Origin of the sequence: Sunxiuqinia elliptica, from assembly GCF_900113005.1 — a bacterium.
Lineage (GTDB): Bacteria > Bacteroidota > Bacteroidia > Bacteroidales > Prolixibacteraceae > Sunxiuqinia > Sunxiuqinia elliptica.
The window spans coordinates 1-206,533 of the sequence record NZ_FONW01000009.1; the positions used below are offsets into that span (position 1 = coordinate 1).

Consider the following 206,533-nt stretch of genomic DNA (forward strand, 5'->3'; position numbering starts at 1 on the left):
AAATGGTGCAAAGCCAACCAGGTTGATATACTGTACATACAACCTGGTCGTCCAATGCAAAATGCCTATGTAGAGCGGTTTAATAGGTTGTTCAGGGAAGATGTACTGGATGCTTATTTGTTTGAAGATATGAATCAAGTAAGAAATTTATCCTATCAATGGATGGAGGATTATAACACCAACCATCCTCATGATGCCTTGGGAAAAGTAAGCCCGTGGAAGTATGCAAGCGATTTTTGTATTGGGGGATACCCTAATACAAAACCAGATAAACATTTAAAAGAAATGTCTAATTTAGAGCTGTCTGAAAAGAGGTAAGGCTACAAAAGAGGTAAGGCTACAGCAGTACTTATAATTATTTCTTTTTTGTCAAGTTCTTTCATAATTGCGTACAACGGTTGCTACATGTTGTCGGGGCAGATTTCGGAGAGCGTTCCTGTCCGGAAAGACTGAACGATGATGCGAGAGCCACGGCTTGCACACCACCAAACCCCACTATGCGATATGGCACTGTGTTAGCAAACGTTTTTTGTCATTATAAGTATTCTTTCTTTTAATCTATTTTCATAAAAATTCTCAGGCAAATCAATCATTGCAAAAACTAAAGGTTCGATTACTTCTACGAGGTATAGCAACAAAATTGGAATATATGTATAGAGATAACTCCATAAATTCTCGATATCATCTTGATTAGAGAAAATGAAATTTAGATTTTGTATTTCAGTCTTATTGTTTTTGTTTCGAGTTGTCGATAAATGCAATGCTTTATTTGTAAGATTAATTAAACTATCTGGGTTGTTTTGATTAAAAATCCATTCATAAATTTCTTCTTCAGTCAATGATTTTGCACCTAAAAGAAGTGATAATGATTCTTTTATTAGTTCTTTCTTTTTTTCTTCCTTAAGATAGTTTACGTCAAATGTTTCTTTGTTATTAAAGTTATTTAAGAATTCATCGTCAAATAATAATCTTAAAAATACTGGTAAATGATATACAAAAGGTTTGCGAAGCAATGAAAAAGTAACAGTTAATCTTTTTCTTTTGGAAGCTGCTAGCGCTTCTTGCAGAAAGTAACAAACATCTATTATTAATGCATCAACAAGACTTTTTCTTACGAAATTGTCATGTTCCTCAAATTTTTCCTTCCTCAATAGATAATCAAAGATGTGTTCATCTTCTTTCAAATCATTTTCTGATTCTAAGTCAAACTTTTGATAGCGTAACTCATTGTAAGTTTCATCGACAATAAACTCTTCGATTTGGCGTACAAATAATTCACACTGCTTGTGTTTATTCCAGTATTTTTCAGGTAAGTATAAGTATTCGTTATCTAAGTTCATCAAACAATCTATTTTCAAATTTTATTCTGGGATTATTCGTATTAAAAGTTTAAGAGGAGTTTATAATTATCCAGAACTACATCTATTGCGGAATCTTTTTCGTACTCCTCCGCTGGCGCAAATTTCCAATTTGAGCCTTGCCCTTCAAGGCAACTAACTTCTTGCTTTTACAAGCAAGGCAGGTTTATAAAACCGCGCCAGCAAGAGGTAATTTTTTTCTATTAATTTGATTTGTATTTGGTTCATTAGTAATTTCATAGATCTCAATATTTTCTGGCAAATGATTTGATATCAGCTTTAAATATTTCTGTCTTACATCTTGTTTACAGTTTAGCCCAAAAACAATTTCTTTCAGTTTACCAGGGTAATTATAAAGACCAGATTTCTCTTCAACGTATCTCCATTCTCGCTCGTATGACCAACAGGTTGGTTTTGTTGCAATTGCCAATTGCAAAGTTGGATCATTAAAACAGATTCTTTGAATATTCTCACCTGTCGCCATAAAATCAACTTGTACTAAAAAACCATCAGGATTATGCTTTGGTAATATATCACTATAATTAACTTTTAAACAATGATCTTTATTAGCAAGTTTATTTCCTTTCTTGACTTCGAATCCTAATGCAATTCCTTTAGAATTTCCACCGTAATGGGACCACATTAATTGATCTAATGAGGTTTCTGATAAACTAAATATGCCAACTTCATTTAATTGTTTATCAAAATTCATATAAGTATTGTTTGGGTTTGAAGTTATTCTGCCTGTTTTTCTAGTTATAAAATCCCTTGATGATTCGTATTGATGTCCAAAATCCCTTTTTAAGAATTTCTTTAAATATTCTTTAGTTTGTTTCGGAGTTAATCCGTAAAAATCTGATCTTTTATTAATAGACATTTGAGCACTATGAACAAATCCTGAAATATGACCCTGTTTAGATTCTAGAATCTTGTTATTTATCCAGTCTTTTGCAATTTCTTGTATTGAACACTCAAAAGGATCATTTAATCCAAGTGCATTTGAAAGCCAAACTTTCTTATCTGTAAATATTTTCTCTGTATTTTCGTTATCTTCTCTGTATTTATATAATATCATAATATTCACCAAATATGCCTTCAAATTCTCCTTAACGGTCACTTGCAAGTTGTCGTTGCTGATTTCAAAAAATGTTAGTGTCCGCTAGGACATGACGGTCAAGAAAGAAGCACAGACAACGTCCCCCACCGTCCCCGCTATAAAATTTACACATTGTAACCAGCCGTATTTTTTGTTAGAAAGGTAAGTCATCTGTCTCTGTTTTTGGAGTTATTCCTCCGAGTTTTTTACCTAGATAAGTCGAAATTGCTGACGTTACTTCAACAACTAATTCAACTTCTAAATATTCAGGTGCTTTCCCTTCTCTTAAATGTCTTCCTTGTTCTGACGTAAACCCCCAAATCTTTGTCACTGCTTGGTCAAGTGGAGGAGGAATCGCTCCGGGAAATTTTTTCATTAGGTCTCCAAGTGTTGATTTTTTGTCTCCAGTAAATTCTCTTGTGACACATTCTAAACAAGCTAATGAATGTTGAATCGCTCCTGTTAGGTCAGGTGTTGGTCGTCTAGACAAGTCGTTAAGTGCTTCTCTAATCTCTATCTTAGCTGTTTGAAGTTCTGCTATTTCAAGAACTGCTTCGACTGTTTTTACAGCTATTTCAAATACGTCATCACCCCGGGTTTCAATCTGGTCATTTACAATTTTCCAGCCTATTCCATTTGTAATAAAGTATTCATTTATCTCATTTGTAAATGTTGCTTTGTCTTGTGGGTTTAGTTTCTGAATGATTGTTTCGATTATGTCATAAACTAAATACCATTCACAATAATCTAAATGTTGTCCTACTTCATCGTCAATGTTTGGATATTCAGACCAGTTATTGTTGTCTGGGGGTATTTTTAGAACTCTTGTTGTTATTGCTCTTAAGTCAGATGGTTTCTTATTTAAGCCATAAAAAGCCATTCTTAAAAATCCGCGAAGTCCTATTGGAGCGTCTTCTCGAACAGTAATTTCTTTTTCTTCTATAGAAAAGAGTCCTTGTCTTTTTGAAAATGTTTCTTTATTCATCATTATCGTTCTTATTCTTTTAATGAGGCTGGCAATGTTCTAGTGTTTTATCCATCGTCCATGCGAGGCATTAAATTAGTAATAATAATTGATATTGTTAGTTTGTTTTTATTTGAGTTGTAAATGATGGATAAAGTATAGTTGGAGAATTCTCCGGCGACCCGCCGCTGGCGCAAATTTGCATTTTGTGCCTTGCCCTTCAAGGCAACTAACTTCTTGCTTTTACAAGCAAGGCACGGTTTGCAAAACCGCGCCAGCAAAGAGGAAAACCAGTCTCAAAGCCCAATGAAATAGTAAATACTAACACCCACGTATGTGTTGGTGCGAACCTCCTTCATCCAATGATCTTTAAGCTTATACCTGATAAAGGGGGCAATTGAGACGGAATGTGCTGAACCTATTTGTTGCCTCGCCCCTGCAGACAAGCAAAGATCAGCCATGAATCTTGAGCTCTCGGAGTAGTTGCTATACTTCGTGACATCAATCCAGTTGGGGTTATTTTTATTCTGGCTTTCTGCTTTGCCGCTTATTAACCAGCCACAATATGTTCCAAACATCAGAAAAAATCTTTGTCCGATTGACTTTTCAATGAGCAAGGGAATAGCCAACTCATGGGCTGACCGCCTGAAATAAGTCGCCGTAGCGAATGTTTTCTTCCAACGACTATACGAGTAGTTAACACCTGAAATAAGCGAGAGCTCATTCTTCAACGGATGTTTATAGAGCAATTCAAAGCCGGGATTAATCGGCATAAAATGCTCATCATGCTCTCGGTCGTTCGAAATGTAATGAGCTAACTGCAGGTTAAATCCAAAAGCATGATTTGACTCTTGTCCAAAAGAATTGGAGCAACTAAGAAAAGCTAAAAACAGTATTCCGGTAAGATGTATCCAATGCCTGGCTGACTTCATATTTTCAGTTTTAGAGCTGACTGATCGTTGATTGAAGATAACTAATTCATGGGATAAATACCTGATGTTAGCCAACATAGTTCAATGACGTCCTTACAAAAGAGCTCCGACCTTTTCAATAAAGATCAGAGCTCTTGTTACCTATATCTTCAGTAAAGCTTACGGCCGTTCAAACTCGTTCACGCTTTTCACTTTAAATACGCGGGAAGATTCCCCGTTGACCATTTCGTAGTTCACCTGGCGCATCTTGTTGGTTCCTGCAATGGGAAAGCGCTGGCTCAGGATCGTTTCAACAATGGCAAACTCATCGCCGCCCTCGTAGCCTTGGTTGATGGAAGAATCGAATTTGATATCCTGAAAGTAAACATCGCTCATAGACTTGCGATTGTTTACCGAATAGGCAATCACCGTTCCTTTGGTGGTTTCTTCGTTGCGAATGAAAACCACCACTTCGGGCGAGCCATCACTGTTCAGGTCTTCCACTTCGGCCCAAACCACCTGCCCATCCATTTCGTGCTCAACCGAACGGTTTGAGATCTCCAATCCAAAGGGTGCAATGGTTAGCCAGTTTTTACCTTCCTTCATTTTGCTCGATACGTGAAAGCCAATTCCCTGCAGTTGCAGCACCTGGCTAAAAAGGGTTTGATCAACCTGCTCCGGATCCAACTCCTCCGCTATTTTCTGATAACTACCAGCAACGGTTGCTCCTCCTGAGCAATAGAAATACAACACGCCTTCATCTTCCGCCTTTTCAGTCTTAATGGTTAGTTGATCGCCTTCAAAAGCAAACAAAACCGGTTTTTCATCCACCACTGCACGAAAAACGCCTTCCGAGATCTCCCGGGCCGTAACATCCCAGGTACAGGTTGGCCGCTTTTTATCCGCCCGTGAGCGAACAGCAATGGCAAGCTGCTTTTCATTCTTCTGTACAACCTTCACGCCCACCCAATCATAGCCTTCACTTCGCTTGAAATAATCGGGCGTCACATAATTCCCAGCAATCGTCTTTTTGACCGTTTTTTCAACAGCGTTCTCCACAACCACCGACTCTTTTTCGGCTTCTGATTTATTCGCTTGAGGTCCGCAGGCAATCAGCATGGTCCCCACCAGTCCACTCAGTAATATTCTTTTTGATCGTTTCATCTTCATCCGTTTTTACAATTTTCAAACCTGTAATACAATTTATATCGCAAATAAAAATCCGGCTTCTAAAAACCGGATTTTATAAAATATCTTTTGTTGCAGTTGGTTTTACCAGCTTCCGCCAGCGCCGCCGCCACCGAAACCTCCGCCGCCGAAGCCACCAAAGCCTCCGCCGCCGAAGCTTCCACCACCACTGGAGAAGTTACCAAACGAACCACCATGACTCCGTCCGGATCCCATCATGCCGCCCATTAGCAACCAAAATGGCAGGCTACTTCCTCGTGCTCCGGTGCTATAATAACGTCGTCGTCCCCGAAAAATTGGAATGATAAAGAAGAAAATGATAAACAGCAAAAAGATAAACGGAAATCCGCCACTCCCTCCTGAGGCTTTCTCGTGATATTCCTGTGCCGAGAATTCACCTTTGGCCAGTCCCATAATGACCTGCGTTCCGGCATATAAGCCGCCAAAGGTGTCGCCTTGTTTAAACCGAGGAATCATCTCGTAGTCGATGATATCACGATTAGCGACAGCATCGGGAATCACCCCTTCCAAACCATAACCTACTGCGACAAATATCTGTCCACGTTCAGCATTGGTTTTGGGTTTAAACAACACAACAACTCCATTATCCTTGTCTTTCTGACCAATTCCCCACGCTTCGCCTAGTCGAAAAGCAAAATCAGACGCTGGATAACCATTCAGGCTAGGAACAGTTACAACTGCAATCTGATTTGATGTTTCGCGGGCAAACTGTGCGAGTTCCATTTCAAAACGTTGTTCCTCCGCATCGGACAACACATTGGCTAAATCATTAACCAACCGTGGCGGATTCGGACGTTCAGGAATCTCCTGTGCCCAACTGGTGAGACTTACAAAAAGTGTTAGTACAAGTATGATTTTTTTTAACATATCCTCTATTTTTCACCAAACGAAATTTCGTCTGATAATTCATTTACATCATCCGTTTGATAGGGGAAATGAGCCTTAAGCTGTTCTCCGGCCATCGTAATTCCCGCTGACAATCCATTGGCAAAATGGCTTTCCTTAAACTGTGTTAGCATGTTTGCCTTAATGGATTCCCAAAAGTTTTCCGGGACTTTCGCATTGATTCCGGCATCTCCCAAAATGGCAAACTTACGATCTGCTACCGCCAAGTAAAACAGGACGCCATTGCGTAGTTCTGTTTTGTGCATACTTAGCTTCTCGAACCAATAAGCAGCACGATCCAATACATCTTCCGGGCATTTCCCTTCCACATGCACCCGAATCTCTCCCGAGGTGTTTAACTCGGCCTGCTTAATGGCATCAGTTATTTGTTTTTTCTCTTTTTCTGAAAAGAATGTTTGTGCTGACATACACTTGCTTTTTTAGTCAAAACTTACTTCAGGTGCTTTCTCTGCTCCCTGATCTGCTTCAAAGTAGGCTTTCTTATCAAAGCCGAACAGATTCGCATAAATATTTTTTGGGAAAGTACGGATATACGTATTGAATGCGCGGGCACTTTCGTTAAACTTCCGACGCTCAACGGTAATCCGGTTTTCAGTTCCTTCCAACTGAGCCTGCAAATCCAAAAAGTTCTGGTTGGCTTTCAGGTCAGGGTAACGTTCCACAACCACCATCAATCGGCTCAAAGCCGAGCTCAAGCCCGATTGCGCTTGCTGAAACTGTTGCAAAGACTGCGCATTCAAATTCTCAGGCTTAACGTTTACAGCCGTTGCCTTTGAACGAGCTTCGATCACTCCTTCCAGGGTTTCCTGCTCATGAGCCGCATATCCTTTCACGGTATTCACCAAGTTGGGGATAAGATCTGCCCGACGTTGGTACACGTTCTCAACTTGTGCCCAGTTCGCATTGACCGCCTCATCCTGAGTCACCATATTATTATAAGTTCCTTTTACCGAGGAATAAATCAACAACACCACAACGGCGATAACCGCTAAAATGATCCAAGTCTTCTTCATATTTTCTAAATTAAAGCCAAGACGCAAGACTTTCTGATTCTCAAATTTCCGGATGGTAGCCCCAAACCCTTATTTTAAAACCGCTATCCTTTGTGTCAAAAAATCTTTTGTCCTGAGTGTTTTATTATTTTAAAACTATCTATCCAAAATTCAATAAAAAACGATTGAACTCTCCCATATATTCCCTAACAATCCAATGAACGATTGGTGCATTCATCCTACCTTAAACTTCTCAATCTCTTCGATCTTCCCTTTATCCTTCCTCCAATAGTAAGCTTAAAATCTACCATTCAAAGTCGTCCGAATATTTGAGAAGCCATACATCTAAATCCAAATGTCCGAAGTATAAATATCACAAAACCGAACGAAAATCAATGTTTGTTTTCGGGGAAAGTCCCAATTTTGTCGTTAGAGCTAATTATTCAAAAGGTGAACCAAAAAATTCCGGTTATGACAAAAATAGAATTTCAAGCAGCAATCCGAGAAGGTATTCCAAATCCACTTCCCCCCAAAAAAGCCTATGAACCGGCTATCAATCACGCCCCCAAGCGAAAAGACATTCTCTCGAAAGCTGAAAAAATTCAAGCATTAAAAAATGCACTGCGTTATTTCCCGGAAGAGCAACATGCCATTTTGGCACCTGAGTTCGCTGAAGAGCTCAACACTTATGGGCGGATCTACATGCTCCGACTGCGTCCGGATTACGAGATGAAAGCTCGGCCAATTAGCGACTACCCAGCTCATTCAACTCAAGCAGCCAGTATCATGCTGATGATCCAAAACAACCTGGATTATGCCGTGGCCCAACATCCACACGAGCTCATTACCTACGGAGGCAATGGGGCTGTTTTCCAAAACTGGGCACAGTATCGCCTTTGCATGAAATACTTGTCTGAAATGACAGATGATCAAACCCTTGTTTTATACTCAGGCCATCCGATGGGACTTTTCCCATCCCATCCCAATGCGCCACGGGTAGTAGTCACCAATGGGATGGTGATCCCGAATTATTCGGGACGTGATGACTACGAACGTATGAATGCGCTTGGAGTCACTCAATACGGACAAATGACTGCAGGTTCATTCATGTATATCGGACCACAGGGAATTGTGCATGGAACCACCATTACCGTGATGAACGCCGCTCGCCTGCAAGGAGCCACCGACATGGCTGGAAAAATCTTCGTTTCTTCCGGCTTAGGCGGTATGTCAGGCGCTCAGCCCAAAGCAGCTAAGATTGCCGGTATGGTTGGAGTCGTTGCCGAGATTAACCCCAAAGCCACACAGGTTCGTCATGAGCAAGGCTGGGTTGACGAGGTTTATGAAAATCTGAATGAGCTAATCGTTCGGATGCAGGAAGCCAAACAAAACAAGGAAGCGGTTTCAATTGCTTACCAAGGTAACATTGTTGATTTGTGGGAAAAATTTGCAGACGAAAATATTGCGGTTGATCTCGGTTCAGATCAAACATCACTGCACAACCCATTTGGAGGTGGCTACTATCCTGCCGGAATCGATTTTGAAACAGCCAAACAAATGCTTGCCGAACAACCTGAACAATTTAAAGAAGAAGTTTATAAAACCCTGCGCCGGCATGTTGCAGCAATCAATAAACTGACTTCAAAAGGCATGTATTTCTGGGACTATGGTAATGCCTTCCTATTGGAAGCTGGCCGTGCCGGAGCGGATGTGTTTAAAGCGGATCAGCAATTCCGCTATCCATCCTATGTACAAGATATTATGGGCCCGCTGTTCTTCGATTACGGCTTTGGCCCTTTCCGCTGGGTATGTACCTCGGGAGATCCCATTGACCTGGCGCAAACAGATGAGATTGCAGCCGAAGTACTGCGCGAAATCTACCAACATTCTCCCGCTGAAATTCAATCGCAAATGCAGGACAACATTCATTGGATTGAAGAAGCAGGTAAAAATCAATTGGTTGTTGGTTCTCAAGCCCGCATCCTTTATGCCGATGCAGAAGGACGCATCAAACTGGCACAAGCTTTTAACCAAGCAATTCGGGATGGAAAGATCTCTGCTCCGATTGTTCTGGGGCGCGACCACCACGATGTTTCAGGAACGGATTCACCTTACCGCGAAACATCAAACATCTATGATGGCTCGGCCTTTACGGCTGATATGGCCATCCAAAACGTCATTGGGGATTCATTCCGGGGAGCCAGCTGGGTTTCCATTCACAATGGTGGTGGCGTTGGCTGGGGCGAGTCAATCAACGGCGGCTTTGGGCTCACCATTGATGGCAGTGCCGAATCAGACAAGCGCTTAGCAATGATGCTTCATTGGGATGTGAATAATGGGATTGCCCGTCGTAACTGGGCTGGGAACTCATCAGCTGTTTTTGCCATTAAGCGAGCTATGGAAGCCAATCCCAACCTTAAAGTAACCTTACCTCATGAGAGCTCTGATGAGATGTTAGACGGTTTATTTTAGGCTTGTTCAGCCCTGTATTTTTTTAGCGTAAAACTGAAGGTACTTCCGCGTCCTACTCGGGATTGAATTTCTAGTTTACCACCGTTCATTTCGATGAACTCGCGGCATAAAATCAGACCAAGTCCCGAGCCTTTTTCGTTGCCTGTACCATAAGTTGACAAGTGGTCGTTAGGATCTAAAAGACGAGGCAAATCTTTCTCCGGAATTCCGACGCCATTGTCTTTAATACTTACCTCAATGAAGTCAGTATCCTCATCTTTTATCAGAATGTTGACCTTGCCTTCTTCCGGGGTAAATTTGATGGCATTTGAAAGTAAATTTCGGATAACCAAGTCAATCATGTTGTGGTCTGCGTTAACTAAAACATCATCAGAGATAGCCGATTTCAAAGTGATCTTTTTACGAGCAGCAATCCGGGTATTTAAAATGATGTTGTTTTTAATCACCAAATTCAGCTTCAGCTTTTCCGGTTTAAATTGAATGCTATTTTTCTGGGTTTTAGCCCATAAAAGCAAGTTGTCGAGCAAAAAATAAGTACTCTCAGCTTCATCACGAAGCTCCTCAAGGATTTGGTTCCGAAGTTCTTCATTGAACATCTCTGGGAATTCAGCCAGCTGACTAACCATGTCTTTAAAAGCCCCAATCGGATTACGCAAATCATGTCCAATAATCGACAAAAACTTATCCTTGGTTTGATTTACCCGCAACAACTCTTCGTGCTGATCCGTAATCTGCTTATTCTTTTCCTGTAAAAGAATATTTGACTTTGTTCGGGCTTTGTTGTAACTCAATGACAAAGCAATAACGACAATCAACAAACCAACAGCAATAATCAAGGTACGCGACTGTGTTTTTTGACGAGTTAATTGCAAATCTTTAATTTCATTATCCTTTTGCAACAGTTCAATCTCACTTTCCTTCTCTGAAATATTAACTTCAGCGCGGTGCAATGCCAGTTGATGGTGCTGCCTTTCACGAATCAACGAATCCGAAATGGCCACAAAGTGCCGATAGCTGCTCAGTGATTCCTGATAACGATTTTGAGCTTCGAGTATTTGAGATTTTAAGAGATAACACTCCTGAACTAATTCTTGGATTCCCATTGTTTCGGCTAACTGCAAACTATTTTCTGTCTGACTCAAGGCGCTATTCAAATTTCCTTTCTCAAAATCCAACTCTGCTAAAACCAATTGAGCATGCACAACACCTTCCTGCATGTTTGCCTGCTTAAATACCGTTAAGCACTCTTCTGCATATTGCTTGGCTTTCGCTCTTTCGCCTAACTTAAAATAGGTATCAGCCATACCAACCTTTGCTACCGCCATATAAAAAGCAGAAACTTCATGCTGGTCTGCCAAGTCAAAAATCTGGTCATAATACTTTAAGGCCATCTCGTAATGCCCTTGATCTTTGTAGATCTCTCCAATATTATTCAAGACCATGACTTTACCTAAATAATTGCTTTCCGCCTCGTAGGTTCTGAGTGTTCGTCGGTAATATTTTAATGCCAAATCATAATCTTTCCAACTATGATAGTTTACAGCAATGTTGTTTAAAATACGGGAAGAAATTGTTCGATTGCCAACAGATTCGAAATAGCGCAAGGCCTCAGTCATGTAACGTAGCCCTTCTGCCCGTTCGCCCGTGGTGGTATAAATGGCTCCTATGTTTAGGCGAGCTCGGGCTTCCCGGTCCTCCATCTTGTTAGCGATGGCTGTTTGCAAGGTTTCCTGAAAAAGATGCAGCGCCTGATCATAGTTGCCGATATTCATGTAATAAGCTGCCAGTGCACTTTTACCTACACTTATGTACTTGGCATCTCCAAGCCCTTCAGCTCGCTCCAAGCCTCGATCAATATAAGGCTTCGCTTTTTGAAACTCACCAACATTGATGTAGCCATTCCCAATAAGCAAATAGCTATAACACGTTTGCTCCAGATTAGCAACCGTATCAACAACGGCTAAAGCACGCTCAGCAAATTCAATACTTTTTAATGGATTGGTATAGCTATATACTTCCGATACTTCCAGGTAGAGGTCAGCCAATGCAGTTCCTTCTTTTCCGGGAACCAACGTCATTAAGCTGTCAATTTTGGAGTTTCCTGCCAACGAGACAAACTGAACCAATAGCCACAGGGCAGGCATGATGATACGAACCAATAACTTATTCAAGACAAACCCTTTATATTGTTAGGTAAAAATAAACTTATTTACCAGCTTGTCAAAAATAAATTAAGAAAACATCAGTTGATATGGACGTGAAATTTCATTTCGCAACTCTTCGACTCCAAAACTGCGGCTTTTACGAAAATACTCATGCCCATCGAACAAAACGACGACGGTGGGTACTGTAAAAATCCGGTTCTGAGCCGCCACTTCCGGAGCTTGATTTAGGTTGACGTAGAGCGCTTTCATTTTGGGAAAATTTTCGGCAAGCATTTCACCTACTTTCGGCTTTAAGACATGACATACCTGGCACTCTTCAGTAGAATAATAAACAAGAAGAGCTGACTCCTCAGCAAGCAGCTTAGCATATTCTTCACACGAAGTAACTGTTTCAAACATCTTTAATAAGCTCCTATACTTAATAAGACCAACGTACAAGCCTCTTCAGCCTTAATTCCTCTATCTTCCAGTTTCTGAGCAAACTCTTTATTCTCAGTCCCCGGGTTAAAGATTACCCGCTGAGGCTTTAAGCTTAAAACATACTCATAATAACTTGGCTGATGCTGTGGTCCAACATAAAGCGTAACCGTATTGACATCATCATAGGTCTTTTGATCGGTGTCAAAAACAACATCTTCCACTTCTCCTTTTCGGGGCGCAATCGCAACCACCTGGTGCCCATGCTTCCGCAAAGCCCGTATTGCTTTGTTCGAATACCGTTCGGGCTTCGTGCTTGCTCCTATTACCAATGTTTTTTTACTCATCATTTTTTCATTAATAGAACAACTGCATGTGCTGAAATTCCCTCTTCACGGCCCTCAAAACCGAGTTGTTCCGTTGTTGTTGCTTTGATTGAAATGGCATCCTCATCAGCAATACTCATGACCTCGCGTAATTTGGCAGCCATTGTTGGAATATGATCCTTTAGCTTCGGTTTTTGTGCTGCAACAGTAATGTCGGCATTTCCCAGCACATAGCCTTTTTCTGCAACAAGCTTCTGCACTCGCTCCAAAAGTATTTTACTGTCAATGGCTTTGTAGTCGTTGGAAGTATCCGGAAAATGGTAACCAATATCCCGCATATTTACTGCTCCCAACATGGCATCACAAAGCGCATGAATTAATACGTCGCCATCCGAGTGGGCAACCGTTCCTTTATCGTGTTGAATGAGAACACCGCCTAGCCAGAGGGTTTCTCCTTGGGCCAGACGGTGTACATCATATCCGTATCCTATTCGAATTGGGTTCATCGTCGTTGATTTCTAAATGACTCGAAGTCAAATGAGAGCGAAAACCGCAGGGTGTTTTCCAAGGGGTGATTTCGCTCTGTGGGTATTAAGTAGGCAAAATCCAGCGAAAAAACATTGAGTTTTAGGCCAGCTCCAGCCGTAATAAATTTTCGGTTTCCTTTATTTTCATGCTCGTAAAAGTATCCTGCACGCAAAGCAAATTGCTCATTGTACCAGTACTCTGTACCAAACGAAAAATTAATCTCTTGCAATTCTTCTTTAAAGCCTCCTGGCGCATCACCAAAGGAGCTAAAAATACCTGAAATAACTGATTTATCTTCGCCGTAACGATTTCCGAAGATATCAGTAGTATCAACACTTGGGGTTGGAACCAACAGCTTGTTCACATCGAAATAAAACCCAATTGTATTGTAGCGATCCAGCTCAGTTTTATATCCAGCACCAAGTTTCAGGTTGGTTGGAATAAAGTCTTTCGTTTCCCCATCGGTATAAGAAATTTTACTACCAATATTCGAAATATTAATACCTGCTGAAATCGTTGACTCCTTCCGGTTCACCCGAATTTCATTTTGGTAATAAAAAGCGATATCTGCAGCGTAAGAATTTCCTGCCGTAGAAGGAACGCCATTCACCATTTGTCCACCGGTCAAATCGGACCGAATATAGCGTAATGCTACGGAACCTGAAAAATTATCTGATAGCAAACGGGTATAAGCAACATCAATAGCAAACTCATTCGGACTTTGCTGCCCTTCAAAATTACCTACATCACTCATAAACGAGATATCTCCTAAAGCGAAGTAGCGCAATGAAGCACTGATTGTTTGTAAATCATCCAACCTTTTGTATCCTACTAAATAAGCCAGGTTAATGTCATCAACCAAATTACGCAACCAAGGTGTATAAGACAGGCCAATCCCCATCTCACTTTCAATAAATGCATACTTGGCCGCATTCCAATGCTGCGAATTCATATCTGGCGAAGATGCAACACCGGCGTCTCCCATTGCTCCAGCTCTGGAGTCAGGTGCAATAGACAAAAACGGTACCCCGGTTGAAATTGTGTTAGCCCCTGTTGTTGAGTTGTGATTTTGCCCAAAGGTCTTAATAGTCAAAAAACTAAGTCCAATAAAGACTGTAAGAACTGCGAATCGTCTTTTCATGTATAAGTGTTTCAAAAAATTGAATTGCAAATATATATCATTGTAGCAGAGTTCCCAAGCAGGAAAACTCAAAAGTGAAAACGTTAGCTTAGCTAAAAAAGTATACTCTCACCCTATTAATATTTTGAAATAATGATTTTTCCCGTTTTACTCGCTTCATATCCATCTTCCGATGTAATCATCACCCGATACAGGTAAGCTCCACTTCGAATGAGTGCCTGACTCTCGTTAATCTGCCAAACCAGCGGTAAACTTTGCCCTCCAGTCGAACCAATACGCTTATTGATAACTTCAATCAAGCTTCCCGCTAAATTGAAAACCTCAATTTTTGTATCAAATGATTCATCAGGCCGGTTATGGTAAAAAATAATCTCCGTTCTTTCTGTTGCCGGGTTTGGATAAGCTTCCACTTCGCTTATCTCTAATGACTCATTCACCACAAAACGAATTTCAACCTCCGTTGAATTGTTAACAACATCCCAAACTTTTAACTTCAAGCGATGTTCTCCCGCCGTCAGTCCACTCATTGGATACAGGATTTGTCCCTTGGTATAGCTATCCTTATCACTTAAGTAATAATCATTCAGTATTAGCATGTTGGTATAGTCATCATCAAGGACAGCTGTAATATCATGCCCAATGCCAACACCGATGGTATTGATTCCACTTGCATCTTCCACATCAGCAATCAGCAAGGCGTTTTTTCCAACTTCATCGCCCGACTGAAAATCCGGACGATCCATGTATAAGTTTACAGAAGGTCCTTGCCGGTCGTCAACAACACTCCCGGAACTACCACCAATTTTGAAATCCTGAAATACCCCATGAGCATCAACTGTTCCATCATTGGCGTAATAGCTAATTTTCCCCTGCCCGATTGCATAAGAAATATCTTTAGGTACAATGAAGGTAAATTCAAACTCCCCATTGGTTACTGTGGTAACTCCTTTGTAAATCACATTATTTTGAACGTCGAATTGAAAAGGATCTTCTCCCCCATTTCCGAGTGTTTCCACTTCGTATTTTTTGTCGTAAACAACAGCAATCAGCTCGCCATCAAAATCAGACAATACCTGCCCCGCGTTCGTAGAGACATTTCCGGCAACCTTTACTACCGATAAAGCGCCAATCGTATCGGTTAAACTTTCTACAGACTGCCCATTGATGGTTTCTGTTTCCACATGATACTGCGGAAAAGCTAGCCGCAGCGCTGGATCTGCCAGTAGTGTGAAATTTCGCTTGTTAATACCGGTGTTTACCCCATTTTTTGCTCGCTTCAGAATATCTCCCATTCGCAGGTTATTTCCCTGTTCATCCTGCTCGAAAACATGCTCATAGAATGATTTACTCAAAATAAAATTGGGAGTAGAATAAACCACCCGAGTGGTACTGAAAAGGCCAATTCCTCCGCCATTGGGATTAAACAGAATATGCTCCCCGCCCGAACTTTCATCGGCATCAAAACGACTGATTTCACAGGTTGCTGTTACAAATATCGGTAACTTATTCGTATTCGACCAATTATCGATTTCACTGGGACCAAGTACCTTTTCATGGGCCAAAGCAGTCTCATTTGCATGCCCAATGTAGTTCAAGATAAGCACTCCTTCTTTTACCCGATTATTGATTGCCTCAGTAACTCCCGGATAACGTTCACCTCCCGTTGTCGACTTTTCTTCATAAGCATCAAAATAAATTTTGTCGGTGTAAAAGGAAGGATTCTTCTCATTAACCATATCTGCCAGGGCATCGGCCTGCCGCATGTGTGTGTTCACATCTTCATCATCACCAATGAAACAAATGGTGTTTCGCCAATCCCCCAGAGCTTCAGGCAAAGCATAGCTTTTAATCTTATCAACAGCGATCTGGGCCTCCTCAACGGTATTTGCAGGAATTCGCCCAATTCCCAAGTCAATCAGCCCAGTGTACTCCCCTTCTCCTGCATCCAGCAAAACAAAAAAGTCATCGGTTACAAACGATGATGTTGGCACCAACGAGTTTGGAGACTGATAAGTCAGGATGAAGTTGGTTGCATTGCCAGTAATGTTCTTATTATCGTAACTTCCATCTCCAAACAAAAGTACATACTTCAAGGAGCTTCCTGGTTGATCGTACAAACATTTCAAGAAATTACGAATTCCTGCAACATCTGGAGCACCTCCAGAAAACTCATTGTATATTACAGCCGGAGTAAGCACCTTAGTTGTTAGCTGATCATTCTCGAGGTGAAACTGAGCCAACTCGTTGGCTTGAGTCAAAAAATCAGGGTGAGAGATAATGACCATATCCACTCCTGACAATTGATGCAGGTTCTGATTATTCACATCACCAACCAATTCAACTTCTGGCAAACTTCCGGTTGTTTTAAAAGCAACATATTCCTTTAGCTCATCTGAATGATCGTTAAAAACAACTACTGAACCGCTTCCCGAAAACGAAATGTCTTTAGGGGAAACATGATTTGTAACATCCCAAATTGTCAAGTTTGTCCCTGAAGTTGACAAAGTGTAACGGCTGATATTCCCAGTACCAACACCCTTCACATCCCGGAAAAGTAATTGATTCCCCACTTCTATTTTGCTTCGGTAATTGATTGTAATGTAATCGAGCCAAGCGCGGGCATTACTATTCGAAGCCTGGTAGCTTAAGTTAACATCCAGTGTGCCTGTTACCCCATTTACTTCAAAGTCTCCCTCATTTAAAGAAGCATAAAGCCCAATTGCATCGCTTGTGTTCACTGCGGCAAAATCGATATTGCCAGCCAATGAGTTATTAAAACGAACGGCCATTTTTGAAGTGCTGCTAGACCTTGCAGCTCCAACAACAGAAACTCGAAGAGGACTCCCTGCTGCAACCGAATTTAATGGGATTGAAACCGACCGAGACTGATTGTTCAGAAACTTTTCACCAAACCAACGACGTCCCGAATGAATCAAGTTTTCCAACTCCTGCTCATAAAAAGCCCTTTCTGAATAGCTTGTTGTTTCATAAGTAGGCGTTCCCGTGACTGCTTCAGCGGAAGGAACTGTTTTTACACTTCCCTGATCGGTTAAAAAATAATAAGCAGCATCCGCATAATCATTCCGTAGAGGAGTGAAGTTCCCAGTCTCTTCATTGAGTTTCCAATCAACAGTTCCCGTTGCATAAAAGAAAATACAGCTGTTTCCGGCACCATCTTGCCCATGCATTATGGCATTTTGCTCCAAGTCATCAAAATAGAAGGTATCATTCATCTTGGGAAGCATGTATCCTCCATTTCCATAAATGGATACTTTTGCAGGATCGCTAAATCCCCAGCTTTGTAACTGGCTATAGGGGATTTTATGCACCCCATTCTCTTTCGTTTTTATCTTAACCCATTTTCCTGATGCCAGTACCGATGAATTTTTCCAGCTTTCGCCAACTGCTGCTTGCACGTTCTTTTGATAAGAACTTGTCACCTCCCAATCGAAACTCTTTAACCGTTGCTGCACGCCTTCCTTTTCAACCAGAGGAACAAACTCAACAATTGCCTGAAAACCATCTTTGCCTTGGACATAACGAGGACTCACCTCAATAACAGAACTCAAGCTACCCGCTACTTCCAACTCTTTCTCAACAGGCTCAAAAACCGGATTAACCAATTTCAGTCGCTCAGTTCCTTTCTGCAAAACAACCGCCTCTTGATAAAGTGGCACCCCCTGATCATTCACATATAAACCACCAGTCGCACTTTTTATCCAATCAATTTCTCGATGAAGCTCTTGTCCTAAAACAACTCCGGTTAAAATAGCTAGTACTAAAATTAGTAGAGGTTTCTTCATTCGTTTAAGTTATTTATTACAAAGGAGTTTACAAGTACACGTCAAGGCAAACTCTCCTTATTCATGCCACTTCTGCTAATCATTTGTTTTCTGTCCAAACAACTGATATTGAAAAATAGGCTAACAGATTAGTTTAAAAACGTTGTCAAAAGTACATTATTGTAAATAAAGATATTTAATAAATCTGGATAAAAAATTCATTAACAATCTTTCAGAAAAGGCAAAAATACGAAGAGTAATCAACAATTTCTTCTGAAAAAGTTGTCAGATGCAAACAATAAGAATTGAACAATTTAGTTATATTTGTGCATAATAAAATCAAACTGTAAATACTGATGATGAAATTTAAAGCCTTATTATTTCTAGGTTTGGCTGTCATGGTGACAGGCTGTGGATTGTTAGGTAAAGGTGGAAAAGGAGGCAAAAAAACATCCAGCACAACTGGTTGGGAATACAACAACCCCGACAATGGTGGTTTTCAGGCCGATGGAGATTACAACCAACTTACCGGACCAGGCTTAACTTTTATTGAAGGTGGAACGTTCACCATGGGACGTGTTGAGCAAGATGTCATGTATGACTGGAACAACATGCCTCGACGGGTAACTGTCGCTTCCTTCTACATGGATGAAACAGAAGTTTCAAATCTTGATTACCGCGAATATATTTTCTGGCTGCAGCGAGTTTATCCCCAAAATCCGGAAAAATTAGAAGCTGCTTTACCCGACACTTTAGTTTGGCGGAAAGAGCTAGCCTACAACGAACCCTATATTGAAAATTATTTTCGTCACCCTGCATACAGCAACTACCCTGTCGTAGGTGTTTCTTGGCTCCAAGCTGATGCTTACTGCAAATGGAGAACGGACCGGGTAAACGAGAAAATATTGGTTGACCGCGGTGTCATTCAACACGACGCCTCCCAAGGAGGACAAAATGTATTTACAACAGACACCTACCTTGCTGGTCTTTTCCAAGGAACAGATGGTGACAAACCCTACGAAGATGCATCAGGGAATCCTCGTCGCTTACAATGGGAAGATGGTGTGCTTTTACCAAGCTATCGTTTACCAACAGAGGCTGAGTGGGAATATGCCGCTTACGGCTTGATTGGAAACACCGATGGAGAGCTTTTAACCGAACGTAAACTTTACCCATGGAGCGGAAGCTACCTAAGAGATGATTCGAAAAAGAACCGAGGACAAATGATGGCTAACTTCGTTCGTGGACGAGGTGATATGATGGGTATGGCTGGATCTCTTAATGACAATGCAGACATTACAGCTCCGGTTAATTCATACAATCCAAATGACTATGGCCTGTACTGTATGGCTGGGAATGTCAACGAATGGGTTGCAGATGTTTACAGACCATTGAACCAAGAAGATGTTGAAGAATTTCAACCGTTCCGTGGAAACATATTTACCCAATACCGCCGCGATGATGATGGCAACTTACTCCGCAATGAGTTTGGTGAGCTGATTCAGGACACCATTGCAGATTATCGTAATTTCCGCGATGGAGACTACCGCTCTCAAATCATTGAAGGACAAAGCTGGGAGGATCAAAAAGATCAGCTGTCAACGCAGGACATGTATATCAAAGAAGATGAGGCCGGACAATTCTCCTCATTGATTTCAGACAATGTACGTGTATATAAAGGAGGTTCTTGGAAAGACCGTCCTTACTGGTTAATTCCTGGCACCAGAAGATACCTGGAAGAAGATCAGGCCACAAACGATCTTGGATTCAGATGTGCCATGACGCGCGTTGGAAGTCCCCAAGGCTTATAGATAAAACAACAACGAATACAATAACCCATTAAACCTCATTTGAAAAAATGGGGTTTATTTTTTCCCAAATATGAAAATAGAACAGCTTCATCAACTTTTCCTAAGTTATCCAACCGTTACGACAGATAGTCGACAAATTACACCAGGGAGCCTCTTTTTTGCATTGAAAGGCCCCAACTTTGATGGAAACCAGTATGCCGCAGATGCCCTCACCAAGGGAGCTGCCTACTGTATTGTTGATGACCGTTCACTCCCTAACAACGAACAGTTCATTATCGTTGAAGATGTTTTAACAGCCTTACAGCAACTCGCTGCCTTTCACCGCCAACAGTTCCAAATTCCAGTTCTGGGCATTACGGGCACTAATGGTAAAACCACAACCAAAGAACTAATCGTCGCAGTACTTCAACAAAAATACAAGGTCACTTATACGCAAGGCAACCTGAACAACCACATTGGCGTTCCTTTAACCCTGCTCTCGATAACCGAAAAAACAGAGGTGGCTGTCATTGAAATGGGAGCCAATCATCCCGGGGAAATAAAACTACTGAGCCAGCTCGCTGACCCAACATTAGGAATAATTACCAATATTGGAAAAGCACACCTTGAAGGCTTTGGTTCCTTTGAAGGAGTCATAAAGACCAAGTCAGAACTCTACGACCATCTACGCAAGCACGACCGAGCTTGCTTTATCAACACAGACAACCAACTCTTGACACAACAAGCTGCAGGACTTGAACAGCTCAGCTATGGCCAACAAGAAAGTGCAGACTTACGTGGCGAAATTCAGGACTCGCCCTACTACTTGACAGTCAAAGCGCTGTTTCCAAAAGGCTGGCTTTATCTGAAATCAAAATTAATTGGAGCTTACAATACCGAAAATATTCTGGCTGCTGCCCGCATTGGTATGTATTTTAAGATTGACCCGCTGCTAATCCAAAAGGCAATTGAAAATTATGCTCCAACCAATAATCGGTCACAGCTAATGACGGTTGGAACAACCAAAATTATCATGGATGCATACAATGCCAATCCAACAAGTATGCATGCTTCCTTAGTCAATTTTGAAGCCATTAGTCACCCCAACAAAATTGTGATCCTGGGTGATATGCTGGAACTGGGGTCTCAATGCGAAGTCGAACATCAAAAGATTGCAGATGAAGTTGAAACCATGACTTTGGCTCATAAATTCCTAGTCGGGAAAGCGTTTGCTCAAACACGAACTTCCTCAAAAACAAAGAAGTTCGACAATGTCGAACTTCTTTCTGACTACCTATATCAACAAAAACTAACAGAAAATAGTCTTGTTCTAATTAAGGGTTCCCGAGGAATTAAACTCGAAAAAGCCCTTGAAGTTTTAAAATAAGACTATTGTTATAAACTATAGAAAATTAATTTGCTGGTTTTTCAACGTTCAATACTTCAGCAATAGCTTGCTCCAAGGTCTCCTTTGGCAAAGCTCCCTGAGCCATTTGTGGCTGACTGTCTTTAGGAACAAACAACAAGCTTGGAATACTTTGAATTCCAAACATAGCTGATAATTCACGCTGATCTTCAGTATCTACTTTGTAAATTTTAATGGTATCTCCATACTCTTTTTGAAGCTCTTCCAATACCGGAGCGATCATTTTACAAGGACCACACCAATCAGCGTAAAAATCAATCAAGCAGGGCTCGCTACCTTCGTACTTCCAATCTTTATTTTGTTCAAAATTGAAAACTTTCTCTTTAAATGTCTCTTTGGTTAAATGTTCTAACATGACTTTCTATTTTTATTATGCAAATATATAAATTTTTAGATACATCAATATCAACTACCGTACCAAATAATTTATAAGAATGATTTCCTGATAAGGTAGAGAAATAATTGTAATTTTGGCACGATTTTAAACAATTTGTCATACTTTTTTCTTGTAATTAGGTTTGAAACCAGTTATTAATTCATGAAACAACACTTACAACACCCTATATTTTCAATCATTTCAGAAGAAGCTGATGCCTTGTCACAACCCTGCTTTGTCATCGGAGGTTTTGTCAGAGACTTATTATTAAAACGCAATTCACCGGATATCGACGTTGTCACCTTGGGTAGTGGCATCAACCTGGCCCAGCAAGTTGCCAAGCGAATTGGCCCCAAAACGCCGGTTAGTGTATTTAAGAATTTTGGAACAGCTATGCTCAAATACCAAGAGCTCGAAGTTGAATTCGTCGGTGCCCGCAAAGAATCCTACCAAAGCGACTCACGCAAACCAATTGTAGAAGACGGCACACTGGAAGACGACCAAAAACGACGTGACTTTACGATCAACGCTTTAGCCATTGGCCTAAATCAAAATAACTTTGGAGAACTGATCGATCCATTTGGAGGTATTGAGGATCTGCAAAACCAGATTATCCGAACGCCACTCGAACCCGGCATTACCTTCTCCGATGATCCGCTTCGGATGATGCGTGCCATTCGCTTCTCCACACAACTTAATTTTAAAATTGAAGCCAATACTTTAAAGGCCATTTCGGCTAATAAGAATCGCATCAAAATCGTCTCAAAGGAACGTATTATTGAGGAGGTCAATAAAATAATCATGTCTGACAAACCTTCAAAAGGATTCAAGCTATTGGAAAAAACAGGCCTGCTTGAACTCATTTTCCCGGAGCTTTTCCAGATGAAGGGACGCGAAGAAGTAAACGGCATCGGACACAAAGATAATTTTTATCATACCCTTGAAGTTCTGGATCGAATTGTTCCCAATACGGATAATCTTTGGCTTAGGTGGTCGGCAATTTTACACGATATTGCCAAACCACGCACCAAAAAATTCATCAAAGGACAAGGTTGGACCTTTCACGCCCACAACTTTATCGGAGCCAAAATGATTCCAGGAATCTTCCGCAGGATGAAACTTCCTCTGAACGAAAAGATGAAGTACATACAAAAGATGGTCTCCCTACACATGCGCCCCATTGTCCTTTCAGAAGAAGAAGTAACTGATTCTGCCATCCGCCGTTTATTATTTGAAGCTGGCGACGATATTGATGACCTCATGACCTTATGTGAAGCTGATATTACGTCGAAAAATGAAGCGAAGGTCAAACGCTATTTAAAGAATTTCCAACTTGTAAGGGAGAAACTAAAAGACCTGGAAGAACGCGATCATATTCGCAATTTTCAGCCTCCCGTTTCCGGCGAAGAAATTATGGAAGTATTTAATCTCCGCCCTTCGCGCGAAGTTGGTGACATAAAAAATGCCATCAAGGAAGCTATCCTGGAGGGGGAAATACACAATGACCATGACGAAGCGTACAATTACATGCTTAAAATTGCCGCAGAAATGGGCTTGAAGCCCGTCAAATAAGCGTTATTGATAGCTCAGCTTTAAAAGAACAGGAAGATGATCGCTAAAACCGCCTTGATAGCGAAAGCCATTATAGGTTCGGTTTAGCTTCATTCCTTGGTATTTTGAATCAGGAATTAACAGGAATGGTAAATTCACAATAGTCGCACTTTGAGCGTGAACAAACCAACCATTTGGCTCCATCAGCTCCTGTGACACCAGTATCTGATCAAAGACAAACCAACTTTGGCGGTACTTAAGTGTTCCTTGCTGCCAATTTCTGGAAAGGTTTGCCAAAGAAATTGAAACTGCAGAATCCGAATTAGCTGCCTTTTGCTTAGTTAACTCCAATAAGCTCGCACTTTCAGGACCATCATTAAAATCACCCATAACAATAAGCTTTGCCTTAGGCGACTTCTCTCGTAGTTCCATAATAGCACTCAACAATGCCTGAGCAGCCCTCATTCGTTTGGGCGCAGTTTTGGCCTGTCCACTATACCTCGACGGCCAATGATTGACAAAGACGTGCACCGTATCATCTTTAGGAAATGCAAACCCAGCCTGTAAGATTTCCCGTGTTGACTCTATCCCTCCATTTCCGTCAGTAACAGGATGATAACTGAAATATAACGGCTTAACAATTTCGGGCCGAAACAACAGTGCTACATCAATTCCCCTTTCGTCCGGAGAATCTTTATGAATAATGCGATAACCAAGCTTCTTCAATGGTGTTTCCTGAGTCAACTGCTCTAAAACGTAGCGATTTTCAACCTCACACAAACCAATTATAGCGGGAGGATTAAAACCGGAACAACTCAAAATAACTTTGCTAAGATGATTCACTTTTTGCTGAAACCGATTCCTCGTCCAATGCCGCTCACCATCAGGAAGAAACTCATCATCCAAAGTCAAGGAATCATTTTGAGTATCAAACAAGTTTTCAACATTATAAAACAGGATCGTTGGATTATCAGCAGGATGCTGTGCACAAAGCTCTATGCAAATAGAAAAAAGAAATAATAGCAGAAACTGCTTCCTCATAGAAGGCCGTTATTCCGATTGCTTCTCAATACGCTCAAATGCACCTAAGTCAGGCGCGTCATCAGCAGTGCGGCTCTGATTTAGTAAGTCAAACGGATAAAGCTGCCCCGTACTTCTCAAACCAGCATCTTTCGCTGGGCTCAAGGTATCTAATTCGAAGTTCAGCTTCTCATAGGGATCTTTAAAACGAGGATCAACACCTTTGAGGATGTTCGTAAAAAAAGCCGTATTTGAAGTATTAAATGTATCAGCAAGTTGCAATAAGCAGTGATCAAACTTATAATTGAACACAGCTTCTTTTGACACTCCCAACTCAACTTCATTGCTCGATGAGATATTTCCGGTTACAATGCTATTCGAAAAACTAGCATTGGTCAGATCCCCTTCATAGGTAACACTTCCGCTAGGCTTGTCAATAATCAACAAATTACTCAACACCAGTGATGATGAAGTTCGCGTACTGTTTGAATAACCGCCCCAGTAGTTTGCAATCGTGGTATGGTAAAAATCATAATCACCACCAACGAGTAAGGCAGCTCCATAAAAACCACAATTCGCAATCAAACAGTTATAGGCCTTTATCTTCGACTTTAATGCAAAAATCCCGGCATAAGCATGGTTACATATTTTGGTGTTGGCAATTTCAACTTCTGCCTGCCCTTCATCCTCAATATTGCCCACTTGTAAACCTATATTCGCATTCTTTATTTCAGCATAATTAAACTGGTTTCCCTGGCTTCCAGCAAACAGCATAATGCCGTCCCACTGATCTGGGACATCCTGATAGACATCTTCCAGTCGATCGCCCTGAAAAATAACTGGCTGGCCAAACTCCCCCATCACCCGAATTTTCCCTTTTACAAAAAGTCGGGCCTTATGGTGAAAATAGATTTTGGCTCCCGGCTCAATTGTCAAGACCTCTCCGGTATCAACATAGGCATAGTTATAAACCAAGTATGGCTTATCAGCCGTCCAGGTTGTCGTCTTCAAATGAGCAGAGCGTATCAAGTTAATATCCTGCCCCCAAGCCACCAGGTCAACATCCTGCAAAGCCGCATTCGATGAAAACTCAATCGAATCTTTAACAACCATTGGCAAATTGTTTCCCGTAGGATCAACAGTTACTTCAACAAAGATGTAAATACTATCTTTCGGCAATATTTCAACATCAAACACTTCGTTGGCCGCAACACCATTGATATTTAACCTGAAGTTGGAATCGTCTCCTTTCGCCAAGCGAACCGACGAAATAAGTAGTTTTTGATCGTATGGATTATACACCTTAAGGTGTTGCGTGGTAGAACCCACAGTTGTGAAAATGGTATCGAACATGACTGTATCCGAGGAAAATTCCAACTGCACATCGTTGGAAGAGATGTATTTTTCATCTTCACATGCAACGACTACACAGAGCAGGACAACAACTATGTACAGTATTTTTTTCACAAATGGTTTTAGGTTTAACGCTAACAATCCTCATCTTATTATATCAAAAATACAAAATGATTTTACAAATTTTAACATTTTTAACAAACAAAAGTTATTCTGCTCTTTTTGAGATCATAAATAAGCCAATAAGCATCAATAAACCATTCAAAATCAACAACTCAAATCCGAACTCGTAACCGTTAAATAATTGTTTCGAAAATGATGATATTAAGAAAGTTAAGACAGGAGCAGCAACTGCCAGCCAAGGAACAAGGCGATCCTTTACAGTACGGCGGAAAAGAATGGCAAAAACAAACAGCCCTAAAATAGGTCCGTAAGTATAACTTGCTGCCTTAAAAAGTGCAATAACTACATTTTCATCGTTGATGATGTGAAACACAACAATAACCAGAACCAGCAAAGCCGAAAAGCCTAGATGAATCCACTTCCGATACTTCATTTTTGAGCTGTTCTGCTCCTGATCCATATGCAGAAAGTCAACTGAAAACGAAGTTGTCATTGAAGTTAGTGCAGAATCGGCGCTCGAAAAGGACGCAGCTGTAATCCCCAATAAAAAGGCGATAGCAACTCCTCCCCCAAGATAGTTTAAGGCAATAATTGGATACAGGTCATCCCCTGCTCCGGCAACATCGATTCCTGCTTGCTCAGCATATTGATAAAGCATTCCGCCCAAGCTCATGAATAGGATAACCACAAACACAAAAAGCACACTGAAAACCAGCATATTTTTTTGTGCTTCCCGTTTTGATTTACACGTCAGGTTCTTCTGCATAATATCCTGATCCATCCCGTTAATGGCCAAGGTCATAAAGATACCGGCTAAGAATTGCTTCCAAAAGAAATTTGGCGAACGCCACTCCCAGAAAAAGACTTGCGATAAATCGCTATTAAATACCTGTTCAAATACACCACCTGCCGCAGAGCCACTATTTAACCGACTCAACGCCACAATCGTTAAAATGACAGCCAATACCAAGAACGTTGTCTGCAGCGTATCAGTCCACACAATGGTCTTAATTCCAGCGCGGTAAGTATACACCCAAATTAGCACAACCGTAATGCAGACATTCAACCAAAAAGGTACCCCAAAAGAATTGAAAAACGCGTACTGTAGCACAACCGCCACCAAATACAGACGAAAAGCAGCACCTATGAGCTTGGAAATAAGAAAGAAAAATGATGCTGTCTTCTGACTGAACATCCCCATTCGGTCTTCCAAAAACGAATAGATTGAAATCAGCTTTAAGCGGTAATAAAATGGTAACAGCAAAAAGGCAACCAACCAATAGCCGACCAAATTACCTAACACGAACTGCAGGTAGGAGAATGATGAATTTCCAACCTCTGCAGGCACGGAGATAAAAGTCACTCCCGACAAGGTGGCGCCCAACATTCCATAGGCAACCAAATACCAAGGAGATGATTGATTGGCATTGAAAAAAGAAAAGTTATCTGAATTTCGCGAGGTAAACCACGAAATAAGCATCAATAAGCCAAAATAGGCAACAACAATGGTTAGCGATAGGTACGAGTCCATAACAGTTTAGTCAAAATCAGGGTATAATAAATAGTTTTTTCGCATGGTTTGATAGGCTTCCAGCTCGGGCTTCCAACTAGCTTCAATCATCTCTAAAGTTTGCCCAGCCCGAATAGCTTCGAGGACCTTATCGGTTCCCGACAATAAGTTAAACCAGCGCTCACGAGTTAAAAATTCGGATTTATCTTCAAATTTATTGTAGAAATCAAGGAAGTAAGACAAGCTAAAACGCTCGTGACAGCTTGAAGTCCTTAAATCAATACCATAACAAACTTTTCCCAGCTGCTTTGGATTTTTCGACATTCCTTCGATGCTCTCCGGCGTAAACTCGAAATCACCAAACCGTTTATCTGGATAGCCGATGACTTGAAACGGAAAATAAGTTCCGCGCCCAATACTTGCGCTGGTGGCTTCAAAAAAGCACAACGAAGGATACAAACGAATTGATCGGTCATTGGGTAAATTGGGAGACGGTTTAACAGGTAGTGAATACCCCATTTTATGCGAATAATTAGCAACAGGAATTACCGTTAAATCACATTGCTTTCCTTCTGCCAGCCATCCTTCACCATTAATCATTCGAGCCAACTCGCCAACAGTTAGGCCATGTACAATCGGAATAGCATGCATGCCCACAAACGAATGAAAGTCCTCTTTCAAAACCGGACCAGCAATATAATCGCCATTTGGATTTGGTCGATCAAACACCACTACCGGCTTATTGTTTTCAGCACAGGCTTCCATAACATAGTGCATCGTACTGATGTAGGTATAAAACCGAACACCAACATCCTGAATATCGAAAATCAACACATCTAAGTCTTCAATTTGCTCAGGCTTCGGTTTCTTATTGTCACCATACAAGGAAACAATGGGTAAGCCAGTTTTTGAATCCCGTTGGTCAGAAACCTGCTCCCCTGCATCTGCATTACCCCGAAATCCGTGCTCCGGACTAAAGATTTTTTTAACCTGAACATCATTTTCCAGTAAAAAGTCCAATAAATGTTGTTCTTTCACTACAGATGTATGATTTATTACCAATCCCACATTCTTTCCTTCCAATAAAGGTAAATATTCCTTTGTCCGTTCGGCTCCTGGCCTGATTTCCTGCGCCGTTACCTGCAACGACATCAAGAATACAAGAAGTAATACAATACGCATAATAATTAATCGTTGTGTTTAGGGCGAAGGTAGCAAAACATCGTTTAAAAGCATGGAAAAATTTACGCTTTCGTCAATCTTTATTAATTTTAGCCCCGAAAGAATACAATTATGAAAACCCTGAACCAACTTCTTTATTTGGTGTTTCTATGCCTATTTGTTAGCGTTTCACAGGCACAGAACAGACCAGAATTTCTAAAATACATGAACGACCAGTGGGTGGACTCTACCTTAAGCAAAATGACGCTGGAGGAAAAGGTCGGACAATTATTTGTCATACAAATGTACTCCAAGGAACCACTACCGATTGATCATCCCGTTTTAGACAAGATCTCAAGACACCACATTGGTGGAATTATTTTCATGCAAGGACTCCCGGAACAACAATTGGAAATCACCAACCAACTCCAGGCAGCCAGCAAAACACCGCTGCTCATTACAATGGATGGCGAATGGGGGCCAGGCTTCCGCTTAAAGAATACGCCCAAATACCCGGTACAAATAGCCCTGGGAGCGATCCAACAAGACAGCCTCATTTATCAAATGGGCTATGAAATTGGATCACAAATGAAGCGACTGGGAGTTCACGTCAACTTCGCGCCCGTAGCCGATGTCAACAGCAATCCTTCGAATCCAGTAATTAATTACCGTTCTTTCGGAGAAGAGCCGCAGAAAGTTGCCCACAAAACCTGGCTATACGCCAAAGGCATGCAAGATGCTGGAATTTTGGCGGTAGCCAAGCACTTTCCCGGACATGGAGACACCAAGACCGATTCTCACCTGGGACTTCCGGTTATTCGGCATGATTTTGCCCGTTTAGAGCAAGTTGAACTTTATCCTTTCAAACATTTAATCAATGAAGGTATTGGAGGTGTCATGACTGCCCACCTCCACGTTGAATCCTATGATCCCGACAACAGCTTACCCGCATCACTATCAACAAACCTCATCCAAAACAAACTAATTGATGACTTGGGCTTTGAAGGCATTGTGGTTACCGATGCGATGAACATGCACGGGGTCAGCAAACAATTTTCGGCAGGCGAAGCCACCGTAAAAGCTCTTCAAGCGGGCAATGATCTCTTGGAAATTGTTCCCAACCTAACCGAACGCATTGAAGCCGTAAAAACAGCTATTCAAAAAGGAGAACTAAGCGAAGCGGCTATTACCCACAAGTGTCGAAAAGTTCTGGCATTAAAAAAATGGCTCAAACTGGACCACTATCAACCAGCATCTCCGGATCACCTTCATGAGGATTTGCACCAGCCGGAATATCGACTAACAAAACGTCTACTTCATGAACAGTCTTTAACTTTACTGAAAAACGAAGACCAATTGCTTCCGCTACAAGAACTGGACACTTTGAAGATTGCTGCAGTTTCGGTAGGTACAACGAGAGAAACTCATTTTCAACGCATGTTGGCGAATTACATGTCTGTCGATTTCTTTACCCTTCCGGAGAAAGCAACAACCAATGACCTCAACTCTCTGAATGCTAAGCTAAGCTCCTACAACCTGATTATTTACGGAATACACGATATGCGACTAAGTGTTTCCGGGAAATACGGAACAACGTCAATCATGAACGATGCAATAGCTAAACTCCCCGGAAGGAAACAAGTTGTTGCACTTTTTGGCAATCCCTATGCCTTAAACTATTTAACGAATGCCAGCCAAGGAAACGCTCTGCTTGTAACATATCAAGAAAACCGAATTACGGAAGAACTAGCAGCTCAAGCCATCTTTGGTGCAATCAATGTATCGGGCAAACTTCCCGTCAATGTCAACCAAACGTTTCGCCTTAATCAAGGCCTTCTGCTAAAAAAGAATGGCCGCTTTAAGTACACCGTTCCGGAAGAAGCTGGATTTTCATCGGTTAAACTAAAAACGCAAATTGACAGCATTGTCAACCTAGGAATAAAAGAACAAGCTTTCCCCGGCTGCCAGGTACTTGTTGCCAAAAATGGAAAAATCGTTTTTCATGAGGCTTATGGCTATTTCACCTACGACAAAAAACGTCCGGTAAAGCAAACCGATATTTACGACTGGGCTTCACTCACCAAAATAACCGGACCACTTCCTGCTTTAATCAAACTACACGGCGAGAAAAAATTCAAGCTCGACATGCCTTTCTCCTTTTACTGGCCCGATTTTAGAAATACGGACAAGGAAAAAATTACCAGTCGGGAAATATTGGCTCACCAAGGACGGCTAAAGCCATACATCGCCTACTACCAAGAGGCAATGCGAAAAGATGGACACTTAAAAACATCCGTATTCAGAGATCATCCGACAACCCTGTTCAACCTCCGGGTTTCCACAAACCTATACATGAACAACCACTATATTGATAATATTTATAGTGAGATTCGCGACTCCGAACTGCTACCATCCAAGAAATACGCTTACTCTGGGCTGGCTTTTTTTCTATACCCCCGAATCATTAAGGACCTCACAGGCCAAGACTACGAAAAGTACCTGCAAAGCCAATTTTACAAGCCGCTTGGAGCAAACACCGTAACTTACAACGCCTACAAACGCTTTCCAAAATCGATCATTGTTCCAACCGAACAAGACAACTTATTCCGAAAAGAATTACTGCAAGGATTTGTTCATGATGAAGGAGCTTCGATGATGGGCGGTGTTTCTGGGAATGCGGGCCTGTTTGGCAACGCCACCGACCTCGCCAAAATTATGCAAATGTATATGCAATATGGAGAATATGGCGGCGAACAACTCATGGATTCTGCCAGCGTTCGAGAATTTACGCGCATTCAATATCCTAAGAACAAGAATCGCCGCGGACTAGGCTTCGATAAACCCTATATTGACAACCAGAAAAAGAAACTGAAAGATGCATATCCTGCCGTTGAAGCCAGCCCTGAGAGCTTCGGTCATAGTGGATTTACAGGAACATTTACCTGGGCTGATCCAAAAGAACAGCTCTTATTTATTTTCTTTTCAAACCGAATTTATCCCAGCCGCGACAACACTAAACTATTCAAATTAAACATTCGCCCAGCTCTGCATCAGGCCATCTATGACAGTTTATTTTAGGCATATCAAAACGCCTTTTTGAAAATTCATCCACTTCGATAGGAACACAAATTATCACCTTTTCAAAGAGGCATAACCCAGTCAGATATCGGCCAAATTTGCTAAAAAATGTTAAAATGTTTTGTAACACTTTTGACTAAGAAACAGCCATATAAATACACTAATCACGCATCGGACAAGGCTTTTGCACTTTCCTCTTAAAAATCCATTTCAATAAATCCAAAGCTTCTTTTAAAAATTCAAATATGACCGGCGTAATATCCTTACGTTATTAATTTATTAATTTTAACTTTAAAGGAGTTTTAAGAATCTTAGTTAATAACCTATAAAATTTTACTGCCATGGATAAAAAAATCACTTTTAACGAATTGCGTAAAATTAAAGACAGTTTACCTGACGGCTCAATTCGCCAGCTTGCGCAGGAGTTTGATCTTGAAGTGGAGACCGTCAGGAACTATTTTGGAGGCGCAAATTACGACCGTGGAAAATCAGTAGGTATTCATATCGAACCGGGCCCAAACGGTGGAGTTGTATTAATTGACGACACAAAAATTCTAGAACGAGCCAAAGAGCTTATCGCAGAACAAGTTCATTAAACCAGTTAAAATATTATTTTTGAAACTGCCTTGGTTTTCTAAGGCAGTTTTTTTTTTACTTAAACCACGATTTATGACCAAAAATTTATTCCTCACCTTAACATTGGCCTTACTTTGCTCACTGCAGGTAGACGCCCAAAAGATGAAACCAATTTTCAATGGGAAAAACCTCTCAAACTGGGACGTTTACATTGGCTCGGCCCTTAAAGGTTTTGAAAACGAAAAAACTCTAGCAACTCCTGAAAGCGTATTTTCTATCGTCGAACAAGATGGCGAACAACTCCTACACATTGCCGGCAATGTTAATGCTTCAATCGCCACAAAAAAGGCCTACAAAAACTACCACCTTCGCATTGAATTCAAATGGGGAGAAAAAGTATACACCACAAGAAATAGCGGACTTCTTTATCATAGCTATGGGCCTTTTGGCGTAGGAATAGACACCTGGATGAGTTCGATCGAGTTCCAGCTAATGCACGACAATCTGGGAGACGCTTACATGATGGCCGATACATATGCCGAAATTCCCGTTGTTGCTTCTGGTTCAGACCAAGTTTACCAAACAGGAAAATCTCCGCTCCCTTTCGGGAATGAACAAGAAGGCGGCAAGATTGCCAGAAAAGATCAAGACCGAGAGAAAAAAATAGGAGAATGGAACACCTTGGACCTCTATTGTATTGGGCAAAAAGCCATTCATGTTGTAAATGGTGTAAAAGTGATGGAATGTCAAAATACATGCAAACTAGTTGATGGCATTCCTCAACCACTCAACAAAGGAAAAATTCAACTTCAATCAGAAGGGGCTGAATTGTATATCCGCAAAGCCGCTATCAAAAAGATAAAATCATTCCCGGAAGGATTATAAAAACAAAAGGCGATGCTAAATGCATCGCCTTCTTATTTATCGTTTACTGCGTTTTCTCTTCGCTCCTCTTCGCCCGTCAGCCTGATTTCTTTTTGGGCTTTTTATTTTTGGGCGCGATACCCTTTCTTCTCCGGTAACCCGGTCCACCTGTAGTTGATGCCCGTCAAGGTCACTTTTGCCCATCGAGCTGATCAAATCTTTTTCATAACGGCTATCAATCTCAAAGAATGAAAATTTCCGCTGAATGTCAATCTTTCCGATCTCAATATTTTTACGCTTGGCATGTTCATTAATCAATCCTAACAAGCGTGCTGCATTCAAATTTTGCTTCTTCCCTGCATTAATAAACAGACGGCTGAATGCGATGTTTCCGCGCTTCTCGTATGCCTTCTTTTCTTTCCCTTTAACATTTAAGTCTGGCGCATTTTTATAATAGGCCAAAAAGCGGTTAAACTCAGTAGACACAAATCGCTTCAGTATTTCCTCGCCGCTTAAACCTGCAAACTTCTCCATAATTTCGGGCATGTACGGATCGATATTCGAATCATTCACCTCCACATCAGCAACTCGATCAACCAAATGCATCAACTGCACTTTACAGATCTCTTCACCTGCGGGTACATCTTTCCGTTCAAATTTCTTGCTCGAAACGCGCTCTATTTGTTTCAGCTTACCTGTTTCGCGCATGTGGACAATCGATACTGAAATTCCACTTTTCCCAGCCCTTCCGGTACGTCCACTACGGTGAATATACGCTTCCGGATCATCCGGCAAACTATAATTGATTACGTGACTTAAGCTGTTCACATCCAAACCTCTTGCGGCCACATCCGTTGCCACCAACATTTGCAACTGACCTGAACGGAAACGACTCATGACGTAATCGCGCTGTGCCTGCGACAAATCACCATGCAAAGCATCAGCATTGTAACCATCAGCCATTAACTTTTCGGCAACATCCCGGGTTTCCATTCTTGTTCGGCAGAAAACAATAGCATAGCAATTCGGATAATTATCGGCAACTCGCTTCAATGCCAGATATTTATCTTTGGCATGCACCACGTAATAATGGTGCTCGACATTAGCTGCTCCTTCATTTTTACGGCCAACAGCAATCTCTTCAGGCATATTTAAATACTTAGTTGCCATCTGCGCAATTTCCTTAGGCATAGTTGCTGAGAACAACAAAGTTTGCTTAACTGCTGGAGTTTCAGCTAAAATATTATCCAGCTCTTCTTTAAAGCCCATGTTCAGCATCTCATCTGCCTCATCAAGCACCATCCACCGGATTTGACTTACGTTAAGTACCTTCCGACGAATTAAGTCATAAACACGTCCTGGTGTTCCTACAACCACTTGACCTCCTGCACGCAATTCGCGCATTTGCTTGCCAATATCAGCACCACCATAAACAGCAATATTCTTTGAACCTGCCAGATTTTTCGAGAATGCATCCAGGTCGCGGCTAATTTGCAAGCATAGCTCTCGGGTTGGACACAAAATCAAAGCCTGCACTTCTTTCTTCTTCACATCGCAATTGTGCAGAATCGGCAAACCAAAAGCTGCCGTTTTACCAGTACCTGTTTGCGCTAAAGCAATCAGATCGTTTGAATTATGAATTAAATGTGGAATGGTTTTCTCCTGAATAGGAGTAGGTTGAACAAAGCCCATTTCTGAAATGGCGCTAAGTAACTCGGGTTTAATCCCCGTTTCTTCAAATGTCATCATCGTTTTTATTTAACCGGAAAGCAACACACCTTCCGAACCCAATAAGCACTGATGACAACAAAATTTACTTTTCAATACACCCCTTGCCACCTGCGCCAAAAATTGAGCTGCAAAGATAGTTTTATTTCTTTCACCTACCGGACTAGCCCCTCGCATGTAAACTCCGTGTTAAGACAGCTTCTGCAAAACACAAACTAAAAACCTCTAAAAACCTCTATTAACAAGCACATTACACTCAAAAACGAAGAAGAAACTCCATTGGCCTTATCGGCACATAACAAAGAATTAGCGAACACTTCAACAATTGTCATTAGGTTGAAAAAGGCCACATTTTTCTGCAAGACTCATTTTAATTACTAGTTTTACTTCAAACTATTTCCCATGAAGTTATTACTAGTAACCCTATTGGTTTTCCTTATCAATCTTCCATTCGGAGCACTTCGAGCAAAACACAAAAAATTCACCCTGATGTGGTGGATTTATATTCACATTCCAGTGCCATTCGTCATTTTATTAAGAATATACAGCGACATTGGCTTTGCTCTTTACACCTACCCTTTGCTCGTAGGAGCATTTTTCGGAGGACAATTGATTGGTCGTAAATACCTCGCCAGAAAGAAAGACTCTTCAAACAAAGCCTAAAAGCGATCCACACACTAACGCGAACACCGTTTTCACCTTACCCTATCACACTTCTCTTCTAAAAAAACGGGAATACAGTCGAGCATGATCGCCATACCACTTTCGATCAACAAGCCGCTTAAAAATATACGAACGGCTTTCTTTCAAATAAAATGCTTTGAAAATCTGTAACAAATACCCCTTCAAAATACGCTGCCCTAGAAAGATCGTATGACTAAACACACGCCGAAACAAGTCTGATTTTAAGTTTAAGGCGTGTTTATTTTTCAACCACCATGAAGCAAATCCCGGGTTAAAATGCTTACTTCCTTCCCCCAGAAGCAGCTTATTCACCAATGAGAAGTACGCTACCGCTTTTTGCTTCTTCTTTATTAGTGGTAAAGTCTCGGGTAGAGGAAATCGCTTGGCCAGCAATAACAAATCGAAAGCAGCCCGCAAAGAAATCCGACCAAACAAATCTCCCTCGTTAGACAGCTGGCTATGAATAAAGTTATGCACAATTTTATGCCGATCGGAAGGCACGAAGCATCCATCCAAGGACTTCACCTCAACTTGTTCTCCCCGAACCTGAGAGGAGCTAAACCAGCTGGCAAACTCCGCATCAACCGGAATTCGGTGCACTTCAACAGACGCGACATAATGAGGATGAAAAAGACGAGGGTAATGCTTGAGTTCTTCTACCTTCGAATAGGATGAAACCGGGCGATCCTGTAAGTAACCTGCATTCAACAAAATTTCAGCTGCAGGCAAATAAGACGCTTCGTCAACCAAAAAATCAATATCGCTCATCATGCGATCTCCTAAATCATCGTAAACACAATCCAGCAAGTGTGCGACTCCTTTCAAAAAAGTGGGTTTAATGCCATGCTCATTCAGCAAGGCCACAATTTTCTCCACTTGCGCCAAGATCGCTTCATTTCGTTCTACATTCAAGACATACACCTCATGTAGATGCTCCACCAAGTCATTAGGAAGATAACTTAACAACTGATGCTGCTCAAAACGCCGAAAGATGGCTGGTAATATCAAGTGATTACTACAAAGCCTAACAAACTCTTCCCAATCTATGGTTGACGCTAATCGTATAACCTCATTCCTGAAACCTGGCTGCTCATCCAGAGCCAAACATCCACCAACAAAATAAAAAAGATCCTTCTTATTCATCATCAAAGAGCTTTTCAACAATCTTCAAAGCCTTAGGCGTATTGGAATAATTCAACTCATAAAACGAAACTCCATCAATCCACTCAAAAAAAGTTTCAACACGATCAGCAAAAGGAGGCACCCAAACCTGATCAACAAGTCGCTTCATTGCATCGGCACTGCTCAGGGGAATAAACTCACAATCAGTACGCTCATCATAGGTTATAAACAGAATCTCCTTTAACGGGAACACCATACCCATTTTATCATTCTTGATTGGCCAGTAGCGAACCTTTTTTTCTGGAGTTGCATTTACGATAGGAGTTTCCTCTAAGGCAGGGTAATGCGATTTCAACACATCCAACGCCCCCTCTTTTACCGACATGGCGATCGGAAACGGATGCGCTTTAAACATCGTTTTATCAACAGGCACAAAGTCATCGGAGATTAAATGATAGCCCTTGGCCTGCAACAATGCAGCCATCGTTGTTTTTCCACTTCCGGGAGCTGCCGAAAAAAGAACGGTCTTTTTCTCATTCGTTATTGCTGATGCATGTACGGTCATTAACCAATCGTTCTCTGTTTTATCATGCAACACATTAACAAACTCAAGAAATATCCGCCCTTTCACCCAATGACTCTCGCCGGCACCCCATATCCCCATCACTTTTCCATTCATCCGAAAAACGACTTCGCCGTTATAAGCAAACAATTCAAAATCAAGCACCTCTTTACAGTCGCCATCTCCTATTACTAAATGCTTAACTAGCGGATGAATATAACGCTCAAGCGCTGGGCCACTATAACGAAAACGCACACACTTATCTTTCAACAAATAAGTGTGCTCCGAGAACGGCATAAACCGATAATTATCCAAGTCTTGCTCAAAGTCCAAATCATGATCCATGGGAACCATTTCATTAAACGAGCTTATTCTCTCCTTCATCTCACTTATAAAAGTTCGACTCTCCCCTGCTGTCATCTCATACCGGCCGACAAGCTCCTTTTCGATTGCTTGAGGGGCGTGATTTCCCGTAATTTTATCAAAAACAAACCAAGCAGGTCCTTCCAATAAAAAATACGAATTACTATTCTTGAGCCACACCAAGTGAGTTTCCTCTAACTGCTTCTTCACATAAGGAATAGAAACTATTTTAGCCATTGTTTAAAATCATTACATCATTCAACACCTAATAAAGATAACAAACATTCATTGGGTGATTGATTAACGTAATAAACACACTACACAAATTTGCAACTTACACTAAGCGGTCTCCATGCTCAATACTTTTTCAGCAACCATTTGCATCGGCTCTAAAACACTAGGCAAACAGCCTATTACAAAGGAAATATCGAAAAATATCAGAGTTCAATTTAGCCTTCATCTCAACAGGTAAAAGCAAAAAACAGAATTGCTCTCGTGCATAAATTACGTAAAATTACCCATTGTTCACTTCAGCTATGACTCAGATATTTACACCATAAAATCTTCGTAACTTCCACTAGGAAGCTTTAGTTGTATCTCAACCCTAAAAGATTTAATATTAATTAATACTACAAATGCAATGAAAAAGAAGGACACACAAACAACTAAACCCCTCGACTCCAAAAATTCAGGAAAGAAAATGACGAGGAAAGAAGCCATTAAAAAAACAGGTTATGCAGCAGCTTCTGCCGCTACGATGATGCTACTGCTGAACAACCAAGCTCAAGCTAACGGCAACCAAGGAAACAATGGTTACAAAATCGGTGGCCAGAACAACAACAATCAATACAAAATTGGAGAAGGACATCAAGGAAGCCACCCAAACCATGGCAACGGCCGTGGAAATGGGAATGGCCATGGACACGGTTACGGACATGGCAAGGGGCCTTCATCATCTCCATGCTTCTAACAAAGATGAAAATAGCCCTCTCGATTATTTTGCCCTGGTAAAAACCACTAGCACCAGGGCTTTTCTTTCCTTGTTGCAAATCGCTAGTAATCTTCTACTTTCCCCACCCTCACGCGATTCTCGACAAATCAAAAATCAAAATCTTTCAATTTTTTTCGCATTCTCTTTACGCCAACAAAAAATAAATACTATATTTGCAACCGCAAAAATGCTACGGCGAGGTAGCTCAGCTGGTTAGAGCGCATGATTCATAATCATGAGGTCGGCGGTTCAAGCCCGCCTCTCGCTACAAAAAGGAAATAACAAATGTTATTTCCTTTTTTGTTTCCATCCTGCTCTTTTCAAACTGATTGTTAATTTGGGACTTATTCGTTATATTGCGCAAAACGAAAAAAGAATGTCAGACAAAATAAAAATTCAGTTGGAGTACCCGATGAACTGTTCTCCCAAAGTTCTTTACAACCGACTCAGCACAGCCTCTGGTCTGGCTGAATGGTTTGCTGATGATGTGCGGGTAAAAGGCAATTTATTTACCTTTATCTGGGAAGGATCTGAGCAACAAGCAGAAAAAGCCCTGCAACGAGAAGATCAGTTTGTTCGCTACAACTGGCTTGATGAAGAAGATGGCTTTTTCGAGTTCCGGATTACCAAAGATGATTTGACTGGAGATGTTTCACTCATCGTTATTGACTCAACAGACGAAGACGAACAAGAAGAAGCCAAGGGGTTATGGGATTCTCAGATTTCCGATTTAAAACACGTTCTGGGCTGTTAAGACTTTTTTAACTTTCAATTTCTCCAAAATAACTTAGCTTTGTATTCGTTTCCAAAGTACCAATATGAAACGACTGCATTTATTTGTTTTAAGAACTTTTCTGGGGCCATTTTTTATGACCTTTTTTATCTGTGTGTTTGTATTGCTGATGCAATTCTTGTGGAAATACATCGATGACATGGTCGGTAAAGGTCTCGAGTGGGGGATCGTAGCAGAATTATTACTCTACGCATCATTCGCGTTAATTCCCATGGCTTTTCCACTAGCTATGCTGCTCGCATCAATTATGACCTTCGGGAATTTGGGCGAAAACTATGAACTTGTAGCCATTAAAGCTTCAGGTATTTCCTTGTTTAAGATTATGCGCCCATTGATTGTTGTTGCTTTGGCACTAACCATGTTTGCATTTTATTTTTCCAACAATATCCTGCCCAAAACCAACTTAAAGTTCGGAGCCCTGCTCGTCAGTGTGAAACAACAAAAGCCCGAAATGGTTATTTCTGAAGGAGTTTTCACCAACGAAATTGACGGCTACAGCATAAAAGTTGACCGAAAGGCTAGCAAAGGAAATATGATGTATGGGTTAATGATATATAATCATACGAAAAACTCAGGGAATGCCAATGTTACCGTTGCCGATTCAGGCTTCATGAAGATATCGGAAGATAAAAAATACATGATCATGACCTTGTTCAATGGGCAATCTGCAACTAACACAAAACCCAATCAACGAGGCAAAAAACGGACGTTTCCATTTCGACGGGAACGTTTTAGCAAACAAACAATTACCATTCCTCTAGAGGGATTTGATTTTCAAAGAACTGATGAAAACCGGCTGCGTAATGCATACAAAATGATGAACCTTACGCAGCTCGAACATCGGGAAGACTCCATGTACAGCGATTACCACGTGCGGGTAAGACGTTTTGCAGCGTCCATGAATTATCCAAATCCACTAACTCAAATGGTGCTGAATCAAACACAAACGGTTGATTCCCTAAAAAAAGAAACGCATTTCACGCCTGACACCCTCGTCAAATTTGATGAAGTCTATCACACTCTTGATGACCATATTCAAAACGAGGTGATCAATATGGCTATTGGGCAAGCGAGAACAAATCATCAAACGATCAACCAAAACCTTCATGAGCTATACAATCAGAAAAAGTCAATCAACAAACTCACCATGGAGAAGCACAAAAAATTCACGTGGTCCATTGCCTGCTTTATTTTCTTTTTCATTGGAGCTCCCTTAGGCGCAATTATTCGAAAAGGTGGCTTGGGAATGCCGGTCGTTGTATCCATTCTCATGTTTATCACCTACTACATGGTTTCAATCACCGGTGAGAAATTTGCCCGCGAAGATATGTGGGTCATGGCTAATGGGATGTGGTTCTCAACATACATTTTCTTGCCCTTGGGAATTTTCCTAACCTACAAGTCAGCCAATGATTCGGCGCTACTAAATCTGGAAACTTACCAACTAAAACTGAAACGTCTTTTTGGCTTCTTATTCAAATCGAAAGATAAAAAGGATAAATCCTGATTATGCAAATCCTTCAGCTATGCAATAAAGTCCCTTGGCCTCCCAAGGATGGAGGAGCCATTGCAACCTTAACCATGAGCAAAGGCTTTTCCCTTTTAGGTCATCACGTTCATGTTTTGGCCATGAACACACAAAAGCATCAAATTACGCTGGAGGAAATACCCGAAACACTAAAAGAAAAGGTAGATTTTGAGTTGGTTGACGTTCCTGCTAAAATCAGCTGGAATGGCCTTTTGAGTAACTTGTTGTTCTCAAAACAACCATACAATGCCAGCCGTTTTATCGATGAGCGTTTTAGCAAAAGGCTAATTCAGCTGCTCAAAACCAATGAGTTTGACATTATCCAGTTGGAAGGACTGTACCTCTGCCCTTACATCCCTTTAATCCGGACTTATTCAAAAGCCTTGATTGTTTACCGGGCTCACAATGTTGAACATGAAATATGGGAGCGAACAGCTGCGGTAACACCCGGGTTGAAACGACTCTATCTAAAAATATTAGCCAAAAGAATCAAGAAATTTGAACTTAACCAGCTAAACGAATATGATGTATTGGTTCCTATTACCGACCGTGATGGCGAACTGCTTGATCAGTTAGGCAATACGAAGCCACGACATACCACACAAACTGGAATCGATCTGGCCACCTTGGTTCCTAAAGCAGGGAATCAGGAATACCCTTCGGTTTTTCACATCGGAGCTTTAGATTGGGCGCCTAACCAAGAGGGGATCCTTTGGTTTTTGGAGCACTGTTGGCCAACACTTCACAAGCAGCATCCCACACTCTCTTTTTACATTGCCGGAAGAAATGCTCCAGAGTGGCTCGTCGACAGGCTCAAAGGTCCCAATGTCGTTTATCTGGGAGAAATTGAAGATGCCTATTCATTCATGAACTCAAAGGCAATCATGCTGGTGCCACTCCTGTCAGGAAGTGGTATGCGAGTAAAAATAATTGAAGGGCTTGCGCTGGGTAAAGCCATTGTATCAACGCATATTGGAGCCGAAGGGATTGCCGTAGAACATGGCAAACATTTGGTATTAGCAGATTCGCCCAAAGATTTTAGCGCTGCTGTTAGCCAATTAATTTCCGACCGGGAACATTACAATCAACTCTGTAAACATGCCATTGACTTCATTCATGACAAGTTTGATAACTTGGAAATTGCAGAATCTCTAACCGATTTCTACAAGCAATATCTCCATGCCTGAAACCTTTTTTTGGATATTATTTGTCATTGTTGCTTATACCTATGGGGGCTATGCAGCAGTCATCTGGTTTTTGGTGCTTGGTAAGCGAATCATCAGCGGCAAATCATCACAAAGTCCGCCACTCCCGGACGACCTTCCATTTGTGTGTTTTTTTGTAACGGCTTACAATGAAGTTGATTTTATTGATCAGAAAGTTGAAAATTCATTCAACTTAAACTACCCCAAGGAAAAAATTCAATATCTCTGGTTAACGGACGGATCAAATGATGGCACACCAGAACGCTTAAAGCAATTCTCCAGTCTTCAGATTGAGCACCATCCAGAGCGCCGGGGGAAGATCCATGCCATGAATCGCGGCATGCAGTATGTTAGCGCTCCTATCGTCATCTATTCAGACAGCAATACCCTACTTGCCCCGGACACGATCCTTGAAATAGTCAGGCAATTTGAAAGCAAAACGGTTGGCTGTGTTGCCGGTGAAAAACGCATTGTAGAGAACTTGCAGGATACAGCCGCCGCATCAGGAGAAGGCTTTTATTGGAAACTGGAGTCATTTATTAAACGTATGGATGCGGAATTAAGCTCAGCTGTTGGAGCTGTTGGAGAGCTTTTTGCCATTCGAACCGAGCTGTATGAGCCCGTGGAGCCTGACACCTTGCTTGACGATTTTATCATTTCCCTGCGAATTGCCTCGAAAGGTTATCGCATTGCATACGCCCCAAAAGCTTACGCCATTGAAACGGCATCAGCCAATGTTAAAGAAGAATTAAAACGTAAAACACGCATTGCCGCCGGTGGGATGCAAACCTTTTTCAGGCTTCCAGATCTTCTTAATCCGTTTCGCTATGGCTGGCTCAGTTTTCAGTACTTTTCACACAAAGTTTTAAGATGGACCCTTGCGCCATTTGCACTATTTCTGCTATTTCTTTGTAATCTGTTCGTTGTAATAGCGCATACAGGCTGGGCTCCCGACAACTTTTATACGGCTTTTTTCTACCTGCAAGCTTTTATGTATCTCCTTGCTCTGATCGGATGGTTGTTGGAAAATCATCGCTTTCAATTCAAATTCCTTTTTATTCCCTACTACTTTGTTATCATGAATTATGCTTCAATTCGAGGAATCATTCGCTACCTGAAAGGCCAGCAATCAGTTGTTTGGGAAAAATCTAAACGCGCTTAAGTGTAATTTGTCATTTATAAATCGATATTTTTCCGTAGTTTTGCACCTGCATTTTGGAAACCAGAGAATTATAATGGACGAGTTCAAATTAAATACCATACCTGAGGCAATTGACGCTATCAAGAATGGTGATCTGATCATTGTTGTTGATGATGAGGATAGGGAAAACGAGGGCGACTTTATTGCAGCCGCTGAATTAATTACCGCCGAGAAAGTAAACTTTATGGCTACCCACGGACGCGGGTTAATCTGTGCTCCGCTGACAGAAAGTCGATGTGAAGAATTGGAACTTGACTTAATGGTCGGGAAAAATACCTCTTCGCATCAAACCCCTTTCACGGTATCAGTTGATTTAATTGGACACGGCTGCACGACCGGAATTTCGGCAAGTGACCGCGCAAAAACCATCCAGGCTTTAGCCAATGATGATACCGATCCGGAAGAATTGGGACGTCCTGGCCACATTTTTCCGCTAAAAGCAAAGGACCGTGGCGTGCTAAGGCGTGCTGGGCACACCGAAGCAGCTGTTGACTTGGCTCGTTTGGCTGGCTTAAAACCTGCAGGAGTTTTGGTCGAAATTATGAATGAAGATGGAACAATGGCACGACTTCCTCAGCTAATGGAAGTTGCCGAAAAATTCCAACTAAAAATCATTTCCATAAGAGACTTAATCGCCTACCTTTTGCAAACAGAAAGCCTGATTGACCAAGGAGAAGAAGTGAGCATGCCAACCAAATACGGTGACTTCAGAATCATTCCTTTCCGCCAAAAATCAAACGGTGCCGAACATGTTGCACTTATCAAAGGCGAATGGAAACCTGATGAAGAGATCTTAGTTCGCATGCATTCATCTTGTATGACTGGAGATATTTTCGGATCCTTCCGTTGCGAATGTGGCGATCAATTGCACAAATCAATGGAGCTTATTGAAAAGGCCGGAAAAGGTGTCATTGTTTACATGATGCAAGAAGGTCGCGGAATTGGGCTCATGAATAAGATTGCAGCATACAAACTACAGGATGAAGGCTTGGATACCATCGATGCTAACATCCATTTAGGATTTCAAGCTGATGAGCGCGATTATGGCGTAGGAGCCCAAATCTTACGAGATGTTGGTGTTTCAAAAATGAAATTGCTGACCAACAATCCTGTTAAGCGAGTAGGAATCGAAGGTTATGGACTGACAGTAACCGAAATCATCCCTGTTGAAGTAGCCCCCAATGAATACAACCAGCGCTACCTGAAAACGAAGCGTGACAGAATGGGACACTTCCTTCAGAAGTTTAAATACGATTAAATTACCATTTCATGGGTCTATTTGATCACCTGTTTCCTGACAGCTACGATGACTCTGTCGAAGGGGAAGATTATTACCTAACCAAAGAAGGTTACCGGGTAATGACCGAAAGCTATTTGGTAAAACGAGGTTATTGCTGTGCCAATGGGTGCAGGCACTGTCCTTATGATCCGAAAGCGCAAAAAGGAAATCGAAAATTACGCCACGATGTGGCCAAAAGATATAACAAGTAAACTTGGGAAAAGAGCAGTTAATTATTAGCTGCTCTTTTCTTTTCAACTTATCTTTGCAAAAAACAGAAAGTATGAGCGGAAAAAATTTACGTATCGTTTTTATGGGAACGCCTGATTTTGCGGTAGCCAGTTTGAAAGCTTTAGTTGAAAACAACTACCAAGTGGTTGGAGTAATTACAGCTCCTGACAAACCTGCCGGAAGAGGACGAAAACTACACGAATCAGCCGTAAAAAAATACGCTCAAGAACAAGGACTGAAAATTTTACAACCCGAAAAGCTCAAGAACCCGGACTTTATTAAAGAGCTTGAAGCGTTAAATGCCGATCTTCAGATTATTGTTGCCTTTAGAATGCTTCCGGAAATAGTATGGAGAATGCCTCGTTTAGGAACATTCAACCTCCATGGCTCTTTACTTCCACAATACCGGGGAGCGGCACCTCTGAATTGGGCAATCATTAATGGCGATAAGGAAACTGGCGTAACCACCTTCCTGCTCTCGCATGAGATTGACACCGGAGCCATTCTTTTCCGCGAAACGACTCCGATTAATGATAACGACACGGTTGGAGATGTCCATGACCGATTGATGGAAATTGGAGCCAAACTGGTTCTAAAAACCACCGATGCTATCGGGGATGGGACCTATACTGCAATTGAACAGGATTCCATTTCAGCAACTGAATTAAAGCCTGCTCCTAAAATTTTTAAAGACGATTGTCGAATTGATTGGAGCCAATCGGCCCTTCAAATTCGAAATCTGATTCGGGGCTTGTCGCCCTACCCTGCCGCTTGGACCGAGCTACTTACACTAGACGGACAAAGTTTGCCAACAAAAATCTATTTTGCTGATATTGAACCGGCAAGCAAACTACAACCAGGAACAGTTGAATCGGATGGAAAAAGCTATTTAAAAATAGCTGCAGCTGATGGATGGCTTCGAATTACCGACCTTCAACTTTCGGGCAAAAAAAGAATGCACATTGCTGACCTTCTTCGTGGATTTCATCAAACAGAAGGACTTCAGGCAAAATAAAGAATACCTATCGAACAAAAAAGGAAAAGTCTGCTTCTCAAGTAAAAAGCAGACTTTTGTTTTTTATATCTTTTTAGCACTCAATTCTTGTGCTCATTTCAATTGGCAATATTTAATTTTTAGGCTTTTTCTTCCGCAGAAAAATGAAAGAACCAATCTCTGGTCGTTCACCTGGCTTAAGCCTGTTTAAACGATACAAGCGCTTCAATTTGACACCATAACGTTGAGCAATATAGTGCATCGTGTCATCTGCCTCAAAACGGTGTGTTTTATGTTTCTTCTCTGCCTTCCGTCGCTTCGACTCAACGTACAGAATTTCGTTTTCGCGAGGCTGTTTTCCCTTCTTATAGTCATTATAAGCATAAACCTCCCACTCTTTCAACCCAAACTCCTGTGCAATACCTTGAAAAGTATCTCCCTCTTTTACGACGATCGACTTCAGACCATTGCGTAAGACGACTTTTCGGGTTTGATACGGATTAATTAAACTACGTCCATCAGCAGGCACATGTTTTCGCTGGATTCTGGCAATTTGTGATTGATTCAACCCCTCATCGTACAGGTAAAGTTTGTGCTCTTCTATAATTTTAATCAAGTGGTTGGCATAGTGAGGATTCGTTGCATATCCGGCTTTTTTTAGCCCTCTCGCCCAACCTTTATAGTCCGTCAACTTCAAGTCGAATAGGCTTCCATATCTGGGATTGACCATTAAAAAATCAGAGTGATCAATAAATGATTCTTCAACGGACTTATACCGCCGAAAACATTCCCCCTTGGCATCATCATCATGGTAAACGCGTTTGCCACGCCAGCTACTTTTACACTTAATCCCGAAATGGTTATTACTTTTTACACTTAACTCTGAATTTCCATTTCCTGATTCCAGGCAGGCTTGTGCCAAAGTAATACTTGCAGGAATCCCGCTTCGAATCATTTCACTTACGGCTAGCTCAGCATATTTCTTTATGTATTCTTCACGAGTATAAATTCGTTGAGCTAGCCCAACTACAGTCAACACGATAAAAAAGCTACTAAGCAAAGTCTTTCTGATCATAAATCAAATTTTTAGCAAAAATATAAAAATAGGTGGCATTTCCCGGATTGGCATAACTACACAAAAAAATGTAAATTTGGACAAAGCCTCCAAATGAAAACGAAAGAAATTAAAATTAGTATATCAGAATTCGACAAATTAGATGAATTGTCGGCCGCTGATCAGGAATTAATCCAAGTAGCACGCGAAATTGCGCAACAAGCTTACGCCCCTTATTCCAACTACCAAGTTGGATCCGCCCTCCGATTAGAAGACGGCACCATCGTTTCCGGGAATAATCAAGAAAATGCTTCTTCTCCTTTAGGGAATTGCGCTGAACGCACGGCGATTTTCTGGGCTAATGCCAACCATCCGAATCTATCCATTGACACCATAGTTGTTACTGCAATCGATCAAAGTAGGAAAGCAGCACTCAAGGTTAGTCCGTGTGGAGCTTGCCGCCAAGTTATGCTCGAGGCAGAACATCGTTATAAAAAACCGATCCGGGTCATCCTGGATAGCGCCAATAAAATTGAAATTTTACAGAGTGCCAGTCATCTACTCCCCTTGAGCTTCAATGGAGACTCTTTAAAGTCAATGGGATAAAATCCTACTCCTTCAGTTCCTTAATTTTAATTAGCTCATCCCAAATTGCGTCTCCTTTAGGCGGTTTAGCTACAATTTTGACTGGCTCTTTCCGCACAGGATGCATCAGTTCCATTTTTCGAGCATGCAAATGAATTCCGCTATCATAATTGCTGCGTGCTGCACCATATTTTAAGTCGCCCTTAATATGACATCCAATTTTGGATAACTGTACACGAATTTGATGGTGACGTCCTGTTTGCAGATCAACTTCAAGCAAGTGATAACGATTCAGGCTGGCACGATGGCGGTAGCTCAAACTACAAAAACGAGCGCCCTTTTTAGGTTTGGGCGTTTCTGAAGCGTAGCTTTTATTTTTCCCTTCATCTTTCCACAAATAATGTTCAAGTGTATCTTCCAGATTCTCTGGCAATACATCAACAACGGCCCAATAAGTCTTCTTAATGGCATCTTTCGACTTAAACATCTCGCTCAAACGAGTTAACGCTTTGCTCGTGCGAGCAAAAAGCACAACACCGCTGGTCGGACGATCCAACCGATGTGGAGATCCCAGAAACACATCGCCAGGCTTGTTGTACTTCTTTTTAATGTATGCTTTTACTTGGTCGATCAAGGTTTCATCCCCGGTCTTGTCTCCTTGTACAATCTCCCCACACGCCTTATTTACGGCTATCAGGTGATTGTCTTCATATATTACTTCCATGGCAAACTCCTCCTTTTATAATTATTTGAGTAACAACAGAGCCTGATTGAACAAACGATCAGGCTCTGAATTGCTCTATATTGTATCGCTTAATACTGTTCCCTTTCGCTTGGGAAATTCACTGACTTTACATCGTCAATATAGCTTCCTACTGCTCCTTTTATTTCAGCAGCTAAGTTATGATAACGTCTTAAAAAACGAGGAGAAAATTCCTGAGTGATTCCCAGCATGTCATGGATAACCAAAACTTGCCCGTCAACACCGCTTCCTGCACCTATACCAATGATTGGGATACGAACAGCTTCAGCAACCTTTTTTCCTAGTTCCGCTGGAATTTTTTCCAAAACAATAGCAAAACATCCGGCTTCTTCTAACAAGCGAGCATCTTCCAGCAACTTTTGAGCTTCCTCTTCTTGTTTCGCTCGCACGGTATAGGTTCCATACTTATGAATAGACTGTGGCATTAAGCCCAGGTGCCCCATTACTGGAATACCGGCAGAAAGAATACGATCCACAGATTCAATAATCTCTTTTCCGCCTTCCAGCTTCACCGCGTCGGCGGCAGTTTCCTTCATAATTCGAATAGCTGAGCTCAAGGCTTTTTTACTGTTTCCCTGGTAAGTTCCAAAAGGTAAGTCAACAACGACTAAAGCACGTTGGGCAGCTTTGACCACCGAAGTACCGTGATAAATCATTTGATCCAACGTAATAGGCAGCGTTGTTTCATTCCCCGACATGACATTCGAGGCCGAATCTCCTACCAAAATCACATCGACTCCTGCTTCATCTACTAACTTGGCCATGCTGTAGTCGTAACTGGTCAACATGGATATTTTTTCCCCTTTCAACTTCATTTCGGAAAGCACATGGGTAGTCACCCGCTTTACTTCTTTTTTATGTACTGACATAACAATTCAAATTCGATTGAGCTACAAAAGTAAGAATTTATGCATTGACTTATTCATTTTTACGAAATGCATACCGAAACTCCTACTCTTCTAACAATCATTTAAGTATCCGATCTATTTTTAATAACATATCATTTATTATCATGCAATATATTATTATATTTATCTTGAACAATAAAAACATTAATCATGAGAACAGTACTTTCGTTTCTGCTGATAGTGGCACTTTCACTGCCTACATTGGCACAGGACAAGAACTTTGATCTTTCAAAGTACAAAACCCCCGACTATAAACGTCATGAGTTAAACACCTTTTTCAATCTCGGGGGAACAAACAATCAGTTTTCTCAATCAGGGGAGGACTACAAACAAGCCAATTTCTCATCAACGGTCAATTTAAACTACAGTTATGTAGCCAATACCAGACAACAACAAACCTATTTTAGGACCAGCCTACTTCCGCGGTACGTTTACGAAATGGATAAACAAGGAACCCAAGAGGTAAAGATCAACAAAACAAATTTCAATTTTGACATCACAGGGTTTCATAAATACTACCTGACAGAAGATCATCTCTTTCTAAAGGTTAGCCCGGATTTTAACTGGTATTCCAGCAACCATGATCAAAAAAATTCATCACTTGATCAAAATAACGCAACACTTTCAATGCAATTGGGGCTAGGGGCCGGCATCGGACGAATTGAGCCTGTTAGTGATTATTGGCAGTCGTACTACATTTTACAATCGTTAGATAACCAAGGGCTACTGAAACGTGCCCTAACAGAAGAGGACTTTCTAAACTTTGCTTCCTTAGCAACCAAACTAAAAAACAAGCGCTTTTTTGACCACCGTCTCCGAAAAATTTCAGAGTTGACAGCCTTGGATTCATTAATGCAGGAAGAAGAATTACTATCGAATAATTCAATCGCCTATTTCGCCACATTAAATGACTACTGGAGCTTTGCAAACATTGCCGAACGTCATGCCGGAAGGGAGTTGAGCATCATGCTTACACCTGAATATATGCATAACAGCTATGAGTACGGAGACTATCCAAAACAAGAATCTCATTATACCGTCATCTCTCCATCCATAAACTATTCCTGTTCAAAACCACTTAACCTACATTGGGATCGTGTTTTCAACGCAACAGTTGCCCGCCAGTTTAAACTTGATGAGAGTGAAATAACCTATGGCAACTTAAACAGATCTCTTGTATCGTCATCAATTGGATTCAATTATTATCCTAACTTCCGAACCTCTGCTCAAATCTCTCTGAATTATTTGGGCCTTGAAATACCAGAATCCATGATGAACAATGAGAAAGTCTGGCAAAACAACCTCAACTTAAAAGGAGCGATGTATTACTATCTCTCTCCTCAATTGCGGATTCAAGGAAGCTTAGAGATCAATTATACAGATAAAAGCACTGATGATATCCAAGATGAGCACTTCCGATTAACGGGATCATTAGGACTCAGCTACGCCATCTTCTAAAAATAAAGGCGGATCCAAATCAGATCCGCCTTTATTTTTATACTCGTAAGAAAACTTGTTTTCGATACATGTAGTACAACACACCCCAGATAAGAGCTAAATAACCAACGTTCCAAACAAACTGTCCGAAAGTGCCCATCACTTGAGGTGCCCATCCCAACACGAAATTAACCAATCGGCCAACATCAACAAACCGGCCAAACAAATACACAAAAATGGAGTTCATTCCGATAACACGGAAATAGAACGACCATTTTTGCCACTTCAATACATCAATAATCATATAAAACAAAGCCATTAGCAAAAAGCTAATGCCTCCTGCCGCCAAGTTGAAGCTAGTTGTCCAACATGATTTAATAATAGGGTAAACCGGATGCAAAGCAACGCCAACAATCAACAAGGCAGTACCAATGCCTGACAATAAATAGATTTTTTGCCATGGTGTCCGACTCTGATCCCTCAAAAAATGGCCAGCAACTGATCCCATCAACGTAATTCCGGCTGCAGAGATAATGCAAAGCAATCCTTCCGGATCAAATACACCACCATGCAAACGCCCTGGCAACAACATCCGGTCAACATAACCATTGATACATCCTTCAGGGGTTAAAACACCGGCACCAACGCCCGGCACCGGGACAAAAAGCTGTAAGCCCGCATAGCCAACCAATAAGCCAACCAGCCAGTACAAGCGACTTTTAAACGATTTGGTATAAATGACAATTAACGAAGCAAAAAAGTAGGCCAAGCCAATTTGCGCAAGCACACTGGCAAAGCGAATATTGGTAAGATCACCTGCCAATGCTCCATTATATAAAAGACCTAGAACAACAAGGATGACCATTCGCTTGGTAACCTTGGCGGTTAGTGTTCGTTTTGGTACCTTCTTCTCCAACTTTGAAACAATGGCATACGGAATAGCGACTCCTGCAATAAACATGAAAAGCGGAAAGATCAGGTCATACATATGCAATCCGGCCCACTCTACGTGTTCCATCTGCCGGGTTAACCACTCAAATCCAGTCAACTTTCCCAAGAATACAGCAAACATGCCACCTCCGGTAATCCAAAACATGTCAAATCCTCGAAGGGCATCAAGAGACAATAAGCGTTCTTGCTTAGGGGTTCTTATAGCATCTGATTTCATCTGTTATAATGATTTAATTAGGTAATATTAGTTGCCTAAAGATAGGAAAAAAACAGATCGCTGTCTTTTTGTCACCAAATATGTCAGGATGAAATTGACAGCGTTTCTTTTCTGTGTCAAATTTTCACTTCCGCCTCCTATTTCTCCCTTGGCATAATCATTGATCTTCCCTGATCGTGATTTTAGAATCAACATTGAAATAATTAAAAATAAAAATACAATTACAATGGGAAAAATAATTGGAATTGACTTAGGAACTACCAACTCATGCGTTTCCGTAATGGAAGGAAACGAACCAGTGGTAATTCCTAACAGCGAAGGAAAAAGAACAACTCCCTCAATCGTAGCTTTTGTAGAGAATGGAGAACGGAAAATTGGAGACCCTGCCAAACGTCAGGCAATCACCAACCCACAAAAGACCATTGCCTCTATCAAACGGTTTATGGGAGAAGGCTATGACAACTTAAATAAAGAAGTTTCACGTGTGCCATACACTGTTGTTAAAGGTGACAACAATACGCCACGCGTTCAGATTGACGATCGTAAATATTCTCCTCAAGAGATTTCAGCAATGGTACTTCAGAAAATGAAGAAAACAGCGGAAGATTATTTGGGACAAGAAGTTACTGAAGCCGTAATTACAGTACCTGCATATTTTAATGATGCCCAACGTCAGGCTACGAAAGAAGCTGGTGAAATCGCTGGTTTACAAGTTCGCCGGATCATCAATGAGCCAACAGCTGCCTCATTGGCATATGGCCTTGACAAAATGGATCGCGACATGAAAGTGGCCGTATTTGACCTTGGTGGTGGTACTTTCGATATTTCAATTCTGGAATTAGGTGACGGAGTATTCGAAGTAAAATCAACAGATGGTGATACGCACCTTGGTGGTGACGATTTTGACCAAGTGTTGATTGACTGGTTGGCCGACGAGTTCCAAAAAGAAGAAGGTCTTGACTTACGGAAAGACCCAATGGCTCTTCAACGTTTGAAAGAAGCTGCTGAGAAAGCAAAAATTGAACTTTCAAGCTCAACGCAAACAGAAATCAACTTGCCATACATTATGCCGGTTGATGGTGTGCCAAAACACTTGGTAAAATCATTGACTCGTGCAAAATTTGAGCAATTGGCAGACAGCCTGATCAATGCAACCATTGAACCTTGTAAAAAAGCGTTGAAAAACGCTGGACTTTCAGCTTCTGATATTGATGAAATCTTATTGGTAGGAGGTTCTACACGTATTCCTGCTATCCAGGAAAAAGTTCAGTCATTCTTCGGGAAAGCTCCTTCAAAAGGGGTAAACCCTGACGAAGTAGTAGCAGTTGGAGCAGCCATTCAAGGTGGTGTTTTAACAGGTGAGGTTAAAGATGTATTGCTTCTTGACGTAACTCCACTTTCATTGGGAATTGAAACCATGGGTGGTGTAATGACCAAATTGATTGAAGCCAACACAACCATTCCAACAAAGAAAGCTGAAACATTTACAACAGCTGCTGACAATCAGCCATCTGTTGAGATTCACGTGTTGCAGGGAGAGCGCCCAATGGCTAATGGCAACAAAACAATTGGACGTTTCCACTTGGATGGAATTCCACCAGCACCACGCGGAGTGCCTCAAATTGAAGTATCATTTGATATTGATGCCAACGGAATTCTTCATGTTCACGCCAAAGATAAAGCGACCGGAAAATCACAATCAATCCGTATCGAAGCTTCTTCTGGTTTGAGCGATGACGAAATCAAGAAAATGAAAGCTGAAGCAGAAGCAAATGCTGATGCCGATAAGCAAGCTCGCGAGAAAGTGGATAAAATGAACCAAGCAGATGGTTTAATTTTCCAAACTGAAAAGCAATTGAAAGAGTTTGGCGACAAACTTCCAGCTGATAAGAAAGCTCCAATTGAGGAAGCTCTTAATAAACTGAAAGAAGCTCACAAGGCTGAAGACTTGGCAGCGATCGATGCAGCAACTGCGGAATTGAACCAAGTGTTCCAGGCAGCTTCTCAGGAAATGTACAATGCACAAGCTCAAGCAGGTGGTCAACAACAACAAGGACCTACTGCCGGAGGTGCTCAAGACGGAGGTGCTCAATCATCAGGTGCAAGCCAGGATGGTGAAGTAACTGACGTTGACTTTGAAGAAGTGAAATAAGTTTCACCAACAATAAAAATCAATCCCCGGAGTAATTCTTCGGGGATTTTTTTTTACATCTTCGTATCTAAAGGAGTATTGGAAGGCTTCTCTAGCATTCGCCGCGGCACAGTTTCTTGAATCAGCTCAACAAATGCCCGAACCAATTTTTTCATCCCGGTATTTTTCAAATACACTACGCTCAATTCCCGATAGGGTTCTGGACTTTTAAAACGCTTAATCAGGTCTTCATATTCCGTTGAAACACTCAATGTTGCCAATTCTGGGATAAAGGTGATTCCCCCTTGCGTTTCCACAATTCGTTTCAACGACTCAATAGAATTGGAAATGTATCGAAAGTTTCCTTTTACCGTGTCAAACGGCGGAATTGAACAAACAGCATTGACCTGGTTTTGGAAACAGTTCCCTTCCGTAAGGTACCACAACTCTTCTGAAGGAACTTCTCCCACCTGAATTAAACTGTGCTGATACAGTGGATGATTTTCGGCCACATAAAGGTAGAACCGCTCATAAAAAAGTGGAGCAAAAGCATACTGTCCGGAACTTCGTATGGGCGTTGAAATAATTCCGGCATCAATTGTATTGTAATTGAGTTCGCTCAAAATAGACTCCGTGACCATTTCAACGACCTCCACTTTCAGGTCAGGATACCTGGAAGATGCCAACTCCATCACCAGTGGAACCAGGTAAGGCGATAAAGTCGGGATAATGCCAATCCGGATTTGGCCGGCCACCTCATCTTCTAATTCGACACTCAGCTGATCTAAATCGTTCATAAGCTGAATGATCTGCTGAGCCTTTTCCAAAAACAATGCTCCTTCGGCTGTAATGCTTATCGGCTTGGTGTTGCGATCAACCAATAAATAACCAAACTCCTCTTCCAATTTTTGAATTTGTAAACTGAGTGCAGGCTGGCTCACCTCCATATTTTTGGCCGCTTTTGAAAAACTCTGCATGCGGCACAATTCCACAAAATATTTTATCTGGCTGACATTCATATCGTATAATCAAAACTAATAACGATATAAAATTAATAAATATCACTAATAGTATCTTTGAACTAAAGAAAAATAAATCAACAAGAGATAACCATTAAAAATTAAATAAGATGAAAACACAAGAACAAACTCAAGCAGCCAACCAAGTATTAGTTGAAAGAATGAATGCATTTCTAGCCGACTTGCAAGTACATTATCAAAACCTACGCGGATTCCATTGGAATGTTGAAGGAAGCCTGTTTTTCGTACTTCATGCCAAATTTGAAGAGTTCTACAACGAGGCCTCAGAAACTGCCGATGAAGTAGCAGAACGCATTTTAATGCTTGGAGGTCAACCTTTGCACTCATTCAGTCAATACCTTCAAGTAGCCGAAATTCCGGAAGTTACCGACCTTCGTGATGGCAAAGAAGCGGTACAAACAGTGATTGATCAATCTGAAATTCTTTTAAGAAAAATGAACGAGCTGCTGGAACTTGCCGGCGATCAAAACGATGAAGCAACAACCAGCTTATTCAGCGATCAAATCAGCAGTACTGAAAAACGCCTATGGATGCTAAAAACATTTCTTCGCTAAAGGGAAAGAAACCAAAAAGAGAAAAGGGACTTAACTAAGTCCCTTTTTTTCGTGAATATAATCTTTTAACATCTCTTCGTCAGAGAGTTGTGACTCCGAAACATTGATAGCCGTTTCAATCAAAGCCAGATGCGAATAGGCCTGCGGAAAGTTCCCTAGCATGCGTTTCGTCTCGAAATCCAAATCTTCGCTAAACAAGCCCAAATGATTGGAATAACTCATCAGCTTATGAAATTTATCAATTGCCTCCTTTTTACGACCAATCTTAAACAAAGCATTGGTCAGCCAAAATGAACAAATTGTAAAAGCCGACTTTGGCATTCCAAAATCATCTTGATTGCGATAACGGAACATCAGTCCATTCTTCTCCAAATCTCCTTGAATGGCTATAACTGTACTGACATATTTTTGATCGGTCGCATTAATAAAACCGTAAGACTCCATAAGCAATACCGAAGCATCTAAATCGTCAGTACCGTAAGCTTGCGTAAAAGCCTGCTTCTTTTCTGACCATGCCTTTTTGTATATATCTTTATGAATCTTGTCTCTTAAGCGAGTCCATTGCTCAATATACATTCCACGGCGAAGTAAGGTAGCAATCTTCACCGCTCGATCTACGGCTGCCCAACACAGTACCTTGCTGAAGGTAAAATGCTTGTTTTCGTTCCGGATCTCCCAAATCCCCCGATCCGGTTTTTTCCAGTTGTTTTCAACCACTTTAATGATGTTACGCACAATGGTCCATAGTTCTTCGCTATGCTCCAAGCTGATATCGTAAATTTCCAGCTGTTGATAAATAACATCCAGCAAGATACCGTAGATATCATTCTGCTTTTGTTTATAAGCTGCATTTCCAATTCGAACCGGCACTGAACCTTCGTAGCCTGCAAAGTGCTCCAGTTCCTGTTCCTTCAAGTTCTTCTCACCATTAATGCCATACATGATTTGCATCTTCTCGTCCTTGTCCGGCAAAATATTGATAATGAACTTCAAGTACCGATTAGCCAAGCGATAGTGACCTAAGGAAGTCATAATCTTCACCACCATGGATGCGTCCCGAATCCAACAAAACCGGTAATCCCAATTTCGTTCCTCCCCGATTGTCTCTGGTAAAGAAGTCGTTATTGCGGCCAAAATTGCCCCGCTCTTATCAAAGCTGAGCATTTTCAACGTCAAAGCACTCCGCATGATCTCGTCGTTATACAACTTATAGGAGGTCGTCCGTTCTGCCCAATTCAACCAATACACTTTTGTCCGTTCCAATTTCAGTTTCGAGCGGCGGGTATCCTGGGGCAACAACTTCTGATTATAACTCAATAAGCAATATTCATCTTTGGTCAGTTTAATTGGCTCACTTTCCAAAATTGCCTGATAATCGAAACTGGAATAAAGGTAAAGTGAATCATAAGTTCCCTTTAAGGTCTGCGACTTGATGTAGCAAGTTTCCTTCACTCCCTCGTAACAGCCATCTTCCACAAAATTTTGCGTTTCATGCTTCGCATATTCTAATCTTGGATCATACTTAATTACAAACTCAGGCTGCCCCTCAACCAAACTAAAATAACGTACGATATCCGGCGGAATGTAATAACCGCCGTTATCCGAATTCCGATATCGAGGCATAAAATCCTTCACCACAAACACCCCATCCTCACACTCAAAACGAGTTTCCAAGATGTTCGTCCGGTCAATATAACTTTGCTTTACCTGCTTCAGCTTTGTTGGAACAATCTGAAAGCTTCCCCCTTTTTCGGTATCCAACAGTGACGCAAATACCGACGAAGAATCAAACTGTGGTAAACACAACCATTCGATCGATCCTCTCTCTGATATTAAGGCTGCACTTCTGCAGTTTCCGATAACCCCGTAATTCAAATTCTTCATAGACGAATGTTAAACATCATTTAAAAACCAGTCTTTCCCCTATTCTCTTTTGATAAATTAAGAAAATTAAGCGAACTTTAAAGGAGATCAAAGCAATCAAAAAACCGCTATGAACAACCCATTCAGTCCTCAAATGTAAAAATATTTAAGAAGAAGCAAATTGTAGCCTTTCCTATTCAATCGCTACAAACACTTTAACAACAATTCATTTGGGATTGTGTTGGTAATTATTAGACCGACTTATTAATAGAAATTTAAAATTCACACATAATAAAGAAGTTATGAGTAAAATTCACATCGTTTCAAACCGATTACCGTTAAGCATAAAGAAAGAAGATGATTCCTTCAACCTGTCACCAAGTGTTGGAGGATTAGCGACAGGCATGCGCTCCATATACAAAGAATATGGTGGAAAATGGATCGGATGGCCCGGCTTGTCCAAGGATGACCTGACCGACGATGAGCTGCTTACCATCGATGAAAAACTGGTTAGCGAAGATTGCCTGGCCGTACACCTCACCAGCGAAGAAATAAACCTTTACTATGAGGGGTTTAGCAACAATGTCATTTGGCCACTGTTTCACTATTTTGCCCAATTTATCGACTATAACCCAGAGTACTGGGAAGCCTATCAAAAGGTCAATCACAAATTTGCCCAAAAGGCACTTGAAATTGTTGAAGATGGCGACATTGTCTGGATTCATGACTACCAATTATTGCTAGTCCCGGAAATGATCAAATCCGTAAAACCCAATGTTACAATCGGATTTTTCCTGCACATCCCTTTCCCGTCTTTCGAGGTATTCCGCATACTTCCTTGGCGTAATGAATTAATCAAAGGCATGTTGGGTGCTGACTTAATTGGATTTCACACCTATGATTACGAACGACACTTTTTCAGCTCGGTCCGTCGTTTGCTGGGGTACGAAATATCGTTCAATGAAATTCACCTCGAAGACCGAATCATTTTGGCCGATGCTTTCCCCATGGGAATCGACTATGAGAAATTTGAAACGAAGGCGAAGGCTATTGCCCACAAATCCCTTCAGGAAAGATCAGAACTACATCGCGAACTGGAAAAGTACTTTCTCGTTTCCCCCGATCGCAAACTCATTCTGTCAATCGACCGGCTGGATTACACCAAAGGAATCCCCAACCGACTGAATGCCTTTGAGAAGTTCCTCAACAAATATCCCGAGTTCCGCAACAAGGTCTCTCTAATTATGCTGGTTGTTCCTTCGCGAGACGAAGTTGAACAATACAAACTACTTAAAAGTGAAGTGGATGAATTGGTTGGACGCATCAACGGACAATATGGAGGTGTGAACTATACCCCGGTTTGGTATTTTTACCGTTCCTTGCCTTTCGACAACCTCATTGAATTGTACAGCACTTCCGATGTGGCCCTCATCACCCCCGTTCGGGATGGTATGAACCTCGTTGCAAAAGAATATATCGCCTCCCGAATCAATCAAAGTGGGGTACTCATCATCAGCGAAATGGCTGGGGCTGTAAAAGAAATGGGAGAAGCCATTATCATCAACCCCAATAACGAAGAAGAAATTGCAGACAGCATCCACCAGGCTCTAACCATGGAAATGGAAGAACAACGCCGCCGCATGCGCTACTTGCAAGACCGCATTAGACGCTACGATGTATTCAAATGGTCGGGCGAATTCATTAAGAGTTTGAAAAAAGTAGAAGATATCCAACAAAACTTCTTGGCCAAGAAAATTACTCCCGCCCTTAGCAAAGAGCTGGTTGCTCGGTTTGATAAGGCTGAAAAACGAGCTATTTTTCTGGATTATGACGGAACACTTGTCAACTTCAAGAATGATCCGCAGGCAGCAAGCCCCGATGAAGAGCTGCACAAGCTCATCACCCAGCTAGAGGAGGACGAACGTAACACGGTCACCATCATCAGCGGACGAGACCGTGACACGCTGCAAAAATGGCTTGGCGACCATCAAGTCAACCTGATTGTTGAGCATGGCGTTTGGCTGAAAAAGCTCGATGAAGACTGGCAAATGTTGGATAATATCAGTAGTTCATGGAAACCTACCATCCGTCCGATCCTTGAAAACTTTGTTGATCGTACCCCTGGAACCTTTATTGAAGAGAAAAATTACTCTTTGGTTTGGCACTACCGAAATGCAGAACCCGAACAGGGAGAGCTACGTGCCAACGAGCTGAAAGACGAACTTCGTAACATGATTGCCAACCACAACCTTGAAATTATGGAAGGCAACAAGGTCATTGAAGTGAAGGCTGGCGGTATTAACAAAGGTGTTGCTGCTTCGCGATTCTTACGCGACAACCAATATGATTTTATTGTGGCCATTGGTGACGACTGGACTGATGAGTACATGTTCCGCGAACTACCAACAAGTGCTTACACGATTAAAGTAGGATTGAAGAAAACGGCTGCAGCCTATAAAGTAGAGTCCGTAAAAGCGGTTAGAAACTTATTAAAAGCGTTGGGTGGCAAATAAGCCACCCGGCGACTAGCCGGTTTCTCACAAAAAAATAATAGTTTTGGATCTCAAGAATGAAAGCTATGATGAAACAATTTTTGCTGATCCTTCTCCTACTGAGTACATCTATTGGGTGGGCTCAAAATCAGTTAAACCAGACAGATTCCCAAGGACAAAAACAGGGACCTTGGATTAAAAAATCGCCAACGGGTAAAAAGATTTACGAAGGCCATTTTAAAAACGACCGTCCAATCGGAGAGTTTAAGCGCTACCATTCCAGTGGAATCTTAAAAGCTCGCCTTCACTACCAAGAAGGTTCAGATACAATTGCTGCAGAATTGTTTGACTCATTAGGGAAGTTGATTGCTAAAGGGAATTACCTAAGTCAATTAAAAATAGGTGAATGGCAATATTTCAAAAAAGGACAACTGGTCGCTTCCGAGCAATTTCAGAACAACCAAAAACATGGGCTATCGAAGACTTATTACCCCACTGGGAAGTTGTTTGAAGAAATTAACTGGAAATATAATCAGAAAAATGGCATCTACCGTGCTTTTTTTAAAAACGGAAAACCCTACCTGGAATGCCAGATGGTTAATGACCAACGCGATGGTGTTTGCAAAGTATACCACGAAAATGGCCAACTTGAGCTGGACGCACTTTACAAGCGAGGCTTACGAAATGGCGACTGGCGGTATTATCATGCCAATGGCGACTATTCGCATACGCTGATCTACAATATGGGTGAACTCGTCAATCAACGGGTTCTCGACAGTATTCAAAACATCCAGTTTAAAGCGATAGAGCAAAACAAAAATAAGCTTGTAGATCCAGAAAGCTTCATGAATGATCCGGTGCAGTACATGCAAAAGAACAACATGTTACGGCGCTAAATGACTATAGATAACTCATCGTTACTTAGCTTCTTAAGCGACAATGATTTTTGTCAACGGCAAACCTATTTTCCTTTGAATTTAGCTAACTTGTTCACAAAAATCATTCAGAAAAACTGAACCGGCTTCCAAACAATGCACTTGCTGGCTCGTTAAATTGAAGCAGTAAACCCAAAAGTATGGCAGTTACACAACTTTCGTTATCAGAACTCAACAAGCAAATCAAAGCACAGCTGGATGACGCTTTCCCGGGCTTAATCTGGATTAAAGCAGAAATTAGCGAGCTAAACATCAACCGAACCGGGCACTGCTACCTGGAACTCGTTGAACTTGATGAAGCAACGAAAGAAGTACTTGCCCGTTGTCGGGCGACCATCTGGTCCTACTCGTTCCGAATGCTGAAGCCTTTTTTCGAGACAACCACCGGACAGGCTTTTGCCGAAGGAATTAAGATTCTGGTTAATGCCAAGGTTGAGTTTCACCCTGTTTATGGACTCAGCCTCAACATTCGCGATATCGATCCCAGCTACACCATGGGCGACATGGCCAGAAAAAGACGAGAAATCATCCGTCAGTTGGAAGAAGATGGTGTGCTCGACATGAATAAAGAGTTGGAATTACCCTTGGTGCCGCAGCGTATTGCCATTATTTCATCGCCTACTGCAGCAGGCTTGCAAGACTTTCTTGAGCAGCTGAGCCATAACCCGTACCAGATTCGTTTTTACACCAAACTGTTTCCGGCCATTATGCAAGGTAAAGAAGCAGCCAACTCCATCATGCTGGCACTCGAACAAGCTTTTCAATACGAGGAGTTCTTTGATGTCGTTGTCATCATTCGGGGAGGAGGAGCACAGGTTGATTTGGCAAGCTTCGATCATTATGAGTTGGCCTATCATATCACCCAGCTTCCCATTCCGGTTATCACAGGAATTGGCCACGACAAAGACGAAACAGCGGTTGACCTGGTTGCCCATACCAAACTGAAAACACCAACTGCTGTTGCTGAATTTTTGGTTAGTGGAGCTGCTGCCTTTGAGCAAACGCTTGATGAACTCAAGAACCGCTTTGTTGATATAGTCGAAAAACAAATCCAGACAGAAAAAGAATACCTTCAACGAACACTTCAGAATTTCAAACTTGGTGTTCGACAATTGGTGAATGAGGAAAACAACCGCTTTAAACTAACTTCCGTGAAATTAGAAAAATCGGTTCCTGCATTCTTATCATCCAAATCGCAACTCTTAAACCGGCACCGCTATTTGCTCGAAAAAGCTGGCACCAGCCATTTATCCGAACAAAAGCACGAACTGGACCGTCAGCTTAATCGACTCGACTTCTTTACACAACGGCAGTTTCGAATTAAACGGACCAGTCTTGAACAGGTGAATGATAAACTAGCAAGCCAATTGAACAACTTGCTGAAAAACCAGCAAAAAAGGCTTGAACACATTGAAGGAAAAGTGCGTTTAGTTGATCCAAAAAACGTCTTGAAACGAGGCTACAGTTTAACCTTCAGCAATGGGCAACTGGTTAAGTCTGTCCATCAGTTGCAGCCCGGAGATGAGCTGACAACGCAACTAGCTGATGGCAAAGTAACAAGTAAATTATTAAAACAAAATAACCATGGCAAGTAAAAAACCAAGCTATCAGGAAGCAGTAAACGAGATTGATGATATTCTTCAGAAAATTGAAAATGAAGAACTCGATGTTGATGAGTTAGCCGCCAAAGTAAAACGAGTATCCACCCTCATCAAACTATGTAAAGACAAACTACACAAAACTGAGGCAGAAGTTGAAAACATCCTCAAAGAAATGGAAGACTAATCCTTCGTCCTTCATTCAAAATAATTATTGGAACAGGATAGTATCCCGGGGCGATACGAGCAAAAAAATAAGCAGCCGGAAAAGCGAAGATCGTGCTTTCCCGGCTATCTCTATTTACGTGTTAAATACATGTGCAGCTAGTAGGGTCATTAAAATTTTAAGCCCGCATACAGTCTGATAACAGAGTTTTTAGCATCATCCAAGAAAGCATAAGAATACCTGTTATCCTTTGCGACAGGAGTTAGACCGAAGGAATAATTAAATCCAACGACGACCATTTGCAGGTCAAAGGCTAAACCGGCTGACAAGCCAAAATCCAGAGAATGAAAGTTATCGCGGTCAATCTCATCTTCTGACTCAAACGCAAAAGCATCCAACACTTCAGCTTCTGTTTTAAAATTGGCATTTGCCAAATAACTCAGATAAGGCCCAAACTGAAACTCAAAATCCCGGGAAAGATTATAGACCAAATACACGGGCAAATCAATGTAATTCAAATTGAATTTGGTATCACCTCCTCCAATTCCATTTGTTTCAAAACTCTGCTTCATTCCTTTTGATGAATAAAGTAATTCTGGCTGAATAGCAAATTTTGAATTAAGCGGGATCTTATTAAAAACACCAACATGAAAACCAAACTTTAAATTTTCATCGTTGTTGCCATCAATTGTCAAAGTTGTCAGGTTAACGCCACCTTTTATTCCAGTCACCGGCTCTTGCGCCACGACGTTATGGGTAACCAACAAACACACAACGCTAAACAATAAAATAATCTTCTTCATTTATTCTTTCAATTAATAGTTCCACACTGGTCAGTCCTTTCTTTATAAGCGACCTTTTTTGTTGGTTGCTTGAGTTTATTTCATGTTTCGCATTTTTCAGAATTTTCAGTGAAGCCTAGTTCGTTACCGAACCAATATCTCCACGCTTAGCAGCCCGCTTTAACTTGTCATTCGCAAAAATGGCCACTTCCACACGCCGGTTTAACCGTCGACCTTCGTCTGTTGCATTATCTGCCACGGGTTGCAACTCGCCATAACCTTGTTCAACAACTCGCGTCCCTAACACGCCTTGTCGCATGAGCAAGTTTGCAACAGAACCAGCGCGTTGCTCCGACAACTTTTGGTTATAAGCCTCACTTCCTCGATCATCGGTATGGCCTTCAATCAACACCTCCGTATCTTCATACTTTTTTAAGGTTTCAGCCAAGGCCATAATGTTTTCCTGCGAACTTGCCGTTAGCGTAGAAGAATCAAAACCAAATAGAATTCCCGAGTCGAAAGTAATTTTGATCCCTTCTCCTATTCGCTCAACCGACGCTCCCTCCAAATCTCGACGTAATTCTTCGGCCTGCTTATCCATATAGTTTCCCACCAAGGCTCCAGCTGCTCCGCCAATTACTGCCCCCAGAATTGCTCCCTTGGCTGTATTGTCTGATTTAGATCCAATCAAACCGCCAATCGTTCCTCCTGCACCTGCACCGATGGCTCCTCCACGCAAAGTTCGCGAAGTGTTGCAAGCTCCCAGAAAAAGGATAACACTAAAAGTGAGCGAAAAGATCAGGTGTTGTTTAATTTTTAGTTTTTTCATAACAATTTATTTCTGATAAATTGATAAATAAAGGATTAATAATTGTGCCGTTTTTCCCAGAAATCAACAACATTACATTAAGCCTTTGAACTCAGGAGATTTATTATAAAAAATAATAACAAACGTGAGCGAAGCTTGTTCTTTCCTGTGATTCAGTTCATCCACAATTTGAGGCTGATTGTCTACAAATTCCACAAGTATTGAATTCCCCAATTTTCAGTTTTTTATTAGACAACCCGCGGCATACAAGCCATTTAAATAACTGACCTCCTATTCGGGTACACTTTTCGCATAATTAGGCACCAAAACAAATTCCGACCAACGATGATAACCAGACAGTGTGGTCGGCTTAAAACAGAAAAACACATGAAGAAGAATTTGCTTGTGCTTACCTTATTTCTTTTGATTAGTGGGGCAGCAATGGCTCAGTATAATTATGCCATTGGATTACGATCAGGAGGCACATCGGGATTGACCTTGAAGAAAAACTACGGGGCCACAGCCATTGAAGGGCTCATTGGTTTTTGGCACGATGGCTTTAGCGTCACCGCCTTATGGGAGAAAAACCAAATGGCATTTAACGAACCCGGATTAAACTGGGTGTATGGTGTTGGTGGACATATTGCCGTTTATGGCAACGACTTTGACGGCCGTGGTTCTGGCTGGTACGATCATCCACACGATTACGATGATGGAGCCCTTGGACTTGGGATTGATGGCATTGTCGGTCTGGAATATAAAATCCCCAATGCGCCAATTGCCTTTGGCATTGATCTCAAGCCCTATCTTGAAATTGTAACCGAAGGCGGTGTCCTCTTTTCCATTGACCCGGGAATTGGTGTCAAAGTTGCTTTTTAACAAACATATAACTGGGAAGAACAACCAAAATGTCCGTACCTGTTTGGCAGGGCGGGCATTTTTTATTTCAGTCTAAACCATCAACTTGCCAATTTCCCTGCGCACCCTTGGGGGAATTGTTGTTGCCAATACCTCCTGCAAAAAAGCATAGAGCTCCAAGTTCGTGGCTGGCGAAACCCGACACAGTACCACCAACTCCAAAAAAGCCCATAACAAAAAGTTCTGATGAGATTTACTATTTTCATTCATCCGAAGCGATGCAATAATTTCACCGACAATACGGTTCGTTAGATCCGGGCGATGTCGGATGATCCGTTCCGAATAGCTAATGCAATACTTTCGCGTGGAGATTTTCTCATCATGCAGTTGCTTGTAATAATCCGGAAAAGCCACATCAAACCGTTTGCGCAGATCCATCGGTAATAAGTCAGGCAATAGGTCCATGCCATAATTCCGATGATAAGAATTGGGATGCTGAAGCAAGCCAACAAAGTCATCCCAGTAGCGCAAGCAGCCAACGGGATCGGCTGCCGTCACCTGTTGCATAATCCGGTAGGAATGAAAATACACATTGATGTGTTTGTGCGACACCAACTGCTGCACCACCAAGTCGCGAAACTCCGGGTCAAAGCGGGCACGCTCAACCAACGGATCAATGTCCACCTGAGTTTCGCGGACAAGCAACAAATAATCTTCTTCCATCAAATCCTGATCGTTCATAAAAGGTTCTTGTTAAACAGCCCTAATTCCAATTAACAACAGAAGCAAATGTTCTTTTCACCCCCTTTTTATAAGTCCATTGAGGATGTCCTATCAAGATAAACAGGCCCTCTCGACTTTTAAATTTAATCCCATATTTTTCTCTAAACTTCTTCGCTTTACCTCCATGTTGAATCAAGGGATGCACGCCTCCAACCATACACGTCCCCAGGCCCAGAGACTCTGCCGCATACATAGCTGTCGTGGCAGCAACAACAGGATCAGCGGGATCAGCATAAGGAGAACCATAAAAATACATTGCTAACGGAGCATCATAAGTCACCAAGTTTGTTCCCTGTCGCATTTTTTCAGTATACACCCGAAACAGTGGCTTTACAAAATTCCTGAACACAGCAGCATTAGCCTTCCCCCAGAAAGGTCGCATGAATGCTAAAAACCAACCAGAGACCATCCATTGCATTTGCTCAAGGTAATCGCAAAAATCTTTTGCAAAGAGATGATTTTTCTCTTTTGTGCCCAGAACCAGCACATTTACATCAGAAGGGGGTAAACCCATTGGAGCCATTTTGGCTGCCTCTAAGATTTTCTTTATTTTTTCTGAAGAAACAGGTTCATCCCGAAACTCCCGGATACTCCTCCGGCGTTGATACAAAGTCTGCAATTCTTCGTATCCTGCTGCCTGCTCTTTTGGCGGTAATTCAAACAGATCTTTAGGTGATAGATACCGACCATTTACTTCAATCGCTCCTGATGGGCATATTGCCATACAATGACCACAACCAATACATCCAAAAACAGGTTCTGAAGCCAGACTTACTTTACCATCCTTCAACACCAAACTTAAATCCTTACAAACATCAATACATTTTCCGCAGCCAATACACTTTTCTGAATCAATTGAAATTCGCGCTTGCTCATTTGTTCGCGTCGTGGGAATAGCCATATTCTTTATGGTTTTTAGTTAGGTTGATCGTTCTTTTTATCCGTTGAGGTATCAAAAATAGAAACACTGCAAATTAGAACACACTTCACGCTATTCTTCTCCTGAGTTGAGCCAAACCACTTTCTGCTCCGACTGATGTTCCTGCCCAATGATGTCGCGATAAAGCTCGGGGCGGCGTGCTTTCAGATACCGGTATCCGCCAGCTTGCTGCAATTTCTCTGGCGTAAGGGTTGCCAAGGCAAAGCTATCCTCAAAAGTCTGGCACTCAGCCAACACATCTCCAAACGGATCGACAATCATGGAGCAACCATTTTTCAGCTGATCGTCATCCATCCCAATTGGGTTGGAAAACACCGCATAAATGCCATTGTCATAAGCCCGTGCCGGAAGCCATTTCATCAGCCAGCCCCGCCCCTTCATGCTCTGAAACTCCAGTCGAAGCGAGGTCGGATCATTTTCCCGATTCTCCCATAAGGCCGGATCAACAAAACCTGCTCCAGGCCGCGTTGATGGCGTACACATGGTTACATGAGGCATAAACAGAATATCGGCGCCCAACAGTTTGGTCGCCCTTACATTCTCTAGAATGTTGTTGTCGTAGCAAATCAGAATGCCGCATTTCCAGCCCTTCAAATCAAACACACAATAGGCATCTCCCGGATTCAAATGGGGATTGATAAACGGATGCAGCTTGCGGTACTTGGCCACCAAACCATTTTGATCCACACAAACGTAAGCTTTGAACAGCTCATCCTGAGCATCTTTCTCAAACAAGCCAGCCAACACCACAATCTCGTGCTTCTTCGCAATTTGGGTGAGACGTTGCACACTCTCTCCTTCCGGAATCAACTCCGCCAAGTCCAATAGCTGTTCTTTTGAAAGGTTCCTAGCAAAGGTGTAGCCCGTAACCGAGCATTCGTGAAACGCAATGGCATCGGCTCCTTGCCGGGCAGCCTCGCCTGCTAATCGATCAATAACACCGAGGTTATAGTTTTTATCCCCGCTCCGGTTTTCAAATTGTGCACTCGCTAGTTTTAGTTTTTCCATGGTTCAGTTCGTTTGTGTTTATCGGTTTTTTGGTCAAAAATAGGCTGATCTAAAGCACTGGTCCATCAAAGGGTCCCAATGCGTTCTCCAGGTATGCAGCAACGGCCAGCGCCACCTCTTCATGCCAAGGCTTTGCAATAATCTGGATGCCGATGGGTAAGCCTTCCGGCGAAGTTCCTCCGCGAATCACCACCACCGGAAAACCCGTCAGGTTATAACTCATGGAATAACTAAAGGCCCGCAAGTCATCGCGCAGAACTCCATGATGAACCGCCGGCAACGCATTAACCGGACACAAGATAACATCAAAATTTGCAAAGATTGCCATCATGGAACTACGAAATTTAGCCCAGTCCATCATCAAGGCATCAAAAGAATCGAAGTCAGTAGGACTAGCAAACTTTAGCCACGGGATTGAATGCTCCGTTGTTCCGGAGTCACGCAACAAACGGCGGATTGAAGCACCACCGTCAGCAGCCAGCAAGCCCATCATAATTTCGTAAGTACGTTCCACCCCAGCAGGACGCTCTTCTTCAACAAGCAGTCCCCGATCAGCCAACAGATTGGCTGCACCACGCACGGCATCAGCAGTTTCATCGGATGGAGCAACGATGCCATTATCCACATGATAAGCCACCTTTAGAGCCTGGATGACCACTTGCTCCGGATCGCCAATCGGCGCAGGAACAATGCTCGGATCAATGCCATCGGGGCCGGCAAGCAGCGGAAACAGCAAGCTCAAATCCTCCACCGACCGAGTCAACGGCCCGACATGCTGGCAAGCATCCAGCACACCTCCAAAAGGCAAAATATGCCCGGTGCGTGGCACGCGCCCCGAGGTTGGTTTCAGGGTTGCCAAACCACAACAGTGAGCCGGGTATCTCAGGCTACCACCATAGTCCGTTCCAATATCGAAAGGCGAACCGCCTGCCGCAACGATGGCTGCTGCACCACCACTGCTTCCTCCCGGAATGCGGGTCAGGTCATAGGGGTTGTTGCTTGCACCATAAACCAGGTTGGCCGTTTCGTAAGAAAGCGTAAATTCTGATGTATTGGTTTTGCCCAGCAAAATAGCTCCGTGTTCCTTCAAGCGGGCAACAACCGTTGCATCCTTTTTAGGAATAGTATTCGCCCGCCCCAAGGTACCGCCTGCCGACACCAAACCAGCCGAGTCAAACGAATCTTTAATGGTCATTGGGACCCCGTGTAAAGGCCCCCTACATTTTCCGGCAGCCAACTCTTCGTCAGCCCGCTGAGCTTCCTGTCGGGCCTGATCGCCTGCCAATTGCACGACAGCATTCAATTTCGGATTCACGGCCGCTATGCGTTTTAAAAAAGCCTCAACAACGGCTGTTGAAGTCAATTCTCTTGTCTTTATTTTTTGGGCGATCGCCCTTACGGATAGTGATGTTATTTCGTTCATGTTAATCTTATTTTGGGGTGTGTTGTACTTAGCTCCGGCGACTTCTTCAGGCTAGCAAACCCAAAAAAACTTAATTTACCAGAAAGTTTTTGATACCGGAGTACTTCGACTATAATTACTAACGAACCACGTTCTCAAATAGTCTATCTATTTTATCATAAAATTCATCGGACTCACCTGTCGTTTTCCATACAATTGTTCCAGCTTCATCAATAATAACTTTGGTCGGGTACCCCATCACTCCATATTTTTCAGTAATGGTTTCATCTTGCGCGAATAAGTTCACCCAATAAAGGTCATTATCAGCAACTACCTTCTTCCAAGCAACCTTATTATCCCTGCAGGCAATACCAATAAAAGTCACCTGATCTTGATACCTCGAATAGTAAGCTTTCATTTTAGGAATCCCTTTCAGACAATACCCACACCACGATCCCCAAAATTCCAGAATAACATATTTTCCTCTAAAGTCGGTCAATGAAACACGCTTCCCTTTTTCATCAAACAAGGTAAAATCAGGAGCGATTGTCCCAGTTTCAGCTTCGTTTAAAATCGTTGAAAGATGAGTACCGAAAAAAGAATGCTGAACTTCTGGTGTAAACGCTTTGAAATGTTTAGCGATTGCATCCTCTGGAAAACCAGCCAACATCTCAGCAGAACAAATCCAGTTTGGATGTTCAACAATTATTTCTAACATTACCTGTTCTATTTGTTCTTGCTGATGCCTTAGCCTTAATCCTGTATCTTGTCGAAGTATCAACTTATTGTATTCCTCTTTCAATGCGAATAAACGTTGTGCCACCTGATTTCTCTGTTCACTAATTTCATTCCCATAAACCTGATAATTTATTCCATATTCGCCAAGTTTCGCTTTGATAGCTATTTTGTCACCTGGACGGATAAAGAAAAGTAATTCCCGATTCTCTAGCTTTTTATCACTTGACTTTTCTTCTCCAAAAGCAGCCGTAAACTGATTGCTGTTCATTCGAACTAAATGCCACATGTTCGACTCAAAATCAATGGAGCACTCAAACCGTCCATCCATACAGTCCACCTTTTTAAAAATTGGTTTTTCGCCCAACTTTAGAGGTAAAACCAATAGGTTAATACTTGCTTGCTCAATCCCTTGAATCTCTCCCGATATTGTTGTTTTCTGAGCCTTAGAAACAAGAGTAAAAGAAATACAAACTAGCAAAAGCAAAATATTTTTCATTTTAATCGAGTTAGCTTTTTTGTGTATTCGACCCCGCGCTGCCGCATCGCTTGGTATCCGTTTATAGCAATAACATCATTCAACCACAAGATACCATCTTGTCGTATCTGGGCTTAAAAAACCATCCTTTCATAAACAATTTCAATGTCCAACATGATCCAGGAGCCTGTCTTAAAGTCGTAGTATTCTTTAGAAATCAATAGTTTTAAATGATCCGGATCAACAACCTCCAAGTCACTATTGATTGTTACCGTTCTACTGACATCCTCCCTACCATTAGAACCTTGCTCCAGATAACTTTTGTCTTTTAATACAAATGAATTGTTTTCGTAATGGTAAGTCGTCCAAAACCCATAACTAATATGGTTCGCCCAACCTTCAGAGCCACCGGCTTCGGCATCTGAGCTTAACCATGTTTTTGGAAAGAAAAATGAAAGCAATTGAGCAGAATTTGTCGAATTCTCGAGCGGCCTAACTTCTAAATCAACGAAGCTGAAGGAAGTAATTTCATCCGTAAGTTCGTTTGAGCTTGATTTATCGTTGTTCAAATCAACTGCTATATCCGATTTGTACGATACAATCGTATACCGTCCGGTGTATTGCTCAAACTCCTTGTCTAAAGGATCATCACTACAAGCCACTAAAAATAAGGCAAGTAAAATAATCACGTAAGATTTCATGGACTTTTGATTTATCATGGTTTTGTTTCTAATTAGTAGCTATGTATTTTGCGGCCCCATTTCTAATGATCTTTTTGACTAATTACTTTTTTTATGGGTTCTAAGTATTTTGAAAAGGGGCTATCTGCATACGTTTCATTGAACTTGTCGATGATTGTAACAAACTCATTTTCTCCTTTTCGTCTTGATTTGGCTATAACATATCTGGCCATATAGTATTCCAAAACTTCATCATTAAAGAATTGACTGGCTAATTCCAGTTTATAAGTATGTTCCAATCCTTTTTCACGGTATTCCGAACGGAGTTTCGAAAAATCGGAATAGGGAATTGAGTCATATGTTCTTTTCCAATAATATAAATCTAAGAAATCATATAAATTCTTTGTCCCTAGAATATTCTTACTGCTCATAGGGACTAATGCTACAGCTTCCTCCCAAAACTTGCTTATTGAGTCTGGGACAGCACTATTTTGTCTCATAAACTCTCCTGTATTCATTGAAGCAATTGTACTCAATGCAGTTCCATAGTAAACTTCCCTATCTGATTTTATCAAGTTAAAAACCTCCTTACTAATCGTTCCTTCTCTTAAGAAATTATTGAGTTTTGAAAGTTCGTCTCGTTTCAAACTTAATAGATCGCTCTTAATTCCAGACATATCAGAAGTCTCTCTACTGAAATTATACAAACAAGTCCTAGGATTAGCTTGAAGTAAATTATTGTAAAATTGATGTATTGTATTATTGCTACATTTTATGGCAAAAGGTTTTTCTTTGGTAATAAGATCAATCGTCAATTCATAAGTCTCACCAGGTTCTGCAACAATCGTTGGGCTTGTCTCAAAAGCCATTGAACCTTTAACAAGAACAATCACAAAGGAGGGGTTCTCAGTTTGAAAGTGAATATTAAAATTGCCTAAAGAATCGGTATGAGTAGCGTTTGTTATTCCCCAATCGCAGATCCCTCTTATTGGAGCCGTGTATAAAATCTCGGCCGGCAAGTCTCCTAAGACTTTACCTTTAATTAAAACGTCATTACTTTCTGCACGACATAATGTAAAACCAATAAGAATTAGGAATGTAATAAGAACTGTTTGTTTCATTTTCCAAGCTTTTTTAATGTACAGCAACCTGAGCTAAGCTTATGAGCTAATGTTAGTCGAACTCAATAAGTTTAACAAATTTGAGTTTAAGCTTATTTCAGGGCCTCTTGTTTTAGTTAGGTCTGTTTTGCTTTCGCCGATCAATTTACAAAACTTTACAAAATACATGCCTGAGTTAACTCAATTTATTATGTTTCAAGGCAGGTTCTGACCGTTTGAGTATAAAAGGTTTACTGCCGCGAGAGTGTTAAACCACACGATACAACCTAGAATCCGCGGGTATCATTAACAGAAGGCTGTAAAACTTTAATGAATAGAGCTTTACAGCCAAGGTATTTTCACCTAAATTGGTGTTGCTAACAAAATACCGACATGAAGATACTAAATAGCCCGGCGGTTTCGCCATTTGGAGGATTAAACTTTGTTATTGAAGAAGTACTGAAGTTAAAGGTCAATAAGTTATTCGAAGAAAATATGCCACGATTACCTAAACAAACAACATATAGCTGGTTTGATATTATAATGTCATATTGGTCAGTTTTCCTATGTGGAGGTGATTGTGCCGAAGATTTGTCAATTAACTTGAAAGATGGTCTTGAGAATAATCCATTCATAAAGATCCCCAGTCCAGATAGAGTTCTAAACCGTCTAAAGTCATTATCTGTACCTGCCAAATATTTCTCAACTCAAAGAGGACGAAAAGAACATCATTTCTCAGTAGCTGAACAGTTAAACCGAGTAAACCTAAAGTTACTTTTACGATTGCCCGGATTTGGAAAAGACAATGTAGTTCTGGATTATGACAACACCATAATTTTCACAGAGAAAGCAGATTCAGAGCGGACTTATAAAAAGGAAAATGGATATAATCCTGGTGTTGGCTTAATAGGCCATCATATTGTTTACGTTGAAAACAGAAATGGAAAAAGCAATGCACATATTTTGCAACATGAAACCATTGATCGCATGACGGCCTTGTTAAATGAAGCCGGGATTAATATTGATGCTATAAGAGCGGATTCAGCTTCATTCACATATGACATCATCAAATCGATGGAAAAAGCAGCGAAGCGAATCTTTGTCAGAGCCAGAATGACAACTGGCATTGAAAAAGCAATCTCTAAAATTAAGAACTGGGAAGAAGTAAGCCTTGCCGATGATATAGTACTAAGGGGCTCTACTTGCTTTACTCCATTTGAACGCAAAGCAAGAGGTAATAAGAGCAAACAATCTACTCTTAAAGAATATCGGATCGTGGTAACCAAACAGGCCCGACCAGACAGACAACTGAACTTGTTTACAGGAGAAGCATACAACTATAGCATAATAATGACCAATGACTTTGAATTAACCAATGATGAAGTTGTGTTTTTCTATAATGCCAGGGGAGCAAGTGAAAGAGAGTTTGATTTATTAAAAAACGATTTTGGCTGGAATAAAATGCCATTTTCAAAACTGGAGCAGAATACAGTATTCCTGATAATTATGGCAATGTGTAAAATATATATGTGCACATGATTGGAAGATTTTCAAGACTGACAAGTATTTTATCTCCTAATTTCAGAATCAAGAAGTTCATCTTCCGCTTCATATGCATACCTGCTAAATGGGTGCGTTCGGGTAGAACAAGAAAACTAAGACTGTACGGTTCAGTCGCATTTAAAACTTAAAACAATAATAAATGAACAGGGCAAATTTTAAATAATTCTGATTGATAAGCCATGCTTAAGTGGAATCCTATGCTGTCAATTTTGAGGTGATGCTCTAATGTGATTTTTCAAGCACAGTTTTGCTCAAAAATTGATTAAAGTCACACTATGATTATTAATAAATCAAGGCAGTATACTCAAAATCCTCATGCTAAAATTATACCTGCGGATTTTAGGTACAATCGTGCGGGAGCAAGGGACTCCTCCTTGAAAAAAGGAGGAGAAAAGACTACCGTTGGCATGTACAGGTTCGGAATCAGCCTGGCAGCTTACTTGGCGTCAAACTTAAAGATTACATCGAAACCACTGTCGCGCGAAGAGTTGTTGAGTTGGAAAAACAGGAATCGGAACAGCTCATATTCCAGCTTGACTTCATACTTGGCCATGTCTTTTTCGTCGGTTTCGCCAAAGCGTTGTTCATAACTCACAAATAAATCGTTGGTAATGTATTTCCCCACCACCACCGTGGCGTTATCAAAGCTACCGTCACTCTTCACTTCAATGTAGTCCACATCGAGCTTGTTCCCCAAAAAGTTGGTTAACTGCGACGAAAGAATGGAGGCCGCAGCCTGCCCGGCAATATCGCCTGCACCAGCCACATTCTCCTGTTGATCCATGGTGAGCTCGTTCATGCTTTTGCCGAACAAAATATACGACAGCGCATCGCCTTCGCTAACACTGCTGCCATCCAGGCTAAAGGCCACTGCCGGATCGTCGGGCGTACCACTAATCCGAACGCTTAGCTCCTGCTGCACGCGTTGGGCATTCCGGAAGGGGTACTTGGCAGTTATATCCAAGTTCGGAGTCAGTTCTTCACCTCCTTCAAAACGGATGGAACCTTCATCGATCATAAAGGTTTTACCCAGCAAGTCATACTGCCCCCGCACAATCTCCACAACCCCAAAAAGCTCAAAGAACTCCTTATTTTTGACAAACTCCAGGTCACCCGAAATCTCGATGTGCATATCTTCATTTTTGATCCAGGTATTCTTCGGAATTTTGATACGAGCTTTCCCCGTTAGCTTGTCAAAATAGTCGAAGCTGAAGGTATCCACCGGAGCCAGTTCCTCGGTGCTTATTCCCAAAGTATCCCGATCCCGGCTCATCGCTTCCAGTTCGCGCATCAGAATTGGGCGAGGCATTTCCGGTGTAGTCATCCGCCCCATCATATTGAAAATGGCCGGCAGGTAAATTTCGCCTTGCGGAATCGTCAGATCACTGCTAAAGCGAACTTCATCCTTGACGCCTCCCAAGCGGGCATCGCCCGAAACTTCAAAATTAAACTGCTTATGGTTAACCGGGTTGAAACGATTAAACAACAACTCAATATTTGAATCGCTGATATCGCCCTTATAAAAATCAGAATTAAAATCGATGGTTCCCGTACCGGTCAGGGTGCCATCTTCAGAACGAACCAGCAGGGTATCCAACACCATCTGGTTTCGGAGGAAGTTGAGCTTGAATAACAGCTCGCTGTAGTCCACGCCATACTCCGGCATTTTTATCGCCCCATTGCTCAATCGTAAATCTCCTTTCGGATTGGGCGACTCCACCGTTCCGTTTACTGTGACAGCTCCGTTTAACTCGCCCCGAATATCTTCCGTTACGCGAAAGGACTGCAAAATCGCCAATGGGAATTGCTCCACAAGCAATTGAAAATCGACCGAATCCTTCGGATTAAACTGAACGGCCATACTATCCAAACGCAACTGCAAAGGCACAAAACCCGTTGCCTCAATGCGTCCGCTATCTTGTGGAACAATGCGGCTATCCACTTCAAAACGGGACGCAGCATAACGCATTTTCCCTTTCAACTCGCGCAAGGGATAGTCATTCAACGCGGCTCCCTGCACTTCAAAATTACCATCGAGCACCGGAGCATCAGCCGTTCCCGACACAGCCAAATCAGCCTGAAACATTCCAGCTACGTCAAGCTCTTGCCCGGTCAATGCCATCCAAGGGGCAATGGCTACCCGATCGATCTTCAGCTTGAAATCTTCTTCTCCATTTAAGCGAATCACTCCCGATGCCAGCAGGTACTGGCTGGTATCAGCAGTTCCCGATGCCATTTTTAACTGATCAAGCCGATAGCTAACCGAATCGATCTCCAAAGTAGCCGGTCCTTCCTGCAAAGTCATTTGCTGTTCGTAATAAGCGATCATCCAATCGTCCAGGCGAATTCGTAAGATATCGCCCAACTCCACCCCGGCTTTCAATTCCGTTTGGAGGGTTTCATTTCCGAGCCATCCACGCACACCTATGGAGTCCAATGCTCCATCGACTGCCATACTAATTGAATCTAGCTTGAGTTCTCCGACCAGCACCTCCTGCACCAACAAATCAGCCTGAAAAGAGGTATCAGCCTTGCTCAGCAAAGCTTGCGCCTGCATGTCCATTTGCTGCAAGCTGATTGTCTGATAGCGCGTCTCATTCAGCATCAAGTCTGCATCAAGCGCCAGCGAGTCCATAGTGCCCTGCAAATGAGCCTGCAGCTCACCACTCGTTTGCAGGCTATCCAGCGGAATCCATTGGGCAAATTCATTCAAGTTTGCAAAAGTCCCTTTCAAACGCAGATCAGACAACGAGCGTAAACTGTAGTTCCCAACAGCCTGCAGCTGCACAGCCTGCGATTTCAGCTCCAAAGAATCAATCTGCAAATTTTCATCAGCATAGTTAACCCGAGCCAACAAGGTATCCAGTTTGAGCTCCATCAGGCTTGAGGGCCCCATGCTGATTACTGCCTGAACAGCAGCTTTGTTCAGTTCAATTCCTTTCCCTTCAACTTGAGCAGTCAAATTCAAATCCGTTTGCAGTGTATCATTGCCCAGTAATGGAGCCAGATTTAATTTCGAGGTTTCCAGCTTTAACTGGTAAGTGGGATCAGCTAGCACCTGCTTGGCATCAGCCCAAAGGTGCAACGCTCCAAAGTCGCCCCCGCCCTCCACTTCAGCTGTCACATCACCTGCTTTCAACGAAGCATCAATTCCCAAGCGATCAACCGGGCGACTTTGAACCAGCAAATCCTGAAAAGTTCCCTGCATGTTGATTACTGCTTTTTTCGGATCCAGACCTTTTCCGTTAACCTTCAATTGCCCATTAATCCGATAGTCCAAGGTGGAATCTCCCATCCAGTGGGCTAGATCAATATTTTCAAGTTCACCATTCAATACATACTGAAGCTCAACCTTTTGGTCACCAAAAATAAAATCCCCAAAATTAGGGGCTTGCAAGTTTAGTCGAATCTGTTGCTTCTCTTCGGCAAGACTTAGGTCTGCAATCAATGCCGGGCCATCCATCGACGCCTCCAACTTAAACACAGGATTTGCCGGCAAGCTAAATCCCGGGATGAAAAAGGCAAACTCCTGAATACGCAATGGGGCGGTTTCCAGTTTTGCCGTTCCTTTAGTTTGTGGTTGCTCCTGGTAATCAGCCTGGGCATCCAACTGGTTTCGGGCCGTTTTCAAACGAAAATCTGCTAACCGGATATTGGTTGAGTCCCGCTTTAAATCAAAAGCCAACTCCTTTAGCTCCATCGTTGGATTCATGGTTTGAAAAAAGAAGTTTTCCAGCCTTATAACTTGCTGAGCTGATGATAAGCTCAGGGTTGCAGCCAGGTTAAGCCCGTTAATTTCACGGGGGATGATGCTGTCCAGAGCCTGTGTCCGAACCTGTCCTTCCTCCAACTCCAGTTTATCCAGCACAATCATCCACGGACTTGCCTCCTGCGTTGTTTCTGGCTCTTCATCTGGCTCTTCGGTCGGTAACATCAAATGTTGAACATTCCAAGATGAATCAGCCTGCTGCTCCAAGAACACGTATGGTTTTTCCAGATGAACCCACTGTACTTCCAGCCGTTGATCGAGCAAGGCCCAAAGGTTATACGCCAAATCAAGTTGATCAAGCCGGGCGACCGTATCCCCTTCATTGGTTAGCGTCAGATCCTGTAATTGCAGGTGAGTGAAAAAGTTTCCATCCACTTGACCAACCGAAAACTCGCCATTCAACATAGCCGAAACCTGCTCTCCAGCCACACGCGCCAATTTTTTCTTAACCATTGGCGTTTGCAGCAACAAGCCTGCCAGTAATACCACAAACAGAATCAGCCCCAGCACACCTGCTAAAGCCCATAAGCCATATTTTACTCCTTTTCTCACCTGATCCTTTGTCATTTATTTTGCTAAAACGCTTGTCCTACACTAATAAAAAATTGGGGACTCTTCTTCTCGTTCCAAACAGGGAACCCCAAATCGAACCTGATAGGGCCAATGGGCGTGTCGATACGCAAACCACCACCGGCGGCATAAGCCAGGTCGTTCAATTGGTAATCGTAAGCAGCTTCCCACACATTCCCCCCATCCATGAAAGCCACTCCACTCACCCGCCAAAACAGCGGATAACGTATCTCCAGGTTTGCTTCTAAAATACTCTTTCCCCCCAAAGGTGTTCCACTCTCACGCTTGGGCCCCAACTCCGATCGGTTCCACCCGCGAATGGAATTACTTCCTCCCGAATAGAAACGGTCCTCAACGGGGATAAAACCATTGGAATCTGCCGAGCTAATTCCCCCAGCCATCAGCCGGGTCGCCAACACCCCATCTCCTAATTTCTGGTAATGACGAATATCTCCCCAAAAGCGGGTATAGTTAAAATCGCTGCCAAACAAGTGTCCGTTTACTTTCAAGCCGAGCGAAAGGTTAAAGCCCTCCCGAGGTGTAAACTTAGGGCTTGAATTATCAAATACGGTGCTCAGCAAAATCCCCGATTTGTCGTAAGGAAATTTGTCGCTCTCCACATCAACAAGCTCACTGTCACCTGCCTCAATTTGCTGTTCTACATTTTCAAGATAGTAGGTTAAGGTGCTGCTCAGCCAACTATTGAAACGATAAGTCACCGGAACATTAATTCCATACGTCCGCGTTTCATAACCAGGCTCCGAGTTCCGAATGATAAACGGATTAAGGGTGATTGTACTTTTAGGGCTGAAAAACTGGGGCTGAATCCACTTCAAGCTAGCGTGGTACGGAACCAAAGCCGAATGCTTTAAGTACAAGTTAATGCGTCGGGCTCCCCCCAGAAATCCCCGGTAATTTAAATCGAGGAACGTTCGAAACTTATCTTCCGTTCCATAACCAAAGCCAACGCGAGAACTCAAACGGGGTGCTTCTTCAACATACAGCGTCACCGGAATTGGGCTCCTCAGGCTGTCCCGCTCCTTTATGGGCAAGACCGAAACAATTCGGAAGAGTTGCAGTTGATAAAGATTCTCGCGGGTGTCATTCAATAACGATTGGTTATAAAGCTTGCCATTTTCATACACCAACTGCTTCTGCAGGAAATCAGTTTCCACATGTTTGTTTCCCAAAATGGAAGTCTCGCCAAAATAGCAAACAGGCCCCGTTTTCACTTGGTAATTAATGTCTGTTTGTAAAGTATCCGAACTCAGTTCCAAGTCATAGTCCACCTCAACATAAGCATAACCTAAATTGCGAAAGGCATTGGCAATTACCAGCACATCCTGCTTGATTGCTTCGTCGCGAAAACGAGCTCCTGACTTTAATTCCAGTTCACGAGCCACCTTCCTGCGCAACGAATCCAGGTCAATCTCCTTTAATTCTTCAGTTTCGAGGATATCGACCTTATTGACCAAAACCGGTTCTCCTTCATCAACCTGAATCCGAAGTTTGACAATTTGCTTTTCGTCATCAATCTGCAAAGGAGCCAAGCTGGCTTTTGCCTTCAAAAAACCTTCGGTTTGGTAAATAGCCACTAAGCGCTGCAAGTCTAAATCAACCAGACGCTGATTAAACAAGAAGGGTTGCTTCTTCGTAATCAGCTTTTCCAGGGAGGATACTTCTTTGAGCGCCAGCTGATCAAGCAGCACATCTTCTTCCAGCGTTTTATTTCCATGAAAAACCACACTTCGCACTTCGAAATTCTCCTGCGCCAACAAATTCAGGTTAAGCACAACACTCAACCACCCTATCAATCCCAAAATCCGAAGTATCTTTATCATAGAAATTCATTTCGTTGATCAAATTAACTGAATTCTTTTCAGCTCCAAAAAGGTTCTCGGCTGATTCTTTTTCCATCAAACAGGACTTGCCTTCAATTTTTAGGAAATACCAATATCATACCAGTCGCCAAACGAATTAAACGCCAACTTTCCCACTTTATTTTCGGGGATAATTTTCCACACCATTCCCCAAAATACGGGGATTTTTAAATGCGTGAAACAATTATTACTGCTACCAAACAACCAGATTAAGCACTTGTTTGGAAATGGCACAATTCTTTCAGTTCGTTTTTATCATTGAAAGAGATTAAAAACAAGTTACGCCAAAAAAACGAAAGCTCGTGAACAGACAAACGTTAACCACAACCGCTCTAAGTCTTTTTATCGCATCGTTATTGATTGCCGTGTTGATTCTAGCCAAAGATATTCTCATCCCGTTAGCAGTCAGTGTTTTCTTTGCCTATCTGCTTTATCCCTTGTCTTGGGCCATCGAGCGGCGTGGCGTTCATCGCATTTTGGCCATTTTACTAGTTATCCTTCTTGCCCTTTTGGTATTAGGGGGTGCTGCCTTGTTTTTAAGTCTTGAGGTTTCGAATGCCCACATTGACCTGACCGAGCTGAAACAACAGGTTGACCAAAAAGCCGATGTCGTTCAGCGAGTAATGGAAACCCGACTGGGAGTTGATACCAGCACAATGGACCGTTACCTCAGCAAAGCTTCGGAGAGTATTTTCAATTCATGGCAGTCGGCTATTGGTAGTTTATTTACGGCAACCACAACAACCATTTTTCAATTAGGATTATTGCCGGTGTACACATTTTTTCTGTTGTTTTATCGAACCAAAACAGCTTACTTCATCTTTAAACTGACCGGACGCGAGAACAAACGACAGACCTTGCATATTTTGCGAGAAGTCTCACAAGTGACCACCCGTTACATGGGCGGTTTGTTGATTGTAGTGCTTATTCTGGCCATCCTCAACTCAACAGGGCTGCTGCTTATCGGTGTGCCCCATGCTTTGGTTTTTGGCGTGTTGGCAGCACTACTCAACCTCATTCCATACATTGGAACTTTCCTGGGTGGACTAATCCCCATTCTTTACGTGCTTTTCAGTACGTCCGATCCGTTTCAGATGATGCTCAAAGTATTTATTCTTTTTGCCATCGTTCAGTTTCTGGAAAACAACCTAATAACCCCCAACATTGTCGGGAGCAACATTCGCATTAACCCACTGGCCATTATCATCAGCTTGCTAGTTGCCAATCTAATTTGGGGAATTGCAGGGATGCTTATTGCCGTGCCGTGCCTCGCCATTGCCAAGATTGTGATGCGCAACGTTGAAGCATTAGAACCTTGGGCTTACCTAATTAGCGACCGGGGTGTTGCCCCTTATGAAATTTCCTTTAAACGAATTTGGAACAAGCTTACAAAACGTCGATAGTATGAATACGCATTCTTTCAAACGCAAAACAAAAAACGCCTGGACCATCCTTCGAAAATCATTCAGCCACTTCGGAGCCAATAACCCAGTGAATCTTGCTGGAACAACTGCTTACTTTGCCATTTTTTCTATCGCTCCCATTTTGGTCATTATTGTTTCCGTCTTTGGCTTTTTTGCCGGAGACCTTGCGATGAGAACCAAACTATTTGCAGAACTCGAAGTACTCATTGGAAATGAAAGTACACGTTTGCTTAAAAATGCAATCGACAATTACCAAATTACCGAACACAGTGGTTTGGGCGCCATCATTGGCGTTGTTTTCTTTCTCGTTTCGGCAACGACCTTATTCACCATGTTGCAAAACTCTATTAACTACATCTGGCGTATCCGTGTCAAATCCAATTTAAAACTGAGTATTTTAAAACTCATAAAAGATCGCCTGCTATCGTTTGGAGTCATCCTTAGCTTAGGCTTTGTTCTTCTTATATCGTTAATTGTCGATGCCTCCATTGCTTTTTTAAAAGATTTTTTAGCAACTTACCTGAATCCGAACTGGATTGTTTTGGCACAAATTGCCAATATTGTTTTATCCCTTGCCATTATTGCCGGAGTTTTCACACTGATCTACCGCTATTTGCCCGATGTTCGGGTAAAGTGGAGTGCCAGCTGGTTTGGAGGAAGTCTGACGGCTATTTTCTTTGTTGGCGGTAAGTTCATTATTGGCTTACTTATCGGAAGTAGTAATCTTGGAGCTGTTTACGGAGCAGCCAGCTCTTTCATCATCATTTTAGTCTGGATTTACTTTGCCTCTCTTATTTTCTATTTTGGCGTTGAGTTGACTCACCAGTATAGCCGGTTCTACAAACACCGCAACACGCCGGTTAATTATGCCACTCCCTTCGAAATTACGCCGATTGGTTCTGTTCAAAATAAGGCATAAAAAAACGAACTGACCAGCAATTCGCTTCTTCTAAACGATAAAGATCATAAGCTATTCAAGCTATCTTCCCCTGATAATTGAAATCAGGATTGAAATGATGGCCAAACCTAAAAGCAAGTGAATTAAATGCCCAAGTGAATAGACAAAAAATCCAAAGATCCAACCGATCACCAAGATGACTGCAATCAAATACAATAATGATCTCATACTAGCTTAATTGTTTAATTTCTTCAATTAATTCAGCTCTTGCCTTTCCAGTTTTCTCCTGAAGACGACCTAATAGTTCGTCTTCTTTTCCTTCAATATAACGAAGGTCGTCATCGGTTAATTCAGCATAGCGCTGTTTAAATTTTCCTTTCAAAATATTCCAATTTCCTTTTATTTCCAGTTTATCCATAATTTCCTATTTTATTGTGATTATTGTTTTTATTAATAGATCGTTAGATTTTCAGACATCAGACAGACTATCAGACATTTATAATCTCTTAACTTACAACACTTATCAAAGCACATAGCAAAACATCAAAGTATTAAATATCAATCAATTACAAAATATTCATGAATTTTTTTTAAGAGCTATTAGGGTGTTTAGGTCCGCTTAGGCTTAGCCATGGCTAAAACAATACCGACAACCAACACGACAGCACTCACAATCACGGGATTCCAGTTGGCTTTACTAACGGCAACATCCACACCTAAAACATTAAAACTTTCAGAATCATTCAAAGCTTGAATTCCAAATATTGCGAGACCAATGATTCCTAGAACTAACAAAACAATGCCTACTATTTTCATAATTTTAAATTTTTTAAGATTATGCCAGATATAATGAGAAAATCATGCCATCTACCAATTCGTACAAACCCCAACTCCGTTTAAAATCCCTTTATAATCAACCAACAAAGAGTAAATTAAAGGATCGCGACCTGTTCCTGAATCATCCAAAACATGTGGTTATTCGTTCCACAAACTGAGGCGAAGACTCCTCAATCCTAAAAAAAGGGGTAGCTGTTAATCAATCTTTTATAAGCTTTGGCCTCGAAATTGCAACCCACCTCGCTAAAAACAGGTAAAACCACAACAGCATGGCACTTATTGGAGCAATTATTAAGAAGGCAATTGAGTTGGGGCATTCGCTTAGCTCTACCAAAGAGTTTCATGAGAAACAGCAGCGAGTTTTGCATGAGCTGCTGGTAAAAGCAAAAGACACCCAATTTGGAAAATTCTTCCAGTTTCAGGATATTCTCTTAGGCCAAGACCTTTCCAAAGCATTTGCATCGCGGGTGCCTTTCTTTGATTATCACCAGATGGAGGCTAACTGGTGGTATCGACTTCATCAAGGAGAAGAGAATGTGAGCTGGCCGGGTAAGCCAGCCTACTTCGCTTTAAGCTCTGGCACAACAGGCAAAAAAAGCAAGCGGATACCCGTTACCGACGAAATGCTCAACGCCATTCGTATGGCCGGGATTAAGCAGGTAGGAGCAACTGCAAACTTTAACTTGCCTCCCTCCTTCTTCGAAAAAGAAATACTCATGCTTGGAAGCTCCACAAAACTGAACCAGCGGAATGGTTATTTAGAAGGAGAAATTAGTGGAATCAGTGCCAGCAACATCCCCGCTTGGTTTAAAGGCTTTTATCGCCCGGGAGAAGAAATTTCGAAAATTAATGATTGGGATGAACGGGTGCTGGAGATTGCCAAAAGGGCTAAAGAATGGGACATTGGTGCCATCAGCGGAATTCCGAGCTGGCTAGAGCTGATGATGAAAAAAGTAATGGACTACCATCACGCCAAAACCATTCATGAGATATGGCCCAACCTGCAGGTGTACACCACCGGAGGCGTTGCCTTTGAACCTTTTGAGAAAAATTTCAATCGACTTTTTGCACATCCCATCACAATTATTGACACCTATTTTGCTTCCGAAGGTTTTCTGGCTTTTCAGGAACGGCCAGACACCCGCGCCATGAAACTTCTGGTTGACAACGGTATCTATTTCGAATTTGTTCCCTTCGAACCAGAGAACATTCAGGAGGACGGCTCATTAGTTCCTGATGCACCGGTTCTTAGTTTAACTGAAGTACAGGAAGAACAAGACTATGTTCTGCTCATTAGCACTGTTGCCGGACTTTGGCGATACGTCATTGGAGACACCATTCGGTTCACCAATGTGGATCGGGCAGAAATTAAGATCACGGGACGAACTAAGTTTTTCCTCAATGTCGTTGGCTCACAACTTTCAGTTCAAAAAATGAATGAAGCCATGCTTGAAATCGAAAAGCAATTTGACATGACCATCTCTGAGTTTACGGTGGCAGCGATCCAGCGTCAAGGAGAATATCATCACTGTTGGTATTTGGGAACCGACTCCCGCTTGCCGGCAAAAAAACTAGAGGAAACTTTAGATCATCTATTGAAGGAAGCGAATAAAAACTATCGTGTTGCCCGGTCGAAAGCACTGAAAGGCCTTGAAGTTCGCCTGATTCCCAGTGCTTGCTTCCACGATTGGAATGCCCAAAACAAGAAGAAAGGCGGTCAAGTAAAAATGGAGAAAGTCATGAATGAAAATAGATTTCAGAAATGGGAAACCTTCGTTAGGGAATGGCTCAATACCCATTCATCCGTCAATGTAGAGCACCGCTAGCTGGTCCTTGCCTTGTTGCGGATTTATTCTACAGTATGCGAAAGAATATCTACAAAGCTTAGCCAGACACAACAGGCTAAACTCACACAACACCCACTCATAAACAGGCAGTTAAGGTGTATTTTTTACATTTTGGGTGTTTTTGGCATCATTTTCCAATATACCTTTTACACAAACAAGTAAACCCCTAAAAAATAGTTATTGGTATGAAACGAAAGATGACCTTTACCTTAACGATAATGACCTTCATTTTGGGAAGTATTTTTTACGCTTGCCAACCCAAGACCAACAATGATTCTTCGATTGTTGAAAAGGCCGAGCAAAAACTTAACCAGCTGGAGCAAAATCTAAGTGAATTGGATCAGGATGATCCGGATTTCAAGAAAAAGCTGAAGCAAGAACTGGAAGCCTTTGATGAATCAATGGAAGAATTGGGTGAGCAGCTTGAAGAAACAGGCGAAGATGCCAATGGAGAGCTTCAACAAGCTTTAAACAAAATTCAAGGGAAAAGCCAAACGCTTCATGAAAAACTGAAAGCCTGGACCGACCAAGCTGGCGATGAAGTTGAAGATGCAGGTCAGGAAATTAAAGACGAATTTAAGGATTTAAAGAAATCATTAAAAGATTTGGACTAGTGATAGGTTCAATGTTCATTTTGGTTTAGTTAGTTCTGGCAGGCAACATTAAGAATGTTGCCTGTTTTTATTTTAGAGACTACCATCAACCGCCCGAGCGTTTGGGCTTATAGCCTTCCTGCTGCAAAAGTTTCATTACCTGCTCCCGAAAATCGCCCTGAATAAGAATCTCCCCCTCTTTGGCCGAGCCACCTACTCCACATTTAGTTTTCAGCATTTTGCCAAGGGATTTTAAATCGTCTTCAGTTCCGACAAAGCCCGTAATCAAGGTTACAGCTTTCCCCTTTCGATTGCGCTTATCCAGGCTCACCCGCAACTTCTGTTGTTGTGGAGGTAAAGTTTCCTGCGTTTCTTCTTGCTCATTTTCGTATTCAAAATCGGGGTTGGTTGAGAAAACAACACCCAATCGTTCTTTCCAATCGTTTGCCATAGCTCTTTTGCTTTGATGCAAAAATAAAAAGAATAGTTGAAGCTTCCGATTCAGCAACAGCTTAATGCATTTTTATATGAACCTTTTAAGGATGGATTGGTTGCTGTAGTTAATGAATTAGACCCAAAACATGACACACCTGATAGAAGTAAATAGCCAGGAGGATATTCTCCCAGACTACCGTCAAACTCCGATTGGCTTACTGTTGGAGTATCAAAATCTGAACCGACGTTTTACCCATTACCAATCGCCGAAACTACTGATTGGAATGTGCATGGATAATCGGAAAAACCTATGGATTCCGGATAACTTTGCCTTTGTTATTCGCTCAGGAGGAGCCAACTTGTTTTACCACGAATTTCAGGTGTCTTATGCTATTGGCGTTGGTGGAGTTCAGCACATTGCCCTGATTGGACACACCCATTGCGAAATGGTGCAGCTTGATAACCGGAAAGAGAAATTTATTCAGGGAATGATAAAGAATGCAGGATGGAAAGAAGACACCGCTCAAATGCATTTTGAAAACCTGTCGCCATTTTTTGAAATTGGCAATGCCGTTGATTTCTTAGTTGCCGAAGCAAAACGATTGCGCCGTCGCTACCCCAAGGTAACTATTGCTCCCTTATTTTTTGACACCGAAAGCAGTAAGCTTTCTCAAATTGTAGTTGAATAACCCCCAGAGCATAGGCGTACTCCAGGGGTTCTCCAATGAATCTAAAACTTGAATAAAAATTCCGTTAACAATTAAAATGTCAATGTCAAGCCTGTCATAAAATTGATTCCGGCTTGAGGGTAATAATAGGCCCAGGTTTTCTCCACCCCTTCTTGATACCAATTACCACCATAACCATTGTTTGAATACTCTTCATCCAACAAGTTATTAACCTGAACAAACAAGTTGATTTTGCTGAAAAAAGATTCTTTCAATGTTAAGTCGCCACGCAGGTTATTTACAAAGTAGGCATCAATTTTACGATCCTCGCTGGATGTATTATCAAAATACTGTTTGCCAACATACTTTGTAATCAGGCTGAATTTAAGAATCTTCGCCGGTTCGTAAGCCAGGATACTACTTCCCATTGTCTCGGGTGAATAAGCAATATTGGTTGTTCCTAGATACTTCGATCCTTCACTTGCAACTCCTTCTGCATCATAATAGGTTGCATATTCAATGTAGTCCTTGATTTTGTTACTGCTCAAAGTAAAGTTAAAATCCCAATTCAGATTAGGAAGTACTTTCACCCCACCAACAAATTCCACTCCGGCGCGGTAGCTTTTATCCACATTGGTCATGATACTGCTCCCCACATTGTTCTTCTCCCCTGTAGGAACCAACTGGTCATGATAGTACATGTAATAAAGGTTTACACCGAAAGCTGCTTTCGTGGAACTGTACTTATAGCCCAATTCATAGTCATACAACGACTCCGAACGAGGAGTTGAACTAGGGTCTCCCTTAGCCTCTTTAAAAATCGTTCTAGTGGGTTCACGATGTCCTATTCCAAAAGAGAAATAGGCCTCTTGGTTTTGAGCAAGCTCATAGAACAATCCCATTTTGGGATTGAAAAAATCATACTCATGTGTTTGATCCAAGGCAAGCAAGTCATCATCTTGCCCCCTCATCTCGTAATTAATTCTACGATATTGCAAGTCCCCATAAACATTAAGCTGCTTAGTCAACTGACAATTCAATTTTCCAAAGACATTGAAATCAGTTTTTTCGCCCACATTGAAATACCATTCGTGTCCTTTTTCTGTATTTCCAGCGTTCCGCATCCAAATAATACGGCCAAAGTGATCACCGTCATACTTATTCCAGGCACCTCCCAAACTTGCATTCAGATTATTTCGATTATAATTCAAAGAAAAAGTGGCTCCATAAAAATCATTATCCAACCACTTCCGGCGAATCAAATCAGTCTGTTCCAGCGTCTGATCACCAATGACTACATTTTCCAATCCATAGTCAGCATAGGACTCATCTTCTTTGTACTGCTCGTAGTAACCTTCACCGTCCGTATAGTGCAAGCCCAGATTAATATTCGTAAATGGATTTAACTGACTGGAATAAAATACTTGGTAGTGATCTTGAAAATAATTATCCGTCTGATCTTTATAATACCGTTTATTCCCGAATTCATCGGTGTACTCGCCAGCAGGATTATATCTCCGATCTTCTTCCGGATTTGGGTTTCCCCACCAACTAATTCCTGTATGCTGGTTGCCGCTAATAATATTAGCCTTGATAATACTCTTCTCGGTATAGTATGCCACACTGATAAAGTAAGACTCATGATCGACAAAAGCATAATCGACATAACCATCTGAGTTGAGCTTGGAGTAACGTGCATCAACCGTAAACTTACCATCAATAAGACCAGTACCGGCTTTTACACTATTTTTATTGGTTCCGAATGAGCCAACCAAACTCTGCACTTCAGCGTAAGGTTCTCCATTAAATGTTTCAGTCTGGAAATTGATGGTTGCCCCAAAAGCGGCAGCTCCATTAGTAGAGGTACCCACCCCTCGCTGAATCTGCACATTATCAACAGAACTGGCGAAGTCTGGCATGTTTACCCAGAAAGCTCCTTGTGATTCTGAATCATTTAGCGGAATTCCATTGACTGTGACATTGATTCGGGTAGGATCTGTTCCTCTAATTCGAAGAGCAGAATAGCCAATCCCCGTTCCGGCTTCTGACGAAGTTACCACTGAAGGAGAAAGTCCCAGAAGATAAGGAATATCCTGACCAGCAGACTGTGCTTCGATATCCTCACGACTCAAATCTGTAACAGCAACCGGCGTTTTCGCTCCCGCCCGAGTTGCTGAAACAATCACCTCTTCCGCAAGAATATCTAGCGGTACCAAAACCACATTTTTGACAACGTTCTTGGTAACGTTCAAATTCACACGTTGAGCTTCGTAGCCCATGTAAGAAACTCGGAGTGTATAATTTCCGGCTTTTACATTTTCAAACTTATAAGCTCCGCCAACATCAGTTGAGGTCCCTTTATAAGTTCCGGATAGCACTAAGTTAGCACCAACCAATTCTTCACCCGATTCGTTTGTCACTACTCCCGAGACCGAGAACTGTGCAAAAGAATACACAAATAAACACTGCATAAACAGCATTAATCCTAATCTTTTCATTGTTATTTGATAATTTGGTTAAATAATAACCAATGAGGTAGGAAACGGATTTCCTTTCGCCCTCCCTACGCCGGTACTAACCGGATCAGGTTCTTTGGGTATGATCTCAGTCCGTTATTTGGACACCCCATTGCGTAAATGTTGCGACAAAGGTATAAAGAAAATACTAACCGACGATTCCAAATAGTTCCCAACAGAACCAACAAACTGAAATTATTTCATAATCAACCATTTAATCCATGTAAAATTGTCTTAACATAGGACAAAATGTCAATCGTATTCATCATAACGATAGGTGAAAAAACTTTTTTTGAGTCTGGTACATCCTTTGATCTCTAGTTGTCGTAATCATTCATGTAAAACAAAAGTTAAAGGAGGATTTAGCCATGTTACCATTGATTAGACAAAAAAGAAATGTTCCGAACTTATTCGACGATTTTTTTGGAAGGAATTTTTGGAATGATGTCTTTGAAAAACCAGAATGGAGCTCAAATCCAGCCGTAAATGTTTACGAAAAGAAAGATGATTTCGAAATTGAGGTGGCTGCACCCGGACTGGAAAAAGGAGACTTTCATATTGATCTAAAAGACAATGTTCTGACGGTTTCTTCGGAGAAAAAGGAAAGTAAGGAAGAAAAAGAAGATGGAAAGGTTGTTTTCACTGAATTCAACTATTCAACATTCAGCCGTTCATTCCGTTTACCGGAAGGTATTGATGTCAATAACATTAAAGCCACACACAAAAATGGTGTTCTAAAAGTGATCCTTCCTAAAAGGGAAGAGTACAAACAACAAGCACCACGCATGATTGAAATTTCATAATTTAGTTAGGTTTAGTTTAGTTAGTAATTCTGAAGCCTCGCTCTACAGCGGGGCTTTCTTTATTGCATCTGGCTTGATAGAATCTCGAAATTGCTGTTACGACATACTGCCCGCAAGCTTTTTAATTCAGACTTACTTCGCACCCCAATAATCCCATATACCGGTTTTCCTGGCATTAAAATCTGGTTCGCCAGTTGAAAATTCATTAACTCGTCTTTTAGCGTTGAGTTTTCCTTAACCCGAAAATCATCAACTTGTTCCGCAACAGACATGGTAATGGACTCATGCTCCACGCCATCGTCATAATCGTCATCATCAACACTTTCGTAAATCGCCTGCTCAATTAAGACTATTGGTAGAAACAAAATCATCAATGGAGAAAAGCGCTGCCTAACTTTTTTGGCCAACCACTCATTGTGTAGTAACTCCACCTGCTCATCACCATTAAAAAAGGCTAGTTGCGTTCCATGGATTGGTTGCTTGCTGTTGTTGATTAGACGAATGCTGACAACATGAATATTCTTTCGTTTTGCCCAACGTGCCCCTTGCTTGTTGTTGGTTTTTTCAAGAATATTATCAACATAACTAAAACTCAACTGGTCATCCATTTGCCCCACAGGATATGACCAATCCTGAACACGCGTAAGCGTTCGATGTTTCACAGCGCAAGAGCAACAGGACACCACGAGCAGAAAAATCAATATTCTCTTTATAAACATAGACTCAATACAAAAGAGCGTCTAAGTTAACAAAAATATAAAATGAACCGAGCGCAATGATTCTTCTTAACAATTTTTATGCCCTGCCTTTATGAATGAATTATTTACAACCACTTGTTGCGTTTAAAAAGCCAAAACTGAAACCCAAGAATTACGAGTAGCAACAAAATAAACCAACTAAAAGCCAAGGGGTTTTCAGCGATTGGAATACCAGCCAAGTTCACGCCAAGCAAGCCCGTAAAAAAGCCAAGAGGAAGGAAAAAAGCAGCAACAATGGAAAGCACATACATGCGTTTGTTCATCTGCTCATTTTGCCGGTTATACAAGGTTTCCTGGCTAACTGTTCCCATATCGCGGGCAGCATCCAGCATTTCGATGTACCGTAAAAGCTGATCGGTAATCTCACGAAAACGCAATTGCTGTTTCGAGCTTATCCAACTGGTTTTTTCCAATTGAATTTTCAACAAAGCATCACGTTGGGGAATTAAAAATCGTTTCAGCTGAATAATTTGACGGCGAAGGTTATGAATTTCGATGCGGTAATCGTGCTCTTCGTTGTCCAGCACCTGCTCTTCAATTTCTGCTGAAGCTTCTTCAATGTCTTCCATCACATCGCCCATTCTGAAAATGAGTCTTTCGCACAAAAACACTAAAAAATGCCCGACAGATTTTGGAGCCTGTCCTAACTCAATTTGCTCGGCAACATCGTTGACCGACCAAATTCCACGTCGCTGACAACTAATAATCCGATTCTTACTAATCAACAACCGTACGGCCACCATGTCTTCCGGATCAGCTCCTTCCGCCAAGTTCACTCCGCGCAGAATGATCAGCATATCATCGTTCGAGATGGACATTCGCGGGCGTGTGGCCTCTTTCAATAACGCCTCGACAAAAAGCTCATCCAGCCCTTCCAGGGACCGGATTGTCGTGGTCGTTTCCGGATCACTCAAATCAAACTGCAACCACTGATAGGCATCAGTTGGTATTTCCTTCGACAGCTCTTTTTCAGCAACTACTTCGTGCTTTCTTGCCGAAGGGTAAATCGTGTATCCATGAATCAAAGCCATATTCTAATGAGTTTACGTTCACTCAAGATACAAAGGATTTATGATTTGTGAGAAACAAAAATGATTTAGCGAGTTGCTTCTTTGAACGTCCGTTTGCGTTCGAGATAAAATTTCCAGATGATACTTTTACAAAGCATCTCAGCGTGCCACTGCGGCTCTGCGATTTTTTTCAACTCGAGGCGTTTGTTTCGTAAAGTCCGGTGTGAATGATAAAAAGCGTAGTGCGCCCGAAAAACGCTAAAAAAGCCCCGCCAATTCAACTCACTCAGCAATTTGAAGGCTGCAACCCCATCCAACAGCATCCGAACCATAAGAACCTTATAAAACTTCCTTCGAGGAAGGTTTTTATAAAGCAACCACAAGCTATTCCGAAAATTTAGAAAAAGTTTCTTTGGATTATCATATGACAGGGTTCCACCTCCAAGGTGATAGACTTTACTATATGGCGTAAACTGAATTTTATACCCCATATTCTTCAAGCGCCAGCAAATATCAATCTCTTCCATATGGGCCCAAAAGTCTGAGTCGAAACCACCTGCCTTGTGGAAGTAATTGGCCCGAACGGCCATGCAAGCACCTGTTGCCCAAAAAATATTGGTCACCTGGTCAAACTGACCATGATCTTTTTCCATCACGTTCAGAATCCGTCCCCGGCAAAAAGGAAAGCCTAGCTGATCAATAAATCCACCTGCAGCTCCCGCATACTCAAACTCATCTTTGCGGTGCCAGCTCAACACTTTGGGCTGTACTGCAGCAATCGTCGAATCTGCCTCCATCAACTCAATCATCGGATCAATCCAGTCTGGGCTTACTTCTACATCCGAATTCAACAAGATGTAGTAGTCAGCCTCCACCTGTTGCAATGCCAAGTTATAGCCTTTTGCAAAACCATGATTTTCGTTTAACTGAATAATTTGTACTTGGGGATAATTTTCTTGTAGAAAGCGCACTGAATCATCATCAGACTGGTTATCAGCAACAATAACATCAACACCATCGCCCTGGCTGTATTGAACAACAGAGGGAAGGTACTGTTCTAGCAGCTTACGACCATTCCAATTTAAAATAACAATAGCAACACGCGATGAATTCATGCCCGCAAATATAATCAGGAAATCAGAATACGGGACAGAATACTGATAAGATTTTCCTTTTCCAATTTACTTAATACTTCCTGAACTTTAGCGAGTTTATTCTTTTTGCCAGCTTCGATGATCGCCCTGATTTCTTTGTATTGCTTCCCAGTCAATTCCTCTTCCATCAGCTCCCATGCCTTTTCTGCCGACGACTCTTGCCGTGGAAGCCCAAGGCTTTCAAGCTCCATAATTGCAGCTTCAAGCACTTCATCCGCCTGCATCTTTACCGGATCATCCGATTTCTCGTTTCCGGTTGCATCGCGCAAATTCCAACTGGAGTAGTCGTATTTCAAGTCAGCAATCATTTTCACAATAAGATGATCGGCACCAAAAATACGCTGAAGAAATAGCATGGTCTGACTTTTCCATGCTTCCAGGTCAAAACTTTTTTCATTCAGTTTTTCCTGTTGTTTTCGGAGTAAGGCAATTTCTTTCTCGGCCATGGCTTGCTTTTTCCTGCAATTTAGTTGATTACTGAACTATGTACAATAGCAAGACAAAAAAAACCGCTCGGGTTTAATCGAAATTGCTTGATTATTTCTTCATCCAGAAGCTAAAATCATCAGTTCCAACCTTAGACATCAGATCTCAGCCAATAGCGATTTGACCATCCATCCCTACCAATAAACCAAACTTTTTTTAATGAGCTCCTAAAAACTGATTTACTTTTTTGAAGAAATCGGGGAAATAATTCGCATTCGAGGCAACAATCTCCTTTCCAAACAGGAAGTTATTTTCTCCTTTAAAGTCACAAACTTTACCTCCAGCTTCCTTGATCAGCAGAATTCCCGCGGCAACATCCCAAGCATGCAGCGCGTGCTCAAAAAAGCCATCAAAACGGCCGCAAGCCACATAAGCCAAATCAACTGCAGCCGATCCCATCCGGCGCATCCCCCGGGTTTCAATCATAAAAAATTCGAGCAATTTGAGGTAGTCGCTCAACATTTCAAAATTGTAATACGGAAAACCTGTTGCCAGTAAAGCATCTTCATGTGTGGCACTTTTTGAAACGGCAATACGTTCGCCATTCAACCAAGCACCACCATCTTTCCATGCGGAAAACAATTCATCCTGCCCCACTTCGTACACAACACCTACAATCGGTTCTTCTCCATCAACTAAAGCAATGGACACCGAATGAGGAAACAGGCCATGAATGAAGTTGGTTGTTCCATCCAAGGGGTCAACCACCCACTTTAGCTGTTCATCGGTTGCCGAAGCTGTTCCCTCCTCGGTAATGAAGCCAGCCTCAGGGAGTAGCGCTTTCAGCTCTTCAACAATCATGCGCTCAGCATTCTTATCTACATAAGTCACTAAACTTGCTTTTCCCTTCAACTCAATATCATCGGTCGTTATCTTCTGCCGTTCTTCACGAATAAACTGCCCGGCCTTTTTAGCAATCGTTTCAACTTGCTGACAAATAACTTGTAGATCCATGGTTTGAATTTTGTTCCGAAATTCGCTTAAAGAACAACGACTTCAAAATTTCCCACGTTATTTATTTCTGAAAGTCTCACCGATCTCACTTGGTTAACCAACTCTGGATCGAAAGGGGTTTCAACTCGAAGGTAATTATCCGTAAACCCATGTAAAACATCCTGATGGCTTTCATTCTCAAACAACACCGAGCGCACTTCACCAACATGCTTTTCATAGAACGCATGTAGTTTTTTATCGGACAACTGAATTAACTGTCGGGTGCGGGCTTTACGCTCATCAACGGGAACTACCGGTTTCAAATCCAAGGCTTTTGTTCCCGGCCGTTCCGAATATGGAAAGGCATGTAGCTGCGTCACCTCCAGATCGCGAACAAACTCATAACCATCCAGAAATAATTCTTCGGTTTCGCCATTCGGACCTGCAATAATGTCCACGCCAATAAAAGCATCAGGTAAAACCGAACGAATTTTATTGATCCGATCAGCAAATAAATCACGTTTATATTTACGCTTCATCAACTCCAATACTTCATCAGATCCAGACTGAAGGGGCAGGTGAAAATGAGGAGCTATTCGCTTTGAAACAGCAACCAGATCAATGATTTCATCGGTCAGCAAGTTCGGTTCTACCGAGGAAATTCGAATACGCTCCAAGCCGTCAACTTCATCCAAGGCCCGAAGTAAATCAATGAATTTCTCATTTGTGCTTTTACCAAAGTCACCAATATTCACCCCGGTAAGAATGATCTCTTTGATTCCGTTTGCGACTGTTTCACGAGCTTTCTCAACCGTATTGACAATGGTATCATTCCGACTTCGCCCGCGTGCAAAAGGAATCGTACAATAGGTACAAAAGTAGTCGCAGCCATCTTGCACCTTCAGGAAGCTCCGCGTGCGGTCTCCCCACGATGCTGCGTGGTGATAATCCCGGTTCTGGTTTTGAGATTTCAACAACAAAAAGGGCTCTTCTCGCTTCTGCAAGCCATCAAAGAAGTCGGTCATCCGAAACTTGGCATTCGTTCCCAAAATGTAATCAACACCTTCGATATGGCTGATGGTGTCCGCTTGTAACTGCGCATAACATCCCGTCACAACAACGATCGCCTTCGGGTTTCGACGGATAGCCTGCCGGATAATATTCCGGCTTTTTTTATCACTCTCCGATGTCACCGAACAAGAGTTGATCACATATACATCAGCGACTTCCTTAAAATCAACCCGTTCAAATCCTTTCACCTCAAAATGTCGCGCGATGGTCGATGTTTCTGAGAAGTTAAGTTTGCATCCTAAGGTAAAGAATGCTGCCTTTTTGCCTGAAAAATCCATGAAATATCGTTCTTGAAATAATCGGGCAAAAGTATAAAAAAAGTCAGGAAACGAGCTATTTACTTACAATAAATCGCTCGCAAGTTCAGCCAAATAACTTCGTTCACCTTTGACTAAATTGACATGTGAAAACAAATCCTGGCTCCTCATCTTATCGGTCATGTAAGCCAAACCATTTGATTTCATGTCCAGATAAGGGGAATCGATCTGCTGCATATCTCCCGTAAATACCATTTTTGTTCCTTCACCTGCTCGGGTAATAATGGTTTTGATTTCATGTGGAGTCAAGTTCTGCGCCTCATCAACAATAAAGAATGCATTCGATAAACTCCGCCCACGAATGTACGCCAGTGGGGTAATAATCAGTCGCTCTTCTTTGAGCAGTTCTTCAATCTTCTGATATTCCTGACTCCGTGGATTAAAAGCATGCTTTATAACCGAGAGGTTGTCAAACAAAGGTTGCATGTACGGACTGATTTTCTCGGTGGCATCGCCTGGCAAATACCCCAAGTCGCGGTTACTTAAAGCCACAATTGGCCGCGCGAGAAGAATCTGCTCATACTGCTTGTTTTGTTCCAAGGCAGCCGCTAAAGCCAAGAGCGTTTTTCCGGTTCCGGCTTTCCCGGTTAAGGACACCAACTTGATATCGGGATTTAAAAGTGAATTCAAACTAAAGGTTTGTTCGGCATTTCGTGGTTTTATTCCATAGGCCACCTTCTTTTCAACCCGAACAACTCGTTGCGAATTGCTATCGAAACGAGCCAAAACACTCGATTTATTCCCTTTTAAAATGAAATATTCATTGGGGACTGGCTTTTCTTTCAAGCTCGAGTCTGCAATGGCAATAGATCCTTCGTCATACAAACGTTCGATCAATTGATCCTCATAACTTTCCAGTTCAGTAATGCTCTTTTCAAAAACCTGCGGATCCTTGATTTTATCATTCTGGTAATCTTCAGACATGAGTCCTAAAGACTTCGCCTTCATTCTTAGATTGATATCTTTTGAAACCAGAATGGTACTCCGATCGGCATGCTCATTCTTTATAAATTCGGCAACAGCCAAAATCCGGTGATCTGGAATGTCTTCTTTAAACGATTGCTTCATGGCATCAGTAAATGGCTTTCCGGTAGCGATAATTAATTTTCCCAATCCTTCGCCCAACTGAATACCACCATTAAAAAGCTTTTCACCAACAATTCCATCCAAAATTCTTACAAATTCTCGTGCTTGAAAGTTGATCGGATCGTTTCCACGCTTAAATTTGTCGAGTTCTTCCAACACCGTCAAGGGAATAATGATATCATTATCTTTGAACTGATAAATACAGGTGTGATCGTGAAGAATAACATTTGTATCAAGTACAAATATTTTTGAGTTAACTGGCTTTTTTGTTTTCATAGCACTTGGTTTTGCTTTCCCATAAATGTAGGAAAAATAGGATGACTTGATTCCAGAGGTGCTTCAAAAACACAGCAGATAGTTATCAACAAATTTTTGCAAAAAACAGTAAATAGCTGATTAATAATGACAAGTTATAAACAGACTCTTGATTTTCTATATAACCGGCTGCCCATGTACCAACGAACAGGTCCGGCAGCCTATAAAAACACCCTTGGCAACACCCTCGTTTTGGATGAGTTGTTCAAGCACCCGCACACCCATTTTAAGACCATTCACGTTGCAGGAACGAATGGCAAAGGCTCCAGCTCTCACCAACTGGCCTCAGTCCTTCAGGAAGCCGGCTATAAAGTTGGCCTCTACACTTCCCCCCACTTGATTGATTTTCGGGAGCGTATCCGGGTAAATGGGCAGCTCATTCCGGAGGCTGATGTTGTTGGTTTTGTTAATGAATTTCTTCGACTAAATGAAGAAGCTGCAATTGAACCCTCTTTTTTTGAAATGACCGTTGCCATGGCTTTTGACTTCTTCAGAAAAAGTCAGGTTGACATTGCCGTCATTGAAGTTGGCCTTGGGGGGCGACTTGATTCTACCAACATTATTCACCCCGAAGTTTCATTGATTACCAACATCAGCCTTGATCACACGGCACTACTAGGAAACTCAATTGCCGAAATTGCCGAAGAAAAAGCCGGCATTATCAAAACAAACGTACCCGTAGTCATTTCAGAAAGCAACGAAGCTTATAATGAAGTATTCCAGCACAAAGCCGAAGCGATGAATACAAGCATCTCTTTTGCTGACAAGGAATACCAAGCAAACTATGCCATGTTTTCACCGGAAGGAAAGCAGATTTTCAACTTTCACCAACGGGGAGAGTTGGTTTTCCCGGATTTAAAACTTGACCTGCTGGGCAATTATCAACGACATAACCTTGCCGGCGTGCTAAAAACACTAGAATTACTCCAGGAAAGCGGATGGGCAATCAGCCAACAAGCAATTTACGAAGGTCTAGCCAAGGTAACTGCCAATACCGGCCTTCGCGGACGATGGGAAGTTGTGGGTAACAACCCGCTCATGATTTGTGACACCGCCCACAATGAGGCAGGCCTAACAGCCATCGTCGCTCAATTAAAAGCTACTCCCTGGAAACGACTACACATTGTATTGGGCATGGTCAATGACAAAAAACTGGACGACGTACTGGCCATTCTTCCCCGTGAAGCCAACTATTTTTTCACCCAGGCAAAAATCCCCAGAGCTCTTCCTGCTGAGGAATTGGTAGACAAAGCCGCCCAAGCAGGCTTAACGGGAGTAAGTATTTCTTCTGTTGCTGAAGCAGTTGCCGAAGCTCAATCGCAAGCAACACCAGAAGACCTTATCTATATTGGGGGAAGTACCTTTGTTGTGGCTGATTATTTTTCCTAACTTTTTTCATTTTTGTTTTGGTTGCGAAAAAAAAGGATTTATATTTGCATCGCCTTTCTGAAAAGGAGGTGAGTTCAGAAAACATTCGGGCGGTTAGCTCAGTTGGTTCAGAGCACTTGGTTTACACCCAAGGGGTCGGGGGTTCGACTCCCTCACCGCCCACAAAGAGGAATACAGCGATGTGTTCCTCTTTTTTATGCTCCAAACTTTATAGAAACCGACAAGTCAATCACTCCAGGAACTTCCGACATTCACACCTAAACGCATTTGCATTCTTTGAAGCTCCTTTAAAACAATAGAATTCTCCGAAAACATAAAGACTTATCAAGTAAAAATCGAGCGGTTCCCTGCCCGAATGAACGGTCAGACGGGGACTTCCTCACCGCCCACAAGCAATGTGTTCTTTTTTTTGTGCTAAACTTTAAGAAAGCTTCTAAAACGATTAAATAGTCCTCCCCTCTCCACCAAATTTTTCATTTTTTTCATTAATTCTCGCTCTTATTTTTGGTATCGTGAAAAAAGGATTTATATTTGCATCGCCTTTCTGAAAAGGAGGTGAGTTCAGAAAACATTCGGGCGGTTAGCTCAGTTGGTTCAGAGCACTTGGTTTACACCCAAGGGGTCGGGGGTTCGACTCCCTCACCGCCCACAAAAGAGGAATACAGCAATGTGTTCCTCTTTTTTTATGCTTTAAACTTTCGCAAAAAATAGCCCCTAGCAAAAAAAGAGAAACACCCCAAAGTGTCTCTCTTTCTATTTAAACAAAACAGCTTACTCGAACCGTAAAACTTAACCCGAATCAATTTTTAGACGCTCTACAACTTCATCAAAGCATTTCTTTAAGTTTTAAATCAGCCGAAGAAAGCCGGTCCAGGTATAAAATCGCATGTGGATGCTCCCGAAGTATTGTCGCTGGGCATGCCGTAGATATCTCCTGATTCAGCGTGTTAAACACCGCTTTGGCCTTTTGAATTCCTGGGACAACACAACTAATTTTTTTAGCGCGCATAATCGCAGGAATTGTCAACGAAAGCGCCTCTTTTGGCACATCACTCAAGGTCGGGAACCAGCCCTCGCCCAACTGCTGAAGCCGACAGGCCTCATCCAATTCAACCACTTTCACCAGTTTCGGATCGTTAAAATCAGCTACCGGAGGATCATTAAAGGCAATGTGTCCATTTTCACCAATCCCAATACAGGCAACATCAATCGAGTGTCCCTTAAGCAGTTTTTCATAACGAGCCACTTCTGCATCCACATCCGGAGCATCTCCATTCAGATAATGTACCTCGCGGGGATTAACCTTCTCCAGAATACGCTCTTTCAAATATTTTCGAAAGCTTGCTGGATGTGTTTCCGGAAGATCCTTGTACTCATCCAAATGAAACACGGTAACCTTTTGCCAGTCGATTGTCTGCTTTTGCAGGTGTTCCAAAAATTTAAACTGAGAAGCGCCCGTTGCCAAAATCAGATTAGCAACACCTCTCTGAGCAATCGCCTCTTGCAAAATTCCAGCAACAGATTTAGCGGCTACCTGCCCAATGATATCATTTGTTTCAAACAATTTCACTTCAAGCTTATCGGCCTGAAAATTTATATTTTTCATGTTAATTCGATTTAAGATAAAGTAACGAAGGGGTGTTAAAACAATTCAGCGATTGCAAACCAACTGGTTACAAAGGAGAAAAGTACGACAGCCAGAATTCCAACATTTTCCTTGAGTTTAGCATGATTCTTTCCCATCAATGCAGGACGATTGATCAATAACAAAATTGGAATAGCAACAGCCGGTAAAATAACAGCCTGAAAAGCCTGAGAGAACACCATTAAGGCGGGAGGTCGCTGCTCCAGGAAGATCGTTCCAAAAGCAAATATCATGGCCACAAAAATCAAGACACGAGATTGCGTCGATTTTGTGTTTCGGGGTTTTCCTGAATAATCGGCAATTAACCAGGGAGCAATTAACACAATTGGAAAGATTGTTGATAAACCAGCTCCAACAATTCCCAAAATCAGAACAAAAGCGGCCACATTCCCGCCAATTGGAGCAAACAGATGAATCATCTCAACTGTATTTTCCAACTTCAAGCCCATCACATGGAGCGTACCGGCTGCCACAGCCATAATCACCCCACTCAAAAACAACATCATTGACGCAGAAACAAAGGCATCTTTCTTTTCATCCTTGAGGTTATTAATTGTCCAGCCCTTCTCGGCAACTACTGAGCTTCGCATGATGAATACCGCAGCAGAACAGGTGGTACCAGCAATGGCTGCGACCAAACCCAAAGCTCCGGGCGTATCTGGAATTCCGGGAACCAACCCTTCAGTAAGGGTTGAAAAATCAGGTTGAACCATAAAAAACACCACGATAAACGACAGCCCCATAAAAATTACAAAGACAGTCAGTGCTTTCTCGAAGGTTTTATACTGGCCAAACCACAACAACAAATACAAGCCCACAGCCAACACCAAAATAATCCATCCACGCGACACCATCAAGTCGTTAAACAACAGCCGAATGGCTTCCTGAACCAAATCAGCCACAATGCCCATCACGCCCATTAAAGCCAGTAATTCACCAATAATCAGAGCCGCAAGGATATACAAAGCCAACACCCAGCCATACCGAAATTCGTGCTTGATATTATACAAAGCAGTTTTGCCGGAAACCAGCGTCACCTTACCATAGGCAACCATCAAGATGAAGGTAAAAACACAGGACAGCACCAAGGCCCAAAAAAGCTCCATCCCAAACTCTGCCCCTGTTTTGGCCATGGTCGTCACACTTCCCGTACCAATATTATAGCCAATAAGAAACAAGCCTGGACCTACGGCAGCGAGAGCCAGTTTTATTTTATACCAAATTTTTTTATCCATTCTGTTTAGTTCGATTAGTTTTTTGTCACCAGAGCAGGTTCAATTTACTTTTGCTCGTAAACCAACTGCCCCCCAACATAGGTTTTCTGAATATCAATCCGGTAGTCATTCAAACTAAAAACAATCAGGTCAGCACGCTTACCCGGCTCTAAAACACCACGATCATTCAATCCATACAATTTGGCAGGATTAGTACTGGCCATTTGAACAGCTTGCGCCAACGTACAGCCCGTCACTTCCATGATGTGTCCAACTCCCTTGGTCATTGCTGAAGCCGATCCGTACAACACGTTTTGCGCCGGATACCGAAGCATTCCCTCTTCAGTCAGCTCGATTGTCTCCCCGGTTTGCGTCTTGTATATCCCCGGATCCAGGGCGGCATAACTTGTTACATCCGAAGTAATAATCGTTCGGTCAACTCCCTTGGTCTGGTAAAAAGTCTGAATTTCTTCAGGAAGCAAATGAAAACCATCGCAAATAATACTGATCATAAAACGTTGATCAGCCAATTGCGACCAGAAGGGATTCCGATGCCGATTAATCATATTCGCAGCACCATTTCCAAGGTGAGTTGCTATTTTAGCACCACGATCAATGGCAGCTGTCACCACATCGGCCGGTGCATTATGATGTCCCAAAGCCACAACAATGCCCGCGCGGCTACACTGACTTACAAAGTCAAGACCACCCTCCAACTCAGGCGCTAAAGTCACCTGCAAAATTTTATTATCTGCAGCCTCTATCAGCTCTGTGAATCGTTTCCAATCAGGCAATTCAACAAACTTTTTGGGATGCGCTCCCCGGTAGCCATCTTCGGGATTGATATAGGGGCCTTCCATGTGAAAGCCAGGAATTGAGCCCAACAACTTCGGATCATCAGAAGCCTTTGCTAAAATCTTCAAATTCTTGATCAGCAACTCATGATCATTCGTAGTCAAGGTCGGCAAATAAGTGGTCACCCCCTTTTTCCATAACTCCTGCGTGGCTTTTTCAACACCAGCAAAAGTCAAATCACTTCCTCCAAAAGAAAATGAAATGCCTGCAAAACCATTCACCTGGTTATCGATAAACCCTGGTGCAATGTAAACAGCCGGAGCTCCCTCGGGCAGTTTCTCCAAACGAACAATCTCCTGAATCTTTCCATCCTCAAGCTGAATTTCCACCGGAGACTGATCATAATAAAGCAAGCCCACGATTCTATCGCCAGCCCAAGCACTATTCAGTACAAAAGAGGCCAACAAAAAGAAGAGTACTTTATTTGTTTTAATCTGATATTTATTTCGTTTCATCTTATTGGTTTTAAACGATTTTTCGATTTACCTCATCCCATTGAACCATCCGTTTTTCGACATAGGACTGATGAGCCATAATGCAGGCTATGCCTTCCTCATAAGCCATTTCGATATTGGCACTTGGCTCATTTCCGTTGCGAATGCAGTTAATCCATTCGCGAACATGAAGGTGAGTAACATCTATACGCCGCCCATTAACGGTCGTTGTGGTTAAACCGCGTGAGGCATAATACCGCTCGCTTGCAGAACTCACGGCATCGATTTGTCCAGCCTCCGGGTTAAAAGAAATCATCGGCGCTGACGGATCAATCACACCTGACTGAATCCCTTCAGCATAGCGCGTCGAATTTCGATCGGCCGTAATAATGGCATTATTTCCCAACTCCATGGAACCGTCATGCCCCATAAATACCCGACCACGACCACGGCTGGACGCCAAATTTCCGCTATACATCAGCGTAAGATCTTTATCCGGATATTCAAAAACGCAATGCAACGAATCCGGCATCTCACGGTTGTCCTTCCAGTAATAAATTCCACCAGACGACATCACCGATTTTGGAATCCCGATACGAAGCAACTGATTCACCGCATCGAATTCATGCGTAAACAGCTGACCAATCATTCCAGAGTCATAATCGAACCATTTGGTCCAATTATAATACCGATCCGCACTGAAAGGTGCGTACGGTGCCTCTCCCAGCCATTGCTTCCAATCAATCGTCTGCTCATTGCCCGGCTTAGGATTTCCTTTGGCATCCAAATGCCTGATCCACGCACCACTCGCCGTATTCCGATTGGAGGTTGTCTCAACCAAGGTAATTTTTCCCAATAGGTTTCGCTTAATAATTTCTTTGGCCTGCTTAAAAACAATGCTTTGCGTGATTTGGTGCCCCAGCTGAAAAACAACACCCGATTGCTTAACGGTTTCATACAGTTCATTCAGCTCATCTTCTTTCAAAGCAACACTTTTCTCGCAATAAATATGTTTTCCTGCTTTAGCGGCATCAATGGCAATTCGTGCATGATGATGATCCGGCGTAGCGATCAAAACAGCATCAATTGAATCGTCCGCCAACATTTCGTGATAAGTTCGGTAGCGTTTTACCGGCAAAGCGGCAGCACCATCACCACCAGGCCTGACCTTATTACTTGCAGTATCAATCCCGTTTTGAGCATGCTCATCAAACACATCACATATTCCGGTAATGGCCACATTCAGATATTCCTGCTGCAACCAATCATTCAACAACTTTCGTTTTTTCCAGCTTTCCGTATCCGTGGGATGCATAAATCCCAAGGCATGAGAAAGCTGCCGGGCACGAGTTCCAAAGCCAATAAATCCAAGCCGAATAAGATCGCCCGAAGGCTTTGCATTTCCATAATCCATTTTCGGAAACTCAATATCATCAAGCCCAAGCTCGCGAACAATCTGCTTGCGCTTATCGGCTTCGTAGTTAGTCTTTCTCAAAATCTCAAAGCCCAACAATCCGGCTACCGGAACACCCGCCAATGCTTTTAAAACCGTTCGGCGTTTCATTCCTTCCGCCCGTTTATTTTCATTGGAAGTATTGGTCTTTTCCTGTTTTCTTTTTTCGGTCATTTCACACCTCCGTTTCTTCTTGTTCTCAACCGTTGAATTATGGCATCCAGCCCAACAACTGCACTTGTAGGAAATACGGCAAGCACCACCAAGGCAATTGATTCGAACAAGGTTTTATCGACAATTAGATTGTTGCCATCCACAGGGCGCGCGTATTCCACTCCAATCAAAGGAGGACAAGTGAGATAATAGGTAAAAACTAAGATTGCACCTGCCCATGCGGCGGTTCGAGCACAAATTCCGAGGAGCAGACCAACTCCAATCGCGATCAATCCCCAGGTGTTTAAGAAGTCCACAGTTGATAAAACAGTCGGATGAGAAGTTACCCAGCCGGCAAAACCGGACATTATTCCTTGTGCCTGCTGTAGAAAACCAAGAGACGACCAATCGGGATTTAGCAACTTGGCAATTCCTTCGTAGAGAATATGCCAGCCAATCAGCCATCTCAACAAGACCAAAGAATAGGTTTGTAGTTTCGTATAGTTAGTTTCGTATTTCATCTCGTTAAATCAGGTTTTGTCTCAATCAAAGCTTCATTTCCCAACCTTTTTCATAGCGTCGCGACCACAATTTTTCAGCGTCCCGATCTTTTACGATGTGCCCATTTTGAGGATCAATATCCAACGAATGACCAACTCGTTGGGCAATATTTCCAAGTTGAACCAACAAGGTACTCTTGTGTCCCGAGTCGATATCAGAATGAAGTTGAGCGCCTTTTAAAATACCATCGAAAAAATTCTGAATATGAAGCGCATCCAACTGCTGAGCAGGACTAGCCGCATTACGAGGATCAATTTTGTCTTTATCCACGACCTTCTTCAATTCTTTTCCACTCACATCAAACAAGGTATAACCATTTCCACCTGTAATCAGCACCGAACCTTTGTCTCCAAAGAACTGAGCGCCAACCGAACTTCCTTCAATCGAACGGGCATTACAGCTTCGGCCTTCCCAAGTCATTGTAAATCCGCCCGGGAAATCAAGACTAATCACCTGCGTATCGGGAGTTTCCCAATCATCCTGATAATGAAAACGACCACCGTTGGAGCTCACCCGATTTGGATAATCCACTTCCATTCCCCATCGCAAAAGGTCAACCATATGCGTTCCGTTATTCAGTGCCTCACCCGTTCCCCAATGCCAGAACCAGTGCCAATTGTAATGCACATAATTGTCCTTGAAAGCTCTTCGCGGAGCTGGTCCTTGCCACAAATCCCAATTCAACCAATCAGGAACTGCCGCTTCTTTTCCAACCCCAATCGGACCTCTCTTATTAGTGTACCAGCTTTTCCCAAAATACGGTTTGCCAATCGCTCCGGACTGTATTTCCTTGATTGCCTCAACAACATTGGGCCACGAGCGTCGCTGATTTCCCATCTGCAACACCTGTCCGTATTTTGCGGCAGCCTGCACCAATATCTCGCCCTCTTCAGGACTATGGCTACATGGCTTTTCCAGGTAAACATGCTTGCCTGCCTTCATGGCCAATAAAGCCGCTGGCGCGTGCCAATGGTCAGGCGTGGCAACCACGATTGCATCCATATCTTTCGCTTCCAAGGCATTTCTAAAATCGGGCATGGCCTTTGGTTTTGAACCGGTAATTTTTGCAACAGCATCGATACACTTTGCCGCAGCTCGCGTATCCACATCGCTCACATAAACCAGGTTGCAGTTTTTCTGCATGGCAAAATTTTGCGCCAGCGCATTTCCCCGGGAATTAACTCCCATTACGCCAACATTGATGCGCTCATTCGCCCCAGCAATATTGCGATAGCTTCGCGCACTAAACCCAGGCAACACACCTCCAACTGTCAAGGCTGCCGTTCCTAAAACTGTTTTTCGGATAAAATCTCTTCTATTATTTTCCATGATCTATTTCTTTTATTTATTAAAACCTGAGTGCTTTTTTACTCTCTTTTTCTGCCTTTTTAACCACTGACTCGACCGACACTGGAATGCCGCCTTTCTTTTTACTTAGATCAGCAGCTTCCATAAAAGCCAAAATTTCCAGGGTTTCGGCTGGCTGCACCGGCACTTCCCCTGTTTCAAAAAAGTGAATGATATCCTCTAAAAGCGGATTGTAGCCATTGTATGAACCAAGCTTAACAATACTTTTCTCGCCAAAGATGGTTCCACCATAATCTCCTTTTCCTGCACGCAATCCTCTGAAAGAACCGATTCGTCCATCTTTCCAAGTTCCTACAGCCACATCGGTATCTTCAGTTGTTATGCGTACAACCGTTTGGCAACCTACTCCCATTGCCGTAAAGAGCGTTTCTACGCCATGAATGCCATACCAGAAGAAATCCGGATGACTGGGCTCCGTTTTGCATGGGCTGTATGCTTCAGCACCCAATACTTTTCCGGCAGCACCACTTTTAACGTCATCCATCCCTTTAATGTAGCGTAAAGAAGAAGCAGAGAAAGTAGGAACGCCATAATGACGAGATGCCTCGAAAATAGCCATTGCATCAGCCAGAGAAGCCGCCATTGGCTTGTCGATAAACATGCGTTTCCCAGCTTTTAAAACAGGAAGTGCCTGCTCCAAGTGCCTGCGTCCATCGTTAGTTTCCAAAAGCACCACATCCACTTTTGTCAAAAGTTCATCCACAGAGCCAACAATCTCCACCCCATAGGTTTGAATTTGCTCGGTATAGCCTTCAATCCGATCGACTGAGGACTGGATATCCAAACTACCTTTAGGATAGGCAGCCACAACTTTATACCCTTTAAATTGCCCGCCGGCATCAGCACCATTCAATGCCTTGGTAAATGCAATACTATGAGAGGTATCCAAGCCGATAATTCCCACTCTCTTGCCCTGAGATCCAGAATTTCCAGCCATTGCATAGCTAGTCAACCCAAGCCCAACTCCTGCCAAAGTTGTTGTTTTAATAAAGTTTCGTCGGTTTATCATATTTTATTGATTTAGTTTTTATCGCGTTAGTTATTAGCTTCAAAGAGTTTTATCTTCAAACAAAAATAGAAAATAAAAACATTTACACAATCGTTTGTTTAAATTCATTCAAATGTTTTACAATATCTTTATCCAAAAAAAATTTAGGACAGTTGACCTTTTCAATGTTTGATTTTAAAATTAAACAAACACACAAACACCACTAATAGAATAAATTAAAAGCAAACAAAGACATATTTATAGCTGATATTTGGTCGATTATTCTTTATAACAAATCAGTCAACTTAGATTAAGACAAACGATTGCGTAAAATTATTCATTTAATCCTCTAAAATAGATTTATTGATCAACACTTAATTTGATTGAATTTTCATGGTCGATTCTCGCACAACCAAGTCATTTCGTATGGTAATAGTTTCAGAGGCAACAGTCTCTTGCTTCTCATCAATCTGGCGAATTAATAGGCGCGCAGCAGCTTGTCCCATCTCAAAAGCATGATCATCAATCGTGGTTAACGCAGGGCTGACAATCAATGAGGTCGGTGTATTACTAAAGCCAACAACGGCAATATCCTCAGGAACTTTTTTCCCTTGCTTCGTAATTGTTTGAATGGCACTGATTGCACTCGTATCGTTGGAACAAAAAATTCCATCAAGCGCTGCATCGCTTTCCAAAAAATGAGCAACGGCCTGCTCCCCTTCCATGCGACTCAAATCCTCGGTATAGTAGATCAATTTCTCAGACTGCTCCAATTGGTGTTTCCGAAGGGCCTCTTGATAGCCTCGAAGTCGGTCTCGAAAAATGGCGACCTTCTGATTGCCGGCAATATGGGCAATTCGCTTACAGCCGATTGAAATAAGGTGCTCCGTTGCCTTCATCGCCGCACCAAAATCATCGATGATCACTTTATGGGTTTCAATTTCATCACACACCCGATCAAAAAAGACCAACGGAACATTGTTGTCTTTAAAAACAGCCAAATGGTCATAGTTATCGGTTTCCATTGCCAAACAAGCAATTACCCCATCAGCCTGACTAGAGAGCAACATTCGGGCATTCTCCTTCTCCCGCTCATAAGAGTTATTCGACTGAAAAATAATCACATAATAACCGGCCTTACTCGCCACCTCTTCAATTCCTGCAATTGCTGATGACTGGAAATAACGATCGATCCGCGGAATAATAACACCAATCAGATTTGTTCTATTCCGACGAAGGTTTGAAGCCACCGAATTTGGATAGTATCCCAGCTTTTTGGCTAATTTATGAACCTCTGCAGTTCGCTTTTTACCAATGCTTGGATGGTTCTGCAACGCTCTGGAAATCGTCGAAGGCGAAACCCCTAAGCGCTCAGCCATCTCTTTTATGCTCACTTTTGATTTTCTCATAGCCAAATAAACTCTGGAATCTTATAGACTTTAATTTATGAAGTTAACCCACAAAGTAACAAGAAAAATCAACATCTTTTAAATAATCGATTTTATCCTGAGTTTGGACTGAGAATAACTCATATCCTCTCCTTGCATTCAACCTGTTGTTCTTCTTAAATAAAACTTTTGAGCCTCTTCAACAACTAGTTCTTCTTTCAAAGTATATGTTAATACATCGGCTTTCATGCTGGAACATTAAGAGGATAAGTTCCACTTAATATTCCAGCCTGAATATTTTAGTTACTCTAATAGCCCTGATTTTGAGGAAATTCTGCATCAACATTCAGGTCAATCTGACTTTGCGGAATTGGCCACAACTTATTATGATCTTGGATTCTGGCCCCTGGAAAAATGGGATTGCTATTATATTTTCTTGTTCTTTCCACTAACTTCCCCATTCTTCTTAAAATGATATGACGCCAGTGCTCACACCAAAGCTCTCTTGCATATTCATCCAAGATATAATCGTAGGTTACACTTTCTGCTGAAACTGCTGAAGCATTAGATCTACTTCTAATTTTATTGATATCATCTGCAGCAAGATCTGCACGGTCAATCGCTAGATAAGCCTCGGCTCGCACAAGAAGTGTCTCTGCAAATCGTAAAGCATATGCATCTTTATGGGTTATACCACCCCCTGCTCGATGTGGTTGTTCAAAGTAATTACAAGCATCTCCAAACTTACTGTGCCATGGAAATATGTATTGATTTGTATCTCTCAGACCATCCCTTGCCCCATCTTCATATAAGCTAAAATCTATTTTTTGCTTATCGAACGAAGAAGCCGGATTATCAAAGTAGAAATTCCTTTTGATATTATGCTCCGCATTTCTCAAATCATTATCCCAATCGCTTGCCCAAATATCATAATAAGAATAATTGGTTCCCCGCATCGTAGCTACAGGCCTACTTAGTGTATCATTGTAGCCTGTGTATTTGCCTTCGTACATAATTCCTAAGAAGGCAGGATACCCATCTGGCGTATTCCCCATCCTGAAATATGAAGGGCCAAAAATATAACCACTGCCATTCCTTGAACCTCCTGTCAAAAACGGTTCAACCTGAATAACCCACATCGCCTCTTTATTTTCTGCCAAGTTGTGATTTCCAAAGCCATAAAGATCATAGAAGGGATCGCCAGCTCCAAATACATCATTATCAAGCCTTGTTCCAAAACGCTCAGTCATTAGATGATAGTCATAATCATCAATAGCATGAGTAGCTGCTTCTACTGCCAATTGTGGATTTTTTTGTTCCAGGTAAGTTTCGGCTAAATAGTGCCAAGCAACTCCTTGAGTTATTCGTCCTGGAGCAGCTTCGCTTCCAGGGGGTGGCAAATGCTCGGTTCCAAATTTGAAATCGTCTTCCATTAGCTTATGAATTTTAGCCACTGGATCCCTTACAAAATCAGCCCTAGCTGATTTTACAGGCTCTTCTAGAAGCGGAATATCTCCATAAGTTGAGACTAACGAGCGATATGCCCAAGCTCGAAAAAATCGAGCTTCTGCCAAGTAAACGTTCCGTGGTTCACTCGAAAACACCTCCTCTTCAGCTTTTTCAATACTCTCAATAAGTAAATTTGCCCGAGCAATTATTCGGAAACCAGTGTTCCAATAGTCTTCTACCTCCTTTGATGAAGGGGTCAAATAAGTGACATAATCGACTAAATAACGGTTTGTTCCCGGGTCTTCACCAAAATACCCTAGATCAGCTCCCAGCCCACGATAAGTAAGCATAGTTGTAAATCGAGTCATGGCATAAAAAGCCTCGCGCACTTCAGTATGTAGCCCAGAGATTCCCTGTCGAATTCCATCCTCTGTTAAATACGAGTTTTCAGGAGTCAAAAAGCTTAGCGGATTTTCCTCAAGAACGTCTTCGTTACAAGAAGAAAAAAGAAACAGAATAGCCATAAACCATCCGCCTATTTTTTTCATTTCAATCATATATTTTTTCATTTCAATCATTTTTTAGGTTTAATCATTGATTTCAATCAAAAATCATAAACTGAACCGGACTCCTGCCGTAACATTACGCATCACGGGGAAATTACTGATCCCACTTTCTGGGTCCCAACCTTCCCACTTCGTCCAGGTATATGGATTCTTACTGGAAATATAGACCTGACAATTCTTCATACCTAAACGTCCTAAAGTCTCTTTACTAAAAGAGTAAGCTAGAGAGACATCCTGTAATCGGACAAAACTCCGACTTTGATGGATACCACTCTGTTGAGCAGGGCTATTATATATTCCGGTTGCATTATTTACCCCATTATCAGGAGTCCAATATGGGCGTACAGCTGTTTGATTTTTTCGAAGCACATCATCGGCAACCCAATCAACATTTGTAGCACTTGCATTATCTTCTAAATAATACTTATCTCCTCCTTGTATCGAATTAATTAAAAAAGAAAAAGAAAAGTTTTTATACACAAAGCTGTTACTAATACTAAAACGATAGCTTGGAGATTTATAACCTATGATTTTTCTGTCATTGGATGGGTCAATGGCATTATCATCATTCTGATCGACATAACGGAACTGCCCAGGATACCAACCATCCAAAATCTCTCCTCGATAGAGTTCCTCTTCAGTCCACACGCCTCCAGCCATCTCATAATCATAAATTGCGCCAATAGACTCTCCTACAAACCAAGAGTTCCCAATATCCATATCCTCCTCATCACCATATAGTTTAGTAATCTTATCTCGATTCAACGAGAATGTGAAATTCGTCTCCCAACGAAGATCCCGATCCAGGTTTAAAGAACGTAACTCAATCTCAATTCCTTTATTTTCAATTCCTCCAATATTGGCCCAAACGCTATTAAATCCAGAACTCCGAGGTAAGCCTCTGGTAACCAAAACATCATTCGTAACTGCCTTGTAAACATCAACTGAACCTGTTATTTTCTGATCTAAAATACCCCAATCAATACCAAGGTTCAACGAGTTGGTTTTTTCCCAACGAAGATCTTGATTGCTCAATGTGGTAGGATACATAGCTACAGCTGTTTCAGCTCCGTAGATGTAGTAATTTGTTCCCATTCTTGCTAAACTTGCATACCGACCAATCCCTTGGTTTCCATTCACACCATATGAGGTTCTCAATTTCAAATAAGATTGATCGAAACGTTCCTTCCAAAAAGGTTCTTCTGACATAACCCAAGCCAAAGAAACCGAAGGAAACATTGCCCACTTATTATCGGCCCCAAATCCGGAGAACCCATCTTTTCGAATAGTTCCAGTGATCATGTACCGAGATTTATAGCTGTAATTTAAGCGCGCCATATAAGAAATACTGCTTTCTTCCCAAGCCGAGGAGCCTACATCATAAATTGTTCCGAGCCCCATATTATTATAACCTAAAAGTTCATTCTCAAACTGACTTGCCTCAAGGCTTGAAGCACTTCCCTTTCGGTTTTCCCGACTAACCAGGAAAGTTGAATTTACCCGATGATCATTGAAATCTCTTTGGTAAGTGATAATATTATTTACAATCCAGTCTCTTCCTTCAGTTGGTTCTTTTACTGCTCTTCCTTTGTTGGTGGCACCACCTGTCGTCGATGCCGGATAAAAAGTATTATTATTCCGATTGTTGTAACGATGAGAATAATTTAATTCGTTAGTCAACCCTTTCACCCATGGAATGGATATTTTGGCCCTAACTGTCAGATTTAATTCATTGCGCACATCTTCATTATCAATTTCTAAATATTGAAGCGGATAGGGCATATACTGCTCTTGTGTCAAATACATATCAAAAGCAGGTTTTCCAATATAGTTGTTAGCCAACGGGCTCGCAACTCGAGCATCAGCCAGACTTGCCGGGACTCCTGAATAATCTAAATAAGAATAAGAAGTAACAAGATTCAATGTCAACCAATCAGTCACTTCGCTCTCCAAATTATTGTGAAAGGTAAATCGGCTAAATTTATCATTCAACTGAATTCCTTCTTCTTCTGCCATTGATGCTGATAAGTAGTAATTGACTTTATCAGTAGCTCTTCCCGACAAGCTTAGGTTGTAATTCTGAATAGGAGCAACTTGTAAAACTTCATCCACCCAGTTGATTGAATTCCCTGCCATGTAATTATCTCTTTCTTCCTGGGTGCGCAGTCGCTGAGCCACAATCTCGCGATTCATTACATCCGGTCTTACTGGTTTCCCTGCACTACTTGTTGGATTAGTTCGATACCAACCATACAGTTCCTGTTGATAATAATAATCAGCCAACCGAATGGCATACTGTTCCCCATCCATCACTTTCATGGGATTATTTGTCATATCCTGATACCCGTAATACATACTAAAGGCGAGTACGGGTTTATCTGTTTTTCCTTTTTTCGTTGTGATAAGAATTACTCCATTAGCAGATCTGGATCCGTAAACAGCAGCAGCACTCGCATCTTTTAAAACGTCAATTGATTCAACATCGCTAATATTAATAGATGCCATTGATCCATTGTAAATGATACCATCTACAACAATCAGAGGACTTGAACTTGCGGACAAAGATGTTTGTCCTCGAATTGAAAAGGACGGCTGTCCACCAGCTCCCCCGCGTGCTTCGATGTTAACACCAGCAGAACTACCGGAAAGCGTTTCCAATAAATTCATGTTCGCCTGATTCTCTTTATCATCCATTGATATTCGTTTGACAGAGCCGGTTAAATCACTTTTTTTCATGGTTCCATATCCAACCGCAACAACTTCGTCTAACCCAATAGCCTCGTCAGTCATTTTAATTGAAATTTGGCGCTGGTCAATGACAGTGAATTCAACCGTCTTCATCCCAATAAATGAGAATTGCAATACGGTATTTTGAGAGATATCCATAAGCCTAAAACGACCATCTGTATCAGTCACTGTTCCTTTAGAAGTTCCTTTTACTAATACCGCAACACCTGGAAGCGGAAAACCGTCCATATCTGTCACTTGTCCGGAAACGCTTGTTGCATCTTGTTTTACTTGGCTAAAGTTATTTTGCCCATTTTGAGAGATCACAATGATTCGATCCATTATTTTGTAGGAATACAACTCTTTATCCAGGATCCTGTCCATTACGTTCTCAATTCTGGTTCCCTCAATCTCTAATGAGTACCTCTTCTCCAAGTTAAGTTCATCCGCTTTAAACAAAAAGCCGTATTCAGTTAATCGTTCGATCTCTTCTAATACTTCGATGATTGAAGCGTTTCTCACATTCAAATCAAATCGAATATTTTGAGAATAGGTTTTGGCAGCCATAACCATTACGGAGAGAAACAAGAACAAGGTTGTCAGTTTCATAATCACTAATAATTTCACTATCCCAAGCCGTTTACAGGCTCGGAAAAACCGTTTTTTCTTCATAGTTTTGTTTGATTTTTGTTAATAAACAGGTTATGGTGACCCGCTAAAATTACCATAGCCCAAAAAATTCAAAATCATACCGAGATGTTTGCGCATCTCGGTATTTCTAGTTCAGGTTAATTGGTTTATTCCATAGGCATATTAAAATAGTTGTTGTACTTATCTCCTTTATTTGGGTTTAGTATAGGATGATCACATCTGCCTTTTCGACATTCTCAATAATCTTATAATCAAAATCAGTTGCTGCTTTTAGAACTTTCAGTACGTGTTGTGCAGTCGTGGTTTTTTTAATATTTCCTGTAAAACGATAATCGCGCAAGGCTTCATTTTCAAACTTGAATTCGACCCCATACCACCGGCTTAGTTCATTAAAAATATCTTCCAAACGCTCATCTCTGATTACAAATTTGCCGTCGCGCCATGCTGATAAAACATGAGAGGAGAGCGATCTTAACTCCATCCGTTTTTCCTCTTTCAGATACAATGCACTTTCTCCCGGAGTCAAACTCAAAATCCGACTTCCTTCATTCGATAAAATATCAGCTTCGCCCTCAACAAGCGATGTTTCAATAAAATTATCCTCCGGGTAAGCTTTTATATTGAAGGTTGTTCCCAAGTCGCGTACGATGAGCTTACCGGTTTTTACAATGAATGGAAAATCTTCACGATGGGCAATCTGGAAGTAAGCTTCTCCAATCAGCGTTGCTTGGCGTTCCTTCTTTTTATGGTTCTCCCGAAAGCTTAATTTTGAGTCAGAATTCAACCAGATTTTGGTTCCATCAGCTAACTCAATGACACTGACACTCCCTTTCGTTGCCATAAATTGCTGTGTTTGAGAATACTTATTCTCAAGATTCCCTTGTGAAATGAAATAACCAACTGCCCCACTAAGCCCAATCACCACAATTAAAATGGCAGCATACCTGAAAGCAACTTTGAGAGTCGTGTTAAGAACCTTTTTTCTTCCTTTTTTCACCTTCCACCAAATCTCATTGAATTCAGCGTCCTCATCAATTTTCGTATTCTTAATTGAAGTTCTTAACCATAAGCTTTTTAATTCCATGAAAAGTTCTTCCTGCTTCTTATCTTGCTCTAACTGCTTGTAGAAAACTTCCTTCTCTTCGTCTGATGCCTCACCTGTAAGTATATGTAGTAATAAATCTTCGCTCATTTCATGCTTCTTTATGAATGAACAAACAAGAATCCTGTTACCCTAATAAAAAAGTGAATAATTTCTGATAAAAGATGAATGAAGAAGGTTGTTAATCCAGGAAATTGGTCAATATCATGATCAAAGGGAGGTAGTCTTTCAATTCCTTGCGTAGAATTTTTAACGCTTTGGTTAAGTGGGCTTCAACGGTTTTCAATGTTACGCCAAGCTTCGCCGCAATTTCTTTATTCTTTAAATCTTCGAAGCGACTCATTTTAAAAACTGCACGACAATGTTCCGGTAGGTTTTCGATGGCGCGATCAATATTCTCTTTCAACTCCTCAAACTCCAAGTAACTCCCTGATACTTTCATCAGACTTTCATACTGATAATGAATTTCCATCCATTTTATTTGCTCATGATGCTTTAATAAAATCTGACGCCGCTTGAGAATATTTAAGCTGTTATTTTTAACTAAGGTGAATAAAAAGTTTTTTAGATTTGAATCCTGATCGATTTCACTTCGGACTTCCCACAACTTTACAAATGCCTCTTGAACAACTCCTTTAGCTTCCGCCGTATCTCCCAAATAGTACTTACTTAAATGGCAAAGGGGTTGATAATATTTATCGTAAACCTCCCGAAAGCTGCTTTTTTGATCCTTTGATAAAGAAAATAGTTGCTCGTGCATAGCGATAAATGAGTAATCAAAGATAAAAAAAACGCACTGCGAAACAACCAGTTACTAAGTATCCTCAACAATTCTACTTAACTAAAACGAAATCCTGTGCGTAAAGCAATCCGAAATATTACTCTGTTTATCCGATTTCAAAAATTCCAGATAATATCATTCCAGTAAACAGTCCCCCCACTTCAATCTAAATATAATTAATTCATTTACTATGAATAAAAAAAAGACTTTACTTGGAAACATGACGAGCATATTTCAACAAGTAAAGTCTTTCTCAATTGAGTTAGCAACAATAATCCTTCTATTGCTCCACAATCATCTCCTACTGTTTCGCCTGCTCCATCCAGTAACGCTCAATTTCTTCGAGGCTTTTTCCTTTGGTTTCAGGAATAAGTTTGTGAAAGAAGATCGTGCCAACCAAGCAGAATGCTGCAAAGGTGAAAAAGCCAGCTCCCATGCCAACATTTGCCACATACCACGGGAAAAGGAAAGCTGCTGCAAAGTTGGTTCCCCAGTTGGCGAAGGTGGCCAACGACATGGCTCTTCCTCGAATGTGCGTTGGATAAATTTCGCCAATAATTACCCAAATGACCGCATTGATCGAAAGCGCTAAACTACCAATGTAAATACAAAGCAAGACCACGGTCCAAATGCCCGATGCAATGTCGGTTACAAACAAGGTTCCGATGGCACAAAGCGAAACAAAGACGGCCGTCATACCACCAATCAGCAAAGGCCGACGTCCCCAGCTATCAATTTTAGTCAGCGCAATAACGGTAAAAATCAAGTTAATCATTCCAATCAGCACTTGAAATTGAACGGCATTATCCAAGGCAAAACCAGCTCCCTCAAGGATGGTTGGGCCATAGTAAATTACGATATTCACCCCGGTAAACTGACCAAACACAGAAAGGCCAATACCTACTGCCAATGCACGTCGCATCCCTGGTTTTAACAACTCCCGGATTCCGACATCCTTTTTCTTGTCCTCCTTTTTAGGGTGAAGGAGTTTTTCATCCAACTCGCCATTAATACGTTTCAACAAGGCTACACCTTTATCAATAAAGCCTTTATCAATCAACCAACGTGGGCTTTCAGGCACAAAAAACAATAACAGAATAAACAGTCCACAAGGAACCATTTCTGCCGCAAACATCCCCCGCCAAATCTCAGTATTAAACACTTTTTGCAAGATTCCGTGCGTGAAAATATTATCAGGAGAAGCTGCATAACGCAACAAAGCCCAGTTTGAAAAATACGCCAACAAAATCCCCAGTACGATGGACAACTGATACAAAGCCACCAGGCGTCCGCGTATTTTTGCAGGGGCAAATTCAGAAATATACATGGGAGAAAGTACTGAAGCCATTCCAACGCCTAGTCCTCCAACCAAACGTGCAACAATCAATAACGTAAAACTTGGTGGTACGGAGGAGAAAAAAGCGGACACAAAGAACAACAACGCAGCCAAAATCAAAATGGGTTTTCGCCCGAAACGGTCACTCAATGTTCCAGCAATAAAAGCACCAACAATGGCTCCGATTAACGCAGAGCTCCCGAACCAACCGACCATCAATTTCGACAAACCAAATTGGGTTTCCACCATTCCGAAGGTTCCCGAAATTACGGCTGTATCAAAGCCAAAAAGGACTCCACCCAGCGAAGCGACAAAACAGGTTAAGCCTAATAAAGTCTTGGTTTTCTGCCCATCAGAAGCTGATGATTCCTTCAATTTTACCTTATTCATTTTCGTTTAGATTTATAGTTTTCTAGTTACGTTAATTTTTGATTCTTAAATTAAACTCATTTAAAGACATAAGTTCCTTCCCAAAAAACCAACTCTCCTTTCTTTAGTTTCAGGTTCTTCCCATTTACCAGATTAAAGTATGATTTCCCGTAATCCGCAGAAAAAGCCCGCGCCAAACCATCGGCTAAATAGTCAAATGTGCCCAGGCCCTTTTCCGTATTCAGAATAAGTTCCAACTCATATTTCCCCTGTTCTCCGCTCAGAATGACTCGATTGACTGCGTCATTTTTCACACATGAGTTGTTGGTTCGTACCGGCTCTGTATTCATGATCTCCGTTGGAGAAGCATAACTCACCGAATCGAAAACAGCGAAGTTCTGACTTTGCATCCCATAATAACGATGAATCACCACATCGTTTAGGGCGGTAATGGTTACACGAACCTTGATTGAACAATTAGACAGCACCTGATAATTAACAGACTCCTGAAGCAGGTAGTTTCCTGTTCCCGGATTATCATAGCCTTGAATTAAATTCACAACATTCAAACTTACCAGCTCACTCATTCCTGAGAAACCGGAACTCTTTGGCTCGCCATCAACCGTCACTGCTACACGCTTTGTCATGGCTGTTGGCTCGCCGGTCCCATCTCCATTTGAACCGTGCCACCCTCCTGTAAATTGTTTGGGCCGATCACTGGTGGCATTCTCCAATAGACTTACATGATACGGGCCAACCCAATCTGTCGCTGAAGGAAATTCGAGAGCATACGGCTTCTCTTCAGATATTACAGACGAGGTATCGTAAGCAAGCTTTCCTAGGGCAAAAATCTGATTAACGCCACAAGGAAAAAACGCTACCTCCAACTGCTTGTCTGGAAGCTGAAACTCACAGCTCAAGTGACCTTCAGAATAAACCACAGCGAATTTTTCAGCTTGCTCCTGAGAGCTATTTCGCTGCCCACAAGCAAACAACCCGACGATCAGCCCAATCATCCAAAAGCCTTGCTGCTTCTGCTGCCAAAGCCGACGACAAAGAGTTAAGTTTATTCCAAAATGAGTCACGCTATCCGGTTTATTTTATCGCTTTATGCTCGCGCAATTGCGTATATAATTTTGTTGAATCCGGATGCCCCGCAAACGCTTTTGATCCTGGCTTGTTCATCATTCCAATGTACTGGTAAATCAAAATCTTTTCGACATAAGGAGACACAGCTTCCAGCTGTTGAATCACACGCTCGGCAGGTGCTGGAAGCAATGCGCTGTTGTATACTTTTCCTTCAAAACGGAATACCTCAACATCGGCCCAAAGACGCGATTTAGCCGCCTTTTTATGCATCTTGTATAAATTTTCGAAGAAGCCGGCACTTTCCTCGACCTGAGTCTTCTCCACTCCAATTTCATCCTGGTAAGCAATAAAATCGACATCCAGTTGTTCCAGCTGGCGTACGTATTGATCATCAGCCTTCACATTGCGCGTTCCGTAGGGAGCAATCAAGGTTTTTGCTTTAGGCATCAGCTTAGCTGCCTCGGCCGAAGATTCATTCACATAATTGATAAAGAAGTCGTCGTAATGCCCGTAAATACCGGTTTCATTCGGATAATACCATCCGTAAAAACTTTTGTGATGCCCATACTTTTCGGCCAGTTCATTCATGGCTTTCAAGCGCAATTTATTCACCTCCCGATCCTGCATCAACATGGCTGGTTTGGTCCATTCGCCAAAGAAACCATTGCTCACAAAAAAGCGGAGCCCATATTTATCGGCGGCAGTCAGCACTACTTCCAATGGATCTTCACAGCCCATTTCATGCTTTGGCAGCAATGAAGTCGGATAAAAGCTTTTGCCGTAAATAGCCACATCCAGCAATACCAGGTAACGCATGCCGGCATCGGCAATCTCTTTTACTTTAGCATCCCACTGCTCAGCCGTAAATTTTTCCAAAGTCGGGTTCCAATACTTCCCTTCTACAGCACTATGATGTTGAAACTCAAACCATGATCCTTCAATCGGTTTAATTCCTGACTTCTTTCTTGCCGCAGCCTGTACTTCCAATAAAAAAGGGCTGGCTAAAGCCATCGTCCCCATGGTTCTTAAAAAATTCTTTCGGTTCATTTCTTTAAAAATCGTTTATCTTTTCGCTCAATAATCAACTTGGCCAGACGATCCATCAATGCTTTATCCTTCGGATTGTTCGACTTTGAAAAACGGTAAACACCATTTCCTCCCTCATAATAAGCAATTGAAGCCTGTTCAAATACCCCGTTTTTTTCATAAGCATCGATATACGCCTCCAAACGAGTGCTGAAGCCAGACTCATGATCTGCCAAGGCCCGGCCATCAAACTCCATTTCCAATCCCATATTTTTTTCGCGGGCAAAAGCACAGGTTTGCTCCAGGCGTTCGTCGGCAATGTCTTTATTGAAAAAGTGGTTGGGTTGAATCCAGGCAAAGTCAAATTTATATTCAGCCCAGTCTCCACGTCCCGGGGCTGTCCAGTAAGGAATCCAGTAAAATTGAAGCCCTTTGGATCGAATGTAGTCTCCTAGTGGAATTAAAATATCGGCACAACCACGCACATCCTCATCCACCCAATAGAACCCTTTCAACTCCAAGTGCTGGTAGTTTTCTTGCTCATAACGTTCCAGGAAACGATCGATATACCATTTTCCGGCAGTCAGTCGATCTTCTTGCTTACGGAAGTCCAGCTTTTGCCCATCAATTTCCCCCCAATCCTCTTGATTCAATATGGGGGAAGGAATACCAGAAATTAGCTTGTGTTTAAAACCAGGAGCTCCAATTTCCTGAATTTGCTCTTCAATACACTGATTTAAGGCAGAGAAAGCTTTATCCTTTTCAAACCGACGATCGAGTAACCATTCCCACTCCGGCTTCCGCGCATTCAGTTTATCGTAGCCCGGGGCATAATTTCGCCCCTGGCCATCTTTAAACTCTAAAAACAAGAAACCATCAAACAACCAATTTTTCTCCCCTTGCTGATTTTCATGCACCACATAAGGTAAAAACTGATCCTTTGTCCACTCCATCGGACGGTGTGTTCCTCCTTGATAAATCAGCACTAAATCTGCAATATCAATTTTACCATAAGGACCACTCCCAAAGGCTGATAAACAAAAAATAAACTGAATAAAAAGCGTTGAGATGGAAACAAAGAAGTTCATTTCAAAAAAGTTTAGTTGGTTTACGCTTGATAAATAAACTAATTTATTTCCAGAAAAGTAAAGCAAAATCTAAAAATATTTAGTTTTTACTTTATATTTTATAAAATATTTTACAAACCTTATTTTATTGACTTTCACTTTACCTCCAACTCTCCAAATGACTCTTAACAAATGCATCATCATTTAAATGAGGATAGGCCTCATAAACGCGGTCAATCTCCTCCTTCTGCCCCGGTGACAGGGCTTCATCTTCATTCAAAGTCCAAATGCCTTCCAAAAGTCCTTGGCGTCTTAAAACTTCATGAATACCAGTAATGCATCCCTGAAAGTTATTTGCCACATCGAAAAAGGCCGCATTACAATCGGTAATTTGATTGGCTAAAGCCAATGCCGACGGCATATCTCCGTTCAGTTGTCCGGAATGCACCTTCTCTAACAATTGAACAGCGGTGTGTGTCCAAACGGCCCAATGCCCCAGCAAACCACCTACAACTCGTTTACGAAACACCTGACCTTTCACAACCGTTTGATATTCCGACAATAGATCCACCAAAATATTATCGTCATTTCCGGTATAAAGTGCAATTTCATTGTTTCTTCCGGATTCTGCCACGCCACGAACAACATCCAAGGTTTGATACCGATTAAATGGAGCCATTTTAATTGCAATCACATTATCAATCCGGGCAAATTCGCGCCAAAAATCCACATCCAATTTTCGTCCGCCAACTGCTGGTTGCAGATAAAAGCCAACAACAGGCATCTCCGCTGCAACAGCACGGCAATGCTTGATAATCTCCTCATTTGATGCTTCTTTAAATGCAGCGACACTCAACAACACAGCATGGTAGCCATATTTTTTTGCGGTTTGAGCTTCGCAAACTGCTTGTTGGGTATTCCCAATTACCCCTGCCAGCCGAATAATGGGTTTCTGCGTTCTTTTAACAAAGCGATTAAATTCCTCCTGCGCAATCTCAAGCACCGATTCAAACAAATTGAATTCAGGCAGGCGAATCACAAATTGCGTGGTATGAACGGCCACTGCCACCCCGCCTGCTCCCGCATTCAGGTAGTAGCGCATTAACAATCGCTGACGCCCCACATCCAGCTCCCTGTCTTTGTTTAGGGCAAGGGGCAGCGCAGGAATCACTGTTCCTTGATTTAAAATATCAATGATCTCCTTAGGTAGTTCGTTTTTATGCATGGTCTTTATTGATTTAGTATTTTCCGTCTCTTACTTCAAAGTGGGTTGGTTTCCCAAGCAATTTGCCATCTCCCTTCATCCAGGCTGCTGTCCATTCAATTAGTTGATCGACCGGCACCACTGGAGGACCAAATCGCTCCGTTGCCTTTTTGGCATTGCTCAACAAAGCTGTTTCAGCCTCCTTCCCTACAAAAACAGGCTCAATTCCGAATAAGACACCAAATTGTTTAGCCACTTCCCGAACCGAAAGTATTTCCTGTCCGGTAATATTGAAAATTGCCGCTGGAGGACGAAGTTCCGCCAAGGATTGCAAAACCATGTTATTGGCATCTCCCTGCCAAATCACATTGAAATACCCCATCGACAAATCAATTTCTTGCTTGTTTTTCACCTTCGTTGCGATATCGACTAAAACGCCATAATGTGGTTCAACAGCATAATTTAAGCGAATTAACGCAACCGGAGTCTGGTACTTGCGGCTACCATACTCAAACATTCTTTCGCGCCCCAAACAAGATTGCGCATATTCCCCCGTCGGCATCGGCGGATCTGTTTCTACTGAACCTCCACTTTGTACTGATACCAGCGGATACACACATCCTGTTGAATAAGCGACGATATTGGAATCTTTAAAATATTCAGCCACTAAAGCCGGCAAATACGTATTCATGGCCCAGGTAAGTCCAAGGTTCTCTTCTGAGCCGAACTTCATTCCCGCTAAAAAAAAGACATTCTTCACTTTAGGAAGCTGCTCTAGAAAATTACGATCCAGCAAATCTCCCTGAAAGGTTTCGATCCCCAAACGCTCAATCCACGTTTTTTCGCTGGCATTGCTAAACCGGGAAACACCGATAATACGCTTCTTCACACCTGCAAGCTTACAAGCCCGCTGTGCCATGTGAGCCAAGGATGGCCCTATTTTTCCGGCAATTCCTAAAAAGATGATGTCCCCTTCTAAGCTTTTGAATAGCTCTATAACTTCAGAAGATGGACGAGACAGCAATTCTTCCAATTGCTTTTCATCACTAATTTTTTGCGGATACAATTCCATAACTATATTTCTCCTTTCAAAATGATCTTTTTATAAATTTCAATAGCCTCCATGATGTTCTCCGTAAAACAATACTCATCGTCTTTATGAGCCATTTCAGGCAGACCGGGCCCTAGAATAACGGTGGGAGCACCATCAAAAGCAGCTTGCAACACAGCACCATCTGTTAGGTATGGCAATGATTTTGGTGGAATGTCTGCAGAATCGTCAAGTCCGCAAGCCCGATAAACGGAATGGACAAATGAGTCATTGGCGTGGGTTGAAACAGCAGGAAGATCAACCAATACCCCAATGCGAACGTCCTCTCCCAGCTCGCCTTTGAGTCTTGCTAATAGCTCGTTATGATCGGAACAGGACGTTGAACGGATATCAATGGTGAACTCTGCAAAATCAGCAACAGAATTAAGATTTAAGCCACCTCGAACCGTTCCCACATTAATTGTTGGCCATCCCAATAACCCATCTTCAGGTTCCGAAAACTTAAAACGCTCCGCCTTCAACAGGGCACGCGCAACCTTATAAATAGCATTGTCTCCCAAGTGTGGCATGGAAGAATGTGCGGTTCGTCCCTGAGCAGTGACGCGTAAATACAGACCTCCTTTATGCCCAATGGCTGGGATATTTGCTGTTGGTTCACCCACCACAATTCCCCTTGCTTTTCCCAAATGTTTCATATGCTCAACCAAATGAGCCGCTCCCTGACAACCAGTTTCCTCTCCAGCAGTAAGCAAGAGCCGAACAGCAGCATCTGGGTTTTCAGTAACAGCCAGAATAGCCGCAACTACCATGGCTGCCACACCGCTCTTCATATCACTGGCTCCCCGTCCAAATAACTTTCCCTCTTTGATCTCGCCTCCCAACGGATCTTCGTTCCAGTTCCCAACGTCAAAAGGGACCGTATCAAAATGTCCAGAAAAGATTACCGAAGAATCATCGGTTGCCCTTGCATTTTCCGCAACAAGATGTAAACGGTTTTCTCCAAAAGAGTAGTACACTACATGAAACCCATTTTCCTCCAAAAGCTCACCAACGACTTTTGCAGCTTGTGCTTCATTTCCCGGAGGATTGACTGTGTTTAACTCGACAAGTTTCTGAGTCAACAATATGGCATCACTTGCATTCATTTTCGGTTATCTTATAGGGATTGAATAAAACTGATAATCTTAGCATACATAAAGTACACCATCACACAGATAAGCAGAAAACCCAAAATAGCCAGGGTATTTTGTAGTTTACCGTTTTTCAGTTTTCCCATCACCATTTTTCGATTGACAATTAATAGAATACCAATAGCAATAAGAGGAACGGCCAAAATGGATGAGGCCTGCGCCAAAATTAAGGCGTAAACGACATTCCCTTTGAAAAAAACAGCAATTAGCATTCCCACCAAAAGAATGACTACCGTGAATAACTTTGGCATCTTTTCGTTCATCGACCGACCGAGCCCCAAGCCATCAGCCAGCAAACCACCCCCCATTACGGCGTTAACCATCAGGGAAGAGAAAGCTGCTGCACACAAGCCAAAGCTAAATATCACCTTGGCATAGCGTCCAAATAACGATTCCAGTTGTAGAGCCATATCAGCAGCAGAATTAACGACAATTCCAAGTGGATTGAGCACTGCAGCCGAGGTAATAATCACCAAAGCAGAAATGATTGCCAATAAAGAAATTCCCATATAGGTGTCATTCTGTGCCTTTTTAGCATCCGCAATTTTCCAGCCTTTATCCTGCGCTAAATAGGATTGGTACAGTGCTCCATTCAACACAAAGGTTGTTGCAACAAGCGCGGCCACCACATCCAAATCTCCTAGTGAAAAAGACTTAGGGACAAAGCCTTGAGCGACTTGTCCCATATCCGGACGCGCCAAAATTAGATTGAATAGAAAAGCCAAGATCATAATCATGACCATTCCCATCATGAGCTTCTCCAATATTTTATACAGGTTACCCGCTCGAAAAACCAGCAACATTCCCAAAGGGGTAAATATAAAAGGCCACACTCGTTCATCAACGCCAGTTATTCCTTCCATGGCAATCCCAATCCCCAGGTTATTCCCAAACTGAAAGCTTGATGCTGAAAGGAATGCACAAATTCCAATAACCACCGAAAACCATCGCCCATAAGTTACTGCGATCTGCTGCAAGATGGATCGCTCGTGTGAAATTCCAAACCGCAAGGACATGGAAGTATAGGCAACCATTGATATGGCAGCCACCACAATCACCCACAAAAAGGCATAGCCATAAACCGATCCAATTCGGGATGCAACCGTAATACTTCCCGGTCCCAAGGCAGCCGAAGCGACAATAAATCCGGGACCAACCGATCGAATAATTTGCTTTACACGTTCACCTATACTCATGGTATCCTTCTATTTTTTTATCTGATTTTTCAGACTATATTTTTCCAAACAAATCATTGTAATGCGTTGGTAATTTAAAGATACCACCACTGCTTTCGTAAAAATCCGGCCCGGTTGAGAATAAACCATCTCTCACATCACCCAAACGCTGATTGCTTATTGGCAAATAGCTTTTCATGGTCTTCCAGTTTTTATAATTCTGAGCACCGTTACTTTCGAGTAGCCCCAACCCGTTTAATCCTGGAAAGGTTTTTAGTCTGGCCGCAATGTTTTTATTCCACTCAACCAAAATGGGGTTTACAGTAAGGTCGGCACAAAAACAAGGAATATTTTGCTCGGTGGCCGCCTTCGCAATTTTCATGGTCATGCTTAAAGTCTTCGCAATTGGCTTAAGTGCGATTGCCCGATAGCCCATCTTAATTCGGGTTATTGTATCCACATCGGTATGCGCACTCTCGTCGGCAGCCAAACGCACAGGAATGTCAGAAACATCAATTTGCAATTCTTCGGGGAAAGGCTCTTCCACAATTGTAATTTGATCAAAGGCTCCAATCTTTTGGGCATGTTCCAGAAACCGTAAAAAAGTCTCTTTTGACTCATACCGACCATTCGCATCAAAATAATAAGGAAGCTTTCCATTGTATGTATGTGGCGTTCTAACATCTTTCAAAACCTCATGGATCGAGCCAAGACGCTCCATATCTTTCTGTAACATTTCTTGCTGCGTGCCAGGCTGACCAAGTTTTATTTTCATAAAGAAATGCCCATCGGTGACCGTCTGCCTCAACTGCTCAGCAGATGTTCCATAAGCCACCAGCGGAATGGCCGCTACATTCTTGTGCCGTTCAGAAAAAGTTGAACGATATTCTTCCGGGATCATCTGGTCGAAACTGCTTAGCCCATTCTCCTTTGCATACAGCAACCACAGAGCATTATCTACTGCAACCAAAGCATTTAGAATGAAGGTTTTTCGAAGATTCGGATTTTTCGTGAGCTTTTTTCCAAAAGCATACACTTCATCTAAAATATCTTCCAGCAATGTTACTGGATCGCTAAAAGACTGCCCTTTAATGATTTTCAAAGCCTGTTGAGTAATGGCATACATCAATGCATTTCCTTCATCTTCGGAATGAGCCAGAAAAACCGATTTATCTGACCACAAAACACTTTGAGTTCCCAGACCAATCACCTGGTTGCCTCCACTTCCTCTAAGGCGAACAGCTATTTGCCAAAGTTCAGAAAGGTAACCTCCCTTAAAGCCAAATGGCTCAATAAGCGGTTCCTTCTCAACTAGCGATTCTGTATTTGAGATCCTTATCTTTCGCGAGTTTTGTGCACCACAAGCTGATGTTAAAACCCCAGACATACTCAAAAGATAAAACATACCAACATCTTTTAAAAAGTTTCGTCTTCTCATTGGTTACTACTCATTTTACTCCAGTTCAACCCCTTGAAACTGAACTGGAGTAAGTGAAGTTTTCATACAAAAAATGAGTTTATAAACTCCATGGCTTACGGTACTCATAAGACAATAAATCATTGGCTTCCTCGCAGTTGACTACCCGTTCTTTCTCGGCATCCCACTTCAATGTTTGCCCAACATGCAAGGAAATTGTGGCCAAATGAGCCATATTGGTTGAGAGGTGTCCTTCTTCGAGTGACACCAAAGGCATTTCCCTTGATTTCACACAATCCAAAAAGTTACGAACAATATTGGCCCCAGGATTTGCATAACTTCCATCGGACAATTTGCCGTTACCCACATTCTTAACAACATACTCTTCCTCAGCCATCAATTTATCCCAGGTCTGAAATTGTCCTTTGGACGTTGCCACAATCTTATACCCATTGTTTCCTTCAGCGTAGAGTGTTCCATCAGTCCCTCGCATCTCCAAAAATCCTTGACGAACAAGGCTTCCTGAGCTTGCTTCCAATTGAGTGAAGGTAACGATTGCCCCAGAGGGAAATTCAAAAATCGTTTGCATCGTATCGGGGATTGTCCGATCATCATCAACAACGTATCTTCCCCCCAAGCTTGTAATCGAAACCGGCGCTTTCTCATTTAATAACCAACGGATTAAATCCAGCGAATGGACGCCGTTATTCAAAACCTGATTATCGTATTCTTCCCACCAACGAAACATGTAAGGAGCAATATTATACTGATAAGGTCGGTACGGTTTTGGCCCCAGCCACATATCCCAGTTGAAATCTTTAGGCGGTCTTTCTGGTTTCATTTTCCCGATTCCGCTTGGATACATATTGGACACGTGATTACTTACGGCAAAGGTGACTTTCCCTATTTTACCAGCCGGAATCTCCTGAGCTAACTTCTGGTAAGTCCCCGATCCTCTTCGGTTTAAACAGACTCCTGCAACCTGGTTGCTCTTCTCCCAAGCCTTAATAATCGCTCTTCCTTCGTGGATACTTTTCGTCAACGGCTTCTCAACAAGAACATCTTTCCCAGCTTCAATCGAATGAATGGTTTGAAGGGCATGCCAATGATCCGGTGTGCCAATGTAAACAGCATCAATCGATTTATCCTCTAACAACTGTCGATAATCTAAATACCGGTCGACCTTGTTTGGAAAGGCTTCTCCCATTTTCGGAATTTGCCTAGGACGTGTCTCAATGTACCGAGGATCCACTTTAGACCGATCTCGTGTTATGTAAGGTTCATATACATCGCACAAAGCAGCAACTTCACAGTCCGCTTCGTTCATAAATTCATGCATAACCTGCGTCCCCCGATTTCCAACACCAATAAAGCCTACCCGGACTTTATCATTGGCTCCTAAAATTCGGGAGTAACTTTTGGCGCTTACTGATTTTGCCCCTAAAGTCAGACCAGCTGCAACCATCCCTGTTTGGGATAAAAAAGCACGACGACTCGTTTTTTTACTTTCCTTTTCCATTTGATTAGATGTTAGTTAGGTTCATTCAATATTTTTCAATCAAGGGTGCAAGATTCAAGTTCCGCTTAACAAATCGGAACCCAAACAAACTTACAACTCCTATTTATCTGGCTGGTTTACACCATCATTCAAGTTTTAGGTTTTCCATGAAAAGTTCGTTCTTCATGATCAGACTTAACGCTTTTTGCCTTTCAGGAAGTGGCTAAAAAACGCATAAATCTGCTCGTTGGATTCTTCGTTTGGAGAATGCTCAGGCCGGTTTGACATTGCAACCCGATTGGTATAGCCTAATCGTTTATTGATCAGAATCGAATGATTTAAGGCTTTCCATCGCTCCGGTGGATCTTCTGATCCTCCCGAAACCAAGAAAGGACGAGGTGCCATCAAAGCATGCAAGTCGGTCAAATCATAACCTTCCTCAACCAACTTGGGGTACAATCCTCTGGCTGGATTATCGGCTGTAATCATTCCTCTTTTTCGCCAAGGCTGAGGATGATAGCCCAAATACCAAGGTTCCCAGTAATTAACCGCCTCACGAGTTTCATCGAAAACAATTCCAGGATCGGACCAAGCTGCGCAAGCAAACTTTTCATACAGACAGGACGCAAACATCGCCCATTTACCACCGAAAGAATGCCCGACAATTCCAATCCGACTTGAATCAACTTCCGGCACTTTGGCCAATACCTGCCAGGCATTGGCCGCCGCATAAGCCAACATCGACAGAGGCTGTACGCTTGCCCTATTGAGATTAGGATAATAAAGTGAAAATGTTCGATTGGCAGTAGCCTCAGTTGTTCCCAAAGAAAGTGTGATAAAACCACGCTTTGCTAACTGGATGGCAAAATCGCGATAAGGCTTTCCTCCAATTCCCACTGCCGTTTCCGGTTCGTAAAAAACGGTAATAACAGCCGCTTTCTTCATGCTTCCCTCAGGAACCAAAAGGTAGCCTTGAGTCCTTTCTCCCGGGAGCCAATTGAACGCCACTTGATATCGCGTAATACCTTCTGTTTTTACAGAATCCAAAAACTCCAATTGTTGTTCTTTCAATAAATCAGGCCAAGGCCCCATCATTTGATGCCACCGCCCAAGAATTTCTTCTCGCCGTAGCAACCAATCTTCAGTATTGGCCACCGTATCACCATTGTAAAAACGAAGCGGTGATTTAAAATCTCCAAATTCATTTTGAAATGCTGCTGGAGGTGAAAACAGCCCGGAAATTTTACTCCAATCCTGCGATGCTTCCTCTTTCAACACTTTTTGACCGTCGGCGCCAGACACCCAACTACCAGCTAAAAAAGCGAAACAACTCGCGATTAAAATACGCTTAATGATGTGTTTTCCAGACTGTCTCATTTTTCGAATTTCTAATTTATGATAAAGAACAATGATTTCCAACAATTAACACAAACACCCCGAACTCTATAGTTTTTGCATCAATTAGGTGGATAAAACTTCTTCGTGTTTCACACTTTCCTTTTGCTTCTTCCATAAATTCAAATAACGATCAATTCCAGTAATGTAGCTGGATGGGAAGAACAGCAAAACACTCAGTGCTGCAATCTCAATCAGGTTCTTATTGACAATCCAGTAACTTCCCTCGGCATGCACTGTTGTAGCTAATCCGGGGAAAGGCGGATACGCCAGGTAATACATTGCCAAAAGGATCATGCCAAATATTTTGGCTGGTTTGGATAGCAGTCCAATAAACAGGCTAATTCCGATTAAAATCAGTCCCCACACATTGAGTGTATCCACCAGGTTCATCGCAAACTCAGAGTTCGTCATTGATTTGAAAAATGGAGCTAAAACGCCTACTGCTCCATCCAAATAAGACTTTGCCGTCCAATCAGGCGTGTATAACTTCACTAAACCTTCGTATAAAAAATGCCAACCAATCAGCACTCTTAAAAAAGTCAGAACGAACAACTGCTTGGTTGAATATCTGTTTGTAATTTTATCGTTTCCCATTTGTTTCTTCTACCTCTTTTCAATTTATAAAATGATTGCTTTTTCATTCACCGGATCCCATTTTACCGGACGCTTATGCACATAGGCCAAGTTTGCCAAATTAAAGGTAACGGCTTCTTGAAAACCGATATCAACATGACAACTTGGTTGCCCTTTACCTCGTACCGCATCGATCCATTCTTTGAGGTGAAGAAATGTTGCATCCACAACTTTTCCATCAATGAGTGTCCGACCATAACCACCTCTGAAATATGATTGAGAGGTTGCTGAAGAAACAGCATCAATGCCAGCATAAGGATCGTAGTAATACATGGGGTCCGATGTGTTTATTTTAAGGTCGCTGTATCTTTTCGACTGCCCATCTTTGAATAGTGTGATCGCGCCGTCAACATCCATCGTAGCTTCTGTTCCCATGATCCGCGATTCCCGGTAAGTGCTGTTTTTCAATGAACAATCGTAAGTCATGGTCAATTTTCGATCGGGGTAATGAAATATCGCATTCATCACATCAGGCATGTCGCCATGGGTTTTATAGTAATGCTGCCCGCCCATTGCCACCACAGTGTCCGGAATACCAAGATCAAGCACTTGATTCACACAATCGAATCGATGGGTAAAGTCGTTACCGGTAACACTGGTTCCATAATCGCTGTAGCGCTGCCAACTGAAATACCGTTTTAAATCGAACTCCGTCCAAGGCGCATTGGCTAAAAACTCTTTCCAATTAATATTATCCCGGTTCCCCAGTTTATGATCAAAGGCATCGTCCCGTATCCAAGCACCAAAAGTGTTATTTCGATTGGTATAGGTCTGAACCATCGAAACTTCTCCAAGCACCCCTTTTTGATACATTTCGCGTGCAATTTTAAAACTCATTTGTTGCCGGTTTTGATGGCCGAGCTGAAAAACAATACCTGTTGATTTAACTGTTTTTTTCAGCGCCACAGCCTCTTCAATAGAATGAGTCATCGGTTTTTCCAAGTACACATGCTTCCCTGCTTTTGCTGCCTCAATTGCAATTAAGGCATGCGTGTGGTCGGCAGTTGCAATTATAATGGCATCAATCTCATCACTTTTTACCATTTCACGATAAGAAGAAAACACCTTCACAGCTTTTGACTTTCGTCGTCCTCCCGGATGAAGTTCATTGGATGAGATTTCAACGGCACGCTTTGTTCTAACGTCAAACGTATCGCAAACCGCTGCGAACTCAACATTCAGATCTTCTTGATTCAAGAAGTCCAAAAGTGCTTTGGTGGGTTCTCCATTGATTGTATTTTTTTCTACAAACTCAGGATGTACAAATCCCAGCGTTTTTAATAATTGTTCTCCTCGCCAGCCATGCCCCACTAATCCGATTCTTAACCGTTTACTTCCTGCACCAGTTGGAGGTAACAATTTTTGTTTGGGTGCATCAAGCTCTTTTATTTTTAGTGTTTCGTAAATATTCTTTTTCTTCCCTTTTATCTCCTTGCCAATGCTCTTCTCAAAAAACATGGAAAAATAACCGAGAAATGGCACTGCCACTAATCCTTTTAAAAAATCTCTTCTGAATAGGTTGCTCATAGTTCCGATATGAATAAGGTTCTGTTCTAATTTTTTCTTTTCGTCTCTTCTCGTTTAAATTGAATTTATAGCCCAATGAAAAACCATCAGGCTATAAACTCTATTGGTTAATTAGGATGTGAGAAGATTTACTACCAACCAGGATTTTGCCCCAGATTGGGATTCAATACCAATTCGTTTTCTTTAATTGGATACAGGTAATCTCTGTTTGGATTAAACTGCCATCCCTGCGGAAGTGCTCCCCCTAAAGGATCCAGGAACCCATTTTCATCGACGGCATAGGCAGGCACAATGTTGAATTGGTCTTTCTTGGCACCCAAAGGCTTTTTACCAATAATCAGCTCATCTGCCGCAGCCCACCGGGCAATGTCCTGAAAACGGAGTTCCTCCAAGGCTAACTCAATTTTGCGTTCTCTTCGAACTTCATTGATTATCGGTGACAACTCGGGGAATTCCCATTTTGGATCGGCAATAATATCTGCTAAAATCAAATTAGGCATACCAACCCGATCCCTTAGCTTCTTGATTGTTTGATCAATATCTTCCTGAGTAATGCTTCCCAGCTCAGCCTTCGCCTCCACATAGTTCAACAAAACTTCTGCATAGCGAAACTGAATAGAAGGTGTTTCCTCAAAGTTTAAATCGTGAAATTCGGTGTGTGGATTGTAGTGTTTCCGACGCTGAAACCCAGTAGGTGTCGTATAGTCAATATTGACAAACAGCTTTGTTTCGTAAACTTCATTCCACAGGACTGTATCTCCATCGGTTATTTTCCAGGGAACATCCGGGGTAAAAATAGTTTGATAAAAACGTGGATCCCTGTTTTTAGCCTCATCTGCAATGGTATTGTATCCTTGAAACAACGGACTAACCTGGATCGGTTTCCCGTCAGTACATAAGTAAGCATCGGCCAACGAACGCGTAATACCAAAACTCCAGGGATAAGCTAAATAATCCAACTTCCGCTTTGCACTCACATTCAGATCCAAGTCCATCTTGTTCCAGAACATTACTTCTTGATTATTGGTATAATCCCGAAGCCCAAACAAATCGACATAATCAGTCGCTGGAGAGCCTGTTGAATAAATATCATACAAGCCACTATTCATAACCTGACTTGCAGCCTCAGCAGCTTTATTCAAGTACTTATCAGGCTGAGCATTAGCAACTCCAAAATCGGAGCCTGCATGGTATTTTTCCCAAGTACCTTCGTAAAGCGCCACTCTGGATTGGAACAACAAGGCGATCCACTTATTCAACCGAGAATAACCACTCGTTTTTTCAGCTGTCATGTACATCGCTGCCGAATCAAGATCAGCAATTATCTGGTCTGCAACCACATTTCGGGCATCACGAGTTCCATAGAGTTCTGGAGAATTGGTCTGTAGTTGCTTTGCTACCCACTGAACATCTCCAAAGTTTTTCAACAACTGATAATAGAAGAAAGCTCTAAAGAAATGTGCTTCGCCAACGTATTGCTGGTACTCTTCAAAATCAGCTTCACACTTCTTATAATTATCAAAGAAATAGTTGACAGCCCTCACATTGGCATATGAAAGAGAAGGTCCTGAATTAATGGTCATTGTTCCCTCGAGACGTTGATCCATCGTTCGGTCATTCATATGAATATCTGAACCAATATCACCTCTGTGATAATATTGATGAGGAAAAATACTCCGGTTGTAGAACTGGTTCAGATATATCTTCATGTCACTGGGCTGGGTGAAAAAAACCGCATCAGTAACCTGATCTAAAGGATATCGATCCAAAAAGTCTTCATCCTGGCAGCTAACAAAAAACGAGCTTAAACAAATGAAGCATATTAGTAATTTCAAATCGTTCATAACTATCTGATTTAAATATTCTTTTTACTAAAATGTTAAACTAAAACCAAAAGAAAACATCTGAGTGATTGGGTAAATTTCTCCCAAATCAATTCCCCCTTCGCGACGGTTTGAGGCAACAGTTGTTTCCGGTTCAAAAAGGTCAGGCAATGAAGAAAAGGTCAATAGGTTTTCGCCTGATACATATACTCTTGCCTTTTGGATAAATACTTTCTTTGAGATCTTCTCAGGAAGTGTATATCCAATTTGCAGGTTTTTTAACCTTAAGTAAGAAGCATTTAAAACATACCTGGTTTGATCCTGAATATTCTTATTTCGTTGTGATGAGAAGTAAGGCTTTGGAAGGTAAGAGTTGGTATTCGGCCCAAAAATATTTGTTTCATCAGCAGGCCGCCAATAGTCCATCATCAATCCTCCCTCTAAAAGGGTTGAATTATTTGGTGCAGCCATTAATCCCCAGAAATATTCGGAATTGCTTGGTAAGAAATCACGTTTCCCAATTCCTTGCCAAAACATTTTCAAATCAAAATTCTTCCAGTTCGCACCAATTGAGATGTTATAGGCGTAACGAGGAGTGGTATTGGCAATTATCGACAGGTCGCCATGATCATCCAAGGTACTATTGCCTGGGTTAATTTCCTTATCATCATTTAAATCTTTATACTTGATATCACCAGGTCCCCAAGTGGCATAGTAATAAGATTGATCAAACATGTCCTCTCCTTCTTGCTGAATAATACCATCAGTTGTCAGTCCCCAAATATCGCCATACATTTTTCCAGCATACCAGGAATGAACGTTTCCTGTTGCATTAAGATATTCGAGAATCTTCGTTTTATAATCACTCAATCCAACTTTCACATCGTAGGAGAAATCCGAAGAAATTCGGTCTTTCCAACCAATCGAAAGCTCAATTCCCGTTGTTGATAACTTTGCATTGTTTGCTGCTGGCGCACTGGTTCCCAATACTGAAGGCAGTTGCTCTGATGGGCCAATCATATCTGAAGTAATCCGCTCGTACCAATCGAATACCACACTTAACCGATGATTCAGAAATTCGGAATCAAAACCGACATCAAAAGTAGTAATCGTTTCCCAGGTCAAATCCGGGCTAATAATCCGTGGAGACCGGGCATACAATGGAAGTTCATCATCAACAATATAATCATTCCGAAGACTGACAGGAATGGTAGCCAAATACAAGTAGTTTGCAACATTCTGGTTTCCTAAAGAACCGTAAGAAACCCTAAATTTCAATGTATTCACATAGTCTTCGAGAGAGGCCCAAAAGTTTTCTCGTGCAATATTGTAGCCGGCTGAGAACGATGGAAAAAAGCCCCACCTTGAACCGCGGGCAAATCTTGACGATCCGTCGTAGCGAGCACTAAACTCCACCAGATACTTTTCATCGTAGTTGTAGTTAAGTCTGCCAAATATCCCCATGGTTGTCCAATGCCCTAAGCGATCATCCAGCGTCATCGTTCCTGATGCAGCTCTGATTGCCACAATCTCGGGAGTAATCAGATCCATTTTTGAACCATACAAGCTATTGTATTCATTTTTATCCCACTCGTAACCAACTAAACCTTTAAAGTAGTGTTTATTCAGTTTTTTCTCATAGGAGCTAAAAGCACTAAACAAGGTGTATTTTTTTTGAGACAAACTGGTTCTGGCCCCTGTTGTTGACTCCCCAATATTTCCGGAACCGCCATTGGCCCATGTCGTAGGAACCGGCTTTGGATTCTGAAACGAAGATCCCCATTCGTAGTTGTAGTTGTAACGAACATTGGTCTTCCAGCCTTTTACGGGTTCTACTTCAATCCCGAAATTCATCCATAAATCATTCTTTTCATCTTTTATTCTTCCGCCTTCTTCCAGCAATGGAATCAATGGATTATTGTATGTGCCATCAATATTATAGACTGGCATCGTTGGGAAAAAGTTAATGAACTGCGACCAGGTATAGGTCCGGGGTAAGCCAACCATTCCAATCGGATGATCCTGATTGGTACGTGCATACTTCGTACTAAAATCAAATCGTCCCCACTCGGTAACTTTCGATGAAAAATTAGCCAAGACATTATACCGTTGATAAGAATCCTCTCCCCAAGTATACAGGCCGGGCTGATCAAAAACGCCAGCGGTAAAATAATACTGTGTTTTTTCTGTACTCCCACTCATATTGATGTTATGCTTCTGGTTAAAAGCATAGTCTTTATAATACATCTGAGTCCAGTTATTATTGGCATTACCAACCCAACGTCCGCGCCAATGGCTATTTGGTGGGTTCTCCGGATCATACGGATAGCTGTAAGTTCCATCGATGTAACCTTTAATGCGTTCCACCTGCTCATCCGGGAAAGTAGGTCCAAGTCCGGCATTGGCGCGGGCCTGGTTAAATGCGATTGCGTAAGAGTAGGAATCCAACATACTAGGGACATAAATAGGAACGGCAAACGAAAGGTTGTTACTATACTGAATTTGAACCGGTTGATCTTTTTGCCCTTTCTTCGTTGTAATTAAAACAACTCCAAATGCAGCCCTTGATCCATAAACAGCTGATGCCGAAGCATCTTTCAAAACAGATACACTCTCAATTGACTCCGGATCCAGTAGGTTAACATCCATCTCAACTCCATCAACCAAAATGAGTGGTGATGAATTTCCGGAAAGCGAGCCAATCCCACGGATTTGCCACTTCTGTGTAGCTCCCGGTTCACCCCCCATATTACTCAGCGAAATGTTCAGGTTTGGAGAGGTTCCTTGCAACAGTAAGGACACATTGGAAGCAGGCCGGTTCGCTAGCTTGTCTCCTGATACCACATCAACCGATCCAGTTACATTCACCTTTTTCTGAGTTCCATACCCCACAACAACAACTTCATCCACGCCAATCGCATCTTCTTCCAGAACAACGGTCAATTCATCATTCCCTTTGACCATTACTTCTTGCGTGCGCATTCCCATAAATGAAAATACAAGGATGCCTTCAGTTGGTACTTCAGGTAATTGGAATCGGCCATCAAAATCAGTTACAACTCCACTGGTTGTCCCTTTTAGCAAGACGGAAACCCCTGGAAGCGGCTGTCCGGCGGCATCAACAACTTTACCCCGAACAGTTCTTTGTTCCAGAAGGACATTCGCCAGATCATCCGGAAGCAACACAATGGCCCGTCCTTTTATGGTATAAGTAAGCCCGGTTTCTCTCAACACATTATCCAGTACTTCACTGACCAGCTTATCTTTGAAATCACCAGTTATCCGTTCTCCCGAATTAAGTTGCTCGTCTTTATAGACTAAAGAAAAATCCGTTTCCGTCTCCAGCACCTGAAGAACTTCTTTTAACGAATTATTTTCAAACCTGAGATTTAATCGTTTGCTCTGCGCTTGAGATACTACAGCATACGATTGCATTAAGAATCCTAAAATAAATATTAGCTGAAGCTTCATAATAAGAAGGGTTTTCCATCGTCGAAAAAGCATAGCTTTTCCTTCGACACAACAGTTTTTTTCCATACTTTTGTTTCGTTTTGTAGTTAATTTAATTAGGTTAACACAGACTAAATCAAGATGGGGAATGGTGGGCATTCCCCATTTTTAATAAGTTATATCATAGGCACTTCGTTTTACTTGTTGGGTCAGGACTTCTTCCTTTGAATACTAAATTTTCTAAAATCTTCTTTTGTATAGCTTATAGGCATGGTTAGTTGAAAAATATCTAAGATTTCTTCAATGGTTTCAGCATTTTTAAAAACTCCTGAATAAACGATCTTATTCAGATCGTCACTTTTCACTTCAATATCGACATCGTACCAGCGTTCCAGACGAAGCACCAATTCTTCGAAAGGAATTTCCTTAAAATCGAATAAGTTGTCTTTCCATTTGGCCGATGTGCCTCCGCTAAGCTCTCCCATGATAAACTGCCCATCCTTGTATTGCAAAGTCTGACCAGGATGTAAAGCCAGATGCTGTTTCCCTCGGATAATCTCAACACTTCCTTCAAGGAGAGCTGTTTCTGTCCGGTTAAAATCGGCATAGCCAGTAACGTTAAACTTTGTTCCCAACACCCGGACCGTATAGTCCCGTGTTTGAACCGAGAACTTTGATTTCTGTTGCTTGGCGACTTCAAAATAAGCTTCACCATCCAGTTTTACATTTCGGTTCCCAGCCATAAAATTGCTGGGATAAGAAAGGCTCGACTCCGAATTCATCCATACCTTTGAGCCATCAGGCAGCAACAGCTGAGATTTTTCTCCCCGAGGAACTTTCGTTTCAAACCATACAACTTTAACTTCCTCTACCGGTTTGGATGAGAAAAGATAGGTCCCCCCCCCACCCAGTATTAATCCGACTACGATTGCAGCCGCAACACGAAGAAATAAAAATGAAGATTTTTTCTTTCGGGGCACTGAAGGAAACTGTTGCCGAAGTAATAACTTACTCTTCAACTCTGCATACGAACGCTCGATCAATGGATCAGTGTCCTCTTGTAAAGCAAATTCATTTTTCAATTGAAAAAAGAATGCTTTATTTTCTGCACTTTCTTTTATCCATGCATATAAGAAAGTTTCCTCTTCTTTAGATAACTCCCCTTTAAAGTAGGCCATTATCCTTTCCCTCATTTGGCTTGCCGTATCCATTGTCTTTTGATTTTCAACTATGGAACACTTGCCAGAGGGATATACCCTACCTCAATTCTCAAAAAAATTTGGATTTTTTTTATTAAAACGACTTCAGTTCTTGAAGAACAACCAAAATAGCAGACAAAGGAAGGTAGCCGGCAAACTTTTCGCGGTAAATGCTTAACGCTTTCGAAATATGCTTTTCCACTGTTTTTATACTCAAACCTAACTGATCAGCTATTTCTTGATTTTTAAGACCATCGATACGGCTCATTCTAAAAACCTGCTGGCATTTATCCGGAAGTCGCTCCATCACTTCAGTTACTTTCTCAAAAAGCTCCTTCTCGACTAACAGGTACGGTTCATCTCCAACCATATCAATGTAGTACAATTCTTCTCCCAGATACTGATCTTTCACCTGAGATTTTAAGTTATCAACCACTTTCAGATGCCGGATGTAGTTTAAGCTAGCGTTGCGAACCATCTTATATAAAAAAGCTTCAGGATGTTCGTAATGAAAAGTGGTTTGCATTTCCCAGAGCCGGATAAAAACATTTTGCACCAGATCTTTGGCAAGTCCTGTATCGCCAATTATTTTTAAAGCAAAAGCATATAGACGAGGAAAATAAAGCGTGTAAAGCCGTTGAAAAGCTCTTTCATCACCTTGAGATACTGCATGAAACAACTTGATATGTTCTTCAGTCTTCAATCCAGCTTAAATTTTTTCGTAAGGAATAGGCTCAGTTTAGTCTTTTAAAAGTATAAAACTATATGAGGAGAAAAAATTTAAATTACACTTATTTAAAAATTCAATATGTCATATCTTTCTATTATTTAAACATTTGGTCAAATAAGAGTAAAGAAAGCTATTCCCTTAGATACAAAACTCAGACTCCCAAAAATCAAAAAAGGAGAAACACTCCATGTCTGTTTCTCCTTTCTGATTTAAATCAATCCAATGACAATATTGCGTTACTTAAACTTGGTAACCCCGGGAATTGCAACCGGAAGTTCATACTTTGTATCCCATGAAATATTTTTAGGGAACAACACTTCCTCAGATGCTAAGGCTTGGTCGTATGAAATTGTCTGCCCCGTATATGCTGCCATACGCCCTGCTAAAGCCAATAAATTTGAGCGAGTCATCCATTCTCCATCATTGATCGGTTGCCCATTACGAATGGATTCAAAAAGCTCATCATGCTGTTGTTGGTACATGTTCTTTACTTTCGACTTTTTGTAAGCGTTTTCATCTGTAAATTTCGTTTCATCATCATACCGCCAGCTATTTCTTCCACTTATCTCATGTAAACCAGTACGACAATTCACCTTACACCTTCCATCGGTACCAGCTAATTCGACCGCATACGAAGGAGAAGTTCCTGCTTGCTGACGACAGAAAAAGTAAGCTTTTGAGCCATTTGCATACTCATAGGTTACTCCAAAATGGTCATAGATGTTCCCAAACTTCTTATCCGTGCGTTTCTGGCGTCCACCAGTGCCACTTATCTTCACAGGAGCAATATCCCCCATTGCCCATGAGAATAGGTCAATACTATGGATTGCCTGCTCAACGATGTGATCACCCGAAAGCCAATTGTAATAAAGCCAGTTCCGTAATTGATATTCCATATCGGACCAAGCGTTTTGACGTTCCCGGTACCACAACTCACCGGTATTGTAAGTTGCTTCGGCTGTTAGAATTTCTCCGATCTGTCCATCCAACACCCGATTAAACGTTTTGCGCTTTGGAACATGGTATCTCCAACAAAAGCCCGAAACCAATGCGAGCTCCTTTGCTTTTGACTTTTCAGCAGCAGCAATTACCCGGCGTAATCCAGGAGCATCTACGGCAAAAGGTTTCTCGCAAAAAATGTGTTTCCCTGCATTTACTGCCGCCTCTAAATGGTCAGGTCGAAACGCAGGAGGCGCGGCCAACAACACAACATCTACATCCGAGTCAATCAGTCTTTGAAAAGCATCCAATCCTACATATTTATTGTTTTCTGCAACCTGCACCTTATCTCCAAATTTTTGCTTCAGGCTCGCATATGATTTTTCCAACTGATCAGAAAAGGCATCAGCCATTGCGCAAAAAATTACATTTGGATCTGCTTGCAATGCTTGCTCTGCTGCACCAGTCCCCCGATCGCCACACCCAATTAGCCCGACTTTTAAGGTCTTACTATTTGCTGCCCAAACAGCTTTTGAAGAGACTATGGTCCCTACTGTTGCCAAGCCGGCAATTTTTGTAAATCGTCTTCTTGATATATTCATTATATGCTGTTTTTCGGTTAATCTAAAACTTCACCCAAGCTCTCAAAACCTTATTTTCACTGACTGGCCCCATCAACAAACTCCGTAATTATCTAATTTGCAGTTCATTTCTTTTTCAGAAATATGAAACTGATTTCAAGTATCAGGAGCCGAAATTAATATTCGAGAAAAATAAGTCCAAAAACACAAATAACAAAGGAGAAATATCTTCTCGACATTCCTCCTTTTACACACAAGCAATACTGGCCTTTACCTGCAAGCTAAGCTGATAGACTTAAGACTAGCTTAGCCAATACGATTCATTCCTTTTTGAATCGCAAACTCTTCCTTGCCACCCTGCCAGCTTAATTTTAGTTTTAGCTCCATGTTTGATTCAATCTCAATTTTCGGGCGTTGTTGTTTTGAGCTTCGTTCAAAGCAGGTTAGGGACAGCATTCCTTCAGGACCTATCGGGAAACGAGCAATCCCATGCTTCTCTGTTAAGTTCACATCCCAGTGGATGGTCTTTTCAGGAAAGTTTCCCTGAATACCAAACACCCCTTCAATCAATACTGCTATTGGAGGCAGGCCGGTCCATCCAACAAAGTCAGGGCGAGCTAACAAACCGGGTTTAGCACTCTCAGGCGCATAGTACTCCCAAAATGTCCCGGTCTTTTTAAACACTTCCAAAATATGCTGATGATGACTAAAGGCAATGTCAAACGCTTTTTCGCGATAGCCATTTTTTTGAAGTCCTTTAATCACCATGAAATTTGTTGGCGCCCAAATTCCACCTTGCCAGTAACGACCGTCCTCCTGGTATTTCTCGTTATCAGCCGATAGTGAAGGAACCGGAAATTTACGGTTAAAGGTTGCGGGGTCGTCCAGATGCTCAACCAAACGATCAAGTTGGTCTTTTTCCAACACATCGGCCAGCAACGCCCAATAAGCACCAATCCCTTTCATCTGGCTCAGACTGCCATCACGAAAACGATCGTACAAAAAGCCGGTTTTATCGTCCCAAAGATGCTCACGAATGTAGGCTGACAGCACACCGATTTCATCTTCGATATCTTCAATTTCCTGCCAACGCTCCAGAACAAAACCAAACTTGAGCAAAATACGATCAACCATCAACTGCTGCAAGCAAGCATCCAACCACACCATGTGCCCATGGCTGTATATCATGTTGTACTCGCGCGGAACCCTTGGCTGGTTATCCATTCCCGTTCCCCAACCACTAGTCCAATAGCTGCCGTCGCGCCAGGTACGGTTCAACCTCAACCAGCGACTATAGGCTGCTAAAGCTGGAAAAATCAGGTTCACCCGATCCCAATCTCCAAAATGGTTGTAATACTCCAACTCACTCCACGGAATGATATTCGGGCCGGTGCTCACTGGATCATATCGGTGAAAAGCATCATCGCCTGTTTCCATAATCTCACGGCAAATGAAACCATCCAAATGCTGCAGAGAGTAAAAATTATTCAAGGTTTGTTGAAATGGAAACAAACGGCTTCCGTAGCGGGCAAACAAAGTAATGAAGGCTGAATCCCACATAAAGATATTGCCGTTGTAAGCCGTATCGAGATAACTGGACACAAAGCCAGAACCGGGAAGAGGCTTCCGGGTGTGCCCAATTCCAATCTCCCAAGCCTTCCAATACATATCAATGGCCTCTTTGTTTCCATCCCAGAATGGCTCAGGCAAAACGTTTTTTGCTTCTGAAAAAGTTGGAGGATCAATCAACTGAGGATCCATTCTTCGGAACTCGTTTTCAGCTACAAAGGAGTTTTTTACGTAGGTATTTTTGTAGGGTAGTTTATAAGGAGACTTCCGTTCAGCACTATCGCTTCCGGCACTTGCCAGCGGAGAACAAACAACAGATGTACCGGCCAGCACTCCTGCTCTTAAAAAATTACGACGGTTTGTCTTCATTGGTTTTTATCGATTTAGGGTTCTTAAAAGAAGGTAGAAAACCAGGGAGGTGAAATCCTCCCTGATTGCGATTTAATGACAATTATTTCTTATAAAAAAGCATGTTGCCTGGGATAGGCGTTTCCCGAATACTTAAACCGGAAATTCCAACTTCCAGTTCCTGCCCCATGTACGATTCAAAATAAAGCACCTCTAACTCATGATAGCCGGTTTCCAGCGCAATTTGTCCATCTTTTCGGCGGGCACTGTGCGAACCATCATTATCAACAACCAACTGATTATCGATATATAAACGAGAACCATCATCGGAGTAGGTGTAAAAACGATAAACTCCTTTCTTATCTATTTTCAGATAGGCTGTGTACTCCAATCCGAAATAATCATCTTGTTTGGCGGGCTCCAACGAAATAGAGCTTGCCACGCCACTTGCAACTGGCTTGGCCTTTTTCAGCTCTTCAGTTTGCTTAAATTCCCCTTCAAAATAACGATAAGCAGTGCCAGGCTTTACCCCTTTTACAGAAACTGCTGGAAAGTACTCTGCATTGCTATCGTCATAGGTTAATCCAGAAGGATAATTGAACTTAAATGCCACCCCTTCATCCGTCCGAATCCAACTATCAAAACGGTAATCACCTTCTGCCAGCTGAATAATCCGGCTCCCTAAAGGTAATTTACCATAAGCATCAGCTCCGGTTCTTTGACCAAAAGCCAGTGCGATCTCTTTATGAATGCCGATGTAATTGTTATCGTGATCATGCCCGGCAAAGACTCCCATAACATCCTTCATCTCGAACAAAGAAGCGAACAAGCCCGAGTTTAGATCAGCTGAAGCAACACCTTCCTCACGCCTACCAACGGTACTTTCCTTGTCTTCGATAAACTTATACTCAATTAAAGGAATATGCAGGAAAGCCAGCGAAGGAAGCGGACTTCCAGCGTTTTGTGTAGTAAACTGCTGACTCTGGGTACGATACCAGCCAATCTGGTCAAAATGAACCCAATCGTAGTCACTCGCTTTGCGGTTGGTGGAATACGAATTTGAGTCGAAACAGTAGAGTACTGCCGCCGTTTGGTCACTTTCCGACGACTTAATTTCAAGTGCATAATTTCCACAACCTGTTAGCTCCGGCCCTTTGCTACCAACAAAGTAGGGCATCGTTTCCAGAAGCTCAAAAATCTCATCACGTGAAATTCCGGGTTCTGCATCATGATTGCCGAGCGTAACAGCCCAAGGTGTTTTTGTCTCAATAAATGGAGTTGCCACGGCCTGCCAGCCTTCTTTTGCTGGGACGTTGGTAACAATATCACCAGTAAGAATTGCCAAATCAGGTTTCTCCGTTTTTAGCACCATTTCGATTGTTGCCCGCGTTTTTGAGCAATTTGCCGATCCATTGTCCCAATGAAGGTCTGTGAATTGTGCTATTTTGAATGACTTATCCTGATGAAATTTCAGTTGATCTTTTTCTTGTTGGCCAGTTGCAGTAACAACAAAAGCCAGCAAGCAGACCAAAGCTGCCATGGTTTTTATTCTGAATGTATTCATACCATTAGTTTTAAGGTTTCTTACTGCAATTTTAGAAGTTCAGCGATTTTCCGAAATACGTCCGTGTTTTCGTAAGTACCGGAAAACTCACTCGCGCCCGGGCCATAAGCAAAAACGGGAATGACAATTCCTGAATGGCCTCCTGTAGAAAAATGGCCTTCAACCTGCCCTGCCTCAATACTACCGTCCAGCAAGGTCAAGCCTCCGGTTTCGTGATCAGCCAACACCACCACCAAGGTTTCTCCGTCTTTCTCAGCCCACTCCAATACTTTTCCAATGGTCTGATCAAAGTCAAAAATTTCGCCCATCAAGGCAGGCACATCATTCCAGTGGCCGCAGTCATCAATCCGTGAGCCTTCCAACATGGCAAAAAAGCCTTTCTTGTGCTTGCTCAACTCATCGATTGCTTTCAATGCCGCCTTCTGCCACACATCTCCACGTTCTTTCGCTAAAGGCAGCTGACCGTCATCAACAACTGCAAAAAGCTTTTCGCCCTTGTAATCTTCAACATCAGCCCAAGAATCAGCCAACTGGTAGCCCCGTTCTTCCATTTCCTTTAGCAAATCCCGTTCATCCGATCGCTTATTGAAATCGGTGCGTCCGCCGCCAAAAATAAAATCAACATTACAATTCAGATAACCAGCTGCAATTGCTTCCAGCTGCTCACGATCGGCATGGTTAGAGCAAAATGCAGCCGGTGTCGCATCCGTTAATCCGCAAGTGACCACCACTCCTGTTCCAAGGCCTTTTTCGTGAGCCAAGTCAGTTAGAGAAGTTAGCGGATTCCCGTCCATATCAACCCCTACTGAATGGTACCTTGTTTTCTGTCCTGTTGCCATGGCAGTTCCCGCAGCCCCCGAATCAGTAATCAACTTGTTTCCGGCATAGGTTCGTGCCAAACCAGTGTAAGGAAAGTTATCCACATTCAATTTCCCTTGGTTGGCCACCCAAGCCATGGAAATCTGTGTGAGCCCCATTCCGTCTCCAATCATCAGAATGACATTTTTTACTTTCTTCCCTTTTACCGGTTTCACCTGAACCGTTTCATAAGCCTGTTCAACGGTGTAATTTAATTTATCAGCTTGCTCTTGATTAGCATACTGAGCTCTCAGTCCACTTTGTCCAATTAAAAGAAAACTAAGTATTCCGAAAATGAATTTGATTGATTTCATTATTTCTATTTTTTCAAAAGTAATTCCAACGTTTAATTCCTTACATACAAAGACTCTTTGCTGATTGCCTGCCATTTTTCTTCACCAGCCTTTTTCCAGCCCCAATCCAATTTCTGGCCCTCATAGTCTTCAAAATAACGCAACTGAAAACGATGCAAGCCCTCCTTCAAAGGAATCCTTCCTGTTGCCCGAATCGCGGCATGCGATCCATCATTGTAAACCACAGTTGCATCGCCAATTTTCAGGGTACTTCCATCATCTGATTCGGTATAGAACTCGTAAACACCATCTTCAGGGATAGCAATATACCCGTTGAATTCCAGCCCAAAGTCATCTTCCCTTTCTGCAATCTGAATACTTACCTTGTCCAGAAAACCCTTTTTAACGACCGGAGCAGATGCCAAATCATCAACAGTTGAAAACTCGCCCTCGTAATATTTGAAGGTTACCCCCTGATGGTTAGCTGATTGTCGATCCGCCTTTCTGAAAACAGCTTTAACGGCTTGCACTGAAAAGACCGGGCTAGGCTTATAACCTGCTTTAAATGCTCTTGCTGTGAGCTTCATGTCCCGGTCAATTTTGAAGGGCTTTTCGTACTTCGTAGAGCTTTCGTTAGGCTCAGAGCCATCCAGCGTATATCTAATTTCGGCGCCAGCTGTTCGGCACCCCAGTTCGCAGTTGATTTCGTCAATAAAATAATGCAGATCGTTTTTCACATAAGGAACAGAGACTTGCTGCCCGGCCGACATGGAAGAAGGACGCTCTTCTGTTTTCACTCCCCAATTTTTATTGGGTTGGCTGTCCAAATCAAATTCAAGCACACCTCCCTGCATCAGTATTTCGTGCGTAATGAAAGTCTTGTCAACAGCTTGTCCGTTAAACTTTACCGATTTGATGTAGATATTTTTCTTCGGATCATTCGCTTTGATCTGAAGGGCCTTGCCATTGTGTAATTGAATGCTTGCCTCTGGAAATAATGGAGCGGTCAGCACATACTCGCCAGATCCGGGAGTTACCGGATACAGGCCCAAGCTACTCATCAAGTACCAGGCAGACATCTGTCCACAATCCTCATTTCCAACAATCCCGTCTGGCTGCGTACTGTACATCTCCTGCAGGATTTGACGAACCATTTCCTGGGTTTTCCACGGTTGTCCGATGTAACAATACAAGTAAGCCATATGGTGACTTGGCTCATTTCCATGAGCATACTGACCGATCAGACCTGTGATATCCGGAATATCAGTCAACACATCTCCGGACTCGGAAAACAGGTCATTCAGAGCTTTTGAGAACAACTCATTTCCACCCATTTGCTGGATCAAGCCATTAACATCATGCGGAACTGCAAAGCGATATTGCCACGCATTGGCTTCGGTATAAGCTCTCCCGGCCTCGAAAGGATTAAACGGATTTTCCCAGTTTCCATCTTCCCGCTTTCCCCTAAAAAAACCGGTGCTACCATCAAATACATTCACGTAAGATTTAGCTCTTCGCATGTATTCTTGGTAGTCAGCTTCATGGCCTAAAGCTTTTGCCATTTGAGCAATACACCAATCGTCGTAGGCATATTCCAGCAAACAGGAAACCGACTCTTTCTTGATGTTGGCAGGAATAAACCCATTCTGCACGTAATATTTTCCGCCTTTTCTAGAACTATTTGAGGAGACTTTCATCGCTTCAAATGCCTTTTCGGCATCGAAGCCTCGAATCCCTTTCAAATAAGCATCAGCAATAACTGACACCGAATGATAACCAATCATCGTACCGGTTTCTCCTGAAGACAAGGGCCAAATTGGTAATTCGCCTGTTTCTTCGTACATCGCCAACATCGAGCGGATAATATCTTCCGTAAGCTCCTCGTTGATTAAGGTCATCAGCGGATGCCAAGTTCTGAAGGTATCCCAAAGCGACAAAGTTGAATACATTTTCTGTCCTTGTGGTAAACTCTTGATCATGCCATCATGAGTCCGGTACTGCCCATTGACATCAGAAGTAACATTAGGCACAACCATAGCATGATATAAGGCGGTGTAAAAGACTTGTTGCTGCTCTTCAGTTCCTCCTTTTACCTGAACTACCGACAAAGCATCAGCCCAACTCTTCTCCGCTTTCAGTTTCTTGCCATCAAAATCAAATCCATCGGTTTCTGCATTCAAATTCTCCAAAGCATTTTCAATACTCACCAAAGAAGTTCCCAATTCAACTTCAATTACTTCGCCCGCTTGGGTTTCGTAGTTGACAATTGCCTGCAGGTTATCTCCTTCCAAATGGGTTAAGCTGTCTGTCAGCTTTCCATCAGACACAAAGTGAAGGCTTTTAAATGGTTTTGAGAAACGAGCGACAAAATAGATGTGCTGCTTGGGCGTCCAGCCCGTAGATACACGAGCTCCTGCAATTTCACTCTCGCTCAACTGCTTAAGTTCCAAATGTTCAATAGCCTCATTATCGAGGCTATGATGCAAATCAACAACCAACTTGGCATCTGACGATTCCGGGAAAGTATAGCGATGAACACCGACATGAGGAGTAGCAGTCAGCTCAGCCGTAATGGCATCATCCGCAAAACTTACTCGGTAATAGCCTGGCGAGGCTTCTTCCTCTTGATGAGAAAAAGTATGTGGTGAAAAAATATATCCTTTTGCCTTCAGATTCAACGGCAACGTTGTTGGATGAATCAAAATATCACCCAAATCGATGGCTCCTGTTCCACTAAGATGTGTGTGCGAAAATCCATAAATCAAACTGTCGCTGTAATGATATCCTGAGCAAGCATCCCAGTTTCCACGGCGTGTGTCCGGGCTTAACTGTACAGCACCAAAAGGAGTTGTTGCTCCCGGATAGGTGTGTCCATGAAAATCTGTTCCGATAAACGGATCGACAGATTCAATCGGAGTTTGTTGCTTGCATCCGATTAAGGCTATAAATAAAATAATCAAACTGAATTTCGTATGCATTGTATGTTATTTTCTGATTTGTAGTTTGCAATGTTTTTACGTCCTGCCTATCCTCTTGATTTGAAATTGGCACGCTGCCGAACCTTAATTTTTTTAGGGGGTCAACTAAACTCGTAAAATCGTTCATCAGCATTCCGCATGTACCAAAGACTTACTTGCCTGTCTGTAGAAATTCTTGTAGTCCTTTCAAATCGTCGGCACCAATAATGGCAACACCAGCATCTTTCAGCTCTTTCCATATTGCCATGCGCTGGCTTTCCGTTTTATTAGGAGTTCCCCAAAAACGTAGCAGGCAACCTTTACTTTTAGCCTGTTCAACAAGTTGCCGTAAGTGCTCTTTTTCTTTGAGAGGAAATTCCCCTTTCCCATTCCATAAAAAATGGTCGGTCCAACTATCGCTAACCCAAGGCATCAATTGAGCCTCAACTCCTGTTTTTAAATCTTTTAAACGGCCGTCGTAACCCGCGTAACGAACTTTCTGATTGGCCATTAAATTCATTGGACGATTTCCTGAAACAACTACTTGCACTGCCCTTTGCGTTTGTTTTCCATTTTTAACAACTGCCAAGCAGTCCTCGTAATCTTCTAATATTTTATGAAGCAATTGATAGGTTTTAACCGCATCATCCTTGATATCAACCAACAAATAAATTGAGTGCCCGTCACCGTAAACAGCACCTCCATTTTCCTGAATTAAATTCTGCAGCGGATTCAGATAAAGAGTACGTAATGTCCTTCCAGGTTTTATTTCATCAAAATCGTGCGCAACGAAGAGCGAATCACCAATAGTATAAATATCTGCCTCGATACTTCGAAAATCAAAGGAAAGTGCATCCAATAGAGGACGCTTGTGCTCATAATCGTTGTGAGCATGAGCAATAGGCTGAGCTCCCGCCATACAGCTAGCCAATAGCCAAGCAACTGTTAGCCAAAACTTCATAGGATTTAATTGTTTTTTCGATGGCTATAAAGCCATGTGTTGCTAAGGTTAGTAGAACAACGACAAGACCGGCTAAAAAAGCCTGCCAATCGTTCCATTAAAAATTCAGCATCTACCCAAAAGAGCTTATAAGAAGCTCCACACGGTACTGTAAAAAAAGAGGATGCACCTTAAACCCTCTTAAAAGTTGAAACAAACCGCGGTGCATCCTCTACTACTTCACTGAAAACTCATTTAATAGCCTGGATTTTGTTCCAGTACACCATTACTGTTATCAATTTCCCCTTGAGGTAAAGGGAACACGTTATGAATTGATGGTTTATAATTTCTAGGTCCACGTGGATCGTCGATACCTGCATTGTAAATTTCTTCCGCAAGTCCCCAACGTACCAAGTCATAATGTCTGCATTCTTCAAAGGCCAACTCGCAACGTCTTTCTTTTACAAGATCGTTAAATGTAGGTTCAGCAATTGCTTTAGAAGCATCGCCATTGAATGCACGAACACGAACTTTATTGAATGACTCTGCAGCTTCGGCAACACCTAAATCACGGTTGGCCGGGCCACCATTATTCAACATGATTGTAGCTTCAGCATTCAGCAACAATACATCCGAGTAACGCAAAATAGGAATGTCCAATCCACTTTCCCAACCAACATATTTTTCTTGGTAAGGATGAGCAAACTTCACACAGATGTAATCGGTTCCCCACGAGCCAACCAAGTCTTTGCTCAACACAGTCGTGGTTCCGTCAAACTTGAATTCACCACCATTCACATCAACCAAGGTTGCCTTTCTACGGGTATCGCCTTCTTCGAACGCTTTTGCCAAGCTGGCTGTAGGAGCAAAATAGTTCCATCCAGAACCATTGGTAATGCTTCCTGGCAAGTGAACAATTGAAGTAATTGTTCCTTGGTGACGCACGGGCTTACAACGTAAAGAAAACAGGTGCTCTGAAGCATTTTCTGAGGTCGTTGAAAACGCATCCTGGTAATTTGGCAACAACTCATATTGCTGGCTATCGATCACCTGATCACTAGCCGTTTTACTTGCTTCCCATTTTCCTTCGAAAGCATACACTTTAGCCAACAATCCAAGGGCTGATCCTTTATGTGGACGTCCCATTTCTTCGCCAGCGTATTCCCACTCCGTGAATAAATCAGCTGCCGCTTTCAAATAGTTTTCAACCCGGGTATAGCTATCTTCCAAGCTTAAGCGAGGCTCATTCACATTGCTCTCTGCTTCGTAATCATAGAAAGGAACTCCACCATATTTCTGAATCAGTTGGAAATAAGCAAATCCCAAAAGGAAATTAGCTTCACCTAAAATCCGGTCTTTGCGTTGCTGATTCATTTCAATCTCTGGTACATTTTTCAACACGTCATTACAACGTCTGATAATTTTATAAAAGTCAGACCAATAGCTTTTTGCATAACCTGCAACATTCACATTCGTTGTAAAGTTGGTCATGTTAATAACCGCTGTTTTATTTTTGTTGACAATGAAATCGTCACCAGCTGTTGATAACCAGAAATGACCACGGCCATAACTTTCCTCGAAATACAATGGTTCGTAGGCTGCATTGATCCCGAGTTCAGCATCTTCAGCAGTATTCCAAAAGGTCCCTAGTCCGTACGGACTTTTATCTAAAAAGTCTTCGTTGCATGAAGATGCAACAAGCGTGATAAATAGTAATATAATGATTCTAAATCGCTTCATTTCCCCAAACTTTAGAAGTTAATATTTAATCCAAGAATAAATGTTTTAGGCTGAGGATATTGACCTCTGTCAACTCCCAATTCAGTTACCCCGTAATCATCAGGGAAACTTTCTCCAATCTCCGGATCAAAACCTGAATAGTTGGTAAATGTCAACAAGTTTTGTCCTGTAAAATAGAATCTTAGTTTATCGATACCAGTACCATTCAATACTGATTTAGGCAGCGTGTAACCCACTGTTAATGTTTTCAATCTTAAGTAATCAGCATCCTCTACAAAGAAGTCTGAAATCTGACGGTTTCCATTTGGATCAGACAAGGCAACCCGAGGAATTGAAGCTCCGGTGTTTGTCTCTGTCCAACGACCCAAAATATCATTCATTTGGTTGTAACGAGGATCAACAAACAAACCTGTATAACGCAATCCGTTCAATACTTCGTAACCTTGAACACCTTGCATAAACAATGAAAGGTCGAAATTCTTATAATCGGCTGAGAAGTTCAAGCCATAAGTAAAATCAGGGAATCCATCTCCAATATTTGTCCGGTCATCGGCATTGATCATTCCATTTCCATCAATGTCAACAAACTTGATATCGCCAGGAACAGCATTGGGCTGAATTAGCTCACCATTTGAATGTTTATAGGCACTTACTTCTTCAGGACTAGCAAAAATGCCATCTGTTTTCAATCCAAAGAAGTGTGCAATTGGTTCGCCAACAATTGTTCTGGAAACGGTATTTCCACGGAATGAACTTCCATAAATTGCTTCAGTTCCTTCTCCTAACTTCGTAACTTCGTTTTGAACTGTAGAGAAGTTACCCGTAACACTGTAATGGAAATCACGACCTTTGTTTTGGTAGGTCAATGACATCTCGAAACCTTTGTTTTCAACCTCTCCGGCATTTACCCAAGGAGCTGTGTTTACACCTGCCAACGAAGTAATTGGCACCTGCAACAAGATATCAGATGATTTCTTTTTGTAGTAGTCAGCAATCAATTCCAAGCGGTTATCCAAGAATGAAATATCGAAACCGATATCAGACTGAGTGGTTACTTCCCACTGAATATCCTGATTAACAATACCATCTTCGTATCGCCCGATAAAAGGAGTTTCTCCGGAACCGAAAACAACATTGTAGCCATCATCATCGGTGGTGTTACGAATTGTAGTGTACAATGGATAATTGTTTCCAATGTTTTGGTTACCTAATTGTCCCCAGCTACCTCTCAACTTCAAGTTGCTAACAACATCTTTCGCTCCTTCAAAGAAAGCTTCTTCTGAAATTCTCCAACCAGCAGAGAACGAGGGGAACCAGCCCCAACGATTATCTTCTGAAAACTTAGAGGATGCATCTCCACGTAAGTTCAACGACAACAGGTAACGGTTGTTGTAGTTGTAGTCCAAACGGGCAAAGTAAGAAAGCAATGACCATTCTTCACGGCCTCCGGTGTACCATTTAATTTCGGTTCCGGCTGAAGGATAACGAGCTGCAGGATCTTCAGAGATGAAGTTCGCTACCCGTGAACTTCTGTATTCCATATCAGAAGCTTCCAACGAAGTACCCAAAAGTGCATCGAAATTGTGCTTACCGAAAGACTTGTTATAAGTCAGGGTTGTTGTTGAGATCCAACGCTCTTCGGTGTAAGTATATTCCGTCAACTCATTGTTATCGCTCTTACGACCTTCTTCAGGAATGCGTGGAACAAACCATTTATCTTGAGAGTTGGTCCAGTCATACCCCATATCTGTTTTCAGTTTCAGTCCTTCAGCAAGATCCCACTCCAGGTAAGCATTACCGAAAATACGGGTACGATTCTCATTGCGGTCTCTCCGATTGATATTTCCCACCGGGTTTTCAACATCTCCTCCTAAGATCGCTCCACTCAACTCACCTTCTGAGTTATAAACAGGAACATCAGGATGATAAACTAAAGCAGAAAAAAGAGCACCGGTATATTCACTGGTAGTATTGGCATAACCATTCTCATTTTTACTAATCAACAAGTTTTCACCAATACGAACGTTATCGGTTAAATCAAAGCTGGTGTTAATCCGAAAGGTAGTCCGTTTGAAGTCTGTATTCTTTAGAATACCATTGTTCGCCATGTGCCCTGCTGACACATTGTATTTTGCTTTTTCATCGCCACCAGAAATACCAAAATCATAGTTGCTGGTGTATGCATAATCTTCTAAAATCTCGTCCTGCCAATTGGTACGAGTAATTTGTGCTTCCGGAGAAGAATAATAGTCAGGAACAGTTTGCCCACTATTTTCATAGGCTTCCTTATGAATCATGTTCCGGTCGGCTGCACTTAGCGTTTCCACCTTGTTGGCAGCGCGTTGCCATCCATGATGCGTGTTGAAAGTAACATTGATTTTATTGGAAGCTGCCCCTTTTTTGGTTTGGACCAAAACCACACCGTTGGCAGCACGAGAACCATAAATAGCAGCTGCAGCAGCATCTTTCAAGACATCGATACGCTCAATATTATTCGGGTTGATGTCATTTAGGTCAGCCACTGGCATGCCATCCACAACATACAAGGGATCGTTTTCACCAATAGTACCAATACCACGAATACGCACTGAAGCAGAAGCTCCAGGAGCACCGCTATTTTGGTAAACAGTTACCCCTGCCATTTTTCCTTGCATGGCATGGTCCAAGCCTGTTACCGGAATGTTTCTGATATCATCAATTTTCACAGAAGAAACAGCACCTGTCAGGTCAGCTTTCTTTTTAGTCGTATATCCAATGGCGACCACTTCTTCGATACCAACCGTTTCTTCTTTTAAGGTCACATTGAAAACACGCTGATTGCCAACCAAAAACTCTTGCGCTTCCATGCCAATAAATGAGAACACCAAAGTTACGTCAGGTGTTATTCCTGAAAGTGCGAAGTTCCCATCCATATCGGTAACGGTTCCTTTTGTGCTTCCTTTTACGATAATTGAAACACCCGGAAGTGGCGCTCCTGATGTATCGGTTACTTTTCCATTTACATCACGAGCTTGCTGGCTCATTTTATTAGCACCTGATGTATCGGGTTTGATAATGATCAGATTGCTCTGTGTAATTGTATAGTCAACGTTCTGATCTGCGAAAAGTCGATTCAACACATCAGTGACTGATTGGCCTGCCACTTGAATGTTTACTTTCCGATCCAGATTCAATTTTTCATTTTCATAAATAAACCGAAAGTCCGACTGACTTTCAATTGTTTGCAGAACTTCCTTGATTGAAGTTTGCTCCAAGTCCAAGTTTAGCTTTGTATTCTGCGAATACACGGTAGCAAACACGTTCAGGCTCAAAGCAAGTACGAGGAATGCAGTTAGCTTAGTCATCAACATGAGTTTTTTTAAGACTCCCCAATGGGGAGTCCCCAATTCATACTTTTTTTTCATACTTTTGAATTGATTTGATTAAATACTTTTAATTATTTGATCTTCAAAACCGGAAGGCGGGCAGGCCTTTCGGTTTTTTTATATGCCGGGCAAAACTAAGTTAGGTCTGTTACAAAAACATTACAGGGTTATTAAGTTTTGGCCCCTTTTTCTCTTTGTTTTTACATCATATGTTATCGTTTTTATCAGTCACTCTTGATTTCAGATTCGGTTATCTTTTTTCTGTCAATTTGTTCCGGTTCTCATCGTTTTCTAACCAGAATTTCATTTCCTTCAATTGAATATTTAATTTCACTCAACTCACTTAGGGCATGCAGCACATCTCGAATGTCTTTTTCCTCTAAAACACCCGTATAGTGAATATCCTCCCCCAACTTCTCTGGAATAATTTGAATAGAGACATCGAACCAACGCTCCAACAAAACACTGGTTGCCTTTAATGAAGTATTATCCAAGTAGATCTTATTTTCGGTCCACCCAACGATGTGAGACAAATTAGCATCTCGCTCAGAAAAAGACTGGTCTTTGCTATTGAAAGCCATGATTTGACCGGGACTCAAAATCGTTGTTTGATTCTTTTCATTCGAGAGTTTAACACTCCCCTCAACCAAAGCGGTATGCACCACTTCATCCTCGAGATAAGCTGAAATATTAAATGTCGTACCTAAAACTTCCAAGCCCATTCCCTGGGGCGTTTGAATACGGAAAGGATGTCCGTCTTTTGCTACGTGAAAAAAGCCTTCGCCTTTTAAAGCAACCTCACGCGATTTCGTTAATCGATTAAAATGATATTCTAATTCTGAGCCGGAATTTAGTTTCACTGTGGTGCCATCAGGTAAAACGACTTCGGTACGGCTACCGTAATCGGTGGTCAGTTGCATGTTATTTTCCTGCAACGAAAACTGCCCGGTGTAAAAAGCAAAAGCAAGGATCACGACTAGAGCTGCTGCTGCCCCCATTGCCGCATAACTTAAACGAATAAGGCGAACAACTTTTTGCTGTTTACGTTTTATCTGATGCTCAACTTTGGTCCATGCGCTATCAGACTGATACCTCTCTGCTTTTCCCAATCTCTCGGATGTTTCCCATATTCTTTGGTACTTCTGATACGCTTGCTGGTTCTCATCTGACTCGTTCAACCAGCTTCTCAGTTCTTCAGGCTTTTGAATTTCCCCTTCTGAGCTCAAATGGTCAACCAACTGACTTTCTATTTTTTTGGACGATGTCATTGTACGTTGTTTATAGGTATGACACCCCCCAACGAAGAAGGTCCTATTCCAAAAACGAAAAAATTTTAAGAAAAAACTAAAAAGCGTCTTTCGCCTCAAGGCAGGTTCTGAGGTATTGCAGTGATTTCCAAATCTGATTTTTGATTGTTTTTACCGAAGTCCCCAATTGATCTGCGATCTCAGCTTGCTTACAGCCTTCAAACCGACTCATTCGAAATACCTGTTGACAACGATCAGGCAAATCGCCAATACAATCCTCCAGAAAAGAAACGAACTCCTCTTCTTCCAAAAAATCCCGATCAACTACGCTTTCCTGAACATCGAGTTTTTTGATGTTTTGATCTCGATTAGCCTCTCCTCGCATATAATTCAAGGCCGCATTGCGCGATGCCCGAAACAAATAAGCTAAAACATTTTCCTGGATATGAATTCGTTCTCGATCATTCCACAGGCGAATAAATAGTTCCTGCACAATATCTTCAGAAGCCGAATGATTATGAGTCAGGGTAAACACATAAGCACACAACCGGCCATAGTAACTTTCAAACAAATGCTGAAAATTAGAATAACTATCCAAAGCAATTTCTCTAACTCCGTTATTTGAGTTACTCTTTCCCACAAGCACAAAATTGAATTGTACAAGTATAAGAAAATATTACTGGTCTTATCTTTTAAGCTCCAAGAATATTTGAGAAGTTGATCCGCCCAAGCTTCAAAGCACAAGCGAATCGGTTTAATTCCTATCGACGATGATCAATTTTACATTTGTTCATCCATTTATTTCGTCTTAATTTTGATTATTTTCACTACAATCAGACACTAAGATACCAACCTTATGAAAGCAATCTATTTCCTTCTCATTCTTTTGTTCGGGCTCTCGGCCACCGCTCAGAAAACACAAATTCACTATTTATCAGGAACCGGAGCTGATCACACTGTTGAGTGGGATTTCTTCTGCTCTGCCGGGATGAATAGTCAGCAATGGACCACCATTCCTGTTCCCTCCTGCTGGGAACAACAAGGCTTTGGAGCTTACAACTACGGGCATGTTCCTTTCGATAAACGCTTGAAGGAAACGGGACGGTACAAACATCAGTTTTTTGCTCCAACAGACTGGAAAGACAGCGAAATTCAACTTGTTTTTGAAGGAGTAATGACTGACGCCGAGGTCAAGATAAACGGAAAGCAAGCTGGGCCAACTCATCAAGGAGCATTCTACCAGTTCAGCTACACTGTCTCTGATCTTATTCAATTTGGGCAAAATAACGAGCTCGAAGTTTTGGTAAAAAAACATTCGGACAATGCGTCAATCAACCATGCCGAGCGAAAAGCTGACTATTGGGTTTTTGGAGGTATTTTCCGGCCCGTTTTTCTTGCAATCAAACCCAAAACCAATATTCAAAGGGTAGCCGTTGATGCCAAAGCGAACGGACAAATCAAAGCCGACGTTTACCTAAAAAATCACTTAAAAGCACACTCGCTACAACTTGAGATTGCTGACATGAGTGGTGTTCGATTATCCTCATTTGAACAAACCGAACTCAATGAGGAAACGCGTATTGAGGGGACCGTTCATGGTACGCACCCTTGGTCGCCGGAGTTTCCAATGCTTTACCAGGCAACTTTTAAGTTGATTGACAAACAAGGCAAGCTCATCCATCAACATACCGAGCGCATCGGATTCAGAACGATTGAAGTACGAGCCAATGATGGTATTTACGTCAATGGTGTTCGAACAAAATTGCAGGGAGTCAATCGGCATACGTTTCACCCGCGCTATGGACGGACCTCTTCAAAAGCAATCAGTATTGAGGCTGTTAATTTAATGAAAGACATGAACATGAACGCCGTTCGCATGTCGCATTATCCTCCCGACAGTCATTTTCTAGATGTTTGTGATTCTCTTGGTTTATATGTGTTGGACGAGCTATCAGGCTGGCAAACGCCTTCGTATGATGATGAGATTGGCCGTAAGCTTGTTGAAGAATTAATTGTACGTGATGTCAACCACCCTTCCATTATTTTTTGGGACAATGGCAACGAAGGTGGCGAAAACAATACACTCAATGACGACTTTGGAGAAATCGATATTCAACAACGCGAAGTGCTACACCCTTGGCAAGACTACAAGAAAACAAACACCGTGCACTACATCGACTACAGCTACCTGGTTAACGATGGTTTCAGCCAGCGTAAAATCTTTTTCCCCACGGAATTTTTACACGGGCTGTATGACGGTGGATTGGGTGCCGGTCTTGAAGACTACTGGCAACGCATGTGGAATGATCCCTTATGTGCTGGCGGATTTTTATGGGTGTTTGCGGATGAAGCCATCGAACGAACCGATCGCAACAATCAACTGGATACCGATGGCAATCATGCCCCTGATGGCATTTTGGGACCCTACCACGAAAAAGAAGGAAGCTTCTACACGATCAAAACTATTTGGTCTCCAATCCAATTCGAGAAGAAATACATCACTCCGGATTTCAATGGCCAATTAACTGTGGAAAACCGTTATCAGTTCACCAACCTCAACCAGTGCCGATTTGAAGTAGAATGGCTCGATTTCTCGGGCCCCGACGAGCAAGTTAAAAATAAAGCCATCGTTCGGCAACAAACACATTGCGAAGCCAAACCAGAAACTAAAACAATAGTTGAGCTCGCTCCCCAAAATGACTGGCAAAACTTTGATGCTTTTCGCATTCGTGCTTATGATCCTTATCAACGATTGATCAACCAGTGGACCTGGCCCATAAAAACCGCCAAAGCCAAGGCTCAAGAATTGCTCATCAGCGAAACCAATACCTCTCCGCAACTCACCGAAGGCAACGGACAAATCATTGTAAAAGCCAATCAAACAACTTACATTTTTTCCAAAGTAAACGGTACCATTCAACGAGTATTGAAAGATGGAACAACAATCCCACTTTCCAACGGCCCCATATTTGTCAGTCAGGAAAAACGAGTTTCAAAAGTATCACATCATAGCAACCAAGAACAATGCTCAATTCGGGTTGAGTTTGAGAATTCAGACTATTTTCAGTGGATCATTGGGCAGGATGGCCGATTAAATCTGGAAGTTGCCTACCAACCAGTTAATAATTGTTCGTATGCAGGCATTACTTTTGACTATCCTGAAAAAGAAGTGACTGGCTTAAAGTGGTTGGGCAATGGCCCTTACCGGGTTTATAAAAACCGGATGAAAGGCCCTGATTTTGGAGTATGGGAAAAAGCTTACAACAATAGTATCACCGGTTATTCCGATTACATCTACCCCGAATTTAAAGGCTACCATTCATCCTTGTATTGGGCAAAACTGATCGGGAAAAAGGCTCCGGGATTTACTGTTTATGCACACAGCAATGATCTTTTCTTACGAGTTTTAACCCCCGACACACCAAAAGGCCCTGCTAAAACGCAGCTTACTTACCCTCCCGGAGACATTTCATTTTTGCATGGGATTAATGCCATTGGCACCAAGTTTAAAGATGCCGAAAATCTGGGGCCTCAATCTCAGCCTTATTTTTTCAACTCAAAGAAAATTCATGGAGGCAAATTAATGATGAATCTAACGTTTGAGTTCTAATTAACGAAGAAAGCGGGACTAGCTTTCTCTCTTTCCCGCTTTCTTAAATTGAATGTCCTTCAAAAACCCGGGATTCTTCCATTGAAACGACGGTTCCGTCAAAAGTCAGATTCCCTGCTCGTAATCCAGTCAACAAAGCTTTCGCATTTCCTGATGGTCCAATGGTAAACCGCAAGTCGTATATACCAATACCTGTCATTACATTCATTTCCAAAGCAAATGTTTTCCGTTTATAATCCGGCTCCAACTCCCACTTGGTTATTCGTCCTTTAGCAGTTACTCCACCTACTCCGTTAGGACCAATTCGGTAATTTGATCCAATCTGAATCACTGCTTCCATGGAATCCACCGCAACAAAATTGATTGTTGAACTTACAAAAGCACGATTCCCATACCGATCTTGCAAAAAATCAGCCTCCAGCACAAACTGCTTATTTTCCAGCAAATGTTGCGTTGCTTTAAAGTCCGCTTCGAGTTGTGCCTTCCGCTTCTCTTTTTTGGTCATTGGTTGCACTTCAGTTGTCGTTTGCGCTACTGCTACAAGCGACATCAACACCCAAACCAAACTCACCATTACAACTCTCATAATCAACCTCCTTTCATTATTTTAACGCTTCTTGCAAAAACAAGTTTTATTCCAAATAGAAGAACTTAACCCCTTTCTTAATAATTATTCACAGAAATTAACACAAATTGACTGTAAATATCAAACCATCAAGCCCTTACAATCTTTTAAAGCAATCTATACTTAAGCTTAAGTATGAACAATAAAAACTACTTTTAGAACATAACTTATGACACTGATGAACAAATTCTTATTTCTCTAAGTTGCTAATATATCATGTGATAAGAAATATTTTGTGTTCTGTACGATTAACCGTCAAATGAGGACGCTTATAAAATAAGAAGTCCCTGACAGTTATTTTCAATAATAATTAGCTAATTTTAAACTAATTGAAAAAAAGCCCCCTATGGAATATCCGAACAAAAAACATACTGGCTCCAAGTCACAAGATAATCTAGCAGCACAATCAAATATGTCAGAGAACTTACCTGAAGGATTTAATATCCAATGCTCTCCGGAAGCGTTAGTGCGCATTGACGCAGAAGGTCGACATACCTCCTACTCCGAGAACTTATTTCTAGTTCTTCAAATGAAACCAACGAATATTGTTGGAAAAAATTTGAGTGAAGCCGGATACCTGGGGAGTATTTCCGAGGATGTCAAGCAAGCAATTAACTTGGTTCTAGTTAGTGGACAACCGTTCAGCAAAGAGTTCTCACTACAATTAAATAACCAACCCAATTGGCTCAGCATTAGCATTTATCCTGAACCAGACAATAAAGGACAGGCAGTTGGTGTTACACTAATCATTCGAAATATCACCCCTCAGAAAGATCTACAACGACAATTCACAGAACGAGTGAAACGATACTCCCTCGCAGTAGAAGCTTCTGATTTCGGAATTTGGGACTGGGAAGTAGACAGTGAGGACATGTATTTATCGCGCAAGTGGAAAGCACAACTGGGCTATTACCCTGACGAATTGGACAATAGATATTCAACCTGGATGGATCTCATTCATCCAGACGATTATAACCGAGTAAAACGCTCTTTTCATAACTTTCTAAAAAGCAGTTCACTCGTTTTTGAATCTGAATTTAGGCTCAAACACAAAGATGGCATTTATCGCTGGTTTAAAACTCGAGCTGCGGCAACACGAGACGAACATGGATATGCCAACCGCGTATTGGGAACCAACCGGGACATTACAACAGAGAAGAAACACCAGGAAAATCTTCGCATGTTACATCAAGCCATTATGCAAAGTCCGGTGCCTATTGTCATTACAGATTTAGATGGATACATCGAATTTTTCAACCCAGCCTTCTGCAAAATAACTGGTTACAAAAAAGAAGAATTGGTTGGCAAAAAAACTAACATTCAAAAATCAGGCTACCATCCACAATCGTTTTACCAAAATTTATGGGACACCATTACTTCTGGCAACGAATGGGTTGGAGAGTTTAAAAACAGGAACAAGAATGGGCGGGTTTATTGGGAACTCGCTTCTATCTCAAGCCTAAAAGATGAACACGGAATTATTACCAATTACATCAAAATATCAGAAGAGATTACCTCTTTCAAGCGTTTAGAAGAGGACTTGAAACGTTCTCAAAAACGTACCCGCATTGAGAATCAATCGCGCAATAGTTTTATGGCCAATATGAGCCATGAGATTCGCACGCCAATCAACGGTATCATTGGTTTTTCCGAACTTCTAAAATCCGGCGACTTAACACCGGACCAACAACTTCGCTACGTTGATATTATTGAAGAAAGCAGTCGCTACCTTCTCCTGTTGATCGATGATATTATTGACATCTCCAAAATAGAAGCCAACGAACTGAAAGTCAAAAAGGATGCCTGCTCTTTAAAAGCAACGTTTAAAGAACTTGCGGAGCAGTTTCGGGAAATGAAAACGGATAAGCAAAAGGATCACATCGAAATCCGTTTCAGAAAACCCAAACTGAAACACCACGACTATATCTTTACAGACACACGACGTTTGAAACAAATCCTATTCAACCTTTTTGATAACGCTTTGAAATACACCGAATCCGGTTATGTTGAAATTGGGTATCAACTGATGAATCAAAATAAAATTCAGTTCTATGTTGAAGATACTGGGATGGGGATTCCCAAAGAAAACCTGAAAACCATTTTTAACCGAACACTTCGACATGCACACAGTTTAAAAGAGCGCGAAGGCGGAGCAGGATTAGGTTTAGCTATTTCCGATGGTCTGGTAAAACTTCTTGGCGGATCAATGAACGTGAAATCGGCTCCAAATAAAGGATCAATTTTCTATTTCACAATTCCATACGACAAGATTAGCGCCCCAGCAAAAACACCACAGAAAAGTGCGAAAAGCGATTATAACTTTGAAGGATGCACCATTTTGATTGCCGAAGATGTTGACTACAACTACGAGTACCTTTTCGAAATATTGAAGGAAACGAAGGCAACGGTTCTTTGGGCAAAGGATGGCATCGACACGCTCAATTTGTATGGGAAGAATGAAATTGACCTTGTGTTGATGGATATCCAGATGCCGGAAATTGATGGTTACGAAGCCACCCGAACCATTCGTCAAAGCAACGAAAAGATTCCTATCATTGCTCAAACAGCCTATGCCATGAGCGATGAGCACCAGAAATGTCTTGATGCGGGCTGCAACGAAGTACTTAGTAAACCCATAAAAATGAAAGCATTGCTGGACACGCTTGCAAAGTATCTTAAATAAAACAAGCGCTTCGTGCCGGATTTGATTTGCTCTTATTAAATTTGAAGCTTACAAACACGAATGGCATGATAACGGAAAAGTTTCCATCGCGTCTACTGGAGAATGCGGTAAACGAATTTGCCAAACTACCCGGCATTGGACGCAAAACTGCACTTAGGCTAGTGCTTCATCTTTTAAAGCAGGAAAAATCTGAAGTTGATCTCTTCGGATACAGCCTCATTCAATTACGCAATGAAATAAAGCACTGTAAAACGTGTCATAATATTTCGGATACCGATACCTGCTCCATTTGTAGCAATCCGAATCGTAACACCGAAGAAGTTTGTGTTGTTGAAAACATCAAAGATGTAATGGCCATCGAAAATACACAACAGTTTTCTGGACTTTACCACGTTTTAGGAGGAATTATTTCACCAATGGACGGCATTGGCCCGTCGGACCTGGAAATTAACTCACTCATTGACCGGGTAAAAAGTGGCGAAGTAAAAGAAGTGGTTCTTGCCTTAAGTACCACCATGGAAGGAGACACTACCAACTTTTTCATTTTCAAAAAACTGAAAGATTTAAATGTAAAAATATCTACCTTAGCCAGGGGAGTCTCCATTGGAGACGAGCTGGAATACGCCGATGAGATTACCTTGGGCCGTTCCATCAAAAACCGGCTGGATTTCGAAAGTACCTTGTCTCAATAAAACCGATCTGAAGAAAATGCTGTAAGCAAATTCATGACTAACCCATCGCCTATAAAACTTTCAGTAATCATTGTTAACTACAATGTGAAGTACTTTTTGGAGCAGTGCCTTCATGCAGCTTTAAAGGCAAGTCAGTCACTTGTTACCGAAATATTTGTCGTTGACAACAATTCGGTTGATGGGTCATGCCAAATGGTTCGCGAGAAATTCCCCACCGTTAAACTGATTGAAAACAGCGACAACAAGGGATTCTCAAAAGCCAACAATCAAGCGATCAGGCAATCTTCAGGCGAATATGTGTTGCTACTCAACCCTGACACCATTGTTGAAGAAGACAGCTTTACCAAATGTGTCCATTTCATGGATCAACATCCGGAAGCTGGAGGCCTTGGAGTAAAAATGATTGATGGGAAAGGGCACTTTCTACCGGAATCCAAAAGAGGTTTGCCCACCCCCATGGTTGCCTTGTACAAAATAACCGGTCTATCTGCCTTATTTAAGCGCTCCAAACGGTTTGCCCGTTACCACATGGGACACTTGAATAAAGACCAAACCAATGAAGTTGAAGTTTTAGCCGGCGCTTATATGCTGATGCGCAAAACAACGCTGGATAAAGTTGGGCTCCTCGATGAAGACTATTTCATGTACGGAGAAGATATTGATCTTTCGTACCGCATCACACTTGGAGGATTCAAAAACTATTATTTTGCTGATACAACCATCATTCACTACAAGGGCGAAAGCACCAAAAAAGGCAGCATCAACTACGTCAAGATATTTTACCAGGCCATGGTTATTTTTGCCAAAAAGCACTTTTCAAAAGGCCGAGCAAGCTTGTTTAGCATCTTGATTAACCTGGCCATTTATTTCAGAGCTTGGCTAGCCATATGCACTCGAATTGCCAAAAACATTTTTCTACCACTTGTTGATGCCTTGGTCATTTATGGTGGCTTTTTATGGTTACTCCCTTACTGGGAAAACTTTAAATTTCACCCTGACTATTATCCGCCTAAATTTTTAAATCTCGTTGTTCCTATTTACATTTTAATGTGGCTTGCTGGTATCTGGTTTGCCGGAGGCTATCGCAAACCCATTAAAATTTCCAATATCTTTAAAGGCCTTATTTGGGGAACAATTGCTATTCTGATATTTCACTCCTTGATTGATGACAGCCTACGGTTTTCCCGGGCACTCATTTTACTGGGCTCTACCTGGGCATTCTTAAGTTTACTAACGTATCGTCTTCTGCTTAGCCCGAGCAAGTCAAAACGCGTTCAGTTTGATCGCTCGCGTCGTAAACGAATCGTCTTAATAGCTGGAGAACAAGAGGCTCAAAGAATCAAACAGCTCATCGAGCAATCTCAAATGAAAATTGAAATCATTGGCTTAGTTCAACCAAACACCCAACACAGCAAAGCCAATTTTCTAGGCAACCTGAACCAGCTGACTGAGATTATTCAAGTCCACAAAATCGAAGAGCTGATCTTCAGTGCAACCGATCTTCCATCTCAGAAAATTATTGAAATCATGCTGACTCTCAGCAAGCAAAAAGTTGAATACAAAATTGCACCTCCAGAAAGTTTATCCATCATTGGCAGCAGCTCGATCGATACTGCCGGCGAACTATACGTTGTTCATCTTAATGCCATCACAACTGAAAAAAACCGAAGAAACAAACGCTTGGTAGATTTTTTCTTAGCTTTGTTAATACTAATCAGCTATCCGGTAAGCTGCTGGACCGTGCAAAACAAAAGGGGTCTCTTGAGAAACAGCTGGCTGGTTCTTTGGGGCAAAAAAAGCTGGGTTGGCTTTGCTGGAAGTAAGCAAACACAAGAACAGCTTCCTCAAATTAAGCCTGGCATACTCACTCCTGCCAATTTATTCTCCGGAGAACTTTCGGAAAAACGAATAATGGAAATTGACATAGTTTATGCCAAAGACTATCGGATACAACAAGATGCAGAAATTATTTGGCAGGCTTGGAAAAAATTGGGACAATGAAACAAAATCAATTAGCTTTTGGAAATATCAGACTAAGGGCTCTAGAGCCTGAAGATTTGGGCACCATTTATCAATGGGAAAATGATCCAGCGATTTGGCAAGTAAGCAATACCCATGCTCCTTTTTCGATGTTCATTTTAAAACAATACATCGAAGAATCGCATCGTGATATTTTCGAAACCAAGCAGCTAAGGCTTATCATTGAAAATACAGCGGGAAAGGCGGTTGGCGCCATTGATTTATTTGACTTTGACCCCTATCATCAGCGTGCAGGTATTGGCATTCTGGTTTATGATGAAAGTGATCGAGGACAGGGACTGGCCACCGATGCCTTGGAATTAATGAAAAAATATGCGGTTGACGTACTGGGCTTGCACCAACTTTATGCCAACATCACGACAAACAATCCTTCCAGTATCAAACTTTTTACGAAGGCTGGATTCAAGTTATCGGGATGCAAAAAAGATTGGATTAAAACACCTAAAGAATGGCTAGACGAAGAGCTCTACCAGCTAATTTTAAGCAAGTAACTGAGTTTTACCAGCGATCTAACAATTCGTCCTAAAAACCCTCATAGTTGATCAAAAGTTGGGATTTCTTTCAAAAAAGCGTAAGTCTGTTCTTCCGGATTAACCTTACAACAATAGTGACTGAGTCCGTTAGAAACAATCAAGTAAGGAACCTGAAAAGTCATATTATACCTTGTAATCTGATCAAAAGCCAGCTGTGATATTTTAACGGATGGAGCCTTAAATTCCACTATCAGCAAGGGCTTTCCTCGGCGATCATAAACCAACAAATCTGCTCGAAACTGATTTCGATTCAGTTTTAAGCCAGTTTCGATAGCCAACAACGAAGCAGGATACTTCTTTTCTTCGACCATAAAACGAATAAAATTCTGACGCACCCACTCCTCTGGAGTCAAAACAAGTGACTTTTTCCGAATCTCATCAAAAATTAACTTCTTACCCGACTGTTGTTCAATACGAAAGGAATATGTTGGTAAATTTAATTTTGGAAACATAATAAGCTGCTACAAAGTTGTATTTTTGTGAAATGCTTTGCCTGGACAAATCTAAAGCACAATCTGATTTCTGTCCAAAAGTGCGAAAAAAACTTTACGGATAAAATACTGTTTATTAAATCAAAATGAGCAGATAACCGTTCAACCAAAGCAAACTCCGGGACCAAACTCCCAATCTACCGGCTGGCAGGTGTGTTATTAACATTTTAAAATTGAGACACATGAAAACGAAAAAAGAAATTGTCGACAACTGGCTTCCCCGCTACACCGGGCGTAAACTTGAAGATTTTGCAGATTATATCTTGCTAACAAACTTTCAGCTATATGTTGAAATGTTTGCTGAAAAGTTTAACGTCCCAATCCTTGGAAGCAGCCAAAATATGCCCAACGCATCCAATGGCGATATTACCATTATCAATTTTGGAATGGGAAGCCCTAACGCAGCAACCATCATGGATTTGCTAAGCGCAATTAAGCCTGAAGGGGTCTTGTTTCTCGGAAAATGTGGTGGGCTGAAACGCAAGAATAAGTTGGGAGATTTAATTCTTCCCATCGCTGCAATTCGAAGTGATGGTACTTCGGACGACTACTTGCCACCAGAGATTCCGGCACTTCCGGCTTTTAGCCTGCAACGAGCTGTTTCAACGGCTATTCGAGAAAACCATATGGACTACTGGACTGGAGTTGTTTACACCACCAACAAACGGGTGTGGGAATACGACGCACGATTCAAAAAATACCTTTATAAAACGCGTGCCATGGCTATCGATATGGAAACTGCAACCATATTCACCGTAGGTTTTGCCAATCATATTCCAACAGGAGCACTACTGCTGGTTTCTGATCAACCCATGATTTCAACAGGAATAAAAACTGAAGCAAGCGATAAAAAGGTAACATCCGATTTTGTGACAAATCATGTTAAAATAGGAATTGACGCCCTGCTCGAAATTAAAAACAACGGAAGATCAGTAAAACACTTGCGCTTTTAACCCGACTGTGAAACTATGAATTACGAAGATATTTTAGCCAACCTCAAGAAAAAAATCTATCACCCGGTCTATTTTTTAATGGGTGAAGAGAGTTACTTCATTGATCAAATTACCGACTACATTAGCAAAAATGTGCTGACGGATGCTGAAAAAGGCTTCAACCAACATGTGCTTTACGGAAAAGACACCGATGTTGATACCATCATCACACACTCGCGCCGCTTTCCGATGATGGCCAATCACCAGGTTATCATTGTCAAAGAAGCACAAAACATCCGGAAGATTGAAGACCTAGAGGCATACATCAAAGCTCCTTTAAAATCGACAATCCTTGTCATCAACTACAAATATAAATCGATTGATAAGCGAAAAGGGTTCGCTAAGCAGCTGGCTAAAAACTGCGTATTATTTGAGTCGAAAAAAATTTACGATAATAAGCTTCCTGCCTGGATCAATGGCTATCTTTCATCTCACGGATACAGCATTGAACCACAGGCTTCAGCCATGCTGGCAGAATATCTTGGCACCGACTTAAGCAAAGTTACCAACGAGCTAAACAAACTTATAATCAGCCTCCCAAAAGGAACAAAAATCAGTCCTGATCACATCGAAAAAAACATTGGGGTAAGCAAAGATTATAACATTTTTGAATTGCAAAATGCCTTGGGAACAAAAAACGTTTTAAAAACAAACCAGATCATTAGTTACTTTGCAGCGAATCCGGCAACTAACCCTTTTACACGAACTATTGGCAGTCTTTATTTCTATTTCTCAAAACTTTTAAAGTTTCATTTTTTAAAAGATAAATCGCCTAATTCTGTTGCTTCCGCCTTACAAATCAATCCATTTTTTGTTCGTTCCTATACGGATGCAGCAAAAGTGTATAATCCCAAAAAATTAGTTGCGATCATTGGAATTCTTCGCGAGTACGATATGAAATCCAAAGGAATGGGCAACGTTTCGACTTCGCATGGCGACCTTCAAAAAGAAATGATATACAAAATTTTACATTGACAGATTTATGACACTTATAATTATTGCCATAACAGCCTTTGTTTCAATCGCAGCTTTCAACCGGGCAAATCTTGTTGAGAAACTGCAATTCAATGCCAGCAAGGTCGTTCACCAAAAAGAGTATTACCGGCTGATATCACATGGTTTCGTCCACGCCAACTGGGAACACCTGCTTGTAAACATGATCGTTTTATTTTCGTTTGGACGAGCCATTGAAATGTATTTTGAATATGGTTTTGGGCGAATGTCAAATGCCTACTACCTCATTCTGTATTTTGGCGGAATGATTGTTTCCAACTTGTATGCTCTCTATAAGTATCGTAACAACTATTACTACAACGCTGTTGGGGCATCAGGAGCTGTGTCGGCAATTCTGTTTGCGGCAATTTTCTTCGAGCCCTGGAATAAAATCTACTTCTTCGGAATATTACCCATTCCTGGAATTGTTTTCGCAGTGCTCTACCTGGGCTACTCCTACTATATGAGCCGAAAGCAAAGCGACAATGTCGCCCATGATGCTCACTTTTTAGGTGCTGTGTTTGGTTTTATTTTCCCCATTTTGCTCAACGGACGGCTCTTTGAACGATTTATAGACAAACTATTTATGATCATTTAAATAATGAAGAAAGCTATTTTTCTCGACCGTGATGGCGTGCTGATTGACAATTCAAAGCACTACTACATCTACCGTAAAGAAGCGGTCGAATTTGTTGATGGCATATTTGAAAACCTGAGGCTTCTCAAAGCCCAAGGGTATTCTTTTTTCATTGTGACCAACCAAGGGGGAATTGCTAAAAATCAGTATGGACATGAAGAAGTTGCAACTATCCACCGCTATATTCAAGAGAGCTTTCAGCAAGAAGGAATTCATTTTGACGACATTTACTATTGCCCACATCATGATTCTGTTGAACCTTGCCTCTGTCGTAAACCAAGTTCATTAATGCTCGAAAAACTGATTGCTAAACACGGCATTGATCCGACTCAATCCTACTTAATTGGAGACCGCCAATCAGACATCCAGGCTGCCCAAAACGCAGGAGTAAAAGGAATCCAGATAACTGCAAACAGCAATATGAAATCATTCATTCAAAAACTGTTATCATCATGACATCAGCTTTTCTCTTAATGAATGGCCAATTTTATCCTGCCAACGAAAAGCTATTTTCAATCAACTTGCTGGATCGTGTGTTCATGAGTGAACGCCTGCGCACTGTCCGCAATCAAATCCCCTTTTGGAACCAGCAACTTGAATTAGTTGAACTAAAATTGAAAATTACCAACACCCCTCTTCCCTCTTTTCTGGAAAACCGAGGCAAAGAGCTGAAGCGACAAATCGAACGTCTTCTCGCTAAAAACAAACTATTTCGAAGTGCAATCATCCACCTTCACTTGTTGAAAGACACTCCCGAAATCGCTTACTTATTAGTTGCAGAACCTCTGGACATGACAAGCTATGAATTAAATACCAACGGGCTACGAGTATCGGTATTTGATAAGTTAACCAAATCCTTTTCGCCGCTGTCAGCCTTGGATACCGGCTCGCTTCCCTATTGGAAGCTTGCGACAACATATGCCTCCGTCCAGCAGCAAGATGAGCTATTATTAGTCAATGAGCAGCAGAGTATTTTAGAGGCTCCATACAAATCCATTTACCTGATTAAAGACAAGCAAATAATCACCCCTGCCCCAGAGAGTGGCGCATATATGGATATTAGCCGGGATACCATCGACAAGGCATGTCAGCGTTTTAACTTCACACTTAAGCTGATAACAAAACTCACCGAAAAGGAGCTTTTGCAAGCTGATGAATTCTTTTTAGCGAATGCCGTTCAAGGGATTGAATGGGTTAAAGCTTTTAAACAAAAACGTTACTTCAATAAAAAAACCAAACTGATTCTTCAGGAATTTAACCGACTACTTTTGACAGCATAAAAAAATGCACTCTCAACCATCAAAAAGTACAAACAACAAGAAAACAATAGGAAAATTAGTTTAGAGAAGGATTTTCGGGAAAGTGCTCCCACAAAGAATATTTGCCTCCTATTTCACGAACGGCTTCAACCCACATCGTTGTCGTCTTTCGGTCAACCATCACCAACTCTTCCTCAATCTCAGAAACCAACCAGGAATTTTCACCAATCTCTTCCTCTAGCTGGCCATTGTCCCAACCAGAATATCCCAAGAAAAACCGAATCTGTCCTGGCAAAATTAAACCTTCACGAATTAAGCGTTTAACCTCTTCAAAATCTCCTCCCCAATAGATATTATCTTTCACATGAATACTTCCGGGAATCAGTTTCCCAAGCGAATGAATAAAGTAAATGGTATCAGTACTCACGGGGCCTCCAATATATACTTCAGCCTCAAACTCCGGGAAATCGCCAAGAATTTCATTGACAGGATAATCAATCTTTTTATTCAAAATAAAACCAATCGCACCTTTGTCGCTATGAGCCACTAACAGAATGATTGCCCGGTTAAAATAGCTTCCCGGCAAAAATGGCTCAGCGATCAAAATACGCCCTTTTGAGGGTGCAACATGATTCGTCTCTATTTTAAATAAATTGATATTCAAGTTCATAATACGTTAGAATTCTCTATCAATTTAGGAAAAAACAAACATTAATCAAATACGTTTTTTCCCTTGTAACAAAAATTTGACAATTTTTCACAAATCAATTTAGGTCAATAATACGAAGAATTTGAGAGATAGTAATCATAAAAAAAACGAATTAGTCTTCTTCAACAATCAAGTAAACATCTTCGTTTTCCTTTTTCATCAGGAATTCTTCCCGGGCAAATTTCTCCAGGTTGGTTAGGTTAGTTCGAAGTTCTTGAATTTTTCGTTTATCCGAAACAATTTTATTACGCAATAACACTTCTTGCTTTGCAAGCTGCTCCAGTTTATTTATATTTTGAAAATGTTGCAGTAAACTGTGCTCATCAAAAAAACCAACCCAAAATACGAACAAAGCAATAACAACTCCGTATTTCGTTCTCAGTTTACTCCACAAAAGTGACCACAATTTCCCCATTTAGTTTCGGATTTAATACCAACAAAAGTAAACGATATTCAGGCAAAAAAAAAGGAGATGAATAAATTCACCTCCTATTTTTTTATAAGTTATTCCTTACTCGTTATCCGGTAAAAAGTTTGGATACATATAATCGTGAGGCGGAACAAAGTTCTCTTTTATAGTTCGAATCGAAGTCCAACGTAAGAAGTTGAAAACAGATCCGGCTTTATCATCCGTGCCTGATCCACGAGCTCCACCAAAGGGTTGTTGTCCAACAACAGCTCCTGTTGGCTTATCATTGATATAGAAGTTACCTGCCGAATTCTCCAGGCGTTTTGTAATCTTCTCGATATTGTAACGATCCTGAGACATAACCGCCCCCGTCAATGCATAAATTGACGTGTTATCCAAAATCGTCAAAGTTTCATCAAGCTTATTGTCCTCATATACATAAACCGTTAACACCGGACCAAACAGTTCTTCAACCATGGTTGCATAATCTGGCTTTTTAGCTTGAATGACGGTTGGCTCAATAAAATAGCCCACTGATTTATCATGATTTCCACCAAAGATAACCTCAGCATCTGCATCTTCTTTGGCACGATCAATAAATCCGGCCAACTTATCGAATGAAGCTTCATCGATTACCGCGTTAACAAAGTTGGTGAAATCCTCTGGTGGTCCCATCTTCACAGAGGACAACGCCTTACCTACCCGCTTTTTAACATCTGCCCAAATACTCTTAGGCACATAGCAGCGAGAAGCAGCCGAGCATTTTTGTCCTTGATATTCGAAAGCTCCACGAACCATTGCAATAGCCAAAGCTTGACGATCAACCGTGTTATCTGCAAAGATGAAATCTTTACCACCAGTTTCGCCAACAATGCGCGGATAAGACTTGTATTTATAAATATTTTCTCCAATTGTTTTCCAAATTCCCTGGAACACTCCGGTAGACCCTGTAAAGTGAATACCCGCAAACTCAGGATGCTCAAACACCACTTTCGCGGCTGTTGGACCGGAAACGTAAACCAAGTTGATCACGCCATCAGGCAATCCAGCTTCCTTGAAAAGCTCCATGATTACGGCTGCCGAGTAAACAGCTGTTTTTGAAGGTTTCCAAACGGCAACATTCCCCATCATTGCCGGGGCTGCAGGTAGGTTTCCTGCAATCGACGTAAAGTTGAAAGGGGTTAAAGCAAACACAAAACCTTCCAATGGGCGGAATTCATTGTAGTTCCAAATACCAGGAGCTGATTCTGGTTGCATTTTATAGATGTCCGTCATGCATTTTACACCAAAACGGAAAAAGTCAGCCATCTCACAAGCGGCATCAATTTCTGCCTGGAAAGCATTCTTTGACTGCCCCAGCATGGTCGCTGCATTGATCTTATCGCGATATGGTCCAGCCAAAAGATCTGCTGCTTTCAAGAAAATTGAAGCCCGATGTTGCCAGCCCATGGCAGCCCACTGCTCACGAGCATCCAATGCCGAATCAATCGCCATCTGCACATGCGACTCATCTCCCTGATAATAATGACCAAGGGTATGCTTTATTTCATGAGGGGGAGCAATCCGAATACGACGGTCTGTTGTTACTTCTTTCCCACCAATAATCATTGGTAACTCCACTTCCTTACTACGAAGCTCTGCTAATTTTGCTTTCAGCGAAGCACGCTCCGGCGATCCGGGCGCATAACTCTTAACCGGTTCATTCTTAGCTACCGGCACATTAAAAAAACCTTTAGGCATAATAAATTAGTTTTATTTTTTTCGATTCCCGTTTGTAACAAAACTAGAGAATCAGAAACAGCTTTTTACTAATAAATATCAGTTTTGAAAAAAGAGAAAAACTAAGTCTGCCATAAAATTCATTCCCTCTTAAAAATTACTATATTTAGTGCGATTTTAAATGACTCAGAGTTTTTTTCATGCTAAAATCAGTCTATCAATTTATCACCAAACCCTATCTTCTTGATTCAAGTGAAGATAAACGAAAAATCGTCGGACTTCATGTGATTTTATTCCTTGGGTTGGTCTACGCTTTGGCTGATTTCACAGTATCAATAACGGGGTATAACCTGAACGAATGCATTCCGGCTAACGTTTCAATGATCACAATTTGCTTAATTGGGCTGTATTGTTTACGAATTGGGCGCCCCTCAATAGCCGTTAATACTTTTTTTCTGATACCATTTGTTATCTACTTTTACTTTATCTCGTCTCAATATTCCGTTTTTCCAATAAAAAGTTCGATACCTTATACGGTGTGGTTTTTAGTTCCCAGTTTTCTGTTTATCCTTCTGTTTAGCAAAAAAAGTGCTCAGAAACTTGCTATCTACTACGGGATCAGCCTTATTGCTGTTGCTTTCCACCTATATAAAGCAACCCGGCTGGGCGAAGCAACCGGACTCTATTGGCCAACACAGGAACTTATTTTAAACCCATTGGTTATTATCTCACTGGCATTTGCAGCAACCTTTTTAGTTGCCGTTAATTTTGAACTCAACATCAAAGAACTGCGAATCAAAACAGAAGCGACCGATGCTCAAATCAACAAAACGGTAAAATCATTTCAGCAAGGAATCTTGCACATGCAAATTGAGCGCGACGAAATGAATAACGCCGTAGGCCTGCAAATCAGAAAAACCAATCCAGCATTTCAGAAGATGTTTAAAGTGAATGCCCGAGAGCTACACAATATTGAAGCAGATGTTGTTTTTCCGAAGGTTTTCAGAAACTCTTTTGACTGGAATAACCATTTTTTACACAAAAAAGGGAGGCGAGCAACCGAAATTCATGTCGAGCACCTGGAAAAATGGGTTGAAGTTTATACCCTCACTCCGAGTCCTGACCAAATTACGGCTATTTTTTACGATCGTACTTCTTGTAATCAAACGATCACTTCGCTTGAAGAAAGCCGAAAACGATATAAAGTTTTACTCGAAGCAATTCCTGACATCTTCTTCATCATCGATAAAGATGGAACATACATGGACTTTGTCATCAAGGAATCAGAAATGGTTCAAATCAATGCAGATGATATTATCGGGAACTCCATTTTCGAGGTTGGATTTTCGGAAAAAATGTCCCGGAAAATTTTTCAGTGTATCCAGGATGCCATCCATCGTGACACCATCGAAACAATTGAGTATGCGCTAGAAGTTGAAAAAGGAACAGCGATGTTTGAAATGCGGATCGCCCGGCTGGATGATCATTCCGTGATTTCAATTGCCCGCGATATCACCAAGCGAAAGGTTGCCGAAATTCGTTTAGAGGAAGCCAAGCAAAAAGCAGAAGAGGCTGACCAACTCAAATCAGCTTTCCTAGCCAATATTTCTCATGAGATACGGACTCCTATGAATGCCATCATCGGTTTTTCAAAAATGATTGGCTCGCCCGATTTTGACATTGAAGAGAAAAACCGCTTTATCGATATCATCATCAGCAATGGTAAATTACTGATGGAAATGATCAACGACATGATTAGCTTGTCTAAGATTGAAAGCAACCAAGTAACGGTAAAAGAAAGCTTTTGCAAGGTCAACGATCTAATGGTTGAACTCTATCGGGAATATAGCTTTGACCTAACTTCCAAACCCATCAGGCTAAAACTCAGCAACCAAAATGCCAACCCAAAATTTGGAGTAACAACAGATCCATTCCTTCTCAATGAAATTCTGAAAAAGTTGTTGGACAATGCTGTAAAGTTCACCAACGAAGGCGAGATTGAGTTTGGGTACCGCATGGAAGGGAAAGATAAGCTTCAGTTTTTTGTCAATGACACAGGTATCGGAATTGATGAAGAGCAGATTAAGCGAATTTTTGAGCGCTTCCACCAGATTGACAATAAAACCACTCGCAAGTACGAAGGTACCGGACTTGGCTTAGCCATTGCGCAACACTACACTAAATTGCTTGGCGGTGAAATAAAAGTCAAATCAGAAATTGACCGTGGCTCGGAATTTACCTTTAGCGTGCCCTTCAAAAATGGCGATGGACTACTGCAAATTGTTCGTTAAAAATCGGCTCTTAAAACCTGAAACCCGACTAAGCGATCATAGCGATCTGACATACCCCTGAAATAAACAAAAATCTGGTACTCATTTTCTGTTTCGTAATGACTTCCTTCCAAAGCCGCAGCATCTGCTGTTTTTGAACCGGAGGGGACATACACATACTGGTAATTGTAATAACCTTGCTTCAGCAGCATCGTCAACTCATAGGTTGCCTGTTCATAATTCCAGGTCATCTCATTACTCTTGTTAGCATTCCAGCCTGTAAGTTCCCCAAACACATTCACAGTTCCCCCTACCAGTTGCGCTTCCAAAGGCAAAGAGAAATGCACAAAAAAGTAATCACACTCGGTATCGTAATCATCCACCGGGTCCTGACTTTCAACAACAAAAGCCCCATTCATTTCTTTATAATCGTAGTACTTTTGGTTAGCCCTAACTTCGTCTGCCATTAAAGTTACATGGTAGTATGGCCGATGAAAAGTTGTTGCTAACACATTCTCTCCATTATAACGTCGAGTTCGAATATCAAAATAGCGAAACTCATTTCCCCCCTGAAAGACATTCTCCTTATCGTAATCGTAGACCAACTCTTTATCACGAATAAAAAGAGGCTTCAGTCCCCGAATCGCATTATCCCATCTCCGATTCTGCATAATCACGACTTTTACCTCATCGTGCGGATTAAGAATATCTAAATTGTCATGATAAATGGTAAAATCCACTTCCTGGTTATCGCCTTTAAACGGATCATAAGTTGCCCGCTTCACAACACCCTTCACTTCAACCCGAGGTTCCAACACCTGAAAACGGCGTGTAAGCACCAAGTCCTCTTTATCATCGCCGGCATAAACCACCAGCACATAGTTTCCTGATCTGGTAGGCCGTACTTTGTCGTTTGGAATCGGAATCAGGTAATTGATATATGTCATTGTTGTGTTGAAACTTGGCGCATAATCATCCACCGGATTATCAAAAAAACCATCCAGATACTCACTTTGCAGAATGAATGATTCATTCCAATCAGCATCACAGTGAATCAGGGTGTAGGAATAATTTTTTGTTTCACCAGACAAATCATCGAACTTAAAAACCAAACGCTCGTCAGTACCAAGCTCATAAATGGGGTAGCTTAACTCAAACCCCTCGCGAAAAGCTTGCACTGATTTAATTTCTTCTTTGAAAACGGCATCCTGATAATGATAATTGCTTTCATCCTGCGCCAGGGAATTTAATGTAAAAATAACGCAGGAAATTAAGATCATTATGTATAATTTAATGGTCATTTGTCTCATCAATTTCGTCTTGGATTAAACAAACTTGGCAAGGAGCTATCAAAAACATTCAGTTCTTCTAAAACAGGGTTCAACCAAACATATTCAGATAGTTCAATTCGTGTAAGTTTATACAACAAAGATTGCGAAAAGTTTTTTAAATATGTACTTTTGCCACCTTAAATAATAACTACAACAAGGGATTACAATGTCAAAGCATTTTAAATTGAAACGCGGATTAAATATCCGGTTGAAAGGAGCTGCCGAAGCGGTTCTGGAGGATGCTCCCGCACCGAAATCAGTGGCCATAAAACCAACTGATTTTCCAGGCTTAACTCCTAAATTAAGTGTGAAAGCTGATGCCCAGGTCAAAGTTGGTGATGCCCTCTTTTTCGACAAGTACAATCCTGAAATTTTATTCACCTCACCGGTTAGCGGAACAGTAAAAGCAGTGAACCGTGGTGAGCGCCGTAAAATCTTGGAGATTGTTGTTGAGCCCAATGGAACAAACGAGCAGGCAGAATTCACCAAGGCTGATCCATCGTCACTCTCTCGAGAAGAGATCCGTGATCAACTTCTTAAAAGTGGTTTATGGCCATTTTTCAAACAACGTCCGTATGGCGTTTTGGCAAAACCAACCGATGTTCCAACTAACATTGTTATTTCTGCATTTGACTCGGCTCCACTAGCTCCCGATTACGACTTCTTGTTTTCGAAAGAGCAAAGTGCACTACAAACCGGTATCGATGCAATCAGCAAGTTAACTGATGGGAAAGTTTATCTCGGAGTTGCTCCGAACCAAAGTTCGGGTGTTTTTGCCGCTCTAAAAAAGGTCGAAACCAACACCTTTGATGGTCCTCACCCAGCAGGGAATGCAGGGGTCCAGATCAGCAAAGTTTGCCCAATTGGAAAAGGAACAGTCGTGTGGACCATTAATCCACAAGCTCTTGTTTACATTGGTCGTTTATTTCAAACCGGCAAACTGGACATGAGCAAAACCATTGCTTTGACAGGTTCTGAAGTAAAAGCTCCGAAATACTATAAGACAGTTCATGGGGCAAAGTTGGATTCGCTTACCAAAGGGAAAACGACAGAAGCTACCAAAGAACGAATCATCAGCGGTAATGTTCTGACAGGAACTAAAGTTGACACAGACAACTACCTGGGATATTTTGATCAACAACTGACCGTTATTCCTGAAGGTGATGATTACGAGTTTATGGGATGGGCTGCTCCTGGTGTCGATAAATATTCGGCCAGCAAAGCATTCTTTTCCAAATTATTCCCGAAAAAAGAATATGTACTGAATGCCAACATGCATGGAGGCGAACGCGCATTTGTCCTTTCCGGGCAATATGAAAAATTCCTTCCAATGGACATTCTTCCAGTACACCTATTAAAAGCCATTTTGGTTAATGACATCGATAAGATGGAGCAACTTGGTATATACGAAATCGTGGAAGAAGACTTGGCATTGTGTGAATATGCTTGTACTTCAAAAATTAAAGTACAAGACATTCTACGACAAGGAATAAACTCGATGATTAAAGAATTGGGATAACCAAAATTGTTGCTTGAAACAAAATAGATAATTCAATGAAAGCGTTAAGAAACTTTTTTGAAAAAACGAAACCACACGTGCAGAAAGGAGCCAAGTATCATTGGCTGCATTCAACTCACGATGCTTTCTTCACATTGGCCTTCGTTCAGAAAGATACATCCAAATCAGGGACTCATGTTCATGATTACATTGATTTGAAAAGAACCATGGGAATGGTGGTTCTTGCTCTTGTTCCCGCTCTGCTTATGGGAATGTACAACATCGGCTACCAACATTTTGGTGCACTGGGACAACTTGATACCGCAGGATTTTTCGACCTGTTCCTTTTTGGACTCTTGAAAGTATTGCCTGTTATTATTGTTTCCTATGTTGTTGGTTTAGGGATTGAATTTCTCTTTGCCCAGCTGCGTGGTCACGAAGTAAATGAGGGATTCCTCGTTTCCGGAATTTTAATTCCCATGGTCATGCCAATCAATACGCCACTATGGATGATTGGAGTTGCCACTGCCTTTGCCGTTATTTTTGGTAAAGAGGTATTTGGTGGAACCGGGATGAATATCTGGAACCCGGCGTTGATCGCACGGGCCTTCTTATTCTTCGCCTATCCAGCTCAAATGTCTGGTGATTCAGTATGGATTTCAGCTAGCGGTATCGAATCGATGGCTGATGGATTTACAGGTGCTACCCCAATGGCACAAGCCGTTCTGGGAGAAACCAACCTGGATGCTTGGCATGCCTTCATCGGCTTAATTCCTGGCTCCATTGGAGAAACATCAACATTGGCCATTCTAATTGGTGCTGCAATTTTGATTATTACCGGCATTGGAAACTGGAAAATCATGTTATCAACCGTACTCGGTGGTGTATTCATGGGTATCCTGTTGAACATTTTTGCTGTTAATGCCTATATGGAAATGCCATTCTGGGAACACCTGATTATCGGAGGTTTTGCTTTCGGTGCTGTTTTCATGGCTACAGACCCGGTATCGGCTGCACAAACTGAAAAAGGTAAGTGGATTTACGGATTCCTGATTGGTGTACTAGCCATCTTGATTCGTGTAGTCAACCCAGCCTATCCTGAAGGAATGATGCTAGCCATCCTGCTGATGAATACTTTTGCACCACTGATTGACCACTACATCATTCAGGGAAATATCAAACGTCGTTTAAAACGAGTTCAACAGAGCGCTTAATCCCTAAAAGAAAAAAGAAATGGATAGGAACAGTAATGTTTATACATTTATATATGCATCAGGAATGGTGATCGTGGTTGCTGCAATCCTTTCAATTGCTGCCATCAACTTAAAACCATTTCAGGATAGGAATATTGAAGTAGAGAAAAAGCAAAATATTCTGGCTTCTGTTAACATTCAGGCCGACGCTACGAATGCAGAAGAGATTTATGCTGAGAAAATTGTCAATAGCTACGTTGTTAACTCCCAAGGTGAAAAAGTAGAAGGTGATGCTTTTACCGTTGATCTGAAGAAAGAACGTGCAAAGCCAACTGCTGATCAAAAACTTCCGGTTTTTGAATGCCAAATTGACGGAGGCGTAAAATACATTGTTCCACTTCGTGGAGCAGGACTTTGGGGACCAATTTGGGGCTACTTGTCTTTGGAAGATGACATGTCAACCATTTATGGAGCATCATTCGACCACCAAGGAGAAACGCCAGGATTGGGAGCTGAAATTTCAACCGATGCGTTTGAAACTCAATTCAAACACAAAGAGATTTATGAGAGTGGTAATTTGGTATCGATTACCGTTGCCAAAGCCAACGAAACAGCTCCGGAACAGCACAAAGTAGATGCAATTTCAGGAGGTACAATCACATCAAAAGGATTAGAGAAGATGCTTTTGGATGACTTGAGCTCCTACAATGCTTTTTTCAACCAGAAAAAATAAGAGAAAATGAGTGATAAAGAACCTTTATTTTCAAAGAAAAACCTGAAACTGCTCAGCGATCCGCTAAACAGCAGTAACCCAATTACCGTTCAGGTGCTTGGGATCTGTTCTGCACTGGCTGTAACAGCCCAATTGAAGCCTTCGGTGGTTATGTCTTTATCAGTAATGGCCGTACTGGCATTCGCCAACGTAATTGTTTCCTTACTGAGAAATACCATTCCAAACCGGATCCGGATCATCGTACAGCTTGTTGTTATTGCTGCCTTAGTGATTCTGGTTGACCAGGTTTTGAAGGCATTTGTTTACGATGTGAGTAAACAGTTGTCTGTGTTTGTAGGATTGATCATTACCAACTGTATCATCATGGGACGTTTGGAAGCCTTTGCGCTAGGGAATAAACCTTGGCCTTCTTTCCTCGACGGACTTGGAAATGCTGCAGGTTATGGTGTCATTCTAATTATTGTAGGTTTTGTACGCGAACTTTTCGGATCAGGTAGCATATGGGGCTACAAAGTAATCCCAGCCAGTTGGTACATCGAAAACGGTGGTTTTTATGCCAACAACGGGATGATGATTTTGCCCCCAATGGCATTGATCACTGTTGGAGTTATTATTTGGGTTCAGCGTAGCCGTAACCGTAAATTGATTGAAGATTAATCCGCTAAAAGAGACGAAATTATGGAAAACCTGATTAATTTATTTATCAAATCCATCTTTATTGAGAACATGGTATTTGCCTACTTTCTGGGCATGTGTTCTTATTTGGCGGTATCTAAATCAGTAAAAACAGCTACCGGCCTTGGATTAGCTGTCATCTTTGTTTTAGGAATTACCGTTCCTGTTGATTATCTGTTGGAAAACTACGTGCTAAAAGAAGGTGCTTTAACTTGGTTAAGCCCAACTTTTGCCGGTGTTGACCTTAGTTTCTTAAGCTTTATCATGTTTATTGCTGTTATTGCATCCATGGTACAGCTTGTTGAAATGGTTGTTGAAAAATTTGCTCCTGTATTGTACACCCAGCTGGGAATCTTCCTTCCGCTAATCGCTGTAAACTGTGCAATTTTAGGAGGATCATTATTCATGCAGCAAAAAGCCTTTGTTAATATTGGCGAAGCTTCTGTTTATGGTTTAGGATCTGGCGTGGGCTGGTTCCTGGCTATTGTCGGTATTGCTGCCATTCGTGAAAAGATTGAATACTCTCAGGTTCCTGCTCCGCTAAAAGGCCTTGGAATTACTTTTATCGTGACCGGTTTAATGGGATTGGCATTCATGGGCTTCATGGGAATAAAACTATAATCAGATAAAAAACACAGAACAATGATATTTTTAGCAGCTCAAACAACAGTCGTCGTTACCAGTATCGCCGTCTTCCTATTGATGGTTATTTTGCTGGTGTCGATTCTACTGTATGCGAAGAAAAAACTGACTCCTTCCGGAGTGGTAAAAGTTGATATTAACGAGGGAGATACCGTATTAGAGACCAATCCGGGTGATACCTTGTTGACCACTTTAGGTAACAATAAAATCTTCTTACCTTCAGCCTGCGGTGGTGGTGGTACTTGTGCCATGTGTCGTTGCCAGGTTGTTGACGGAGGTGGATCAATTCTACCTACTGAAACTGGTTATTTCACTCGGAAAGAGCAAAACGATAACTGGCGTCTGGCTTGTCAGGTAAAAGTTAAAGAAGACCTCAAATTGAAGATTCCTCAAGAAATCATGGGGATCAAAAAATGGGAATGTGAAGTTGTTTCAAACCGAAATGTGGCCACTTACATCAAAGAGTTTGTTGTTAAGCTTCCCGAAGGTGAAACACTTGATTTTAAATCAGGTGGTTATATCCAGATTGATGTTCCTAAAATTGACGTCGATTTTAAAGACATGGATGTTGACGAAAAGTTCCGTCCAGAATGGGAACAATTCAATTTGTTTGATCTGAAGATGAAGAACCCAGAGCCAACATTCCGTGCGTACTCCATGGCTAACCACCCTGCAGAAGGAAACATTGTAATGCTGAATATTCGTATTGCAACTCCTCCTTTCGACCGCGTAAATGGAGGATTCCAGAAGGTTAATCCAGGAATCTGTTCTTCTTATATTTTCTCTCGTAAACCAGGAGATAAAGTCACCATTTCAGGTCCTTATGGAGAGTTCTTCCTGAAAGATAATGATAACGAGATGATGTTTATCGGTGGTGGTGCTGGTATGGCTCCAATGCGTTCTCACTTGTTCCACCTATTCCACACACTGAAACAAACTGATAAGCAAGTTACGTTCTGGTATGGAGCTCGTTCATGGCGAGAAGTATTCTACTTTGACCAGTTTAAAGAAATCGAGAAAAACTTCCCGAATTTCTCTTTCCATCTGGCATTGTCTGATCCTCAGCCTGAAGATAACTGGGAAGGCCCAACTGGGTTTATTCACCAGGTAATTCATGATCAATACTTAAATAAACATGAAGAGCCTGAAGAAATTGACTACTACTTATGTGGTCCCCCAATGATGAACGACGCCGTTCAAAAAATGCTTTATGACTTGGGTGTCCCCGATGAAAACGTATTGTATGACGATTTCGGAAGCTAATTCCGACTACGATATACAAAAAGAGCTTTCAACGCATGTTGAAAGCTCTTTTTTATTTATGATTGTCAATTGATGAATTTATAAATATTGGACTAGCTAAATTTCTCAAGATCAAAGCTCTTACGATTAAAAAACGCTTCCAAGCACCTCGAGCAATTTTCAAACAACATCAAACAGCTCTAGGTAGTTAAGTGGATAGTAGTCGGCCCACTCCTGATTCTTGGTTCTTGGTTCTAACCTCTATTGTTGATATCTATTTTTAGCTTCAGCATCAACTTTAATTATCGCCTCTCCTGGAAAAAAGCAGTCATCAAATCAGCACAATCTTCCTCCATTACACCTTTAACGAGCTCGGTTTTTGGGTGAAGTGCTTTAGGAGCAAACTTCGAGAAACCCCGTTTTGAATCAGAAGCCCCATATACCAATTTCCCCAACTGCGACCAGCCAATAGCTCCAGCGCACATCACGCAGGGCTCCAAGGTAACATACAAGCTACATTCATTCAAATATTTTCCTCCAAGTAAATTGGCCGCAGAAGTGATGGCCTGCATCTCTGCATGAGCAGTTACATCAGTTAGCATCTCCGTCAAATTATGCGCTCGTGCAATAATCCTATTCTGAGCAACAACAACTGCTCCAACAGGAACTTCTCCTTTTTCATAAGCCAGTTTTGCTTCCTGAAAGGCTTTCTTCATAAAGTAATTATCATCAAAAGGCTCCATTGCTTAAATCCATTCAGAATTAATCACAAACCTACAATTTTAATTGCTAAAATCTGCTTATTTTTGCATGCAAACAAAAAACGAACAAAGTTATGTACAGAACACATACATGTGGAGAATTACGCCTGGAAAACCAGGGGAATGAAGTGACTCTTGCCGGTTGGGTGCAACGAAAACGTGAATTGGGTGGAATGACTTTTGTCGATCTTCGGGACCGTTATGGCATTACCCAATTGGTTTTTGATGAAAATTCTTCTGATGCTATTACCAGCCAACTAAAAAAATTAGGACGCGAGTTCGTTATTCAAGCTACAGGCCTTGTTCGTGAACGTAGCAGTAAAAATAAGAATATTGCGACCGGAGAAATTGAAATTGATGTCAAAGAGCTCAAGGTATTAAGTCCATCTGTCGTTCCTCCCTTCACAATTGAAGACGAAAGCGACGGCGGAGACGATATTCGGATGAAGTATCGCTACCTGGATTTACGACGTACGCCTGTGCGTGAAAATCTAATTCTGCGTGCTCAAATGGCTCATGCTGTACGCTCCTACCTGAACGAGCAAGACTTTATTGAAACAGAAACTCCTGTTTTGATTAAATCGACTCCGGAGGGTGCGCGTGACTTTGTTGTTCCTTCCCGGATGAATGAAGGAGAGTTCTACGCATTACCACAGTCTCCACAACAATTTAAGCAGTTGCTGATGGTCGCTGGATTTGACCGCTACTACCAAATTGTTAAGTGTTTTAGAGATGAAGACCTACGGGCAGACCGTCAACCTGAATTTACACAGATTGACTGTGAGATGGCCTTTGTTGAACAAGAAGATGTACTCAGCACCTTTGAAGGATTAACCAAATACCTTTTCAAGGCTGTCAAAAATGTTGAGATTACTGACTTCCCGAGAATGCCCTATTCCGAAGCGATTGCCAACTACGGATCAGATAAGCCAGACACACGCTTTGAAATGTTGATAAAAGACATCTCAGAAGTCGTGAAAGGAAAAGATTTTAAGGTGTTTGACGATGCAGAATTCATTGGAGCAATCTCTGCTGAAGGATGTGCAAACTACACCCGCAAACAGCTTGATGCCCTTACCAACTGGGTAAAACGTCCTCAGGTTGGAGCCAAAGGCTTGGTCTATGTCAAGTGTAACGAAGATGGCAGCTACAAATCATCGGTCGACAAATTTTACAGCCAGGAAGATTTGCAACAATGGGCTAGCATCTGTAACGCAAAAGCAGGAGACCTCATTTTAGTGCTTTCCGGCGATAAATCAGCGATGTTGTATGCGCTTGGTGCCTTACGCCTTGAAATGGGTAAACAACTCGGTTTAATGGACAAAAACACCTTTAAACCACTTTGGGTAGTTGACTTCCCATTACTGGAGTGGGATGAAGAGAGCCAACGCCACTATGCCATGCACCATCCATTTACTTCACCAAAAGCGGAAGACATTCACCTTCTTGATAGCGAGCCAGGAAACGTTCGTGCCAACGCTTATGACCTTGTTATCAATGGTGTTGAAATTGGAGGTGGCTCCGTTCGTATTTTTGACTCAGAACTACAAGCTAAGATGTTCAGCCTACTAGGTTTCACGAAGGAAGAAGCCGAAGCTCAATTTGGCTTCCTGATGAACGCGTTTAAGTATGGTGCTCCACCACATGCCGGTATTGCCTTTGGCTTTGACCGTCTGGTCTCCTTATTTGCAGGTTTGGATTCCATTCGTGACGTAATTGCTTTCCCTAAAAACAATGCAGGACGCGACGTCATGATTGATTCTCCATCACCTATTGCTATTGAACAGCTTGATGAATTGAGTCTCAAGCTCAACGTAAAACCGCAAGATAACTAATCGTACAACACGTTATATTGAAAAGGGAGCCAACGAAAGTAGCTCCCTTTCTTTATTTCAAAAAATCGTTACGAAGAGGCGTAAAACTATCAATTAACCTGGCCTTCTCTGATAACAACTGGATCGAATGCGGAATACCTGAAGGAACCGCGAATAAATCGCCTTGCTTCAAATGCTGAGGCTCTTCGCCCTCACAAATAAAAATAACCTCGCCACTGGCGATGTATGAAGTCTGCTCATGTACATGACTATGAACAGGTTCAGGATGCTCCCAAGGACCATCTGAAAAGTCCAACAAAACAGTCATTAGCTCATTGGTGTGCAGTATTTTACGTTTTAGTCCGGGATGAACTTCCTCAAAAGGGACATCATCAAATTTCAATACAGCCATAATTGAATACTTAAAAATAAAAAAGGGAGAGTTGATACCAACCCTCCCTTTCATCTTATATTTATAAAAACTATTCTTCTGCTCTTTTACGCGATGAGTAGTTGATGTGAAGTGCTGCAGCTTTACGCAGCTCTTGCTTGATATCAGTTACGATACCCATCTTTGTATACTCATCTACTTTAAGCGATGTAATCATAAATGGAACCTCTGCTTCGTCACGTGCTTCACGCTCAGCTGTAATGTAGTCAGGAATATCTGACACCTTAGCAAACTGGTCATTCAGCTGAATACGAGGCTCAGAACCAAATACCTTTTGGTATTGCTGATGAGGAGTTCCTACATAAATGTAACTCACCAATGATTTCTTTTCTAATTTCGATAATTCTGTTGCTTCCGGTACAGTTACCTTAACCATTAAAGTAACCTCACGCATGGTTGTACTAACCATGAAGAAGAAAAGCAACATAAAAACGATATCAGGAAGCGACGCAGTCGAAATTGGTGGCAATTCTTTAGAGTCATTCTTTCTAAACTTTGACATACTAGTTTCCTCCCACTTTTTTTGGTTCTGCTTCAGAAATCCTTGACGGATAAATATCTTTTATCGCGTTTTGTTGATCTCTATCTAGTTTTGTGAAGGACTTACCAAACTTTTGTTTTGCAAGATCCTCTCTCAAATCGTTGATGGCACCTACCAACTCGTTTTGAACAGCGATATATGTTCCATATTGTGTACCAACGTCATTTCGAAGCGAAATAACCCCTTTAGTAACTTCAACCGGTCCAAAGAAATCAACTTCTTTCATTTGTTTCTCTGGAAGGGTTTCTTCATTATAAGGGTTAGCCATAAATTCCTTGGCTTTTTCACGAAGGTTATCAATATTGGTTATTTCACCTTCAACCAACAATTGGTTGTTAGCATTAACCAATACAACAAATACGTTACGTTCTTTAATTGGAGGTGTATCGTCATCCTCTTGCTCCTCTGGAGGCATCGGAGGTAAACGACGTTCCAATCCGCTGTCAACATCCATCGTGGTAGTTACCAGGAAAAAGATAAGCAACATGAAGGCAATATCAGCCAACGATGAGCCCGGTATTTCAGGTACTTTCTTTGCCATAATTAAATTATTTTTCCTGTGTTATCCACAATAGTGTTTACTTAAAAATTCTACTTACCGAAGAAACAGCAATACCAACAAGTGCTAGGATAAACAACACATAAGTCGTGTATAAACCTGTTCCAACCATTTTCGAAATAGAATTGGTCAATGTTCCGTCAGCTAAAAACTTCTCAACATTGTAAAATTGAGGGATAGCGTCTGACGCCAAAGCGTAGGATATACCAATAATGACGGCTCCGAAGACCAAAGAAATAAGGCCTTTTTTAGCTGCATCTTTATCAGTAAAGGTAGTTACAAGTGCAAAAATAACAGCAATTACTGCTCCTACCCCTAAAAGGATATAGGTCCAAACCAAGTTCGTATTGATCCAAGCTCCCATAGTAGGATCAGCTTCATTCTCACTGATATTAGTCATCATAGACACAATCAGAACTGCTGAAACTGCTAAAAGCACCCATAACAAGATGGTTGTTACTTTATCTAGTTTCATAAAATTACTTATTTTTTAAGATTGTGTTTAACTAAGATGTCAATCAGTGAAATGGAAGCATCTTCCATGTTGTTAATAATGCTGTCAATTTTAGCAATACAATAGTTATAGAATACTTGCAGAATCATGGCAACTACAAGACCAGAAACGGTTGTAATCAAAGCCACTTTAATACCACCAGCAACAAGAGCCGGGCTGATATCACCTGCTACTTCAATCGCATCGAAAGCTGCGATCATACCAATTACAGTACCCATGAAACCAAGCATTGGAGCCAAGGCAATGAACAAAGAAATCCAGCTCAAACCTTTTTCCAACAAACCTGCTTGCACACCACCGTAAGAAACAACCGTTTTTTCTACCACATCCAAACCTTCTTCTGAACGGTCAAGACCTTGATAAAAAATACTTGCAACTGGTCCGCGAGTGTTACGGCAAACTTCTTTTGCTGCTTCAATACCACCGTTATCTAAAGCTTCTTCAACTTTAACTAATAGTTTTTTAGTATTGGTTGTTGAAAGGTTCAGGTAAATAACCCTTTCTAATGACATAGCAAGACCCAAAATTAAACAGATCAAAACGAAAGACATGAAAGCTGGATCACCTTCAATAAACTTTTGTTTCAACTGGCTGTGCAATGATTTACCTTCCTCAGCTGCAGCTGCAGCTTCCTCTTCAGCATCAGCGGCTAAATCAACAGCAGGAGCAGAATCTTCCGCTGCTACTTCAGTTGTTGCTTCATCTGTTTGATCCTGAGCAACGGCATTGTTCGACGCTCCAAAGTAAAGCATCCCAAGAACTGCTATAAACGCAAATAGTTTTTTCATCATTGGTTTTAATTTTAATTAGTAAATCTTCTGAATTTTAAATTTTATAATACTATTTGTTGTTTTATGTTTATAGTCGCCAACAAGACCAGCTTGAGGCGACTTTATTTTCACTCAATCTAAAGGTTGCTACCTTCTTTTATTTAGAACGTTAACCTTCACGCGGAGAGAGAGGGATTCGAACCCTCGGTACCCTTGTGGGGTACACACGCTTTCCAGGCGTGCCAGTTCAGCCACTCCTGCACCTCTCCAATATGTTTCTGGCACCAGTTTTTTTTCAGGGCTGCAAAATACAAAAAAAATGTGAAAAAGAAATAAGCTACTCACTTATTTCACCGCTCAAATTTTTACGTAAATGCATCTTGACATCCTCATGGTTTAGCCCTTGTCCAAGCAGGAACATCAGTTTGGTTACAGCAGCTTCGGTCGTCATATCTTTACCACTTACCACCCCTATTTTTTTCAGTTCCCGACTGGTTTGATACTGCCCCATTTTTACTGTTCCTCCCTGACACTGTGTTACGTTAACACAAATGACATTTCGCCTCAAGGCTTTCTTTATTACCCGCACCAGCCAGCTCAATGTTGGAATATTTCCTGAGCCAAAAGTTTCGAGCACAACGCCTCGAATACTGGGGATGTTGATAATTTGTTCAAAAATCTCCTGATTCATTCCAGGAAAGATCTTCAATACAACGACCCGGTCATCAAAATTAGAACTTACTTTCAAAATACCTTTCTTCACCGGATGGTAAATATTCTCATGAAAAAAGCGAATATCAACCCCTGCCTTGGCGAGAATTGGGTAATTGACCGAGTCGAAAGCACTAAAATGATCGGCATGCCGCTTTACAACCCGATTCCCCCGGTAAAGTTTATTATCGAAATAGATGCAAACCTCAGGAACAATAGTCGTGCCATTCTCCTGAGCAGCAGCAATTTCTATAGCAGTTATTAGATTTTCTTTCCCATCCGTTCGCAATACCCCAATCGGTAACTGCGAACCAGTCATTACCACTGCTTTATCCAGGTTCTCCAACATGTAACTTAAGGCTGAAGCCGTATAGGCCATGGTATCGGTACCATGCAAAATAACGAAACCATCGTATTTCCGATAATTTCGTTGAATCATTTTAGCCAGTCGTCCCCAGGTTTTGGGTGACATATCAGAAGAATCGAGTGGAGGATTGAAGGTAATGGAATCTAAATGGCAACCTAGGCGTTTTAGTTCCGGCACTTCTTCTACAATTTGGTCAAAGCGAACAGGGGCCAACGCACCATGTCCGTCTTTTTGCACCATCCCAATTGTCCCTCCGGTATAAATTATAAGTATCGACCTATTATCCACGGGATAAATTTTAAGCGACAAAGTTAAAGAAACATCTGATTAAATACCGAATAAATTGATGGCATTTGCTGATGTAATTTTTGCTACTTCATTGACTGAGATATCGTGAAGTTCAGCAATCTTCCGGGCAATGTGAATCAAATAGGCACTTTCGTTTCGTTTTCCACGGAATGGGGTTGGTGTTAAATAAGGTGAATCGGTCTCCAGCATGAGATGCTGCGGATCAATCTGCTGAACAACCTGATCAAGACCACTATTCTTAAATGTTACAATACCTCCAATCCCAATCTTAAGCCCTAAATCGGTAATTTTCTGAGCCTGATCAAGAGTTCCCGTAAAACTATGGAAGACTCCGGATAAACGTTCATCCATTTCCTCCTTAACGACAGCATAAACCTCTTCAAACGACTCACGGACATGAAGAACAACCGGAATGTTGTATGCTTTTGCCAACTTTAGCTGATGCCGAAAAGCTTCTGTTTGCTCTTCAATATAAGTTCGCTCCCAATACAAATCGATTCCAATTTCCCCAATTCCATAAAACTTCCTTTTTTTCAGCCAGAATTCAACAAGCTCCAGTTCTTCTTTGTAGTCTTCGCCAACTGAGGTTGGATGCAACCCCATCAGCGGGAAACAAATCTGAGGATACTGATCTACTAAATCCAGCATCTTCTTTACGGATGAACTATCGATATTAGGAAGAATAATTTTACGAACATCATTATCATATGCCCGGGTAATGACATCATCTATGTCATCATTAAAGTCCTCAGAATAAATATGAGAGTGTGTATCAATTAACATTTCAAAAATTTGGCTCAAAGAAAACTAAATTCATGTAGTAAACCTTAAAACCAATATTATCTAATTGATAATTCGATTTTGAAACGAACAAATGATACACACGCTCAACTATTCTGGAAACTGTTTTAATTCCTAAACAACCCCTTGAGCCAACATGGCATCGGCAACTTTCACAAAACCACCAACGTTAGCTCCTTTGATGTAATTGATTTTATCTCCAACTCGTCCGTAACGAACGCAAGTTTCATGAATCTCGCGCATAATCATATGTAAACGAGCATCAACCTCTTCTCGTGTCCAGTTCAGTCGCTGACTATTTTGAGTCATCTCTAAACCAGATACAGCAACACCACCGGCATTCACAGCTTTTCCCGGAGCATAGCTAATTTTTTCCGACAAATACTCGGCAGCTTCGGAAGTACAACCCATATTGGAAGCTTCGGCAAATAAGAAGCAGCCATTTTCTACCAACATTTTGGCATCTTCCAAGTCCACTTCGTTTTGGGTCGCACAAGGAATCGCAATATCAACCTTTTGCTCCCAAGGTTTTTTACCCGCAAAGAATTGAGCACCAAATTCAGCAGCATAAGGCTCAACCACATCATTATTCGTTGCCCTCAATTCCAGCATGTATTCAACTTTCTCTCCGCTGATTCCTTCAGCATCATATATGTAGCCATCAGGGCCTGAAATGGTAACCACTTTACCTCCCAGTTCATTGATCTTAGAGATCGCTCCCCAGGCAACATTTCCAAATCCAGAGACTGCAAATGTTTTTCCGGCAATACCTTTACCCAATTCTTCCAACATGTGGTGTACAAAATAAACAGCACCAAAACCAGTAGCTTCCGGGCGAATTAAACTACCACCCCAGGCAAGACCTTTACCGGTCAACACACCTGTGAACTCATTCCGGATGCGTTTATATTGTCCAAAAAGGTAACCAATTTCGCGTCCACCAACACCAATGTCTCCCGCAGGAACATCCGTATTTGGTCCAATATGACGCTGCAGTTCGGTCATGAAGCTTTGGCAAAAGCGCATAATCTCATTGTCTGATTTTCCTTTTGGACTGAAATCAGATCCGCCTTTTCCTCCACCCATCGGCAAAGTGGTCAAGCTGTTTTTAAAGGTTTGCTCAAAACCTAAGAATTTTAAAATTGAAAGAGTAACGGTTGGGTGAAAACGCAAACCGCCTTTGTAAGGCCCCAAGGCTGAGTTAAACTCAACACGGTACCCTCTGTTAATTTGAACGTCGCCTTGATCATCGACCCAAGGGACCCGGAACATAATAATCCTTTCCGGCTCAACCATACGTTCGAGTATTTTTGCTTTTTTATACCGTGGATTTTTTTGGTAAGCATCCCAGATGGACTCAACCACCTCTTGAACAGCCTGATGAAACTCATTTTCACCTGGTGTTTTGGCTATTAAAGCCTGCATAAATTCATTGATATCTGTTCTCATCTTGTTTATTTTATATTCAAAATGAATAACCTTTATACGTAACAAAGGAAAGGACGAAATTAGCCTTAAAAACTGACTTTAGTCCACGTATTTCGCCGGAGATGAATGTTTAATAACACTAACAAATATCAGAATCAGCTTTTTAGCTTTCAAAAAATATTTGGGAACAAGTAGGAACAAACAAAATGGTCACTTCGTAACGCTACGAGGCGACCATTTTGTTACTCGAAAGGCTTTCGAATATTCAATCAGTAATTTTGATGTTAAACATTTCCTTGTGCCCGCATTGCTTTGGCGACTTTCACAAAGCCTGCAATGTTCGCTCCATCAACATAGTTTACCCAGTCTCCCGGACGCTCTCCATAGGTTACACACATTTTGTGAATACTTTTCATGATGGTATGCAAGCGCTGATCCACCTCATCCCGCATCCAGTTTAAGCGCATGCTGTTTTGAGCCATTTCCAATCCAGAAACCGCAACTCCGCCTGCATTAGCCGCTTTCCCCGGAGCAAATAAAATACGGGCTTCCAAGAACTCATGCACGGCGCCAGGCTGACAAGGCATATTGGCCCCTTCCGACACCACTTCACAACCATTTATCAGCAAAGCTTTCGCCTCTTCCTGGCTAATCTCATTTTCGGTAGCACACGGCAAGGCGACATCACACTTCACTCCCCATGGACGCTTGCCGGGATAATATTCACAACCGTACTTCTCAGCATATTCTTTAATGCGTCCCCGCTGGATGTTTTTCAACTCCATTACATAATCCAACTTCTCCCGATCAACTCCTGCCGGATCATAAATGTAACCGCTCGAGTCCGATAACGTCACAACCCGACCTCCCAAATCCAACACTTTCTCTGCGGCATATTGTGCAACGTTCCCCGAACCAGAGATCGTCACCACTTTCCCGCTGAAAGACTCTCCTCGGGACTTCATCATCTCTTCAGCAAAATATACCGCACCATATCCCGTTGCTTCCGGCCTGATTAAACTACCGCCCCACTCAAGCCCTTTTCCGGTCAGTACTCCGGCAAACTCATTCCGAATACGCTTATACTGTCCAAACAAATAACCGATTTCGCGTCCCCCGACACCAATATCTCCAGCCGGGATGTCTGTATTCGCACCAATATGCCGCTGAAGTTCAGTCATAAAACTCTGACAAAAACGCATCACCTCATGATCCGTTTTATTCTTCGGATCAAAATCGGATCCCCCCTTTCCTGCTCCCATAGGCAGACTGGTCAGGCTATTTTTGAACGTCTGCTCAAACGCCAAAAACTTCAAAATGCTCAAGTTGACAGTGGGGTGAAAACGCAAACCGCCCTTGTAGGGGCCCAAGGACGAATTCATCTCAACTCGAAAACCACGATTAACCTGAAGCATACCTTGATCATCAATCCAAGGAACACGAAACTGGATAACTCGCTCAGGTTCAACTAAACGTTCAAGGATTTTTAATTGAACGTAGTTCGGATTCTCTAACAAATAAGGGGTGACAGACTCTACAACTTCATGAACTGCTTGGTGAAATTCGCTTTGAAATGGATCCAAAGCCTTAACGTAATTCATGAAGGACTCTACAAAACGACTCACTGACTTTTCCATAACGCACCGCTTAAAGTTTATAATAAGTTCATAAAATTCAAGCAATTACACAAGCTGCTATTCAACACGACATATCTTTAACAATCAATACAATACCCTGCTATTTTCGAGTGAGTATCAACAATTCCGGACCTAAATTGTACTTTTGCATAGAATTCTAAAAACAAGAACAATGAAACAAGCTGAAATTCATACCACCAAAGGGGTAATGAAAGTGAACTTTTACGAGGAAGATGCCCCTGGCACAGTTGCTAATTTTGTTAAACTATCAAAAGATGGATTTTACGACGGACTAACCTTCCACCGTGTCATTCCAAATTTTGTCATTCAAGGCGGTTGTCCTGACGGAACTGGCGCCGGCGGCCCGGGCTACACCATTAAATGCGAGCTGGATGGTAACAACCAATACCACGACCGCGGCGTATTATCAATGGCACACGCCGGAAGAAATACCGGTGGCTCTCAGTTTTTCATTTGCCACAGCAGAGAAAACACCGCACACCTGGACCGCAATCACACATGCTTTGGAAAAGTATTTGAAGGCGTAGAGGTAATTGACGCGATTCGCCAAGGAGACACGATTGAAAAAATCGTTATCTTAGAAGACTAACAGGACAGGGCTGGCACTATTTGCCAGTCCTCTCTTATAAAAGTCAGTAGTATGTTTGGTGCTGGATCCATTGCGTCCATGGTGCAAACCATGAAAAATAACCGAAGTCTTTTAAAAGAAAAGACACAAGCATTTAAACACCGAACGGTAAAAGATGGTCCGTTTACTCACAACAAACTTAACTTCAAAAAAGCAACACCCAGAGAGTTTGAATTATTTCGTAGAAAGCTTTTAGCGGAAAAAAGAAGAGAGAAACAGATAAGAACGCTTCTGTGGATTCTCGCCATCCTTCTGCTATTCATCATACTGTATTTCATCTCCAACTAACCCAAATCTACTGTTACTGTCTTTGCTTCAAATATTGAGTTGCAGCTTCCAAATCTTCAGGCGTATCAATGCCAATACTCTCAAAAGCTGTCTGTCCAACCTTAATGACAAAACCATTTTCCAGCCAACGCAGCTGCTCCAACGATTCAGCCAATTCCAATACCGAAGGTTTTAGTTGCGTAATTTGCTGCAACACTTGTTTTCGGTAAGCATACATCCCCAAATGCCCATAAAACGTATGCTTCGCAAGCCACTCTTCTTTTTCGACACCACGAATATGAGGAATTGCTTCGCGTGAGAACAACAAGGCATTCTTTGCGGCATCCAACACTACTTTGGGACGATTCGGATTAAAAAGAACTTCTGTTTTCTCAATCTTTTTCACCAAAGTGGCAATCTCTGTTTTCGGGTCTTCAAAGCATGCCTTCAGGGTTTCAATTTGCTCTGCCCGAACAAAAGGCTCATCTCCCTGAATATTGATTACCACATCAAACGATACGCTGGCAGACAATTGAGCTGCTGCCTCTGCACAACGGTCGGTTCCACTCTGATGATCATTCCGGGTCATCACATAATTTCCACCAAAAAGCTCAACTGCCTGAGCAATTCGTTCATCATCGGTAGCAATCCAAACCCCATCAAGTGCCTGTGCCGCATTTTCATAAACATGTTGAATAATTGGCTTGCCATCCAGAATTGCCAACGGTTTTCCCGGGAACCGGGTTGACGCATAACGCGCAGGTATTATTCCAATAAACTTCATCCCCTAAATTTGTTTGTCCTTTTCAAAGAAAAATAATCAACCTTCAAAGATAATAGATCCTTAGCTATTCCGCTCTCAATCATTTGCAGCTTCTAAATCTGGCTAGCAGAACCCGTCATAAAACAACTTTCAAAATCAAGCAACTATTTATTGTATAACGTATGACAAAAAGAGAACTTTTGTAAAGCCAAGTCAGATCAGTGTCTCATACTTCCTAACAATACATGCCCTGAAACCTTACAAAATAAACTTTACACCGGAGTTTACCCAGCGAACATTGAATGCGAAAATTGCTATCTTAAGCCCTTCAAAATTCTACAACTTTTTTTGACCTTGCAATTTCGTCAGAAAATCTAAAAAGTGTTAAATCTGCCCTTATTAGCCGATTCGATAGGATTCTTGACCGATAAAACAAAGGCTTTAAAAGTTAAAATTGTAACTTTGTCAGTTGAAAATTCAGTGTCAAAAATATGGATGTTCAGGAAATAAAACAACGTTTTGGAATAATTGGGAACGCCGCCGGACTTAACCGAGCGATTGAAGTGGCCGTACAGGTTGCTCCAACTGATCTTTCGGTACTCATTACCGGAGAAAGCGGTACAGGAAAGGAAGCTTTCCCTCAAATCATACATCAATTTTCAGCTCGCAAGCATGGCAAATACATCGCAGTCAACTGCGGGGCAATCCCCGAAGGAACAATTGACTCCGAACTTTTTGGCCACGAGAAAGGAGCTTTTACCGGCGCCTTATCTGACCGGAAAGGTTATTTCGAGGAAGCTGATGGCGGAACCATTTTCTTGGATGAAATTGGCGAACTTCCCCTCTCCACTCAAGTACGTTTGTTACGGGTGCTCGAGGCAGGAGAGTTCATGAAAGTGGGTTCATCCAAAGTATTGAAAACAAATGTCCGGGTTGCTGCGGCAACCAATGTCGATATTCCAACGGCTATTCAAGAAGGGAAGTTCCGGGAAGACTTGTACTACCGGTTAAATACCGTTCCAATCCGCATCGTTCCTTTGCGTCATCGCCGTGAGGATATTCATCTGCTTTTTCGCAAATTCGCCAGTGATTTTGCCGAACGCTATCGCATGCCTCCAGTTCGACTTGATGAAGAAGCGCAAAGTGTGCTGGAAAGTTTCGACTGGCCGGGAAATGTGCGACAACTCAAAAATATTACCGAGCAAATATCGGTCATTGAGCAAAACCGGATGATCGATGGACAGGCCATGAGAAACTATCTCCCCACTGCCGAACATCATCTTCCAGCCCTATACAAGGGAGTGGATGAGAAAACATTTGCCAACGAACGAGAAATTCTCTACCAGGTTTTATTCGACATGAAGAAAGACATGAATGACCTGAAGAAGCTGGTACACGACCTGATGGTAGATGGAGCAGATCGCCCGGGATTTCACTCAGACAATGCACAAATTATTCGGAAAATATACCAACAAGACGAAGGTCCATTGGTACCCGAAACACCCACACAAGCTCCTATTCATTATAATGAACCGATTAGTCGGGACGACATTCAGGACACCGAAGAATTTGTAGAAGAGTCGCTTTCTTTGGAAGAGAAAGAAATTGAGTTAATTAAAAAAGCCCTTCATAAACACAACGGGAAACGTAAGTACGCAGCACAAGAGCTAGGTATTTCAGAACGTACGTTGTATCGAAAAATTAAAGAATATGACATTAATTAAGAGTTTGCGGAGCTGGATGCTCGTCATTGTACTTGTTGTGGCAGGAAGTGGTTTATTTCAGAGCTGCAAGGTTTCCTATTCGTTTACGGGAGCCTCCTTGTCTCCTCTGGTAAAAACATTTACGGTATACTATTTCCCGAACCGGGCGCGGCTAATTAACCCCAACTTAAGCCAACAACTCACCGACGGCCTTCAAGATAAACTGTTGCGTCAAACATCTTTAGATTTGGTTGAAGAACGCGGGGATCTTGAATTTGAAGGTCAGATTACAGGATACGACACTCGGCCAATGAATATTTCCCAAGGAGACCAAGCTGCGCAAACCCGGCTGACTGTCACCGTACGGGTAAAATATACCAACAACCTCAACCACGATGAGGATTGGGAAAAGACCTTTACGGCCTATGAGGATTACGATGCTAGAAGAATTTTGAGTGAAGTCGAGGATGAACTTGTTGAAGCGATTTTGGAAAAACTAACGGAAGATATCTTTAACGCATCAATTGCAAACTGGTAATGCAAAAAGAAGCATTTTACGACTACCTGCAGCACCCCGAAAAGTTGAACTCAACCAGCTTGGACGAGCTCAAACAAGTAGTTGAAAGCTATCCTGCCTTTCAATCTGCCTGGATCCTGCTGCTTAAGAATATGAAGATGCTTAATCACCCGGAGTTTGAGAATTACCTCGAGCAAGGAGCAATCCGCATCGCAGATCGTCGTAAGCTATACCATTTCCTTCATCAGGAAGAGGCTGAACAAGAACTGGAGCCAGCTGTAGAACCACAGTCAGAGCTGGACCCGCTTGCTAAAGAATATATGGCTCCGGGCTACTATTTATTGGATGCTCCTCGTGAAACAAAACAGGAGGAATCCTTGGTTGATTTGATCCGTTCGATCCGGAAAACAGAAGCTCCAAAACCGGAGACTTCCCCCGATATTTCAGGCGAAGAACAGACTCAACCAGAAGCTGAGCACTCATTTGTGACTGAAACTCTTGCAAAAATATACTGGCAACAAAAACATTACAAAAAAGCGATTCAAGCTTACGAAAAATTAAGTTTGAAATATCCGGAAAAAAATACTTACTTTGCCGGGCAGATTGAGAAACTGAAAAAATTAACGAATTAATAAAGACACCATGTACACGCTAATCACTGTTTTAATTTTCATCACTTGTATTCTTTTGATCCTAATTGTATTGGTTCAAAACTCAAAAGGTGGTGGTTTGGCAAGTAACTTCCAATCATCTAACCAAATCATGGGTGTTCGTAAAACGACCGACTTTCTGGAAAAAGCAACTTGGGTATTAGCTGCAGCACTGCTTTTCTTCTCGGTTTTAGGAAGTGCATTTATTCCACGTTCAGCTGAGCAAATTAACCAATCAGCAATTAAAGATCAGATTGAAAATGCCGTTGATCCAACAGCTGTTCCAAACTTCCCAACAACGACTCCTCAAACGGATGATTCAGCGGAAGAAACTCCAGCAGAATAAATTTTATACAATTCTATAAATGACAAACCACTCGCATGCGAGTGGTTTTTTTATGTCCAAATGTCAGGCCACTCAACAACCTGACAAAACACTCAAACGACTGTCTTACAGAACAAAAACAAATAACACAGACATTCTCATCTCAGTCAAAATGAAAAAATGTCTCAAAACTGACTGTCATTCTCCCCATTCAATGTTTGGCATAAAATTCGATAGATAAGGGTGTCAATTTAAAAATATGTCTAACTAAAATAATTTGAAAAGATGGCAGAGTTAAAAGGTAAAATCCTTGCAGGTAAAATCCTGGTTCAACCACAGGAAGCAGAGACAAAAACAGCAAGTGGAATTATTATTCCAGATTCAGCTAAAGAAAAGCCACAAGCTGGGCAAGTTGTATTGGTTGGTGCTGCAAAAAAAGACGAACCAATGGAACTAAAAGCTGGTGATACTGTTTTCTACGGAAAGTATTCTGGTACTGAGTTGAACATCGACGGGACTGACTACTTGTTGATGTCACAAACTGATGTTTTATACATTGTTTAATCAAAATTCAAAACTTCTAAAAAAAGAATAACAATGGCAAAAGAAATTAAATTCGATATCGAAGCAAGAAACTTGCTGAAAGAAGGCGTAGACCAGTTGGCTAATGCTGTTAAAGTAACTTTAGGACCAAAAGGACGCAACGTCGTTATTGAGAAAAAATTCGGTGCTCCTCAGATCACTAAAGATGGTGTAACTGTAGCTAAAGAAATCGAACTATCAGACGCATATGCCAACATTGGTGCACAAATGGTGAAAGAAGTAGCAAGCAAAACTGGTGACGACGCTGGTGATGGTACGACTACTGCCACCGTTTTGGCTCAATCAATTGTTAATGTTGGTTTGAAAAACGTTACTGCCGGTGCCAACCCAATGGACCTGAAACGTGGTATCGATAAAGCTGTTTCTAAAGTTGTTGAGACCATCAAATCTCAAGCTCAAAATATTGGCGACGATTACAGCAAAATCAAGCAAGTAGCCAAAGTATCAGCTAACGGTGATGAAGAAATCGGTTCTTTGATCGCTCAAGCCATGGAAAAAGTTCACAAAGAAGGTGTTATTACTGTTGAAGAAGCCAAAGGAACTGAAACTTACGTTGATGTTGTTGAAGGTATGCAATTCGACCGTGGTTACATTTCTCCTTACTTTGTAACTGATACCGAAAAAATGGAAGCTAGCTTAGAAGCTCCTTTCATCCTGATCCACGACAAAAAGATCAGCACCATGAAAGATCTGCTTCCTGTACTGGAACAAACAGCTCAAAGCGGACGTCCATTGATGATTATTGCTGAAGATGTTGACGGTGAAGCATTGGCTACACTGGTGGTTAACCGCCTACGCGGATCATTGAAAGTATGTGCTGTTAAAGCTCCTGGATTTGGTGATCGTCGTAAAGAAATGTTGGAAGACTTAGCAATTTTGACTGGTGGTACTGTTATCACTGAAGAAAAAGGAATGAAGTTGGAAGACGCAACAATTGAGATGCTTGGCCAAGCTGAGAAAATCACTGTTGACAAAGAAAACACAACTGTTGTTTCAGGTGCTGGCGATGAAGAAGCGATCAAAGCAAGAGTAAGCATGATCAAACGTCAAATCGAAGCAACAACTTCTGACTACGACCGCGAAAAACTGCAAGAGCGTCTGGCTAAATTAGCTGGTGGAGTAGCTGTTCTTTACGTAGGTGCTGCTTCAGAAGTAGAAATGAAAGAGAAGAAAGACCGTGTTGACGATGCCTTGAGTGCAACTCGCGCTGCTGTTGAAGAAGGAATCGTTCCTGGAGGTGGTGTAATGTTTATCCGTGCAATTGCTTCTCTTGAAGGTTTAACTGGCGAAAACGAAGACGAAACAACTGGTATCGAGATCGTTAAACGCGCCATTGAAGAGCCATTGCGTCAAATCGTTGCCAATGCTGGTAAAGAAGGTGCAGTTGTGGTACAAAAAGTACGCGAAGGAGAAGGTGATTTCGGATACAACGCACGTATCGACGAATACCAAAACCTTTATGAAACTGGTGTAATCGACCCAGCAAAAGTAACTCGTGTAGCCCTTGAAAATGCAGCATCAATTGCTGGTATGTTCCTAACTACTGAGTGTGTATTGGTTGACGAAAAAGAAGATGCTCCTGCAGCTCCTGCTATGCCTCCAATGGGTGGCGGTATGGGCGGCATGATGTAATCAGTCTCAATACCCAAACAGAAATTAGTAAATCTGTTATAAATCAAAAGCAGCGTATCAATTGGATGCGCTGTTTTTTTATGTCCTAACAGGAAGTTAAAAGCACAACTAGATCTTTAAGTAATAGACTTTAGTTTCGGGCATCTTGTAGCAATTCAGTTCCACAAAGAGAATCCATCCCTGCATAGCCTCTCCCCACGTCTTTCAAATTAGCGGGCAGATCTTCAGTCCTATTTTCTGAAATTAAATGGAAGGTTGTAATAGACCGAATAAGAGAAGTCAAAGTTGAATTTTTTCTCTGCCGGCCCATAGCCTGGATTAAAATAAACATGAGGAATATCGAAATCCTTCTGATTCAGCTTCAACTTACCTCGAATACCCCAGCCTAAAAAGAAATTCTTAAAGATTTCTCCTTTCATGCCCAAGACAAATTCAGCCCATTGGGCATTGTAATTTTGCCGGCCAAAGCTCCCTGTGATATCGCCCCAGTAATTAGGGATCAGGTACTCTTTCACCTGCTGGTTGGCAAAGTCAAAACCATAGCGCAAGCCAACATACACCATATCCATGTCTTTTTGGTGTTCAGCAACCAACAAGTTATAATCAAACCCTAAACGGGTATATGATCCGGAAGAACTATAATCGACATAGTCTTGTCTCATTCGAAGCTTTTCCCAACCCGTTTCCAACACCGGATACAGGTTAGGCACCAATTCAAAGTCAAAACTTAACTCCGTACCATAACGATTACCCTTATTCCACAAATGCTGCATTGAGCGTGAAATATCAAGTCCCACACGCAACCCATCCATATGAATGAATTTATCCGTCCGTTTGGGTTTCAGTTTGAGCTCGCGCTCTTGCCCCTGACTAATTAGCGTCAGCAGGCAAAGAATTAATGTAAAGCTGAATATTCTCATGCCAGTTTTTAGTCACCGCGCTATCTGTTACCTCGTAATCTTCAATTCGATTAAAGGTATGTTTAACATCTAAAATTTTGTACTCGTTATAAAAGCCACTTTCTGCCGACTCAAAAATCAACTCTTTATCGTGTGTAATAGTCAACGTATCGGCAATCGAATCCAGCAAAATCACAAAACTGGTTTCCGTTTTCGCACTCATTGGCAAACGAAAGTCGCTGGTTATTTCCTGGTAAATCCAAATGGTATCATCCATGTCAACACCATAAACGGATACTTTTGGCGAGCCTGTTGCTTCTTCATCAACATACTTCACCTTTACCTGAAGCAATGCCTGAGGAGGTGGATCAAACACTTCTTTACAAGCGACCAAGGCCAAAGCCCAAAATAAGCCGAAAAGGATTTTCTTCATCATAACAAAGTCAAAAACGCTAATTTAAGGATATTCGGGAGGAAAACAGGAGAATGCCCAAGAACTTTTTAACAGCAGGCCTATTTCTTCTTTTACCTTCTTACAACCGCCATTTAATCCTCCAATGGTTCGGGATGAATAGTAGTAATCAAATCAAATTTCACCTGAATTTCGTTTTCAATTCGGGTACAAATGGCGTGTGCCTCTTTTAATGGCATATTGGATGGCAGCTTAATATGACAACTCAACTCATTATGATTGCCATAACGATGCAAATGAAAATGATGCATATACAATTCCCGATCGAACAGCTGATCAACCTCTTGCTTGATTGCTTCAAGTAATTCCGGATCAATTCGCTCGCCCAACAAGCTCTTAATTTCCTTCGACAATATTTCATAGCTGGCATAAGCAATCATTAAGGCAACAATGAATGCCAATAGCGAGTCGATCCACCAAAAATACTTGCCAACCAAAATCCCAACTAAAATAATTATGGATGAAAGCGAGTCGGTACGATGGTGCCAACCATCAGCTTTTAACACCGATGAATGTGTTTTCCGATAGCCCCAGAAAGCATATTGCGCCAGGGCCTCTTTACCTAAAATTGAAACAATTGTCACCACAATGGCAATTGTACCGAAGCTACCTCCTTCACGACTATTAAACTTCTCGACGGCACTAAGCACAAAATCGAATGCCACTATAGCCAACAATACACCGATAATCACAGCGGCAATGTGCTCAGCCCTACCATGCCCAAAAGGGTGCTCCTCATCGGCAGGCTTACTCGAAAGCTTTCCTCCAAGCAAAACGATAACCGATGAGACCGAGTCGGTTAACGTATGCCAGGCATCGGCAATTAAAGCAATTGAACCAGACACCAGTCCTGCCCAGTACTTCAACCCAAATAACAACAAGTTGGTAAAGATTGAGATCCAACCTTCAAGGATGATATATTTCTTATTATTGCTTTTCATAAACGTAGCTTATAGCTCAGCTTCAACTTACATAATCAATTCAAAAATAAGGCTTGTTTTGATTTAATCAACGCTTTTGGCCGACGAATCAGTTGCAGGAATAAAAACCAGAAAATGAATAATCAGTATCATGATGAAAGCCAGACCGACTCCCGACCAAAATGCTCCACTTAAACCAGACAGCGCATAAAACACCCCAACCAACAATGGGCCAAGGGTTTGTCCAATACGGAGCACCATCGAGTTAACCGACATAAAAGCAGCCCGTTCCTGGATGGATGCAAAACCAACCAATAAATTTTGAATCGATGGAATGACTACCCCATGTCCAAGCCCGAAAACAATCACTGAAAAAGCAATGACCCCATAATTGTCCGCAACCAGCATCAACAAAGAGGCCAGCAAATAGGCTGAACTTCCAACCAAAAGCTGACGCTTCACCGGAATTCGCTCATTCAACCAGCCCAAACGAGAGGACATGATTGCTGTAACCACCGACATAAGTGACATCATCAGGCCAATGTGGTACGAATCAGCATTCATTCGATTTTTCATCATCAGTGGGAAATAGGTCAAATAAGTTCCATATAAAATCAAAAACAAGATGATATTAATAATCAATAAAGCCCACACATTTCGTTGATTAATGGTCTTCCAAACCCGCCCAAAATAAGTCGATAGTTTCTGTTTGTTTTTCGGCTCCGGATTCTTCAGCCCATTCAACACCCAAATGCCCAAAGGAATAGCCAACACCGGAAGAATGAAAATGTATTTCCAGCCTAAAACAGCCAAAATACCACCTACTGCCGGATAAGTTGCCGTGCCAATACTCAACACACTCGCATTATAGCCCATCACCTGGGTCCGCTGATTCCCGGAAAACAAATCTCCGACCAACGTTAGGTTTAGACTTGACAGCGAACTCGCCCCCACTCCTTGCAAAAAACGGAGGACCAATAAACTCCAAAAGCTTGAGGTAAACATACAGCCCACACCGGCTAGCCCAAATAAAAACAGGGAAGGCACCAACACCAACTTCCGACCAAACCGATCGGCCAAAGTGCCCGTAATGGGAGTTAAAAATACCCCCGGCAAGGTAAAAGCAACAATTAGCAGGCCTACTTCCTGAGCGTCAATTCCGAAGTAGGCTATAATATCGGGGAAAGCAGGCGTTATACTTGCCACCCCCATCACCGCAACCAAGGTGATACTAAAAATGATGTATAAGTTCTTTTCTTTAAAAACAGCCCCAGCTGTACCCATAACCTCAAATTTAGTAAAAAGTAAAAGTAAGCATTCTGCTAACAAAATGCGCTTTTCAGCGTTAAGGATAAAAGAACGTTAAACAAACCAATATAGAAACCATCCTACCAGAATAATCCTTTGTTTTTATGCATAGCTTATTGTAACTTATGAAAAAATAAAAATCATGGTGAAACCATTGATTTAGGACAAACAACTAAAAAGACACTATGAAGACAATCATTTTATGTGGGGGAATGGGCACGCGCCTTCGTGAAGAAACTGAATATAAGCCCAAACCAATGGTGCAGATAGGCGGCAAACCCATTTTATGGCATATCATGAAACATTATGCCCACTTTGGGTTTAATGAGTTTATTCTGGCGCTGGGCTATAAAGGAGATGCCATTCGAGAATACTTCCTCAACTTCAACAGCTACAATCAAGACTTTACCGTAGACCTGTCTAACGGTCAAATTGATGTCCACGGCCAACACCACGACACCAATTGGAAAGTTACCCTGGTAGAAACAGGCGAATCATCCATGACAGGCTACCGAACCAAGCTTGCCGGAAAGTACATTGAGGATGATTACTTTATGCTGACCTACGGCGACGCAGTTGCTGATGTAAATTTGCATCAGCTGGTTGACTACGCCAAACAGCAAGATACAATTGGCACGGTTACCGGCGTTTACCCGGCATCAAAGTTTGGCGAAATGGTAACAAACGGAAACCAGGTCAGCCAGTTCAAACAAAAATTGAGAGAGACTGAAGATAAGGAGCCCATTAACGGCGGTTACTTTGTATTCAAAAAAGAGTTTTTGGATTACATCCCCAACGACCCGGGAGCCGATTTGGAATTGGAAGCTTTTGATGCCATTGTCAAGCAAAACCAACTCGCTGTTTATCGTCACAAAGGATTTTGGCAGTGCATGGATACCTTCCGCGACAACCAAATGCTAAATAAAATGTGGGCCGAAGATCCCCGCTGGAAACTCTGGAAAGATTAGTTCCGAGAAAAACATTCAACAACACACCATGGAAATTAAAGAACGAAAAATCAAAGGCGTATACGAAATTCGACTAAAACCACTGCTTGACCCACGAGGTTTTTTTATGCGTGTTTTTGACGAAAAAACATTAACCGAAGCAGGTATTGGCCGCCATTGGGTACAGGAAAATCATTCACGTTCGGAGCAAGCCGGCATCATCCGCGGGCTTCACCTGCAGCTTCCTCCTTTCTCCGAAACCAAGATGCTTCGCTGTTTAAAAGGAACCGTATTGGACGTTTTTGTGGACCTTCGAAAAGGCTCACCAACCTACGGACAATGGGATTCCATTGAGCTAAGTGCCGAGAATAAAAAGATGATTTTCATCCCACGGGGTTTTGCTCATGCCTTTTGCACGCTTAGCGAAATTAGCGAGGTTAGCTACAAGGTAGATAGCATTTACGCCCCTCAATACGAACGGGGACTGATTTGGAATGACGAAACCTTAAACATTGATTGGCCGGTTAAAAATCCAATACTTTCAGATAAGGATCAGAAAAACATGAGCTTTAAAGCTTTTGACGAAGAAACATCGGGCGGACTCGTTATCTAAACCCGCAAAAAAAAGACTTCCCGGTTGATCCATGTTGATAAACCGGGAAGTCTTTTTATAATTGCTTTTCATTTTTTTAGCCTAAACCAAAAAGATTCTTAATTCCCATCAGCACCATATTGATTCCGATCGCGCCAATAAAGAAACCGTTCAATCGGAGCAGAACCTCCATATTTTTATCAAAGGCCGTTTTAAATTTCTTCTTTTCAATCGTATCCCGAAACTTCTTCAGCAAGAAAATAACCAAGAAGTTGACCAGGAAAATTCCGACCAAGGCTAAACCACCTTTTGTATACGAGTGATCGTGAGCCAACAAAATGCTCAACGAAATGGAACCGGCCCCCACCATAAAAGGCAACGCAATTTCCGAAGCTAAGTCATCCAAACTTTCTTTAATAATAATCAACGCCTTTTGCCCTTTTACAATGTAAAAATAGGCATACGAGAAAATAATAACTCCCCCAAAAATCCGGAACGATTCAAAGTCAATTTGAAAAATCTTCCGAAAGAATAAATCTCCGGAGAGAAAGAAAAGGAAGCAAATGGTAAATGAAATAAGGCTGGCCTTGAGAATAACTTTCACAAAATCGCGATGCGATAAATCTTTCCGGATAGGCTCCAGGTAAAGAAACAAGGCAAACGGATTGAGCATGACCAAAAATTCGACGATCGATGACAACATGATTTTCTTCTACTTTATTGAATTCTACTTTGTGCCAGCCAATCAGCCGGCAGATTTCTCTGTTGCGAATAACTGAACATTTTTTTAAACGATCAAATAAAATTAGCTCTTGTTGAGCAAATCAAAAGCTCCGGAGCACGACAACTAATCCACGAGGATAAAGCAAACAACCTACCACACCCAACCGTTTTATTATCAGGATGAAAAAGAAGAACAAAGCCGTACGATGGGGAATATTTCTGATGATTTTTAGTGGGGTGTTTTTTGCCCTCACCCTGCTCATTCCATTTTTGGAGCTCGAAACCAAGCAGAAAGTCGTGTGGTCGTCGGCCAGCTTTATTGCCATGGAGGTGGTGTTTTGGCTGGGCGGCCTGCTGGTGGGCAAAGAACTTTTCACCAAATACAAAGCCCGGCTTAACCCGGGTAACTGGTTTCGCAAAAAAAGCGCCGAAGAAGAGTAAACCACCCCTTCTTCGGAAAAGCCTGAACCTATTCTTCCACCACTTCAACTTCCACTTCCTGTGCCACCCGATCGGCTATAGTTGGAATGCCCAGTTGACGAACTTTCCCGTCTTTCTTAGGTATTTCAACTTCCTTAACCGGAGGAGGAAAGTAGCTACCCGATGAGAGACGGTTCCAAAGCTTATAAAGCTGTTTGGT

The 206,533-nt window shown here is 41.8% G+C and carries 174 protein-coding genes, 4 tRNA genes and 1 riboswitch; of the genes, 65 read left to right on the forward strand and 113 right to left on the reverse strand.

All coding sequences use genetic code 11. The features are described from left to right. A partial coding sequence (locus BM156_RS14930) for an integrase core domain-containing protein (protein ID WP_139218301.1) occupies window positions 1-318 on the forward strand: 318 nt, incomplete at its 5' end. A gap of 197 nt (window positions 319-515) precedes the next feature. Here BM156_RS14930 and BM156_RS14935 read toward each other — a convergent pair. The 8 genes from BM156_RS14935 to BM156_RS14970 all read right to left on the reverse strand — a co-directional run bounded on the left by BM156_RS14935 (window position 516) and on the right by BM156_RS14970 (window position 7,457). Next, window positions 516-1,340 carry a hypothetical protein gene (locus tag BM156_RS14935; RefSeq protein WP_093920702.1) on the reverse strand — a complete coding sequence of 275 codons (825 nt, stop codon included), beginning with the start codon at window positions 1,338-1,340 and terminating at the stop codon, window positions 516-518. 184 nt (window positions 1,341-1,524) lie between these two features. Beyond that, a complete protein-coding gene (locus BM156_RS14940; protein ID WP_139218302.1) occupies window positions 1,525-2,433 on the reverse strand; it encodes a DUF2971 domain-containing protein in 909 nt (302 codons plus the stop codon). A gap of 175 nt (window positions 2,434-2,608) precedes the next feature. Beyond that, window positions 2,609-3,442: an AbiJ-NTD4 domain-containing protein gene (locus BM156_RS14945; protein WP_212733527.1), complete on the reverse strand. Its 834-nt coding sequence runs from the start codon at window positions 3,440-3,442 to the stop codon at window positions 2,609-2,611. Between the two features lie 272 nt (window positions 3,443-3,714). Next, entirely contained in the window at window positions 3,715-4,350 is a 636-nt protein-coding gene (locus BM156_RS14950) for an outer membrane beta-barrel protein (RefSeq protein ID WP_170846973.1), read from the reverse strand. Between the two features lie 159 nt (window positions 4,351-4,509). Further along, complete coding sequence (locus BM156_RS14955; protein ID WP_139218303.1) at window positions 4,510-5,493, reverse strand: hypothetical protein; 984 nt, start codon at window positions 5,491-5,493, stop codon at window positions 4,510-4,512. 108 nt (window positions 5,494-5,601) lie between these two features. Next, window positions 5,602-6,405 carry a TPM domain-containing protein gene (locus BM156_RS14960; protein ID WP_093920706.1) on the reverse strand — a complete coding sequence of 268 codons (804 nt, stop codon included), beginning with the start codon at window positions 6,403-6,405 and terminating at the stop codon, window positions 5,602-5,604. Between the two features lie 5 nt (window positions 6,406-6,410). Continuing rightward, window positions 6,411-6,851 (reverse strand): TPM domain-containing protein, encoded by a 441-nt coding sequence (locus tag BM156_RS14965; protein ID WP_093920707.1) that lies wholly within the window; start codon window positions 6,849-6,851, stop codon window positions 6,411-6,413. A 12-nt stretch (window positions 6,852-6,863) separates the two neighbouring features. Continuing rightward, window positions 6,864-7,457, reverse strand: a complete 594-nt coding sequence (locus BM156_RS14970; protein ID WP_093920708.1) for a LemA family protein — start codon at window positions 7,455-7,457, stop codon at window positions 6,864-6,866. A gap of 450 nt (window positions 7,458-7,907) precedes the next feature. Between BM156_RS14970 and BM156_RS14975 the strand changes: the two genes are divergently transcribed. Continuing rightward, window positions 7,908-9,908, forward strand: a complete 2,001-nt coding sequence (locus tag BM156_RS14975) for a urocanate hydratase (RefSeq protein ID WP_093920862.1) — start codon at window positions 7,908-7,910, stop codon at window positions 9,906-9,908. On the opposite strand, the gene BM156_RS14980 is transcribed toward BM156_RS14975, so the two are convergent. The 6 genes from BM156_RS14980 to porU all read right to left on the reverse strand — a co-directional run bounded on the left by BM156_RS14980 (window position 9,905) and on the right by porU (window position 18,288). Continuing rightward, the gene (locus BM156_RS14980; RefSeq protein WP_139218304.1) at window positions 9,905-12,079 is read right to left on the reverse strand and encodes an ATP-binding protein; all 2,175 of its coding nucleotides are present in this window, start codon (window positions 12,077-12,079) and stop codon (window positions 9,905-9,907) included. The genes BM156_RS14975 and BM156_RS14980 overlap by 4 nt on opposite strands. Window positions 12,080-12,139: 60 nt before the next feature. Then, complete coding sequence (locus tag BM156_RS14985; RefSeq protein ID WP_093920710.1) at window positions 12,140-12,472, reverse strand: thioredoxin family protein; 333 nt, start codon at window positions 12,470-12,472, stop codon at window positions 12,140-12,142. Window positions 12,473-12,474: 2 nt separating this feature from the next. Next, complete coding sequence (locus tag BM156_RS14990) at window positions 12,475-12,840, reverse strand: CoA-binding protein (protein WP_244525749.1); 366 nt, start codon at window positions 12,838-12,840, stop codon at window positions 12,475-12,477. Continuing rightward, on the reverse strand, window positions 12,837-13,322 hold the full coding sequence (gene ispF, locus BM156_RS14995) for a 2-C-methyl-D-erythritol 2,4-cyclodiphosphate synthase (RefSeq protein WP_093920711.1): 486 nt from the start codon (window positions 13,320-13,322) through the stop codon (window positions 12,837-12,839). The genes BM156_RS14990 and ispF overlap by 4 nt, the downstream gene beginning before the upstream one ends. Then, window positions 13,319-14,485 (reverse strand): type IX secretion system outer membrane channel protein PorV, encoded by a 1,167-nt coding sequence (gene porV / locus BM156_RS15000; RefSeq protein ID WP_093920712.1) that lies wholly within the window; start codon window positions 14,483-14,485, stop codon window positions 13,319-13,321. The genes ispF and porV overlap by 4 nt, the downstream gene beginning before the upstream one ends. A 116-nt stretch (window positions 14,486-14,601) precedes the next feature. After that, window positions 14,602-18,288 (reverse strand): type IX secretion system sortase PorU, encoded by a 3,687-nt coding sequence (gene porU / locus BM156_RS15005; RefSeq protein ID WP_093920713.1) that lies wholly within the window; start codon window positions 18,286-18,288, stop codon window positions 14,602-14,604. 335 nt (window positions 18,289-18,623) lie between these two features. On the opposite strand from porU, the gene BM156_RS15010 reads away from it, so the two are divergent. Together BM156_RS15010 and BM156_RS15015 are read left to right on the forward strand one after the other, a co-directional pair. After that, window positions 18,624-20,078, forward strand: coding sequence for an SUMF1/EgtB/PvdO family nonheme iron enzyme (locus BM156_RS15010; protein WP_244525750.1), 1,455 nt, complete (start codon window positions 18,624-18,626; stop codon window positions 20,076-20,078). A gap of 70 nt (window positions 20,079-20,148) precedes the next feature. After that, window positions 20,149-21,444, forward strand: coding sequence for a UDP-N-acetylmuramoyl-tripeptide--D-alanyl-D-alanine ligase (locus BM156_RS15015; protein WP_093920714.1), 1,296 nt, complete (start codon window positions 20,149-20,151; stop codon window positions 21,442-21,444). Between the two features lie 25 nt (window positions 21,445-21,469). Here the strand turns inward: BM156_RS15015 and trxA are convergent, their stop codons facing one another. Then, window positions 21,470-21,838, reverse strand: coding sequence for a thioredoxin (trxA, locus tag BM156_RS15020; protein WP_093920715.1), 369 nt, complete (start codon window positions 21,836-21,838; stop codon window positions 21,470-21,472). A 183-nt stretch (window positions 21,839-22,021) separates the two neighbouring features. On the opposite strand from trxA, the gene BM156_RS15025 reads away from it, so the two are divergent. After that, window positions 22,022-23,431, forward strand: coding sequence for a CCA tRNA nucleotidyltransferase (locus BM156_RS15025; RefSeq protein ID WP_093920716.1), 1,410 nt, complete (start codon window positions 22,022-22,024; stop codon window positions 23,429-23,431). Window positions 23,432-23,434: 3 nt separating this feature from the next. Here BM156_RS15025 and BM156_RS15030 read toward each other — a convergent pair whose 3' ends face one another. From BM156_RS15030 to BM156_RS15045, 4 genes are all read right to left on the reverse strand, one after another. After that, complete coding sequence (locus BM156_RS15030; protein WP_093920717.1) at window positions 23,435-24,451, reverse strand: endonuclease/exonuclease/phosphatase family protein; 1,017 nt, start codon at window positions 24,449-24,451, stop codon at window positions 23,435-23,437. 9 nt (window positions 24,452-24,460) lie between these two features. Then, complete coding sequence (locus tag BM156_RS15035; protein ID WP_139218305.1) at window positions 24,461-25,897, reverse strand: hypothetical protein; 1,437 nt, start codon at window positions 25,895-25,897, stop codon at window positions 24,461-24,463. A 94-nt stretch (window positions 25,898-25,991) separates the two neighbouring features. Beyond that, window positions 25,992-27,437, reverse strand: a complete 1,446-nt coding sequence (locus tag BM156_RS15040; protein ID WP_093920719.1) for a sodium:solute symporter — start codon at window positions 27,435-27,437, stop codon at window positions 25,992-25,994. Window positions 27,438-27,443: 6 nt separating this feature from the next. Continuing rightward, window positions 27,444-28,598: an exo-beta-N-acetylmuramidase NamZ family protein gene (locus BM156_RS15045; protein ID WP_093920720.1), complete on the reverse strand. Its 1,155-nt coding sequence runs from the start codon at window positions 28,596-28,598 to the stop codon at window positions 27,444-27,446. 204 nt (window positions 28,599-28,802) lie between these two features. Here BM156_RS15045 and BM156_RS15050 point away from each other — a divergent pair, with 204 nt between their 5' ends. The 3 genes from BM156_RS15050 (at window position 28,803) to BM156_RS15060 (ending at window position 33,116) form a co-directional block, all read left to right on the forward strand. Continuing rightward, the gene (locus tag BM156_RS15050; protein ID WP_170846974.1) at window positions 28,803-31,655 is read left to right on the forward strand and encodes a serine hydrolase domain-containing protein; all 2,853 of its coding nucleotides are present in this window, start codon (window positions 28,803-28,805) and stop codon (window positions 31,653-31,655) included. Window positions 31,656-31,996: 341 nt separating this feature from the next. After that, window positions 31,997-32,251 (forward strand): DNA-binding protein, encoded by a 255-nt coding sequence (locus tag BM156_RS15055; RefSeq protein ID WP_093920722.1) that lies wholly within the window; start codon window positions 31,997-31,999, stop codon window positions 32,249-32,251. A gap of 73 nt (window positions 32,252-32,324) precedes the next feature. After that, window positions 32,325-33,116: a 3-keto-disaccharide hydrolase gene (locus tag BM156_RS15060; RefSeq protein ID WP_093920723.1), complete on the forward strand. Its 792-nt coding sequence runs from the start codon at window positions 32,325-32,327 to the stop codon at window positions 33,114-33,116. A gap of 36 nt (window positions 33,117-33,152) precedes the next feature. Here BM156_RS15060 and BM156_RS15065 read toward each other — a convergent pair whose 3' ends face one another. After that, a complete protein-coding gene (locus tag BM156_RS15065; protein ID WP_093920724.1) occupies window positions 33,153-34,844 on the reverse strand; it encodes a DEAD/DEAH box helicase in 1,692 nt (563 codons plus the stop codon). 381 nt (window positions 34,845-35,225) lie between these two features. Here BM156_RS15065 and BM156_RS15070 point away from each other — a divergent pair, with 381 nt between their 5' ends. After that, window positions 35,226-35,486 carry a hypothetical protein gene (locus BM156_RS15070; protein WP_093920725.1) on the forward strand — a complete coding sequence of 87 codons (261 nt, stop codon included), beginning with the start codon at window positions 35,226-35,228 and terminating at the stop codon, window positions 35,484-35,486. Window positions 35,487-35,531: 45 nt separating this feature from the next. Here the strand turns inward: BM156_RS15070 and BM156_RS15075 are convergent, their stop codons facing one another. Both BM156_RS15075 and BM156_RS15080 read right to left on the reverse strand, forming a co-directional pair. After that, entirely contained in the window at window positions 35,532-36,653 is a 1,122-nt protein-coding gene (locus tag BM156_RS15075; RefSeq protein ID WP_093920726.1) for a nucleotidyltransferase family protein, read from the reverse strand. After that, window positions 36,643-37,791, reverse strand: a complete 1,149-nt coding sequence (locus tag BM156_RS15080) for a hypothetical protein (protein WP_093920727.1) — start codon at window positions 37,789-37,791, stop codon at window positions 36,643-36,645. The genes BM156_RS15075 and BM156_RS15080 overlap by 11 nt, the downstream gene beginning before the upstream one ends. Window positions 37,792-38,194: 403 nt before the next feature. Between BM156_RS15080 and BM156_RS15085 the strand changes: the two genes are divergently transcribed. From BM156_RS15085 to fmt, 9 genes are all read left to right on the forward strand, one after another. Continuing rightward, entirely contained in the window at window positions 38,195-38,524 is a 330-nt protein-coding gene (locus BM156_RS15085) for a hypothetical protein (RefSeq protein ID WP_093920728.1), read from the forward strand. A gap of 215 nt (window positions 38,525-38,739) precedes the next feature. Next, window positions 38,740-38,813, forward strand: a tRNA-Met gene (locus tag BM156_RS15090). A gap of 108 nt (window positions 38,814-38,921) precedes the next feature. Continuing rightward, a complete protein-coding gene (locus BM156_RS15095) occupies window positions 38,922-39,299 on the forward strand; it encodes an START-like domain-containing protein (protein ID WP_093920865.1) in 378 nt (125 codons plus the stop codon). Between the two features lie 64 nt (window positions 39,300-39,363). Next, entirely contained in the window at window positions 39,364-40,845 is a 1,482-nt protein-coding gene (locus BM156_RS15100) for an LptF/LptG family permease (RefSeq protein WP_093920729.1), read from the forward strand. A 2-nt stretch (window positions 40,846-40,847) separates the two neighbouring features. Continuing rightward, window positions 40,848-42,053 (forward strand): glycosyltransferase family 4 protein, encoded by a 1,206-nt coding sequence (locus BM156_RS15105; protein WP_093920730.1) that lies wholly within the window; start codon window positions 40,848-40,850, stop codon window positions 42,051-42,053. Continuing rightward, a complete protein-coding gene (locus BM156_RS15110; RefSeq protein WP_093920731.1) occupies window positions 42,046-43,233 on the forward strand; it encodes a glycosyltransferase family 2 protein in 1,188 nt (395 codons plus the stop codon). Before BM156_RS15105 ends, BM156_RS15110 begins: the two co-directional genes overlap by 8 nt. Window positions 43,234-43,306: 73 nt before the next feature. After that, window positions 43,307-44,530 (forward strand): bifunctional 3,4-dihydroxy-2-butanone-4-phosphate synthase/GTP cyclohydrolase II, encoded by a 1,224-nt coding sequence (locus BM156_RS15115; protein WP_093920732.1) that lies wholly within the window; start codon window positions 43,307-43,309, stop codon window positions 44,528-44,530. Window positions 44,531-44,541: 11 nt separating this feature from the next. After that, window positions 44,542-44,763: a C1orf53 family protein gene (locus tag BM156_RS15120; RefSeq protein ID WP_093920733.1), complete on the forward strand. Its 222-nt coding sequence runs from the start codon at window positions 44,542-44,544 to the stop codon at window positions 44,761-44,763. 71 nt (window positions 44,764-44,834) lie between these two features. After that, the gene (gene fmt, locus BM156_RS15125; protein ID WP_093920866.1) at window positions 44,835-45,797 is read left to right on the forward strand and encodes a methionyl-tRNA formyltransferase; all 963 of its coding nucleotides are present in this window, start codon (window positions 44,835-44,837) and stop codon (window positions 45,795-45,797) included. A gap of 112 nt (window positions 45,798-45,909) precedes the next feature. Here the strand turns inward: fmt and BM156_RS15130 are convergent, their stop codons facing one another. Further along, window positions 45,910-46,851 carry a glucosaminidase domain-containing protein gene (locus BM156_RS15130; protein WP_093920734.1) on the reverse strand — a complete coding sequence of 314 codons (942 nt, stop codon included), beginning with the start codon at window positions 46,849-46,851 and terminating at the stop codon, window positions 45,910-45,912. Between the two features lie 93 nt (window positions 46,852-46,944). Here BM156_RS15130 and BM156_RS15135 point away from each other — a divergent pair, with 93 nt between their 5' ends. After that, window positions 46,945-47,436, forward strand: coding sequence for a cytidine deaminase (locus tag BM156_RS15135; RefSeq protein WP_093920735.1), 492 nt, complete (start codon window positions 46,945-46,947; stop codon window positions 47,434-47,436). 4 nt (window positions 47,437-47,440) lie between these two features. Here the strand turns inward: BM156_RS15135 and BM156_RS15140 are convergent, their stop codons facing one another. Both BM156_RS15140 and panB read right to left on the reverse strand, forming a co-directional pair. After that, on the reverse strand, window positions 47,441-48,139 hold the full coding sequence (locus BM156_RS15140) for an RluA family pseudouridine synthase (RefSeq protein ID WP_093920736.1): 699 nt from the start codon (window positions 48,137-48,139) through the stop codon (window positions 47,441-47,443). Between the two features lie 89 nt (window positions 48,140-48,228). Then, window positions 48,229-49,047, reverse strand: a complete 819-nt coding sequence (gene panB / locus BM156_RS15145; protein ID WP_093920737.1) for a 3-methyl-2-oxobutanoate hydroxymethyltransferase — start codon at window positions 49,045-49,047, stop codon at window positions 48,229-48,231. Window positions 49,048-49,236: 189 nt separating this feature from the next. Between panB and BM156_RS15150 the strand changes: the two genes are divergently transcribed. After that, entirely contained in the window at window positions 49,237-50,544 is a 1,308-nt protein-coding gene (locus BM156_RS15150; RefSeq protein ID WP_093920738.1) for a hypothetical protein, read from the forward strand. Window positions 50,545-50,581: 37 nt separating this feature from the next. Here the strand turns inward: BM156_RS15150 and BM156_RS15155 are convergent, their stop codons facing one another. Next, window positions 50,582-51,691, reverse strand: coding sequence for an acyltransferase family protein (locus BM156_RS15155; RefSeq protein ID WP_093920739.1), 1,110 nt, complete (start codon window positions 51,689-51,691; stop codon window positions 50,582-50,584). A gap of 226 nt (window positions 51,692-51,917) precedes the next feature. On the opposite strand from BM156_RS15155, the gene dnaK reads away from it, so the two are divergent. After that, window positions 51,918-53,843 carry a molecular chaperone DnaK gene (gene dnaK / locus BM156_RS15160; RefSeq protein ID WP_093920740.1) on the forward strand — a complete coding sequence of 642 codons (1,926 nt, stop codon included), beginning with the start codon at window positions 51,918-51,920 and terminating at the stop codon, window positions 53,841-53,843. Window positions 53,844-53,896: 53 nt separating this feature from the next. On the opposite strand, the gene BM156_RS15165 is transcribed toward dnaK, so the two are convergent. After that, window positions 53,897-54,841: a LysR family transcriptional regulator gene (locus BM156_RS15165; protein ID WP_093920741.1), complete on the reverse strand. Its 945-nt coding sequence runs from the start codon at window positions 54,839-54,841 to the stop codon at window positions 53,897-53,899. 110 nt (window positions 54,842-54,951) lie between these two features. Between BM156_RS15165 and BM156_RS15170 the strand changes: the two genes are divergently transcribed. Beyond that, the gene (locus BM156_RS15170; protein ID WP_093920742.1) at window positions 54,952-55,416 is read left to right on the forward strand and encodes a Dps family protein; all 465 of its coding nucleotides are present in this window, start codon (window positions 54,952-54,954) and stop codon (window positions 55,414-55,416) included. Window positions 55,417-55,446: 30 nt separating this feature from the next. Here BM156_RS15170 and BM156_RS15175 read toward each other — a convergent pair whose 3' ends face one another. Further along, window positions 55,447-57,300, reverse strand: coding sequence for a glycoside hydrolase family 15 protein (locus BM156_RS15175; protein WP_093920743.1), 1,854 nt, complete (start codon window positions 57,298-57,300; stop codon window positions 55,447-55,449). A 281-nt stretch (window positions 57,301-57,581) separates the two neighbouring features. Between BM156_RS15175 and BM156_RS15180 the strand changes: the two genes are divergently transcribed. The 4 genes from BM156_RS15180 to xseB all read left to right on the forward strand — a co-directional run bounded on the left by BM156_RS15180 (window position 57,582) and on the right by xseB (window position 62,491). Then, window positions 57,582-59,792, forward strand: a complete 2,211-nt coding sequence (locus BM156_RS15180) for a bifunctional alpha,alpha-trehalose-phosphate synthase (UDP-forming)/trehalose-phosphatase (RefSeq protein ID WP_093920744.1) — start codon at window positions 57,582-57,584, stop codon at window positions 59,790-59,792. A 65-nt stretch (window positions 59,793-59,857) separates the two neighbouring features. Beyond that, window positions 59,858-60,667 carry a toxin-antitoxin system YwqK family antitoxin gene (locus BM156_RS15185; RefSeq protein ID WP_170846976.1) on the forward strand — a complete coding sequence of 270 codons (810 nt, stop codon included), beginning with the start codon at window positions 59,858-59,860 and terminating at the stop codon, window positions 60,665-60,667. Between the two features lie 179 nt (window positions 60,668-60,846). Beyond that, a complete protein-coding gene (gene xseA, locus BM156_RS15190) occupies window positions 60,847-62,301 on the forward strand; it encodes an exodeoxyribonuclease VII large subunit (RefSeq protein WP_093920746.1) in 1,455 nt (484 codons plus the stop codon). Then, on the forward strand, window positions 62,291-62,491 hold the full coding sequence (gene xseB, locus BM156_RS15195) for an exodeoxyribonuclease VII small subunit (RefSeq protein ID WP_093920747.1): 201 nt from the start codon (window positions 62,291-62,293) through the stop codon (window positions 62,489-62,491). The genes xseA and xseB overlap by 11 nt, the downstream gene beginning before the upstream one ends. A gap of 149 nt (window positions 62,492-62,640) precedes the next feature. Here the strand turns inward: xseB and BM156_RS15200 are convergent, their stop codons facing one another. Together BM156_RS15200 and BM156_RS15205 are read right to left on the reverse strand one after the other, a co-directional pair. Next, window positions 62,641-63,273 carry a porin family protein gene (locus tag BM156_RS15200; RefSeq protein ID WP_093920748.1) on the reverse strand — a complete coding sequence of 211 codons (633 nt, stop codon included), beginning with the start codon at window positions 63,271-63,273 and terminating at the stop codon, window positions 62,641-62,643. A gap of 115 nt (window positions 63,274-63,388) precedes the next feature. Beyond that, window positions 63,389-64,081 carry a YiaD family glycine zipper/OmpA-like lipoprotein gene (locus BM156_RS15205; RefSeq protein WP_093920749.1) on the reverse strand — a complete coding sequence of 231 codons (693 nt, stop codon included), beginning with the start codon at window positions 64,079-64,081 and terminating at the stop codon, window positions 63,389-63,391. Between the two features lie 366 nt (window positions 64,082-64,447). Between BM156_RS15205 and BM156_RS15210 the strand changes: the two genes are divergently transcribed. Then, complete coding sequence (locus BM156_RS15210; protein WP_093920750.1) at window positions 64,448-64,939, forward strand: hypothetical protein; 492 nt, start codon at window positions 64,448-64,450, stop codon at window positions 64,937-64,939. A 72-nt stretch (window positions 64,940-65,011) separates the two neighbouring features. Here BM156_RS15210 and BM156_RS15215 read toward each other — a convergent pair whose 3' ends face one another. From BM156_RS15215 to BM156_RS15245, 7 genes are all read right to left on the reverse strand, one after another. Further along, a complete protein-coding gene (locus BM156_RS15215) occupies window positions 65,012-65,659 on the reverse strand; it encodes a hypothetical protein (RefSeq protein ID WP_093920751.1) in 648 nt (215 codons plus the stop codon). 22 nt (window positions 65,660-65,681) lie between these two features. Beyond that, window positions 65,682-66,602 (reverse strand): nitroreductase family protein, encoded by a 921-nt coding sequence (locus BM156_RS15220; protein ID WP_093920752.1) that lies wholly within the window; start codon window positions 66,600-66,602, stop codon window positions 65,682-65,684. Between the two features lie 90 nt (window positions 66,603-66,692). After that, entirely contained in the window at window positions 66,693-67,649 is a 957-nt protein-coding gene (locus tag BM156_RS15225) for a nitrilase family protein (RefSeq protein WP_093920753.1), read from the reverse strand. A 49-nt stretch (window positions 67,650-67,698) separates the two neighbouring features. Further along, window positions 67,699-69,072: an amidase gene (locus BM156_RS15230; RefSeq protein WP_093920754.1), complete on the reverse strand. Its 1,374-nt coding sequence runs from the start codon at window positions 69,070-69,072 to the stop codon at window positions 67,699-67,701. A gap of 118 nt (window positions 69,073-69,190) precedes the next feature. Further along, window positions 69,191-70,285: a TlpA family protein disulfide reductase gene (locus BM156_RS15235; RefSeq protein ID WP_093920755.1), complete on the reverse strand. Its 1,095-nt coding sequence runs from the start codon at window positions 70,283-70,285 to the stop codon at window positions 69,191-69,193. Between the two features lie 113 nt (window positions 70,286-70,398). Continuing rightward, on the reverse strand, window positions 70,399-70,983 hold the full coding sequence (locus BM156_RS15240) for a hypothetical protein (RefSeq protein WP_139218306.1): 585 nt from the start codon (window positions 70,981-70,983) through the stop codon (window positions 70,399-70,401). A 44-nt stretch (window positions 70,984-71,027) separates the two neighbouring features. Beyond that, entirely contained in the window at window positions 71,028-72,065 is a 1,038-nt protein-coding gene (locus tag BM156_RS15245; protein ID WP_093920757.1) for a hypothetical protein, read from the reverse strand. A gap of 372 nt (window positions 72,066-72,437) precedes the next feature. On the opposite strand from BM156_RS15245, the gene BM156_RS15250 reads away from it, so the two are divergent. After that, complete coding sequence (locus BM156_RS15250; RefSeq protein WP_093920758.1) at window positions 72,438-73,583, forward strand: transposase; 1,146 nt, start codon at window positions 72,438-72,440, stop codon at window positions 73,581-73,583. 460 nt (window positions 73,584-74,043) lie between these two features. On the opposite strand, the gene BM156_RS15255 is transcribed toward BM156_RS15250, so the two are convergent. Together BM156_RS15255 and BM156_RS15260 are read right to left on the reverse strand one after the other, a co-directional pair. Further along, entirely contained in the window at window positions 74,044-77,943 is a 3,900-nt protein-coding gene (locus BM156_RS15255; RefSeq protein ID WP_093920759.1) for a translocation/assembly module TamB, read from the reverse strand. 8 nt (window positions 77,944-77,951) lie between these two features. After that, window positions 77,952-79,787, reverse strand: coding sequence for a BamA/OMP85 family outer membrane protein (locus BM156_RS15260; protein WP_093920760.1), 1,836 nt, complete (start codon window positions 79,785-79,787; stop codon window positions 77,952-77,954). 341 nt (window positions 79,788-80,128) lie between these two features. Here BM156_RS15260 and BM156_RS15265 point away from each other — a divergent pair, with 341 nt between their 5' ends. After that, a complete protein-coding gene (locus BM156_RS15265; RefSeq protein ID WP_093920761.1) occupies window positions 80,129-81,229 on the forward strand; it encodes an AI-2E family transporter in 1,101 nt (366 codons plus the stop codon). A gap of 1 nt (window position 81,230) precedes the next feature. Next, window positions 81,231-82,169 carry a YihY/virulence factor BrkB family protein gene (locus BM156_RS15270; protein ID WP_170846977.1) on the forward strand — a complete coding sequence of 313 codons (939 nt, stop codon included), beginning with the start codon at window positions 81,231-81,233 and terminating at the stop codon, window positions 82,167-82,169. Window positions 82,170-82,229: 60 nt separating this feature from the next. Here the strand turns inward: BM156_RS15270 and BM156_RS20615 are convergent, their stop codons facing one another. The 3 genes from BM156_RS20615 to BM156_RS15280 all read right to left on the reverse strand — a co-directional run bounded on the left by BM156_RS20615 (window position 82,230) and on the right by BM156_RS15280 (window position 82,964). Continuing rightward, window positions 82,230-82,376 (reverse strand): lmo0937 family membrane protein, encoded by a 147-nt coding sequence (locus BM156_RS20615; RefSeq protein ID WP_133464595.1) that lies wholly within the window; start codon window positions 82,374-82,376, stop codon window positions 82,230-82,232. Between the two features lies 1 nt (window position 82,377). After that, a complete protein-coding gene (locus BM156_RS15275) occupies window positions 82,378-82,566 on the reverse strand; it encodes a CsbD family protein (protein ID WP_093920763.1) in 189 nt (62 codons plus the stop codon). 191 nt (window positions 82,567-82,757) lie between these two features. After that, window positions 82,758-82,964: a transglycosylase gene (locus BM156_RS15280; RefSeq protein ID WP_093920764.1), complete on the reverse strand. Its 207-nt coding sequence runs from the start codon at window positions 82,962-82,964 to the stop codon at window positions 82,758-82,760. A 290-nt stretch (window positions 82,965-83,254) separates the two neighbouring features. On the opposite strand from BM156_RS15280, the gene BM156_RS15285 reads away from it, so the two are divergent. Further along, window positions 83,255-84,811 (forward strand): GH3 family acyl-acid amido synthetase, encoded by a 1,557-nt coding sequence (locus tag BM156_RS15285; protein WP_093920765.1) that lies wholly within the window; start codon window positions 83,255-83,257, stop codon window positions 84,809-84,811. Between the two features lie 206 nt (window positions 84,812-85,017). Then, complete coding sequence (locus tag BM156_RS15290; protein ID WP_093920766.1) at window positions 85,018-85,446, forward strand: hypothetical protein; 429 nt, start codon at window positions 85,018-85,020, stop codon at window positions 85,444-85,446. An 85-nt stretch (window positions 85,447-85,531) separates the two neighbouring features. Here the strand turns inward: BM156_RS15290 and BM156_RS15295 are convergent, their stop codons facing one another. Beyond that, complete coding sequence (locus tag BM156_RS15295) at window positions 85,532-85,876, reverse strand: translation initiation factor (protein WP_093920867.1); 345 nt, start codon at window positions 85,874-85,876, stop codon at window positions 85,532-85,534. Window positions 85,877-86,006: 130 nt separating this feature from the next. Here BM156_RS15295 and BM156_RS15300 point away from each other — a divergent pair, with 130 nt between their 5' ends. Next, a complete protein-coding gene (locus tag BM156_RS15300) occupies window positions 86,007-86,549 on the forward strand; it encodes a carbonic anhydrase (RefSeq protein ID WP_093920767.1) in 543 nt (180 codons plus the stop codon). Window positions 86,550-86,620: 71 nt separating this feature from the next. Here the strand turns inward: BM156_RS15300 and BM156_RS15305 are convergent, their stop codons facing one another. Continuing rightward, window positions 86,621-89,026, reverse strand: coding sequence for a TonB-dependent receptor (locus BM156_RS15305; RefSeq protein ID WP_093920768.1), 2,406 nt, complete (start codon window positions 89,024-89,026; stop codon window positions 86,621-86,623). Window positions 89,027-89,071: 45 nt separating this feature from the next. After that, window positions 89,072-89,166, reverse strand: a riboswitch (TPP riboswitch). A 246-nt stretch (window positions 89,167-89,412) separates the two neighbouring features. Here BM156_RS15305 and BM156_RS15310 point away from each other — a divergent pair. Next, the gene (locus BM156_RS15310) at window positions 89,413-89,847 is read left to right on the forward strand and encodes an Hsp20/alpha crystallin family protein (RefSeq protein ID WP_093920769.1); all 435 of its coding nucleotides are present in this window, start codon (window positions 89,413-89,415) and stop codon (window positions 89,845-89,847) included. A 59-nt stretch (window positions 89,848-89,906) separates the two neighbouring features. Here the strand turns inward: BM156_RS15310 and BM156_RS15315 are convergent, their stop codons facing one another. The 7 genes from BM156_RS15315 to BM156_RS15345 form a co-directional block, all read right to left on the reverse strand. Next, window positions 89,907-90,509: a hypothetical protein gene (locus BM156_RS15315; protein WP_139218307.1), complete on the reverse strand. Its 603-nt coding sequence runs from the start codon at window positions 90,507-90,509 to the stop codon at window positions 89,907-89,909. Window positions 90,510-90,670: 161 nt separating this feature from the next. After that, window positions 90,671-91,636: a zinc transporter ZntB gene (locus BM156_RS15320; RefSeq protein ID WP_093920771.1), complete on the reverse strand. Its 966-nt coding sequence runs from the start codon at window positions 91,634-91,636 to the stop codon at window positions 90,671-90,673. 65 nt (window positions 91,637-91,701) lie between these two features. Further along, window positions 91,702-92,730, reverse strand: coding sequence for a glycosyltransferase family 2 protein (locus BM156_RS15325; protein ID WP_093920772.1), 1,029 nt, complete (start codon window positions 92,728-92,730; stop codon window positions 91,702-91,704). 14 nt (window positions 92,731-92,744) lie between these two features. Then, complete coding sequence (locus BM156_RS15330) at window positions 92,745-93,215, reverse strand: hypothetical protein (RefSeq protein ID WP_093920773.1); 471 nt, start codon at window positions 93,213-93,215, stop codon at window positions 92,745-92,747. 196 nt (window positions 93,216-93,411) lie between these two features. Then, entirely contained in the window at window positions 93,412-94,209 is a 798-nt protein-coding gene (locus BM156_RS15335) for an inositol monophosphatase family protein (protein WP_093920774.1), read from the reverse strand. 26 nt (window positions 94,210-94,235) lie between these two features. Then, on the reverse strand, window positions 94,236-95,537 hold the full coding sequence (gene mtaB / locus BM156_RS15340) for a tRNA (N(6)-L-threonylcarbamoyladenosine(37)-C(2))-methylthiotransferase MtaB (RefSeq protein WP_093920775.1): 1,302 nt from the start codon (window positions 95,535-95,537) through the stop codon (window positions 94,236-94,238). Between the two features lie 63 nt (window positions 95,538-95,600). Continuing rightward, a complete protein-coding gene (locus BM156_RS15345) occupies window positions 95,601-96,938 on the reverse strand; it encodes a PhoH family protein (protein ID WP_093920776.1) in 1,338 nt (445 codons plus the stop codon). A gap of 174 nt (window positions 96,939-97,112) precedes the next feature. Here BM156_RS15345 and BM156_RS15350 point away from each other — a divergent pair, with 174 nt between their 5' ends. The 3 genes from BM156_RS15350 to BM156_RS15360 all read left to right on the forward strand — a co-directional run bounded on the left by BM156_RS15350 (window position 97,113) and on the right by BM156_RS15360 (window position 99,015). Then, on the forward strand, window positions 97,113-98,366 hold the full coding sequence (locus BM156_RS15350) for a bifunctional folylpolyglutamate synthase/dihydrofolate synthase (RefSeq protein WP_244525751.1): 1,254 nt from the start codon (window positions 97,113-97,115) through the stop codon (window positions 98,364-98,366). 87 nt (window positions 98,367-98,453) lie between these two features. Beyond that, window positions 98,454-98,528, forward strand: a tRNA-Val gene (locus BM156_RS15355). Window positions 98,529-98,940: 412 nt separating this feature from the next. Beyond that, window positions 98,941-99,015, forward strand: a tRNA-Val gene (locus BM156_RS15360). A 177-nt stretch (window positions 99,016-99,192) separates the two neighbouring features. On the opposite strand, the gene BM156_RS15365 is transcribed toward BM156_RS15360, so the two are convergent. The 39 genes from BM156_RS15365 to BM156_RS15555 all read right to left on the reverse strand — a co-directional run bounded on the left by BM156_RS15365 (window position 99,193) and on the right by BM156_RS15555 (window position 155,924). Beyond that, window positions 99,193-99,972, reverse strand: a complete 780-nt coding sequence (locus BM156_RS15365; protein WP_093920778.1) for a glucosamine-6-phosphate deaminase — start codon at window positions 99,970-99,972, stop codon at window positions 99,193-99,195. A gap of 35 nt (window positions 99,973-100,007) precedes the next feature. After that, window positions 100,008-101,246: an Nramp family divalent metal transporter gene (locus BM156_RS15370; RefSeq protein ID WP_093920779.1), complete on the reverse strand. Its 1,239-nt coding sequence runs from the start codon at window positions 101,244-101,246 to the stop codon at window positions 100,008-100,010. Between the two features lie 44 nt (window positions 101,247-101,290). Continuing rightward, on the reverse strand, window positions 101,291-102,535 hold the full coding sequence (gene nagA / locus BM156_RS15375) for an N-acetylglucosamine-6-phosphate deacetylase (RefSeq protein ID WP_093920780.1): 1,245 nt from the start codon (window positions 102,533-102,535) through the stop codon (window positions 101,291-101,293). Window positions 102,536-102,545: 10 nt separating this feature from the next. After that, window positions 102,546-104,141 (reverse strand): Gfo/Idh/MocA family protein, encoded by a 1,596-nt coding sequence (locus tag BM156_RS15380; RefSeq protein ID WP_093920781.1) that lies wholly within the window; start codon window positions 104,139-104,141, stop codon window positions 102,546-102,548. Beyond that, window positions 104,138-104,641, reverse strand: a complete 504-nt coding sequence (locus BM156_RS15385; protein WP_093920782.1) for a DoxX family membrane protein — start codon at window positions 104,639-104,641, stop codon at window positions 104,138-104,140. The genes BM156_RS15380 and BM156_RS15385 overlap by 4 nt, the downstream gene beginning before the upstream one ends. Window positions 104,642-104,666: 25 nt before the next feature. Continuing rightward, a complete protein-coding gene (locus BM156_RS15390; protein WP_093920783.1) occupies window positions 104,667-106,010 on the reverse strand; it encodes a Gfo/Idh/MocA family protein in 1,344 nt (447 codons plus the stop codon). A 19-nt stretch (window positions 106,011-106,029) separates the two neighbouring features. After that, entirely contained in the window at window positions 106,030-107,058 is a 1,029-nt protein-coding gene (locus BM156_RS15395; RefSeq protein ID WP_093920784.1) for a Gfo/Idh/MocA family protein, read from the reverse strand. Window positions 107,059-107,411: 353 nt separating this feature from the next. Beyond that, window positions 107,412-108,446 (reverse strand): LacI family DNA-binding transcriptional regulator, encoded by a 1,035-nt coding sequence (locus BM156_RS15400; protein ID WP_093920785.1) that lies wholly within the window; start codon window positions 108,444-108,446, stop codon window positions 107,412-107,414. A gap of 287 nt (window positions 108,447-108,733) precedes the next feature. After that, entirely contained in the window at window positions 108,734-110,443 is a 1,710-nt protein-coding gene (locus tag BM156_RS15405) for a RagB/SusD family nutrient uptake outer membrane protein (RefSeq protein WP_170846978.1), read from the reverse strand. A 42-nt stretch (window positions 110,444-110,485) separates the two neighbouring features. After that, window positions 110,486-113,776, reverse strand: a complete 3,291-nt coding sequence (locus BM156_RS15410) for a SusC/RagA family TonB-linked outer membrane protein (protein WP_170846979.1) — start codon at window positions 113,774-113,776, stop codon at window positions 110,486-110,488. Between the two features lie 241 nt (window positions 113,777-114,017). Then, a complete protein-coding gene (locus BM156_RS15415; RefSeq protein WP_093920788.1) occupies window positions 114,018-115,010 on the reverse strand; it encodes a FecR family protein in 993 nt (330 codons plus the stop codon). Between the two features lie 91 nt (window positions 115,011-115,101). Beyond that, a complete protein-coding gene (locus tag BM156_RS15420; protein ID WP_093920789.1) occupies window positions 115,102-115,680 on the reverse strand; it encodes an RNA polymerase sigma-70 factor in 579 nt (192 codons plus the stop codon). 322 nt (window positions 115,681-116,002) lie between these two features. Next, the gene (locus BM156_RS15425; protein WP_093920790.1) at window positions 116,003-117,427 is read right to left on the reverse strand and encodes a sugar porter family MFS transporter; all 1,425 of its coding nucleotides are present in this window, start codon (window positions 117,425-117,427) and stop codon (window positions 116,003-116,005) included. A gap of 56 nt (window positions 117,428-117,483) precedes the next feature. Beyond that, window positions 117,484-118,491: a hypothetical protein gene (locus BM156_RS15430; protein WP_093920791.1), complete on the reverse strand. Its 1,008-nt coding sequence runs from the start codon at window positions 118,489-118,491 to the stop codon at window positions 117,484-117,486. A gap of 10 nt (window positions 118,492-118,501) precedes the next feature. Further along, entirely contained in the window at window positions 118,502-119,542 is a 1,041-nt protein-coding gene (locus tag BM156_RS15435) for a DUF4434 domain-containing protein (protein WP_093920792.1), read from the reverse strand. Then, window positions 119,539-120,609, reverse strand: coding sequence for a DUF4855 domain-containing protein (locus BM156_RS15440; RefSeq protein WP_139218308.1), 1,071 nt, complete (start codon window positions 120,607-120,609; stop codon window positions 119,539-119,541). Before BM156_RS15440 ends, BM156_RS15435 begins: the two co-directional genes overlap by 4 nt. A 139-nt stretch (window positions 120,610-120,748) precedes the next feature. Then, a complete protein-coding gene (locus BM156_RS15445; RefSeq protein WP_093920794.1) occupies window positions 120,749-121,813 on the reverse strand; it encodes a dihydrodipicolinate synthase family protein in 1,065 nt (354 codons plus the stop codon). A gap of 13 nt (window positions 121,814-121,826) precedes the next feature. Further along, complete coding sequence (locus BM156_RS15450) at window positions 121,827-122,864, reverse strand: NAD-dependent epimerase/dehydratase family protein (RefSeq protein WP_093920795.1); 1,038 nt, start codon at window positions 122,862-122,864, stop codon at window positions 121,827-121,829. Window positions 122,865-122,866: 2 nt separating this feature from the next. Beyond that, window positions 122,867-123,988, reverse strand: coding sequence for a M20 family metallopeptidase (locus BM156_RS15455; RefSeq protein ID WP_093920796.1), 1,122 nt, complete (start codon window positions 123,986-123,988; stop codon window positions 122,867-122,869). Between the two features lie 11 nt (window positions 123,989-123,999). Then, window positions 124,000-125,229 carry an Nramp family divalent metal transporter gene (locus tag BM156_RS15460; protein WP_093920797.1) on the reverse strand — a complete coding sequence of 410 codons (1,230 nt, stop codon included), beginning with the start codon at window positions 125,227-125,229 and terminating at the stop codon, window positions 124,000-124,002. A 34-nt stretch (window positions 125,230-125,263) separates the two neighbouring features. Further along, window positions 125,264-126,646 (reverse strand): enolase-like domain-containing protein, encoded by a 1,383-nt coding sequence (locus BM156_RS15465; RefSeq protein ID WP_212733528.1) that lies wholly within the window; start codon window positions 126,644-126,646, stop codon window positions 125,264-125,266. A gap of 79 nt (window positions 126,647-126,725) precedes the next feature. After that, window positions 126,726-128,144, reverse strand: coding sequence for a Gfo/Idh/MocA family protein (locus tag BM156_RS15470; RefSeq protein ID WP_212733529.1), 1,419 nt, complete (start codon window positions 128,142-128,144; stop codon window positions 126,726-126,728). A 174-nt stretch (window positions 128,145-128,318) separates the two neighbouring features. Further along, on the reverse strand, window positions 128,319-129,500 hold the full coding sequence (locus tag BM156_RS15475; RefSeq protein ID WP_139218309.1) for an acyl-CoA thioester hydrolase/BAAT C-terminal domain-containing protein: 1,182 nt from the start codon (window positions 129,498-129,500) through the stop codon (window positions 128,319-128,321). Window positions 129,501-129,584: 84 nt separating this feature from the next. Then, window positions 129,585-130,115 (reverse strand): DoxX family membrane protein, encoded by a 531-nt coding sequence (locus BM156_RS15480; protein WP_093920798.1) that lies wholly within the window; start codon window positions 130,113-130,115, stop codon window positions 129,585-129,587. Window positions 130,116-130,139: 24 nt separating this feature from the next. Further along, entirely contained in the window at window positions 130,140-131,681 is a 1,542-nt protein-coding gene (locus tag BM156_RS15485; RefSeq protein WP_093920799.1) for a Gfo/Idh/MocA family protein, read from the reverse strand. Between the two features lie 131 nt (window positions 131,682-131,812). After that, window positions 131,813-133,525: a RagB/SusD family nutrient uptake outer membrane protein gene (locus tag BM156_RS15490; protein ID WP_093920800.1), complete on the reverse strand. Its 1,713-nt coding sequence runs from the start codon at window positions 133,523-133,525 to the stop codon at window positions 131,813-131,815. 27 nt (window positions 133,526-133,552) lie between these two features. Further along, on the reverse strand, window positions 133,553-136,975 hold the full coding sequence (locus BM156_RS15495; protein WP_212733530.1) for a SusC/RagA family TonB-linked outer membrane protein: 3,423 nt from the start codon (window positions 136,973-136,975) through the stop codon (window positions 133,553-133,555). A 188-nt stretch (window positions 136,976-137,163) separates the two neighbouring features. Beyond that, window positions 137,164-138,165, reverse strand: a complete 1,002-nt coding sequence (locus BM156_RS15500; RefSeq protein ID WP_093920802.1) for a FecR family protein — start codon at window positions 138,163-138,165, stop codon at window positions 137,164-137,166. An 82-nt stretch (window positions 138,166-138,247) separates the two neighbouring features. Further along, a complete protein-coding gene (locus tag BM156_RS15505; protein WP_093920803.1) occupies window positions 138,248-138,856 on the reverse strand; it encodes an RNA polymerase sigma-70 factor in 609 nt (202 codons plus the stop codon). A 263-nt stretch (window positions 138,857-139,119) separates the two neighbouring features. After that, window positions 139,120-140,424 (reverse strand): Gfo/Idh/MocA family protein, encoded by a 1,305-nt coding sequence (locus BM156_RS15510; RefSeq protein ID WP_093920804.1) that lies wholly within the window; start codon window positions 140,422-140,424, stop codon window positions 139,120-139,122. Between the two features lie 285 nt (window positions 140,425-140,709). Then, window positions 140,710-142,341 carry an MGH1-like glycoside hydrolase domain-containing protein gene (locus BM156_RS15515; protein ID WP_093920805.1) on the reverse strand — a complete coding sequence of 544 codons (1,632 nt, stop codon included), beginning with the start codon at window positions 142,339-142,341 and terminating at the stop codon, window positions 140,710-140,712. A gap of 82 nt (window positions 142,342-142,423) precedes the next feature. Beyond that, window positions 142,424-143,884 carry a PA14 domain-containing metallophosphoesterase gene (locus BM156_RS15520; protein ID WP_212733531.1) on the reverse strand — a complete coding sequence of 487 codons (1,461 nt, stop codon included), beginning with the start codon at window positions 143,882-143,884 and terminating at the stop codon, window positions 142,424-142,426. Window positions 143,885-143,904: 20 nt separating this feature from the next. Then, complete coding sequence (locus BM156_RS15525) at window positions 143,905-145,056, reverse strand: alkaline phosphatase (RefSeq protein WP_093920872.1); 1,152 nt, start codon at window positions 145,054-145,056, stop codon at window positions 143,905-143,907. A gap of 32 nt (window positions 145,057-145,088) precedes the next feature. Further along, window positions 145,089-148,013 (reverse strand): GH92 family glycosyl hydrolase, encoded by a 2,925-nt coding sequence (locus tag BM156_RS15530; RefSeq protein ID WP_093920806.1) that lies wholly within the window; start codon window positions 148,011-148,013, stop codon window positions 145,089-145,091. 151 nt (window positions 148,014-148,164) lie between these two features. Beyond that, the gene (locus tag BM156_RS15535) at window positions 148,165-148,953 is read right to left on the reverse strand and encodes a phosphatidylinositol-specific phospholipase C/glycerophosphodiester phosphodiesterase family protein (RefSeq protein ID WP_093920807.1); all 789 of its coding nucleotides are present in this window, start codon (window positions 148,951-148,953) and stop codon (window positions 148,165-148,167) included. A gap of 234 nt (window positions 148,954-149,187) precedes the next feature. Beyond that, the gene (locus tag BM156_RS15540) at window positions 149,188-150,672 is read right to left on the reverse strand and encodes a RagB/SusD family nutrient uptake outer membrane protein (RefSeq protein ID WP_093920808.1); all 1,485 of its coding nucleotides are present in this window, start codon (window positions 150,670-150,672) and stop codon (window positions 149,188-149,190) included. A gap of 11 nt (window positions 150,673-150,683) precedes the next feature. After that, window positions 150,684-154,076: a TonB-dependent receptor gene (locus tag BM156_RS15545; protein WP_093920809.1), complete on the reverse strand. Its 3,393-nt coding sequence runs from the start codon at window positions 154,074-154,076 to the stop codon at window positions 150,684-150,686. Window positions 154,077-154,318: 242 nt separating this feature from the next. Next, window positions 154,319-155,305: a FecR family protein gene (locus BM156_RS15550; RefSeq protein ID WP_093920810.1), complete on the reverse strand. Its 987-nt coding sequence runs from the start codon at window positions 155,303-155,305 to the stop codon at window positions 154,319-154,321. A gap of 76 nt (window positions 155,306-155,381) precedes the next feature. After that, window positions 155,382-155,924 carry an RNA polymerase sigma-70 factor gene (locus BM156_RS15555; protein WP_166642888.1) on the reverse strand — a complete coding sequence of 181 codons (543 nt, stop codon included), beginning with the start codon at window positions 155,922-155,924 and terminating at the stop codon, window positions 155,382-155,384. Between the two features lie 216 nt (window positions 155,925-156,140). Between BM156_RS15555 and BM156_RS15560 the strand changes: the two genes are divergently transcribed. Next, entirely contained in the window at window positions 156,141-158,894 is a 2,754-nt protein-coding gene (locus tag BM156_RS15560; protein ID WP_093920812.1) for a glycoside hydrolase family 2 TIM barrel-domain containing protein, read from the forward strand. A 43-nt stretch (window positions 158,895-158,937) separates the two neighbouring features. Here BM156_RS15560 and BM156_RS15565 read toward each other — a convergent pair whose 3' ends face one another. Then, window positions 158,938-159,480, reverse strand: coding sequence for a DUF4251 domain-containing protein (locus tag BM156_RS15565; protein WP_093920813.1), 543 nt, complete (start codon window positions 159,478-159,480; stop codon window positions 158,938-158,940). A gap of 385 nt (window positions 159,481-159,865) precedes the next feature. On the opposite strand from BM156_RS15565, the gene BM156_RS15570 reads away from it, so the two are divergent. The 4 genes from BM156_RS15570 to BM156_RS15585 all read left to right on the forward strand — a co-directional run bounded on the left by BM156_RS15570 (window position 159,866) and on the right by BM156_RS15585 (window position 165,425). After that, on the forward strand, window positions 159,866-162,202 hold the full coding sequence (locus tag BM156_RS15570) for a PAS domain S-box protein (protein ID WP_093920814.1): 2,337 nt from the start codon (window positions 159,866-159,868) through the stop codon (window positions 162,200-162,202). A 65-nt stretch (window positions 162,203-162,267) separates the two neighbouring features. Continuing rightward, window positions 162,268-162,894 (forward strand): recombination mediator RecR, encoded by a 627-nt coding sequence (gene recR / locus BM156_RS15575; protein ID WP_093920815.1) that lies wholly within the window; start codon window positions 162,268-162,270, stop codon window positions 162,892-162,894. A 33-nt stretch (window positions 162,895-162,927) separates the two neighbouring features. Beyond that, window positions 162,928-164,895: a glycosyltransferase family 2 protein gene (locus tag BM156_RS15580; RefSeq protein WP_093920816.1), complete on the forward strand. Its 1,968-nt coding sequence runs from the start codon at window positions 162,928-162,930 to the stop codon at window positions 164,893-164,895. Further along, a complete protein-coding gene (locus BM156_RS15585) occupies window positions 164,892-165,425 on the forward strand; it encodes a GNAT family N-acetyltransferase (protein ID WP_093920817.1) in 534 nt (177 codons plus the stop codon). The genes BM156_RS15580 and BM156_RS15585 overlap by 4 nt, the downstream gene beginning before the upstream one ends. A 41-nt stretch (window positions 165,426-165,466) precedes the next feature. On the opposite strand, the gene BM156_RS15590 is transcribed toward BM156_RS15585, so the two are convergent. Next, window positions 165,467-165,919, reverse strand: a complete 453-nt coding sequence (locus tag BM156_RS15590; protein ID WP_170846980.1) for a type I restriction enzyme HsdR N-terminal domain-containing protein — start codon at window positions 165,917-165,919, stop codon at window positions 165,467-165,469. Window positions 165,920-166,140: 221 nt separating this feature from the next. Here BM156_RS15590 and BM156_RS15595 point away from each other — a divergent pair, with 221 nt between their 5' ends. From BM156_RS15595 to BM156_RS15615, 5 genes are read left to right on the forward strand one after another with little or no spacing between them, the layout of a single operon-like run. Beyond that, the gene (locus BM156_RS15595) at window positions 166,141-166,911 is read left to right on the forward strand and encodes an AMP nucleosidase (RefSeq protein ID WP_093920819.1); all 771 of its coding nucleotides are present in this window, start codon (window positions 166,141-166,143) and stop codon (window positions 166,909-166,911) included. Between the two features lie 15 nt (window positions 166,912-166,926). After that, complete coding sequence (gene holA, locus BM156_RS15600) at window positions 166,927-167,925, forward strand: DNA polymerase III subunit delta (RefSeq protein ID WP_093920820.1); 999 nt, start codon at window positions 166,927-166,929, stop codon at window positions 167,923-167,925. 7 nt (window positions 167,926-167,932) lie between these two features. After that, the gene (locus BM156_RS15605) at window positions 167,933-168,541 is read left to right on the forward strand and encodes a rhomboid family intramembrane serine protease (protein WP_093920821.1); all 609 of its coding nucleotides are present in this window, start codon (window positions 167,933-167,935) and stop codon (window positions 168,539-168,541) included. Between the two features lie 3 nt (window positions 168,542-168,544). After that, entirely contained in the window at window positions 168,545-169,036 is a 492-nt protein-coding gene (locus BM156_RS15610; protein ID WP_093920822.1) for a D-glycero-alpha-D-manno-heptose-1,7-bisphosphate 7-phosphatase, read from the forward strand. After that, entirely contained in the window at window positions 169,033-169,860 is an 828-nt protein-coding gene (locus BM156_RS15615; RefSeq protein ID WP_093920823.1) for an aminotransferase class IV, read from the forward strand. Before BM156_RS15610 ends, BM156_RS15615 begins: the two co-directional genes overlap by 4 nt. Window positions 169,861-169,915: 55 nt before the next feature. On the opposite strand, the gene BM156_RS15620 is transcribed toward BM156_RS15615, so the two are convergent. The 3 genes from BM156_RS15620 to pruA form a co-directional block, all read right to left on the reverse strand. Further along, window positions 169,916-170,509, reverse strand: coding sequence for a YqgE/AlgH family protein (locus BM156_RS15620; protein WP_093920824.1), 594 nt, complete (start codon window positions 170,507-170,509; stop codon window positions 169,916-169,918). Between the two features lie 151 nt (window positions 170,510-170,660). Next, window positions 170,661-170,963, reverse strand: a complete 303-nt coding sequence (locus BM156_RS15625; RefSeq protein WP_093920825.1) for an FtsB family cell division protein — start codon at window positions 170,961-170,963, stop codon at window positions 170,661-170,663. Between the two features lie 96 nt (window positions 170,964-171,059). Next, complete coding sequence (gene pruA, locus BM156_RS15630) at window positions 171,060-172,697, reverse strand: L-glutamate gamma-semialdehyde dehydrogenase (RefSeq protein ID WP_093920826.1); 1,638 nt, start codon at window positions 172,695-172,697, stop codon at window positions 171,060-171,062. 179 nt (window positions 172,698-172,876) lie between these two features. Between pruA and BM156_RS15635 the strand changes: the two genes are divergently transcribed. Further along, entirely contained in the window at window positions 172,877-174,967 is a 2,091-nt protein-coding gene (locus BM156_RS15635; protein ID WP_093920827.1) for a PAS domain-containing sensor histidine kinase, read from the forward strand. Here BM156_RS15635 and BM156_RS15640 read toward each other — a convergent pair. Next, window positions 174,964-176,247: a type IX secretion system plug protein gene (locus tag BM156_RS15640; protein WP_170846981.1), complete on the reverse strand. Its 1,284-nt coding sequence runs from the start codon at window positions 176,245-176,247 to the stop codon at window positions 174,964-174,966. The two genes, BM156_RS15635 and BM156_RS15640, sit on opposite strands and share 4 nt — an antisense overlap. A gap of 196 nt (window positions 176,248-176,443) precedes the next feature. On the opposite strand from BM156_RS15640, the gene BM156_RS15645 reads away from it, so the two are divergent. From BM156_RS15645 to nqrF, 6 genes are read left to right on the forward strand one after another with little or no spacing between them, the layout of a single operon-like run. Beyond that, window positions 176,444-177,796 carry a Na(+)-translocating NADH-quinone reductase subunit A gene (locus BM156_RS15645; RefSeq protein ID WP_093920829.1) on the forward strand — a complete coding sequence of 451 codons (1,353 nt, stop codon included), beginning with the start codon at window positions 176,444-176,446 and terminating at the stop codon, window positions 177,794-177,796. 35 nt (window positions 177,797-177,831) lie between these two features. After that, complete coding sequence (locus BM156_RS15650) at window positions 177,832-178,989, forward strand: NADH:ubiquinone reductase (Na(+)-transporting) subunit B (protein WP_093920830.1); 1,158 nt, start codon at window positions 177,832-177,834, stop codon at window positions 178,987-178,989. A gap of 19 nt (window positions 178,990-179,008) precedes the next feature. Beyond that, complete coding sequence (gene nqrC / locus BM156_RS15655) at window positions 179,009-179,701, forward strand: NADH:ubiquinone reductase (Na(+)-transporting) subunit C (protein ID WP_093920831.1); 693 nt, start codon at window positions 179,009-179,011, stop codon at window positions 179,699-179,701. Between the two features lie 6 nt (window positions 179,702-179,707). Next, window positions 179,708-180,358: an NADH:ubiquinone reductase (Na(+)-transporting) subunit D gene (locus tag BM156_RS15660; RefSeq protein WP_093920832.1), complete on the forward strand. Its 651-nt coding sequence runs from the start codon at window positions 179,708-179,710 to the stop codon at window positions 180,356-180,358. 21 nt (window positions 180,359-180,379) lie between these two features. Then, a complete protein-coding gene (gene nqrE, locus BM156_RS15665; protein ID WP_093920833.1) occupies window positions 180,380-180,997 on the forward strand; it encodes an NADH:ubiquinone reductase (Na(+)-transporting) subunit E in 618 nt (205 codons plus the stop codon). Between the two features lie 21 nt (window positions 180,998-181,018). Further along, a complete protein-coding gene (gene nqrF, locus BM156_RS15670; protein ID WP_093920834.1) occupies window positions 181,019-182,281 on the forward strand; it encodes an NADH:ubiquinone reductase (Na(+)-transporting) subunit F in 1,263 nt (420 codons plus the stop codon). A 281-nt stretch (window positions 182,282-182,562) separates the two neighbouring features. Here the strand turns inward: nqrF and BM156_RS15675 are convergent, their stop codons facing one another. Then, entirely contained in the window at window positions 182,563-183,003 is a 441-nt protein-coding gene (locus tag BM156_RS15675; RefSeq protein WP_093920835.1) for a nucleoside deaminase, read from the reverse strand. 92 nt (window positions 183,004-183,095) lie between these two features. Between BM156_RS15675 and aspS the strand changes: the two genes are divergently transcribed. Continuing rightward, window positions 183,096-184,856: an aspartate--tRNA ligase gene (gene aspS / locus BM156_RS15680; protein WP_093920836.1), complete on the forward strand. Its 1,761-nt coding sequence runs from the start codon at window positions 183,096-183,098 to the stop codon at window positions 184,854-184,856. A gap of 52 nt (window positions 184,857-184,908) precedes the next feature. Here the strand turns inward: aspS and BM156_RS15685 are convergent, their stop codons facing one another. The 10 genes from BM156_RS15685 to gdhA (BM156_RS15730) form a co-directional block, all read right to left on the reverse strand. After that, complete coding sequence (locus BM156_RS15685) at window positions 184,909-185,247, reverse strand: cupin domain-containing protein (protein WP_170846982.1); 339 nt, start codon at window positions 185,245-185,247, stop codon at window positions 184,909-184,911. Window positions 185,248-185,317: 70 nt separating this feature from the next. Further along, window positions 185,318-185,788, reverse strand: a complete 471-nt coding sequence (locus tag BM156_RS15690) for an ExbD/TolR family protein (protein WP_093920838.1) — start codon at window positions 185,786-185,788, stop codon at window positions 185,318-185,320. A 1-nt stretch (window position 185,789) separates the two neighbouring features. Then, window positions 185,790-186,368, reverse strand: coding sequence for a biopolymer transporter ExbD (locus tag BM156_RS15695; protein WP_093920839.1), 579 nt, complete (start codon window positions 186,366-186,368; stop codon window positions 185,790-185,792). A 37-nt stretch (window positions 186,369-186,405) separates the two neighbouring features. Then, complete coding sequence (locus BM156_RS15700) at window positions 186,406-186,861, reverse strand: hypothetical protein (RefSeq protein ID WP_093920840.1); 456 nt, start codon at window positions 186,859-186,861, stop codon at window positions 186,406-186,408. Window positions 186,862-186,869: 8 nt separating this feature from the next. Then, window positions 186,870-187,691, reverse strand: a complete 822-nt coding sequence (locus BM156_RS15705; RefSeq protein WP_243745403.1) for a MotA/TolQ/ExbB proton channel family protein — start codon at window positions 187,689-187,691, stop codon at window positions 186,870-186,872. 160 nt (window positions 187,692-187,851) lie between these two features. Beyond that, window positions 187,852-187,939, reverse strand: a tRNA-Ser gene (locus BM156_RS15710). A 68-nt stretch (window positions 187,940-188,007) separates the two neighbouring features. After that, complete coding sequence (locus BM156_RS15715) at window positions 188,008-189,036, reverse strand: asparaginase (protein ID WP_244525752.1); 1,029 nt, start codon at window positions 189,034-189,036, stop codon at window positions 188,008-188,010. Between the two features lie 39 nt (window positions 189,037-189,075). After that, a complete protein-coding gene (locus BM156_RS15720) occupies window positions 189,076-189,840 on the reverse strand; it encodes a TatD family hydrolase (protein WP_093920841.1) in 765 nt (254 codons plus the stop codon). Window positions 189,841-189,972: 132 nt separating this feature from the next. Beyond that, window positions 189,973-191,307 (reverse strand): NADP-specific glutamate dehydrogenase, encoded by a 1,335-nt coding sequence (gene gdhA / locus BM156_RS15725; RefSeq protein ID WP_093920842.1) that lies wholly within the window; start codon window positions 191,305-191,307, stop codon window positions 189,973-189,975. Between the two features lie 263 nt (window positions 191,308-191,570). Beyond that, the gene (gdhA, locus tag BM156_RS15730) at window positions 191,571-192,923 is read right to left on the reverse strand and encodes an NADP-specific glutamate dehydrogenase (RefSeq protein WP_093920843.1); all 1,353 of its coding nucleotides are present in this window, start codon (window positions 192,921-192,923) and stop codon (window positions 191,571-191,573) included. Between the two features lie 145 nt (window positions 192,924-193,068). On the opposite strand from gdhA (BM156_RS15730), the gene BM156_RS15735 reads away from it, so the two are divergent. Then, window positions 193,069-193,533: a peptidylprolyl isomerase gene (locus tag BM156_RS15735; protein WP_262987310.1), complete on the forward strand. Its 465-nt coding sequence runs from the start codon at window positions 193,069-193,071 to the stop codon at window positions 193,531-193,533. Window positions 193,534-193,873: 340 nt separating this feature from the next. Here the strand turns inward: BM156_RS15735 and kdsB are convergent, their stop codons facing one another. Then, entirely contained in the window at window positions 193,874-194,623 is a 750-nt protein-coding gene (gene kdsB / locus BM156_RS15745) for a 3-deoxy-manno-octulosonate cytidylyltransferase (RefSeq protein ID WP_093920846.1), read from the reverse strand. Between the two features lie 470 nt (window positions 194,624-195,093). Between kdsB and BM156_RS15750 the strand changes: the two genes are divergently transcribed. From BM156_RS15750 to groL, 6 genes are all read left to right on the forward strand, one after another. Beyond that, complete coding sequence (locus tag BM156_RS15750) at window positions 195,094-196,326, forward strand: sigma-54 interaction domain-containing protein (protein ID WP_093920847.1); 1,233 nt, start codon at window positions 195,094-195,096, stop codon at window positions 196,324-196,326. Then, window positions 196,313-196,843: an LptE family protein gene (locus tag BM156_RS15755; protein WP_093920848.1), complete on the forward strand. Its 531-nt coding sequence runs from the start codon at window positions 196,313-196,315 to the stop codon at window positions 196,841-196,843. Before BM156_RS15750 ends, BM156_RS15755 begins: the two co-directional genes overlap by 14 nt. Further along, window positions 196,843-197,454 carry a hypothetical protein gene (locus tag BM156_RS15760; protein ID WP_093920849.1) on the forward strand — a complete coding sequence of 204 codons (612 nt, stop codon included), beginning with the start codon at window positions 196,843-196,845 and terminating at the stop codon, window positions 197,452-197,454. Before BM156_RS15755 ends, BM156_RS15760 begins: the two co-directional genes overlap by 1 nt. Before the next feature lie 10 nt (window positions 197,455-197,464). After that, window positions 197,465-197,818: a preprotein translocase subunit SecG gene (secG, locus tag BM156_RS15765; RefSeq protein ID WP_093920850.1), complete on the forward strand. Its 354-nt coding sequence runs from the start codon at window positions 197,465-197,467 to the stop codon at window positions 197,816-197,818. Window positions 197,819-198,082: 264 nt separating this feature from the next. Continuing rightward, on the forward strand, window positions 198,083-198,361 hold the full coding sequence (locus tag BM156_RS15770; RefSeq protein WP_093920851.1) for a co-chaperone GroES: 279 nt from the start codon (window positions 198,083-198,085) through the stop codon (window positions 198,359-198,361). A 33-nt stretch (window positions 198,362-198,394) separates the two neighbouring features. After that, on the forward strand, window positions 198,395-200,032 hold the full coding sequence (gene groL / locus BM156_RS15775) for a chaperonin GroEL (protein ID WP_093920852.1): 1,638 nt from the start codon (window positions 198,395-198,397) through the stop codon (window positions 200,030-200,032). A gap of 230 nt (window positions 200,033-200,262) precedes the next feature. Here groL and BM156_RS15780 read toward each other — a convergent pair whose 3' ends face one another. The 4 genes from BM156_RS15780 to BM156_RS15795 all read right to left on the reverse strand — a co-directional run bounded on the left by BM156_RS15780 (window position 200,263) and on the right by BM156_RS15795 (window position 203,607). Continuing rightward, window positions 200,263-200,952 (reverse strand): DUF6048 family protein, encoded by a 690-nt coding sequence (locus BM156_RS15780; protein WP_139218310.1) that lies wholly within the window; start codon window positions 200,950-200,952, stop codon window positions 200,263-200,265. Then, a complete protein-coding gene (locus tag BM156_RS15785) occupies window positions 200,903-201,367 on the reverse strand; it encodes a DUF6452 family protein (protein ID WP_093920854.1) in 465 nt (154 codons plus the stop codon). Before BM156_RS15785 ends, BM156_RS15780 begins: the two co-directional genes overlap by 50 nt. Before the next feature lie 110 nt (window positions 201,368-201,477). Then, complete coding sequence (locus BM156_RS15790; RefSeq protein ID WP_093920855.1) at window positions 201,478-202,344, reverse strand: cation diffusion facilitator family transporter; 867 nt, start codon at window positions 202,342-202,344, stop codon at window positions 201,478-201,480. Between the two features lie 63 nt (window positions 202,345-202,407). Continuing rightward, entirely contained in the window at window positions 202,408-203,607 is a 1,200-nt protein-coding gene (locus tag BM156_RS15795) for an MFS transporter (protein WP_093920856.1), read from the reverse strand. A gap of 209 nt (window positions 203,608-203,816) precedes the next feature. Between BM156_RS15795 and BM156_RS15800 the strand changes: the two genes are divergently transcribed. Further along, window positions 203,817-204,599, forward strand: coding sequence for a sugar phosphate nucleotidyltransferase (locus BM156_RS15800; RefSeq protein ID WP_093920857.1), 783 nt, complete (start codon window positions 203,817-203,819; stop codon window positions 204,597-204,599). A gap of 28 nt (window positions 204,600-204,627) precedes the next feature. Further along, window positions 204,628-205,191: a dTDP-4-dehydrorhamnose 3,5-epimerase gene (gene rfbC / locus BM156_RS15805; protein ID WP_093920858.1), complete on the forward strand. Its 564-nt coding sequence runs from the start codon at window positions 204,628-204,630 to the stop codon at window positions 205,189-205,191. 76 nt (window positions 205,192-205,267) lie between these two features. Here rfbC and BM156_RS15810 read toward each other — a convergent pair whose 3' ends face one another. Further along, window positions 205,268-205,873 carry a MarC family protein gene (locus BM156_RS15810; protein WP_093920859.1) on the reverse strand — a complete coding sequence of 202 codons (606 nt, stop codon included), beginning with the start codon at window positions 205,871-205,873 and terminating at the stop codon, window positions 205,268-205,270. Window positions 205,874-206,073: 200 nt separating this feature from the next. Here BM156_RS15810 and BM156_RS15815 point away from each other — a divergent pair, with 200 nt between their 5' ends. Continuing rightward, window positions 206,074-206,334 carry a transporter suffix domain-containing protein gene (locus tag BM156_RS15815; protein ID WP_093920860.1) on the forward strand — a complete coding sequence of 87 codons (261 nt, stop codon included), beginning with the start codon at window positions 206,074-206,076 and terminating at the stop codon, window positions 206,332-206,334. Window positions 206,335-206,533: the final 199 nt, after the last annotated feature.

Bases quoted from the DNA above. Each gene is read 5' to 3' on its own strand.
- BM156_RS15615 (WP_093920823.1), top strand. From the start codon at position 169,033: ATGACATCAGCTTTTCTCTTAATGAATGGCCAATTTTATCCTGCCAAC.
- BM156_RS15065 (WP_093920724.1), bottom strand. From the start codon at position 34,844: ATGATGACATTTGAAGAAACGGGGATTAAACCCGAGTTACTTAGCGCC.
- BM156_RS15550 (WP_093920810.1), bottom strand. From the start codon at position 155,305: ATGACATCGTCCAAAAAAATAGAAAGTCAGTTGGTTGACCATTTGAGC.
- BM156_RS15585 (WP_093920817.1), top strand. From the start codon at position 164,892: ATGAAACAAAATCAATTAGCTTTTGGAAATATCAGACTAAGGGCTCTA.
- BM156_RS15405 (WP_170846978.1), bottom strand. From the start codon at position 110,443: ATGAAAAAATATATGATTGAAATGAAAAAAATAGGCGGATGGTTTATG.
- BM156_RS15335 (WP_093920774.1), bottom strand. From the start codon at position 94,209: ATGGATCTACAAGTTATTTGTCAGCAAGTTGAAACGATTGCTAAAAAG.
- BM156_RS14950 (WP_170846973.1), bottom strand. From the start codon at position 4,350: ATGAAGTCAGCCAGGCATTGGATACATCTTACCGGAATACTGTTTTTA.
- BM156_RS15515 (WP_093920805.1), bottom strand. From the start codon at position 142,341: ATGAAGACAAACCGTCGTAATTTTTTAAGAGCAGGAGTGCTGGCCGGT.
- BM156_RS15415 (WP_093920788.1), bottom strand. From the start codon at position 115,010: ATGAGCGAAGATTTATTACTACATATACTTACAGGTGAGGCATCAGAC.
- BM156_RS15320 (WP_093920771.1), bottom strand. From the start codon at position 91,636: ATGGCTTTGATTCATGGATACACGATTTACCCTTCGGCAAGAAAGCAC.
- BM156_RS15205 (WP_093920749.1), bottom strand. From the start codon at position 64,081: ATGAAAAAACTAAAAATTAAACAACACCTGATCTTTTCGCTCACTTTT.
- BM156_RS15500 (WP_093920802.1), bottom strand. From the start codon at position 138,165: ATGGATACGGCAAGCCAAATGAGGGAAAGGATAATGGCCTACTTTAAA.
- BM156_RS14960 (WP_093920706.1), bottom strand. From the start codon at position 6,405: ATGTTAAAAAAAATCATACTTGTACTAACACTTTTTGTAAGTCTCACC.
- BM156_RS15770 (WP_093920851.1), top strand. From the start codon at position 198,083: ATGGCAGAGTTAAAAGGTAAAATCCTTGCAGGTAAAATCCTGGTTCAA.
- BM156_RS15625 (WP_093920825.1), bottom strand. From the start codon at position 170,963: ATGGGGAAATTGTGGTCACTTTTGTGGAGTAAACTGAGAACGAAATAC.
- xseB (WP_093920747.1), top strand. From the start codon at position 62,291: ATGGCAAGTAAAAAACCAAGCTATCAGGAAGCAGTAAACGAGATTGAT.
- BM156_RS15800 (WP_093920857.1), top strand. From the start codon at position 203,817: ATGAAGACAATCATTTTATGTGGGGGAATGGGCACGCGCCTTCGTGAA.
- BM156_RS15445 (WP_093920794.1), bottom strand. From the start codon at position 121,813: ATGCATAAAAACGAACTACCTAAGGAGATCATTGATATTTTAAATCAA.
- BM156_RS15520 (WP_212733531.1), bottom strand. From the start codon at position 143,884: ATGAATACATTCAGAATAAAAACCATGGCAGCTTTGGTCTGCTTGCTG.
- BM156_RS15385 (WP_093920782.1), bottom strand. From the start codon at position 104,641: ATGAAATACGAAACTAACTATACGAAACTACAAACCTATTCTTTGGTC.
- BM156_RS15235 (WP_093920755.1), bottom strand. From the start codon at position 70,285: ATGAAAAATATTTTGCTTTTGCTAGTTTGTATTTCTTTTACTCTTGTT.
- BM156_RS15455 (WP_093920796.1), bottom strand. From the start codon at position 123,988: ATGAATGCAAGTGATGCCATATTGTTGACTCAGAAACTTGTCGAGTTA.
- BM156_RS15255 (WP_093920759.1), bottom strand. From the start codon at position 77,943: ATGACAAAGGATCAGGTGAGAAAAGGAGTAAAATATGGCTTATGGGCT.
- BM156_RS15180 (WP_093920744.1), top strand. From the start codon at position 57,582: ATGAGTAAAATTCACATCGTTTCAAACCGATTACCGTTAAGCATAAAG.
- BM156_RS15330 (WP_093920773.1), bottom strand. From the start codon at position 93,215: ATGGCCGAGAAAGAAATTGCCTTACTCCGAAAACAACAGGAAAAACTG.
- BM156_RS15015 (WP_093920714.1), top strand. From the start codon at position 20,149: ATGAAAATAGAACAGCTTCATCAACTTTTCCTAAGTTATCCAACCGTT.
- BM156_RS15280 (WP_093920764.1), bottom strand. From the start codon at position 82,964: ATGAAAATAGTAGGCATTGTTTTGTTAGTTCTAGGAATCATTGGTCTC.
- BM156_RS15100 (WP_093920729.1), top strand. From the start codon at position 39,364: ATGAAACGACTGCATTTATTTGTTTTAAGAACTTTTCTGGGGCCATTT.
- BM156_RS15060 (WP_093920723.1), top strand. From the start codon at position 32,325: ATGACCAAAAATTTATTCCTCACCTTAACATTGGCCTTACTTTGCTCA.
- BM156_RS15525 (WP_093920872.1), bottom strand. From the start codon at position 145,056: ATGAAATCAATCAAATTCATTTTCGGAATACTTAGTTTTCTTTTAATT.
- BM156_RS15310 (WP_093920769.1), top strand. From the start codon at position 89,413: ATGTTACCATTGATTAGACAAAAAAGAAATGTTCCGAACTTATTCGAC.
- pruA (WP_093920826.1), bottom strand. From the start codon at position 172,697: ATGCCTAAAGGTTTTTTTAATGTGCCGGTAGCTAAGAATGAACCGGTT.
- BM156_RS15395 (WP_093920784.1), bottom strand. From the start codon at position 107,058: ATGATAAACCGACGAAACTTTATTAAAACAACAACTTTGGCAGGAGTT.
- ispF (WP_093920711.1), bottom strand. From the start codon at position 13,322: ATGAACCCAATTCGAATAGGATACGGATATGATGTACACCGTCTGGCC.
- BM156_RS15760 (WP_093920849.1), top strand. From the start codon at position 196,843: ATGCAAAAAGAAGCATTTTACGACTACCTGCAGCACCCCGAAAAGTTG.
- BM156_RS15075 (WP_093920726.1), bottom strand. From the start codon at position 36,653: ATGATGAATAAGAAGGATCTTTTTTATTTTGTTGGTGGATGTTTGGCT.
- BM156_RS15580 (WP_093920816.1), top strand. From the start codon at position 162,928: ATGACTAACCCATCGCCTATAAAACTTTCAGTAATCATTGTTAACTAC.
- BM156_RS15350 (WP_244525751.1), top strand. From the start codon at position 97,113: ATGTACCAACGAACAGGTCCGGCAGCCTATAAAAACACCCTTGGCAAC.
- BM156_RS15640 (WP_170846981.1), bottom strand. From the start codon at position 176,247: ATGACCATTAAATTATACATAATGATCTTAATTTCCTGCGTTATTTTT.
- BM156_RS15410 (WP_170846979.1), bottom strand. From the start codon at position 113,776: ATGAAACTGACAACCTTGTTCTTGTTTCTCTCCGTAATGGTTATGGCT.
- BM156_RS15010 (WP_244525750.1), top strand. From the start codon at position 18,624: ATGATGAAATTTAAAGCCTTATTATTTCTAGGTTTGGCTGTCATGGTG.
- BM156_RS15700 (WP_093920840.1), bottom strand. From the start codon at position 186,861: ATGAAACTAGATAAAGTAACAACCATCTTGTTATGGGTGCTTTTAGCA.
- BM156_RS15685 (WP_170846982.1), bottom strand. From the start codon at position 185,247: ATGGCTGTATTGAAATTTGATGATGTCCCTTTTGAGGAAGTTCATCCC.
- BM156_RS15135 (WP_093920735.1), top strand. From the start codon at position 46,945: ATGAAAACGAAAGAAATTAAAATTAGTATATCAGAATTCGACAAATTA.
- BM156_RS15030 (WP_093920717.1), bottom strand. From the start codon at position 24,451: ATGAGGAAGCAGTTTCTGCTATTATTTCTTTTTTCTATTTGCATAGAG.
- BM156_RS15490 (WP_093920800.1), bottom strand. From the start codon at position 133,525: ATGAACGATTTGAAATTACTAATATGCTTCATTTGTTTAAGCTCGTTT.
- BM156_RS15810 (WP_093920859.1), bottom strand. From the start codon at position 205,873: ATGTTGTCATCGATCGTCGAATTTTTGGTCATGCTCAATCCGTTTGCC.
- BM156_RS15230 (WP_093920754.1), bottom strand. From the start codon at position 69,072: ATGAACGAAATAACATCACTATCCGTAAGGGCGATCGCCCAAAAAATA.
- BM156_RS15290 (WP_093920766.1), top strand. From the start codon at position 85,018: ATGAAACGAAAGATGACCTTTACCTTAACGATAATGACCTTCATTTTG.
- nqrC (WP_093920831.1), top strand. From the start codon at position 179,009: ATGGATAGGAACAGTAATGTTTATACATTTATATATGCATCAGGAATG.
- BM156_RS14955 (WP_139218303.1), bottom strand. From the start codon at position 5,493: ATGAAACGATCAAAAAGAATATTACTGAGTGGACTGGTGGGGACCATG.
- BM156_RS20615 (WP_133464595.1), bottom strand. From the start codon at position 82,376: ATGAGATCATTATTGTATTTGATTGCAGTCATCTTGGTGATCGGTTGG.
- gdhA (WP_093920843.1), bottom strand. From the start codon at position 192,923: ATGGAAAAGTCAGTGAGTCGTTTTGTAGAGTCCTTCATGAATTACGTT.
- BM156_RS15050 (WP_170846974.1), top strand. From the start codon at position 28,803: ATGAACGACCAGTGGGTGGACTCTACCTTAAGCAAAATGACGCTGGAG.
- BM156_RS15465 (WP_212733528.1), bottom strand. From the start codon at position 126,646: ATGAGAAGACGAAACTTTTTAAAAGATGTTGGTATGTTTTATCTTTTG.
- BM156_RS15595 (WP_093920819.1), top strand. From the start codon at position 166,141: ATGAAAACGAAAAAAGAAATTGTCGACAACTGGCTTCCCCGCTACACC.
- BM156_RS15200 (WP_093920748.1), bottom strand. From the start codon at position 63,273: ATGAAGAAGATTATTTTATTGTTTAGCGTTGTGTGTTTGTTGGTTACC.
- BM156_RS14990 (WP_244525749.1), bottom strand. From the start codon at position 12,840: ATGATGAGTAAAAAAACATTGGTAATAGGAGCAAGCACGAAGCCCGAA.
- BM156_RS15380 (WP_093920781.1), bottom strand. From the start codon at position 104,141: ATGACCGAAAAAAGAAAACAGGAAAAGACCAATACTTCCAATGAAAAT.
- BM156_RS15215 (WP_093920751.1), bottom strand. From the start codon at position 65,659: ATGAACGATCAGGATTTGATGGAAGAAGATTATTTGTTGCTTGTCCGC.
- BM156_RS15815 (WP_093920860.1), top strand. From the start codon at position 206,074: ATGAAAAAGAAGAACAAAGCCGTACGATGGGGAATATTTCTGATGATT.
- BM156_RS15040 (WP_093920719.1), bottom strand. From the start codon at position 27,437: ATGGACTCGTACCTATCGCTAACCATTGTTGTTGCCTATTTTGGCTTA.
- BM156_RS15540 (WP_093920808.1), bottom strand. From the start codon at position 150,672: ATGAAGCGATTTAGAATCATTATATTACTATTTATCACGCTTGTTGCA.
- BM156_RS15225 (WP_093920753.1), bottom strand. From the start codon at position 67,649: ATGGAAAAACTAAAACTAGCGAGTGCACAATTTGAAAACCGGAGCGGG.
- BM156_RS15345 (WP_093920776.1), bottom strand. From the start codon at position 96,938: ATGAAAACAAAAAAGCCAGTTAACTCAAAAATATTTGTACTTGATACA.
- holA (WP_093920820.1), top strand. From the start codon at position 166,927: ATGAATTACGAAGATATTTTAGCCAACCTCAAGAAAAAAATCTATCAC.
- BM156_RS15510 (WP_093920804.1), bottom strand. From the start codon at position 140,424: ATGAATATATCAAGAAGACGATTTACAAAAATTGCCGGCTTGGCAACA.
- BM156_RS15495 (WP_212733530.1), bottom strand. From the start codon at position 136,975: ATGAAGCTTCAGCTAATATTTATTTTAGGATTCTTAATGCAATCGTAT.
- BM156_RS15070 (WP_093920725.1), top strand. From the start codon at position 35,226: ATGAAGTTATTACTAGTAACCCTATTGGTTTTCCTTATCAATCTTCCA.
- BM156_RS15080 (WP_093920727.1), bottom strand. From the start codon at position 37,791: ATGGCTAAAATAGTTTCTATTCCTTATGTGAAGAAGCAGTTAGAGGAA.
- xseA (WP_093920746.1), top strand. From the start codon at position 60,847: ATGGCAGTTACACAACTTTCGTTATCAGAACTCAACAAGCAAATCAAA.
- BM156_RS15650 (WP_093920830.1), top strand. From the start codon at position 177,832: ATGAAAGCGTTAAGAAACTTTTTTGAAAAAACGAAACCACACGTGCAG.
- BM156_RS15105 (WP_093920730.1), top strand. From the start codon at position 40,848: ATGCAAATCCTTCAGCTATGCAATAAAGTCCCTTGGCCTCCCAAGGAT.
- aspS (WP_093920836.1), top strand. From the start codon at position 183,096: ATGTACAGAACACATACATGTGGAGAATTACGCCTGGAAAACCAGGGG.
- BM156_RS15220 (WP_093920752.1), bottom strand. From the start codon at position 66,602: ATGGCTATTCCCACGACGCGAACAAATGAGCAAGCGCGAATTTCAATT.
- BM156_RS15480 (WP_093920798.1), bottom strand. From the start codon at position 130,115: ATGGGAAACGATAAAATTACAAACAGATATTCAACCAAGCAGTTGTTC.
- nagA (WP_093920780.1), bottom strand. From the start codon at position 102,535: ATGAAACGAAATAAATATCAGATTAAAACAAATAAAGTACTCTTCTTT.
- BM156_RS15270 (WP_170846977.1), top strand. From the start codon at position 81,231: ATGAATACGCATTCTTTCAAACGCAAAACAAAAAACGCCTGGACCATC.
- BM156_RS15240 (WP_139218306.1), bottom strand. From the start codon at position 70,983: ATGATAAATCAAAAGTCCATGAAATCTTACGTGATTATTTTACTTGCC.
- BM156_RS15635 (WP_093920827.1), top strand. From the start codon at position 172,877: ATGCTAAAATCAGTCTATCAATTTATCACCAAACCCTATCTTCTTGAT.
- BM156_RS15210 (WP_093920750.1), top strand. From the start codon at position 64,448: ATGAAGAAGAATTTGCTTGTGCTTACCTTATTTCTTTTGATTAGTGGG.
- BM156_RS15275 (WP_093920763.1), bottom strand. From the start codon at position 82,566: ATGGATAAACTGGAAATAAAAGGAAATTGGAATATTTTGAAAGGAAAA.
- secG (WP_093920850.1), top strand. From the start codon at position 197,465: ATGTACACGCTAATCACTGTTTTAATTTTCATCACTTGTATTCTTTTG.
- BM156_RS14970 (WP_093920708.1), bottom strand. From the start codon at position 7,457: ATGAAGAAGACTTGGATCATTTTAGCGGTTATCGCCGTTGTGGTGTTG.
- BM156_RS15440 (WP_139218308.1), bottom strand. From the start codon at position 120,609: ATGAACTTCTTTGTTTCCATCTCAACGCTTTTTATTCAGTTTATTTTT.
- BM156_RS15560 (WP_093920812.1), top strand. From the start codon at position 156,141: ATGAAAGCAATCTATTTCCTTCTCATTCTTTTGTTCGGGCTCTCGGCC.
- BM156_RS15475 (WP_139218309.1), bottom strand. From the start codon at position 129,500: ATGAGACAGTCTGGAAAACACATCATTAAGCGTATTTTAATCGCGAGT.
- BM156_RS15785 (WP_093920854.1), bottom strand. From the start codon at position 201,367: ATGATGAAGAAAATCCTTTTCGGCTTATTTTGGGCTTTGGCCTTGGTC.
- BM156_RS15675 (WP_093920835.1), bottom strand. From the start codon at position 183,003: ATGGAGCCTTTTGATGATAATTACTTTATGAAGAAAGCCTTTCAGGAA.
- BM156_RS15085 (WP_093920728.1), top strand. From the start codon at position 38,195: ATGAAAAAGAAGGACACACAAACAACTAAACCCCTCGACTCCAAAAAT.
- BM156_RS15610 (WP_093920822.1), top strand. From the start codon at position 168,545: ATGAAGAAAGCTATTTTTCTCGACCGTGATGGCGTGCTGATTGACAAT.
- BM156_RS15470 (WP_212733529.1), bottom strand. From the start codon at position 128,144: ATGGAAAAGGAAAGTAAAAAAACGAGTCGTCGTGCTTTTTTATCCCAA.
- BM156_RS15110 (WP_093920731.1), top strand. From the start codon at position 42,046: ATGCCTGAAACCTTTTTTTGGATATTATTTGTCATTGTTGCTTATACC.
- BM156_RS15045 (WP_093920720.1), bottom strand. From the start codon at position 28,598: ATGCGTATTGTATTACTTCTTGTATTCTTGATGTCGTTGCAGGTAACG.
- BM156_RS15130 (WP_093920734.1), bottom strand. From the start codon at position 46,851: ATGATCAGAAAGACTTTGCTTAGTAGCTTTTTTATCGTGTTGACTGTA.
- BM156_RS15795 (WP_093920856.1), bottom strand. From the start codon at position 203,607: ATGGGTACAGCTGGGGCTGTTTTTAAAGAAAAGAACTTATACATCATT.
- BM156_RS14945 (WP_212733527.1), bottom strand. From the start codon at position 3,442: ATGATGAATAAAGAAACATTTTCAAAAAGACAAGGACTCTTTTCTATA.
- BM156_RS14940 (WP_139218302.1), bottom strand. From the start codon at position 2,433: ATGATATTATATAAATACAGAGAAGATAACGAAAATACAGAGAAAATA.
- groL (WP_093920852.1), top strand. From the start codon at position 198,395: ATGGCAAAAGAAATTAAATTCGATATCGAAGCAAGAAACTTGCTGAAA.
- BM156_RS15370 (WP_093920779.1), bottom strand. From the start codon at position 101,246: ATGGATAAAAAAATTTGGTATAAAATAAAACTGGCTCTCGCTGCCGTA.
- rfbC (WP_093920858.1), top strand. From the start codon at position 204,628: ATGGAAATTAAAGAACGAAAAATCAAAGGCGTATACGAAATTCGACTA.
- BM156_RS15165 (WP_093920741.1), bottom strand. From the start codon at position 54,841: ATGAATGTCAGCCAGATAAAATATTTTGTGGAATTGTGCCGCATGCAG.
- BM156_RS15645 (WP_093920829.1), top strand. From the start codon at position 176,444: ATGTCAAAGCATTTTAAATTGAAACGCGGATTAAATATCCGGTTGAAA.
- BM156_RS15140 (WP_093920736.1), bottom strand. From the start codon at position 48,139: ATGGAAGTAATATATGAAGACAATCACCTGATAGCCGTAAATAAGGCG.
- BM156_RS15435 (WP_093920792.1), bottom strand. From the start codon at position 119,542: ATGAACCGAAAGAATTTTTTAAGAACCATGGGGACGATGGCTTTAGCC.
- BM156_RS15170 (WP_093920742.1), top strand. From the start codon at position 54,952: ATGAAAACACAAGAACAAACTCAAGCAGCCAACCAAGTATTAGTTGAA.
- BM156_RS15460 (WP_093920797.1), bottom strand. From the start codon at position 125,229: ATGAGTATAGGTGAACGTGTAAAGCAAATTATTCGATCGGTTGGTCCC.
- BM156_RS15390 (WP_093920783.1), bottom strand. From the start codon at position 106,010: ATGGAAAATAATAGAAGAGATTTTATCCGAAAAACAGTTTTAGGAACG.
- BM156_RS15175 (WP_093920743.1), bottom strand. From the start codon at position 57,300: ATGAAGAATTTGAATTACGGGGTTATCGGAAACTGCAGAAGTGCAGCC.
- BM156_RS15025 (WP_093920716.1), top strand. From the start codon at position 22,022: ATGAAACAACACTTACAACACCCTATATTTTCAATCATTTCAGAAGAA.
- BM156_RS15425 (WP_093920790.1), bottom strand. From the start codon at position 117,427: ATGAATAAGGTAAAATTGAAGGAATCATCAGCTTCTGATGGGCAGAAA.
- BM156_RS15565 (WP_093920813.1), bottom strand. From the start codon at position 159,480: ATGAGAGTTGTAATGGTGAGTTTGGTTTGGGTGTTGATGTCGCTTGTA.
- porU (WP_093920713.1), bottom strand. From the start codon at position 18,288: ATGAAGAAACCTCTACTAATTTTAGTACTAGCTATTTTAACCGGAGTT.
- BM156_RS15690 (WP_093920838.1), bottom strand. From the start codon at position 185,788: ATGTCAAAGTTTAGAAAGAATGACTCTAAAGAATTGCCACCAATTTCG.
- porV (WP_093920712.1), bottom strand. From the start codon at position 14,485: ATGAAAAGACGATTCGCAGTTCTTACAGTCTTTATTGGACTTAGTTTT.
- BM156_RS15295 (WP_093920867.1), bottom strand. From the start codon at position 85,876: ATGGCAAACGATTGGAAAGAACGATTGGGTGTTGTTTTCTCAACCAAC.
- BM156_RS15605 (WP_093920821.1), top strand. From the start codon at position 167,933: ATGACACTTATAATTATTGCCATAACAGCCTTTGTTTCAATCGCAGCT.
- BM156_RS15400 (WP_093920785.1), bottom strand. From the start codon at position 108,446: ATGAGAAAATCAAAAGTGAGCATAAAAGAGATGGCTGAGCGCTTAGGG.
- BM156_RS15260 (WP_093920760.1), bottom strand. From the start codon at position 79,787: ATGATAAAGATACTTCGGATTTTGGGATTGATAGGGTGGTTGAGTGTT.
- BM156_RS15790 (WP_093920855.1), bottom strand. From the start codon at position 202,344: ATGAAAAGCAATAATAAGAAATATATCATCCTTGAAGGTTGGATCTCA.
- BM156_RS15250 (WP_093920758.1), top strand. From the start codon at position 72,438: ATGAAGATACTAAATAGCCCGGCGGTTTCGCCATTTGGAGGATTAAAC.
- BM156_RS14975 (WP_093920862.1), top strand. From the start codon at position 7,908: ATGACAAAAATAGAATTTCAAGCAGCAATCCGAGAAGGTATTCCAAAT.
- recR (WP_093920815.1), top strand. From the start codon at position 162,268: ATGATAACGGAAAAGTTTCCATCGCGTCTACTGGAGAATGCGGTAAAC.
- BM156_RS15325 (WP_093920772.1), bottom strand. From the start codon at position 92,730: ATGAATTCATCGCGTGTTGCTATTGTTATTTTAAATTGGAATGGTCGT.
- BM156_RS15535 (WP_093920807.1), bottom strand. From the start codon at position 148,953: ATGAAGTTTTGGCTAACAGTTGCTTGGCTATTGGCTAGCTGTATGGCG.
- BM156_RS15750 (WP_093920847.1), top strand. From the start codon at position 195,094: ATGGATGTTCAGGAAATAAAACAACGTTTTGGAATAATTGGGAACGCC.
- BM156_RS15285 (WP_093920765.1), top strand. From the start codon at position 83,255: ATGGCACTTATTGGAGCAATTATTAAGAAGGCAATTGAGTTGGGGCAT.
- panB (WP_093920737.1), bottom strand. From the start codon at position 49,047: ATGTCAGTACATAAAAAAGAAGTAAAGCGGGTGACTACCCATGTGCTT.
- BM156_RS15055 (WP_093920722.1), top strand. From the start codon at position 31,997: ATGGATAAAAAAATCACTTTTAACGAATTGCGTAAAATTAAAGACAGT.
- BM156_RS15570 (WP_093920814.1), top strand. From the start codon at position 159,866: ATGGAATATCCGAACAAAAAACATACTGGCTCCAAGTCACAAGATAAT.
- kdsB (WP_093920846.1), bottom strand. From the start codon at position 194,623: ATGAAGTTTATTGGAATAATACCTGCGCGTTATGCGTCAACCCGGTTC.
- BM156_RS14935 (WP_093920702.1), bottom strand. From the start codon at position 1,340: ATGAACTTAGATAACGAATACTTATACTTACCTGAAAAATACTGGAAT.
- BM156_RS15245 (WP_093920757.1), bottom strand. From the start codon at position 72,065: ATGAAACAAACAGTTCTTATTACATTCCTAATTCTTATTGGTTTTACA.
- dnaK (WP_093920740.1), top strand. From the start codon at position 51,918: ATGGGAAAAATAATTGGAATTGACTTAGGAACTACCAACTCATGCGTT.
- gdhA (WP_093920842.1), bottom strand. From the start codon at position 191,307: ATGAGAACAGATATCAATGAATTTATGCAGGCTTTAATAGCCAAAACA.
- BM156_RS15660 (WP_093920832.1), top strand. From the start codon at position 179,708: ATGAGTGATAAAGAACCTTTATTTTCAAAGAAAAACCTGAAACTGCTC.
- BM156_RS15420 (WP_093920789.1), bottom strand. From the start codon at position 115,680: ATGCACGAGCAACTATTTTCTTTATCAAAGGATCAAAAAAGCAGCTTT.
- nqrE (WP_093920833.1), top strand. From the start codon at position 180,380: ATGGAAAACCTGATTAATTTATTTATCAAATCCATCTTTATTGAGAAC.
- BM156_RS15095 (WP_093920865.1), top strand. From the start codon at position 38,922: ATGTCAGACAAAATAAAAATTCAGTTGGAGTACCCGATGAACTGTTCT.
- trxA (WP_093920715.1), bottom strand. From the start codon at position 21,838: ATGTTAGAACATTTAACCAAAGAGACATTTAAAGAGAAAGTTTTCAAT.
- BM156_RS15620 (WP_093920824.1), bottom strand. From the start codon at position 170,509: ATGAACTTGAATATCAATTTATTTAAAATAGAGACGAATCATGTTGCA.
- BM156_RS15155 (WP_093920739.1), bottom strand. From the start codon at position 51,691: ATGAAATCAGATGCTATAAGAACCCCTAAGCAAGAACGCTTATTGTCT.
- BM156_RS15365 (WP_093920778.1), bottom strand. From the start codon at position 99,972: ATGAAAAATATAAATTTTCAGGCCGATAAGCTTGAAGTGAAATTGTTT.
- BM156_RS15720 (WP_093920841.1), bottom strand. From the start codon at position 189,840: ATGTTAATTGATACACACTCTCATATTTATTCTGAGGACTTTAATGAT.
- BM156_RS15545 (WP_093920809.1), bottom strand. From the start codon at position 154,076: ATGAAAAAAAAGTATGAATTGGGGACTCCCCATTGGGGAGTCTTAAAA.
- BM156_RS15150 (WP_093920738.1), top strand. From the start codon at position 49,237: ATGAGAACAGTACTTTCGTTTCTGCTGATAGTGGCACTTTCACTGCCT.
- BM156_RS15590 (WP_170846980.1), bottom strand. From the start codon at position 165,919: ATGTTTCCAAAATTAAATTTACCAACATATTCCTTTCGTATTGAACAA.
- BM156_RS15115 (WP_093920732.1), top strand. From the start codon at position 43,307: ATGGACGAGTTCAAATTAAATACCATACCTGAGGCAATTGACGCTATC.
- BM156_RS14965 (WP_093920707.1), bottom strand. From the start codon at position 6,851: ATGTCAGCACAAACATTCTTTTCAGAAAAAGAGAAAAAACAAATAACT.
- BM156_RS14985 (WP_093920710.1), bottom strand. From the start codon at position 12,472: ATGTTTGAAACAGTTACTTCGTGTGAAGAATATGCTAAGCTGCTTGCT.
- BM156_RS15695 (WP_093920839.1), bottom strand. From the start codon at position 186,368: ATGGCAAAGAAAGTACCTGAAATACCGGGCTCATCGTTGGCTGATATT.
- BM156_RS15530 (WP_093920806.1), bottom strand. From the start codon at position 148,013: ATGCATACGAAATTCAGTTTGATTATTTTATTTATAGCCTTAATCGGA.
- BM156_RS15185 (WP_170846976.1), top strand. From the start codon at position 59,858: ATGATGAAACAATTTTTGCTGATCCTTCTCCTACTGAGTACATCTATT.
- BM156_RS15755 (WP_093920848.1), top strand. From the start codon at position 196,313: ATGACATTAATTAAGAGTTTGCGGAGCTGGATGCTCGTCATTGTACTT.
- nqrF (WP_093920834.1), top strand. From the start codon at position 181,019: ATGATATTTTTAGCAGCTCAAACAACAGTCGTCGTTACCAGTATCGCC.
- BM156_RS15705 (WP_243745403.1), bottom strand. From the start codon at position 187,691: ATGATGAAAAAACTATTTGCGTTTATAGCAGTTCTTGGGATGCTTTAC.
- BM156_RS15120 (WP_093920733.1), top strand. From the start codon at position 44,542: ATGGGTCTATTTGATCACCTGTTTCCTGACAGCTACGATGACTCTGTC.
- BM156_RS15485 (WP_093920799.1), bottom strand. From the start codon at position 131,681: ATGAGCAACCTATTCAGAAGAGATTTTTTAAAAGGATTAGTGGCAGTG.
- BM156_RS15300 (WP_093920767.1), top strand. From the start codon at position 86,007: ATGACACACCTGATAGAAGTAAATAGCCAGGAGGATATTCTCCCAGAC.
- BM156_RS15305 (WP_093920768.1), bottom strand. From the start codon at position 89,026: ATGAAAAGATTAGGATTAATGCTGTTTATGCAGTGTTTATTTGTGTAT.
- fmt (WP_093920866.1), top strand. From the start codon at position 44,835: ATGAGCGGAAAAAATTTACGTATCGTTTTTATGGGAACGCCTGATTTT.
- mtaB (WP_093920775.1), bottom strand. From the start codon at position 95,537: ATGGATTTTTCAGGCAAAAAGGCAGCATTCTTTACCTTAGGATGCAAA.
- BM156_RS15780 (WP_139218310.1), bottom strand. From the start codon at position 200,952: ATGAGAATATTCAGCTTTACATTAATTCTTTGCCTGCTGACGCTAATT.
- BM156_RS15450 (WP_093920795.1), bottom strand. From the start codon at position 122,864: ATGGAATTGTATCCGCAAAAAATTAGTGATGAAAAGCAATTGGAAGAA.